Genomic DNA, 173,274 nt, shown 5'->3' with positions numbered 1-173,274 from the left:
GTTGATGGTTCAATGCCTGTTGTGGCTAGTTGGTTTACACGCACAGCAACAGGGCTGGGATAAGCATTTTCAGGCCAATACCATTGGGCATCGAACGGTACTCTCAACGATTCGCTTGGGATTGGAGGTACTCAGGCGGCCTGATTATCAAATCACGGAGAAAGAATTGCTGGCGGCCTGGGTATTATTCGCCAATCAGTTGCTCAAATATGGCTATGCTATGGCTGATTTATGAGGGGATCCTTCAGACTTTAGCCATGCCTTCTCCGGTGGTTATTCCGCAGGTTATTACGCGTATCTGTGGACCGAAGTGTTTGCCGCCGATGCCTTTGCCTATATGGGCGAGCAAGGTGGATTAAAAGCCGATAATGGTGACAAATTCCGTAAGGAAGTCTTATCTAAAGGTAACAGTGAAGATCTCATGCAAGATTATATTCACTTTACTGGTAAAAAACCGACAACAGAGGCACTGTTAAAGCGCCGCGGTTTAGTCGATTAATTGATTAATTGTAAAAAGCTAAAGGCTTGTTAGGGAAACCTAACAAGCCTTTTTTATTGATGTCAGGGCGGATTTATTAACCATTTTTTGTTTCAAGACAGGAGGTTTAGAGGATAAGGAAATCTGCAGGTAACGCTCCTAATCACAGTTCCAAAATAGTTTGTTGGAATGTTGTCGAAAGACAGTCTTAAACTATTTTTTATTGATTAAATTGTTATGTTTGATTGTCACTTATAAAGTTAGTAATAGTGTCCTCCTTACGTTGACTCTCTAATAGCCACTCAACCCTCCATTCAGTTAGGCGTTCACCTGTTTTATGAATGAATTTTCCTGCTTCTGGTTCATCAATCCATTCAAGCTGTTTAACAAGTACTAAAGGCGCTTCAGACCCGTCAGTTTCATTCGAAAATTCAAGAGCCTCATTATAAGTATGAAATGCGTAATAGTAGATTTCACCATCAAATTCATCTGGAGCACCTTGCCAAGGGCGGCACCAAACACGATATTCTAGTACTTGATCATAGAAATAACCGCCGCCTGATTTTGTTTCCGCCGGATACTCTCCAATCCTATTCTCATCGATTGAATCAGGATACATCTACAATCCCTCAATGGAATATAACGCCAGATGCAACAGCGGATAAGGTTTACCCTGTCCATCAACGGGTGAGCGACCCGTTACTGAAAAACCAATATGCTGGTAAAAACCTAATGCTTGCTGATTCTGCTCATTAACATCAACCTTTGTGGCTCCCAGTTCTTTAATGGCATGTGTCGCTAGCATGGAACCAATCCCTTTTCCGCGCGCGTCAGGTGAGATGAACAGCATTTCAATATTGCCATCATGTACCCCGCAGAATCCGAGGATTTCTCCATTGTCATTTTTAGCGCACTTTAAGTGAACGGCGTCAAAATATTGTTCGAGGATCAACGGCTTTAATTCCTGTAGATCTTCTTCTGCTAAAAAGTCATGGGTTGCTCTCACTGATGCTTCCCAAATATTGAGCAGACTAAGATGATCTGCTTTTTCTACCATCTCAATATTCATCATATAACTCTATTGAAAATTTAATGCCGCCTAAGCGGTGAATCATAGTGGGTTAACATGTGAAGCGGAAACGTACCACCTTTACGAATCCGCGTTTAAAAAGTTTAGGCGTAAGTTCCGTAACATCTTTTTCCCAAGATGTTACCTGCCAAGCTGCACTCTGTCATCTTGACCTTTCTCGCCATTTCCCTATTTGGTATCAGTAAAATAAAAACAGGGAGTGTTAGCTCCCTGTTGGTGATATTTCAAACTTCAATTTAGAGGGATGATGTTATGTTACTCGGCCAGTAATCCGCGACTACGTAGTAGCGGCTCTATACCGGCTTCTTTACCGCGGAAGTTTTTATACATCAGCATAGGATCATCGCTGCCGCCTTTCGAAAGGATATTGTTACGGAAGGAATCCGCAGTGGCCTTGTCGAAAATGCCGTTTTCTTTAAAGGCTTCGAAAGCATCCGCACCTAAAATATCCGACCAGAGGTAGCTGTAGTAGCCTGCTGAATAACCACCTGCGAAAATATGCGAGAAGTAAGTGCTGCGATAGCGTGGGCTAATTTCCTCAATCAGTCCCATTGCCGCTAACGAGTCCGCCTCAAACTTGGCCGCATCCTTTGGCGTTGTATCGGTTAGTGTGTGCCAATCTAAATCGAGTTTAGTGGCCGCCATGTATTCAACGGTAGAAAAACCTTGGTTGAACTTGCTGGCCGCTTGGATTTTCTGCACTAGCTCCTGCGGGATCACTTTGCCAGTTTTGTAGTGCTTGGCAAATTGGGCTAACACTTCTGGCTGAGTCATCCAGTTTTCATTCACTTGCGATGGGAACTCAACGTAATCGCGAGGTACGGCGGTGCCGCCCTGTGAGCGATATTCGACGTTCGATAACATGCCGTGTAGTGCGTGGCCAAATTCGTGGAATAGTGTGCTGGCTTCATCGAAGGTCAGCAGCGCTGGCTCATTACCCGCTGGGCGAGGGTAGTTTAATACGTTGATAATAATAGGTTTAGAATCAACGCCATTCATATTGTATTGCTTGCGGAAGGAGTTCATCCAAGCGCCGCCACGTTTGCTGTCACGGGTGAAATAGTCACCCATAAAGATGGCCATCAGTTTGCCGTCTTTATCGTAAACTTCCCAAGTACGGACTTCGGCATTGTATTTGGGTAAGTCGGTACGTTCTTTAAAGGTCAAACCGTACAAACGGTTAGCCGTGTAGAACACGCCTTTTAATGTACTGTCGAGGGAGAAATACGGGCGGGTTTGTTGCTCGTTAAAGCTGTACTTAGCGACACGAATTTTGTCGGCGTAGTAATCCCAGTCCCACGCTTGCACCTTAAAATTGCCACCTTGAGCGTCAATCATGGCTTGCATATCAGCCACTTCGGTTTTTGCTTGGGCCAATGCCGCTGGCCATACTTTATTGAGTAAACCGTAGACGTTTTCTGGTGTTTTAGCTGTGCGTTCTTCTAACACGAAATCCGCATGGGTTTTATAGCCCATCAGTTGAGCACGTTCAGCACGCAGGGCAGCAATCTTAGCGAGTATAATCTTGTTATCGTTGGCGTTATTGTTGTTACCGCGCTCGATATAGCCTTTGTAGAGTTTTTCACGTAACTGGCGGTTATCGGCATAGGTTAAAAAAGGCGTGATAGAAGGGCGAGACGTGGTAAATACCCACTTGCCTTCATGGCCACGTTTTTTGGCGGTTTCAAAGGCTGTGGCAATCACATCTGCGGGTAAACCTGCGAGATCGGCTTTATTATCAACCACTAATTCGAATGCATTGGTTTCGGCTAATAGATTGTCTCCAAAGGTTAAATTGAGTTTGCCGATTTCTTCGTTCAGCGCGCGCAGTTTGGTTTTATCTGGCTCGCTTAAGTTAGCGCCGCCACGGGTGAAAGATTTATAGGTATCTTCCAGTAATTTGGCTTGGGCTGTGCTGAGCTTCAGGTTGTCTTTTGCGTCGTGGACAGCTTTAACTTTTTGAAACAGTTTGTCATTGAGCAAAATATCGTCTTCGGCGGACGATAACATAGGCGACACTTCTTTCGAGAGTGCTTGCAATGCTTCATTCGTATCCGCGCCCGTCAGGTTAAAGAAGACGTTAGAAACGCGCGTCACTAGATCGCCAGAAAACTCCATGGCTTCAATCGTATTGGCGAAGGTGGGTTTTGCTTTATTATCAACGATTGCTTGAATTTGTTCGTGTTGTTGGGCGATTCCCGCTTTAAATGCGGGGAGGAAATGCTCAGGCTTGATTTTATCGAAGGCCGGAATTTCCATAAAAGTATCATAGGGTTTAAAGAATGGATTCGTCGCATTCTGGCTGATAATTTGCGCTGACACTGCATTTGGCGCCGCACTTGTTTGAACACTGGCATCGGGTTGTTGTGTGCTACAGGCGCCCAATGTTAAGGCGAAAGCGATGGCACTTAGCGTGAGCTTAGCCGTGCGGGCTTGCGGTTTGAGGGTTAGTCCCTTCATTATTTGTTCCCCGTTAGGTCGATATTGTTATGGATGTTTGCATGATGATGGCCTTGGATTTCAGGAAAAATTTGAAGTCTACGTGCGGCTAAAACCATTAAATTAAGCTTAATGTGACTGTTTAACATGTATCGGACTAGGGGTTCCATCGATTTTGTGTTTAGTTTGTAACAAATGTTTTGTTTTAGGCTTTTAAGCAAAAAATGATGGCAAACTGGGCGAGGATATTATTGCGTCTCAGGCACGTTTTCTTGGCTTAGTCGACCCTAAACCCATTGCAATTGGCGGCTCAACGAACAGTAAATTATTCCCCATTGCTTTAAGTTTTGACCCAGCGATGCTGGGCGTGGAATACACAGGCCATACCGAAAAAGAGTTCATCACCCATAAGCAATTAATACTGAACCTAAAAATGTATACCGCAGCATTTATCGAGCTATCGGCGGTTAAATAGCGCTCTTTGTGAAAGTGATTTTGGGATGGCACAAAAGTGTTGGGTAGCAATAAAGTCTGTATCAAGTATTAAGCCAAGTATTAAGGGTTAATAGAACAATGGCGGTTAAATCTTAGATTTCCGCCATTTCAACTCTAAATACTCAAAGGCAGAAAGGCTCAAAGCTAGTGAGTGATATCGTCAGTTGTGCTGCATGAATTGTCATTGTTTCCCCAGTGACTCGCCCCCTTTCATTTAATAAGAAGTATCCCTGAGGGCTCTACTTAACATGCCCCAACGGTCACTGTTGCAACAATGCCAATCCTCACTGACCCTTTCGCTGTTCGTTTAGCTAAAAAGCTATTGCCCCAAAGCAAGACAACTGAGTTACGCAGCATTAATTGTCATTGTTTTCCCAGTGACACGCCGTAAACTCATCCCTGAGGGCTCGACGGCGACATCCATGTCGCCAACGGTCACTGTTGCAACAATGCCAATCTTAACTAAGTCCCTAATTCATAAGTCCATCCTAAAAAGCTTTTGCCCCAAAGTAAGTTTCGCAGTTCAAAAGGGAAATAGGCCAAGTAAAGCTTTGCCTATAGAAAAGTTGATGTGAAAGGGTCTCGTTCGACCTAGAAGTTATGCATGTCCCATCTTTTCACCGAGTTTGGCAAGCTATTTCATGGCCCAGTAGGTATGCTGCAAGAACTGACCGATTACTGTGAACACTTAGAGAAACGACGACGGCACTTTGCTAAATGCTGCCAGCACTTTCACAGCAATTAACTGTAATCCTGCTTAAACATACCAATCACTGCCCATTTGTTTTATTGGGTGGGTTAGCATGTCTGAAATACGCCGTTTTTTAAGAAATTAGCTCGATTTTATGCTTCAGCTTTAGCCCTTTAACTTTTGATGACTCTAGTTTAAGCAATTTTAGCTCGTACAAGTTGTAGACAAACCAAAAGTGCATTATGTTGTTGATCTATAATGGATGGCCAGATTTTTTCCTTTCAGAGTCCATTCTCTAAATCGGACATGATAAATGTAGTGATTTAAGAAAGTATCATGCTTGATGAAATAGAACTATAAATTCACTATTCAAATAGTTATTAGGCTGCGCTAGGCTGATTTCCTAAATTAAATTAAAAGGTTAGTCTTATGTCATATCAACTGACAGACTTATTAAACGATTGCCGTCTAGACAGATTGTTCTCATCAGAAAAATACCCCTGCGCCCTTCAACTATGGGTTTTGCAGCTACAGTATGAAAATGCAGTAGAAAACCGTGTGCTGTATGGTCGGTTACTACCGTATAGCTTTTCAACAAACAGTTGGTCCTTTAGCCACAAGAACGATTCCAAATCTTTCGGTTCATTCAGAGCAAGTGTAACTAGACTAAATCTTTATGTGGATAGCTCTATATGTCGCGAATTACTCAGTATGGCATGTGATAGGCAATCTATTGATAATATTAGTGAAAAATTAAATATAAAACTTCCTGAAAATATAAGAGAACGTTTCGGAAATACTATAGTTGTTGATGATCGTGCCATTTTTAGACCAATAACTTACTTGCTTAATAGTGATGCTCATTTGAAAGATTCATTAGCCAGCCCACATGGAAGTGCAGGGGCTCTAAGTGCTTCCATAAGTAAAAGTGATAAACAATCTCTGTTTCTTTGTGGGGAAAAGTACGATACAGCTTTTACTACAATGATAGTGGAGCAACTTAATACTGATACTGGGATGAGCTTTGGGAGTAAGGACATTGCTAGGTTAGGTGATATTGAGTTACTAGTATTTCCTACACTTGACGATAATGAAAGAAACCTCCTTGAGGTTAATTGGAATAAAGATAAAGACCTAAATGTACGGTTTACTTCTACCCAACTACCCACCTTTAATCGCTTTCAGTTTCACTTGACTGTTGAGAACGACAATCAAGTCCTGTGTTCTAGAGTAGCGGTAGCAAAATTTATTAAAGAGAGAATATTTGAATGTAGTTTTAAGCTTGAGGAATTGTTATTTGATATAGCCGACAGTGCTAAAATTGATATTTTTTCTTTTACAGATGATTATGAAGAGGGGTGTTTATGCTGTAGTTGGAAAACAAATTATGTACGAGAGATTAATTTCCAGATGCAACTCGTCGGTAACAGCACAAGTCCAGTTAAATTTGATTGGCTTGAAAAAACTACGATACCCAAAATGGCCAACCGCGTATCGCAAGCTTTGTCATTTTCAGCTAGAGAAAACCTCTCTCAAAATAGAATTAGTGGGCGCGAAATTGATAAATGGGTGCCCGAAAATCAAGCGCTGAAATCATTGTTCTCGAAGCTTTATCCTCCCAAGTCAGAAGGGAGATTTTTCCCAAGATGGGGGCAAAGTAATGGTGAAGGAAGACTTCAATTTGTCGAATGGTTTCAATGTTTGATGAAAAAAAATCAACAACAGCATATCGCAATCTTTGATCCATATTTCGAAGACGTTGGCTTAAGTTTGTTGACACTCTATGCCTTGCCCGATTCTGAATACACAATATTTAGAAGTATACCGAAACCAAGAGGCGAAGACATACCTAGACGCAGAAAAACAGATAATATGGTTAGTACAGGTATTGATAACCTAATTGCTAACTGTGAACGCAATAGAAGGTTATTGCAACGATGTAAGGTCAAAATATACGGCTTGAAAGAAGAACGTTTGCACGACCGATACATATTAGTTATTGGTAAAAATGGACTTCCAGTCGAAGGCTTTCATTTGTCTAATTCATTCCAGAAAGCAGCCGAAAATTATCCATTGCTAATAACTCCAATTCCCACTGATGTTTTATATAAAACCAATCAATATACATTTGAAATAATTCAAGAGGCAAGAAGCTCACCAAACGAACAAGTCGATCAAGGTTCTGTCTCTATACTTTTTGACTCAACAGTCTCAAATTCCAAGACTAAGCTATATGAGCCTCTAAGTATCTTGAAACATGAATGTTCAGGAACGGTATTAAGTGTGTGGTTCAAGCAACCATTACTAAAAGAGCTATGTGGTAATGAATTGAAAGATAAGTTGGCAGAGCTAGGAATTCTTCAAAGCGAATCACTAAATGGTTTATCTAAAACAGGTTTATTCAACTGTCTAAAGGAGATGGATGGTGAGCTTTCTGACTTTATAGTGGCATGGGAAGTTATAGGTGATATTTTGGCGCACACTCCCATTGACGACTCAAACATTGGTGAGTTTCAATCCGATATTAGATTTTTATCTTTCTTGTCAGAGTTTTTATCTTGTGCATTTCAGAGAGAAACCAATTGCGATGAACATGAAATTTCAGTGATTGATCCTAGTTATTTCAAAAAATCGTTAACTGAATTTATCCATAGTTCGACTCAAATACATCATTTTCTTCAGTCTACAAAATATAGGATTCTAACTTGGGCTGAATTTTACGCCGTTAAGTATTTGTGGCGTTATTCGCCGGAGTCTCTAATTTTTTTAATTGAAAGGGAATCAAAACTCTTAACTAAAGAGTATCAACCGACAGAAGCTGTTAGACTATCTTTACTCGGTCAATCTGTTAGTGAAATATCCTTGTCTTTGGAATTTCATGATATCTCAGATAAGCAGCAAGAGAAGCTAATAGAAAGCGATATCGCACTTTTGAATTGGTTTGGCTGGAATTCTCTTGAGCAATTACTTTTGTCATCAACTGAATTTGAATTAGCTGAAGGTAAGTTGTTAGGTTTTAGCTACACAGAGAAAATTCAGTATATTGGTTGGGCTCTGAATAGAAATGCTAATATCCCTAACAGCCGAAGTTTTTATGATAACCTTATAGTACAGTTACAGAAACTATTGCCAGAGCAGGTTTCATTTAATGCCCTAGAACTATTGATTGACTCTTCAAGGGGGCACATGCACTATCTTGGTTGGGCTGAGCCTTGGTTATTTAGCGACGTAGTAGAACCAATATTACGTAAAAATCGTGTTAATTTTGAGGATGTGTGTGAGATTTGGTTTCGAGATCTAATCGATTTATTAAATAACGAAAATCCACATCGATCACTTTTGTTTTCTCCAGAAAGAGAAGGGAAAACAACGAACCTAAGCTCTTATCTTTGGGCTCATAGTAACCCAAGCTATCAAAAGAAATGCATTGGAATAACCAGAAAAATCCTCAACAAACAGAAAAGAATTATTCAACAGCCATTGGCTAGCACGTCAAATTGGTCTAGGTGGGATGAAGCCCTGAAGGTTTCATTGTGGATTCTGGTGTTTGCTAAATTGAGTAGATACTATCTGAACACCTTGAACATCTTGCATCATGAAGATTTAGATTCTTTGTTGGAGGATTCATTTAGTCTTGCTATGGTGCGAGCATCGACTGAATGGATGCCTCATAGTGAATTATTCTCTTACCTAGAAAAAGTAGAAGAGCTATTGAATGAGCACGATGGGAAATGATCACCTGAAATAATATTAATTAGAGGTCATAGTAATTTTTTACTTGACTATGTGTCTGTATGTTGAAAACAAGATCATAGAGGAATTAGCTAAAAAGTAAATCCAGGTGACGCCTAAGGCGTACCTGATTTAGGCATTACCCATAGAAATATTAATCCGAAACAGACGAGTTAGAGCAAAGGGTCTATCACGCTTTTGTCCAAAAGCGTGCTGGGTATATCCTTTATACAGACAGGTTACATTAGTGCCAAAAAGGTGATCCATGGTGATTTGCGAGACGACCGTACGCCCCATGGATGGGGCGGTCGAGCATCCACGGACGGACTGGCTGCGAGTCGGAGAGCGAATGCCATGGTAAGCCTATATGAGTGTATACCAGCCAACCACTAGGATCCCAACGATTGAAATAACAGGTCACCCAGTACAGATTGCTTATGCCACTAGAGTCTAAAGGTCAGCTATGTTCAGTACGATTACTTGTTTCCACGCAATAAAAAGCCCTGCTTATACAGTGATGTATAGCAGGGCTTTTTGATTGCGAGTTTGTATTCGTTGAGCGGAAGGACAAGCTTTAGTCAGGGTTTATGACCTAGATCGAATAGGTCATAAATCCTTTTATCTCATCCACCTATTTCTCTCACTCATCTCTTTACACTCATCTCTTTCACTAAAATCGGCATCATGGAGATGCTAGTAGCCGATAGCTTCGCTACCCGAGTGGCGTGGATCAGACGCACCAAAAATTCCTTGTTCGGTCACCATGATTGATTGCGTACTGCCCATAGCGGATTGTACTTTCACTTTGTGTCCTTTGGCTTCGAGCAGGGAAATGGTATCGCGATTAAAGCTGGACTCGACTCGTAATTCATCGGGTTGCCATTGATGATGAACCCGCGCCGCATTACTGGCTTCGGCAATGTTTAATCCATGATCAATAACATTCATGATGATCTGCAGTGTGGTGGTGATAATGCGCGAACCACCTGGACTGCCAGTGACGAGGAAGGGTTTGCCATCCTTCATCACTATTGTTGGGCTCATTGAGCTGAGTGGGCGTTTATTGCCCTCGACCGCATTGGCATCACCACCTACTAAACCGTAGCCGTTTGGCACGCCGGGTTTGGCAGAGAAATCATCCATCTCGTTATTGAGCAGAATTCCTGTTCCCTTCGCCACTAAACCTGAGCCGTAGCTGAAGTTTAAGGTGTAAGTATTTGAAACTGCATTACCCCATTTATCGACTACCGAGAAGTGAGTGGTTTGATCGCTCTCATAGGGCGCGAGCTTGCCGGGCTTGATTTCAGCACTCGGTGTTGCCTTATTCATCGCAATTTTGCTGGCGATTTTTTGGGCGTAGTCCTTACTGGTTAAGGCTCTGACGGGCACCTTATAAAAGTCGGGATCGCCTAAGTATTCGCTGCGGTCGCTATAGGCGTACTTCATGGTTTCCGCCATCAGATGAATCGTCTGGGCGGTATTGTGACCGAGTTTGTCTATTGGGAATTGCTGCAATACGTTGAGCATTTCGATGATGTGCACGCCGCCCGATGATGGCGGTGGCATAGACACAACCTCGTAACCGCGGTATTCGCCGCGCACGGGTTCACGTTCCACAACTTTATAATTTTTAAGGTCGTCTAAGGTCATAATGCCGCCAGCTTCTTTCACCGCATTGATGAGCTTAGTGGCGGTTTCACCTTCGTAGAATCCTTTGGTGCCTTTTTCTGCGATAAGACTTAACGAATGGGCAAGTTCAGGTTGTTTAAGAATATCATCCACTTGATAGTCACTGCCGTCAGCTTTGTAGAAGATAGCGGCAGTGGTTGGCCATTGGGCCATGCGGCGTTTGAGGCCTGCAAGGGATTGGGCAAGATCTGGGGTGATGCTAATGCCTTCCTGCGCCATTTTAATCGCGGGTGCCGTAACTTGGGCGAGAGTCATAGTGCCATATTTTTCAAGGGCTAAGCTCATGCCCATCACTGTACCTGGCACACCTACGGCAAGACCGTGTTCGCGGCTCAGTTTTTCAACTGCGTCGCCATTTTCGTCGAGGAAAATGTTTTTCTTGGCTTTAGACGGTGCCATTTCACGGTAATCGATAGCGATGGTTTTGTTTTCTTTGGCAATATGCACCAGCATAAAACCACCGCCGCCGATATTGCCTGCACGGGGTAAGGTGACAGCCAAACTGAAGGCGACAGCCACGGCGGCGTCAACCGCATTGCCGCCTTGCTTTAGGATCTCAACGCCGGTGCGACTGGCGAGAGCTTCTTGGCTTGCGACCATGCCATGCTTAGCCCACACAGGTTGTGCGGTGGCCATCTGGCTGAAAATTGGCGATTCATCGGCAAGCAGACTGGGAGATGATAGTAGGGGAAGCGCCATCGCAATGGCGAGAATAAGAGGTCTAAAAGGTTTTGTTGGACGCATACTCAATCCTGAATTTATTTTAATTATGGCTATGCAATGTGCCGAGAATTAGGCTTAATTGCAACCTCGTATACTTGTTCACACCAGTAAAGGACGATAATTTACCCAATGAGACAGCTTATCTTGGCTTTTGCGAGCTCAATGTCGGATATTTCGACCAGTGCGTGGAATGCCGCCATGGGTGAGGCGAATCCCTTTTGTCGCCATGAGTTTCTGTTGGCACTCGAGCAAAGCCGCTCCGCCTGCACTGCAACCGGTTGGACGCCTCGACATTTATGCGTGTTCGATGCGGGTGACACATTAAATGATGTCGACAGTAAGGATAAAAGCTTGTCGCCTTTGGCTGAAGGAGGGTTTATCAGTGTGCAAACGGCTAAGCACTCCAATCAGTTCCCACTTATTGCCGTCATGCCCTTGTACCAAAAATCCCATTCCTACGGTGAGTATGTGTTCGATTGGGCGTGGGGCGAAGCCTATGAGCGCCATGGGCTCGATTACTATCCCAAATGGGTGAATGCGATCCCTTTTACCCCAGTGCAAGGTCAACGGATGGGCATTCATCCCGCATTGGAGCGCGCCGAGCAACTGCGCGTGGCGGCATTACTGCTGCTGACATTGAATCGCCGACTAATATCAGCGCAGGATAATCTCGTACTTGAGGAAGCTATTCTTAATCAGCCAGGGCTGGGCGATAACCCGATTTCCTCATGGCATAGCCTGTTTGTTACCCCAACACAAACGCCGTTATTTGAAAGTTTGCCAAATTCGCTGTTAAAACGCTTAGGCACTCAGTTCCATTGGAATAATCGCAGTTATCGGGATTTTAATGATTTTCTGGCGGGCTTTAGTTCCCGTAAGCGTAAGAATATCTTGAAGGAGCGGGCGCAGTTACAGCCTTTTAATCTTAAGTTTCAGTTTGTCGAAGGGGAGCAGATCACCGCTTCGCAATGGCAGACGTTTATCCAATGTTATCAATTAACTTACCTTAAGCGCTCCGGTCATCGCGGCTATTTAACGCCAACCTTTTTTCAGCAGTTGGGGGCACAACTCGCTGCGCAAGTCCTACTCTTGGTGGTTGAAGATGCAAAGGGCGAGATGGTCGCTGGCGCCTTGTATTTAAAAGGTGAGAATACCCGAGGGCAGAAATGCTTATATGGTCGTTATTGGGGGACGACGGTTGAGCTCGACGGTTTACATTTTGAGGCCTGTTATTACCAAGGTATTCAATATTGTATTGAACATGAGTTTCAAGTGTTTGATGCGGGCGCGCAGGGGGAACATAAGGTGCTGCGAGGCTTTGAACCCGTAGCAATGTATTCATACCATAACATCGCCCATTTGGGATTTAAGGCGGCGATTGCCGACTTTGTTGAGCAAGAAACACTGCAAATGCAGCAATATATGGCGCAGATGCAGGATGTGTTGCCCTACAAAAAAGCGCCTTCATAAAGACCGAGTTAACGGGACTTTATTGGGCTCATTTTAGGTAGAACGGCTTACATTTAAGCGGTTAGTTCAAACCGTTAGCTCATGGCTAACCAAACTCCTACGCCTATCATTAGGCTGCCCGCAATGCGGTTTAACCAGCGAATATTATCACCACGGCTCAAGAAGATGCGCAGGCTTTTGCCACCACTGGCGTAGGCGAGCATAGAGGTAAATTCGGTCACCATGATAATGCTCAGTAAGGCGAGGAGCTGCGGCGCGACGTCGCGCTCGGCATTGATAAAAGGGGGCAATAGCGACACCATAAATGCCCAACCTTTAGGATTGGCAATGGCGGTAATAAAGCCTTGGGAGATCAAGGTAACATTGTTGGCTCTGGGGTTAGTGTCATCATCGTTTAATATGGCCATCTTGCCGCGCGCGCGCCACATCTGTACGCCGATATAGCCTAAATAAATCCCGCCGATCCATTTAAAAATTTGAAAGATTTCGGGATAGTTGAGCATGATACTGGCAACGCCCATCACGGCGGCTGTCGCCACCAACGCCACGCCTACCAGTTCACCCAGCATCATCCACAGGGTGCGGCGCACACCTATACTCATGCCCAGGGTCATGGCGAGTGTCATGCACATGCCCGGCGTGATAGAAACAAAGAAAAAAGTCGGGATAAACACAGCGAGTAAGGCAAAATCAGGCATGGTTTGGTCATTCTTGGGTGAAGATGAGAAGGCCGATAGTGTAATGAAAACGGCGGATTTAGCCAATCTGCTTATTTTGAACTTGCTCTCTTTAAATGTAATCGGTTGTGTTGGCTGGCGATATTTCACGCAAAAAGCATACTGTAGTTATTATTAACAATATGCTCACTAACCCCATTGTGATTAATTCTGCAGTTGTTCGGTTAACAGCGATTAACCTCATAGTTTACAAGATAAGACATTGACTGTAGGTTCTACATCAGTATCGATCAAGTAGACACTATCGGCGCCCACCATATAATAACTGTATAGGTCTTGGTAAATATGTTCGCCTAAGTCACCATAATAAGGACGGCGAGCATTTTTTACCGACTTCCATATTGGCCAAGGTAAAGAAAAATAATCGGCATTAGATTGATTCGTGATATTTAAATCTGAATCAATAGGGAATGGCGTATTGCTTTTATCATGATGTTGAATATCGCTAAAGTTATCACTTATGTTATCTAAGAAGGTTTGATAACTTGACTCATCAATTACTTGTATTCCAGATATCGTTGGGAAATATAATTCCATCGTGAATGCATCGTTATCAAGTTCCTGCCACAGTATGGTTAAAGATAAATGGTCTAATCTGCAACTCAGGTTTGGGTGTGGCTTGAGGTTTCTGTTCACGGGAAGCCAAGGTTGATAAGCCGCTTTAATCATAGCGAATCCTCGTTATATTATTGTGTTACGAACATATCTTAGTCGTGTGGCTGTTACTTTTTTGCATTATTTTTGCTGAAAGTACGATAACCTAAAAATAACTGAGAAGCATGTTGAGATTATCCAATATTTTTTGAAACTCATATCAACCAAATGCGCCTTATCAATCATAATTTGATTGATATGCTAACCCACATTCTCAAATCAATGGTTAATGACTGTTCTAGGACAGTTCAAAAATGGGTTCAGCACATTATGAAATCGCCTTATTTCTCCTCTTTTAAAAAGACTCTCTTGGTGACTGTCGCTTTGGCCGCCAGTATTAATTACGTTATGGCTGACGACAGTGCCTCTGCGTTTAGTCTCGAAAGTAATTTAGCTGATAATTCAAGGTTCCCTCCTGAGTATTATTGGAATCAATTTGGTTGTTCGGGCGAAAATATTGCGCCGCGTTTAACTTGGCAAAATGTACCTGCCGGTACCAAGAGCTTTGCTGTCACTTTATATGATAAAGATGCGCCTACTGGCAGTGGTTTTTGGCACCGTGTTGTGTATGACATTCCGGCACAGGTGTCGACTCTCGCAGGTGGTGTGAATGGCGGAGCACTACCCAGTGGTGCCATTGAAGCTAATACCGATTTAGGTAAACCTGGATTCTTTGGACCTTGTCCACCAGAGGGACGTGAACACAGTTATGTATGGACAGTGCATGCTTTGGATGTGGCGCAGTTGCCGATAGACAAGGGATCAACACCCGCTTTGGTGGGATTCTATCTTTGGCAGCATAGATTAGGCGAAGCAAGTTTAACGCTTTTAGCTGGTCCACGTTAGGAGGAATGAAGATGACCATATTATCTACGCGCATTACATACCCAATGTTATCAAAGGTTTTTACACTACTGGCAACCAGTTTGTTGTGTTCTCACTCATGGGCGACACAGACTGAGCCGCTGGCAAAAATGGAAGTCTTTGCCGAACTTGATGGGGCTGTGGGTGGTATTACTTTCACATCAGATGATCGATTGATTTTCAGTTATCACCCTTTCTATCAACCTAACATTAAGGTGGCAGAGCTTTTAGCGGATGGTAGTACTAAGCCATTTCCTAATTCGGATTGGCAGCAATGCCATGATCCGCAGGGTAAAGCGAAAGAACCTGACACTTGCCTTAATTGGGTGTTGGGGCTGCGAACCGACGATCAAGACAGAGTTTGGCTATTAGACTCTGGTCAGCAGGCGCCACGTATTGAGCCTAAATTAGTGGCGTGGGATACCAAGAAAAACCAATTAGATCGCATTATTCATTTGCCCGCGCCAGTCTCTCTTCCTGAGTCACAACATAATGACTTTGTAATCTCATCTCGACATCAAGCGATTGTAATTGCTGATGAGGGGATTGGCACGGGTCCCATTGGTGAAAAGGCTGCGCTGGTGGTTGTGGACTTAAATACAGGGAAAAGTCGGCGACTATTACAGGGTGATAACAGTGTGATGCCAGACTTACAGCGGCCACTGATTATCGATAAAAACTCAAAAGATAGAAAGCAGATTGAAGTCTATGTGGGTGCCGATGGCATTGCTTTAGATAAAACCCAAACATGGCTCTACTTTGCCCCGATGAATAAAGACAAAGTTTACCGTGTGCGGATGACAGATCTCATCAATCCTTCGTTAACGCCTGCGGCACTCTCTGCCAAAGTGGAGGCTTATGCCGATAAGCCCGACAACGGTGGTTTAAGTATTGATGAAACGAATAATTTGTATCTAACGGAAGTGGGAGAGCGGGCCATTGGCGTGATCCCTGCTGATTCTCGCCAGTATCGCACTTATGTCCATGATGAACGTATGGTTTGGCCCGACGGTGTGAGTTATGGCAAGCAAGGTTATTTGTACTCTGGGGCTGCGCAATTACCGTTATCGGCACCATTAAACAATGGCAAAGCTGAAAACAGTCCACCTTATTATATTTTCCGTTTTAAGCCGTTAGCGGCGGGCGTTCGTGGTAATTAACCTTAACCATTAATCTTATAACCTTACGCCAAGTGCTTATCTTAACTGAATTTATTCACACGATTTTTGCGGATTAAAACGGTTTGGATTCGCACTTGGTTATACCGAGTCAGTACTGCCAGAGGATGACAATATGAACATTATCGGATTGGATCACTTTACCATCAGAACCCCCAAACTGGTTGAAACGCTGTTGTTTTATCAAGTCATCCTTGGATTGAAATTAGGTTGGCGGCCACAGTTTGGTTTTCCTGGACATTGGCTCTATGCCTCAAATAAGCCCATTTTGCATTTGGTGGAAGCGGGCGATCAAGCGCTAGATGCCTACTTAGGGGAAAGTAGAAATATTTATGGATCTGGACGTGTTGACCATTTGTCGTTTCGTGGTACGGATTTACACCAGATGCAGCAGCATTTATGCCAGCAGAGGATGATTTTTCAGGAACGAATTGTGCCTGAAATTGGTGAGCATCAGTTGTTTCTTGAAGATCCGAATGGCATCAAAGTAGAGATGATATTCCCCTATGCAAAGGACAACGCCATCGTTGGAATTGTGATGGATAGGCTCGCTATTTCTGACACCAAGGAGCCTGAACATGGCGGAGATTAATGTCTTCAGAAGGCAATTATTGCAAACGCTGGGATTGGGCAGTTTGGCATCATTGGCATTATTTCCTCGAGGTGCGATAGGTATGAATTCATTGAATAAGAGTACAAATATGGAGAGCTCACAGGGTAAGCCGATGATTCGCATGGGAGTGACGGACTTAAGTTTTCATCGAGTCACCGCCGCAGTGGTGGCCCATGTGATAGGGATTATGGGCAAAGAGGTGCAACGAAGCTATGCATTGCACGAGGCTAATTTTGAGCAGCTAGGTGAAGGCAAAGTGGATATGCTGTGTTCAGCATGGCTGCCCCATAGCCACGGGATTTATCGACAAGGTGTCGAAGAGCGAGTTGCTACGCGGCAACTCGGGCTACATTATGAGCCCTATGCGCTCTGGGGCGTACCCGATTATGTGCCTGCTGAGCAAGTGTCGAGCATTGAGGATTTACTCAAACCTGACGTGCGGCAACGTATGCTGCCCATCATTCAAGGGATTGGTGAGGGGGCGGGGATCACGCGATTTTCTAAAAATATCATGACGCAATATGGATTAACGGCGGCGGGTTATCAATTTAGAACTGGCACTCAGGCCGACTGTGTCGCCGCTTTTGAGTCTGCCGTAGCGGTAAACGATTGGGTGATCGTTCCTTTGTGGCATCCACAATTTTTACACCATCAATACGGTATTCGCGATCTTCAGGACCCCAAAGGTTTACTCGGGGGAAAAGATAAAGCGGTATTGCTCGCCCGTGAACGCGAGTTAGCGGTTAATTTCTCGCCCGCACAAATTCAGGTACTTGATAACATAGTATTATCGAATCAAATGGTTGCAGAACTCGATTATGCGGTTAATCGACAAGGAATGACGGAAGATGAGGCCGCTGCGAACTGGCTGACAGCCAATCCTCAGCATTTGACAACCTGGCTAGCCCCGCTGCTTAATCCTGCGAATGCCTCATCTCAGGGGGTGACATTATGATGATCACACCTGAATCGCGGCTAGTAGCGGCAGGGCTTGAACTACCTGAGGTTGCTGCGGCTCTTGGGAATTACGAACCCTATTCAATTGTTGGCAGTCAGTTAATGACCTCGGGTCAGTTTCCCTATTTAGAGGGCGAGCTTCAGTATCAAGGACAATTGGGCGCCGATCATACTGTGAGCGAAGGCTACGCTGCCTGTCGTCTTGCGACCCTAAATGCCATTGCCCAATTGAAACAGGCTTGCGGTGAGCTTTCGCGGATAAAACAAATTTACCGCTTGGAAGGGGTGCTAAATGTGCATCAATCTTGCTTTGAACATCCTAAAGCACTCGATGGGGCTTCGGATTTATTGCTTGAAATCTTCGGTGAAGCAGGGCGTCACAGCCGGATGATTTGGACAAATCCGGTCATGCCGCTTAACAGTTTGTGTCTAGTGTATTTATTTGCAGAACTCTATTGTGATGACGAACAAAGGCAATGACCTTTGTCTCGATTGAGATTGAATGCTTGAATGTGACTCACATTGGCTGTTAGCTAAATGTTCTGTCAGCAAGACGGATAGTTCATTCAAGAGCATATAAGGCAGTTCTTGAACTTTCATCAATCGATTGTTAGGGTTAGGTCATCATGGACTGAATGTTGGCAATACGATGACTGAGAAACAAAAAATGTTGGCGGGCCAGCCCTATAAGGCTTGGGATGATGAGTTATTGGCTGAGCGGATGCGGGCGAAATCCATTTGTCATCAGTTTAATCTGGCCGAACCGACCCAGCTTGATGCGCGTATGGAGCATCTTCGTGGCCTGCTTGATATTCAACACTGCGCTCATATTGAGCCTAATTTCTTTTGCGATTACGGCTATAACATCCATATTGGCAAACAATTTTACGCCAATCATAATCTAACCATATTAGATGTTTGCTCAGTCTCGATTGGCGATAATGTGATGTTTGGTCCCCATGTGATGATTTCTACCGTAACGCATCCTATTAATCCCATTGCGCGGCAAACGACGGAATACGGAGCGCCAATTCAAATCGGCAATAATGTCTGGCTAGGTGGAAACGTCTCTGTACTGCCCGGTGTGACCATTGGCGATAATTGTGTCATTGGTGCTGGTAGTGTCGTGAATAAGAGCATTCCCGCGAACTGTGTGGCGGCAGGTAACCCTTGTAAGGTTATCAAACCTATCAATGTTGACTAGCGCAGGAAAGTTAAAGCCGAGTGATTGCTGTCAAAGCTGATGGTGATTTAGATGGCGATGTAGATATTCGTAGAAAGAAAAACGGTACGCAGTGCGTACCGTTTTTTATTAGCGGGATGAATACTTATAGTACGCCGCGGCGCATTTGGTCCCGTTCAATTGATTCAAACAGGGCAGTAAAGTTGCCTTCACCAAAACCTAAGTTATTCTTACGTTGGATGATTTCGATGAAAATCGGTCCAAACAGGTTTTTAGTAAATATCTGCAATAAATAGCCTGTATCATCACCATCCACCAAAATTTGGTGATGTTTAATGCGCTCACGATTTTCTGTGACCTGTGGTAACTTATCGAAAATAGTGTCGTAGTATTCAGGGATGATGTCTAGGCATTGGATTGAGCTGCCTTCCATCGCATCCAGAGATTTAACGATATCGCGGCTTCTAAAGGCTAAATGTTGCACACCTGGGCCATTGTATTCCTTCAGGTATTCATCAATTTGGTTTTTATCGCTGCCTTTACCTTCGTTGATCGGGATACAGAAGCTGCCATCGGGTGAGCGCAGGGCGTAGGACACTAGCGCGGTTTGTACGCCGCTGATGTCAAAGTAGCGCACTTCAGTAAAACCAAAAATGTTTTTATAGAAGTTAGCCCAATGTTCCATTGTGCCTTTGTAGACGTTGTTGGTTAAGTGATCGACCTCGATAAAGCCTTTCTCTTGGGTGATGACTTGCTCGTCTAAATCTTCAAAATCAGCGGCATAGATATTGTTACCTGCGCCAAAGGTGTCGATGAAATAAATTAAGCTGTCGCCAATGCCGTAAATCGCAGGATAAGGCAGATCTTTGTTGGCATCATCGGCGGGTTTTGCACCACGTTCAACGGCAACGCGATAGGCAAAGCCGGCATCTTCTACACGCCAGCCCATAGAACAAATGGCTGGGCCGTGGGATTTAGCAAACTTAGCTGAGAAACCTTCGCGCTCTGTGTTGAGCAGAAAATTAATGTCATTCTGTTTGTAGTACAGGATGTCTTTGTTCTTGGCTTTTTTCAGCAGAGAAAAACCAAAGTCGATAAAGACTTTGTGCATAAAATCAGTATCAGGGCTGGCGAATTCAGTGAATTCGATACCTAATAAGCCCAGTGGATTTAGTTCGCTTGCCATGTTGTTTTCCTCGTTATTTTAGTGCAACACGCCGTCACTCTAATGACTCCCGCATGGGAGTGCTGGTGGCTTGGGGCTAGTCTTCTAGCCAAGAGCGGTTGTAGTCTTTGCTCATGCAATTTTGTACATGTTCGGTTAATTTCAGTGGGGCGAACGTGTCCACCATCACTGCATATTCATAGGTTTCTTTTTTGCCAATCGAGGCTTCAGTTCGGCCCGGTTGTGGTCCGTGGGCCACACCTTTTTGATGTAAGGTCATGTAACCCGCTTCAATGCCCGTGCGGCTCATAAAGTCGCCATCGACGTAATACAAGACTTCGTCGCTATCTATGTTGTTGTGGTAGTAAGGCGCCGGAATCGATTTAGGGTGGAAATCGTAGGGGCGCGGCACGAAGTTACAAATCACAAAGTTATGTGCGGTAAAGACTAAGTGATCAGAAGGGGGTAGATGGATTTTGCCTACCTTTGGTGCGTATTCTGTGATGTTGAATGCCCAAGGATAAACGCAGCCATCCCAACCCACTAAATCAAAAGGATGCCATTCGAGCGTGGTGAGTTGGTACTTATCACCAAACTTACACACTAAGGGGAAGGTGCCGCGCTCAACCACAGCCTCTTGCAGTGTAGGTACGCGCAAATCGCGCTCGCAGTAAGGTGCCGATTCTAATAGCTGACCATACTCGTTACGGAAATGCTTAGGCACTTCCACCATAGAGAATGACTCGATGACGAAAAGTCGCACATTGCTGTAATCGTTGAATTTAAGCTGATAAGTGGTGCCTCGTGGGATCACGAGATAGTCCCACTTTTGGACCTTAATTGTGCCGTACTCGCTGTAGAGTGTGGCTTCGCCTTCGTGGACAAAAACCACTTCATCGGCATAGGCGTTACGGTAAAAATCGTCGGTATCAGCGGTGACTTTGGCGGTATACAGTGCTAAGTCATTGTTATAAAAAATCTTGTTACGGGCGCTGAAAAAATTACCTTCACGGTCGGCGTCGCGGGAATCGAGTTTATAGTTTTGGACCAGCGAATCTTCCCAATTGGCACCATGGCCTAGGCTGTAGGGCGCCACTTCCAATGCTTTGGTTGGCATGTTGTGGTGATATTTATTGGAATAAATATTGGAAAAACCATGGGTTGAGAACAACTCTTCACGGTAAAGCTCGCCGTTTTCCTTTTCAAATGCGATATGGCGCTTATGGGGAATCTGGCCTTGTTTCACATAAAATGGCATGGAGGATCCTTGGTTTTTACAGCGGCGTGAGATTAGCTCTACTTCGCTTGTCGTTATGGTTATGTGATCTTGTTATCAATTTAGTTGCTTGAATGAACAAAAAAAAGAATAATAAATCCGTTATCTCAATCTAAAAATTAGATGGTATTCTAATCTTTACGAATCGTAGTGTTTCCGTGACATGTTCATTAGAGCCAAGGAGTGACCATGCGCATCGATATTGATGCTTTTAATGTGCTGCAAGTGCTGGTGGAAGAGGGCAGTTTTGCCAAGGCGGCGGAGCGATTACACAAAGCGCAATCGGCGGTGAGTTATCAAGTTAAAAAGTTAGAAGAGCACCTAGGCGTGCCGCTTTTTAGCCGTGAGCAATATCGTGCTGAGCTGACGCAAGAGGGCCGCGTGATTTTGGCCGAGGGACAAAGATTACTGCAACACCTTGCAAACATTGAACATCTTGCCAGTCGTTTCAGTGAAGGCTGGGAGCCCAAGCTAGAGCTAGTGATAGACGGTGCCTTACCGATGGAGCCTATCATGACGGCCTTAAAGCGCATGGCTGAACATCAGATCCCCACTAAAATTCAGCTGAATATGGAGTTTTTAGGCGGTGTACAACACAGATTTGAGCGTGATAATGCTGACTTGATGTTAGTGAAAGATTATCGCACTGGCCCCTATTATCATCCGCAGCCTTTGCCTGCAATTACTAGCGTGCTGGTGGCCAGTGCTTCGCATCCTTTATCTTTTATTCGCGAAATTAGTTTGTCTGAGCTGCAGCAACATGTGGAATTAACTATCGAAGACTCTTCACCCAATAAAAGTTACCGCGATGAAATGCAATTTGGCGGCGATAAAGTATTTTATCTTTCTGGCTTTATCATGAAAAAGAACGCCTTGTTAAAAGGCTTAGGTTTTGGCTGGTTGCCGGACTTTTTAGTGCAAGAAGAGTTGGCTAAGGGCGAATTAGTTGAAATCGACTTCGTCGGTGGCAGTCGTTTTACGTTTATTCCACAGCTCGTCTCGACCTTAGAGCGACCGTTAGGTCGTGCGGGACAACTTTTTACCGAGTTGATATTAGAGGAGTTTGCTAAGGCTGAGCAGTTTAATGGTGTGGGTTTGGGTTGATAAGTCTTCGCTTGTCATCTTTTGATACAAGTTACCGCATAAAATAATCGCATTTTGACATTTTATGTCATAGATTAATGCCTAGGTCAGATTAAGGCTTAGATTGAGAGTTAAAATAAGGCCTAAATTCAGACTGAGCTAAGATCTAGATTAAGGTCGAGATGAAGAGTGAAATTGAGCCGCGATAGGTAAAGAGTCGTCCATCGGGGTCAATCTAAAGGATAGTAACAAGGAACTGACAGTTAAGGGGAACAGTATGTCTAGACGTTGTCATGAAGTGGATTATGAAATTATCGGCCACAGTATGCAGTTGGTTGAAGTGGAACTCGATCCTAACGAAACCGTGGTCGCTGAAGCGGGCGCGATGAATTATCTAGAGCAAGATATTAGCTTTGAGGCCAAAATGGGCGATGGCTCTGAGCCTGAGTCAGGCTTTTTTGGCAAGTTGGTGGGCGCGGGTAAACGGGCATTGACGGGTGAGAGCATTTTTATGACTCACTTTACCAACCAAGGCAATCAAAAACGTAAAGTCGCTTTTGCCGCCCCTTATCCTGGCACTATCCTAGCGATCGACTTGGCCGAACATGGTGGTGAGCTTATCTGTCAGAAAGACAGTTTTTTGGCTGCGGCTTTAGGTACACGCGTGACGATGAAATTTAATCGCCGCTTAGGTACCGGATTTTTCGGTGGTGAAGGGTTTATTCTGCAAAGTCTACAGGGCGATGGTATGGCGTTTATCCATGCGGGGGGCACCTTAGTGAAAAAAGAACTAAAAGGTGAAACCTTAAGAGTTGACACAGGTTGTCTTGTTGCATTTACCTCAGGGATTGATTACGACATAGAGCGTGCAGGCTCATTAAAGTCTATGGTCTTTGGCGGTGAAGGTTTGTTTTTAGCCACACTCAAAGGCCACGGGACGGTTTGGCTACAAAGCTTGCCATTCTCACGTATGGCGGACCGTATTATCGCCCATGCCCCATCTGCGGGAGGCAGTGATCGCGGTGAAGGCTCTGTGCTTGGTGGTATTGGTCGCATGCTCGATGGGCGCTAAATTATAAGCTGACATGCTGTCTCCTGTTAAGGCATTCCAGACTATCCTCTGGGATGCCTTTTTAGTTGAAACCTGTCATTTCCTTTATTGTTTTAAGCATTTTCGCCGTTGTTAAGGCTTTGTTGAATGCGTCTTTCAATTAGTTTAGATATGAGATACATCATCAAATAGCCCGTGCCTAAGGCTAAAATCACCGCGACGACATTCTCCGTATACAGGCGGTAAGCGTAGAAAGTACCGACCAGTACTGCGATACCAGCAAGGCGAATAAGTAGGCTTTGAGTAAAGTAGCCATGAGCTTTTATATAAGCTAGCTGGTAGCCATTGAGCATCATAAATATAAAAAACATGGAGAAATGCATTAATACTGGGGCCGCTTTAATGTATTGCTCGGGGAATAACCAAGCGACTAACGGCTTGCTCGCAAAGACCATAACGACAAAAAAAATACCGCTGATCCACAAAGAAACTTTTGTCAGCCATGACTTAATTTGTTGCACTTCGTCAAAGCGTTTTTCTCGTACGCACACTGCGACTTCGGGCAGCACAAAACGGTAGATGGGAAAGACAAAAAGCAGGGTGAGGTAAGTGATCATCGGCCGCACCACCACTTGGAAATCACCCAGTTCATCTATGCTGAAATAGGCAATAGTCAGCAGTACGGTGATGTAAATCATCAAGATACTGGCCCCCGCTTCCATGGATGCCGTCAGGCTTTTCTTCATAAAACTGCGTAAACCCGTATCAAAATGCACCGCACTTAAGGGCGGAGTGGCAATATCTTTGCGCCGTTTTAAGTACATATATAAGGCAACGATGAGCGATGACAGTGTCATGCTGTAAAAGAGTGATGCAATGGCGGTTTGTTTTAAGCCATAGAAACATAATAAAAAGCTAGTCACTTGCGCGAGCGGCTCTAACCAAGTGACTCGATTGGAGATGGCATATAGCCGGTACATGGCAATTTGATTGGTAAAATAGACCTTGAGCCCCATACTCAGAATAATCCCAACCAATTGAAAATATTCTACATTGAGCTGAAGTTTGTGTTTGATATAGGGTAAAACTAAGCCCCATGTCAGTAGTACCATAGCGATCAAGCTGTAGCGGAATATATTAGTGATATCCACATCTTGCTTGGTCTGGGAGTAGGTCACCACCATAGAGGAGCGAAATCCCGTCATTAGGATTAGCGACAGTGAGATAATGTCGATCACTGTGTGATAGAGCGCTAGATCGGCTTTGGCAACCCATTGTGCTAGCCAGAGTTTAAATAGAAACCCCACAGAAATACTGGCGAGTGATGCCCAGAACCCCGCAATAATTGCCTGCTTAACCCGTTGAAGTGAGGTGTTTTCCATTATCAAAAATCCAGCGTTAGTCTACGGTCATTATCGGAATGCTATGAATTCAATTAAGATTTTGCCTTAGCCGCATGAGTATTTTTAGGTGACACTTATCTTGTTCTGTTCGATATCTTTTCACCCTGCATGAGTCTAGCATTTAGTCAATTTACGACCAATAGCCAGATAGTAAAGATATGATAAATATCAATATGTTGCGTTATTGTAAGTTAGAACGTTATTGAGTGAGGACTGGGATGATAAATTGTCTTACTGACAACGTTTTTTGATAGATCAAAGCAGTATTAAGCAGTACTCAACGCCCAGATAAGCGCTGGGCGTAGTTGTAAAAGTGTCAGTTATAAATGCCATTTTGCCATGGGAAGTTAATCGGTAATGATATTGACGATATCGAGGATTTTACGGCTGTTATTATCGAGTTTGATTAGTGCACCTTCGACTTGAATGCTAATGATGCCATTTCTGTCTAAGGGTACTACGATGCGGCCGCGATCATAAATATCATGCTCAAGCACATCACCACGGTGGAGTTTTTTCTGCCAACCGGGTGGCAGTGGCTGACCTTGGTCAATTTTTTTCTGTAATCCCGGCGGTAGGCTTTTATCCTTTTTGTGGTGCTCATGGTCATCTTTAGCAAAGGTTGAGATGGACATCGTTAAGCTGAGGACAAGTCCTGTGATTACCACTGAGGTCAATTTATTCATCTGTACTCCTAAGGGGCATTGAGTTGATGTTGTGTCCAATGCTGGATGTGGCCAACAATAGGTGATGCGAAATGAACTATAGCTGAACGTTCTGGTTCAAGATTGCTTTCTAGCGGGTTAACATGAGTACGGCTTGCCATTGTTCGGCGGTCACAGGTTGGATACTGAGTCTTGACCCCTTAGAGACTAAATACATGTCCGCCAGTTGGGGTAAACTTTTTATCAAACTTAAGGGAATAATCTCGTTAAATTTTTTGACAAAGCGGATATCTACTCGTAGCCATCTTGGTTTGGTTGGATCTGACTTAGGGTCAAAATACTTCGATTCTGGATCGAAGGCCGTGCTGTCGGGATACGCATTGGTCACAACTTCAGCGATACCGACAATACCGGGCACTTTGCAGCTTGAATGGTAAAAAAATACCTTGTCGCCAATCTGCATCTCATCGCGCATAAAGTTACGCGCCTGATAATTACGGATCCCATGCCAAGCTTCAGTTTGGTTAGGGCAAGCCTTAAGATCATCTATGCTAAATTCGTCGGGTTCCGATTTCATAAGCCAGTAGTTCATCTTGTTTCCTTTACTCATAGTTGCCGTTAAGCGCTTCAATACCGCTGAGTTTATCTGAATTTTGTCGAATACCCCAGTTCGTCACCCATATCAAATATTGTGAGTTTGATTAAGTTTCCGTTCAGATAACGTGGCTTAGCCTGTTGACAGTAATCTTATTTGGTATGCCTTATGCAAATTCTCGTTTCTAAGGCAAAGCGTCAAATTCGATCTCGGTTTGTGACTGGTGTCGTACAAGTTGTGGCAGCAGAGGCAACCAAAACCTGTGAGGTGTGTTATGGGGACTTCAACAATGACATCCGATTGTGGCTTATACACTAAATATCTTAAGGATTTTACGGCGGGTGATGTGATCTTAAGTCATGAGCGAATGCTGGAATTTATTAATGACCTGACAACGCAAGGTTGGTTATTGGCTAATTTCACTTGGGACTATTGGTATAACAACAGTTACTTAGTCGATAAACCTGCCTATATTCGTGATGCGAGCATCGCACAATGTAAGTTGCTGCTAACCGCCATGACGCGACTCGAGGTTTTTAGCCCCGGCGTGTTAGAAAATATGCGTCGCCAAGGGGTGTTACTGGCCATTGTTGAGCGGTTACAAAGCTTAAATGTGCCTAAGTCGAGTGCTCATTTTGAGTTTATCAGCCGTTAGCACTGGGCTTTAATGGATTGTTATCTAATAGTTTGTCTTACTCTTTAGTCTAATAAAGTGCTTTTTTACTTGTGACATGATCCGTGGATTGGTTAGTTTGGACCTCGCTAACCATAATAATAAATGCACGGAGGCCTTAATGTCAGTTCCTACAAGCCAAGTTATAAGCCCGCTCAACGTTAGCGAGTTTAGAGGCGAGTCATCACCGAAACTCGTTGAGAAGACCATAGGTCAATATCTTGATGAGATTGCGGCAACGTATCCCGACCAATTAGCTGTCGTCGTACACCATCAACATATCCGCTGGAATTACCGCCAATATCTTGCCCAAATCGATGCGCTCGCCACAGGACTATTAAAACTCGGTATTAAGTCTGGTGATAGGGTAGGGATTTGGTCGCCTAACAATATCGAGTGGTGTTTAACCCAATATGCGACCGCTAAAATTGGCGCCATCATGGTATGTATTAATCCTGCGTATCGTCCTGAAGAGTTGCAATACGCGCTGAGTAACGTGGGTTGTCGCGCGGTAATTTGTGCTGATAAGTTTAAATCCAGCAATTATCTTGAGATGCTATATGAATTGGCGCCTGAGCTAACTTCTTGCCCCTCGGGTAAATTACAAGCTAAAGCCGTACCTGAGCTTGAATTTGTGATCCGTATGGGCGCGGAGAAATCCGTCGGTATGTTGAATTTTGATGACTTGATCGTTGATGTGACCGCCGCTGATAGGATAATGCTTAAGAGTATTGCTAAGGAATTAAGCCCATACGATGCGATTAATATCCAGTTTACCTCTGGCACGACGGGCAGTCCGAAAGGTGCGACCTTATCACATCATAACATATTGAATAATGGCTATTTAGTCGCAGAGGCGATGAAGTTTACCTGTCACGATAAACTCTGTATTCCAGTGCCTTTATACCATTGTTTTGGCATGGTACTCGGCAGTTTAGTTTGCTTAGCCAAAGGCGCAACTGCTGTGTTCCCCGGAGAATCCTTCGATCCACTGACGACATTGCAAGTGATTGAGCAAGAGCGTTGCACCGCTTTGCATGGCGTACCGACCATGTTTATTGCCGAGTTGGAACACCCAGAGTTTGCTCGTTTTGATTTGAGTTCCTTACGTACCGGCGTGATGGCGGGGGCAACTTGTCCTGAAGAAGTGATGCGACGTGTACAAAACCTGATGTATATGAAGGAAGTGCTGATTGGTTATGGACAGACCGAATGCAGTCCGCTCAATCACATTACTGAAATCGACTCACCCGTAGAGAAACGTGTGCTCACCGTTGGCCGTGCTTTGCCCCATACCGAAGTGAAAATTGTCGATGAATTTGGCGAAGTGCTGCCAATTAATCAACCCGGTGAAGTTTGTAGTCGCGGTTACTGCATTATGCAGTGTTATTGGAATGATCCTGAGAAAACGGCGGAAACCATAGACAGTCAAGGCTGGCTACATTCGGGCGATATTGGCCAAATGGATGAGCAAGGTTATGTGCAAATTGTGGGGCGCATTAAAGATATGATTATTCGCGGCGGCGAGAATATTTATCCCCGTGAGATTGAAGAGAAACTTTACACCCATAAAGATGTGCAGGATGCGGCGGTCTTTGGCGTTCAAAGCGATAAATACGGCGAGGAAGTGTGTGCTTGGATCAAAGTCCGCTCAGGCTCCGCGATTACAGAGGCTGATATTCGTCATTTTCTCACCGAGAAATTCGCCTACTTTAAAGTGCCGCGCTACATCAAGTTTGTGGATCAGTATCCAATGACAGTGACGGGAAAAATTCAGAAATTCAAAATGCGTGAGCTGATGTATCAAGAGTTATATGAAGATATTAATGCTTAAGTCATTTGGCTTTGAGTTGATTAATACTATTGATATTTGACTTCCAAGCCGCGCAATGCGGCTTGAATTTTATTCTGTCTAGCTATTTCGGTTAGCAGATAAACAAACAAGCTAATTGGCTAATGAAAAAGTCGGCGAGTCACACCATCAAGCCAAGCTGTACTTTGAGTTAGCTTTTGCTGCTAATGTCGTTATTCTAATTGTAACAAAACTTCACTTCCCCACTGTGGCTTGATGGCTATACTAAAACCAGTCATAAAATCTAACCAATCATAAAATCTCGGCAGATAAAAACGAAAGCGTTGAGTTGTCGATGATGTAGTCGTAAATCCATGCAGGCAAAGGAGTACTAAATGGTTCGATGGCGTTCAATGCTCCTTGTGTATTGTCTTTCCTTTATGGGATTAAGCGTAGCTAAAGCGGATACCTTAATGCTCACTTCTTTACTTTGGCCGCCTTATTCAGGAGAGCAATTAACGGAGCAGGGTGCCAGTATTGCCGTGGTACGGGCGGCGCTGAACGTTATGGGACATCAATTAGACGTGGATTTCTATCCGTGGAGCCGCGCTGTCAAACTTACGACTATGCCAAACTCTGACTACATAGGTTATTTTCCTGAATACTATGTAGAAACTGAAAAGTTTATCTTTTCAAAACCGATTGGCGAAAGTCCATTGGGGCTGGTGGAGCAAAAGTCCCATCCAGTAAGTTGGAATTATATTGAAGATCTTAATCGCTATACCTTAGGTGTGGTGAAAGATTATGTGAATACTCAGGCCTTAGATCGCATGATCGTTTCCGGTGTTCAGCGGACTGAAGCTGTGACTTCGGATGAGCATAATGTCAAAAAAGTTGCCGCAGGTCGGATTGATGCCGCGGTGATTGATGTCAACGTTCTGCACTATTTACTCAAGCAAAAGCCCTTACAGCCGCTGGCGACAAAGTTGCAAATCAATCGGCAAATTCTGGCGAATAAGCAGCTCTATATCGCGTTTCGTAATACAGAAGAAGGACGGCGTTGGCGAGATATTGTTGACCAAGGTTTAGCGCAGGTTGACGTAGAAACCATCATTGGAGAGCTACTTTATCGTGAAGACTAATGTAGGGTTTTAGGATAGTTTATTCTTTGTTTTACTCGTTATTTTTCCGCTTATTTCCCCGTAAAGTCACTTCTGATATGCAGTTTGTCATCATTTTGTCTTTGTTCACTATTAGTATCACTTTGACGGCATGAGTTGTTCTCTCATTTTATTGATTAAGGTGACATGAAGAAACTTCCTTTTGAGCTTCCATTTGAGTTAGATACGCTGCAGCAACTCATTGATACTCATCATCTTAAGTTAGATTATCAGATCCTTGCCGACATTCCATTCCGCCAAGAGCATTTCCCCCTTTACAGTGTTGAGTTAGGTGGTACAGATACGCCTTGTCCGACAGTGCTCTTTGTGGGTGGCGTGCATGGGGTTGAACGTATTGGATCTCAAGTTATTTTGGCATTGTTAAACAGTTTATTGCAGCGGCTTGTTTGGGATAAACACCTACAACAGATGTTAACGGGCCTGCGGTTAGCTTTTGTACCTGTAGTGAATCCTGTTGGGTTATTCATGGGAACGCGGGGCAATGGTAATCAAGTGGATTTGATGCGTAACGCTCCGATAGAATCCCGTGAAAAAGTGTCCTTTATGGTGGGAGGACAGCGTATATCGTCACGGCTGCCCTGGTATCGCGGTATTGGGGGAATGGAGCTGGAAACTGCGGGCTTAGTTGCCTATGTACAACAACTGTTGAGTCGCAGCACAAGTTTGATTTCGCTCGATGCCCACTCGGGATTTGGCTTGAGTGATCATATCTGGTTCCCCTACGCCCATACCCGTACCGCCTTCGAAAATGCCAATTATATTTTTCATCTAAAACAATTATTTGAACAGAGTTATCCCCATCACGGCCATTATCGGCTCGCGCCGCAGAGCCAGTTTTATCGCACTCATGGTGATATTTGGGATTATCTCTATCGCCAGCACCAAGTGGCTGATCCTTCTGCTCAGGTGCCATTTTTACCTTTGACATTAGAGATGGGATCTTGGGCATGGATAAAGAAGAATCCTAGACAAATATTTAATTTTGCTGGCTTTTTTAATCCACAAAAAACACATCGTCACCACAGAATTTTACGCAGGCACACAGTACTCATGCAATTTATGATGGAAGCGGCCTATGCCCAATCGTTAGAGCAGTTAACACCTGAACGTTTGACTGAGCTGACAGAGCGTGCGCGGCATTATTGGTATCGGGAGTCTCAGTCATGACCACTTGGGTGTTATTAAGGGGATTAATGCGTGATCAGCGCCATTGGAATGGTTTCGATCAGCGTCTGCGACAAAAGGGATTGCGAGTGCTGACACCGGATCTTCCGGGCAATGGGACGCTATCCCACGAATTAAGTCCGCTTAAGATTGCCGATTATGCCCATGCCGTGTGGCAGCAATTGGATGAGCAGGTACAGGAAGGGGAGACTATTTATCTCCTCGGCTTGTCTATGGGCGGTATGTTGGCGTTGGAAATGGCATGCCAGCGACCTTGGCAGATAAGGCATGCCTTTGTATTAAACAGCAGTGCGGCGAATTTATCGTCTTGGTATCAAAGATTTAATCCGCTGAATGCATTGAAGGCTTTTTTCATGCGTGCTCGGGGTAACGCTTTACATCCAATCGAGTCGACGATAGTGCGTTTAACCAGTTTTCGTCATCGGCGAGACCGAGAGTTAATTGTCAAGTGGAGTGAGTTTCGCCGCGATACTACACCAAGTCGACGTAATGTGGGGCGACAACTTTGGGCGGCTTTTCAATACCAATGTCCATTGACAGTGGAAGTGCCGATAACTGTGCTCTGCGGTGACCGTGATGCGCTGGTGAGTATCGCATCGAGTAAGGCATTAGCACGGCATTTTTACACCGATTTGATTGTACTTGCGTATTGTGGTCACGATGCAGCTATAGATGCACCCGCAAAACTGGCGCATTATCTGTTGGACATTGTGGGGGCGACTAAGCCGCAAGTGCAGTTTTCTGCGGATAGTGAGCCTGCCAATACTCAATATGATTGCAACGATTTATTGGAGGAAGAAATAGCCTTAAACGAAGCGATATTTGCTGTATGGGATGACAAAGCGCTATCCACTCTTGAAACCAAATAATCGAGAGTGAATAGCGCAGTTAACGCATTGTCTTATTAAGCTTTAGCCACTACGGTTTGGCCTATCGGTGTGAGGCTGAGTAAAGCCAACTTAAGATGCTGTATCCCAAAGGGAATTCCGATAATCGTCACAAAACAAGCTAAGGCGTGGACCAAATGCCCTATGGCTAACCAGATCCCAAACAGTAAGAACCAAATGATATTTCCTACCATGCCTAATGCACCTGTGCCTAAGTCTTCACGTCCAGTTAAGTGGCGACGGTTCATTTGTTCTTGGCCGAAGGGCCAAAAGGTCATTTCGCCGATAACAAAACAGGCGCGGCCGAAGGGAATACCAATGATACTGATAAAACACAGGATACCTGCGAGCCACCAAGCGAGTCCCATTACAAATCCGCCGAGTACAAACCAAGCTATGTTGAATATTAAGCGTAATACAGCCATTGAAAACTCCTTGTGTTTACCCTGTTAGCCTTTACCGTTAGCTTTGATAAATTGAATATATGTCAATGTCTAAGCGATAACTATGCCAACTATTTAACTTATTAATAATCAATGGTTTAAATTTATGCATTCGAGATTCATGTGTCATTTTCACTAGTTTTTCGCCAAATTGATAATTTCTTAAGGGCGTAACAGGAAGGTCGGAGTTACACTAGCCTTCCCTTAACTGGCTTAAAAACCAGAGAATTTAATCGTTTGAGTAGCTTGATGTTTGCAAATTCCCCTGTCGATACATTTGCCTTTGCTGGCAGAGACATATTCCTAAAACGTGATGATTTACTGCATCCGGCGTTTAGTGGCAATAAAGCTCGCAAATTCGGCTATTTTTTAGATCATGAGTTTGTAGGCATCAGCAAGGTGATAGGTCATGGCTCGCCATTAGCTAACTCACTGTATTCATTGTCAACATTAGCGAAGATGAAAGGCTGGCAATGTGATTTTTATGTAGATCATATTGCCAGTCAAGTGGTTAAACATCCTACGGGCAATTACGCTGCCGCTTTAGCGAATGGCGCTAATATTATCGATTTAAGTGTGTTAATAGCACAAAAGCAGGCGTGCACTCAGTCGCAATCTGAACCTCACGTTTTGTCAAATCTTAAGGCTAGTCCTGAGCCTACTGCGCAAGTGGGCGATGTGCGACTGAGTTGCCCTGATTATATCGAGGCTCAAGTACTCGTGAATGAGCCGACGGCGCTTTTTATCCCAGAGGGGGGGCGCTGTGCTTACGCCGAATACGGGATAAATAGATTGGCGCAAGAGATAGTACAGTTTGCGCAGGCGAATGGATTGGTTGATTTAACGGTGTTTTTACCTTCGGGGACGGGAACGACTGCGTTATTTTTAAATCAGTATTTTATCCGTCAGCAAACGGATATTCGTGTCGTGACTTGTGCCGTTGTCGGTGGCGATGATTATTTGCGCTTGCAATTTTCGTTGCTTAATACCAATACCAGTGAGCATCCACAGATTGTTAATGTCGGCAAGAAATATCATTTTGGTAAACTTTATCCGGAATTTTATGCCATGTGGCAGCGGGTCTGCGCCTCAGGCGTGCAGTTTGAATTACTCTACGATCCCTTAGGTTTTATTGTGCTTGAGGAATATTTACAAGGCGGAGGTTCTCGTCCTGTGATGTATATCCACCAAGGTGGCTTACTCGGGAACGAGACCATGTTGCCACGTTATCAGCGTAAATTTGGGCAAAGTGGCTCATCCTGTGCCTCTGATCATTGACTTAGTGACGCTAAGACATAATATGTTTGAAGCTGTGTAATGCTAAGTTAAGCTGATGATTTGGAACGATGAGAAATATCAATGACTGAAGCGGAATATCTCGCCAATTACGATCCTAAGGTTTTTAAGGCTCAGCTACTGACAGTGGATGCAGTATTGTTTACCTATCACGATCAGCAACTTAAAGTACTCCTAGTACAACGCTCAAATCATCCATTTTTAGGTTTATGGGGATTACCTGGAGGGTTTATCGATGAAAATTGCGATCAATCCCTTGAGCAAACAGTATTACGTAAACTGCATGAGAAAACCGCGGTAGTACCACCTTATATTGAGCAGCTCTGTACTGTGGGTAATCGTGGTCGCGATGTAAGAGGCTGGTCCGTGACTGTGTGTTATACCGCCTTGATGAGTTATCAAGCTTGCCAAATTCAGATTGATTCAGTGAGTGATGTTAAGTGGTGGCCATTAGCAGATGTGTTGCAGATGCCCTTGGCGTTTGATCATTTGCAGTTAATTGAGCAAGCGCGGGAACGCTTAACACAGAAAGCCTTATATTCTTTAGTGCCAGGATTTGCACTGTCTGAACCTTTTACCTTGCCAGAACTGCAGCATGTTCATGAGGTTTTACTGGGCAAGCCTATCCAAGGTAAATCTTTTCGTCGGCGGGTTGAACAGGCCGATTTATTGATCGATACGGGATTAAAGCGCACCGAACGTGGTCGTCCTGCTAATTTATACCGCTTGAAACCCAATACCGCATCGTATCGCTTCTTAAGAAATTTAGAATGTTGATCACAGTGAATGTGGATTTAAGCAAGATATTCGCCTTGCTCAATATGAGTTACGGCGACTGCTTATGCCTTATTCATGGTGACTTTGAATCAGTAAAGGCTGTTTAATTACTGATTTTGCCTTAATGTCTCCGGTTCTTGTATTACTCGATACCCATATTGTAGCTTCTTAGTTGTCGCGCCCACCAATAGTGTCCAAAAGACACTATATGCCATTTAAGCATAACATTTTAGGTTGCGGCGTCTGAAATAGTCTAAAAATCAACTTTACACAATAATGTCTTTAAGACACTATTGTTCATGTAGACAACAAGGGCGCCGTCAATTTCGGCAATCTTGCCACAGACAGGAGGTTACTATGTCTCAACGTATTCAAACGTCTCAAGATGCTTCTCACGCTCAATGTTCGCAAGCCGATTTTTATCGGTTACCCGCAGCTAGCGATGAGACTCACTACCGTTTATTTCAATTTGGTGCGGGGGAAAACCATGTTCAGCTGCTTGTTCCTCCAGCTAAACGAGTAACGATCTTTTTCAGTTATCGGGGCGATCATTCCATCATGCAGCTCTTGTTGTTAACTGATGCACTGCGTCGCAGTGGTGCCGAGCAAATTGATCTGTTATTGCCTTATATGCCGGGCGCTCGCCAAGATAGGGTATGTAATGCTGGTGAGGCCTTGTCGGTAAAAGTCTATGCTAGCCTGATTAATCAGCAGCAATATGCTTCAGTCACCGTTTTTGACCCGCACAGCGATGTCACCGCCGCATTGTTAGACCGAGTTCAGGTAATAGACAACCACAGCTTTGTCGCCGCGATCGCAGCCCAATTATCGGGTGAGCTAGTGTTAGTCTCACCCGATGCAGGGGCGAATAAGAAAGTATTCGGCTTAGCTAAAGCGTTACAGGGAATGCCGGTGATCAGGGCTGATAAACATCGTGATGTGGTCAATGGCCATATTATCGCTACCGAAGTGTTCTGTGATGACTTATCGGGTAAAACCTGCTTAATCGTTGACGATATTTGCGCGGGTGGCAGAACCTTTATTGAACTTGCCATCAAATTAAAGCAAAAGGGTGCACAAAGCGTTATTTTGATCGTGTCACATTATGAAGATAAGGCCAGCGAGTTGGTACTGCGAGAGTCGGGCATAGACAGATTATTTTGTACCGATAGTTTAGGTGTCCCCACACATATTTCGAGCGAGTTCTGTCATTGTCATGCTGTTTTGAGTTATATGAATCATTAAGGAAAATATTATGTACTTGAATCCCGTTACCGCCATTGATGGCTATAAAGTCGACCACCGTCGTCAATATCCCGATAATACTCAAGTGATTTTTAGTAACTTAACCGCCCGTAAATCCCGTCGTGGTTATACTGACCAAATGGTGTTTTTTGGCTTGCAATATTTTATCAAGCATTTCTTGATCGACAGTTGGAACCGTGATTTCTTTCAACAACCTAAAGAGCAGGTCATTCGCCAATTCTCCCGCCGTATCAATAACTATCTCGGGCCGAATAATGTTGGCACTCAGCATATTGAGGAGTTGCATGATTTAGGCTATTTACCAATTAAAATTATGGCATTACCTGAAGGCTCAGTGTATCCATTAAAAGTGCCTTGCTTGATTTTGTACAATACCGATGAGCGGTTCTTTTGGTTGACCAATTATCTCGAAACCATCCTTTCCGCTAATGTGTGGGGTATGTGTACCAGTGCCACTACCGCGCTGCAATATCGCAAAATATTTGAGGCTTATGCGCTAGAAACCGATGGTGACATCGCGTTTGTTGATTGGCAGGGTCACGATTTTAGTTTCCGTGGCATGTATGGTGCAGAGGCCGCGATCATGAGCGGCGCCGCACATTTACTCAGTTTTACTGGGACTGATACCATACCCGCCATTGATTTTCTTGAGCAATATTACCTTGCCGATAGTGATAAAGAACTTGTCGGTGGCAGTGTGCCCGCAACGGAGCACAGTGTCATGTGCGCGGGTGGCATGGAGAATGAATTAGAGACGTTCCGCCGTTTGATTGAAGATATTTACCCAACGGGCATTGTCAGCATTGTTTCAGATTCTTGGGATTTTTGGCAGGTGATGACAGAATTCACCTTAGCGTTAAAAGACCGCATTCTTGCCCGCGATGGCAAAGTGGTGTTTAGGCCTGATACGGGTTGCCCTGTGAAAATCATTTGTGGCGATCCACAAGCACCAATCGGGAGTCCTGAATATAAAGGCGCTATTGAGTGTCTGTGGGACGTCTTTGGGGGTAGCACAACTGCCAAAGGTTACAAAGCGCTGAATAACCATGTTGGACTGATCTATGGCGATTCAATCACCATTGAACGTGCTGAAGCCATTTGTGCTGGCTTAAAGGCCAAAGGTTTTGCGTCAACCAATATTGTGTTTGGGATAGGCAGTTTTACCTATCAACACGTGACCCGAGATACTGACGGTTATGCCGTGAAAGCGACCTTTGCGAAAGTTGATGGTAAAGACAGAGAAATATTTAAAGATCCTAAAACTGATGATGGCACTAAAAAATCCGCTAAGGGTTTAGTAGCGGTATTTAAAGATGAGCAGGGTCAATTTTATCTTAAAGATCAAGCCAGCTGGCAAGATGTCAACAATTGCGAGTTTGTTCCCGTATTTGCCGATGGTGAACTATTAACGGAATATTCTTTAGCAGATATTCGCGCAAGGTTGGCAGAGTCTAGAAGTTGAGCCTATCGATTTATGATTTTTAACGGCTATCGACAATAGCGAAGATAAAACTGGCAATGTGATTTCTATTAGGGTCATATTGTCAGTTAAGTTTTGAATTTATTTTAAGTCGCGTAAGTAAAACGCCCCATAAATAGTCAAATGCAAATACAAGCGATTAAGACAGTAACTGGTTCCGTTTAAGAATTTTATAGGTACGACGGCCAATGTTTTCGAGGTTTTTTAAATCTTTTAGGCTAGGCGCCACCTCACTAAATTGCCAATAACTGATTTCGGCATCTAACATTTCCAGCATTTTCTTCGAACAACCTAAACATTGTCCCTGGCACAGTTGTGCTTCTTCTAAATTGAATGGAATAGTCTCTTTGATCTGGTTTATCAAGGTTTGCATGGCAATTTGAGTATTGGGTTTTGGCATAGATGATGTGCTGAACAGTATTCATGTGTATGAATATTAGCGGATGCTGCAATGGAAAGAGGTGATCTAACGCTGGATTTGACTCATTTGGTTCGGCAGGTATCTGTGTGAGAGAGATACAGCCTGAACCAAATGTGCTCGTCATAATGACGTAAAAAAGGATAGCGTGTTCGTGACATTCGGCTATCAGTCTACTTAAGTGCTCGGTACTGCGAAGATAATGGAAACCGATTAAATACACTTGAGTAAACGGGTACTGCGGTATTAATTTTTAACTTATCGTTTTACTTACTTTTTGACTTATTTGTTCGCGGACAATAACCATTTCATAAAGCTGATGGCTTCTGTACGTTTAGAAAAAGTCTGTCTGTTTTTACCTTGACGATCGGTAAAAGCAATTGAGGTTTTATTTACTGAGATTGAATCTACAGGGAAGTTCACTGTAATTTCATGTCCATTAATTTTGTATGACATATGCCACACTCCTTTTTGTTAATTCACCCATAGGTGAGATAGTTGTAACTATAAAATATCCTTAGCAATTGTGCGAAAGATTCGTTCTATTGAGTATCGAGGTTACCCCATCTTTGATTCATTAATCAAGAGATGCTTAATCGATAAATATTTCATGTTGTCGATTACGTCAATGGAATAACTCGATTCAACCAGTTGACCATAGCTTAATGACAATACTATGACAACAAGGAGAACGGTAAGTTCACAGACATAACCACATGATTTTAGTGATATCGAATGATTGAGCTTATGGGGTTTTGCTTGTAGTAGGCTTTCTTTATGAGGACCGAACTCTGATTGCTAAATATCAGGCTGGGTTAAAAAGGTAAACAACAAGGTGTATCTCAAAACGACGTGTATTATATCAATAAAAATGGCTTATGCAAGTTTAATTTTTATTCGATGTCATTATTTATTTGCTAATGTTGAATTAAAGTGTATTTTTCGTGGCTATTTACTTGATTTAAAGAGGAATAGTCAGGTCTGTTTATAGGTTGGTTTTTATTTTTGTGGTAATTGACTAAGGTTAATATTGCCGTTTTATAGGTAAATGTTATAAAAAATCCCACTAAAATAGGTCATTTTAATGGGATTAATCATAGTCATTTATGTAATGGAATTATTAAACTGAATTTATAAATGAATCTATGCGTTTGCTCTTGTTTAAAAACTCAGTCAAAAGGTTTAATAAATCAGTTCACCTATGGGATTGAGTAGCTTACTCAGACCTTTGGTAAAATGCAGCGGTGCATCTAATACTGTGTAGCATAAGCAACCGTTAATGGTTTTCGGTGAGTGATGATGTTGGCCGTCAAGCACGATAAAATCACCTGGCACATAGTCACCATTAAGATCGGAAAACTCTCCGGCTAGCAATAGTGTTAGTTCATAACCTTTATGGGTATGTTGGGGGATTTCACCTTGGGCATCTATATGCAATAGGCTAGCGCGGGTGTTCGTTTCGTCGACATCAAAACGCATGCGACTGACTTTGCCTAATATTTGCCATGGACGGGCCAAATGCTGACGAAACACCGATGGCACAGTGTAATGCTGTTGCTTTATGTCGACATCGATAGGGGCGTTATTAGGCACATTTGTCGCTGCCGGTTGAGTCATGATTTGCGCCATCATAGCGTCAATGTCCAATGCCGATTCTTGATTGCCGCCTGAGTGTTGCACCTCAACATACTCTCTGTGCATCAACTCTTCGCCCGTATCATTTGCAGCATGACCGCCATCAGGATTTAATGCTAAATTTGCAGCTTGTTCTGTGAATAGGGCAAGCTGCTCACGACAAGCCTCACATAGGTCGCAGTGTGCGGATATTGCTATTGCCATTGATAAAGGTAAGTTCCCATTGGCATGGCTGACGAGTAATTCTTGTTGGGGATGATGCTTAATCATTGTGTGTCTCCAAGAAGCTTTTCAACTTTTCTAGCCCTAATCTTAAACGGGACTTTATGGTCCCTATCGGTACCTTTAGGGCATCGGCTAGCTCTTGTTGAGTGAGTTCTTGCATGTAAATGCCTTGCACAACTTGTCTTTGTGCTATTGGAAGGGCATCAAGATGTTGGAGTAATTTAGCCGTCAACTTGTGATCAGTGAGTGTGTCTTGAGCCATGGTCGCATCACACAGCGGCCAAATATCATCACCGAAAGTATCTTCTCTATTGTGTTGTACCCGTCTAAGCATATCGAAACATTGATTACGCATAATGGTAAACACCCAAGTTGTCACTGACCCTTTTTCTGCATTATATAGATGAGCCTTAGTCCAAACGCTGGTCATGGTTTCTTGTACTAAATCCATCGCCAACCCTTGTTGATTCAGTCTTTGTAAACCAAAGGCTCGGATCTTGGGCATGAAATGCTGGAATAAGTGACCAAAGGCGGCTCTGTCTCGGTTGTCTGCTACTTGTAGCATAAACGTGATTAAAGCATCCGCTTGAGGCTCGCAGGTTTGGGAAGCTGGAATTTCGTTATCCATAGCCGAATTAGTCAGAGACGTGATTGGGACATGATACCGAGTTTGCCTGCTTTGTGATTGAATATTTTCCATTATTTTCGCTCTTATCCCAGTCGTGAGTGCTGAGTGTGATATCAGTAACGACAAAATTGAGAAGTGTGTTGCACTTCGGAGCCCAGTTTTGCTGTCAAACTTTCAATCAATACGAAGTGGCTTAAATAAAGGATCATTCACAGTATTATTTAATGACGGCCCGCAATAGATCTCGGGTCATAATATGATCTAAGGCATTAATGCAGGTGTACTTTTCGGATGCTTGTACGGGTAATATTTCTAGCCAGCGCTGGCAGACCCAAGCGATATCATCGAACTGTTCTGTTTGATAGTGCTTGAGATGTTGCGGATATTCCTTAAGAATGTTTTGTAACATTTGACTCAAGTAACGTTCATCGGTCGCAATACGTACAGCAGGCCAATTGTCGATTAAACTGACGTCTCCGCGCTTTAAACCATCAGCTTCGACACTGATTTTATCAAGTTTAAAGCGTTTTGAACCTTGAATACTGATCCCTAATAGTCCGTCTGGTAAGGTTTCAAAATCAATAATATGCACTAAGGTGCCTATGGGCTGAATGGTTTTACCATCTTCTTCAAGCATACATAAGCCAAAGCCTTGGCCTGACTTTAATGATTCGGCGACCAAGCGCTTATATCTAGGTTCAAATACCCGCAGTTGTGTGTAACCTTCGGGCAATAAACAAATAGGTAATGGAAAAAGAGGTAATTTCATCGTGGCCTCTGGTGAACTTATGTTCTTATCATTACGTACCATAATGGCAGTTCGATCAGTAAAATTATTCAATAGTAGTTTACCCATAGTGAGAGGATGGCATGAAATTAAATCCATTTGAGAAAAAGATCGTTCAGCATCCATTACGTTTTTGGCTACAAAATCATCTCGAAGCGCCTTTACTAACCTCTATGATGCCAAAACCTATGGCTTTGTGCGAACGCGCATTAGAAATAGGCTGTGGGTTTGGTAATGGCATTCAGTTGATCCGCGAACATTTTGGCGCGGGACATATCACGGCCGTGGATATCGATCCTGAAATGGTTGCCTCCGCACAATCCCGTTGGCAATCTCGGCCGCAAGGGTTAAAAGGGCTGAGTTTCTCGGTTGCTGATGCAACATGTTTACCCTTTGGCGATGGCGAGTTTGATATGGTGTTTGATTTTGCCGTATTCCACCATATTCCAGAGTGGCAAGCGGCCATTAAGGAAGTTGCAAGGGTGCTGAAACCGAACGGATACTTTGTGATAGAGGATTTATATCGTGCCGCAATTTGTAATCCATTGAGCCGACGCTTATTTGAGCATCCACAGCAGAATCGCTTTAATCATAGTGATTTGTTAACGGTATTGCGCCAGCTTGGATTTGAGATTGTCCGCGATAGAAATGCCTTTAATCTTGCGGGTATGGTGCTCGCCCAGAAAATATTGCGTTAACACTAAGACCAAATATTAGCAATGTCGCGTATTATCTCAAGATATAAGCTTAGGGATGCAGATATCTGAGATGCGCTAAACGAAGTTTATGGCCGAACTTTGCGAGAGTGGTTGTAATTTTTAGATAAAATAGACTCTCGGCATGGTTCTTCATGGGAGTTTACCGCTATAATTTGAGCTAATCCGTCGCATGTGGGGAAAGGATTTTCCTCAAGAGTAGAGAAGCAGCATTATGGCAAACGTACTTGCAACCGTAGATCAGCGTACCAAACTCGTTGGTGAGAACCGACTTGAGTTGTTGCTCTTTAGCATTAATTCCACGCAGTTATTTGCCATTAACGTCTTTAAAGTCAAAGAAGTCGTCAAGCTTCCTCCCTTGAATGCGATGCCGGGTAGTCATCCGCATATTTCTGGTGTTGCTAATATTCGCGGGATTTCTATCCCCGTGATTGATTTACGTTCGGCCATAGGGTTTAAGCCCGTGCCGCCTAACGAAGATGCCAATATGATCATCACAGAATATAACCGCAGTGTGCAGGGTTTCTTAGTCGGTAAGGTTGAACACATTATCAACATGACTTGGAGCGATATTATGCCGCCGCCGAAAACGGCTGGACGTAATAATTATCTAACGGCAATTACTCGCATAGAGCATCAAGGTCAGTCGCAGTTAGTGTCTATTATCGACGTAGAAAAAGTCTTGGCGGAGATAATTCACTACGATATCCGTTTATCTGAAGGTGTACTCGACGAAACCTTAGTCCATGAAATGCCAGGCAGAAAAATCCTGATTGTGGATGATTCATCGACCGCCAGACGTCAAGTGCGTGAAACGTTAGGCCAACTGGGTATCGAAATTATTGAGGCATCTGATGGCTTACAAGCGCTGACGTTATTGCAGAAATGGCGCGATGAAGGTAAACAAGTTGCCAAAGAATTATTGATGATGATTACCGATGCCGAAATGCCCGAAATGGACGGTTACAAGCTCACTTCTGAAGTGCGTAGCGATAAAGCTATGTCGGATTTATTCATCACCTTAAATACTTCGTTGAGTGGCAGTTTTAACCATGCCATGGTTGAAAAAGTGGGCTGTGATAAGTTTATTTCTAAGTTCCAACCGGATTTGCTGGTGGAAGTGGTGCAAGAAAGATTAAGACAAGTGATCAATCACTGATCGCATTTTGAGATACGAACTATCGGTGATTGACCTTGAGTCGATCATCGATAGGTTCAGCGCTTTGAATGAACGCTTTAATAACAGTTTTAAATACGGTTTTTGAATCACATTCTTTCAACTGCTACTTTTTCAACTGCTTTTCTGCAAACATCTGCCAACCCACTACCTATAACTCGCTCGATTATAACGCTAATTCGGCTGCTACATCGTGTAATACTTGGCGCTTCATTTCTTTGGCGGCGGCGATATGGATACGGGCGAGCCTTAAGGCATAGTTGAATCTTGCTCGACCGACGAGGCGCACAAGTTCGGCAAAAAACTGTGGATCTAAAGTGAATTGCGTCGAATAGTATTGGATAGCGGCATTGACTGAATTAAAAGTCACGCCATCGAATTCAAAACCTGCGTTATAACCTTGGTCGTCAATTTCTTCGCCCTCTAATACCAGTGGCCAACCGGGCGCATTGATACGGTCGCGGGCAATTTGGTACATCATCCAAGCACTTTTTTTAAAACCTTCAAACACTTTGCAGGAGAATTCGGACTCAGCAAGCTCTTCTTCGGTCCAATTAATCCCAATGGCGAGGTGTTTCGCATAAATACGCATTAGTGCATCTTTGACGGCCATACGACAATCCCAAATGGAGCTAAGAGTATGTTGTTTGGCTAATCGCAAACATTCGCTGCAGGCGGGCACAGCTAATGAAGAATGTGGTGTATGTGTGTGTGCAATATATTCGAAGTGTTGATGGCTCGGTTCGCCACAAAACCAGCAAGTATGGCGTTTGTCGAAGGGAATATCGATAAGCGGAATAGCAGACATCAAGGAATGAGCACCTCAGTCCTTGATGTCATCAATGGCATACTGAAGCGATTAAACTTCTTCAACATCAACCAAATCTTTTGCTAAAACAATCGGATCAAGTTCAAGACAATCTTCATCGGTTTGCCAATCAACACCGATCAATACACCATCGTCGTTTAGATCTGAGACCCAATATTCTAGAAATTCTTCTAATGAAATAGAAACGGGTTGATAGTCGTGCCATTCGTCGCTGCAATGGGATTTTGCAGTAGCTTCATTTGACCATAATGGCATCACATCAGTGTCTTCAAATTCTGAAGAATCACAAACGACCCAGCCTTCGCCAGTTTCATCCATTAGACCCCAAAGCGTCTGATGTTGTTTTACATTTTTGATAAAGCCAGCCAAAGCCGCATTGATTTCAGTCATGATAGGTCTCTTTGATGTGTGCTGTTAACTTATCCATTATACGGTAACGTGCTGCGATACCAAGGGATTCTTTGTTAAGAATTTTTTTGTGTTGGATAACTGAGCAATAAGCCTATGCCGCAAGGTATTTATGGCGATAAGGATTGTGTTACGTGTCACTATGGGTCAGGATTATTGGTAATGAGTCGCCTTGGTACTGGCTATTTTACTGACTAAATGTGGCTCAGATAGGGGCTTTACGTGGCGGAGAAACATGTCTTCTATGCTCTTGGCCGTTAAAGGTGTTTTGGATTCTAACCTTTCACTCGTTATGCCAAGGCGAATATCTCTCTAGGGCAATTCCCTCTCGAAGACGGAATATTGTCGTGTTTAGCCACAGCAGTGTGATTACTGTGTCATTGTTGTGAGATCAAATATTGGAGTTGTTGATTTGATTAAAATTAAAGGGTTAACTTATCTATTTGCGAGTATTGCCGCCTGTGTCAGTCTGAGTGCCTGTTCAAGTGCGCCAACGGCGAGTGCTAACGCAACCAGCACTAACGCAAGTGGCATTGCTGCTGAAGTCAATCAAATGCCCGATATCAGTGCTAGCGTACAATCTAATGCAGAGGCGTTTCCAATGTGCTTGACTGGACTGCAAGCGCGGGCACGTGCAGAAGGCCTGTCTGAAGCGACGATAAACTCTACCATTGCGAACTTGAAATTTGTCCCTCGAGTGATTGAGCTGGACCAACAGCAACCCGAATTCAGCCAGACATTTGATAATTATTTCAGTAAGCGCGCGACCGAATGGCGGGTCAATGAAGGCCGCCGTTTACTGCAAAAGCACAGTGTCTTACTCAATCAATTAGCGCAAAAATACGGCGTTCCGCCGCAATATATCTTGTCTTTTTGGGGACTGGAAACGAACTACGGTTCCTATAAAGGCAAAATGTCGGTATTGAATTCGCTGGCGACTTTGGCCTGTGAGCCACGCCGTAGCAATTATTTCACCATAGAGCTGATGCAAGCCTTAAAATTGAAAGAAAAGTATCAGTTCGATGATGACACTATGGTGGGATCATGGGCAGGTGCTATGGGACATACGCAATTTATGCCTTCTGCGTATGCCAAATATGCGGTCGATGGCGATGGCGATGGCAAGGCCGATTTATGGAATAGCACCACAGATGCGCTCACTTCTGCCGCGAATTTTTTGCAGCACTTAGGTTGGCAGCGTAATCAGCGTTGGGGGCGTGAAGTCTTGTTGCCAAAAGATTTTAGTTATAGTCATTTAGGTGCGAAACAGCCCTTGTCGTTATCGGAATGGGCTGCGCTCAATGTCACGCAGTCGAATGGGCAACCTTTGCCTGCCGTCGATATTCAAGCTGCGCTGTATTTGCCTGCGGGACACACAGGCCCAGCCTTTTTAGGCTATGAGAACTTCAATGTGATCATGCGTTGGAATCGCTCCGAGTATTATGCCATTACGGTAGGGCACTTGGCCGATCGTATTAATGGTGGACAACCCTTGACAGTCAGTCCGCCTGAGCAACCACGCCTAAGCCGTGAGCAAGTAAAGCAACTGCAAACAAAACTGAACGAGGCTGGATTTGATGTCGGTAAGCCTGATGGTGTGTTGGGACGTAACTCTATGGCAGGGTTGCAAGCCTTCCAACGTAGCAAACAGATGATTGCCGATGGCTTCCCAAGCCCAGAGGTGTTTAGCGCTTTAGGATTATCACTGTAGTTACTGTCTCTGTAGCCAAAGAGCGCTCGCTGCGGGTTTTGAGTACTTTGAGGCCGGATAAAAAAGTGGAGTGAAAAGCACAGTTTTGTTAAGCTCGGCCCACAATTGAAATCGAAGAAAATCAAAGGATATTCGATGAGCATTAAAGACGATATGGTTGTGCAGTTTAACTACACACTGCGCGACGAGAAAGGTGAAGTGATCGAGACGAACGAAGGTCGCGATCCGATTGCCTATTTACACGGTCATGACAACATGATGCCAGGTGTAGAAAACGCGATAAACGGTAAAGCTATAGGTGAAAAGTTCACTGTGACTTTGCCTGCCGCTGAAACCTACGGTGAGCGTGTAGCGGATGCTGACGCACACCAACGTGTGTCAGTTAAGCATTTACTGGGTGCGACTGTGTGGAAACCAGGCATGACAGCAGTGGTTAATACCGACCAAGGTCAGCGCCAAGTGACTATCGTTAAAATGGGTAAGTTTATGGCGACTGTGGATGTAAACCATCCATTAGCCGGCCGCGAACTGACATTTGATATTGAAGTCGTAGGTGCCCGTGATGCGAGTGATGAAGAAATCGCCCACGGTCATGCCCATGGTGCAGGTGGTCATCACCACTAATCTTTAGGCTTCGGGCTCGGCTTCGAACTTGGCTTTTATCTGACTCAATGTGAGTGGAGTATAAGTTCAGTATGAGTTGAATGAATCGAGGCTAAAGATTAAATAGCAAAAGCCCAAACCTAGGTTTGGGCTTTTTGTTTTTATGGTGCTAATGGCTTAATGATTGTCGCAACCGCTTATGGCTCTTTATCTTGCTAATGGCTATGTTCATGCTCGAGTGGTTTGTCGGCAAACATCATATCTAGGCTTGCTTGGGTTTGGGGATGGTAGCCGCTGTGAGCCTTGAGATAGACACTCTTGGCCCAGTCGTATTTATCAGAGCTTGCTAGCTTTTGATATAAAGGCACGATTAAGCGCATGCGGCCAATATGGGTTAAGTGTTGTTTTAATGCGGGTAGTACTGCGTAATAGCCGTTGTCTAGGGCGAGTGAATACCATGCGAAAGCAATTTCACTGTTGCCAGTGCCCGTAAAATGGAACGCCTTATCTAGCTCGGCAAGTTTGGTTTGATCTAGATTGATCCTTGGCATTTCATTGATGAATCTTAACCACTGGTGGACTGTCCAAGTGTTGGTTTTCAACTCGCTTGCACTGAGTTTACCCTCGAGCCAAGTTTGTCTTTGGGCATCGATATCATCGAAGGCATGGGAATTGGGCGGCACAAGAAATGACGGTAAACCTTGACCTTCAATCCAAGTATCCACTTCGCCTTCACTGACAAGATGGGGATATTTGTTTAATAGATTCAAAGATAAATATTCACGGAACTGCGCCGTAGTAATACTCTGAAACGCAAAATGATTGAAGTAGCTTTTCACAAAAATGTCGAAGCGTTCACGGCCAAATTTGTGCTCTAAAAATATTAAGAACAACTGGCCTTTTACATAAGGGACACCGCTGAAGGCTTCGTCGGGCGAACGTTTACCGAGATCGAGATGTAGCACTGAATCGGCAGGAGTGAGCTCTTCAAGTTCGGCAAGCAATTCAGAGTAGCCGATGGTTTGCTCCATCAGTGCCCGGTCGCGGCCATAGAGGTCTTCCATGATGCGATTCTCAACATAGGTCGTAAAACCTTCATTAAGCCAGAGATCGCGCCAAGTGGCATTCGTCACTAAATTACCCGACCACGAGTGCGCAAGTTCGTGGGCGATGAGGCTCACTAAGCTTTTATCACCTGCGATCACTGTGGGTGTAATAAAAGACAAACGCGGGTTTTCCATGCCGCCAAAGGGGAAACTTGGTGGCAAGATAAGCAAGTCATAACGTCCCCAAGGGTAATCGCCATAACGTTTAGCCGCGATTTTGATCATTTCTGGCGTGTCGGCAAATTCTTTGCTCGCTTTGTCGAGTATCTCTGGCTCAGCCCAAATGCCCGAGATGTTATCTAAGGGAGCAAACTTTAAATGTCCGGCCGCAATGGCAATCAAATAAGCTGGAATAGCCTGCGGCATAGTGAATTGGGTCTGACTGCTCGACAGGGTTTTGCGATCGGCACTCATGACCACAGTTATGGCTTTATCGGTAGTAATTATTGCGCTATAGGTTTGGCGAACGGCTGGCGTATCTTGCAGTGGGATCCAACTGCGGGCGTGAATCGCCTGACTCTGACTGAACATAAAAGGCAACTGTTTACCTTGGGTTTGCTCTGGAGTTAACCATTGAATACCAGACGGATTATTCGACGTGTGGTAATTGATTTTAACTTTTTGGGTATCTTCATCGGCAAGTTTGATGGTCAGTGCCGCACCTTTTACAGCGTTCGCTTTAGCTAAGGTGAAGGGCACGCTTTGCCATTTTCCCGCTGTATTTAAAGCACTTACGCTGTTAATCGTCAGATCTCGAGTATCTAAGATGAGTTCTGTCCCCGCCTTATGCCAAGCTAAATCGAGGGTGACTTCGCCGGATAAGCGGTTGTGTTTAAAATCGACGGTAAGGGCTAGTTCCAAATGACTCACGCTGACTTCAGTGTAATTGGCGTAGGTCAGTGCATCTTGGTTCTGCTGCGTATCAGCTTGTACAACAGTTGCAGTAGGCTCAGTGGTTAAGGTATTTGGAGTGCTATTGGCATAAGCGCAGGGAAGTAGTTGCAGGGCAAAGACTAGGGTGCTGCAAAGGACTGTTCGGCGAAGTGAAAGCATTATTTATAGTAGCCTAATGATGAAGTATGTTAGTTCGAGTTTGGGGCGATAAGACCATCAATTCAGCTTGGTTTTCTGTTAACCCACTCTATTAGCGCAAAAGTTTACCTGATAATTCACTGGATTTGTTATCTCACTGTTAGCTCAAATGTAATCAAACTTTAATGGCTTGAATGCTGGTCAGGAAATGCCATCGGTAAAAGAGCACAAGTTTGCTATGATGACGGCGTTTTCACATAGGGCGGTTATCATAATGGTGTTAGATTTTTCGCAGGGTAAGTTAATCGTTACTGAGTTCGAGGTTCAAGTGCGCCTCAATGTTGCCAGTATCGTACTGCAAGCGAGTGCTGAGGATATCGGCTTGAGACGTCAGCCTCCTATGCTGATCGCCGATGGTGGCGGTGTACGTTGGAGCTTAGTATTGGACTCAAATGCTCAGTTACGTGCGATTCAAGATGTGCTGGGCATGGATGCTGAATAACCTGTGCCCGAGTGGTGATGAGTGTTTAACGTATAGATTTATCATCATTTTTTAGTTGATGAGTGTTTAATATCGAATTGGGAATTTTTAGTATGTCAGTTTCTCTTGAGCGTATTGTTGTCGAACCTAAGACTCCTGCTACGGCTGTGGTTATTTGGTTACATGGATTAGGGGATTCGGGGGCCGGATTTGCTCCCGTAGTGCCTGCATTAGGCTTACCTTCAGATCATGCTATTCGATTTATTTTTCCCCATGCACCAGAGCAAGCCGTGACCATTAATGGTGGCTACGTTATGCGCGCTTGGTACGATATTAAAAGCATGGATTTGCATGACAGAGCCGATATGCAAGGCGTGCTTGAGTCGGAGAAAATGGTTGCCGCATTAATTAATGAACAAATCGCGGCGGGTATTACGAGCCAACGTATCGTATTAGCGGGATTCAGTCAGGGTGGAGTCATGAGTTTATTCTCTGGACTGCGTTTCCCAGAGCCACTTGCAGGGATTATGGCGTTGTCTTGCTATTTGCCGACGGGCGATGTGTTACCCGCTGAATTAAGTGCGGCGAATCGCAATACACCCATATTACAGCAACACGGTCTACAGGATGATGTTGTACCATTATCCGCTGGAATGTTAGCAAAAGAAGCCTTAACGACGGGCGGCTATCATGTTACGTGGCAGACTTATCCTATGCCACATTCTGTCATTCCTGAACAATTGAAAGCGATTTCTAAATGGTTATTACAGCGATTTGAAATGTAGACAAGTCTAATTGCTGATAAAAACAGCATGCGGTAAGTTGGAATTTACCCATGCTTGTTTTTTTAAAGGAACAATCGCGATGTTTTTTCATATTTCCTAAGTTATTTATAACAAACGATTAAAATCCATTTATTCTATTTTTATTTTGTATTCTCTAAATATATAAAAATCAGTCATTCAGCTTATTTTTTATATGAAACAAATCCTTCTTAAAATGCCCGCCAAATTTCATATAAATGTCAAGTTTTTAATAAAAATGACACAATTTATCTTTATTATTTGCTATTATCCGTGACGCTGAACTTGATGGAGTTCACGGCAATCTTTCTATGATAAAATAATTAAAATCAAGGGGTTGATGTAATGAGACATATGCTTATTAAAGGATTAGTTGCAACTGCTGTTCTCGCTGCACTTGCGGGTTGTAATAATAGTGATGACGATAAAGTTCCAACAACGTGTGCTGAAGCGGGAAGTGCTTGTAAAACGTTTACCGTTTTACATACCAATGACAACCATGGCCGTTTCTGGGAAAACAGTGATGGTGAATACGGTTTAGCCGCTCAGAAAACTCTGGTTGATCAAATTCGTGCAGAAGTGAGTAAGAATGGCAGTCAAACCTTATTATTATCTGGTGGTGATATTAATACGGGTGTACCAGAATCTGATCTTCAAGATGCCATACCAGACTTTACGGGCATGAATAAAATTGGTTACGACGCCATGGCTGTTGGTAACCATGAGTTTGACAATCCGTTATCAGTACTTGATATGCAGCGTCGCCTTGCTGAATTCCCTATGTTAGCGGCGAACATTTACCGTAAAAATGCCGATGGTACTCTTGGTGAGCGTTACTTTGATGCCTATAAAGTATTTGACGTTAATGGTCTTAAAGTTGCTGTTATTGGTTTAACGACAGAAGACACTGCTAAGATTGGTAACCCAGAATACATTAGCGATCTAACATTCACCGATCCCAAGGTGGAAGTTGCTAAAGTGATTAAAGAAATTAAAGATGCCAAAGCGGCAGATATCATTTTCGCTACCACGCACATGGGTCATTACGCGGATGGTAAAAATGGTAGTAATGCCCCTGGCGATGTAGCTATGGCTCGCGCATTGAAAGAAGGGGATTTACAAGTTGTTATCGGTGGTCATTCACAGAATCCAGTGTGTATGGAACCGGGAACTGACAACAAAGCTTATGCAGCCTTTAAGCCTGGTGATGCATGTGCACCTGATAAACAAAATGGCACTTGGATCATGCAAGCCCATGAATGGGGTAAATATGTTGGCCGTGCAGATTTTGAATACTTTAACGGTGAACTCCATCTAGCGAGCTACAAGCTTGTCCCTGTGAATATGCGCAAACTGGATGATGCTGGTAAGAAAACTGCTGACTTAGCAGGCACTAAAATTGAACCGGATTCAGAGTTAAAAGAGCTGCTTTCTTACTATCAAGAGAAAGGTCAAGCTAAGTTAGACGAAGTCATTGCGACAACGGATGCCCTGTTAGATGGTGAGCGTGCAAACGTGCGTAATAAGCAAACTAACTTAGGCCGTATGCGGTATGTTAGCGATGGCACAAAGTGCTAAAGTGACTGCTGATTTTGGTGTAATGAACTCAGGCGGTGTACGTGCATCTATCCAACCAGGCAACATTAGTTACCGTGACGTGCTGACTGTTCAGCCATTTGGTAATATGGTTACCCTTAACGAAATGACGGGTACTGAAGTTGCGGTTTATTTAGGCGCAGTCGGCAGTCTTCAAGTTGGTTCTGGTGGTTATGCACAAATCACTGGTGTGAAAATGACCATTGACTGTGTGGCTAAAACAGCCAACATCAGCGACATTGGCGGCAAGGATTTTAGCCCAACAGCCACTTATAAGTTCACTGTACCTAGCTTTAATGCTGCGGGTGGTGACGGTTATCCTAAACTAACCAGCCCAATTCAAACGGGTTTTGTTGATGCTGATTTACTCTATTCTTTCTTGAAAGAGAAACAAGTGATTAAAGCTGCTGACTACAATCCTGTAGGCGATATTGTTTATGAGAACTCAAAAAGTGTTGAAGGTTGCCAACTTTAAGTAATCAATCATTACTCAGTGTTTCAATATTAATGCCACTCAAATGAGTGGCATTTTTTATGGTTAATTAATATTGAACTAAGTGTAAATTAATATTCAGCATTTTATTTACGATACACTTTGATTCATTTGTGGCGTGAGTTTCTCGGTGTTCTTTTGGTTAACAATTGATATTTATTGTATCAAATTAAATATTTAATATATTCAACAGGTCTGCATTGCTTAACCCCATGATGTATATCCGGATGCCTTATATTCAAGTTGATTTATTTTGTGTCAATTTGTTTTAATTTGATATTAATTGTTTTTAATGGTTGACTTAGATGTTGCGCATTAACATTATCCCTACAGCGAAATAGAGTTCGCTTGCCAAATATAAAAATAACAAACATAGGGTTTTATTTACCTCAAGGAGAGATTAATGCGCTATTTAAGTTTAACGGCCAAAGCCGTTCGTACTAGTTTAATTACAGTGGCGACAAGCAGTGTGGTTTTTTCTGGAATAGGCTTTTCTGCAGCGGTAAATGCAGCAGAAGAAAATGCAAAAGTTGAACGCATTGAAGTGACGGGTTCTCGTATTAAACAAGTTGATATGGAAACTGTTTCACCCGTGACTGTCATTAATGCTGCGGATATTGCCATGACGGGTGAAAAAACCGTTGCTGACGTATTGAATAACTCTGCCATAAACAGCTTTGGTTCTTGGCGTGGTATTTCTGGCTATGGATCAGGAGCAAGCTCAACCAGTGATGTCAATTTACGTGGTTTAGGAGCGTCTGCGACATTAGTGTTATTAGATGGACGCCGTATGCCGGGTACGAGTTCGAGCTCTGGCTCTGTGGCCGATACATCTTCTATCCCTATGGCTATCGTGGAGCGTATTGAAATCCTGCGCGATGGCGCCTCGGCAGTATATGGTTCCGATGCGGTTGCGGGCGTGATAAACATTATCACTAAGAAGGAGTTTGAAGGGTTTCAGTTTGATTACAGCACTGAGCAGCCAAGTGTGGAAGGAGGCGATGCCAACCGTTTATCACTTGCAACAGGCTTTAATACTGATAAAGGCAATATCACGCTAACCTATGAATATTATGATACTAAAGCGGTAATGGATCGTGATATTTGGCGAATGGACGATTCAAGTTATAACGCATATAGTGGATATAGCTCAGTACCAAACGGTAAATATGGACCAGGCAATGGTAGCTGGTATAGTAATTCAGATATATGTGAAAAAACGGAAAATACCATAGACTCAGGTGATGGTCGTTGTTTATATAATCATGGTAATGTCACTAAGTTATTTGGCGATCAAACTCGTAATTCGCTGTTATCTAATTTCTCCTATGAGATTTCTGAGAATATAAAATTCCGAGGCCGTGCTTCTGCTTCATTAGCCGAAACTGAAACCCGTTATGCGGGTACGCCAGTATCAACGAATACCCCTGTGATGAGTGCCGATAATAAGTTTAATCCAGTTGGCGAAGAATTAGTGATTTCTATGCGAGGCGCGCAACTTGGCGAGCGAGATACATTAACTGAAACCAACAACTTTGATATTCTAGGTGGCTTTGTTGGTACAATAGATTCAGGGAATGGCATCGACTGGGAATTAAATGCCCAGCACGCAACATCGACGACAAATAGTTTTAACTATAATTTACTCAATGACGATATTATTCAGCAAGAAATTGATTCAGAGCAATATGATATTTTCAATACCTCTGGAATGAGTTATGAGCAGTGGGATCAACAGATGACAGATCTGTATCGTAAAGCTGCGCATACTGGGGTTTATCAGGGAAAGTTTGAAAGTACTCAATTGGATGGTCTTGCTTCGACCTTACTGCTCGATGACGGTGATCTTTCGGTCGCTATGGTCGGTGGTCTTGAATATGAAATGATCAAGTTTAAGCAAACCAGTGATCCAGAATCGGCCGCGGGTATTATCTCCGGCGGTTCGGGGGGTGATGATGTGGATGCCACACGTGACCGTAGCGCCGCTTATTTGGAACTCCAAGTAGGCTTACCTGCCAATGTTGAGTTTTCTGCCGCAGTACGTTATGAGCGCTATGAGCAGGAAGGAACTCTCACAGGGCCTCAGGGGGAAGTTGTTAATTCATCGACCTTCGATGCCGTAGTGCCTAAGTTTGGTTTAAGCTGGCGTCCTATAGACACGTTATTACTGCGTGCTAGCTATGGTGACTCATTCCGTGCGCCGAATATGAGCGAAATGTTCTCGTCTCAATCCTTGAGTTTTGAGAAGGGTGTTGATTCTTTATGGTGTAATGAACCTGGTAACGTGGATGCCATATATTGCGCGACTAATAATCAACATAAAACCTGGTATGGAGGGAATCCTGATCTAGAGGCTGAAGAGGGTAACTCGTTAACCTTTGGCGGCGTTTGGAATGTCACTGACGCATGGAACTTGGAGTTATCTTATTACTCAATCACCTATGACAACAAAATTGAGTCAATTGATGTGGATGATATCCTGCGTGATGAAATCAAGAATGGTTCTTCTCCCTATGTGACGCGCGGCCCTGATGGCAAGATTGAATATATTGAAGCCGGAGTTCGTAACTTAGCTACAGTTGAGACCTCAGGTATCGATTTTGTTACGGCTTATAACTTAGAAACAGGCTTTGGGGATTTCAATTTCAAACTTGATTTAACTCATGTGCTTGATTTTAAAAAGCAGGATAACGCTGAAGCAGACATGATCGATTATGCAGGGTCGACTGACTCGCCCGATTGGCGCGGTAACTTTGCGACCAGTTGGAAATACGATGATTTCTCTGCCGCATGGACAGTTGTTTATATCGGTAGTCAATCAGCAAGTTATTTCAACGAGTTAGAAGAAACCGACCGTTATGTTGATTACGATAATTACTTTAAACATAACATTCAGTTTGGTTATACCCATGCTTATAACGGCTCTATCACAGTAGGGGTGAATAATGTGTTTGATGCTGAAACACCAAACTATTACACCTACGCCGATTATCGCGATGTGAATGTGGGTTTATATGATGTGTTAGGTAGAACGTATTACCTGAGAATAAACCAGAAGTTTTAGGTTGTCCGCCCTCCCTGGATAACTCAAACCTCCGCTTGCGGAGGTTTTTTTGCTTATAAGGCAGTTTACTGGATGTCGAATGAGCGCTATCAATGCGTGAGGCGCAGTTCGTGGCGGTGTTCATGCTGATAATGCTCGGCGCAGGAGGTGCAGCGTTGTTCGGTGGGATCTTGACTTAAGCGTTCGGTTTCAATTTCTGCCTCACAATCCGAGCAAAGACCGTAGAGACCTAAGTCGAGCTGGCAAAAGGCGGCATCAAGTTTATTTAATCGGCAAAATAGTGGGTGTTCAGCCAGTGGTGTCTGAGCCAATTTATCAATTAATTCTGCCAGACTCAGGCTAGCGTAATGCTCCCCTATGGCTTCGAGGAACAGAGGGAGCGCGCCTATTTCTTTCCTTAGATTAGCTTCAAGCTCTGACAATTCATGTCTGATATGGGTGGTGCTCACGTAAAATCGCCTATTTCATTTGACTCTAGGCGTCCAGTCTAATAGTTCCACTATCAACGACTATGATAAAGATCAAGTATCTGCCACATTTTCGGTTTTTTAGCCGTTAAAAATCGAAAAAGTACTTCATTCTTATCGCATTATATGTGCTACGGCAAAAGCCCTTTTATCACACATATCGTCGCGATTATTCGTCGCATAAGTTCCGTTGCGCCGTTTCTAATACGCGGACTATTTCTTCCGTTGTTTTAAAGACTCGCAGTTCCCTAAACAAGGTATCGGCTTCGGGATATTGACGGTTGAGATAGGTGAACCACTGTTTGATCCGGGCTGGATAATAGTCACTCTTACGGCCATTGAGTTCCCTTTGGGTATAACTGAGCATGAGCCCTAAGGTTTGCGCCCAAGTATAAGGAGTGGCTCCTGTCTTGATAGTATCAGCCAAGTTCGGCAATGAAATTGCCCCGCGGCCGATCATGATACTGTCGCAGCCCGTGACCTCGATACAACGCTTAGCATCGTCATTGTTCCAAATTTCACCGTTGGCGATCACCGGGATCGGCAAACGTTTGCGCACTTCGGTGATGTATTCCCAGTAGGCTGGCGGTCTGTAACCGTCGACTTTACTGCGCGCATGGATGGCAAGTTCAGTTGCACCGGCTTCATACACTGCAATGGCGTTTTCCATAAACAGTGACTTATCTTCGTAGCCCAAACGTATTTTGGCCGTTACGGCATGTTCTTTTGGTACAGCTTGACGCATGGCTTTGACAATATCGTGCACACTCTCAGGATATTGCAATAATACGGCGCCACCTTTACTGCGGTTAACAATTTTTGCTGGACAGCCAAAGTTTGCATCAACACCGTGTGAGCCTAGCTCAATGGCACGCAGGGCATTTTCGCCCATACATTGGGGTTCTTGACCAAGCAATTGTACTCGTACTGGCGTACCTGAAGGGGTGTTGCCGTTGTTGAGCAGTTCAGGACACAGTTTGAGAAAGACCTTTTCAGGCAGCAGTTGGTCTACCACTCGCACAAATTCGGTGACGAGCAAATCGTAGGGATTGATGGTCGATAGGATGTCACGCATCAAAGCGTCTACTACGCCTTCCATTGGAGCCAAAATCACACGCACTGCAGTAAACCCATATCTGTTGCAAAGGGCGAGCATTCTACCTTATCAGCCCTAAGTTACAAAGTGGCCTTGTGAAGGAGGATGAATAGGTACGCCAATAAATAAAATCCAAGCTAAACTGATTGTCCTAGCAGGATATTTTTACCATTTCTGTGACTTAGTGATATTTTTTGCAATAGAATCGAAATAAGGCAGGTCTTTTGTTGTAAGCCAGCTACTTAAACTGTTGTTGGTCATTATTACTCAATAAACAAGAAGGGATTATTTATGAATTCAGTTAAAAAAACAGCAGTTGCAGTAGCGTTAGGTTCAGTTGTGATGAGTTCAGCTTTTGCTGTCAATGCACAAACTAACCCATTTGGTTTTGAAGCTATGGATGCGGGCTATCAAATTGTCGGTTCAGAAGGCAAATGTGGTGAAGCCAAATGCGGCGCAGACATGAAGAAAGCCGCCGCTGAAAAAGCCAAAGAAGGTAAGTGTGGTGAGGCTAAATGCGGTGCTGAGATGAAAAAAGCGGCTGCAGATAAAGCTCATGAGGGGAAATGTGGCGAAGCGAAATGCGGTGCTGACATGAAGAAAGCCGCTGATAAGGCCCATGAAGGTAAGTGTGGTGAAGCGAAATGTGGCGCTGATATGAAGAAAACCGCCGAAAAAGTGGATGCTAAAGTCGAAGCCGTTAAAAAAGAAGTGAAGTAAAGCGGGTTTGTTTTATCCCTGCAGTTATTGGGATAATTGAGCTTAAAGAGGCCAGCCAGCGCTGGTCTCTTGTGTTTTATTCTTAAGCGATTACAGGTTAGCGTTCGTGAGGTTCTATGAATGATCAAAAAAATACGGCACAGGTAGGGCTGGGATTAAGACGAGAAATGCTCAGTGAATTTTGTTTGCAGGTGCCTGATGCTATTAATTTTTTTGAAGTGGCGCCTGAGAATTGGATGACCTTAGGTGGTAAATTTGGCCGCCAATTCCGTGAGTTGACTGAGCAACATACTTTCTACTGCCACGGTTTGAGTTTATCCATTGGTAGCCCTGAACCCTTAGATCTCGCGTTTGTAAAAAATATCAAAACCTTTATGGATTTACACCAAATCCAAGTCTATTCCGAACATTTAAGTTATTGCTCAGGGCAAGGTCACTTATATGATTTAATGCCTATCCCTTTTACCGACGCTGCAGTGAAGCATGTGGCGGCGCGGGTTAAGCAAGTAGAAGATATTCTAGAGCGGCCGCTTATTTTAGAAAATGTGTCTTTTTATGCCGCTCCAGGTGCGCAAATGACAGAACTTGAATTCGTTAATGCCGTGCTGCAAGAAGCCGATTGTAAACTGCTACTGGATGTGAACAACATCTATGTGAACTCGATAAACCATCAATACGATGCCGATGCCTTTTTACAGGCCATGCCGACGGAGCGCATCGCCTATTTGCATATTGCTGGGCACTACAAACAAGCTGAAGATCTGCTCATTGATACCCATGGCGCCGCCATTAACGATCCCGTCTGGACATTATTACAGCGCTGTTATGCTTTGCATGGGGTAAAACCGACTTTGCTTGAGCGTGACTTTAATTTGCCGACAACCGCTGAATTGTTGCTCGAGATAAATCAAATTCACGGTTATCAAATGGCGGCGTCCAGCTCCCATGCCCAAAATAGTGCTCATGCCGTAAAGAGGATCGCCTAATGGATTTTAAGCAAGTGCAGCAATCCTTTATCGATTATATCCGCGATCCATCTTCGCCATTGCCCGTGGATACTGATTTCCGGCGTATGCAGGTTTACCGCGAGTTATTTTTTAATAATGTGCTGGGATTTGTGTCGAACGGCTTCCCCGTGCTGAAAAGTTTGTATTCTGAGGAGGATTGGCTGACTTTGGTGCAGCGTTTTTTCAGTCAACATGATTGCCAATCGCCCATCTTTATCGATATCGCGGGTGAGTTTTTAGATTTTTTACAGCAGGAATATCAGCCCACGGCAAATGATCCTGTTTTTATGCTCGAATTAGCGCACTATGAATGGCTGGAGTTGGCCGTTGCGGTCGCACAGGCGAGTGGGGATGAATCTCAACTTAGCCTAGCGCAAATGTCGACGCAGGCTTTATGTTTGTCGCAGACGGCGAGGGTGGCGCAGTATCATTTTGAGGTGCAGCACATTCGTCAGGATTATCGGCCGCAGCAACGACTCGATACGCCAGTGTTTTTTTGTCTCTATCAAGATGCCGATTGTGAAGTGTGCTTCTTACAGTTAAATCCCTTAAGCGCGCAGGTGCTGGCATTTCTTCAAGCTCAAGGCCAAGCGGGTTTTAAAGAGATAGTTGATTGGTTAACAATCACTTACCCTCAAATGGCGCCAGAGATTATTGAGCAAGGTTGTATGCAGTTACTCGAGCAATTAGCGGCCAAAGGGATAGTGCGCGGACGTCAGTCTTAAGGTTGGGTTTATTGCCGAAATAAATGCAATAACCCTACATTTAGAGGGTTTTTATTAATTTGACAAACCGCTACAATGTCGGCCGTTTTGTGATCTCAATCACTGTACGATTCCTGCGCACTTATACTTGCACATACTAGAGGAGCTGTAATGAGTAGTCAGCCGTTTAAAGACCCATTTAATTTTTTGTATTTTATTGGTTTTATTTTAGTTTTACTGTTGCCGACTCTGCCAGCAAGTCTGTCTTGGTTAAAGCATTTAGGTTTAATTTAAGCGAGCGTTAATCTCTAGCGCGTAGCCTATTGGCCACTCTTCGAGTGGCTTTTGTTTTTCCGATAAAGGGCATTTAAACCTATGGTATTAAAGCGCGGATTATTTTTACTGTTAGGCTTAACCGCTTTAGTCTTAGGTTTAGTTGGTATCGTGCTACCGATATTGCCGACCGTGCCTTTTATCTTGCTTGCTGCCTTTTGCTTTGCCCGCTCGAGTGAACGTTTACACCATTGGTTGATGACACATCCCTGGTTTGCCGACGCCTTAACCCAGTGGCAAGAGCAGCGAGCAATGCGTAAGGGATTGAAACGCAAAGCCATGATAGTTAGCGCACTCAGTTTTAGTGTCAGTATTATTGTGGTCCCTATCCTTTGGGTAAAAGGTCTGCTGTTTGTCATGGCATTGGTCCTACTTTGGTATCTTAAAGGTATACCTGAAATAGAGGGATGATTGAGTGATTGAATGGGCTCAGGCGCTGTGACTGAAAGTTTAGTCGTGTTCTTGTTGAGGCTATTTAACTGAGTGCCAACAGGGTTTGATCTAAGGCACAAATTGATAACCTTTCCATCACTTGTGCATTGTGATTGTTGCAACTAAAACTAAAGCGGCATAAGCTTTGTCCGACTTTCGACAATGCGTCCACCCAGTGTGGACGTTTTGTTTTATACCACCACCGCTAGGTTGGTGAATTGATTAAGTAACTTATTAAGCAAATATGATGGCTATGAATACAGAAACCTTATCCTTGATAAAGCAAAGCATTAAAACGATTCCTAATTATCCTAAGGAAGGGATTTTATTTCGAGATGTCACCAGTTTGCTTGAGAATGCAGCAGCCTATAAAGCGACCATCGACTTGTTAGTTGAACATTATCGTGGTCAAGGCTTTACCAAAATTGTGGGCACTGAAGCCCGTGGTTTCTTATTTGGTGCACCGTTGGCTTTAGAATTGGGTATCGGTTTTGTACCTGTGCGTAAACCCGGCAAATTGCCGCGTGCAACCATCAGTCAAAGCTATGAACTAGAATACGGTCACGATAGCCTAGAAATTCATACTGATGCGATTAGCGCAAATGACAAAGTGCTCGTTGTTGACGATTTACTCGCCACTGGCGGTACTATCGAAGCGACCGTTAAACTGATCCGCCAACTCGGCGGTGAAGTTAAACATGCGGCCTTTGTGATCTCATTACCTGATTTAGGTGGTGAAGCACGTTTAACCGCATTAGGGCTTGAGTTGGTTAAACTTTGTGAGTTTGAAGGCGAATAAATCTGCAGCTAAAGGCGCCTTGGGATAGTTTGATGGCATGTCAAATCATGGCATGTTATCTTTCAAAGTTCTCGGGGCGCATGCTCCCGCTTTTGTATCACATACTCTGGGGAGTTCCATGTCATATCAGGTGTTAGCCAGAAAATGGCGCCCTGCCACATTTGATCAAATGGTTGGCCAAAGCCATGTTTTGCATGCCTTGACCAATGCGTTAAGCCAGCAGCGCTTACACCATGCTTACCTGTTTACGGGAACGCGCGGTGTCGGTAAAACCAGCTTGGCGCGACTCTTTGCCAAAGGCTTAAATTGCGAACAAGGCGTGACAGCCACTCCCTGTGGTGTTTGCGGTAGCTGTGTGGAAATCGCCCAAGGTCGTTTTGTCGATTTGATTGAAGTCGATGCCGCATCTCGCACTAAGGTCGATGATACCCGTGAGCTGTTAGACAATGTGCAGTATCGTCCAACCCGTGGCCGCTTTAAGGTTTATCTCATCGACGAAGTGCATATGCTGTCGCGCAGCAGTTTTAACGCACTGCTAAAAACCTTAGAAGAACCCCCCGAGCACGTTAAATTTCTTCTGGCGACAACCGATCCGCAGAAACTGCCAGTGACTGTGTTATCCCGTTGTTTGCAGTTCAATTTAAAAAGCCTGACCCAAGCTGAAATTGGCACTCAGCTCAATCATATCTTGACCCAAGAGCAGTTTCCCTTTGATGCAGAAGCCCTAAAATTGCTGGCTAAAGCTGCCAATGGCAGTATGCGTGATGCCTTGAGTTTGACAGATCAAGCCATTGCCTTTGGTGGCGGTAATGTGATGCTTGGCCAAGTGCAAACCATGCTTGGCAGTATTGATGAGCAGCATGTAGTTGCCTTGCTTAACGCCTTAACCGATGCCGATATTGGTGTGTTAATGCATACCTGTGCCCAAGTGCTTGCGTACGGCGCAGATGCCCAAGAAGTGCTACGCAGTTTACTTGAGTTGTTACATCAAATTACCTTGACCCAATTTGCCCCCGCTTGCGCGCAGCAATCCTTGTATAGCGCACAGATTCGCGCCTTTGCCGAACAGCTTAAGCCGGAACAAGTGCAGCTTTATTATCAGATTTTATTAACCGGCCGCAAAGATTTACCCCATGCACCAGACCCTAAATCGGGTCTTGAGATGGCACTATTACGCGCTGTGGCGTTTGTGCCTGAAAAGCCAGTAAAGCGCTGGCAGCCTGATGCGGTCGCTGAGATCAGTTTATCCGAAGGGCAAACGCCAGTTGCGACAGCGCAAGCTCCTGATGTAAAAGAACAAAAGTTTTCTGAGCCACATACTGCGGAACAACTGCCTGCTGAAAAAAAAACGGTATTAATTGAGCCTGCCGATACCGCAGAGCTGGCACTTGATGCTGAGCTCGAAGCGGATGCGGCATTAATTGCCGAACAGGCGGTGATTCTAAGTCAGGCGCAGAGTCAGGGATTTAACGCTGGCAGCTTAAACGTTGAGATAGTGAATGCTGAGGTCGAGCCACAAACTCAAAAAGTATCAACCGCTCAAGCGCTTTCTCAAGTTACTGAAGCTGCTGCTGACATTGGGGCATCGGTTGCGAGTTTAGATGCTCAGAATAGTGAAGTTCCTGAATTCATTGGGGCAACTGCCGAGTCGAGTATTGTTAATCCAGCAGCGGCTGAAATGGTTGTTGGTTCAAGCGCTGTGGCTGTTGGTAGTGACATTGCAGAGAAAGACAGTGCTGTTCAAGAGACTGTTGATGAAAACACTGCTGTTGACTCCCTCAACCATACTCTTACTAATAGTACGCTAGAGCAAAAGGAGCTTGATGAACATAGTCCCTATGGAACTGAAGTCGAGCATTCTTATCCAGTGATGGGAGCTTATGCCCAAGAGTCAGCGCCGCTCGATTCCTATCAAGATGCTTATGTTGAATTCTCCTCCGGCTCTTACAATGACGATGATTTTCATCACAGCTTTGACTCTCATGCTGTGCCTGATGATGTTCAACACTTAGATAATGTTCAAAATTCTGCTGATATTCAAAGCGCTGTAGGCATGGAAGGCTCAGTTGATAGTCAGTCAGTAGTAATGGCTCAAGTGTCTCCTCAGACATCAATTCCAATTCCAACACTAGCCTCCGCATCATTAGCCGACGATGATATTCTCTCGGCGGTGTTGGCGGCGCGGGATTCACTGTTATCGGATCTTGACGCCTTAAGTGCTAAGGACGGTGATGAAAAAAAGTCGTCATTGGACTCAAAACTTAAGACGCCAAACACTAAATCACATGGTGTAACCTTACCTAAATCGGTGACTAAAATTGAAGCGAGTCAGTCAAGTGTGGCATTTTCTGTTGATCCAGCATCTGATTTAGACCCTGATTTAGCGATAGATTTTGATGATGACTTCGACTTAGATCTTGAGCCTATCGATCTGCACCAAGCAGTATCTTCAGTCGTCATTTCAACTGGAATTGTCTCTGAGAAGCCTGTCAAACCGTCTGCTACATATGATCGTCCGCCTTGGGAGGCAGCGCCTGAAGCTGAATCTATCGAAGTGACGCAAGTCGATAGCAATAAGACTGACAGTGTTCAGCCGGTGAGCGCGCAAGCTGCTGATATAAAGAATTTTCAAGCCAGTCATGCTCAAGAGCTTTTAGGCGTGAGTTACGCACCTAATCATGCACAAGATGACACTCTATCCCTGAGTGACGGGCAGGTCGCAGCATCAAGTTTAAAGTCGGAAATACTTCAAAATCAGGCTGTACGTCAAGAAGAAATACCCGCCTCAGAGTTTGCTTTGGCTAGCACAACAGCACTGACAAATGCGTCAAATACAGTGGAACACACGCAGGAGACACAAGTCGCGCTCAGTTCGACTCAACCTATTAGCGGTCATCCATTAGATTTACATTGGTACAAGTTGATGGCGAGCTTAGAGATCGGCGGGCGAGTGCGGCAACTGGCGGTTAATTCTGTCTGCCAAACCTTGAGCGATCCTTTGCCGTTGCTGCTTAAACCAAACCAGAAGCATCTAGCGGCCGATGTTGCCATAGTGCAGCTTGAGCAAGCCTTAACTACCGCGCTCGGGAACCCAAGACGGGTGCAAGTGGTCATAGGAATCGATGAACAGCGGGAAACGCCCTTAGAGTTACGTAAGCGTTTCCACCAAGAGTTGCTGCAACAGGCGCATCAATCATTGATTCATGATGACAATGTGCAATGGTTGATCCAACGTATGGGCGCCGAACTCGATGCCGATAGTCTAGTATATCCGCCAGAGTTGTTGAATTTACGCAGTCAGCAAATACAAGCGTTACCTGAGTTAACTGAGGCCGCGAGTTAGCCATTATTGGCGAGTCTTTGGGTAAAATTTTCATCGTTAATTTGTAGCGTTGTGGTTTAAATTTAGGCTTCGAGTGCATATTTATAGTGATGCTGCTGAGAAACTCTGCATCGAGATCATAAGTTTATTAACAAGATAACGGCATTGATTGCCAATCCCATTTATTTAAGTAAGATTAGCCGCGTTAATGCTTGCGACTAACCCTAATAGAAGAGAAATGACTATGTTTGGAAAAGGCGGTATGGGCAATTTGATGAAACAGGCCCAGATGATGCAAGAAAAAATGGCCAAAATGCAGGAAGAAATCGCCCGTATGGAAATGGTGGGGGAATCTGGTGCTGGTTTGGTGAAAGTGACTATGACAGGCGCGCACACAGTGCGTAAAGTCGAAATCGACCCAAGCCTGATGGAAGACGACAAAGAAATGCTGGAAGATTTGATTGCTGCGGCCTGTAATGACGCTGCTCGTCGAATCGAAGAAAACCAAAAAACTAAAATGGCTGAAGTTACTGGTGGCATGCAATTACCACCAGGCATGAAAATGCCATTTTAATTGAGATAGCCGATGAAATTTAGTCCATTGTTAGATGAGTTAATTCAGTCCCTGCGTTGTTTACCTGGGGTTGGGCCTAAATCGGCGCAACGTATGGCGTTTCAGTTACTCGAGCGTGACAGAAAAGCAGGGCTTAAGTTAGCCAGTGCGCTGTCCAGTGCGATGAGTGACGTCGGTCATTGTCAGTCTTGCCGAACCTACACTGAAGAAACCCTCTGTCCGATCTGTGCTAGCCATAAACGCGGAACCTCCTCCACCATTTGTGTGGTGGAAACGCCGGCTGATGTGTTAGCCATTGAAGCGGGTGGACATTTCACTGGCCGTTACTTTGTGCTTTTAGGCCATTTATCGCCCCTCGATGGTGTAGGGCCAGAAGAGTTAGGCTTAGCGTTACTCGAGCGCCATTTGGCATCGGGTGATGTCACCGAACTTATTTTAGCGACAAATCCAACAGTAGAAGGTGAGGCTACAGCGCATTTTATTGCCGATATGGCCAGACGTCACAAAGTGATGATAAGCCGCATTGCCCATGGCGTACCAGTGGGTGGCGAGTTGGAATACGTGGATAGTACTACGTTGGCGCTGTCCTTTAATGGTCGTTTACCACTTTAATTAAACAGTTTATATTAGAACCATACTATTGATTGTATTGGATTAATTGAAGGCTGAAGTATTCAACTCGATTATCACCTTAGTGCCTGAATCTTATAAACCCGCCAAGCTCTTATCTTGAGCGGGTTTTTATTTGCCCAGAGTTTCAACCTAGGTGTTGAGGCTGGGTTATGGAGACAGGGCGGTGGTTGATTCAATTCCTATATTGATTGATATCTATCTGTATAAAATTCATGTTTATCAATAGTTTTTTAAATTTCATACTTGTCTTATGTGAGCTTCATCCGTAAAGTCGGTTTGATAATAATCGGGTTGAGTTGCTTAATCACAGTGATCCACTGTATGTCTAGTCAATTCGTTGGGCTTAGTTCTGTGTGCTTAGTTCTGTGTACGTTTAATTGGCCACGTCTTTTTTATTTGAAAACCAGGGAGGGGACTCATTGGGAAATATTACTATTAGGTATGCAGAGAAGCGTGACGCCGCAGCTATTCAAGACGTATATGCCTGCCCGAATGCCTATACAGGTACCTTGCAACTTCCTTGGCCATCGACCGATAAATGGGAGTCACGCCTTGCTGCAACATCGAATAATATTCATCGTTATGTCGCAGAGATTGAAGGTGAAATTGTCGGTGAGTTGGGTTTTGAAGTGTATGAGCAACCCCGCCGTAGGCATGTTGCCTCCTTTGGTATGGGTGTAAAAGACAGTTGGCAAGGCCGCGGTGTAGGCAGTGCCTTGATTAACGCGATGCTTGAGCTTACCGATAAATGGATGAATATAAAACGAATTGAATTAACGGTTTATACCGATAATCATGCCGCCATTGGTCTATATAAAAAGTTTGGCTTTGTAATGGAAGGTGAGTCGAAGGATTTTGCTTTTAGAAATGGTGAGTTTGTCAGTGTGTATCATATGGCGCGGTTAAAATAACATGCTGATTTATATGTCATTTTATCTGTTGCTTAAGGCTCTCACTCTAAGAGCGAACTTTAAACACTCACTCTAAGTACTAACTGTAAGAATTTGCTCTAAGCGCTCATTTTTAGAGCTCGCTTTAGGTGCTAAGTGTATGTCTGTCTCAACTTTTAAGGATAAAAATGGGACTCATTTTATTGCCGCTGCTGATACTTTGGTTGGGTGTCGGTATTTATGCCATTCGTATCGGCTATCAAGTGTTGGTCGGGGCATCGGAGTTAACTTATGCACTCAGTGTCTGCGCTATCGCCTTAGTGGCATTACTGCTCTATCTTTACTTTGGTTTTGCCCAATTTAAGGAAAATAAAGAGTTGTGGGCATTCGAAATCTCGATGTTTTTTGCCGCGAACAAGCTCGCTTTTGGCGTCATGATCCTTGGTCTTTTACTGCACTGGTTCGGTCAAGGTGTTCTCACTTCTGCTTATTTGAAACCTCTACCTTTCATCATGATTTTCGCCGTTTCCTTTGGTGCTATGGCAGGAGTCATATTGTCCGACACTTTTATGGCGAAATTTGACATCCAAAAAATGCATTGATGTCAGTTGATCAGTTTAAATCTTATTTTGGACGCTGTTGTTGAAGATGATTTGAACTGATGGCTTTCATCGGTTGTTTATAGGTCGTTGAATCCGATGAGCGCTACCATAGTGATCTGGTTAGGATTTTACAGAGGGTTATTACGAATTTTAGATACAAAAAAACCAGCTTGTGTTGGTTATTTTTCTCTTTCATAAAGAGAATTGGTTGCGGGAGCTGGATTGCTAATGTTAAATCAGCGACGACCTTCATCCTTTGTTTATAAAGAATTGAGCCCGACGAGTGAGCATGTTGCTCTGTTCTGTATTTAACTGTGGTTTTCTATGAATTTTAGATATAAAAAAACCAGCTTATGCTGGTCAATTTTCTCTTTCACAAAGAGAATTGGTTGCGGGAGCCGGATTTGAACCGACGACCTTCGGGTTATGAGCCCGACGAGCTACCATGCTGCTCCATCCCGCGTCCGATTGTTGTTAATAACTGTTTTAATTCTGTCATCAAAGAATTGGTTGCGGAAGCCGGATTGCTAATGTTAAATCAGCGACTACCTTCCCTGTTGTTTATAAGGAATTGAGCCCGATAAGCTGTTTCTCTTTATAAACACATATATAAAGTGGTTGCGGGAGCCGGATTTGAACCGACGACCTTCGGGTTATGAGCCCGACGAGCTACCATGCTGCTCCATCCCGCGTCCGATTATTGCTGTTAATAACTGTTTTAATTCTGTCATTTAAGAATCGGTTGCAGTAGCCGGATTGCTAATGTTAAATCAGCGACTACCTTCGCCTGTTGTTTATAAGGAGTTGAGCCCGATAGCTGTTTCTCGTTATAAACACATATAGAAATTGGTTGCGGGAGCCGGATTTGAACCGACGACCTTCGGGTTATGAGCCCGACGAGCTACCATGCTGCTCCATCCCGCGTCCGATATCTATCTGTTTTACTTTACTATTGTACTTTAAATTGGTTGCGGGAGCCGGATTTGAACCGACGACCTTCGGGTTATGAGCCCGACGAGCTACCATGCTGCTCCATCCCGCGTCCGATATCTATCTGTATTACTTTACTATTTTGCTTTTAAATGGTTGCGGGAGCAGGATTTGAACCTACGACCTTCGGGTTATGAGCCCGACGAGCTACCATGCTGCTCCATCCCGCGTCCGTCTTCAAAGCGGGGCAGACTATAACGGCAGCGCCTTGGCATTGCAAGGACGAAGATCGAAAAAGGTGGTGAACGCTTAAATATAAAGCGGAGTGGGGGGCTTTCATACAATTTAAACATAAGTTAGGGATTTTTCGTTGATTATCTTAGGTCGAGGATGAGACTAAATGGGGTTTCGACTAATAACTGTTTATCTTTTATGTATTCGAGCAGGTATAATGTCGCTTTGATTTTGACTGCGTACTGATTATCCCATGCTTAATTTTTTTGCCGCCGCCCCTAAGGGCTTTGAATATAGCTTAGCCCAAGAGCTGACAGAATTTGGTGCGACTGAAGTAAAAGAGAGTGTTGCTGGTGTGTATTTCACTGCCCCCTTAGCTTTAGCGTATCGGATTACTTTATGGACACGTTTAGCCAGCCGTATCGTGTTGGTTATCTATAAAGGCAGCTGCGAGTCGGCAGAGCAACTTTATAATGCCGCTTATTGTGTCGATTGGCCGGCGCATTTTTCCAATAAAAGCACTTTTAGTATCGATTTTCATGGTACGGGTGGTTTTATCAATAATACCCAGTTCGGCGCACTCAAGATTAAAGACGCGGTTGTGGATAGATTCCGGGACGATGACGTTGAGCGCCCTAATGTGTCACGCGTCGATGCTGACTTTAAAGTCGATGCCCATTTCCGTAATGGCGTGATCACTATTGCGATGAACTTCTCTGGTCCCTCACTGCATCAACGTGGCTATCGTTCTACTACTGGTGAAGCACCACTGAAGGAAAACTTAGCCGCCAACATGTTAGTACGCAGTGGCTGGCAAGCAGCGCCTTCGACCTTGCTCGATCCTTTCTGTGGTAGTGGAACTGTGCTGATTGAAGCGGCTTTAATGGCGGCCGATATTGCCCCAGGCTTACAGCGTAGCCGTTTTGGGTTTGAACATTGGCGTCGTCATGATAAAGCCGTGTGGCAAGAAATTGTTGAAGAAGCAAAAGCGCGTGCCTCATTAGGCGTGAAACGTTGCGAGATTAAATTCTACGGCTCAGATATCGATTCGCGCTTAGTCGCGTTAGCCAAACGTAACGCCGAAAATGCCGGTGTGCTCGAGTTAATCGAGTTTCAAGTTGCAGATGCGTTGACGATAACGCCGCCTGCAGAAAGTGGATATTTGATCACTAACCCACCTTATGGTGAACGTTTAGGCAATGTGTCTGAGTTATTGCAGCTTTACTATCAGCTAGGTGACAAGTTTAAGAAAGAGTTTGGCGGCTGGAAAGTGGCCATGCTGTGTAGTGATATCGAGCTTGTATCATCACTTAAGCTTAAAGCCGACAAACAGATGAAGATGTTCAACGGTGCCCTAGAATGTGCCTTTAACATTTATACCTTGCATGCGACCAGTACGCGTCGTGATACACCAGTGCTGCCAGACGGCGTCGACATTGCCGATATCGCCCCTGCATTTGCTAACCGCATTAAGAAAAATGCCAAGTTATTAGAGAAATGGGCCAAGAAAGAAGGCATCGACAGCTATCGTATTTATGATGCCGACATTCCTGAATATAACGTCGCAGTAGATAAGTATTTAGATTACGTGATTATTCAAGAATATATGGCGCCAGCAACTATACCTGAAGCCGTAACCAAGCGTCGTTTAAGCGATGTATTGTTAGCACTGCCGTCTGCCATTGGTATCAATCCGAACAAGATGATCATGAAGACGCGTGAGCGTCAAAAGGGCACGAGTCAGTATCAAAAGCTGGATGAGCGTAAGTTAGAGCTTATCACCACTGAATATGGCGCTAAGTTCAAACTGAACTTAACTGGTTATTTGGATACAGGTTTATTCCTCGATCACAGATTGACACGCCGTTTAGTCGGTCAAAAATCTAAGGGACGCCGTGTACTTAACCTGTTCTCTTACACAGGTTCTGCTTCTGTGCATGCGGCGCTTGGTGGGGCTAAATCGGTGACGACGGTGGATATGTCAAATACCTATATTGCTTGGGCGAAGGACAACTTTGCACTCAATGGACTGCAAGGTAAGCAGTATGAGTTTGTTCAATCTGACTGCATGCAGTGGATCCGGGATTGCCGTGAACAGTACGATCTGATTTTTATCGATCCGCCGACCTTCTCAAATTCTAAGCGTATGGAAGATTCATTCGATGTGCAGAGAGACCATGTGAACTTACTGGCATCCTTAGTGAAACTGCTCAGCCCAACAGGCGAGCTAGTGTTCTCTAACAATAAACGTAAGTTTAAGATGGACATAGAGGCACTGACAAAGATGAACATTAATGTGAAGAACATTGATGACGTGACTTTGCCTATGGACTACAAACGTAATCCACATATTCATAATACTTGGCTTATCACCCATGCCTGAGTTGACTCAAGCAGAATTAGATAACAGGCATTATCTGCTATATCACACCGAGGGATGTCATCTGTGTGAACTGGCCGCAGCCTTATTGGCTGCGGCCGACATTGGCTATCGGGCCATAGATATTTGTGACGATGAATACCTCGCGCAGCGTTATGGCGTATCGATCCCAGTGCTTAAAGCTTGGGATGGTAGAGAATTACATTGGCCATTTAACGCAACGCAATTACAAGAGTTTACAGGAGCTTAGTTTGAGTCTGGTTCGTATCAATAGTGGCTCTTTAGCCTATGGTTACACTCCGTTGTTACAAAAAGCGGATTTTACTATTCAACGCGGTGAGCGCGTGTGTATTGTTGGCCGTAATGGTGCTGGCAAGTCGAGTTTATTAAAAGTGTTATCTGGTGATGTACTGCTGGATGAAGGCGAATTCAACATCGCTGGTAATGTGACCGTTAGCCGTCTACAACAAGATCCGCCAAAGGCTGAGCAAGGCACGGTATACGCTTATATTGCTGCGGGATTAAAGGAAGTGGGCGAGGCGCTTGAGCGTTATCATCAACTGTCCCACGATGTGGCCCATGCCGATCCAGAGCAAATGGATCGTATGCTAAATGAGATGCAAGGTCTGCAAGAAACCTTAGACCACTATAATGGATGGCAGTTAGATTCTCGCATCCAACAAAACTGCGAGTTGTTAGGTCTCGATCCTGACAAATCCTTGAGCGAGTTATCGGGTGGTTGGCAGCGTAAAGTGGCGTTAGCCAGAGCACTGGTGAGCGAGCCAGATCTGTTGTTACTTGATGAACCGACCAACCATTTAGACATAGACACTATCGAGTGGCTTGAAAAGTTTTTACTTGATTATCAAGGCGCTATCGTCTTTATCAGCCACGATAGGGGCTTTATTGCCCGTATGGCGACGCGGATTGTCGATTTAGACCGTGGTGTGGTGACCTCATGGCCGGGCAACTATCAAATGTATCTTGATGGTAAGCAAGAATGGTTGCGCGTCGAAGCCGAGAAAAATGCCTTGTTTGACAAGCGTCTCGCCGATGAAGAAGTGTGGATCCGTCAAGGCGTTAAAGCCAGACGTACCCGTAACGAAGGTCGAGTTCGCGCACTGAAGGCGCTACGTGAAGAGCGAAGTGAACGTCTGAATCGTCAAGGCAATGCTAAAATGGCAGTATCGGATACTGAACGTTCTGGTAAGTTAGTCTTTGATGTGACCGATCTTAACTTCAATCTGCCCGATAAAAATCTGGTTAAAAACTTTAATACGACGGTTATCCGTGGTGACCGTATTGCGCTGATTGGGCCAAACGGTTGTGGTAAATCAACCTTGATCAAGCTGTTAATCGAGAAGCTGCAACCGCAATCGGGCGAAATTAAAGTCGGTACTAAGCTCGAAATCGCTTATTTCGACCAATATCGTGAAGCGTTAGATCCTGAGCAAACCGTTGAAGATAACGTTGGTGAAGGTAAAAAGACCATCACGATCAATGGTCAAGACCGCCACATTTTAAGTTATTTGCAGGACTTCTTGTTCTCGCCTATGCGCGCCAGAACGCCAGTGAAAGCGCTGTCGGGTGGTGAGAAGAACCGTTTGTTATTGGCTAAGTTATTAATTCGCCCTGCAAACTTAATCATTCTCGATGAGCCAACTAACGATCTTGATATTGAGACCTTAGAATTGCTAGAGTCGTTGCTCACTGAATACCAAGGTACGTTATTGCTAGTGAGCCATGACAGGGCATTTATCGACAATACTGTGACCAGTAGCTGGTGGTATGCGGGTAATGGCCATTGGAGCGAGTATGTAGGTGGTTATCAAGATGCTGTGAACCAAGGGGCAAAGTTTTATTCTGAGGAACCTAGTTCACAAAAGGTGGTCGAAGCTCCTGCGGTTGAAACTAAACCCGTCGAAGTTAAAACTGCAGAACCAGTGAAAGCGGTAAAAAAACTGTCGTATAAGCTACAGCGTGAGTTAGAGTCGCTACCTAATGTGATGGAGCAATTGGAGGCAGAAATTCTCGCATTGCAGACCACTATTGGACATTCAGACTTTTATAGTCAGGCGCAGGATAAAGTCAATCAGGTATTGAGTCAGTTGGCTGATAAAGAAAAGCAATTGGAAGTTTGCTTCGAGCGTTGGGAAGAGCTTGAGTCACTGAAGTAAACCAATAATAAAAATGGGAATAGAATTAATGAAGTCAAAGTTGGATAAAGCCCTTTCCTTGGTTGCCTTAGGTGTCCTTGGTGTATTAAACAGTGCCCATGCTGCACCTGTCTACGAGATTGTTAATCTTGATGATTATGATCTGCCACTTTCTGATAGCTTCAAAGGAACTCGTAATGGTTATGCGTTAGGTGTTAACGCCAACGACGAGTTAGTCGGTATCATCAAAGGTAAGAAAAAACTTAGCACATCAGATGTGGAAGGTGGGGTTATTGATATAGAAGATGGTATAGCCAAAGAGGAAACTATCACCTATTCAATCACTTCGGCGATTATTGCCAATAACTTTGCCTTTATAGCGGCGCAAAATGGTGCCGATGGTGCATGGAAGACAACCTTTGATAGTATCAATGGCACTACGCCACCGAGTGATACTTCGGTTGTTAACTCAGTCGATACTTTTTATTACGGCATCAATGATGCGGGCGTGAGAGTGGGCAGCATGACTGCGCCTGAAAAGAAAACAGAAAACACTGCAACTACTGATGTTACTGATGATTATTGGTATTACCGCGACTATGAGTTCCGCGGTGTTGTAAAAGTGGGCAGCACTGAAATTCCATTAGTTCCTCCCTACACGCAATTTGTTAATGCTGATAAGACTAAAACCGCAGAGTTAGGTGGATGGTCTGCTGCTACAGCTATTAATAATAATAACTTAGTGACCGGTTACGCCAGTACTGCTATCAGTAAATATGGTAGTGATCGTGTTAATTATTGTTTAGGCTCGGATAATACTTTGCCGTTGGATATTTGTGTACAACGTGAGCAATATCCGAATACGACGGGTACGCGTAACATTCAGTACCAGACGCGTGCCTATGTATGGCAAATCGACAATAATATTGCTACGGGAATTGAGTTGCCTTTAGGGTTAACGCCTAAAGCTGATAACACTTTAACCTTTACTGCTCAGGCGCTCGGCGTGAATGATAACGGTGTGGTTGTTGGTCGTTCGCACGTTTATCGTAATAACAATACAGATAAGTTACACCAAGATGCGGCTTATTGGGCTAAGGATGTCGAAGGTAATTATAAATACCACTGGATCCCAATGGGCGAATCGATTTCAAGTTCCATTGCCTATGACATCAACGATAGTGGTATTCTTGTCGGTAGTTATCGTAGCTATATTCAAGGTTATTTGCGCGACAAGTTTTTCTATTTTGATACTAATACACCTGATGTTGGCTATGTAACCCCTAATGATTTTGCCTCAACGGCAACGGATCTTTCGAGTAAACCCAAGGATATTAACAATAAAGGTCAAGTCGTAGGTTATATAGAAACCACCTATGATAAGGAAAAACCACGTCCTAAGGCGGGCTTCCTGTATGAGAAATCTACCGGTGAATTTAGTAACCTTAACAACCTGTTGACCTGTGAATCTAAGGGCTATGAAAAGGGCTCTGATGGCAATTGGACCCGTCATAAGGTTGAATTTACGGATGGTACTGGTAAAGTACTGACTTATGACAGTGATATTCTCGTTGTTGAAGCGACCAGCATTAATGAAGATGGCACCATCGTGGGGACTGCCTTTATTCGTAAGCCTTCTTTCCAGTTAGACTCTAATGGTAATATTATTGTTGGTGAGAATGGTGTACCACTATTTGAACTCAGTGGTAATGGTAACCCTGTAACGGCTTATGTTCCACGTATGGTTGTACTTAAACCGGCTACCAGTGGTGAAGCTTGTACTGTTGAAGATAGCACCGATACCGGTAATTTTGAGCGTTCTGGTGCGGCAACGTTAGCTTGGTTATTTGCTTTGCCATTGGTGTGGTTCCGTCGTCGAATTCGTTAAGTTTTAAGCTTCAATTCAGACTAAAAAAATCGAGGCGAAATGCCTCGATTTTTTTTCGCTAGGATCTCAATAGTTTAATAAATAGTCAGTATAATAGCCGATTTTTTGATTGATCTTGGCGTCAAAAAGCACTATTTCTATGGGTGAAGCTTTTGCTTCTATTTTATGTAGAACAGAGGACGCTTGCATGAAAAGACAAAAACGAGATCGTTTAGACAGAGCTTTTTCAAAAGGATTCCAAGCTGGGGTTGGTGGACGCTCTAAGGAGCTCTGTCCATATGCAAATCTTGATTCGCGATCGCAGTGGTTAGGCGGTTGGCGTGAAGGTGTGGATGGCCGAGTTAATGGGCTATTTAATAAATAATTGAGTTTTACTCATTAATTAAATAGCCCAGAACAAGCAAAGTAATGCAGCATATTGCCCTCAGATGAGGGCATTTTTATATCTGTAGTACTGATATCTTCAGTGTATTGGAGTAAGACTGATCAGAATGTAGACGTATCGCTAAAGACACCGACTTTAAGATCGGTTGCACTGTAGATTTGACGGCCATCAACTTCAAGGATTGCATCGGCAATACCCATCACCAGTTTACGGTGAATAGTACGCTTGATATTGAGTTTATAAGTGACTTTCTTAGCGCCTGGTAATACTTGACCAGTAAACTTTACTTCACCTACACCCAGAGCACGTCCTTTGCCTTCTGCGCCTTCCCAGCCTAAATAGAAGCCAACGAGTTGCCACATGGCATCAAGCCCTAAACAGCCAGGCATTACCGGGTCGGTAATAAAGTGGCAGTCAAAAAACCATAAGTTTGGATTAATATCGAGTTCAGCGACAATTTCACCTTTGCCAAACTCACCGTCATTATCATTGATAGTAACGATTCTATCTATCATCAGCATGTTATCGACAGGCAGACGAGGTGAGTTTGGACCAAATAATTTCCCATGGCCACAGGCGATGAGTTCTTCTTTATTGAAACTGTTTGCTTTGTTCATTGTTTTACTACTCCAGCAATAAGAGCCGCCAAGATTAGCGAACACGTGTAAGCTAAACAACTCCGATCAGCTAATTAGCGGCGAAAAAATCCCAATTTTGCGAGTAATCTCGTGATTATGCCGATTTCCTCCTCGCCATTTCCTGCGAGCTTGTCTAATCGTTCCTGCACAAGGCCGTATAATGAATCATGTGGAAAATCATTATCTTCATCGGCTACACCCGCAGGCATTTGCATTAATAGCTCAACAGCTTGGTCCATATGCTCGATTGCATAGAGGTGAAATAAGCCTTTGCCTACAGCTGTAATCACTTTGGGATTGAGGTTAAGCTGTAACACGTTCGATTTGGGCATGATGACGCCTTGTTCTCCCGTGAGACCACGACGTTCACACAGATTAAAAAAGCCTTCAATTTTCTCGTTGATGCCACCAATCGCTTGCACATTACCAAATTGATCCAATGCACCAGTTATTGCCAGTGACTGAATAATGGGTTGTTCAGCAATCGCTGACATCAAACAGCAGTATTCGGCGAGTGATGCGCTATCACCATCAATTTCTTGATAGGATTGCTCGAAAACGATATTGGCATTTAGGTGTAATGGTGCATCTCGCCCAAAGATACGGTACAAGCAGGCAGAAAGGATCATCATTCCTTTGGCATGTATATTGCCACCAAGTTCAGATTTTCTTTCGATATCGGCGACTTCACCATCACCATAGTGAACAGATGCCGTGATCCGCGCAGGCTCACCATAACTGTAATCGATTGCATCAATGACAGTTAATCCATTGATCTGACCAACCATAGCACCCGAAGTTGGCAGATTTATGAAGTTGTCATCGAAGCTTTGACCTGAATACTCTTCCGAGCTGTTATGACGATAGTTGGCTTGGGCTAACGCGAGCTCAATACTGCTCGCATTGATACTCGGTTTACCACAATAGGCTTTAGCTTGTACCATCAGTTGGGCAAACTCGAGCATAGACAAACTGAGGCGGCGCTGATGTTCGGTTAACCGTGCACTATAACGAAAAAGTGGCGCTAGGCTTGATTGTTCTAAAGTGACCTCGACACTTTGTGCAACCGCTTGCAACCATGCGACGTATTGTGATTCTGTATAACGGACCAAGTCGATTTCGCTAGCGAGTTCTGCTAGTAGGGTAAAGTGACGTTGAAATTGCCAATCCTCAGTTCTGACTTGGCTATAAATCATTCCTGCACCGATAAGGACAATTTTACAATTGAGCGGGATAGGACTTAAGTTATTGCTAATCTGATACGCTTTATGGGTGAGGATTTGCATCACTAATTCCCATAAACCTTCACGTTTCCACAGTGACTCGGCGCAAATAAATACATAATGACATTCGGCCAGAGCACCAGCTTGATACTGACTTGTTGTTCCTGTTTGTGCCATACGGCCAATGAGGTCTACACGGCGAATATTGCCACTGAGGTAGCGATAGCGAGTCGTTTTTTCGGCAATACTGATCTGATTTTCTAGTGGTTTCTCTGATTGCCACTGAAATGTTACCGCTTTATCAGTCGGGCGTGTTGCCACTAAATAAGCTGGAGATAACGGCGCTAGGCTATCAATAGAGGCTTGGATCATTAATTGGCGGTCAATGCTCGGGAAATCAGCCAGATACAAGTGCTGATCGACAATAGCTTGGTGGAGTTTAAACGCATCCACAGCACGCTCTTGTCCTAAGAGTAATGCGCTTAGATTGTCAGCCGTTTCGGGAAGGGTTGGCAGGCTAAATTCAGGTGCGAGTGAAGACGTGGGTATCAAGAGTGAATTCATATAAGCATTTACCGTGAAAAGTTGCAGTGATTTTACCATACCAAGGCGACAAGTCTCTCACTGTATAGGTGTTTTTACGTCTGTTTACTCGATTATTCGTTGAAACTGGCCATGTATTTGTTGTAAAAAACATCGGGGTGAACATAAGTTGAGCATTTGACTCGATATTTAAAAATTGAGGTTTACAAGTTAGCGGTATACTTATATTATTTTTGGCGTTAGGAGGGGTGGCAGAGTGGTTTAATGCACCGGTCTTGAAAACCGGCGTGGGTTTATAGCCCACCCAGGGTTCAAATCCCTGCTCCTCCGCCATTTTTAGTCAAAAAGCCGCTAAGCAATTAGCGGCCTTTTGCATTTATACAGTTTGAACCCTTGGGTTCCTGATTTGAAGCGCAGCTCCTGCGCCATATTCACGAGAAAGGCCATCAGTAATGATGGCCTTTTTTGTTTGTGCTATTTCCGCTCTTAGGTTTTGACCTTAAACGTGGCGTCAGTGCCATGCTTTAGGGAAAGACTATCTGTCATGATTGTTCATTGTGTTAACCCTAGATTCTTCATTCTGATATCAGTGACTGCTACTGATTAATGGGCTTTTTTATCCGCGCTTCTCGTTTATGGTCTACACTAAGTTTGTGGCCAAGTTAATGGTTTTTATGGCCTTTAAAATTTGCACTAGGATGGTGCGACGTATGATTCTCGACAGTCTTGGACCATACGGCCGAACAATTCTCCCATCAGGGTGACTTATTTTAAGTAGAGAAAGCTATGTTGTTACCTACACGTATTTCGCAGCGGCTCACAATGGGCAGCGTAGTGCTGCTTCTACTGACTGGGCTCGCGGTTTTTGGTGTGATGTCACTTCGAGGGCAGCCTCGAGTGGTGGCGGCGAGTCAAGAGTTAATTGAGCAAACGGGGAGCAGTATCGTAAGGCAACTCGCACTTAAGTTGGCAAGCATTGAGGGGATTACTTTAAGCCTTGCACACCTCGCAGAAGTGCTACCCCATGAGCAAGCTCTATATCTTAACTCCTTACCTAATTTGATTGATAACAATGGCGATCTCACTATCGCTGGGGGCGGGATCTGGCCTGAGCCAGATAAATTCGTCGCTGGGAGTATCCGCCACAGTTTTTTCTGGGCCCGTGGTAGCGATAATCTACTGGCATATTCGGATGACTATAATGCGCCATCTGGCCCTGGGTATCATAATGATCCTTGGTATACGGGCGCGCGGACTAGCTCAGTATCTCAATGTTTATGGTCAGAGGCTTATCAAGATCCGGTTACAAAGGTGGCTATGGTGACATGCAGTGTGCCATATCGTCTCACGGGTACATTTGCAGGGGTCGCAACGATAGATTTAAAACTTGATGATTTAGCCAAATTTTTAACAGAACATGGCAATGTGACTGACGGTTATGCTTTTGCTTTAGACCAAGCGGGTAATATCTTACATTTTCCTGAAACGAATAAGTCCGACACTATGTTGCGTTTTACGGATCTCGTCGGGCAGTTACCTTGGCTCTCCCCCGTTGAAGCTGCACTTAAGCAAACCTCAATCAACAAAGTGGTGTCTGTAAGCTTAAATAAGGATGGAAGACTTAATCAGGCGAGTGAGGTGAGTCTTTTTGTGATGCCTGATACCGGATGGGTGATTGGCCTTGTGACGCCTAAAACGCGAGTCACAGGGCTTGCCCGTGAGCTAACATTTGATATTTTATTGTTTTTATTACCATTACTCGCCATTTTACTTTCTCTGGCTTGGTTATCGGGTAAAAAACTGTTGGCGCAACTTGAGGAAACCACAGATCAAATTGCTTCCCTTGGGAACGGTAGTTTGGGGGCGAATGTTGAACTGCAAATTCAGCGGGATGATGAGATTGGCGCTTTGCGCCGAGCCGTAAACACCTATGCAGGGACGTTAAGGGCAATGTTAGATCTGATCACTCAAGAAGCGAAGAAAATTCAATTTGAGGCAACGCAATTAAGCGGACTTAGCCGTAAGTTAGCTCAGCGCGCAGAGCAACAGCGGCTGGAGAGTGCACAATTAGCCGCTGCGATAACGCAAATGTCTTCAAGCGCCATGGAAGTCGCGAATAATACCAATGACTGTGCTGCAACTGCGCAATCGTCTTTGATTGTAGTGCGGGAAGGGCAAACCCGTGTTGCAGCCAGCAATACTTCTATTGAGGCATTATCAGGAGAAATTGCCAACGCAACTAAGGTGATATCCCAATTGGCCCAAGACAGTCAAAAGGTGGGCGCTGTATTAGATGTGATTAAGGCGATTTCTGAGCAGACTAATTTGCTCGCTCTCAATGCGGCAATTGAGGCGGCTAGAGCGGGCGATCAGGGTCGTGGTTTTGCAGTCGTTGCTGATGAAGTTCGAACCCTTGCGGGGCGAACTCAAGATTCGGCTAATGAAATTAGTACCATGATTAACGCTTTGCAATCGGCTTCGCGGCTCGCTGTGCAAGCAATGCAAGCTGGGGAGTCCCGCACTGTCCATGCGGTTGCGGAGGCTGAGGGCGCTGCCGATTCTCTATCGAGTACCGTACAAAGTTTCGATGATATTTCACAGCGTGCCCAACAAATCGCGTTAGCTGCTCAGCAGCAAAGCCAAGTCACTCAAGAGATTAATGAGTTGGCGGTGCGAATAAATAGCATCAGTGAAGATAACTCCCTCGATGCAACGGCGCTTGATGTGTTAAGCCTTGAGATGCAGAAACTATCTGACCGTTTAATCAATATCAATCGAGCTTAGTCTTAATATAGTGTGAAGTGTGCCACCTTAAAATGGCGCTTCAACTGATAAGGGATTCAAAGATAAGTTGAATAACGCGATATTTTTAAGCGGATTGGATGTAGATTGACCATGTAGATTGCTTCTTTAAATTAAGGGTTTACAGCAGAGTAGTAGATAGCTATTATCTCGCTCGTTCGGAGGGGTGGCAGAGTGGTTTAATGCACCGGTCTTGAAAACCGGCGTGGGTTTATAGCCCACCCAGGGTTCAAATCCCTGCTCCTCCGCCATATTTACGAGAAAGGCCATCAGTAATGATGGCCTTTTTTGTTTGTGCAATTTTCATTTCAGTTTTCTCATTCTAATCCCTTTGTTATTCACGGCTTTCGATTTAAGTGAATATGAAATAGTCAATCAACACGATTAACCATAAATTTAAGTTTACAGTGGCGACAGAGATAGCTATTATCTCGCTCGTTCGGAGGGGTGGCAGAGTGGTTTAATGCACCGGTCTTGAAAACCGGCGTGGGTTTATAGCCCACCCAGGGTTCAAATCCCTGCTCCTCCGCCATATTTTTACAAAAAAGGCCATGTTTATTCATGGCCTTTTTTGTGTGTGAAATTTGAGCTAGGGTTCTCCATTCTAAGCGCAGTTCTTACGCCTTTTTGCATTTAAGCTATTTAAAAACCTTAGGTTCCTGATTCTAAGCGTATCTCTTCTGCTATATTCACGTGAAAGGCTAACAGTAATGATGGCCTTTTTGTTTTTCTTGAACTGAAAAATTGCCTATATTTGCTGGATACTTTGATATCGATTTAACAGGGATTTTAGGCTGGTCATTCTGGGGTTATTGCTTCGTTTTTAAACGCTTTTTATTGGTATGCTATTCTGGAATCCTTCCTTTAAATATCATCTAGTTAACAATGTTGAATTTATGCTTTGCGAAATGGGGTTGTTGGGCTAAATTAGCCCTATGAACTCGTTATCCGTTTGCCATGTTGCTTTTTCTAACACACGGATCGAGCTGTAAATTGTAAAAGGTGGGTTAAGTTGATTTCGATATATTTGGTTGACGATCATGAGCTTGTGAGAACTGGGATCCGCCGCATCTTGGAAGATGAACGTGGGATCAAAGTCGTGGGCGAAGCCCCTGATGGTGAGACTGCGGTGCAGTGGGCTCGCCAAAATGAAGCGGATGTGATCTTAATGGATATGAATATGCCTGGGATGGGCGGATTGGAAGCCACTCGAAAAATTTTACGATATCAACCCCATGCAAAAATTATTGTATTAACTGTACACACGGAAGATCCTTTCCCAAGTAAGGTGATGCAGGCTGGCGCTTCGGGCTATTTAACAAAAGGAGCGACGCCGCCGGAAGTATTGCAAGCGATACGTCAGGTCTCTCGCGGACAACGTTATTTGTCCCCAGAAATTGCACAACAGATGGCGCTGAGCCAGTTTAATCCTGCCGATGAAAACCCGTTTAAATCTTTGTCCGAGCGTGAGTTACAGATCATGTTGATGATCACCAATGGCGAGAAGGTTAACGATATTTCTGAGCAACTGAACTTAAGTCCTAAAACCGTTAACAGTTACCGTTATCGTTTATTTGCTAAGCTGGGGATCAGTGGTGATGTCGAACTAACGCGGTTAGCTATTCGCTATAAGATGTTGGATGCTGGCCATTTTTAATGGAAAGTGGATTGCGTTGGTCGATGACTTTAATCTAGCGAGTTCTTGGGTTACATGTTCCTATGTTGTTTGTGGTAAGTCTTCAAAACTGTGGGTGTGAATGATGTCTAATGAATTTAACGCCCAAAGTTTCTTACGTACTGTTTCATCCTCTGCTGGGGTTTATCGCATGTATGACGTCAAAAATGACGTCATTTATGTTGGTAAAGCCAAAGATCTTAAAAAACGGCTCACCTCGTATTTTCGTAAAAACCTCGGTAATGTTAAGACCCAAGCCTTAGTTTCACATATTCACCATATTGATGTGACGCTGACCCACAGTGAAACGGATGCTCTGTTGCTTGAGAATGATTACATCAAGCAATACATGCCAAAATACAATGTGTTGTTGCGTGATGACAAATCTTACCCTTACATCTTATTAAGCCAGCATGAGCACCCAAGGCTTGCCTATCATCGTGGTCCGCAGCGGGAAAAAGGCCACTATTTTGGTCCTTATCCCAATGGCGGTGCTGTGCGTGAAAGCCTGCATTTGATGCAGAAGCTGTTTCCTATTCGTCAATGTGACGATCTTTACTACAAATCGCGCTCACGCCCTTGTTTGCAATATCAACTGTCTCGCTGTAGCGCGCCCTGCGTGGGCAAAGTCAGTAACGCTGATTATGATGAGCAAGTGAAATTAGCCAGCCTGTTTTTAAAGGGGAAAGATCAGCAAGTGATCAGCGCCTTGGTTGATAAAATGGAACTTGCGGCTGAGCAGCAAGCCTATGAACAGGCTGCACGATTTCGCGATCAGATCATGGCGCTGCGTAAAGTTGCCGAGCAACAGGAAGTCTCTAATAATAAAGGCGATATGGATGTTATTGGGGTGCATTATGCGTCAGGCATCGCCTGTTTCCACCTGCTATTTATCCGCGAAGGTAAAATTTTTGGCAGTCGTAGTTATTATCCTTCAGTGCCAGCCCAAACTGATATGGATGAAGTGCTGCGCTCCTTTATCCTACAGTTTTATTTAAATGCAGATATTCAACGCACTATTCCAAAAGAAGTGGTGATTAGCCATAATTTTGAAGAATTACATGAACTTGAAGCGGCGATTTCAGAGGCGCTAGATAAAAAGTTTTCGATTAAGACCAATGTTCGCGCCGACAGGGCGAGCTTCTTACGTTTAGCCGTGACCAATGCGACGAATGCAGTGGTTACGCGCCTATCCCATAAGAACACAGTCGAACAGCGTTTTGTGTTACTCGAAGAAATCTTAGAGTTGAGTGGGCCTATCCAGCGAATGGAATGTTTCGATATCAGTCATACCATGGGAGAGAGCACCGTTGCCTCCTGTGTGGTATTTAATCGAGAAGGGCCGCATAAAGGCGAGTATCGTCGTTATAATATTGACGGTATTACGCCGGGTGATGATTATGCGGCGATGAAGCAAGCGGTGAGCCGACGTTTCGATAAAATTGAAGCGGGCGGCAAAATCCCTGACATTCTGTTTATTGATGGTGGACTAGGGCAGTTGCGTATTGCCCAAAAGATAGTAGATGAAAAGTTTGTTCATTTGGATAAAGCGCCGCAGCTTATTGGGGTGGCGAAAGGTGAGGGCCGTAAACCTGGGCTTGAAACCTTGATCTTAGGGGATACCGAAACTAGCTTTTCCCTCGAAGGGGATTCGCCAGCACTGCACCTTATCCAACATATTCGTGATGAATCCCATCGATTTGCAATCACTGGCCACCGTAACCGTCGCCAGAAAACCCGTAATACTTCAACACTGGAATCTATCCCTGGTATTGGTCCTAAACGTCGTAAAGCTTTGTTACAGCATTTAGGAGGCTTACAGGAAGTGAAAGGGGCAAGTGTGGCGGAATTAGTCAAAGTACCAGGGATCAGCATAGAAATGGCACAAACCATTCATGATGCATTGCGAGGGTGATAAAATTAAGGCAAGATTGGCGCTGCTTTTGACTAACTGGTTTGATCATGCCGTTTAACTTACCTATAGCATTAACTCTTTTCAGGCTTTTTTTACTGCCCATTTTTGTGGTGCTGTTTTATTTACCCTATGACTGGACCCCTTTTGTTGCCGCATTTACCTTTTGGCTTGCGGCGTTAACGGATGCATTAGATGGTTATGCTGCCCGTAAATTGAAACAATTAACTCGTTTTGGCGCTTTTCTTGACCCAGTCGCTGATAAGTTGATGGTGATTACAGCTTTAGTTTTGTTGGTCGATCAATACGCGAATATCTGGCTGACGTTGCCCGCCCTGTTTATGATAGGTCGCGAGATTGTCATTTCAGCGTTGAGGGAATGGATGGCTGAAATTGGTAAACGTGGTACTGTCGCCGTGTCTTGGATTGGTAAATACAAGACGGCTGCACAAATGGTGGCAATTATTGGGCTGATTTGGCAATACAATCCTTTAATGACTAATGCCGCATTTGTACTGTTATATATCGCCGCTGTATTAACGTTTTGGTCAATGATGAGTTACATTTTAGCCGCTTGGAAAGATCTTACCGCTGAATAGTGCAATAAAAAATCAAAGAGATTATTTAGTGTGCAAGCAGTAAGTTATCGATAAAACAGCGGTTGACACTGGGTGGTAAATCGGTAGAATGCCACCCCGTAGACAAGAGGCAATGTGAAAACAAAGTCTTAACGTTACCCAATATTGATGTTTGATATTAGCTAGATAATAAAGTGAAATGCTTTGTTTATCTGAGTGAATAGTAAAACAAGATGCGACATTAGCTCAGTTGGTAGAGCGATACCTTGCCAAGGTATAGGTCATCGGTTCGAACCCGATATGTCGCTCCAATATTTTTAAAGTCTAATTCTACTCAACATGAGTTAGCAACTATGGCGCGATGGCAGAATGGCTATGCTGCGGATTGCAAATCCGTCGATCTCGGTTCGACTCCGGGTCGCGCCTCCATAGATTAAAGTATTAATGACACGATTCCCGTCGTTAATATCAAGAGTTTGCCCGAGTGGTGGAATCGGTAGACACAAGGGATTTAAAATCCCTCGCTGGTAACAGCGTGCCAGTTCAAGTCTGGCCTCGGGTACCATTATTTTGATAGTGATGGTAAAAATAAAGTCCGAATCTTCAATAGGCTTTATTAAATAGATTTATTAGTGTTAAGCGTTAATGATGTAGAGTTAATAATATTTTTGACATGATTCCCGTCATTAATATTCAGCGTTTGCCCGAGTGGTGGAATCGGTAGACACAAGGGATTTAAAATCCCTCGCTGGTAACAGCGTGCCAGTTCAAGTCTGGCCTCGGGTACCAAAAAAGAAAAAGCCTCGATATTTATATCGAGGCTTTTTTGCATTTAGATTTCTACTTTTAGTCGGCATTCTTCGTGAGGGGTTTAAGGTCAAATTTGACTGACACACTTAACGTACTGCTTACTTTAGTTCGCAGAGGTCCTTGCGGCGACGCACATCAGGAGAGGCTAATAACCCTAAAAGCACACAATAGTGCTACGTTTTAAGTGATAGTGTCATTTTGAATTAAGCCTGTAGTTATGCTGGCAGAGAAGTCGAGCGATAAGGTATGGGATTATGTTTGCTGAAAAGCAGGTCGTGAGTTTTTAGCCTTGGCTTGTTCTATTTATGCTAGAGATAAAACCTATAAATAGTAAGCCTATAAATAAAACCCTAGGTATAAAAAAGCGCCAGTAAAAACTGGCGCTTTTATTCATTTACTCGGTCAGTTTATGCTTGTTAGACAGTGATATTAGTGAATATCAGCTTATTGCCAATCATCGCTATTCCAGCGGTACAGCCAAGTCGCTGCAAGTGGTTTATCGTCTTTCTTAAGCTGTATTCTCAGTTCGGCTACATTGGTACTTTCTGGTTCGAAGCTGATAAATACTCGAGCGCCATTGATGTCCGGGTGGGTGACAATCCGAGACGACAGGATTTTACCTTTGCTGATGCTGGCATCGATGATAATTTTATCAATATCTTGCGGCTTGATGTTACTGAAATCGATAAGTAATTCTTTGCCTTTTGCTAACACTTGCCCTTTAGTACTGCGGACAACACGTGCTTTTAACGCCGTAGAAGGGCTGTCGTTTGAGGCCGTTATGCGATAGGAGTATTTATAGGGCTGATCCTTTTTCAGTCCGCCTTGCGGCTCCCAATAGGCAACTATGTTGTCGTTGGTTTCAGCATTAGAGGGAATTTCAAGCAACACCAGTTGGCCTTTGCCCCAATCATTGAGGGGTTCAATCCATGCTGAAGGTCGAAGTTGATAGTTTGCACTCAGATCTTGATAGTCTTCAAATTTACGATGGCGCTGGATAAGACCAAACCCCTTTATATCTTCATCGCCAAAAGCACTGATCTGCAGTTTGTTAGGATTATTTAATGGGCGCCATAGGCGTTCGCCATTACCGCGATCGATTTGTAGACCGTCGGAGTTATGTACTTGTGGGCGGTAATCGGGTTTATCTGAGTTATCGAGTCCGCCAAAGAGGAACATAGAGGTCAGCGGTGCAAGACCCACATGCTGGATATCTTTGCGTGGAAATAAGGTTACATCCACTTCGACACGTGATGGTGCGCCGGGATAAATACCAAAACGATAGGCGCCAGTGACACTTTGGCTATCTAGCAGAGCATGAACCACAATTGCTGTCTGATATTTAGATGGGCGCTCGACCCAGAAACGTTTAAACAGGGGATATTCTTCACCTTTTGGCTGAGCGACATCAATCGCTAAACCACGATTAGACAAGCCATAGGTTTGCCCTTTAGAAAGTACGCGAAAATAGCTCGCACCTTGAAACATGATGAATTCATCTTTTATTTCATCATCATTGATAGGGTAATGTAAACGCACACCCGCGTATTGGCCCACTTGAGTGATGAGTTTTTCAATGGTGTCGTTAGGGACATCGAACGAAGCTTCTGTTAGCTCAATTGGAATAGCTTTGCTGTTTTCGACCACGTCGATATCGACAAGGTTTTTATAGAGAAAGCCTGGAGCAAAAAGTTGTACCGAAAATTTGGTCGGTGTTCCGCCCCAAATCGCGGCATTTTCTTGGTAATTGATTTTGCCATAGGTCGCGAAATCGAGATCAACCAGTTCTTTAGGTGCTTTTTTCGCTTCTTTAAATGGTTTTTGCGACAGTTGTTGAGCGAGTTCAATAACTGTGTCTTGGGAGAATTTTTTGGATTTCTTCTCTGGTGCTGGCGTTGGTGTTGTCTCTGCCGCTGCGGCATTGACGTTGTTTATGCCGACGACATAGACGATGGCGGTCAAGATGACAAAAGGTAGTTTTTTGAGTAATGCCGGATAACCGGTAGGGTAATTCATCATAAGATTCATTCGCAAAATGGAAACTCCTTACTAAAATGACGCTGATTCATAGGCACAATATATGCTTCAGTCTATCTAATCCCTAAATATTAATAACTTGTCTGCTATAAAATCCTCAGTCGTGGGATTCGAGTAGCTGAGGTAAGGGATAATTTTACCTGCGTAGCTAGAGATTTGTAACATAAATTATGCTTGGCGCTATTTTAGGTGCCGTTCTCAATACTTTGCGGTGTGATTTTACGATAAGTAATCGCAATTGGTACTGCAGTAAAAACTGTCTTGGCTGAGTTAACACTGTTCTCATTGAATTCAGTGGCGTTTTTACACAAAATTGGTGCAGTTGAATCGAGAGTGTTAATTAAAAACTTACAATATCAAATGGTTAATCTTAATTATTGCTAATGAGTGATTCAGGCTCACGGTGTTAACTGTGAGCCCATTTAGGTATGCTAACGTGGATATTAGGACTTGAGTAAGTGCGATAGGTCACTGCCCACAGGGATTGGGATCTCTTGCTGCTCACCACAGAATAAATACGCAGGTTTGTCACCTAAGAGTGATAGTGTGTCTCCTTGTCGCCACAAAGCTGAGCCTTCAACTATGCCGATCACTGGGGTTAATGGGTCGACTTTAGTGAATTCTAATAACCGTTGGGCACGGGTTTCACCATTGTGGCCCGGTGCTTGGTAATTGGAATAGTGTGGATTGAGCTGGAACGGCACTAAGTTTAATGCGTTGAACGAAGGCGGTTCGATGATCGGCATATCATTAGTGGTGCGAATACTCAGTCCCGATACGTTTGAACCCGCGCTCCAGCCGATATAAGGTTTACCAAGGGCGACTTGCTCACGAATAAGCGCGACCAGATCATAACGATATAGTTGGTGTAACAGGTGAAAGGTGTTACCCCCACCGATTAAAATTCCATCGGCATCTTTTATTGCTTGTTTAGGGTCTGGATGCTGATGAATACCACTGATATCGAGTTCAAGCTCAGCTAGCCCAGTCACGACAGACGCTAAATAAGTGTCATAACTCATGCTAACCCCTGCATAGGGGATAAAAATCCATTTTTGTGCGTTGACGGTGAGCGGTTTAATAAAAGGGATCGCGTGGGCAAGATAAGGCGTATCACCGACACGAGAGCTGCTCAGTAGTAGGGCGTTGATTGTCATTTTGTATCCTGAAATCTCGGAGTGTATTGGTATGTTAACAAAGATTAATTCCGATAAACATAGAGAGTTAAAGCAGAATTGCGCCATAGCACGGCTAGCGGCGGTGTTTTTCAAGATAGTGATCCCCACCAAGATGGAGCGTTCGGGGCATTCTACTTCTGTGTGGCATCAATGCAAAAGTCAGTGATTGATACGCCTTGAATTAAAGCTCTCAGAACGCGATGAAACTCGTATCTTGAGGTTGCTTGGGCATAAGTTTAAGTTTCGATTAATATACTGTCCCTAGACTCTCGGCCATGAAAGGCAGTGTCTATATACGAGAAAGATAACCTATTTTAAAAACTCTTTTCTTTTACCACTTGAATTTCGATGATTTGGACATATTATGTCTTTGAACAAAGTTAAATGGCCTATTCTTGCCCTAAAGGAGCTGAAATGAAGCGTATATTTCTATTGATTGCGACTAACCTAGCTGTGTTGCTAGTAGCCTCAATTGTAATGTCTATTCTAGGCGTGAACACGTCTACTATGGGTGGACTGCTGGTGTTCGCTGCCATTTTTGGATTCGGTGGGGCCTTTATCAGCTTAGCCATTTCAAAATGGATGGCGAAAAAGACCATGGGTTGTGAAGTCATCACTACCCCACGTGACAGTACCGAACGTTGGTTAGTGGAGACGGTTGCCCGTCAAGCTAAGCAAGCGGGGATTAAAATGCCAGAAGTGGCGATTTATCAATCGCCTGACATGAATGCGTTCGCTACTGGTCCAAGTAAAGACAATTCATTAGTGGCTGTCAGTACGGGTCTGTTATATGGCATGAGCCAAGATGAAATTGAAGGCGTATTAGCCCACGAAGTGAGCCACGTTGCTAACGGTGACATGGTGACCTTGACACTTATTCAAGGTGTGGTGAACACGTTCGTGATCTTCGCGGCCCGTGTGGTTGCTGGTATTATCAACAACTTCGTGTCGAGTAATGATGAAGAAGGCGAAGGTTTAGGTATGTTTGCTTACATGGCCGTTGTTTTCGTACTGGATATGCTATTCGGTATCTTGGCTTCAATTATCGTCGCTTACTTCTCACGTATTCGTGAGTACAAAGCCGATGAAGGTGCGGCACGTTTAGCGGGTAAAGGTAAGATGATTGCTGCGCTTGAGCGTTTACGCCAAGGCCCTGAAAGTACGGCAATGCCTGCACAAATGTCAGCCTTCGGTATTAACGGCAAACGTTCAATGGCGGAAATGATGATGAGTCATCCTCCATTAGAGAAACGTATTGCTGCGTTAAGAGCGAGCTAATAAAGAGTGAGTTAACTCTTAAATGTTAAATCTGAGTCTTTAAGACTCACTTGATATTAGATTGAAGGCTTTTAACATCGGGCTCAAACTTTGGTTTGAGCCCGATTTTTTATGCCTGCAGCAAATTATGCTGCGCGGTTGCCGCAAGGGCACGGTAAACCAGTGTCGTTTGTTTTGCTTTGATATTCCAATGCTGCCAAAACAGCGGCACGCGCATGCGCCGTTCTGGGGTGATCTCAATCAGTATCCCTTTATCGATTAATGGCTTCGCTTGCAGATGACCGACGAGTCCATAACCTAAGCTTAAGTTAATCGCTTCTAAAAAACTTTCTGAAGAGGGGATAGTATGTTGCCACCATTGCCCTGGCGTCATATTGAAATATTGGGCGAGAAACTTCTCGTGCAGCTTATCTTTGGTGGAGAACACCACTGCTGGCGCCTTCGCTAACTGGGCTTGGCTAATGCCGTTAAACAGCTGAGTGTTGCTAAGTGACTGAGTGTCGCTCGGCTCACCAAAATGGCGCGCGGCAAATTCGGGCGTGGCCACACACAAATATTCCATGGTGCCTAAAAACTCACTGCTGCAACCAGCCATCGGCACTTCGGTTGTGGTGACACATCCGACCGCTTCACCATTTTTCAATAGATGATGGGTGTAAGACTCGTCATCGACGATCAATTCTAATAACCAAGCATGGCGACTGAACATGCCTGCCAGCGCAGGTAAAAACCAAGTGGCTAAACTGTCGGCATTCACAGCGATGCGCACTGTGGTTGGATGGTTGGGATCGTCGGCGTCCATCTCAGCTCTTAATTCACTTTCGAGTAATTGTACCTGTGAATAGTGGCGCAACAGGCGCTTACCTGTGGGCGTTGCGACCACAGGATTGGAGCGAATAAGCAGTGACTGACCAACTTTTTCTTCAAGTTGTCGAATGCGCTGTGATACCGCCGACTGGGTGATGTGCAGCACTTTGGCGGCGCGGTCGAAGCCGCCTTCCGAGACCACAACGGCGAGCGCTTTGAGATTCGCGTATTCCAGCATAGTCATCCTCAAATGAGTGTGTTTGGACGGTTATTAATTTTACTTATGATACATAAAAAACATTAGTTATATTAATTTTGTTGTTTTGACTATGCTAGCGCCTTCTTTGAACATGAGAGGTGGTTATGCAAGCGGCATTTATACAAGGTATGGGAATTGGTGGCAGTTTGATTATTGCTGTGGGCGCGCAAAATGCCTTTGTGCTCAAGCAAGGCATTAAGCGCTCGTACACATTACCGATAGCCTTGCTCTGCTCTATCATTGATGCGCTGATGATCACTGCGGGTGTCGCGGGGCTAGGACATATTATTGAGTCGTTTCCCACTATTAAGCATGTGGCGAGTTTCGGTGGCGCCGCGTTTCTACTTTGGTATGGTGCGAATGCGCTAAAGGCGTCGTTTGTGGCTAAGGGCATTGAGATGGATCAGGCCGATAATGCGGACACATTTAAGAAAGCCGTACTGACGACGCTTGGGATCAGTTTACTTAATCCGCATTTGTATCTTGATACTGTGGTGTTGCTCGGCAGCATTAGCACTCAATTTGATGATTTCGATCGGCCTTGGTTTGGCGCGGGTGCTGTACTGGCATCATTTATTTGGTTTTTTGGCTTAAGTTTTGGTGCGCGTTTGTTAGCGCCCATTTTTACTCGCCCAGCGGCATGGCGTTACCTTGACCGTTTTATTTGGTTAACCATGTGGAGCATTGCCGCTGCGATTATTTGGCCCTATGTGGCAGGATAAACCGACGTTGTGATGCCATAGAATACGGGCATAGCTGAATGCTTTTGCGGTTTTTTGCTCGGTTAGACCGTATCTTGTGATATGAAAGTGAAAATTTTTCATGAAAAAGGTCCTGATTTCAGGACCTTTTCGTTATCGATTGCCGATTATTTATTCAGGCTACCAAAATCAACTGACAACGTTTACACTTTTGTGCCGATTAAAGCAGCAGCTTGAAGCCTTGTATTCGTCGTCATATTAGTCATTAACCCGCGATTTGCGCGAGTACGACTTCATGGTGATCTTTGGTTTTAAACTTATCGAATACGTGGGCGATGGTGCCGTCGGTATTGATAAGGAAGCTTAATCTGTGGATGCCATCATAGGTATTTCCCATGAATTTCTTTTCACCCCAGACCCCAAAAGCGTCGGCGACACTGTGGTCTTCATCGCTCAGCAAAGTGAAGTTGAGTGCTTGTTTCTCTGCAAATTTAGCCAGTTTAGCCACAGGATCTGGGCTAATGCCAAATACAGTGACATTATGACTATCGAGCTCGGCTTTACTGTCACGTAGACCGCAGGCTTGAACTGTGCAACCCGGCGTTGATGCTTTCGGGTAAAAATACACTAAAACAGGGCCTTGCTTAAGGCTGTCAGCCAGCGATACTGAGTTGCCATGTTGATCTTGCAGTGTAAAGTGAGGCGCTTTTGCCCCAGCCGTTAAGGTATTCATCTATTATCCTCTGTCCTCTAAGATGGCAGTGCCTTCCATACGACGAATAGTACAATCTAAGGTCATATCTTGGGCGAGCTGATAGATACTCTGTTCGAGCTTTTCTAGTTCAACTTTTTCAGGAATATTAATGGTTAGCGACACATTTTGCGTTTGTTCACCATCGGGGAGTTCCTCAGAAAATGAACGTACTGCGGCAAGATCTAATGACCTGTCAGCAAGGAACTGGGTAATGCGTTTAATGGTGCCGCGTTGGTCTTTACCCGTGAAGCGTACTTCGAGGCGAGAAAGGTAGTTTTGTGGTGTGTGTTTAGAGGTGCGTTTCATCACCGTCAGCAGTTCTAACTCAACGCTGAGACTGGGGAACATACTTTCAATTTTCGTTATTGATGCCCACGAGCCAGATAACATCATGATCAGGGTAAATTCGTTACCAAATAATGCCATACGGCTGTCGACGATATCGCAGTCACAGTCACTGGCAAGTCGAGCTAGTTTACTTACAAGTCCAGGACGGTCGAGACCCATCGCTGTTACGACCAGGAAATTGGTCATGAATTTTCCTCACTTTTTCGATATCATAGAGCGAAAACTCAGTGTTAAAGCTGAGTTTTTGTGCGGGATGTAATGCTACCATAACTAATTCAATTTGAGAGCCCCGTTAATGCTTGTCATTAGTGGTTGGCATCAGTACCATAGCGAATCCTGAAATCTTGGGGAAAGTCAGATGATAAACGGAAGCATCGTAGCCTTAATCACGCCAATGAACAGTGATGGCTCAGTAGATTTTGCAAGTCTTGAAAGGTTAGTCGAATTCCATATTGACCAAGGCACAGATGCCATTGTGGCCGTTGGTACTACTGGCGAGTCAGCGACTCTGCCTATGCCTGAGCATGTAGCGGTCGTTTCACAAACCGTTAAATTTGCTGCGGGACGTGTTCCTGTCATTGGTGGCAATGGCGCCAATGCCACATCTGAAGCCGTTGAGCTCACCAAGTCCTTATCTAATGTGGGTGTTGCCGCTATGCTTGGCGTAACGCCATATTATAATAAGCCAACGCCTAAGGGATTGATTGCGCATTATAAAGCTGTGGCCGCTAGCACAGATATTCCACAAATTCTTTATAATGTTCCAGGCCGTACTGCCGTTGATATGCTGCCAGAAACTGTTGCCGAGCTTGTTAGCGTGAGCAACATTATTGGTGTAAAAGAGGCGACCGGTGACTTATCCCGTGTAAAACGTCTGCGCGAACTGTGCGGCGACGATTTCCTCTTGTATAGCGGTGATGATGCCACTGCCAGAGAGTTTTTACTCTTAGGTGGAAATGGCGTAATTTCTGTGGCTAACAACATAGTACCAAAGGCTTTTAAAGCTATGTGTGATGCGGCGCTCGCTGGCAATGCCGAGTTGGCTCAGAGCATAGATACCCCGCTGCGCGGTTTGTATAGCACACTGTTTTGTGAAGCCAACCCTATCCCAGTAAAATGGGCTGCCCATCGTATGGGTTTGATTAAATGTGGCCATATTCGTTTACCTTTGACTGAACTTTCTGAGCAATGTCATGGTCTGTTGATAGAAGCAATGACTCGTGCCCAGATAGAGGTTAAATAATTAATGTTAAAGAAAGTCACTCCACTGATCTTAGTTGCTGCGGTTGCAGCCTGTAGTTCGCCACTTGATCGCCGCCAAGCGAACGGTAACGACGACTATGTTCAGGCCGAGCAAGCGCCTTTGCTTAAGATCCCCGCGGGATTAAAAACGCCACCCTACAATAAAGAATTCGATGTACCAGCACTGGGTTCTAAAGTGAATGCTTCGCTGTATGGCAAAAACTTAGATATCCGTCCGCCACTGCAAGTACTGCCAATGGCGGAAGGTACTCATGTGGAAGAGGGCAGTGACAACATTAAAATCGTAGTTGAATCCATAGACAATGCTGTGGATTTGAAACAAGAAATCTTCACAAACTTAGATGGTTTCTTTGCTCAAAAAGGTATTGCTGTTCGTAGCCGTGATTTTGACAAAGGCAACATAGAAACCGATTGGATTGAAAGCCGTGAAGTGATTGAATCGAGCATGTGGGGTGCGGATAAAGTTTATCTGTTGCGCCAACGCTATCGTTTTGATGTGGAAACACGTCCACATGGTCGCACTGCCAATATCGTTATTCACTTAGTTGAACACGAAGAGTTTTACGACGATAAAGCGCAACAAGTTTTATTAAGCGGTGAAGATAAGCAAAGATACACTATTGATATGCTGAACAGCGCCATTGCGTATATCAGCGTTAAGCGCGACCAAGCGATCCAATCGAATCGTTTGAAGCAAACCTTAGGTATTAATGTTGATCTCGTGACGCCTGAAGAAGGTAAAGCTTACTGGTCTGCTAAAGCCTCTTACAAGCAAGTGTGGGATCGTCTACGCATAGTGCTGCCAGAAATGGGCTTTGAAATTGCCGATATGGATAGTGCTAAAGGATTGTACTTTATCAAGTTTGACGATAACTCTGGTTTTTGGAGTTCATTGTGGGGCGAAGATAAGTTAGCACTGAAAGAAGGTAGCTACCGTTTACTGCTTGAAGATGGTGATACTCCAGAAGAAACGAAAATCTTCCTTCGCGATGGCGAAGATCAGCCATTAAGCGATGAAGTGGTTAGCAATGTGTACCAGTCACTGTCAAACCTGATGAAAGAAGAACGTCAAATACGTTAATTTCAGCAGTTGACTAGAAAAGGGCGAATTATCGCCCTTTTTTATTGGCTGCGATTTGAGTTTTAAGCAGGGGATTGTCGATTATCTAGGCGATCTGTGTTTCAGGATTTAATTATCTATATACCAATCTTTTTCAAATGGTTTTAGTGATAAATGTTGATTTAGTGGCAATAAGTAAAATTAATCACTTAACAACCTTGTTATCGTACTGCATTCTGGCAACTCAACCATTGATATCGCCAAAGACACTTAATCATACATATTTTGCGCTATCAGCGTAATTTGTAAGAAAAAGTAAAACGTATTGATGCGATGATGTGAGTGAGTAAACTAGCCGTCATTAATGCGAGTCATTCCTTGGAAGCCCGATGAAAAAAATTATTCTAATAATCGCCATATTGGCCGCGGCATGGTTTGGATACCAAGCCATGCAACCGCAAGAGATTGCTGCAGCCCAGATTAAACTCATACCTAATGTGGTGATTGCCACTGCCGCTATGGCGCCCATTCGCGATGAAGTTGAAGCTATTGGTAGCAATAAAGCCGCAGAATCTGTAACGATAACGCCTAAAGTCACCGACATGGTGATAGCGCTTAAATTTGACGACGGCGATATTGTTAAAAAGGGCGAGTTATTAGTCCAACTGCAAAATGCTGAGCAGATCGCTAAGGTTAAAGCCGCGCAAGTCAAAGTCAGTGATAATCAACGTGAATTAGCTCGTATCAGTTCGTTGGTGACTAGCCGCACTGTGGCCGAGTTAGAACGCGACAGATTACAAACCCTTATTGATACCACCCGTGCCGAGCTCGAACAGGCGCAATCATCACTCAATGATCGCAGTATTTTGGCGCCTTTTAATGGCCGTTTAGGCTTACGTCAAATCAGTGTGGGCAGCTTAGTGTCGCCCGGCACTGTAATTACGACATTGGATGATATTTCTACCATTAAGCTCGATTTTTCAGTGCCAGAGCGCTTTATTCAAGATTTAGAGCCAGGTAAAAAGGTGGAAGCCAAAGCGGTCGCTTTCCCTGATGTGACTTTCAAAGGTGTGGTGACATCGATTGATAGCCGCGTGAATCCAACCACACGCACAGTGATCGTTCGCGCCGAGATCCCCAATCCTGAGCTGCGTTTATTACCGGGCATGTTGATGAAGGTCAAACTCATCAAGCGTAGCCGCGAGGCCTTGATGTTGCCTGAATCTGCCATTATCCCGATCCAAAACAGCCATTATGTTTACAGCGTCAATGCTGACAAGGTGATTGAACGTAAACAAGTCACTATTGGGATTCGCACCCGTGGCTGGGTGGAGATCTTAGATGGTTTAGCCTTGGGCGAAAACGTAGTGATCCGCGGCTTACTGAAAGTTCATCCTGGGGATAAAGTGCAAACTGAGTTCGCGGAAAAGTTTAGTTATCTTGCCGATACGAACGCGGAGCCAAGTGTATGATCCTTACTGATCTCTCGGTCAAACGTCCCGTATTTGCCTCAGTGATCAGCTTGCTGCTGGTCGCTTTCGGGCTTGTCTCCTTTGATAAATTGCCCCTGCGCGAATACCCAAACATAGATCCGCCAGTGGTATCTATCGACACGAATTACCGCGGTGCCAGTGCTGCCGTGGTGGAAAGCCGCATTACCCAATTGATTGAAGACAGGATCAGTGGCGTCGAAGGCATTCGTCACGTGAGTTCATCGAGCAGTGATGGCCGCTCATCGGTTACCTTAGAGTTTGATATTAGCCGTAATATTGAAGATGCAGCTAACGATGTGCGCGACAGGATCTCAGGTTTACTCGACAATTTACCCGATGAAGCTGATCCCCCAGAAGTACAAAAGGCCAATGGTAGTGATGAAGTGATCATGTGGCTCAATCTCGTGTCGGATCAAATGACGACCCTAGAATTGACCGATTACACCAACCGTTATTTGTCGGACCGCTTTTCGGTGGTCGATGGTGTGGCGCGGATGCGTATTGGTGGTGGTAAGGTTTACGCCATGCGCGTTTGGCTTGACAGACAAGCCTTGGCTTCTCGCAGTTTAACGGTTGCCGATGTTGAGGCCGCGCTCAGAGCTGAGAACGTCGAGTTACCTGCAGGTTCGATAGAGTCGAAGGAGCGGCACTTTACAGTGCGACTGGAGCGGGGTTATCGCACTGCCGAAGATTTCGCAAACTTAGTGATCACCCAAGGGGAAGACGGTTATTTAGTCAAACTGAGCGATGTCGCACGGGTGGAAATTGGCTCTGATGAAGAGCGGATTATGTTCCGTGGCAACAAAGAGGCAATGATAGGTTTAGGCGTGTCTAAACAGTCAACCGCCAATACGTTAGAAGTGGCGCGCGCAGTGAACGCGCTGGTTGACAAAATCAACCCGACCTTGCCAGCGGGGATGTCGATTAAACGCAGCTACGATAGCTCAGTGTTTATCGAAGCCTCGATTAAAGAAGTGTATCAAACCCTGTTCACAGCGATGATTTTAGTGATTATCGTGATTTATTTGTTCCTTGGCAGTGTGCGCGCTATGTTGATCCCCGCGATCACTGTGCCAGTGTCTCTGCTCGGCACCTTTATTGTGCTGTATGCGCTAGGTTATACCATTAACCTCTTGACCTTATTGGCAATGATCCTCGCCATCGGTATGGTGGTGGATGATGCGATTGTGATGCTGGAAAACATTCATAGACGTATCGAAGAAGGAGATTCACCACTCAAAGCTGCTTTTCTCGGTGCGCGTGAAGTAGCTTTTGCTGTTATCGCGACCACACTCGTGTTGGTCGCGGTCTTTATGCCAATCACTTTCCTTGAGGGTGATTTAGGTAAACTCTTTAAAGAGTTTGCCGTGACCATGAGTGCGGCCGTGCTGTTCTCTAGCCTAGTGGCGCTCACACTCACGCCCATGATGTGCTCTAAGTTGCTTAAGCCGAGCTCGCAGGATTCTTGGTTGGTACGTAAGGTCGACGGCATAATGACAAAAGTGTCAAACCGGTATCAATTGTCCTTAAAATCCGCCATGGCTCACCCGATATTGGTGTCGATTCTGGTGTTAGTCGCATTAGGCTCTAGTGTCTATTTAGTCCAAAAAGTACCGCAAGAATTTGCGCCACAGGAAGACCGTGGTTCGTTATTCTTGATGGTCAACGGGCCACAGGGCGCGAGTTACGAATACATAGAATCCTATATGAATGAAGTGGAAAACCGCTTGATGCCATTGGTCGAAACGGGTGATATCAAACGTCTGCTCATTCGTGCCCCCCGTGGCTTTGGCCGCGCGGCGGATTTCTCTAACGGTATGGCAATCATAGTACTGGAAGATTGGGGCAAACGTCGTCCAGTAAAGGAAGTTATCGTCGACATTAATAAGCGTCTTGCCAATCTCGCCGGGGTGCAAGCGTTCCCTGTAATGCGCCAAGCCTTTGGTCGCGGCGTAGGTAAACCTGTGCAATTTGTGATTGGTGGACCTAGCTACGAAGAGCTTGCCCGCTGGCACGATATCATGATGCAAAAGGCGGCACAGAATCCCAAATTATTAGGATTAGATCATGATTATAAAGAGACTAAGCCTCAACTTCGTGTCGTCATCGACAGAGACAGAGCGGCGAGCCTTGGAGTGTCGATTTCAAATATTGGCCGTACGTTGGAATCCATGTTGGGCTCACGCTTAGTGACGACGTTTATGCGTGACGGTGAAGAATACGATGTGATCGTTGAAGGCGAGCGCGATAATCAAAATACGGCGGCGGATCTGCAAAATATCTATGTTCGATCCGAGCGCAGTCAGGAGCTTATTCCGCTGTCTAACTTAGTGACTGTGGAGGAGTTTGCCGACGCCAGTTCGCTGAACCGTTACAACCGTATGCGCGCGATCACCATAGAAGCCAGTTTGGAAGATGGTTATAGTCTAGGTGAAGCCCTTGATTATATGAATCAATTGGCGCGTACCTATTTACCAGCGGAAGCGGTGATTAGCTACAAGGGCCAATCCCTCGATTATCAAGAGTCGGGTAGCTCTATGTACTTCGTATTCATCCTCGCACTGGGGATTGTATTCCTCGTGCTCGCGGCGCAGTTTGAGAGTTATATCCACCCTGTGGTGATCATGCTGACTGTGCCGCTGGCTACCGTCGGCGCCTTAATTGGTTTGTGGCTTACGGGGCAGAGTCTTAATATTTACAGTCAGATAGGCATTATTATGCTGGTCGGGTTAGCCGCGAAAAATGGCATCTTGATTGTCGAGTTTGCTAACCAATTGCGGGATAAAGGCGTTGATTTTGATAAGGCTATTATTCAAGCGTCAGCGCAGCGGTTACGACCTATCTTAATGACAGGGATCACCACTGCCGCTGGCGCCGTGCCATTGGTATTGGCGGTAGGCGCGGGTGCTGAAACTCGTTTTGTGATTGGTGTAGTGGTGTTGTCGGGGATTTTACTGGCAACCTTATTCACTATCTTCGTGATCCCCGCCGCTTATGGACTCTTTGCCCGCAACAGCGGATCGCCCGAAGCCATCGCCCAACAGTTAGAAAAAGAATTAGCCCAAGACTAACGCCTCGTGCAGGTTGATGTTGAAAGTACACTAAAGTCCTCACATAGGCGCTTGGTATTCATCAAGCGCCTTATTTTTCGCCATTCGAACCTCGTTTTAGCCCTTGCCCTTGAAAAGCAAATTTGGAGCCCCATTTAGTAAACACTAAGCGTTACTTTTACCAAATTGCGTAACAAATAAAGGAAAATTTCATGTCACAACAAGAAACTCATGGTTTTCAAACAGAAGTCAAACAGCTGTTGCATTTGATGATCCATTCTTTGTATTCCAACAAAGAAATTTTCTTGCGTGAACTGGTCTCCAACGCTGCGGATGCGGCGGACAAGCTGCGTTATCTGGCGTTGACCAATGACGCACTCTATGAAGGCGACGGTGAACTGCGAGTCCGTATCAGTGCCGATAAAGAAAAAGGCACTGTGACCATCGAAGATAACGGCGTGGGTATGACCCGCGACGGCGTGATTGAGCATTTAGGCACAATCGCAAAATCAGGCACCGCTGATTTCTTTAAGAATCTATCGGGCGAATCCTCAAAGGATTCACAGTTAATCGGCCAATTTGGTGTCGGTTTCTATTCGGCTTTTATTGTGGCGAAAAAAGTCACTGTTCGCACTCGCGCTGCCGGTCATAAGGCCGATGAAGCCGTATTGTGGGAATCAGAAGGCGAGGGTAACTTCACCGTTGATACCATCACCAAGGCGAGCCGTGGTACTGAAATTACGCTGCACCTGCGTGACGAAGAAAAAGAATTTGCCGATGATTGGCGCCTGCGTTCGATCATCACTAAATACTCAGATCATATCTCTGTGCCAGTTGAAATGTGGCAAGAAGGCTCGCCAGAGCGTGATGGTCCTGATGGCGAAAAAATTCCTGCGACCGAAGGTCAATGGAAAGTCATGAACAAAGCCACGGCTTTGTGGATGCGCAATAAAGCTGACATCAGTGACGAAGAGTATCAAGAGTTTTATAAACACATTTCCCACGATTACACCGACGCACTACTGTGGAGTCATAATCGGGTAGAAGGTAAGCAAGAATACACTAACCTATTGTATATTCCTGCAAAAGCGCCTTGGGATATGTGGAATCGCGACCGTAAACACGGCCTAAAACTGTTTGTGCAACGTGTGTTCATCATGGATGACGCCGAGCAATTTATGCCATCTTATCTGCGCTTCGTGCAGGGCTTAATTGACTCAAACGATCTGCCGCTGAACGTATCCCGCGAAATTCTGCAGGATAACCACGTGACCAAAGCGATGCGTACTGGTATCACCAAACGTGTGCTTGGCATGCTGGAAAAACTGGCGAAAGACGATGCGGAAAAATATCAACAGTTCTGGGCTGAATTTGGTCAAGTGCTGAAAGAAGGGCCTGCGGAAGATTTCGCCAACCGTGAGCGTATTGCTGGCTTATTGCGTTTTGCCTCGACCCATACGGGCAGTGCTGCGCCGACTGTGTCACTTGATGGCTACATCAGCCGCATGAAAGAAGGTCAAACTAAGATTTACTATATTGTTGCCGACAGCCATGAAGCCGCTGCTAACAGCCCACATTTAGAGCTGTTACGTAAGAAAGGCATTGAAGTCTTACTGATGTCAGAGCGTATCGACGAGTGGCTAATCAGCCACTTAACTGAGTACAAAGAGAAACAACTGCACTCAGTGACCCGTGGTGATTTAGAACTTGGCGAGCTGGAAGATGCATCTGAAAAAGAAGCGCAAGAAAAGCTTGAGCAAGAATCGGTAGCTTTAGTTGAACGCATTAAAGCGGCATTAGGCTCAACCGTTGCTGATGTGAAAGTCACGTCACGCTTAACCGACACTCCTGCCTGCGTGGTGGCGGGTGAAGGCGAAATGTCGACTCAGATGATCAAGCTGATGCAAGCTGCGGGTCAACCTGTGCCAGAAGTGAAGCCGACATTTGAGATCAACCCAGCGCACCCATTAGTATCGCGCTTAAATGATCTTCAAGATGAAGCCGCCTTCGCGGATTGGTCAAATCTGCTGCTGCAACAGGCGCAATTATCTGAAAAAGGTAGCCTTGCGGACCCATCGGCCTTTATCAAGCTGATGAACCAAATGTTACTGGCTAACATGAAGTAAATGACTATCGGGGCTCTTCTTTGAACGGCCCCGATATTGTTTCTAGTGCAGGAAGAGTGGTTTGCACCTAGCCTGTCACTCAATCCGTTAGCGGTAAGACTCGATTTTAAGACTTGGTTCTAACGCTTAGTTTTAAAAGAATAAGGCCTCCCATGATAGAGGCCTTAAATGTTAAGGGAATACTATGGATAATATCCTCAGTCTGACTAAAGACAATATTCAGCAAGTGGTTGACGCCTCGATGCAACAGATCGTGGTGTTAGCATTTTGGGCTCAGCCGCAGGAACAAAGTGTGGCTATGCTGCACACCTTAGAGAAAATTGCTGTGCAAAATGCGGGTCGATTCGTGCTCGCAAAAGTTGACTGTGAAGCCGAATTAGAAATTGCCAATTACTTTCGCATTCAAAGCCTACCGACCACGTTAGTATTAGATAAAGGTCAGCCTGTCGATGGTTTTGCTGGCCTGCAAGATGCGGCGCAAGTCACGGCTATGCTGGATAAACATTTGCCGCCTATGTGGCAGTTACAGTTAGTACAGGCCAAAGCATTGCTCGCCTTGAGTCAAGTAAGTGCAGAAGATCTTGCTACTGCAGCTGTGTTGCTTAAAGAAGCACATACAGGGTCAAATCAAGCGGGTGAGGTGAGTCTAGTGCTTGCCGATGTGTATTTGATGCAGGGCGAATTAGTGTTAGCACAAGCCATGCTTGAGAAGGTAGGGCTTGCTGACCAAGATGGTTACTACCAGAGTTTAAAAGCTAAGCTCGCACTTGCCTTAGATGCGGCGGATACCCCTGAAATTCGCGATTTGCAGCAAAAGTTTGAGCAAAATCCAACAGATTTAGTGTTATTACTCGAGCTGAGTAAGGCATTGCATGCTGCCCACCGCGATGATGAAGCATTAGAACTGTTATTCGGTGTGCTAAGTAAAGATTTAGGTGCTGAAAATGGCACAGTAAAACAAGTGTTTATGGAAGTATTAACGGCACTTGGCCAAGGTAATCCCATAGCCAATCAATACCGCCGTAAGCTCTATACTTTGCTCTATTAATGAAAAAAATCGCTTAGTAACCGCAGTTTATTTGCGGTTTCTGAGGCTAAAGTCGAAGCTAAAACCCTTCTCAATGGCGGCCAGATGTGCGAAGATCGCCGCCCTAAGAAGAATATCAATGCGAAAAGAGGACTCTTGAGATGCGCATTATCCTATTGGGCGCCCCAGGTGCCGGTAAAGGTACCCAGGCCCAGTTCATTATGGAACAGTATGGTATCCCACAAATTTCCACTGGTGATATGTTACGTGCCGCGGTAAAAGCGGGTACTCCACTGGGTTTGGAAGCGAAAAAAGTGATGGATGCTGGCCAACTGGTTTCTGATGATCTGATCATCGGTCTGGTTAAAGAGCGTATCGCACAGGAAGACTGTGTTAAAGGTTTCTTGTTAGACGGTTTCCCACGTACCATCCCACAGGCGGATGCGATGGCGGCAAACGGTATTAGCATTGATCACGTGATTGAAATCGACGTGCCAGACGAAGAAATCGTTAAGCGCATGAGCGGTCGCCGTGTTCACCCAGGTTCTGGCCGTGTTTACCATGTGGTTTTTAATCCACCTAAAGTGGAAGGTAAAGACGACGTGACGGGCGAAGATTTAGCTATTCGTCCAGATGATGAAGAAAGCACAGTGCGTAAACGCCTCGCGATCTATCACGAGCAAACTAAGCCGCTGGTTGAATACTACGGTAAAGTGGCTGCCGCTGGCCAAACTCAATACAACAAGTTTGACGGTACTCAATCGGTTGCGGCCGTGAGTGAGCAGTTAGCTAGAGTGTTGAAATAACCGAATAAAGGTTAATTTACGAGAACAAGTTCTCATATTAAGAAAAAGCCTGCCGATGCAGGCTTTTTTTATGGGTATCGCAATGTTAGCCTCCAAGTGAACTTCATTAACCATGAGCCTAACGTTGAATCCTTCCCCTGCTTTTGGTGTGTTATTGGTTAACCTCGGCACGCCTGATCAACCTAGTCCTAAGGCCGTTAAACGCTTTTTAAGGCAGTTTTTAAGTGATCCGCGTGTCGTCGATTTATCGCCGTGGATTTGGCAACCGCTGCTGAACGGCATTATTCTCAACACCCGTCCGACGAAAGTCGCCAAACTCTACCAAAGCGTGTGGACACCAGAAGGCTCGCCCTTAATGGTGATAAGTGAACGCCAAGCACAAAAGTTGGCGGTGGACTTAAGTGCAACCTTTAACCAGACCATTCCGGTTGAACTGGGCATGAGTTACGGCAATCCCTCCATCGATGCGGGATTTGAACGTCTAAAAGCCCAAGGGGCAGAGCGTATTGTCGTACTGCCTTTGTATCCCCAATATTCCTGCTCGACGGTGGCAAGTGTGTTCGATGCCGTTGCCCGTTATCTTAAAACCGTGCGTGACATGCCGCAGGTTCGCTTTAATAAAGACTATTTTGACCATAGCGCTTATATTGCTGCGCTGGCGCATTCAGTGACGCGCCACTGGAAAACCCATGGGCAGGCCGACAAGTTGCTCTTGTCATTTCATGGTATTCCACTGCGTTATGTGAAAGAGGGCGATCCATACCGCGAGCAGTGTTTTGTCACGGCTAAACTGTTGGCGCAAAAACTTGAGCTGAGCGAGTCGCAATGGCAAGTGTGCTTCCAATCGCGCTTTGGCCGCGAAGAATGGTTAACGCCCTACGCCGATAAATTACTGTCCGAGTTACCTGCGCAAGGGATCAAAAGTGTCGATGTGATTTGCCCTGCGTTTGCGACCGATTGCCTCGAAACCTTAGAAGAAATCTCCATTGGTGCTAAGGAAACCTTTTTACATGCGGGTGGCAGCGACTATCGGTTTATCCCTTGTTTGAACGACGATGAGTTACACATTGAATTATTACGGCAATTAATCCAAGAACAAGCGGTATCTTGGGCCCATACCCAAGCTACCTGAAGATACGAGTTTCAGAGCGCCCAGGGTGCTTCAATTCAAGGCGCATTAATGACAGAATGTCGGCCACCTTTTGAATTAATGCAACACGGAAGTGGAGTGCCCTGGGCGCTCCGTCCCGGCGGGTTTTAACGCACTTTATGCTGCGTTGGTTATTTTTAACTTAGCCCGCTAGGCCTGCAAATAACCGCCTTGCCTAAAGTGCGTTAAATTCCCGCTGAATCCTGCATCTTCAGGTTGTTTGGGTATTGGAGCACTGGCTTCGAACTGATTTTGTGATAGAATCTGCGCCCTTCCGGCTAAGGGGTGGTTTTTTTGTCTCGCTAGCCTAGACTCAATATTTTTAGGATGCTGCTTGGCTTGACCGCCTCGGCAGACGCCAATTAGCATGGATGCCAGGAAAAGAGAGCCACTATGAAGTTTCCCGGTCAGCGTAAATCTAAACATTATTTTCCGGTTAAAACCCGAGATCCGCTGCTTGAACAGCTGACTCAACAGCCTCAGCCGTTTGCGACTTATATCAGCGGTATTGATCAAACCTTAGTGGATATCGAAGCGAAAGTGGAAGACGAATTGCTGAGCCGTTATGGCTTGCCCAAAGGCAATTCTACCTTGATCAATGATGAACAGGCCCACAGACTCTACACTGAGTTAAAAATTCATGGTTTGATTAGCGATGAATTTGCTGGTGGCACGATTGGCAACACAGTGCACAATTATTCTATTCTGGCCGATGACCGTTCAGTGCTGTTTGGGGTTATGAGTCAGAATATTGAAGTGGGCAGTTACGCCTACCGCTATTTATGTAATACATCTTCTAAAGTCGACCTTAACTTTCTACAACCTGTAGATGGTCCTATCGGTCGCTGTTTTACCCTGATTTCTGAGTGCGGCGAGCGAACATTTGCTATCAGCAAAGGCGCTATGGATAAACTCACACCTGAATTTATCGATAAAGACGTGGTGCAGGGCAGTTCAGCCTTAGTGTTGACCGCGTATTTGATGCGTGCAAGCGATGGCGACCGTATTACCGATGCGGCCATGTGCGCTATCGAATATGCAAAAGCCGCCGAAGTTCCCGTGGTATTAACCTTAGGCACGCGTTTCTTGATTGAAGAAGATCCACAATGGTGGCAAAACTTTATCAAAGAACATGTCACCATTTTGGCGATGAATGAAGACGAAGGTGAAGCCTTAACGGGTTCACGGGATCCTCTGCTTGCCAGTGAAAAAGCCTTGGAATGGTGCGACATGGTATTAACCACAGCGGGTCCAATCGGGCTTTATACTGCGGGTTATACCGAGGACTCAGAAAAACGCGAAACGACTCACACGCTGTTGCCGGGTGCTATCCCTGAATTTAACCGTTATGAATTTTCCCGTCCAAAGCTTAAAAGTGACTGTGAAACACCAATCAAAGTGTTTGCCCACATTTCACCTTATATGGGCGGCCCAGAAAAAATCGGTAACACTAATGGCGCTGGCGATGGCGCATTATCGGCGTTATTGCACGATCTGGCGGCCAATACTTTCCACAAGACTAACGTGCCAGGCTCAAGTAAACATAAGCGCGATGGCCTATGTTATTCCTCGTTTTCTCAAGTGTGTAAGTACGCTAACCGCGTCGCCTACGAAGTCTTAGCCCAGCATAGCCCGCGTTTATCCCGTGGTTTACCTGAGCGCGAAGACAGCTTAGAAGAATCCTACTGGGAAAGATAAGTCGGTAGCTGTATTGGTATTAAGCTGACTGATTTACGTTAGGGCAATAACGGCAAACCGTTGTTGCCCTTATTTTTATGGCGTTTATCAATAATCAATTAACTAAGCATTAATTTTAACTACAGGCAGTTGCGAATAAATGTTAACGTTAGTTGGGTTCAGGTAGTCCAAATACAGCGATAATTTAAGGTGGAATTTTCGGTGAAAGCGCAAATCTTAAGAGAAATGAAGGTACTCACGGCCATAGAGCCTGAGTTCGAAGTGCAACGTCGTGTCGCGTTTATTAAAACCAAACTAAAAGAAGCGCGCAGCAAGGCATTGGTATTAGGGATCAGCGGTGGGGTGGATTCTTCTACTGCTGGGCGTTTGTGTCAGTTAGCGGTGGACAGTTTAAACCAAGAAAATAGCCAAGGCGGTTACCAGTTTATCGCTGTGCGATTACCTTATCAGATCCAAAAAGATGAGCATGAGGCGCAATTAGCCTGTCAGTTTATTCAGCCCTCTAAGTTGGTCACTGTGAATGTGCATCAAGGCGTTGATGGTGTGCATAGCGCTACCGTTGCCGCGTTAGTCGAAGCTGGATTGCCTTTGCCCGATGTGGCGAAAGTGGATTTTGTGAAGGGTAACGTTAAAGCCCGTATGCGGATGATAGCGCAATACGAACTCGCCGGACTCGTGGGCGGGCTTGTGGTGGGGACAGATCACAGTGCCGAAAATATCACAGGTTTTTACACTAAATGGGGCGATGGTGCCTGCGATTTAGCGCCATTATTTGGTCTTAACAAACGCCAAGTTCGCCAACTCGCCGCGTATCTTGGCGCGCCAGAATCGTTAGTCTATAAAGCGCCGACCGCGGATTTAGAAGACAATAAACCGTTACTCGAAGATGAAGTCGCGCTTGGCTTAACCTATGCGCAAATCGATGATTTCCTTGAGGGTAAGGACGTTGGCAAGGCGGTTGAGGACAAGTTGATTGGTATTTATAAGGCGACACAGCATAAACGTCAGCCTATTCCAACCATTTACGACTAATCCTGAATCGTCCTTGAATATGCACTCGTTTGAACTCTGTTCACGAGTGCTTTTTTATGCCTTTGTTATTTGGTGACTAATGCTGTGGTGACAGCCGTTACCATAATCATAATGGAATTATTCACTGTGTTGCGGCTCTGGCGTTGCTAAGTGTTGGCGTGTCAGGGCGATCAGTTGGTTTGGGTATTGGCGATAATCCAAATAGGGCGTGAGTAAACAATGCTGTCTTGGCGAAGATGGTAGCTTAAGTGCGGTTATGGATTTATCTTGGGCAGTTAAATGCTGTGCATTGTAATCGTGCTCGGACATGGTGAGCCCTAAAGCATTTACGGCCACTTGCCCCGCAATGAGATGAATCTTAGCGTTTGCCATCAGCTCTATAGCGCCTATGCAGATCATTTCATTTTGCTTGAGTAACACTTGGTCACGATAGCTGCGCCAATCATCTCCAACCGCGCTGACTTTTGCCATAATAGTGAAGATCTTACGCCAATGATTGCCATTGAGAGCTATAAGAGTCGCGACAGCGTCTGGCTGAGTGTAATGCCAGCTCTCAGGTACCAGCGGCGCTGTAGGGAGATAGTAGGCGAATCTAGCGTGTGGATTACCGATTATCATCGAGAGTGTATAAGTTTCGTTGGAATAAGACTATTTTCGATCCTAACCCGATTAAGGCCTATGCGGCTAATAAAATTGCGAGATGAGTAAATTGGGGTGATTACACTAGTAGATTTTATCGTGGTAAAACGTTTGAAGGATGTTTTTATCTACCCGTATAATCTAGTTGCACATTTTATCTTCATGTAGGAACAGCGATGAAGGCCATCATCATAGGTTCGACAAAACACCTATTTTTAGCTGCAGTGTATGCGAGTACTGGCATAGTGGTGGCGTTACTCGCGACAGGGATCTATTTTCTTAATGCGCGCCCTGAGCTGTCACTTTGGCATACGGTTGAGCTAAAAAGTGAGTTCCATTACAATACCAAACTTGCCAATTTTAATGAGTACTTAGCGCTAGAAGACCGCTTATTCGCCGAAGTTGAGCGCAAAGTTGTCAAAAAGATTCCCGTCAATGAATTTTCTCCAGTGAACCGCTATGTCAAAAATAGCTTATCCGATCCTGCCCATTGGCCACAAAACTGGAATCGCAGTTATGAATGGCCTGTGGCTAATGCCGAATTTGGAGTATTACTGCTCCACGGTATGTCGGATTCGCCCTATGCTCTATCCAATGTGGCAGTGCACTTTAAAGGAAAAGCTCATGTGCTCGGTTTAAGACTGCCAGGACATGGCACGATTCCAAGTGGATTGACTGAGCTTTATTGGCAAGATCTGGCCGCAGCGGTTAATTTAGCCACAGCGCATATGCGGCAAACTCTGAAAGATAAACCATTATTTGTGGTGGCTTTTTCGACGGGTGCCGCCGTCGCGCTGAACCATGAGTTAGAACGTATAAGCCATGATAAAGCCCCTGATTATGATGGAATGATTTTTATCTCTCCCGCGATAGGGCTAGCGCCATCTGCGGCGGCTGCACGCTGGCAGAGTTGGATAGGACGATTGTTGGAGCTGGATAAACTGCAATGGAACAGTATTCAAGTGGAGTACGATCCCTTTAAATACACCTCTTTTGCGGTTAATGCGGGCGATGTAGTTTATCAATTAGCCCTGCGTAACCAAGGTTTATTGGCAGGATTAACGCCGCAGCAACGGGCGCAAGTTCCGTCGATACTCACCTTTCAGTCAGTGGTGGACGCAACGGTTTCAACTGCGGCGGTGGTGAATAATCTGTATCAAACGTTGCCTGAAAAAGGTCATGAGCTAGTGCTGTTTGATATGAACCGACTCGATGTGAATGCCAAAATGGTGTCCAATGATCCACTTGCGGGCTTATTGGCGAACATTAATAACCCTGAGTTACATTATCGCGGCACTGTGGTGGAAAATATCAGTAATGAAACCACGCAGGTTCAGGCGCGATACTTTGGTTTAGATGAACTGGGTTTAGATGAACAGAATTTAGATACACAGGATATAGACGCACAGGGTAAAGTGCTCACTCAGGTCAGTGAAAACGTGCGGATATTAGATTTATATTGGCCTGCAGGCGTGTATTCTTTATCCCATGTTGCGCTACCTTTTGGCATAGATGATGGGCTTTATGGCGCCGTGATCCAGCCTGATTTACATAGGATCCAAATCGGAGCCTCAGCTTCGCGGGGAGAGCGCGGCTTGTATAGCGTGTCAGCATCTGAAATGTTACGACAGAAATGGAATCCCTTTTTCCCATATCTACTCGAGCGCATGGATGAGTACCGACTCGCCCATATGCACTCGCATTGAATGATGATTTAGTAAACGGGTGTCATTATGTCTGTTCTGCAGCTAAATCCTGTTTGAGTATGGACGTAATCAGTATCGAGCAATCATTATCGACGAAAATTGTGTCATTCAGAACATAAACTAAGCAGTTGATCAAAGAGATGTAATGAAGCCCTTGCGCAGTTGCGAGGCAATTGCTACAGTTCTGGCTCGCTTAAGATAAACCCCATAAACAGTATCTTAGGTGATAAGTAATTAAGCAAAAGCCGTAAAGATTATCGCTAAACTATATTTAGCTAAGTCAGCACAGGTATGCAATATACTTAAAAATTCGGTATGTAGCGCAGCCCGGTAGCGCACTGTCATGGGGTGTCAGGGGTCGGAGGTTCGAATCCTCTCATACCGACCAAATTCCTCTTTTTATAAGAGTTAAAAAGCCTGCAAACTTAATCGTTTGCAGGCTTTTTTATTTTTATGCGATTTTTAAGTTCTATTTAAGCATGCCAAAAGACTTCGTTATATGCATGGTAAAGTGTCCTAGCTTGAATCATGAAAAAACATAACAAATATGGGCAGGCTGCGCGTAGCTGGACTTTATCACAGTGTTGAATCACCCCGAGGTTTGATTGATAGGGGGTTAATGGATAAGTTGTATTGTTAAATAGAAATTTTCTGAAAGCTTTAGGTAATGCTTTGAAGATTCAGGAGTGGCATTTATTGGGAGCAAAAAATTAGTTGGACACACTTTTTGTTCCCATCTTATGGTTGAATAAACTGCATTAAAAAACCCAAATACCACGCCAACAAAGACGCCCAAGTATAACCCCAAACTGCCATCAATAAAGCAGCGGAAGCCAGCCTTGGGTGAAAAGCGCTGGCGATAACTGGTGCAGAAGCCGCACCACCAATATTACACTGACTCGCGATCGCGAAGTACATGATAGGTAATCGAAAAAATACAGTAAAAATAAATAAGATAATAATGTGTATAGAGAACCAAATAAGAGCGATACAAACGTAATAGGGCGCGGCGCTCAATGCGCTAATATCAAAGTTCAACCCCATCAACATTATCATGATATAGATAAAAAAAAGAGCTGCCTGCTGAGTTTCCTTGACTAACACATGTCTTGCATTTGTTAATGAAAATAATAATCCTAAAAAAGTTGCAATTAATACTGACCAAAAAAATTCAGAAGTAAGGTTGTATTTAAATAAGTGTGGGAAACTATTAGCGATTCTTGTTGCAAGGAAGGATGATAATTTTTCACTGAAGAAAATTACAATGAAAAAAGTCAAGCTCAATATCAGAATCCAATAATAGCTTGTTTGTTTTCCTATCACTTTACGTTTGATGTCAGTGCAAAATATCGGTCTATAGCTTTTATCAGCTTTCAGGAAATCATCGATTTTATCTTGGCGTTCTGCAATGAAAAGTAATATAACCATCCATATACCGGAAAAAAGAATATTAATAGCCATCATTACCGCAAATACGGCATCACCGACACTGTGGATTTCTTTTACAGCCAATTGATTGGCGGTTCCGCCAAGCCAGTTTGCCATCAGTGTTGACATGCCTTTCCAAGCAGCATTATCTCCCTGCCAGACGAGTTCGTTCGGAAAAAATATAGAGCCTAACCATAGGCTTAATGGACCGCCAATACAGATGCTCACAGCACCTAGCACGTACATACCGAGAAGTTTTTTTCCCACTAAACTGAGAGCAAAGAAATCGGTGCCTAAAATCAGCAAAAATAAACAACCGGGCATTAAGTGTGTTTTTGCCATTTCGCTAAGTTGACTATGACTTGCATCAATAATATTTAGCGAGCTAAAGATGGCAGGAAAGGCGTAGCACATTAGCATCAGTGGAAAAATACGATAAATTTGCTTAAAAAGTGTAATAGAGGATGTGTGTGTATAAAATAAACTACATAGTAAAAAGACTAAAAAAAATCCTATTCCAAGATCTGATGATATCAATTTAATTCACCTAGTAAGAATAGCTGGTATACATTGTTATATTTTACAGTAGCTTACTAAAGGCTAGGAAACTCATGCTTAATGCAGATAATTCTTCTCCTTCACGCTGAATTGACCAATAAGTTCGTTTATAATCCCATCCATCCACAGGTAATAAAATAAGGTCTTTTCTTGCTAATTCAGCGTCAATCGCTAATAGGGGTAATACACTCAAACCTATACCTGTTCCAATTGCCCTTTTAATAGAGCCAATGGTTGACATGCAGATTTCATCACGAACGTGGATATTTAAGCTTTTTAATAACTGAATTGCACGAATTCGAGAGAACGATGATTCATGGTCGAATATCCACAATTGTTCACTAAGCCAAGATTTTGTATTTAAACCATTTGCAGCAGGATGAGTTACGCCACTCACAATGCAAAGATTATCTTGTAACCAATGCTCACAAATGAGATTTTTACTCGCGGGTTTAGCATCAATAAAGCCTAAGTCTAGTTCTTTTTCTGAAACCATTTTTTCAATAACTAAACTATTATCAATGACTAGTTTTATTTTTACATCGGGATATTGGTTCTTAAATAATGGAATTTTTTTAGATAATACATAGTTACCAGCAGTCTTACTGCTCCCAATGGTTAACGTCCCCTTAATGCCATGTTCAGGGAATGAAAATATATTTTCTAACTCTTTTCCCTTGGATAGCATTTCATTAGCATAAGGTAATATTATTTCTCCATGCGCATTTACAACCAAACCTCCCGCCACTCGCTCAAATAATCTGCAGCCTAAAGAACTTTCTAATTCTTTAAGTGCCATACTTACAGCAGGCGTTGACATATGAAGTACTTTTGCCGCTTTTGAGATCTGCCTCTCAGAATGTATGGCTTTAAAGATCATCAATTGTCTTAATGTTATCCGCATCAAATGCTCCGCGAGGGGAAAGTCAGTTATACTAGCAGTATAATAGTTTAAAACGATAAATAATTAACATGATAAATATCTGATTTTTATAAAGCGGCTATTTAGCCGCTTTATCTATAGAGGTTAAAATAGATATCTTGTAGATACAAAAATGAGAGTGTCATCAAACTCAGTATGTCCTTTGACGTCAGTATAGTCACCATCAAAATAGGAAATACCTACCCCAAAATTTAAATCCTTTTGAGCCTTAAAATCAACGCCTACTGAATATTGACTTGCATCACTCTCTTTTAGTGTTTTTAGATCTGCTCCGGCATTTTTTGTCACTTTACCCAGCCCAGCATCATCTTTTAAATATTGAAATTTTATATCATATTTATTAATAGGAACAACCATACTTAACAGGTAGGAGTTACCTTTAATATTATCATAAATACTTGACTCAGAGCGCTGGTACATAGCCCCCAATTTTACGGATGAAATAGCAACACCACCCACCAGTCTTGTTGCCTCTAACTGGTTCAATCCATCAGCATAGGCTATTGAAATATAGTGACTATTCTTTTTAAGTGCTGCATCGCCTAGGGAAAAACTAATTGCATAATTGTTTTGTTTATCAGAAAGTTCTGGATTTTTTTGATTAAAATCCTTATCAAAAACATAACTGATACCCATAGTAACACCAGCGACCTTAGCGCTATTTAATGTTATCGAATCGCCTAATCTATCGTTACCTGCAATGATCATATTCATATCGCTTGAGGTAATATTAAATAAATCCACTTTACCTTCAGCACTTTTAAAAACGGTATCATTTCTTCCGAAAACAGCTGAACCATAGTTAGTTTTAAAACCTAAGTATGAGTTTCTCGGTTTGAAAATATTAGAATCATCGTTATCAAAGCTTTCTATCCCTGCTTCAAATTTATATAACAAGCTAAAATTATCATATACACTATACTCACCTTTAACTCCTAAATATGATGCATAATTTTCAAGGGAAAATCCATCAACTTTTTCGTTACCAGAAAGACCATTACTTGAATTGGCCACACCAAGCCACAGTCTTCCATAAAAATCTAGTGGCTCAGATAAAGCTGGAGTTGAACAAATTAAAATAAAACTAAAACCAATATATTTAGTGTTTTTCATCGACATCACCTTTTTAGAATGTAAAAGCAATGCCATATTAGAGATTTAAGCAAACACATCTCCGCTTTAGATCACATCTAATCAACAAAAATATCGAGTTAAGCATAACTTAAAGTGTGTTAAGTTATATTTAACAATTTTAATTTATTGCTCAATGTCACTATTTAAAAAAATTAAGAAACTATCATCACGCCAAATCTTACCAAAATAAAAACTGGAGAATTGCATGAAGATAAAATACTTGAGTATTATTGTCTGTTCGATTTTAACGGCGTCATCATGGGCTGCTGATAATAAAAATGATTTAGCATCATTCCATAAAGATGTTAATGGTTGTAAAACCTGCCATACAGCACCCAATAAAGTGAGCGATAGCGAGACATTTGAAAATAAACAATGTAAATCCTGTCATGGTGATTATGGAAAACTAGCAAATCCCAAACTAGAAATTGACCCACATTCTTCACACTTAGGTGATATTAATTGTACGTCTTGTCATAAAGGACATGAACAACCAAAATTATATTGTAATGAATGTCATTCATTTAAAGGGCTCGACATGCCTTTTAATAAAGCAAAATCCAAAGAACCGTGGGACAAAGGTTGGGATAATGAAGCAATAAATAAAGCGATAGCTGCAGGTCCTAAAGAAACAACGGATGTGATTGTTGTTGGAGCCGGTAGTGCTGGGTTTAATGCTGCGATTGCAGCTAAAAAGGCGGGGGCTAACGTTATATTGCTTGATAAAGCACCATTTAGTGGTGGTAACTCTATGCTCGCCGCAGGCGGGTATAATGCTGTGGGTACAGTTCAGCAAAAAGATCATAAAGTCGATGATAAAATCGAATGGTATGTCGAAGATACAATGAAAGGCGGTCGATATGCTAACGACCCTAAATTGGTACAAATATTAGCGGAGCAATCGGCTGATGGCATTAAATGGTTAGAATCTTTGGGCGCCAATATGGATGATTTAAAACGCTCTGGCGGCGCTAGAGTCGATAGAACACATCGTCCATCTGGTGGTTTAAGTGTTGGTCCACATATTATTGATGTACTAAGAAAAGCATCGGATAAAGAAGGGGTTGATACAAGACTCAACTCCAAAGTTGTTAAATTGGTTGTTGATGATGAACAAAAAATTGTGGGTGTTGTCATCCACGGTAAGCACTCTGGTCACTATATGGTTGCAGCTAAGTCGGTTGTTTTAGCCACAGGTGGTTATGGGTTTAACAAAGAAATGATTGCTTTTTATCGCCCTACATTTAAAGGCATGACAAGTTCAAATAATATCACTTCAACTGGGGATGGTATTGAACTTGCTAAAGCAGTCGGTGCAAGTATGACTGATATTGATTGGATCCAGACACATCCAACAGTAGGAAAAGATAGCCGTATATTAATTTCAGAAACGGTTCGAGGTGTCGGGGCCATAATGGTTAATAAAGAAGGCAATCGCTTTATCAATGAATTAACGACTCGAGATAAAGCCTCCGATGCCATTCTAAAACAGCCTGAACAATATGCTTGGCTAGTATTTGATAATGAATTATATAAAAAAGCTAAAATGGTTCAGGGGTATGATCATTTAGAAATGCTTGAAAAGGCCAATACTGTTGCAGAGCTTGCAAAAATAACAGGAATGACCCCAAGTGTTTTAGACAAAACTATCACAAACTACAACCATTATTTCAAACAGGGTAAAGATGAGGCATTTAACCGTGAGCAGATGCCGCTATCAATAGAAAAATCTCCTTATTATGCCGTAAAAGTTGCTCCTGGCATCCATCATACTATGGGGGGAGTTGCCATTGACACTAAAGCTGAAGTACTCGATATACAAAGCCAACCGCTCAAAGGTTTATTTGCGGCGGGAGAGGTGACTGGTGGTGTTCATGGGTATAATCGACTGGGTGGTAACGCTGTCGCTGATACTGTGATTTTTGGTAAAATCGCAGGGACAAATGCTGCTAAACATGCTCTAAATACAAAGTAACGCTAAATCAGTGAGAGACTCGTTATTGTCTCTCACAACATCTCAAGTTTTATTCATCGTAAATATTAGCAATAAAATTATTGCTTGAGTTAAAGTGCTCCCCTGCTATTTTTGAGAGGCTAATGTAGCCTCTCTTTTTTATTTGTCGGCAGCATTAGATATCAGGGATTTTGCTCACTTTTCGATGGCTTCATCTTTTTAAATAGCGCGGGAATATTGGCGAAATGTACTTACTCTTTCCATGAATCGAATAATACACTGTAGGCGAGTCCAGCATTGCACCACTTCTTAGAGAACCAATTACAGATTTGAACGTCGGAACCTTAAGCCGGATACGCAGTAACGATTACTATCACTGAACCTACATTTCCAGCGTTTAAAATTATTACACATATATTGATCAGCTTTAATGCTCAATAGGATTGTGTTGGTAGACTTTCCTACAGAGCATCAAAGCGGGTGAGGCTATTTGGCAGTATTATGCCGCGCAAGCCAGGCACTCAAGCGCTCTTGTGTGCCGATGACAAAGACAAAAAACGCCGGTACGAAGAATATTGCCAGCAAGGTGCCACTGAGCATGCCACCGAATACGCCAGTACCGATTGCATGCTGAGTTTCGGCGCTGGCGCCGCTCGCAAGCATTAAGGGTACTACTCCGAGAGTAAATGCCAATGAGGTCATCAAAATTGGACGCAGACGCAAGCGTGCAGCGGTCACTGCAGCATCTATCAGCGTATGGCCCTCGGCATGCAATTGGCGGGCGAACTCGACGATGAGGATAGCATTTTTTGCCGATAGACCGATGATGGTGATCATTCCCACCTTGAAGAACACATCGTTAGGCATATCACGCAATATTACTGCCGTTACCGCGCCCAGCAGACCCAGCGGCACGACCAACATCACCGAAAGTGGGATCGACCAGCTTTCGTACAACGCAGCGAGTACCAGAAATACTACCAGAGCTGACAGCAACATTAGCAACGGTGCCTGCGCCGCCGATTGGCGCTCTTGCAATGATGCCCCCGTCCACGCTACTGCGAACCCTTGTGGCAACTGCGCCACTAAGCGTTCCATCTCGGTCATCGCTGCGCCGCTGGAAACGCCTGCTGCCGCGCCCCCGGAAATACGCATAGCCGGGAAGCCCTGAAAGCGCATCATTTGCTGTGGCGACTCTTTCCATTCAGCCGTCACAACTTCCCGTAGAGGCACCATGCCACCACTTGAATTACGCACGCGCAGGCTGAGCACGTCGTCCAATTGCATTCGTGCCGTAGCGTCGGCCTGCAGTATGACCTGCTGCATACGTCCATTATTTGGGAAATCATTGACATACAGTGATCCCATGGCCGCCGAAAGTGTGCTGCTGACCGCGGCGAAGGACAGACCCATAGCCTCGGCTTTTGACCGATTGATATTCAGGCTAATGCTCTCACCGGGCGGCAGGCCATCTGGGTAGACATCGCTGACCACCTCGCTCTGCACAGCCAGTGCCAGCAATTGTGCCTGTGCAGCTATCAATGCAGCCTCGCCCCGATTGGATCTATCCTGCAGGAACAGAGTGAAACCTGAGGATGTGCCCAGCTCGTCAATGGCTGGCGGCATCATGGTCATCACTGTGCCTTCGACGTTATCAGCCATAGCTTGCTGCGCCAGTGCCGCTTCTTCGGCAGCCGTAGCACCATTACGCTGATCCCAATCTTTGAGCATAGTGAAGGCCATGGCTGCATTGGGGCCGGAGCCTGCAAAGCTAAAGCCCAGCACTACCATATTTGCATCCAGCGTTGGGCGCGATGCGACGTGCGCCTCGTAGGCTTTGACCACATCCAGCGTGCGCTCGCTGGTAGCGCCTGTGGGTAATTGGATGGAGGTCATGAAATAGCCTTGATCCTCTTCTGGTAGAAAGGACGACGGCAATTGCCCTGCAGCGAGGATCAGCACTGCGCAGAGTACGGCAAATGCCGCCATCATACGTCCACTGCGTCCAACCAATCGTGCTACGCGTGCACTATAGCCTGCGGTGAGTTGTTCAAATCCACGGTTGAAGGCTCCGAAGAAACCGCCTTTTTGATGGTGATCAGCACTAACTGGGCGCAGTAGCGTGGCGCATAGTGCTGGCGTTAGGGTCAGTGCGAGGAAGGCCGAAAACAGAATAGACACCGCCATCGACAAAGTGAACTGTTGATAGATCACTCCCACTGAGCCGCTACCGAAGGCCATGGGGATGAATACTGCGGTCAGCACTAGCGTGATACCGATCACCGCGCCAGTAATTTCCTTCATCGCCTGTGAGGTTGCCTCCCGCGGCGACAGTCCTTGGGTAGCCATCAGTCGCTCAACGTTTTCCACCACCACAATAGCATCGTCAACAATAATGCCAATGGCCAGCACCATGCCGAACATGGTCAGCGAGTTGATTGAGAAGCCTGCAAGTAATATCACCGCGAAGGTACCGAGTAGTGCTATGGGCGCGACGATAGCTGGTATAAGTGTGTAGCGCAGGTTCTGCAGGAACAGGAACATCACCATAAATACCAGCGCCATAGCTTCAAACAGGGTATAGATTACTTTTTCGATAGACACTTTGACGAAGGGGGCGGTATCGAATGGCACTGAGTAGTTCATGCCAGCAGGCATACTCAGCGCCAGTTCGGCTAGACGTTCACGTACCGCAGAAGCTGTGCGTACAGCGTTGGCTCCTGGCGAGAGCTGGATAGCAGCACTGGTCGCCGCCACACCATTCTCACGGTTAGAAAAACCATAGGACTGAGCGCCCAGCTCGACCCGAGCCACATCTGCGAGCACCAATTTTGCGCCATCGGTACCGGCACGTAGGACGATAGCAGAGAACTCCTCGGGTGTGCTGAGTTGTCCTTGCACTGTTAGGGGAACCGTCAGTCGTTGTCCCTGTAAGACAGGTTCATCACCGAGTCGCCCTGGGGCTATTTGTGCGTTCTGCTGCTCGATAGCTGTAGCAAGGTCGTTCATTGTCAGGCCATAGGCGGTGAGTTTATTCGGGTCGACCCAGACGCGCATAGCCTGCTCGGCACCGAATAATTGCACGCGACCAACACCGTCGATTCGGCGCAGCTCCTCGACAATATTGCGTGCTAAATAGTCGTTTAGCGCGATTTCGTCGAATTGGCCGTTTGGAGATGTCATACCAATCATCATCAAAAAGCTTGAAGCGGCCGACTCAACCTGCAGACCGCTCTGCCGTACAACTTGAGGTAGGCGTGGTTCGACAACCTTAATACGATTTTGCACATCAACTTGGGCTAGTTCCGCATCAGTGCCCGGCTTGAATGTGGCGGTTATTTGTGCACTGCCCGAGCTGTCAACTGATGATTCGAAGTAGAGTAAGTTCTTCACTCCTGACAATTCGCGCTCGACAAGGCTTACTACAGAGTCATTAAGTGTCTGTGGCGTGGCTCCTGGATAAGCGGCATAAATGCTCACCGACACGGGTGCCACTGATGGGTAGCGGGATATGGGTAACTGTGGAATGGCGATGACGCCAATCAGTACGATAAATAAGGCTATCACCCAAGCAAATACTGGGCGGTTGATGAAAAACTGCGGCATGGCGACTTCTCCAAATTTAGCGCACGACAGCGCTAAGTTGCTGATTAGCAATAGTAGGTTGCCAAGGGCGCGCGACGACCTGCGCAGTTGGGCTTAGGCGTTCGATGCCTTCAACAACTATCTGCTGACCAGCGGTTAGGCCGGATACTACGTGATAGCGACTTGCCACCAATTCATCGACCTTAACGGCCACAGGTTGCACTTTAGCTTGCCCATCAAGCACCCACACTTGTGATTGACCAGCCTTGCGAGTCACTGCCTGCTGAGGCACGTTCAGAGCCGTAGGATAGTAAGCTTGTGGAATGCGAGCTTTTACAAAGAGACCGGGCAACAGACGATGCTGCGGGTTATCTACCAGTACGCGCAGCAGTACATCGCCAGTACCTGCATCTACCTGAATACCTGAAAATAAGATATGCCCTTGCATGCCAAGAGGCTCGCCACCACTGCTTAGGATCTTAACAGCCAACTCTGGGAGCCCTGAGCTTGCCAGCTGACGCATCGCTTCCAACATTGATGCTGGAAGACGTACATCAACGTACACTTGGTTGATTTGTTGGATCCTCGCCATGGGTGTGGCATCGGTGGGTGAGACCAATGCACCTTCACTCACTAATGCTTCATCTATACGTCCGGAGATGGGTGCCTCTACGCTGGCAAACTGTAGATCTAACTGACGCCGTGCCAGCGTCGCTTTGGTTTGGGCTACATCTGCGGCAGCCTGATCACGCAGGGAAATAGCATCGTCATGCATTTGTTGGCTGACGGCCTTGGTTTGTATCAAAGAGGCTAAGCGCTCGGCTTCTTGACGAGCCCGAACCCATACAGCTTCGGCACGCTGTAACGCTGCCGCAGCAATATCAACATCCGCTTTAAATGGCGCTGGATTTATTTGAAACAGCACAGTGCCAGATGTTATCTCGGCGCCCTGTTCGAATAGACGACCTTGCACTATGCCGCTAATTTGCGCGCGGATCTCAGCGCTACGAACCGCAGCGACACGACCGGGCAGATCTTTAGTCACCAATAGTTCTTCATTTTTTAATGTCATCACTGACACTTGAACCGGAGCAGTTGTCTCTTTATCTTGTACCGCTGAATCACAACCTACCAATCCCAACACGGCAATTCCTACAACTAACACAAAGCTTAAGTGCCGCTGTTTGATGTACATAACCCACTCTCCTCAATGTACAGCGATCTCACTAATGGCGTTTTATCAAACGCTAGAGAACTAATGCTGAATTATGACGGGTCACTATTGCGAATTATTCGAGACATTGTGGAGAATGTATGGAGGGGATGATAAAGTTCAGCCATTTTAACGTTGGGGCAATCCATGGCTAATCTCAATGCGTCCGTAAGTTCTATGACTTCGGCACTGGTGTTAATTGCAGAGGATGAAGCAGAGATTGCCGATATCCTTATCGCTTATTTGCAGCGCAGTGGGCTGCGAACTCAACATGCTATCGATGGTATCCAAGCGCTAGCTATGCACCAAGCATTTAAGCCCGATCTATTACTGCTCGATGTACAGATGCCGAATCTCGATGGCTGGAATGTACTGAATGAAATTCGCTCCCGTGGTGACACGCCGGTGATCATGCTCACCGCGCTTGATCAGGATATCGATAAATTAATGGGGTTACGCCTCGGTGCTGACGACTACGTGGTTAAACCATTCAATCCCGCCGAAGTGGTGGCTAGGGTGCAGGCGGTACTACGACGCGCTCGCACTAACACGCCTATAAATACCCAAATGTTGCGCGTCGGCCAGTTCCAAATCGACTTAGACAGCCACGAGGCTAGCGTAATCTGTAACGGTCAGCAGCAGGCACTGGATCTGACCTTGACCGAGTTCAAACTGCTCGCTTGCTTGATGCGTACACCGAAACGTGCTTTTAGCCGTGAGGAGCTGTTAATTAATTGCTTGCCTGAGGGCGATACTCAGGAACGAACTGTAGACAGTCATATCAGTAAGCTACGTAAAAAGCTTGAAGCCCTCGATATTCAAGGAGTGCCGCTTAGTGTCTGGGGGGTTGGCTATCGCTTTGGTGGTGAAGTATGAGGCAAACACCGGGTTTGCGCAGGCAAATTATCCAGTCCCTAGCGGTAATGACATTAGGCATCATTTTCCTGTCAGTGTTTGGCTCCTATGTATTCTATGCCATTGCAGTGGCCTACCTGCCAGGCAGTATATCTGAAACCTGGATGCCTTCTCAGATGGAAATGCTATGGATAGTTTGCACTATCATAGCCGCATTGGGGATGGCGCTATTTGTTGCCATTCGCCTGTCACGGCGCATTCTTACTCCTCTTAACTCTGTGGCATATAGCCTACGCGAAGTCGCCCAAGGCAAGCTCAACGCGCGTGCGCGAATGGACCAACATGCGATGGGGGAGACGGCGCAACTGGTGAGTGACTTTAATGCTATGGCCGAGCGCCTAGAGTATATGACTCGCGAACGGGAGTTTTGGAACGCGGCAATCGCTCACGAACTCCGTACCCCAGTCACCATTCTGCGTGGTCGGTTGCAGGGATTAGCGGAAGGTGTTTTTAGCCCCAGCAGTGAGCTCTTCGAGGGACTGTTACGCCAGGTTGAAGGCCTTAATCACCTGATCGAAGATTTACGAGTGCTGAGCCTCAATGACAGTGGACATCTAGAGTTACAGCGGGATGAGGTCTGTTTAGCCGATGAACTTAGTGCGGTGATTGAGACTTTCGCTGCGGTGTTAGACGCTAAGGGACTCATACTGAAGCAGGAACTTGATACAAGACTTAAAGTTTACTGTGATGCTATACGAATACGGCAGGCGCTGATGGCGCTGCTGGAAAATGCACGCCAGCATGCTGATCCTGGCACTTTGACTGTAAGACTTTACAGCGTGGGAGCAAGTTGTTATCTAACCGTAGAAGATGAAGGCCCTGGTATTCCTGATGAAGCCGCAAGCTACATATTCGAGGCATTTCGCCGAGTTGATCCGTCTCGCTCTCGAAAAAGTGGTGGCAGTGGACTCGGTCTCGCAGTGGTTAAGACAATTGCTGAAGCTCACGGCGGCCACGTGGTTTGCCAGCCATCGGGTCGTGGAGGAACAATATTCGTCCTTTCTTGGCCTGTTAAGACAAGTTTAGAGCCCCTTAATTTGTCCTGATGCTGGAATTATCTATATGAACGGTGACGTGCTTAGTGATTCCTGCATGTATGGCCACCGCGTCAGAGCACATTGCTGAATCGGGAAAATGCAGGGATTTTAGGTATTCCCTAGATCCCTTTGGTTGTTATCCGATATTGATTACAACTAATGGGATGTTATTTTGTTTGAATACGCTCAATTTGTTGTACTTGTAGCCTTGATATCGCATTTTCGTGTAACTGTACATAAATTTTTGAGGTAATTAAAACGTGCAAAATTACATTATTTATGTTTAAATTTAGCAGGTTATGATTAAGCAGTTCACTGTTATAGAGTATCAGGGAGTGGAGGTTCGAATCTTCTCATACCGATCAAATTAGATACTTTTTGTTAGTTTGTTTTAATCATTAAAATAACCAGCAGTTAAGTAAAACAAAACCCCGTGTTAGCATTGCTATACGGGTTTTGTTTTTTATACCTTTTCGCTGCCCATATGATTAACGCTGCTTGCGACTAAGGTTCAAGTTCGAGTGATTAGGCTGGCTTTGGCACAGCAAAAGGCAAAAGGCAAAAATTTTCAAGGCGAAATCGTCAATTTCACAAATTATATGCATCCGCCATTTAGCATTTAAGACATTATTGAGTAGGACATTTACCTATGCGCGCGTTTGTTTTACGAGCAAGATCAGCACCTACTGACAGTCAGTTGTTTTTGGCTTCTGTCGGCCAAGAGGCGCATACCGAGATTTTAGCTCATACCCTGATGAACACTATCTTTGTGGCTCAGTCCCATCGAAACGATGTTGTCGTTTATTTGGTGCTAGAAAGTACCCATGATTTTTCCCGCACTATCTGCTTCGATACTCGAAATATTTGCCATATTGGTGGTTTTCACGAGCAAGCTTTGCTCACTAAAATTGCCAAAGCCTTAGATATTTCTCGGGGTATGACGAAGGAGCAAACCCGTGTTGTTGACGAGGGCATCAGTGTTAGCACTATCAGTTTTGAAAAGCTGGTACAGGACCTCGCGGTGGATTATCAATTGTTTATGATGGATAAGAAGGGCACTTCAATCCGTGAGCAAGAATTTGTGGGTAATCCGTGCTTTTTGCTGACCGATCATATTCCTATGCCGAAGAAAAGTTTTAATACCTTGAAACGACTCGGCGCGCAAAAGATCAGCTTAGGGCCAAAGATGCTGTTTGCTTCTCAGTGCGTGGTATTGATCCATAATGAATTGGATATCAATCAATAGCCTCTGAGTCTTCTGTATCCGTTGCTAACGCTGACTATTCCTGTGGTAACGTGTGTATCGAGCCCCATTTTTTAATGGGGTTTTATATTTTCCCCTTTAAAAATGTAATCGCTTTTTGGGCTCTGCGTGACAAGGGCCATTCCGCGCGGTGGATAAGCCAAATGGTGTCTACAACTTGGCTGCCACATTCCACAACATAGATATCTTCTTGTCGTTCAAAGGCTTTGCGGGCGTATTGGGGGATAACCGTAAATCCTAGCCCTTTTGCGACAGGTTCGAGAATGAGGCTGATTTGGTTGGTAAATCCCTTGCAGGGGATCTCTTGAATGCCGGGGTGAGTTGGATATTTACGGCTAAGCAGCCGAGTCGCCATAGCCTCACCATCGGGATGGGAGATAAACCCTAGCCGTTGTAAATCAGCCCATTCATGTTGTTTATGGCTTGCAGGTACCACAAGTTCAAGCGGCTCTTCGGTAAAATGTGTGCTGTGAATACGAGGATCGGAAGGTTTTAAGGTTACCATGCCGATTTCATGTTCATTGGCCAACACTGAGGCCACTATCTCACTGTCAGGGGCAAAACGGTGGCGAATGCTTAACGCCGGAAAGGCTTGTTGTAATTCGATTAATAATGGAAAAAGCGTTAAACCAATGCTACCTGGAGTGATAAGGCTAATATCACCGGCATTGGCGTCATCATGGATAAGTTTCTGTTGTAGGCGTTTCTGCGCGCATTCAACTTCTTTGACGTAGGTCAGCAGGTTTTCCCCAATGGGAGTGATTTCAAGCTGGCGGGTGCGGCGTAAAAACAGTGTGCCGTAGGTTTCTTCTAAGCGACTGATATGCTGACTCACGGCCGCTTGGGTGATACCTATGGCTTCGGCGGTGCGGGTGAAATTGCCTTTCTCGACCAGAACGCTAAAGGTGTGTAACCATTGTGGATTTATCATAAGTAAAATTTATCAAATCTATAATCTGTACGTGCTTTTAATTATGGCACGATAAGACTAGTCTGTCGTCATTCAGTATTAAAATACCTTTTGATCTTAATAGACACAGGAAACACCATGGCCGATCTATTTTCATCCTTCAAACTTAAAGACATCACCCTCAAAAACCGTATTGCCGTTGCACCCATGTGCCAATACCAAGCCACAGATGGACTCATCAACGACTGGCATCAGGTACATTATACTAGCCTTGCCCGTGGCGGAGCGGGTCTTGTTGTGGTTGAAGCCACAGCGGTTTCTCCTGAAGGACGTATTACCCCCAAATGCCTTGGGTTATGGAATGACGAACAAGCCCAAGGCTTAGCAAAAGTGGCTAGTGCGATTAAAAATGCGGGTGCTGTTGCAAGCATTCAGATTGGTCATGCAGGCCGTAAAGCGAGTGCCAATATCCCGTGGGAAGGGGATGATCATATTGCCGATAATGACGCGCGAGGTTGGCAACCGATTGCACCATCAGCTGTCGCATTTGGCGCAAACTTACCTAAAGTGCCTACCGCTATGACGATTGAGGACATTGAGCGGGTTAAAGCCGACTTTGTGGCGGCAGCAAAGCGTGCTTTAGCCGCAGGATTTGAATGGTTAGAACTGCATTTCGCCCACGGTTATTTAGCCCAAAGTTTCTTTTCAACCTATGCTAATCAACGCACCGACCAATATGGTGGCAGTGCCGAAGGGCGGGGGCGCTTTTTGTTAGAAACCATTGCCGCGGTAAGAGACGTTTGGCCATCGCATTTACCCTTAACGGCGCGATTTGGCGTGATTGAATTCGACCATAAAGATGAAGAAACACTGACGGAATCGATAGCCTTGGTGAAGCAATTTAAGCAAGCGGGGCTCGATATGCTGAACGTCAGCATTTGCTTCTCGACCCCAACGGCAAATATTCCATGGAGTCCTGCATTTTTGGCGCCTATTGCAGCGCGGGTTCGTCAAGAAGTGGGGTTCCCCGTTGCGACTTCTTGGGGTATGGATGATCCACATCAAGCCAATGCGGCCATTGAAGATGAACAAATGGATTTAGTGATGATAGGTAAAGCGTTTTTAGCGAATCCACATTGGCCGTATCAAGCGGCGCAAACCTTGAAAATTGAGCGCCCATCTTGGGTATTACCCGCTTCCTACGCCCATTGGTTAGCACGCTACTCTACGGTTAAAGCCGATTGATTGTAGAGTGACTTGAGTGGATTTGATTTAAGCCTAAGCCTAAGCCTTAAAAAGCCGTTATCTAAAGATAGCGGCTTTTGGCTTTAGTGGCAGGTAAGGTCCATCATAAGAGACTAGCTACAAGAGACTAGCTTCAAGATACTGGCCACGCAGCCCTTCAACCCACGCAGTTAAATCCAAGCTTCGTGCATTTCGTATTCATCCCGTCGCCAGGGAATAAAAAAGCCCCAATCCTGTAGGAATGGGGCTTTTTTAACTAAGATGATGAAGCTCAGTGGTTATAGAAGCGTCGACCTTCACGCATCACTTCAATCAATTCAGGCGCGCTCATTTTTTTATTGAGCCTATGTTCATAGTTTTCATCGTAAATACGATATTTACCGTGGCGGTCAATCACTGTCACTTCTGCTTCTTGATAGATAGCAAAAATACGGCTATCACCTATATAGATCCACGTTTCTTTGTCAGGTTGTAATAGGCTGCGGCCAGCGCTGTAATCTGTCGTGTTATTGGTGCAACCTAGCACGTGGGTCATTAAAGTCGGCGCTATGCCGTAATGGCTGGTGCGGTATTTGACCTTAGACGCGCCCGTATTAGGCCAGTGGATCACTAAGGGCACTTTGACACTCTGTGGTGACAGGTTGCGATTCGCTTCGTCACTGTTACTGGTGAACATCTTGCCATTCACCCCAGTGATAATCACTAAGGTATCCTTGGGCACATTGGCCAGCATTGCCTTAAGCTGTTGATCGACAAAATACAGTGATTGGCGATATTGATTAAACAGCACCTTTTGCGCAGGCATAAGGTCGGGATTGGCTTTTACTGTTTCAATGCCAAGGAAACCCACGGGAGTATCGAAATTTTCCGGCGCTTTTAAATTAACGAGCGCAAACCAAGGTTTATTTTGGATGCTGTGCCACTCGTTAAGACTGGCCACTGTGTGCAAGTCGGCATCGGCGCTGCCATTGGTTTCTTTAGCTATCACAGGATTGAAGTCATTAAACATTGCCTGTGAAGAACGCAAATTAAGATTGGTTTCTGGCAGGAACAATCCCAGTTCATAACCCGCTTGCTGGAAGCTTCGGGTCATTAGCGGACTGGTGCTATTAAAAATTCGTGCATCGCCATAACTGCCTTGCAGGCCGTAGAGTAGCGAAAACATGCCGGTTCTAAATTGGTTGCCGCCGCTGAAATGCTGGGTAAAAGACTGGTTACTTTCAGTGTATTGCTGCAAGAATGGCATGCTTTTGCCATCGACCATATCGGCACGCAAACTATCGATGGTGATCATCAACACATTGATTTTAGTGTCAGCTTGGCAGGTCAGTGGTTGCTCTGGATAATTGAGTACACTGGTATTGTGATTGACATCATCTCCTTGTGACGAGCCATCAATACCGTGACTTTCCATAAAGGAGCGCGCAGTCGCAGGGTATGATAAAGGATAAGTATCATCGAAACGGGTAATTTCAGTGATATCGGCGGCATCGGCCCAAATGTGGATCAAGTGGCTACTGACAAAACAGATACCCACTAAGGTGATGACTTTATTGCCTAAATTCAGCTTCTGGATTTTCTCTATTCGCTTCCACAAAAAGTTCGCTGCCGTGAGCTCAATTGCAATAATGGCGAGTGGCGTGACGATATAGGAAGTGCCATGGAGCAGGGCATTGAGATCCGCCCAGGCCAAATCGAAGGCGAAGGGACTCAAGTGCATGCCGTAATCGGCGTAAACAATAGTATCGTACAATAAGATACAGAGACTTAGGGTCGCGATCACCGCCGCGACGCCTCTTAATATCTTCGAATAAGGCAATATCAAGGTCAGTGGGAACAGACAGATCAAATAGGCGATAAAGGCGAGAAAGCTAAACTGACCAATAGTGCTGACGCTTAGATAAACCCAGCCATACCAAGTTTCTGGATAACCCACGCTGCCAAGATATCGGCTGCCGACTATCATGGCTAATAGGCCATTGAAGAAGGCGAACCAATGTCCCCAGTTGATGAGCCGGGAAACCCGATCGCGGCTCATTTGCTTTTTTCGCTCGACCATAGTGATCCGCTTATTCCTAAAAGGCCTTGTATCTTATATTCTTTTGATGATTATTACCCAGTTAACTTACTGGGATTTAACCGATTGTGCGAGTGCTTTTGCAAATTGTTCGGCCACGGCTTGGCGCGATTCGCTGGGCACTTTACGTTCTAGCAGGTTAGTCACGCAGTTACCCAATGCCATCAGGCTCAGGTCAGTCGGTGCTTTATGCTTTTCTAACACAGCCAATATTTCGGCGATTAATGATTCAACTTGGGTGTTTGAGTATTTCGATTGGATTGCCATAATCAAAAAATGTTTCACTTTGGAATGGATTAGCGGCATATAATAGCGGATTTATCCCAGTATCACTATCAGGGCTTATGAGTATTAACATCGAACACGCAATTATTCACGAGATTTCTCAGGACAGTCAGGGGCAATTACGCTGCCGTTTACGTCCTCAACCTCTGCTGAACGGTCAGGCGGTCGAGGTGATGCTCGACGAGTTGCATCAGACATATACGGGAAAGGCCGGTAAAGGTTTTGGCTATTTTGGTATCCATGGTGACGACGGTGAGGCGAATCCTGCTTTTGCCAATGCGCTAACTCAATACCGTAGCGGCGATTTAGGGTTTGTGGAGTTTTCCGGTCAAGCCAGTAAATTACTGCAAGAAGAATTGTCGAAATACGACTTCAGTCAAGGCGGTTTCCTGTTGATGTCTTGCTATACCAGCATCACCAGCGATTATTTGTTTGTGGCTTTATTAAGTGCGAAGTCGTCAATGACAGTATTAGACGATATGGAACTATCGCAAAATAACCATTTGGATTTAAATAACATCCAACTTGCAGCGCGTATCGACTTAACTGAGTGGCAAGCCGATAAGGATTCTCGCAAGTACATCTCCTTTATCCGTGGCCGTGCGGGACGTAAAGTCGCTGACTTTTTCCTCGACTTTATGGGCTGCGTAGAAGGCGTCAACACTAAGGCGCAAAACAAAACCTTAATGAATGCGGTTGAAGATTTTGTTGCCAGCAGTGAGTTGACGAAAGACGAGCGTCAGCAGTGCCGCAATAAAGTGTTTGAATACTGTAGTGAGCGTTTCGATGAAGGTGCTGACATTGAGATTAAAGACTTGGCCGATGAGTTAGCCGATCAAGGCATGGACTCCTTCTATGATTTTGCCCGTGGCGGCAGTTATGATCTTGATGAAGAGTTTCCGGCCGACAAATCAACTCTGCGCCAATTGAAGAAGTTTTCTGGTACGGGTGGTGGCGTAACGTTAAGTTTTGACGGCGGTCACTTAGGCCAACGGGTGATTTACGATCCCATCTCGGACACGATTTTAATCAAAGGTGTGCCAGCAAACTTAAAAGATCAGCTTGATCGTCGTCTTAAAGGCGAATAGCACTTAATTAATCCATCGTTTTTTAAGCGAAAGAATAACCAAAGGCCGAGAGTGTTTACTCTCGGCCTTTTTGCTGTGCTAAGTCGCGCTGACTCAGTTTCCAAGTGAGTACTTCTTAGTCAGTGACTCGTTGCCTATGTTAGTTATTGGAACTAAATGGCACTGGACGTGGCGTATCTTTATTCGATGGTGGCAAAATAGGTAGCGTGATTTGCGGCTGATCGCCCGTTAAGGACTCAAGGAAGGCAACCATTTCTTTCACTTCTTGGTCAGAGAGTTTTTGCCCTAATTGAATGTCTGCCATGGTATTCACCGCTTCTTCCAAGGTCCAGACGCTGCCATCATGGAAGTAGGGATAGGTGAGCTCAATATTGCGTAGTGTCGGTACTTTAAATACATGTTTATCAGCTTCTTTACCTGTGACGCCCTTACGACCTTCTGCTGGGTTATTGGTGTGGAACGGTTTGATGAGTCCCATTTTCATATACATGGTTCCACCGACAGCGGGGCCGTTATGGCAACTCACGCAACCTTTATCCTTGAAGAGTTGGTAACCCGCTTTGGCATTCGCGCTGATGGCATCTTGCTTGCCCAGAAGATATTGATCGAAGGGGCTATTAGGGGTGACTAAGGTTTTTTCAAAGGTGGCAATCGCATCGGTTAAACGGTCAATTGTAACTTTTTCATCGCCATATACCTTGGCGAAGTGCGCTCGGTAGGCGGGCATAGAGGCGATAGTTTCAGTTGCGAGTTCATGGGTAAAGCCCATCTCTTTTGGGTTGGCGATAGGGCCCGCGGCTTGTTCTTTCAAATCACTGGCACGACCATCCCAAAATTGAGCCAGCATAAAGTCGGCATTAAGCACTGTGGGCGAGTTAATTGGGCCTTCCTGCCAATGGTGACCAATGGACGTTGGCAGTGCATCGACACCACCAGTGGATAAATTATGGCAAGAGTTACAAGAGATAAAACCAGATTTAGACAGTCTGGGTTCGAAGAACAGCATTTTACCTAATTCAACTTTTTCAGGCTCAGTGATCTTGGCTGCTGTAATGACTTCGATGGGTTCTGCACTGATAGCATGGGTACTGGCTAACATACCTGCGATGAAAATGGCGATAGATGTAAGTTTGGTCATCTTATTTCTCCCTGTATAACCTTGGTTTTTGTATGGTTTAACAGGGATGCTAGCGGTTAATAATGCTGAGTGATAATGCTTTGTTTCGATTGGGTCTATCGCTGTTGCGGATTAAGCTTTTGCGATCTAATTCGCTGTTTTTACGTTGTTATTTTGCTAGGTTGAGTGATGTTTCTGTTAAGGTTGTATCTGTTAATCGACAAGGTCGATGCATTGTTGCTTTCTGCCTATCGGTACCTGATGGTTGCAATGAGTCGCATTGCTGGATTTTCGAGTACCTGATACACACATCTGATACAAAATATTGGGCCGAGTGGATTCATTTGTCGCGACAACAGACGGAATTGATTAGAATCTCCATTCATGTTGAGTTAACTCGTGTTGAGTGCCTCAAGTTAGCATGCTCGGCCATCGCCAAGCGGTGCTATAAAATTACATAGGCGGACTGTTTTTCTGCCGAGGAGCGTTAATGCAATTGTTTGTCAAAGATTTAACTGTGATCGATTTTTCCTATTTGTGCCCAAAGCGCGGCATGGTGGGGGAGAGTTGGATTGTTGATGTTCTGCTAGAGGGCGGATTAGACGAGCAAAACATGGTACTCGATTTTGCTAAAGTCAAACGTACGATTAAGCAGACCATAGATGCGGTGGCCGATCATCGTTTATTAGTGCCTACGGCCTGCAGCAGTGTGCGATGGCAACAGCAGGGCGATAGAGTATGGATGGATTTTGATAGTCAGTTAGGTGAAATTCATTTGGCCTGTCCTTCACAAGCCTTTGCCTTAGTGCCGACCGAAGAGATTGATATTCCCAGCGTGAATGCCTTTTTACAGAAAGCATTGCGCGAAGCTTTACCTAAGAATGTCGAAGGGATCACGCTCACCTTAAGACACGAAATCCTCGATACGCCTTATTACCATTACAGCCATGGTTTACGTAAACACGATGGTAATTGTCAGCGTATCGCCCATGGACATCGTAGCCCTATTCACGTTTATGAAAATGGCAGTCCAGCAGCTAAGTGGGATGAGTATTGGGCCAAACGTTGGCACGATATTTATTTAGGCAGTGAAGAGGACTTGGTTTCAGTTAAGACCCTTAATCTTTCGCCGCAAACGCGGATAACCGATGACAGCCACTATGGCTTTCATTACCAAGCTCCCCAAGGGGATTTCCAATTGGCAATGCCAAAGGAATGCTGTGATTTAATTCCCCACGACACGACGGTTGAGTTGTTAGCCGATTATATTGCCACGACATTAGTCGCTAAAGTGCCAGGAAGTCAGTTTAAAGTGGTGGCGTTTGAAGGTGTTGGCAAGGGCGCGATCGTCGTTAAGGGATAGGCACTACGAGCTGATATAAGTGAATGGACTTAAACTATTCACCTTTTAATCACGGATTTAATAGGCCTCGGTAGATTATCGGGGCTTTTTTGTGTGTTTTGAGCATAGGCTGAACTGAGATTACGACAGGGATGTGGGTTTGCAGAATCGATTTTTATGGTGCGTTAGGTTAACGTGGCATTGATTGAATTCGGCTGCGTTTTGTGTCGCGATGAATGTATTTAGTGGGTCTTGATCCCTATTGCCCATCGATAAGGATTTTTTGAAGATGTTGGAAACTAGGATATTGGAAACTAAGATGCTGGAAAATAATAAGATGTTGAGAAATAAAGTATCGCAATTTTTATCTCACGGTGGAGCCCCCCTAAGTTCAAATCCAGTGCGCTGCTTATCGGCATTATTCACTTTGGGCCTAGTGCTCATTGCGCCTCAGGTACAAGCTGAGGTGAGTTTACAGGGTAAGTTAGAGCAAGGCGCATTAATGCGGGGTCAAGCGCCTGCGGGCACTCAGATTAGCTTAAATGGTGAAGCCATCAAGGTCACGCCTGACGGCCATTTTGCCTTTGGTTTTGATCGCGACGGTGAACTGAGCCAGCAGCTAACCTTGGTTTATCCCGATGGTTTGACTGAGGTTAAGCCTTTAACCTTAACCAAGCGAGAGTACGATATTCAAAGTGTAAAGGGCATTAGCTCGAAGATTATGAAGCCTGATCCTGTCGCGCAGGAAAGAGCGGCGAAAGACACGGCGCAGGTGAAAGCGGCGCGGGCAACATTTAGTGAGCAAACTGCATTTTTACAGGCGTTTATTTGGCCACTGACGGGGCGTATTTCCGGGGTTTATGGTAGCCAACGTATTTATAACGATGTACCCGGTAATCCACACTTTGGGGTGGATGTGGCGGCGAAAACCGGCACTGTCGTGGTCGCCCCTGCCGATGGTGTGATAAGTCTGTCTGTTCCCGACATGTTTTATTCGGGCGGGACTATGGTGATCGACCATGGTTATGGCGTGAGTTCGAGTTTTTTGCACTTGAGTAAGCTGTACGTCAACGCGGGTGAAGCGGTTAAGCAAGGCCAAGCTGTTGCAGAGGTGGGCGCAACAGGCCGTGCAAATGGTCCACACTTAGATTGGCGAGTGAACTGGTATCAAATGCGCCTCGACCCTACGACCATAGTGCCGCCAATGGCAACAGTGCTGGCGAATGAGAAAGCCAACAAAGCGGCCAAAAAGGGCTAGGTTCGATATTCAACTCTGGCTCACTTAAATGGCGCAATGATGCGCCATTTAATGGTGATCCTTATCGTGAACACTTAGTGAGTTGGCTTCTTTTTAGGCTAGCTTCAAATGTCTGCTTGCCAATAATCATTTTTAACCGAGTCGTCTAAAAAGATTACTTCAACAGTGGATGATCAGCAGGCAGTTGGCGGGTGATCCATAAAATCAGTTTGTGTTTCATGTTTGGCCCATCTTCTTTATCTTTGGCCAGTGGCTGAATCAAGTTGTCGGTGACCAATAAACGGTAAATACATTCCACTTTGTCTTTGGGTGAGATGCCTTTGTCGAAGTCTGCATATCCGCGTTTTTTGGCATAGCCCACGCCGATTTCCATGGCGAACTTCAATATTTGTGCTTCGTTCTTGTGTGGCTTCATTGGCGATCCTCTGTTTGCACATAGCATCCATCTACTGGACACGATAATTTGTGCCTGATGGCATCTGCGAGTTATACGTCCTAAGTTACGCTAAATATGCTGTTTTTTAGATTTAATTTTGGCGATTTTTGACAAAACCACCAAAAAACTGACCTAAAAATAACGAGAATATTGAATCTGATTAAATTGTCATCAACTCAGATGTTAACTCAGGTACTGTCGTAGGCTTTAGCTAAGGCAAGTGCCGATGATAATCTAAGCTCAGTTTTATCTGCTTGAGTTTAAGTCTGACTTAACATTCAGATACTTGTTCGCTCGCGATGACCGCTTTTATGCCATGGGGATGCACTTTAATGCACACATTTCCGAGTTTAAAGGCGATAGTTGGATTGGCTAAACGTTCTTTATCGCCTTTGGGCGAGCTCATCTTGACCTTAATCTCAGCAAGGGATGGCAAGTCTGGTAATCTTGACTGCTCTGATTCAGTTGTCTGCTCAGATTGCGGCAATGGACTCAGTCCTAGGTTGAGTAAAGGGCGGAGTGTTGGACATAACACCAGTAAATCTTGGCTCAAGGTATCGCAATCTTTGGCTTTAGAATCAATAACTAATTCTATGTGCTCCCAGCCTTCCAGTGGATAAACTTTATCACTAGGATAGGGAAGCTCGACGCAGGCAATGCTAAATTGACCGAGTGTGAGTGGCGTGTCTAGCTCGATGATCAGAATCGTACGGCCATTGATGATGTTGTCTGAAATGATTTTACCTATGCGGCTAAAGGCGTCGCACAGGGCATTGGCGCTGGCGATGGAATTGACGCGCAGCGCGACATGGTCGCAAACCAGTGCTTTATCTGCTAAGTCTAAGGTTTCAAGCAAGGCTAAAACCTGTGCTTCGAAGGCGGGCCAGCCTTGGATTAATTGCTCATAGCTGAGGTTTGCACTGTGCGGCGCAACAGGCTCGTTGAATTTAGGCATAAATACTCCAAGGCATTTCTATTGGCGTTAGTTTTTATCCCTTAAGTAAATGACTGAGACTATTACAACTAACATCATGCTTTTAATGGTTAAATAAAAACGCCCATTAAGCTGGGCGTGTTTGATATCGTTCAATGATCTATTTGGCATTTTGCCATTAGGAAGCGGGCTAAGATTAAGGCCAAATCTCAATCGGCGTTCCTTCATCGACTACTTTCCACACTTCATCCATTTCGGCGTTGGTAATCGCGATACATCCGTCAGTCCAGTTGTATTGCTGAGCTTGTTCTGGCGGCAGTGACGACTTAGGGTTTTGGCCGTGGATCATGATCATGCCTCCGGGTCTAATGCCTAAGGCTTTGGCTCTGAGTTTATCCTCTTCATTAGGATAGGAAATATGGATCGATTTATAATAAGCACTATCTGGCTTTTTATAATCTAGGGTATAACGCCCCTGTGGTGTGCGTTGATCGCCTTCCTTTAATTTGTGTCCAGCGGGTAGGTCACCCATGGCGATGCGATATTGTTTGAGCACTTTGCCATCGCGTAATAAAGCCATACTGGATTCGGATTTAGTGATCACCACCAGATCCACTTTACCCATGCCAGAGGCATGTAATTCGGGTGAAACGAGAGCCGCGATAGTCACAGTGAGAGATGTCAATGTGGAAAGTAGGGTGGCGCGCATGGAGTCCTCGAAAATAAACACAGGTTGTTGGCTTTTTTCGGCATCATACCGCAATTTTATCCTACTGTGAGTAGATAATTTTGAGCTAGGTGCAATTGCATGGCAGACTCGTGGCATATTTATGCTGTAATCCCTGTGTTAGTCAGTTTGTTGCAAGGAAGTAAAAGCTTTTATGTCTGAGAATATCGAATCCGAAAGTCCGTTAAAACGTCAATTACGTACCATTATTTTTGGCACTGATACTCCCGCTGGCCGCTATTTTGATATCGCCCTCATGGTGTGTATTGTGTTGAGTGTCGGCTTAGTGTTCCTCGACACAGTAGAGATATTCCATCGCGAATACGGCCAGCTTATTTCTGTGTTGGAATGGGTATTCACCATTATTTTTACGATTGAATATGGCCTACGTTTGTACTGCGCGACTCATCCTGTGTTATATGCTCGCAGCTTTTATGGTTTAGTGGATTTGTTATCGGTATTGCCAAGTTATCTGGCGTTGCTGATCCCTGGCGCTAACTTTACCTTAGTCATCCGGATACTTAGGCTGTTTAGGATTTTCCGCGTACTCAAATTACTGCGTTATTTGAGTGAAGGAAATGTGCTGCTTAGGGCGATGATGCAGTCGAGTCGTAAGGTTTTTTTGTTTTTCTTCTCGGTCAGTTTGATCGTTATGGTACTGAGTTCAGTAATGTATGTGGTTGAAGGGCCTGATAATGGTTTCAGTTCAATCCCTAAATCTGTGTACTGGACAATTGTGACTATTACTACAGTCGGTTACGGTGACATTACCCCGAAAACTGGGTTAGGTCAGGCGATTGCGGCTTTTACTATGCTGATTGGTTACTCGATTATTGCAATCCCAACGGGGATTTTAACCGCCGAGATATCCCAAGAAGTAGGGCGTCATCGAGATTTACGCTCGTGTAATCAATGCCATAAGACAGGTCATGATATTGATGCCATGTATTGTAGTCGTTGTGGATGTGAGTTAGATAGCCTAGATGTGCCCGTCGATAAAGGCGTTTCATGATGACTTCGGCGAACACTTTTTATTTTTTGTAGGTAAAAGACACGTATGACGCAAGCCAAGTTTGTTGAAGGCCCCATATTACGCCATATCTTAGTGATGAGTTCGACCGCAGCGGTAGGGATTTCTGCCTTATTTGTCGTGGATTTACTGGATATCTTTTTCCTGAGTTTATTGGGGGAGCATGAGCTTGCTGCTGCTGTAGGTTATGCGGGCAGTATCTCCTTTTTCACTACGTCCATTGGGATAGGCTTATCAATTGCTTTAGGCGCTTTAGTGTCTCGCTCGATTGGCGCAAAAGAGGTGGTGTTGGCAAAGCGCTTATTACTCAATAGCGCGGTTGTGACGACACTGATCAGTGTGCTGGTGGCGGCTGTGGTCACCACCTTCATTCCTGAGCTAGTTGCCTTAGTAGGCGCGAGTGGTCATACGGCAGAACTTGCTGCGAGCTATTTGTATATTCTCGTGCCTTCCTTGCCTTTTATCTGTCTTGCAATGGCGCTCGGCGGGGCTTTGCGCGCCGTGGGTGATGCAAAGTTATCTATGATGTCGACCTTAGCGGGGGGCGGCGTTAATGCGGTACTCGATCCGATTTTTATCTTCATGTTCGCCATGGGAATTGAAGGCGCTGCATTGGCATCCGTTTTAGCGCGGGTGGCGGTATTTGTGATTGCCGCTCGCGGTGTGGTGGTTAAGCATAAATTGTTAGGCCATTTCGATAAGGCACATTTTATCGCCGATCTTAAGCCCATCTTTGCCATTGCAGGCCCTGCGATGTTAACCAATGTGGCAACTCCCATCGGAAATGCCTTTGTGACCCGAGCGATCGCCGATTTCGGTGACGCTTATGTGGCAGGTTGGGCAGTATTAGGACGTTTAATCCCTGTGGCCTTTGGGATGATCTTTGCACTGTCCGGCGCGATTGGACCTATTGTTGGGCAAAACTTTGGGGCAGGTCAGTTTGACCGAGTACGTGAGAGTTTAACGCGGGCGATTCAGTTTTGTACTGTATATGTGCTGGTAATGTCTTTGTTGCTGTTTATGCTTAAGTCACATTTGGTCAGTGTGTTCGATATGAAGGGTGACAGCGCTGATCTTATTCACTTTTTCTGCAGTTATATTGCGGTATTCTTTATCTTTTCTGGGATTTTATTCGTGGCGAATGCGTCCTTTAATAATCTTGGCAAGGCCAAATATTCCACGCTATTTAACGTAGGTAAAGCCACTTTAGGCACTGTGCCCTTTGTGTATTTTGGTGCACTTTGGGGCGGTGTTTACGGTGTATTGATTGGGCAAATTTTAGGGTCTATTTTGTTTGGTACATTAGGTGTGTGGGTTGCCTATCGTTTAGTGGATAAAGTGGCGGCGCAGGCACAGTTTTCAGCTGCGCCTAATCTTGATGCTGCGAATGCTATCCCCTGCAATGTCGTACTGAGTGAGGAAGAGGAAATCGCTAATTGTGTTGCACAGAACTTACCGAGTGCGACCAATCCACTTTCATCCTCTTGCGTGCAGATGGCGCAATTAACGGAGGAGCAAGAGAATGAGCCCGTATTACCCTATTTAGACGAGGGGAAAAAGCCTAATTGACGTTATGTGGCTTAGCTGCGCCATGTAGAAGCTGTGGGCAAGAATGCAGATAAAAATGAGCTCTTAATAACGAGGAGCAGTCAGAAAGCTGCTAATGATGTGAATGCTGAAAAACAAAATGCCACAAGATTGCTTGTGGCATTTTGTTTGAAACGGCGTTTGCACTTCATTTAGTTAAGCTAACAATGCCAAAATACGCCGCTAAAAGACTATTCTGCTGAGCTTCTTATTCTTCGTTACTGTTTATTCTTCAATACTTGGCGTGTCTTGTTGGCCTTCGACTTGTTTAGTCGCGGCTTCTGATGCCGCCATTTTTGCGCGATCAGCCTTAGAGATGTAACCTGATTTTGCAGGTGAGCCGATAGTCACTGGGTCGACTTTATTCAGTCTGGCCTTAGCGCGTTTAGCTATTTTCTTGATGATCTTTTGTTTCTTGTTCATGACGTCTCTAATTTCGTTTCGCACCCGCTACGCGCAGGAATATGAGGCCAAGGGCTCAATTGAGGCGGGATTCTAACTCAATCTGAGCGAACTGACCATGTTTTGCTGAATTTTGTCGAAAACAACGGCTACTCTTTGGGAACTAGTTTTGCTAAATGGCGTTAGCATAACTATTTGACTTAAACGGCGCTGTTAGTATTTCACACGACAAATGCTGCAAATTCTGCGGTGTAGACTGTCAGTGTGGATCAAAAGCCATTATATTGCCTAGCATTATGAGTTTGAAAAATTGACTCTACTGTTATTTTATTGCTCATATCCTGAGCCGAGGAAGATGTGTGTTATTAACTAAAATCACTTTTTTTGAGCGCTTTGAGCACGATATATTAAGTGGCACTAAAACCATTACATTGCGTGATGAAACGGAATCCCATGTGATTGCAGGTCAAACACTTCCCGTTTCAACCTTCGAAACCGACCGCTGGTTTTGTGATATCCATATTATTGATGTCGTGCCAGTGACTTTAACTGAGCTCTCAGACATTCATGCTAAGCAAGAGAATATGACGTTGCCGCAGCTACGTGATGTGATTGCAGAAATTTATCCCGGTCTTGAGCAATTGTTTATGATCCAGTTTAGGGTTTTACCGCAGTAAAAGTATAGAGCGTAATTTTGTAAAACAAAAAAGGCCGCACAGCAGCCTTTTTATTACAAATTCAATGGCATATTAAATTGTCGAAGATTGCTGAACTGTTCAAGAACATCAGCTATCCAAGACAACTAAACCGTCCAAGGTAACAGTTTTTTGGCAAAGTGATCGGCTTGGCCTAAGCGAATCGCTGCGCGGTGATGCATCCGATAAAATGCTTGATAGCACAGGGGGACTAAGTACAAACTAGTCACTGTCGAGAACGATAAGCCACCGATAATGGCGATTGCCATGGGGTAATATGGCGGGCCGCCGCCACCGATTTGGGTATCACCCATCGCCAGTGGGACTAATCCCAGTACTGTTGTACCTACTGTCATTAACACTGGCCGCAAACGGGTGATACACACCTCCAGAATGGTGTCAGACAATTTGTCGAGATCCGGTGTCATCTGATTGATTTGATCCACCAGAACGATACCGTTGTTCACCACTATCCCCATTAAAATCAAGATACCTATCATTGCCATCACAGAAATAGGGGTGCCTGTGATAAACAGCGCCCAGAATACACCTGTGATGGAAAATAGGATCGAGGTAATAATCGCCGTTGGTAATAGTAGAGATTCAAACAACGCCGCCATAACAATATAAATCATCGCGACAGCCAAGAGCATATTAGTCACCATCACGTTCTGATCTTCATCTTGGCGCTCGAAGCCACCACGGAGTGAATAGTCGTAACCATCGGGGAAACGGATATTTTCCATCACTTGCTTGATCTTAGTTTGCGCCTCTTCTGTGGTGAGGTTTTCTAAGTTAGCCCCAATCGACAGCGAGGTTTGGCGATTGAAGTGTTTGATAGTATCGAAGCGGGGTTGGATCTCAATCTTCGCCAGATTATCTAAGGTGTACACTCTTTGGTCGAGGCGTACTATGGGTAACTGCTTGAGTTTCTCAAGTGATTTTTGCCACTCTTTCTCGTAGGCCATTTCGATGCGCAGCTCGCCATTAGGATCGTGGCGGAAGGATCGCAGCGGTGAACCGCGCAGTGCCATGGAGATACTTGAGGCAATTTCATTGAGTTTTAAATCTAACCGCGCCGCCATTTGTCTATCAATGCGGATAATCACTTCTTGCTGAGCGCCGTTAAGCTCGGAGCGAACATCTTGCAATCCTTTGATATTTTGCAATAAAGGAATAACTTGCTCGCTCAAATTAATCAGCTCAGAGGTTGAACGTCCTGTCAGTGTGACTCGCACGCCAGAGTTGTCATTGCCCCAGCCAAATTGCGGTTTGGCGATGGAATACTTAGGGAAGCCACTACGGATTTTCTTTTTTAACTCATCCACTGACATAGGCAAATCTTTCTTTAGGAGGATCACCGATGAGCCATCGTCAGAGGCATAATAGCTGTAGACAGAATCAATATGGAATTCCTCTTTATTGTTATAAAGATACTCTTCCATTTGGTTGACCATCGCCTCAGTGACATTGAGATTATGTCGACCTTCTACTTGGTAGTTAATGTAGATTCGTTCATTGCTCTCGCTGTCTTCTTGGTCCTGTTTAACCATAGATAGCGGCAGGGCGGTGGATGCGAGGATCGCTACAGCAATCACGCCTGAACGCCAAGGTCTGAGCAATACCCAATCTAGGGTATTATTGTAAAAACGCTGTAATTTACCCGCATCCTTTTCGGGGGCGATGTCGAAGTGGAACTTAGTCAACATCAAAGGAATTAAGGTTTTTGCGACCAATAGCGACGCGGCGAGTGAAATACAAATCGCAATAGCAACATGCTCTAGAAAAATGGTGATCTCGACTTTTACGCCAAAAATATTAGGTAAAAATACAATGGCGGTTGTCATTGTGCCTGCCAATACCGCCAGAGACACTTTATCGACCCCCGTCATGACTGACTCTTCATTGTCTTTAGGGTGTTTACCTTGTTTTTCCTGCAGTACGCTCTCAGTGACAACCACTGCGTTATCAATCAACATACCGACGGCGAGCAGGAGTCCCATCATAGACAGAATATTCAAGCTGTAACCGAGTAGATACATAGCGGCGAGCGTCATACCGATTGAAATAGGCACGGATGACACAACCACTAAAGTCATTTTCAAATTACGCAGGAATAAGTACAGCACGACAAAGGACAGCAGTGCACCGATTAACCCTGAAAGCAGCAAATCCATTAGTGAAGATTTTACTCCAGAGGCTTGATCTTCCATGATAAATAGGCGAATACCTTGGAACTGTTGGTCCTGTTTCGCAAGCTCAATCACCTTCATGACACGGTCTGACACTTCGACTAAGTTAGCGCCAGATTCCTTAAAAACATCCAAACCCACGGCATAGTGCTTATCTAAATGTCGACCTTCGATACGTTCAGGTAGGGCAAATTGCACATCGGCGATATCGCCTAAGGTCAATCCGGGGATCAGTACTAGTGCTTTGATATCTTCAAGGTTTCTAAACTCACCCTTAGGTGAAACTTGATAAACGATATTACTGGCCCTGAGTGTACCTGCGCTCAACACAAAGTTCTCTCTGCCGAGACGTTGTTGCAAATCTGTGGCTGAAAATCCACTGGCGGCAAGGCGGTCGGCATTGATGCGTACCTCAATTTGCTTTTGCTCAACGCCGTACAGGCTGACCTTAGAGACACCTTCAACACGTTCAAGCGGACGCTTGAGCTGTTTATCGAGTAGATCGAATGCACCTGAAAGCTCACGATCACTTGAGATACGTATGGTGAGCACTGGCATGTCGGCGGTGGAGAATTGGCGGATAAAGACCCGCTCCACATCCTTGGGCAGTAAATGCCGCACAGCATCGATTTTTTCCCGCGCTTCTAAGCTCTTAGTGGCAACGTTTTCCCCCCACTTCATGTTGATTTCGATTTCGGCGCCTTCTTGGGAGGATTCTGATTCAAGCTCATCAATCCCCCCCATAGTCGCGAGGGATTCCTCCAGTACTTTGGTAATATCGCGCTCCACTTCAGCAGGGGTCGAGCCTTTGTAAGGCACTTCCACCACTATCTGTGGGATATCGATACCGGGGAACATTTCCAGCGGTAATAGGCGACTCGAGGCGAGACCAAACAGCAAGATAGCAAAGAAGAACATGCTGGTGGTTACGGGGCGCTTAATGGCTAAACGGGTGAGGTTCATGGGCGAGCCTCCTCTACGTTTACATGTGAGCCAGTTACGGCGTATTCTTTACGGTCGAACAGGGCATAGAGCACTGGGAGCACAATTAAGGTCAGTAGTGTTGATAAACTCAGACCAAAGATCACCGTAATCGCCATCGGTGCGCGCACCTCTGAGCCATCACCTAGACCTAGCGCCATCGGCAATAAGCCTAAGGTCGTGGTGAGGGTTGTCATCATAATCGGGCGTAGGCGTGATTTTGCCGCCACACTTATCGCATGAAGTCTTTGTACGCCTTCAGAACGTAATTGATTAATACGATCAACCAATACAATGGCGTTGTTGACCACAATACCTGCCAGCATAATAAGACCAATAAACACCACCACACTCAAATGAGTTTGGGTAAGGTAGAGCCCAAGAATACTGCCACCCAGTGCCATAGGTACTGCAAAGAGGATTAATAGGGGATGAAGCAGAGACTCAAATTGACTCGCCATCACTAAATACACTAAGAAAATCGCTAAGATAAGGGCAATTTTGAGTGATTGGAACGAGTGCTCCATTTCCTCATTTTGACCACCAAAACGGGCCTGGACCGATGCGGGTAACACTTGTTGCGATAGTATCTGCTGCGCCTGTGCCACCGCATCGCTTAAATCACCATAGGCGAGGTTAGCTGATACGAGAGCCACACGTTGTTGGCTGATGCGGTTAATCGCCGATGGGCCTAATTGCAATGAAACTTCTGCAACTGCGCTTAATGCAATAGGCTGACTGCTATTCGGATTGATGATTAAGGCATCGATATCGCTGATTTGATCCCGCTCTGCGAGTTCACTGCGCACCAGAATATCAATCTTACGGTCACGCACTGTGTATTGACTGGCAACAGTACCGCCAACACGTTGGGCAATACGGTTCGCAACCGTTGGCGCATCCATTCCTAGAGCCGCTAACCTTGCATGATCGAAACGGATACTCAGCTCTGGTTGACCGTCACGTAGACTGGTGTTCACGTCGGCAAAACGCTCCGATGCGGATAATGCTTTGACGAGACTATCTGCGCTGCGTTTGAGTAAGTTTAAATCGTAACCTGTGAGCTCAATTTCCAGTGGCGTTTTAAAGCTGAATAACTCAGGTTGCTCAATTTTCGCTTCAAGTTCAGGAATACGGCGCGCAGTATTACGTAATACTTGAGTGACTGCGTTATAGGCACTGTGGTCGTTAAGCACCACTTGCAAGCGGCCCCAGTTTTCACCCCCGCGGGCAGTATCCGAAGTCATCAAACCGCCGCTACCTGCTTGGCTATAAGCATGTTTAACTTCAGCTCTGTCTTTAATGGACAGTGCAAGTTGCTGTAATATCTTGTCGGTTTCGCTCACTGCCGTACCCGGCGGCAGTAAGATCTCCACGTAAAACTCACCCTGATTCATTGGCGGAATAAGCTCCATACCAAGTCGTGGTAACAAGCTAATACAAGCGCCTGTTATTGCAATCGTGAGTAACAGCGTTGCTTTTTGTTGGCGCAGCGCCGAGGCCAGAAGCTTGTAATAAACCTTCTCAATACTATGGTAGACAAAGTTAAATACTGAGCTTAACGGGCGCATCACTAGACCAATAAGCCATGAGAAGAAGCGGCCTAAAATCAACACTAAGGTCAGTAGTGCACTAGGTAAGTAACTAACAATTAATAGAATAGGAAAGGAAAACACAGTCGCGCTATAGTGTTTAAGCTTACCCATTTTAGTGGTGGGTTTATCCTTAGGTGTCGTTTTTATCAGCGCGGGTAAGGTTTTAAAGCCTTCACGTGATGCCAGCATTGGAATGGATGTTAACGCGACTAATAGCGATGCTAACAGCGCAAAAGTGACTGTTAGCGCTTGATCTGAGAAGAGGGCGCCGGCAATCCCATCCACGAATACTAGCGGCACAAACACCGCAAGAGTGGTGAGTGTTGAGGCAAAAATTGCGCCTGCCACTTCTTTAGTTCCCGTCACTGCAGCTTCTAATTTACTCATGCCTTCGCTACGGCAGCGGTCTATGTTCTCTAATACCACAATAGCGTTATCGACCAAGAGACCGATGGCAAGGGCAATACCACCTAATGACATGATGTTTAAGCTGATATCGGCAAAATACATCATGTTAAAGGTGGCGATGACTGAGAAGGGAATCGAGATAGAAATAATCAGTGTCGGGATGATATTACGCAAGAACAGGTAAATCACTAGCATAGATAACAAGCTGCCCATCAGCGCAGAAGAGGTGACTTCGCTGACCGCACTTTCGATAAACTCAGACTGATCGTAAATCACTTCGAGCTTATTTTGCTTAGGGTCTAGATTGATTTTGACGAGTTCATCGCGCAGTTTTTTGGCGACAGCGACAGTATTTGCATCACCTTCTTTATAAATGGCCAGTTCAATCGATTCTTGACTGCCAATGCGGGTGATATCACTACGCTCCTTGTAGGCATCTGTGATGGTAGCAACTTCGAATAAACGGACTAAAGCTTGCTCGTCGCGATAGACGATCACTTGGCCGAGTTCATCTAATGAGTTGAATTGGTTTAGCGTTCGTACTAAGTATTCGCGATCACCTTGGATCACTTTACCCGCAGAGAGGTTGATGTTTTCCTCATTAATACGACGTTTAATATCATCGGCATTGAGATTGAGCTGCGACAGTTTTTCTTGATTGAGCTGAATATGCACTTCTTGCTCTAGGCCGCCAGATAAACGCACGGCGGCGACCCCAGATAGCGCCTCTAAACGACGCTTAAGCTCTTCCTCTGCATAGGTGCGCATTTGTTTGAGATCGGCTTCAGATGCATTGGGCACCGACAGCGCGAGACGCATAATGGGGTCGAGATTGGGGTTAAAACGAAGTAATAAGGGCTTTTTTACATCGAGCGGCAGAGCGATAGTGTCGAGTTTTTCACGTACATCTAAACTCGCCATATCCATTGTTGTGCCCCATTCAAACTCGAGCACCACATCTGACATGCCTGAGCGCGAAATAGAACTGATTTTACGTAAGCCTTTGACCACGCCAACGGCTTCTTCAATCGGTTTAGAGACGAGCTGTTCAACTTCTACTGGCGCCGCGCCGTCATACATAGTGCGAATGGTTAATGTGGGATAGCTTAAGTCTGGCAGTAACTTCACCGCTAGGCGGGAAAATCCCACCATACCGAATAAAATCACTGCCAGCATGAACATCCATACTGTGACTGGCCGTTTAACCGAAGTGCTGATAATTGACATGAAAGGCTCCTATCAGTTCTTAGCGGAAGCAAGATCGAGTGGGGTGATCACTTCGACTAAGGATTGGTCTTTCAAGTTTTGCTGGCCACGTGTAACGACTTGTTCACCGGGATTAATACCTGTAATCACTTCTACCGAATCACCTTCACGGTAGCCAATTTCGACTTCACGACGGTTCGCATTGGTACCATCAATAACATAAAGCGCTTGCTTGTTGTCTTGGTTAATCAAGGCGCTGTAGGGAACGGTAATCACGTTCTCGTGGGTGTCGTATTTGAGCTCAACTCGGGTAAACATGCCAGCTTTAAGGCGTGCCTCTTGATTCGGCACTGCAAGTGTCACCTTAAAGGTGCCACTTTGTGGGTCCACAATCGGGCTTATGCGCAACACTTTGGCATGGATAGCATTCTTGCTATGTTGATTACTAAACACTTGTGCTTCTTGGCCGAGCTTTAAGCTGGCAAGCTGTTGCTCTGGGAGATGAACAATACCGTGGAGTTCATCTTGGTTGACTATATAAAATAAATCGCCAAATTCCTTCGCCATATTGCCAGCTTTAACATAGCGTTTAGCAACTACACCGCTGATAGGGGAAAGGACGCGGCTTTCTTTTACTTGCAGTTCGGCGAGATCTTTTTTAGCAATAGCGGCTTGCAAGTTATATTCAAGTTTGGCCATTGAATCCGCGCTGATAAATTCTCTGTTGCTCATTTTCTTCAGACGATTTAATTCTTGCTCGATGATTTTGACTTCGGCTTCTGAGCGGTCTAAATCATATTGCTGCCTCTTGGCATCAATAACAGCGAGCACTTGGCCCTTTTGAACGCGGTCACCTTCTTCAACAGCGAGAGATTCAATGAGTCCTGATATACGACTCACTACATTGGCTTCCTGTGGCGCTTCTAAGGTGGCAGTTGTACTGTAAAAAGAAGAAACGTTTCCTTGCATCACTGTAGTGGTTTCGACGGGAATGGCATATTTTTCTTCTTTTTTGACCACTTCTTCCTCACCACAGGCTGCTAGCATCGAAATCATTAGCAGTGGCAGGGTGAATTGAGCAATTTTTGACTTTTCCATAAGAATGTTACCTGTTGTCTTTATTGTGATGTCAGTTGTTTGCAGAAACCATGCCAATGTTTAAATTTGTTTAATTTCAGTCTATTAGTCGTATTTTTGGCTAAGTGTGATTTGTGATTCTTACTAAATGTAGCTAAAAGGTTTAAAAAGTGATGAGAATAACTAAACGCGGTTAATTAAGATTACACAAGTGCGCAATTGCAACAATGTATTTTGTCAGGAGAGGTAAGTTTAAAAGAGGATTATTTGAAATGAAAAAAGCGCCCTTAGGCGCTTTTTAATGCGTAAGTCGTGGGACTTAGCGTTTGTCTTGTGCGACGAAATCACGCGCAGTTTCACCAGTATATAACTGACGTGGACGGCTGATTTTGTGGCCTGGTTGATCTAACATTTCTTTCCAGTGAGCAATCCAGCCTACAGTACGTGCCAGTGCGAACAGCACAGTGAACATACTGGTTGGAATACCAATGGCTTTCATAATGATGCCAGAGTAGAAGTCGACGTTTGGATACAGCTTTTTAGAAATGAAGTATTCGTCTTCAAGTGCAATGCGCTCAAGCTCCATTGCCACATCCAAGAGTGGATCTTGTACTTTCAGTTCTTTCAGCACTTCATGACAGGTTTCACGCATCACTTTGGCTCGTGGGTCAAAGTTTTTGTAAACACGGTGTCCAAAGCCCATCAGACGGAAAGGATCATTTTTATCTTTAGCGCGTTCAATGAATTCAGGAATACGGTCTACTGAACCGATTTCTTCTAACATTTGCAAACAGGCTTCGTTAGCGCCGCCGTGTGCAGGGCCCCAAAGAGATGCGATACCCGCTGCGATACACGCAAATGGGTTTGCACCTGAAGAACCGGCTAAACGTACTGTTGAAGTCGATGCATTTTGTTCATGATCTGCATGTAAAATGAAGATCCTGTCCATTGCACGTTCAACAATAGGGTTCACGACGTATTCTTCGCACGGTACAGCAAACATCATGCTTAAGAAGTTGCCTGCATAGCTTAAGTCATTACGTGGGTACACGAATGGCTGGCCTGAAGAATACTTGTAGCACATGGCTGCTATCGTAGGCATTTTTGAGACTAAGCGATAAGCGGCGATTTCGCGGTGACGTGGATCGTTAACATCCAGAGAGTCTTGGTAAAATGCAGATAATGCACCCGTCACACCACATAACATGGCCATAGGATGAGCATCACGACGGAAACCTCTAAAGAAGAAGGCTAGCTGCTCGTGAACCATAGTGTGGGTTTTAACTGTATGTACAAACTCAGTATATTGCGCTTTGGTCGGCAGTTCACCGTAAAGCAGCAAATAACACAGGTCTAGGTAATCGGAGTCAACGGCAAGTTGATCGATTGGATAGCCACGGTGTAACAATATACCTAGATCACCATCAATATAGGTAATTGCAGATTCACAGGAGGCAGTCGCAAGAAAACCTGGATCAAAAGTAAAGTAACCTTTGCTGCCAAGTTTACTGATATCGATTACGTCAAAACCAGCGGTTCCCTGCTTTACTGGCAATTCTATCGAGTCGTTCCCTGGTAATTCTAATTTGGCTTTTAAATCAGCCATACCCCGTTCTCCTTACTTAGTTCTTATCTGTGAGTGCGGCATGTCAAACCGCCATTACTTTACAGCCATTCTAGATCACATTTCAATTTAAATAAGCGTTTAAATTTGTTAGACCATGGTATAAAAGCCTTTACTTTTCTATTTGTAACTGGCACTTACAGTAAAAAATAGTCAAAAAAACATAATTTGCATTCTGTGATGTTTGTATTTGACATTTGCCGCGAGTATACTTGCCTCGCCCAATAAGGGCCGCAAACAACGATTATAAAGCACCCTTTGTTTACATGTTAAATGAATGCGTGCTCAGATAGTTAACTGTTTGTTTAAACTTTGCTTTTGTGTTTACTTTTGCAGTGATCAACCTCCTGTTTAAAGTTTGTACAAAAGCGGTTCACATAACAAAAAAAATGCTCAATGGAGCTGAGTGAGCAGAACGTGAAAAAGCAAAGACCTGTCCATTTAGATCTGCAGACCATTCGCTTTCCTGCAACAGCGATTGTGTCAATTCTTCACCGTGTTTCCGGTGTCATCATGCTGTTCGCAGTTGGCATTCTCATTTGGTTGCTAAATTCATCTTTAGCATCAGCTGAAAGTTTCGCTGGCGTACAATCTCTATTCGATAACTTCGCGATGAAGTTTATCCTGTGGGGCATTATGACTGCACTGGCGTATCACTTGTTTGGTGGCCTGCGCCACTTAGTAATGGATACCGGTCGTTGGGAAGAATTGTCATCGGGTGCCGCATCAGCGAAAGCTGTATTTGCCTTAACGGTAGCCTTTTCAATCATAGCGGGGATCTGGGTATGGTAACCAATGCAGCAAGTTTTGGACGCAGTGGTGTTCATGACTATATTCTACTACGCGCTAGTGCAGTGATCCTCGCCTGTTACACCATTTTCTTGGTTGGCTTTATTGCATGTAGTTCCCCTCTCACCTACGACGTCTGGCATGGCTTATTTAGTGCTCTGCCAATGAAAGTGTTTACACTTCTGACGCTGGTAGCCTTATTAGTACATGCTTGGATTGGTGTATGGCAAGTGCTGACAGATTACGTTAAGTGCACGTCGTTACGTGGTGTTTTACAGTTCACCTTTGTCGTTACCGTATTTTGTTATTTAGCGGCCGGCATTGTTATTGTGTGGGGTGTCTAAGTGAGTATTCCAGTACGCGAATTTGATGCTGTAGTGATCGGTGCCGGTGGCGCTGGTATGCGTGCAGCGCTGCAGATTTCCAAAGAAGGTAAAAGCTGTGCGCTTTTATCAAAAGTATTCCCAACCCGTTCTCATACCGTATCTGCGCAGGGTGGTATCACTGTTGCGTTAGGTAACGCCCATGAAGATCATTGGGAACAACACATGTACGATACCGTGAAAGGTTCCGATTTTATCGGTGACCAAGAAGCGATCGAGTTCATGTGTAAAACCGGTCCTGAAGCCGTGATTGAACTTGAGCAAATGGGTTTGCCTTTCTCTCGTTTCGAAAATGGTACGATTTACCAACGTCCATTTGGTGGTCAATCTAAGAACTTTGGTGGCGAGCAGGCTGCGCGTACTGCGGCAGCTGCCGACCGTACTGGTCATGCTTTGCTTCACTGTTTATACCAACAAAACGTTAAGCATAAGACGCAAGTCTTCTCAGAATGGTATGCATTAGATCTCGTTAAAAACGATGATGGCGCCGTTGTGGGTTGTACTGCGATTGAAATTGAAACGGGCGATATCGTTTATTTCAAAGCTAAGGCAACGATTCTAGCGACAGGTGGTGCAGGGCGTATTTATGCTTCGACCACTAACGCACATATCAACACCGGTGACGGCGTCGGTATGGCAATGCGTGCTGGCGTGCAAATGCAAGACATGGAAATGTGGCAATTCCACCCAACTGGCATCGCCGGCGCGGGTGTACTTGTGACTGAAGGTTGTCGTGGTGAAGGCGGTTATCTGCTGAACAAAGACGGCGAGCGTTTCATGGAGCGTTATGCCCCTAACGCGAAAGATTTGGCATCACGCGACGTGGTAGCACGTTCTATGATGACTGAAATCCGCGAAGGTCGTGGTTTAGACGGTCCATTAGGCCCACACTGTTTGCTCAAGCTTGATCACTTAGGTAAAGAAACATTAGAAGCACGTTTACCAGGCGTGTGTGAATTGTCTCGTACTTTTGCCCATATCGATCCAGCCGATGGTCCAATTCCAGTACTACCAACGTGTCACTATATGATGGGTGGCCTACCAACTAAGGTCAGTGGTCAAGTTATTCGTAAGAATGAAGACGGCACTGAACAAGATGTTATTGGTCTGTTCGCTGTGGGTGAGATTGCCTGTGTATCTGTACATGGTGCAAACCGTTTAGGTGGTAACTCACTGCTTGACTTAGTGGTCTTTGGCCGCGCAGCGGGTCAGCATTTAGGTAAAGCTTTGGATGAGACTGACGATCCAAAAGACGCAAGTGATGCGGATATTGCTGCCTCTCTGGCTCGTCTGAATCGTTGGGAAAGCAACAAAGATGGCGAAGATCCAGCGCAAATCCGCAAGGATCTGCAACTGTGTATGCAATTAAACTTCTCTGTATTCCGTCGTGGCGATGCTATGGCTGAAGGGTTAGAGCAGTTGAAAGTGATTCGTGAACGTCTTGCAAATGCTAAATTGTCTGATAACTCTCGTGAATTCAATACTCAACGTATTGAATGTTTAGAGTTAGATAACTTGATGGCAACGGCAATCGCCACGGCTTATGCGGCTAACTTCCGTACCGAAAGTCGCGGTGCTCACTCACGTGAAGATTATTTAGAGCGTGATGATGAGAACTGGTTATGCCACAGCTTATTTGACCCAATCACTGAAACGATGGATCGTCGTGCAGTGAACATGGCACCTAAGTTACGTGAAGCATTCCCGCCGAAGAAACGTACCTACTAGGAGTTGCAAAGATGAAATTGACATTTGCAGTTTATCGCTACAATCCTGACGTAGATACTAAACCGTATATGCAGGATTACAGCTTAGAAGTGGCAGAAGGCTCTGACATGATGGTGCTCGATGCACTGATCAAGTTGAAAGAGCAAGATCCGACTTTGTCATTCCGTCGTTCATGCCGTGAAGGCGTGTGTGGTTCAGACGGCGTGAACATGAATGGTAAGAATGGTCTGGCGTGTATTACCCCAATTTCAACCTTTAAAGGTAAGAAATTAGAAATACGTCCATTACCAGGTATGCCAGTTGTTCGTGACTTAGTTGTTGATTTAACTCAGTTCTATAAGCAGTATGAGAAGATCAAGCCTTACCTCATCAATGATGAGAAACAACCTGCTCGTGAACACTTACAATCCCCTGAAGAGCGTGCTCATTTAGATGGTTTGTACGAATGTATCATGTGTGCCTGTTGTTCTACGGCTTGCCCATCATTCTGGTGGAATCCTGATAAGTTTATCGGTCCAAGCGGTCTGCTTCACGCATATCGTTTCTTGATCGACAGTCGCGATACAGCTACAGAAGAACGTTTATCTGAGCTGGACGACGCCTATAGCGTGTTCCGTTGCCATGGCATCATGAACTGCGTTGACGTTTGTCCAAAAGGTCTTAATCCGACTAAAGCAATTGGTCATATTAAGTCCATGCTGTTGAAGCGAGCAGTGTAATGCGAGAACCCGAGCTGAAACCAATAATAATATAGCTCTTGAAGAGTCACTTTCTGGTAGCAGAAGGTGACTCTTTTGCGTATGTAATGGAAGACAACGCGCCGTATATCTGGACATCTAGGGGCGGCAGAAATTATGCGTCGAAGGTAATCTCTACAGACTGCATATTTAATACTATGGCTAAGCACGTGTATAAAGTTTGAAAGGAATAGAAATGCACCAAGGCATCATGAAAGCCTGGCTCGAATCATCTCACTTAAGTGGTGCAAATTCGACCTACGTAGAAGAGATGTATGAAGCCTATCAAGAAGACCCACAGTCAGTCGCTGATGATTGGCGTGCGGTATTTGATAATCTCCCTCCTGTGAACGGTGCCTCTGTTGATGCGCCTGAAGCTGCTCACTCAAAAGTACGTGATTATTTTCGCAGTTTAGCGTTAGAAGGACGCCATAAGAGCTCTGCTCGTGTGACGGATCCTGAAATGGATGCTAAACAAGTTAAAGTCCTGCAATTAATTAACGCCCATCGTTTCCGTGGTCACCAAGGTGCTAATCTTGATCCCCTCGAATTGTGGAAACGTGAACCCGTAGCTGATTTAGATCCTGCCTTCCACGGCTTGACTAAAGAAGACATGGAACGTGAGTTTAATACAGGTTCTTTTGCTCATGGTGGCGAAACCATGAAGCTCGCGGATTTGGTAAAAGCGCTGAAAGCCACCTACTGTGGTTCTATCGGTGCTGAATATATGCACATTACCGATACCGATGAGAAACGCTGGATCCAACAACGTCTCGAACCTTCCTTAGGTAAAGCTAACTACGATAAAAGTGTTAAGACACGCATTCTTGAAGGCCTTAACGCCGCAGAAGGTATTGAAAAATACTTAGGTGCTAAATTCCCTGGTGCGAAACGTTTCTCGTTAGAAGGCGGTGATGCGTTAGTGCCTATGATGCGCGAAATTATTTATCGTGCAGGTGAAGCCGGTACTAAAGAAATCGTCGTCGGTATGGCTCACCGTGGTCGTCTGAACGTGTTAGTGAACGTATTAGGTAAGCGTCCAGCTGAACTGTTTGACGAGTTCGCGGGTAAGCATGCTGATACCCACGGTTCTGGTGATGTTAAGTACCACCAAGGTTTCTCCTCTGATTTCGAAACGCCGGGTGGCAATGTGCATTTAGCACTGGCCTTCAACCCATCGCACCTTGAAATCGTTAACCCTGTGGTCATCGGTTCTGTACGTGCCCGTCAAGACCGTCGTGGTTGTAAGGATGGCTTGCAAGTCATGCCTATTACTATTCATGGTGACTCTGCCATTGCGGGTCAAGGGATAGTACAAGAGACATTCAACATGTCTCAAACCCGTGGCTTTAAAGTCGGCGGCAGTATTCGCATCGTAGTGAACAACCAAGTGGGTTTCACGACGTCTAACCATGCGGACACTCGTTCGACTGAATACTGTACTGACATCGCTAAGATGGTTCAGGCACCGATTTTCCACGTTAACTCTGATGATCCCGAAGCCGTTGCTTTTGTGTCGCAGTTAGCCGTTGATTATCGTAACGAGTTCAAACGTGATGTGGTGGTTGAATTGGTCTGTTATCGCCGTCATGGCCATAACGAAGCCGATGAGCCAAGTGCAACTCAGCCGCTGATGTATGCCAAGATCAAGAAACACCCAACGCCACGTAAGATTTATGCAGACAAGCTAATCGCTGAAAACGTGATGGCAGCTGATGATGTGACTGGTCTTATCAATAATTACCGTGATGCATTAGATCAAGGTGATTGTGTGGTTAAAGAATGGCGCCCAATGACGCTGCATTCTGTTGACTGGACTCCGTATATCGGTCGTGAGTGGGACGAAGCGTATCAAGCCTCTATGTCGGCTGAGCGTTTACAAAGTCTGGCTGACAAACTGAGCTATGTACCTGAAAGTCATCCATTGCAATCACGGGTTGCTAAGATTTATAGCGACCGTTTAGCGATGGCAAAAGGCGAGAAGCCACTCGATTGGGGTTTTGCAGAAACGCTGGCTTATGCCTCAATTCTGGAAGACAACAAGCGTGTACGTATTACAGGTCAGGATTCTGGCCGCGGTACTTTCTTCCATCGTCATGCTGTATTGCACAATCAAAACGATGGCACGACTTACATGCCACTGCGCAATATTGCTGATGAACAAGGCCCAATTGATATTACTGACTCAGTATTATCTGAAGCCTCAGTACTGGCGTTTGAGTATGGTTATGCCACAGCAGAACCCGGCGGATTGACTATTTGGGAAGCCCAGTTTGGTGACTTTGCTAACTGTGCCCAAGTGGTAATCGATCAGTTCTTGTCATCGGGTGAGCAGAAGTGGGGCCGTTTATGTGGTCTGACTATGCTGTTACCCCATGGCTATGAAGGTCAAGGCCCTGAGCATTCAAGCGCCCGTTTAGAGCGTTTCTTGCAGATGTGTGCTAACCACAATATGCAAGTGTGTGTGCCTTCAACACCTGCACAGGTCTACCATATGTTGCGCCGCCAAGTGGTGCGTCCTATGCGTCGTCCACTTATCGTTATGTCGCCTAAGTCATTACTACGTCATCCATTAGCGGTTTCAAGCTTGGAAGAATTAGCCAATGGCAGTTTCCAAAATGTGATCGGTGAAATCGATACGTTGGAAGCAAGCAAGGTTGACCGAGTTGTCTTCTGCAGTGGTAAGGTTTACTTCGAACTGCTGGAAAAACGTCGTAAAGAAAATATCACTAACGTAGCGTTAATCCGTGTCGAACAGTTATATCCGTTCCCACATGATGAAATGATCGTTGCTTTGGCTGATTACCAACATGTGAAAGATTTTGTTTGGTGTCAGGAAGAGCCACAGAACCAAGGTGCTTGGTACTCTAGTCAACACCATTTCTGGGCCGCGGTTCCTGCAGGTGCACAGTTAACTTATGCTGGTCGTGAAGCGTCAGCTGCACCAGCGTGTGGTTACCCTGAGTTGCACACACATCAGCAAGAATCTTTAGTGAACAGTGCCCTGAAACTTACAATCGCACTGTAGTAATAGACATTTTATAAAAGGATAGTTTTTCATGAGTATCGAAATCAAGGTACCCGTACTACCAGAATCTGTTGCCGATGCCACGATTGCCACTTGGCATGTGAAAGTGGGCGAGCAAGTTTCTCGTGATCAAAACCTGGTTGATATTGAAACCGATAAAGTGGTTCTTGAAGTGGTTGCGCCAGAAGATGGCCACATTGGCGAGTTCTTATTTGAAGAAGGCGCCACTGTTCTGGGTGAACAAGTGATCGCTAAATTTATCGCCGGTGCTGTATCGGGCAAAGAAGTCACTAAAGCGCAAGCTGAAGCGGCAACGCCTGTAGCTGAAACTAGCGATGAAAGCAGTGATGCGTTAAGCCCATCTGTTCGCCGTTTACTGGCAGAGCACAATGTTGATGCCAGCAAAGTAAAAGGCACGGGTGTGGGTGGTCGTATTACGAAAGAAGACGTAGAAGCCTTCGTTAAGTCTGCCCCTAAAGCTGCGGCGCCAGCAGCACCTGCTGTCGCTCCGTTAGCGGCTGGCCGTAGCGAGAAGCGCGTGCCAATGACACGTCTGCGTAAGACAATCGCAAACCGCTTGTTAGAAGCGAAAAACTCTACCGCTATGCTCACGACGTTTAACGAAGTGAACATGAAGCCCATCATGGATATCCGTAAGCAATACCAAGATATCTTTGAAAAGCGCCACGGTATCCGTTTAGGCTTTATGTCTTTCTACATCAAAGCCGTGACTGAAGCGCTGAAACGTTTCCCAGAAGTCAACGCGTCTATTGATGGCGATGATATCGTCTATCACAACTACTTCGACATCAGCATCGCAGTATCAACACCACGTGGTCTGGTAACACCAGTGTTACGTGACACAGATACCATGAACTTAGCTGAAATCGAAAAAGCAGTTCGTGACTTAGCCCTTAAAGGCCGTGACGGTAAGCTGACTGTGGCTGACATGACTGGCGGTAACTTCACTGTGACTAACGGTGGTGTTTTCGGTTCACTGATGTCTACACCGATCCTTAACCTGCCACAAAGTGCGATTTTAGGCATGCATGCCATTAAAGATCGCCCAATGGCAGTCAATGGTCAGGTTGAAATCCTGCCCATGATGTACCTAGCACTCTCATATGACCATCGTATTGTTGATGGCCGTGAGTCTGTTGGTTTCTTGGTTGCGATTAAAGACTTCCTAGAAGACCCAACTCGTCTGCTGCTTGATCTGTAACACAACTCGATAAGAGATTGCGCTTAAAGAAATAGCCAGACATACCCTCGTGACTGGCCCAAACGGGCCAGTTGGATTTGATTAGAAGTATACGGATAGATCATCATGAATTTGCATGAGTATCAGGCAAAATCCTTATTTGCCGAATATGGTTTACCAGTGTCAGAAGGTTTTGCATGTGATACAGCCCAAGAAGCTGTAGAAGCGGCAGGCCATATTGGCGGAAATTTATGGGTTGTTAAGTGTCAAGTACACGCAGGCGGCCGCGGTAAAGCAGGTGGCGTTAAAGTCACTGGCGATAAAGAAGAAATCAGAGCCTTTGCCGAACACTGGTTAGGCAAAAATCTGGTGACTTATCAAACTGATGAGAAAGGCCAGCCAGTTGCTAAAATTTTAGTAGAAAGCTGTACCGACATTGCTAACGAACTGTACTTAGGTGCCGTTGTTGACCGCGCGACTCGTCGCGTTGTGTTCATGGCGTCGACTGAAGGTGGTGTTGAAATTGAGAAAGTGGCAGAAGAAACGCCAGAACTCATCCACACAGCAATCATAGATCCTTTGACTGGCCCACAAGGTTATCAAGCACGTGATCTTGGCTTCAAGTTAGGTTTAAACCCAACTCAAATGAAGCAGTTCACTAAGATTTTCATGGGTCTGGCGACTATGTTCGTTGATCATGATTTCGCATTGCTTGAAATCAACCCACTGGTTATTACCACTGAAGGCAACCTACACTGCCTAGACGGTAAAATCGGTATCGACGGTAACGCACTTTATCGTCAACCAAAAATCAAAGGCATGCACGATCCATCACAGGATGATGCCCGCGAAGCTCACGCTGCTAAGTTCGAGCTGAACTACGTTGCATTAGACGGTAACGTTGGCTGTATGGTGAACGGTGCAGGTCTGGCGATGGGTACTATGGATATCGTTAACTTGCACGGTGGCAAGCCAGCGAACTTCCTAGACGTAGGCGGCGGCGCGACGAAAGAACGTGTAGCAGAAGCATTCAAAATCATTCTGTCTGACAGCAATGTGAAAGCGGTTCTGGTTAACATTTTCGGCGGTATCGTACGTTGTGACATGATCGCAGAAGGTATTATCGGCGCTGTTAAAGAAGTGGGCGTTAAAGTACCTGTTGTGGTTCGTTTAGAAGGTACTAACGCTGAACTTGGCCGTGAAGTATTAGCTAAATCAGGTCTAGATATCATTGCAGCTACCAGTCTAACTGACGCGGCTGAGCAAGTAGTTAAAGCTGCGGAGGGCAAATAATGTCTGTCTTAATCAATAAAGATACCAAGGTAATTTGCCAAGGTTTCACTGGCGGTCAAGGTACATTCCACTCACAACAAGCTATCGATTATGGTACGCAAATGGTGGGCGGTGTGTCTCCTGGTAAAGGTGGTCAAACTCACTTAGGTCTGCCAGTGTTCAACACTGTGAAAGACGCTGTTGCTGCGACTGGCGCAACTGCTTCTGTGATCTATGTACCGGCTCCTTTCTGTAAGGATGCCATTCTTGAAGCTATCGACGGTGGCATCGAGCTTATCGTTTGTATCACTGAAGGCATTCCTACACTGGACATGCTGCAAGTTAAAGTGAAGCTTGAAGAAACTGGCGTTCGCATGATCGGCCCTAACTGCCCAGGTGTTATCACCCCAGGTGAATGTAAGATCGGCATTATGCCAGGTCACATCCACTTAAAAGGCAAAGTGGGTATCGTTTCTCGTTCAGGTACTCTGACTTATGAAGCGGTTAAGCAAACAACGGATGAAGGTTTCGGCCAATCTACTTGCGTAGGTATCGGTGGTGACCCAATTCCAGGTACTAGCTTCATTGATGTACTGGAAATGTTCCAAAACGATCCACAGACTGAAGCGATCGTTATGATCGGTGAAATCGGTGGTAACGCTGAGGAAGATGCGGCGGCTTTCATTAAAGCACACGTGACTAAGCCTGTTGTGTCTTATATTGCGGGTGTCACTGCACCTGCTGGTAAGCGTATGGGCCATGCTGGCGCGATTATCGCTGGCGGTAAAGGTACTGCAGAAGACAAATTTGCTGCATTAGAAGCAGCGGGCGTGACAACTGTCCGCTCGCTTGCTGATATCGGCAAAGCGCTGCGTATTCGTACAGGTTGGTAAGCTAACCTTTCGAATATAAAAGGCGCCTAAGGCGCCTTTTTTATTGGCTGTAATTTCGGCAGCTAAGCGCAGTAAATCATAGGAATGGGATTGAGCTAACACCATGAAGACTAGATATTTTTGCTTCTACGGGTTAGATTGATGCTTCTCTACTACGCGCTCGTCTGTGTCATTGGCGAGGATAATGTGAGTAGAGCCATTAACCATGAGCTAAGTGCTTATGGCTTCAGTGCTGTTCTGCAAAAAATCTTGAACTCAAATTTATTTAACACGGTTGCAGTCTATCGTTGCGAGCGTATTTGTTTTATGGGGCTTACCGCATTGGGGGAGGGTAAGCAACAGAGTCGATGTTAGCCACAGTAAAGGCTTAAACATCACATTTTTTTACGAGGGAAAAACTGTGAAAACACCTAAAATCATTATTTCGGAAATTGACTTAGAAAGACTAGAGCGATTATTGGAGTCACTGCCGGCAAATGCGTTTCCGGGCAAAGCGGCATTGGAGGCTGAATTAGACAGAGCCGATATTGTGCCTGCATCACAGGTGCCCGCGAATGTGGTGACCATGAATTCAGAAGTGAAGTTTAGCGTTTCATCCAGTAATGAGACTTTCTGTTTACGTTTAGTGTATCCAAAAGACGTGAACGGCGCGGGCACGATTTCTATTTTGGCGCCGGTGGGCAGCGCATTATTAGGGCTCTCTCAAGGTGATGAAATTGAATGGCCAGGTCCGGGTGGTTCTATGGTAAAAGTGCGTATTGAGGAAATCCTGTATCAACCTGAACGCAGTGGTGATTTCCACCGTTAAGCTTGAGGTATTGGCGTAGTGTCGTTGACGTTACGCCAGTGCACTTTAAGCGAACCATTGGTTGATTTTTAAGTGCCATTTTTGAAGGAGCAAAGATGATAACCCAAACTGAACGGTTAATTATTCGACCATTTACTGAGCAAGATTGTGAAGCGCTTTATTTGATGAACAGTAATGCTGCGATGCTGAAATACATTCCCACCGCGGCATTTACAGCTCGCGAGCAGGCGGTTGAGTTGTTTCACAAGGTGATCCAAGTCGATTATCAGCAACATGGTTTTGGTCGTTGGGCGGTAGAGCATAAAGCCGATAAGCGGGTGATTGGTTTTTGTGGTCCGAAATTTATTCCAGAATTCAGCGAAGTCGAACTGGGTTATCGTTATTTCCCTGAGTATTGGGGAACAGGAATTGGTACTGAGGCCGCATTTGCTGCATTAGCCGAATTTAAACGTTTTGGTATTGATCAGACGATTGCACTTATCTTAGCAGGGAATCTCGGTTCTGAAGGCGTGGCTAAGCGTGTGGGCATGCATTGGCGTGAGCAAAATGAGTTTATGGGCCATAAAGTGAATATCTACGCCAAGGTGTTATAGCGGTTTGCCCGTAAACATCATCCAATAAAAAACCAGCCTTAGGCTGGTTTTTTGCTTAATTCTTTATAAACACAATGGCCGACTTAGGCGTCGTTATGCTCACAGGTATCGTTGGTGCAAGTGCCGTACAAATATAAGCTGTGATTAGTCAGCTTAATATTGTGTTTCATGGCAATTTCATCTTGACGACGTTCGATGACTTCATCTGAAAACTCAATCACTTTGCCACACGATAGGCAAACTAAGTGATCATGATGATGCTGAGTCGATAGTTCGAAAACGGCTTTACCGCTCTCAAAATGATGGCGACTGACAATACCTGCATCATCAAATTGGTTTAACACACGGTAGACGGTGGCTAGACCAATTTCTTCACCGATATCGAGCAGCTTCTTGTACAAATCTTCTGCACTGATATGTTGGTTTTCAGGTCCTTGCATCAGTTCTAGGATCTTGACTCGTGGCAGGGTAATTTTCAAACCCGCTTTTTTTAGCGCTTGATTTCCATCTGTCATTGCTAATCTCTTGATTGCAGAACCAATAGGTTCATCCGTGGATAGTGTTTGCCATTATAGGTGCTCAGGTTGAAAACTTAAACCTTTGTTCTGGCTTTCTAGGGCGATATGCAGATAAATTGTGTCAATAGGCGTTAAATCACAATATTTTGCGGCAATTCAAGCATAGTTTTTGTATGGTTATACCAAGGAATAATATTCACGGCTGCCAAAGTCAGTGAGAATAATTCAAATAAATAAAATAATAAGGAATCGGCATGTACCAGCAAATTGTGGTGTTAACCGGCGCAGGGATCTCTGCTGAGTCGGGTTTACGCACCTTTCGCGATCAAGATGGTCTGTGGGAAGAGCATCATATTGAAGACGTTGCTACACCAGAAGGTTATGAGCGTGATGCTGAATTGGTAGAGCGATTTTACAATAGTCGTTGGTTGCAACTGCACAGTGGCACGGTTGAACCCAATGCAGCGCATGTGGCCTTGGCAAAGTTGGAAGCGGACTTTAAAGGTCAATTACTTATCATCACACAAAATATTGATGATCTGCATGAGCGTGCGGGCTCGCGCCGTCTATTGCATATGCACGGTGAATTATCCAAAGGCCGTTGTCCGCGCTCACGTCAGACCTTTATTTTACGTGAGCCCTTTGGTGCCGATAATTGCTGTACTTGTTGTATTCCGGCTCAGCGATTACGCCCCCATGTGGTGTGGTTTGGTGAAATGCCCTTAGGGATGGATCGAATTCACGATGCGCTCGATAACTGCGACTTGTTTATTGCCATTGGCACCTCTGGCACTGTGTATCCTGCCGCGGGCTTTGTGGATACTGCTAACCATCATGGGGCTCAAACAGTCGAAGTGAATATGATGGCACCTGATAGACACAGTCAGTTTCAATATCACCTCACAGGAAAAGCGGGGGAGTTAGTGCCTCAGTTGGTTGATACCATTTTAGCGGGTCGAGTGATTGGCAGTGAGTCGAACACATGAGCGAAAAAGTTGCGATTATAATGCGTGGCTTACCGGGCAGTGGTAAGTCACATTGGGTTGAAACTTATATTCTTTCCCTTCCATTAGAAAAAGCCATTGGCGTGCGGCAACGTGGCGTATTTTCGACCGATAGTTTTTTCTACCATGAAGATGAATACCGTTTCGATGCCAAGAAATTACCTGAGTTTCATCAATGTAATTTGACGGGGTTTATTCAGGCACTTTCTTCAAGCGAGCCCGTGGTGATTTGTGACAATACCAATCTGTGCCACTGGGAATACATGGCCTATGAAGCGGCGGCAAAAGCCTTAGGTTATCAAGTTAGAATTGTGCTTGTGGGTGAACCAAGCAGTCTGGCTCATCAGCAGGAATGCGCGAAACGCAATCGCCACGGCGTTCCTTTGGCACAAATTCAGCGGATGGCGAAGGTATTTGAAGATTTTTAATTTCAGGTACTTACTTATGTTGAGTGTTGTGATCTGTAGCAATCAATTTTAGGTATAGGTCCCGCAGTGTTTTCGCCCTGTCATAAGTCTGTTGTACTCTGTTTCAACGTTCTGCTTTGTCTATGTGTATGTGTATGTGCATGTGTGTGGCTCTTACATTCGCCTTATCTATTTGACTGTGCACTTTAAGCTTGATCCCAAAGACAGTTTATCCACATAAGTCTGCGTATAATGCGCTAACTTGTGTGGCATTGAAGGGTCAATGCAAGATTGCTGCTGGCTTGATCGAGACCATTGAGCACAAGCGGACGTTTATCAGAGGAAAGAGCCATGCTCATTAAAATTTTACTAACAGTCTTAGTCATTGCTGGCGCTTGGTTTTTACTGGTGAAACGCAAGCGTCAGATTGAACCTCTGGCAGTTAATCTCAGTTCAAAGCGTTTTAGTGAACCGCTGTGGCGCCGATACCTGTTGACGGGTGTGTTTGTGGTGATTGGATTTAGCCTACTGAGTTACAGTGTTTGGTATTGGCGCGATCAGCATAGAATTGTCACTGTGAGAATTGTGTCACCGAATGCCGACAATAACGGCGAGTATCGTGTGCGAAAAGGGGATATATCAGACTCGAAAATGGTCACTATCGATGGCATCCATATTCGCTTTTCGACCCAAGAACGGTTGGCAATTATCGAAACCGATTAAGGCATATTTATTTTACTAAATTACCTTGCACGCCTTTTCATTGCCAACTTATGCGGTAAACTAGCGACAATTTTTTAGCCTGCACTTAAGTGGAATCGTTAACTTAAGTTTTTTTTCAGGAGGACAAATGATTACTGCTTATGTCTATGATAATCGTCACCTTACTGTGACAGAGCTCGGCATACTGGACAGTATTCCCGCGTCGACCATTTGGTTAGATCTGTATAAACCCGATGATGAGGAGCGAGAGTGGTTAAGTCATTTTTCTGTTGAAGAAGTGCCTGACGAAGAAGATATCAATGAAATTGAGGCCTCGGCACGTTTTTATCAAAACAGTGACGGCTTGCATATTAATTCGTTATTCCCACAGCGTGTCGGCCAAGATGTGCGCGGCGTTAACGTTTCCTTCAACCTTCGTAGCAATTTTTTACTGACAATTCGTGAAGAAGACGTAGGTCTTATCCGTTTACTGCGTAACTACTTGCGTTTGGGACGGTTAGAAGTATCGACACCGCAGGAATTGTTTCTCGAATTATTCAATCTGAAAGTGGATTATCTATCTGACTTAATTGAAGACGTTTACACTGTACTTGAAAATGTCGGTGAGCAAGTATTTGATAACGACGAACTTGACGATGTATTTAAGCTCATCACTCTGCAAGAAGACTCTAATGGTAAAATCCGATTAAGTTTGCTCGATACTCAGCGTTCACTGCGTTATATGCAGCGTTATTATCGTGGCCAGTTATCCGATGAACATTTAAAGGACTTGCGGGAAATGTTGTCGGATATCGAGTCGCTGATGCCCCACAGTCAGTTTATTTTCGATAAGTTAAACTTTCTGCTCGATGCGGCCATGGGTTTCAGTGGTCTGCAGCAGAACAAAATCATCAAAATCTTCTCGGTTGCCGCTGTGGTGTTTCTACCACCGACCTTGATTGCCAGTAGTTATGGGATGAACTTTGCCAGCATGCCTGAGCTTGAGTGGCAATACGGTTACCCTATGGCGATTGTGATGATGTTAGCCAGTGCCGCAGGTACTTACTTCTTCTTTAAACGTAAGCATTGGTTATAAGTCAGCCGCTAGCTGTGTTGGTTTTCTCGAATTAAAAATAAGGGGCGAATGCAATATTCGCCCCTTATTGTTATCACTGCCATTTAACTACGTTCATTCAATGAGTGAGACTCGATGACTTTGCTTAAATGAGTGAAGCTCGTTAGACATAATCGTTAAACCAGTTTCTTAATCAACTACTTACGACTATCGCCGCCAAAGTAGTAACTCACTCGCTCGCGTGGATTCAAATATTCGTGGACTTTTTCAGGAAGCGCCGCAGGTGGTAAGCAACGCACTATGCTGATCCCTTCAATCTCTAAATCAACGATAGGCGCTTGGTCTTTAGGAACTAAGGCATCGTAAACCAATATTTTTGGACATAGCAGTTTAGTTAAGTTAACCGACATCACCATGGCATATTGACCGCTGGATAATTCCACCACACTGCCGGGGGGATAAATGCCCAGCATCTTGATCATCTTGCCAATATACTCTTGATTTAGCTTAGTTTTGTATTGCTTATACAAATGCCCCAGTGCGGCGTAGGGCATTCTGGCTTTGCCCTGTTGGCTTGGGTAACACAAGGAGTCATATTCGTTCACTACCGCAATCAGTTGCGATACCTTATCGAGAGCCTCTTCCTTTAGGCCTTTGGGATAACCACTGCCATCGAGAAACTCGTGGTGATTGGTGATTGCAGGTAAGGCTGCTTGGGGAAAATTATCGGCTAATTTGAGCAGTTCAATCCCAAGTAATGGATGCTGTTTGATAAAATTAAGCTCTGGTGCTGACCAAGGTGTCGATTTTTTTAGAATTTGTGGTGGGATTTTTAATTTACCCACATCGTGGAACAGGGCACTGAGACCGACCGTTTCGATTTCACTTCTATCCCATTCCATTTCTTTGGCGATCAGCATAGAGAGGATCGCAACATTCAAGGAGTGGTAGTAAATGCTTTCATCCTGCTTAGCATCACTCATCAAATGCAGCACTAAGTTATCTGAGTTGAGCAGCTGTTCGACTATGGTGTGTACCAAATCTTTGGCGTCATCGACCGCATTTAAGGGGCGATTACGTAGCTTAGAGATGAGGCTGCGCATCATGGCTACTGAGCGGGTAAAATTTTGCTCAGTTTTATTAATGTCACGGCGTAATTTTTTTTGTACTTCGATTTGCTCAGCCTTGTATTGATCCATGTCGTTTTTAAGCACATTGATTTCAGCACTTGGCGGCAATTTGATAGGGTTGACTGCATCAGCATGTATCGGGGCGACGTCGCTGCGTTCTAAATCGACGATGACATGTTCGATGCCCAGATTTTTAATCAACTCGATTTGCGCAGCTTGTTTAATATGAAAGCTACTGAATAAAAAGGGATGATCTTTCCAAGCCACGGGCAAACGCACAAAGTTGCCGACTTGAAGTTGATGGACTGAAACTTTACAGCTTTTTTTCATATTCTTGTTATCGTGAAGCGTAATGTGGGTTATTTTATCTCAATGATGCTGCTTTACAATTACTTAACTAACATGTCAGCATAGTAAGCCTAGAAAGTAGCCACTCCATTGAGGAAGTATGGACTTTATTGAAGTATACCCTAATGCGTTGCCGAATGACTTGTGTGACCGTCTCATTCTGGCATTTGAGCAACATGCTGGCGTTGTTGATGGACACACGGGCAATGGCGTCGATTTGGAGAAGAAGATCAGCCGCGATTTGACCTTAGATAGTTTCATCGACCTGCAGCCCATCAGAAACGAACTCTTAGGTTATACCTTAAAGGGCGCGGTAGATTATTTTACAAAATATTCAATGGCATTAATGGGTGCGGTTGCTGTGTCAGTGAGTGATGAGCAGGGCCAACCTGTAACGCTAACTCCGACTAATTTTGCGACGCTGGGTGCGCCTAGGGCCGATGGCTTAGTGAAGTATTTGTATCGCAGTGGCAGTATTAATATTCAAAAGTATCAGCAAAATAAAGGCGGTTATCCCCATTGGCATTCGGAACAATTCCCGCAGAATGGCCACAATGAAGCTCTGCATCGCGTCGTGCTCTATATGTTTTATTTAAATGATGTGGAAGAGGGCGGCGAAACCGAATTTTATTATCAACAGCGTAAAATCTCCCCTAAAAAAGGCACTATGGTGATAGCGCCTGCGGGATTTACTCATTCACATCGGGGAAATAAACCTGTGAGTGGTGACAAATATATTGCCACTTCTTGGATCATGTTTAATCGAGCCGAACAGTTATATGCGGTGATTGCCTGATAGTATCCCAGTTTATTACACTGGGATACGGATCCTAAAGAGCGCCCCTTCTAAGCGACTTTCTTCAATTTTTAAGCTGCCACCGTAGCTGTGAACGATTTCATCACAGACAGCTAATCCGATCCCTTGCCCAGGAGACTGAGTATCGGCACGCACGCCACGTTGGATAATCTTCTGTCTTAAGCTTTCTTCAACACCAGGGCCATCATCTTCAACAATGAGTTCAAACTCACCTTGTGAGTTAATTTTAGCCGATACATGCACTTGGCTGATACACAGGCGGAAAGCATTTTCCATAAGGTTGCCACACAGCTCCATTAAGTCACCCTTGTTGCCGGGGAACATCAAGGAAGGGGAGATGTTGGCCGAGAACTGCACTTGTTTTTCTCGATAAATTTTAAACAACATTTGTGCTAATTGATCGACTAAGGGCGCAATAACAGTTTGTTCTTGCTTCAGGCCTTGGCGGCCTAACATGGCCCGTTTTAATTGGTATTTGACCAGCTGATCCATCTGGCTGACTTGTTCCATGATCTTTTCGCTCGCCGATTGTTTACTCAAACTGGCGTCATCTGTAATGGCATGCACGGCGGCTAAGCGGGTTTTAAGACTGTGTGCCAAGTCATTCATAGCATTTTGATAGCGCTGTTGTTGGGCACTCGATTGTTGTAACATCTGGTTGAGTGCTTGCGTTACGCCTTCAAGTTCAACAGGATAGCCCTCAGAAAGTGATTTACTCTTCCCTTGGTTAATTGATTGCAGTTCATTTTGCATCCGTACCAAGGGACGCATGCCCCAATAGGCGGCGCTGACCAATAGAATTAAGGCTAAGGCCAATACCATGGCTAAACGAATATAAGTACGTTTACTGAACTTACTGTATTCCTGCTCCAGTTTGGCGGCATCTTTCATGACGAGGAGGTTGTAATGCACACTGGCAATTTCTACCGCGAGCAAATAGACGAAATATCCTCTGTCGTCAGCCATGGTGAGATAGTAGGGCGGGGAGTCGTTACGGATTTCGTTAAAACGCTCACAGGTATCAAATAAGCCACGATCTACTGCGAGGGATGAGGTCCAAACCTGCTTAAATTTGTCATCGCAGCTCGCTATCACATAACGCTCTTGTTTATTATTTTCTTCCAGCCAAGCACTGGTATCGGGGATAAGATCGTGCTCCCGTAATTCGGCGGCGACTTGGGGAATTTCGGCAATGAGTTGGGCCGTTTCTTCGTTATAACTATTTTGCGCATGCAGAATATTAACCATCCATGCGAGACCAAAACCCACTAAGGTAATAATTGATAGTGAGGTGAGAAACATCCGTGTCAGCAGACGTTTCTTGAATTTTAATCTTAATTGCATGGCAGGTTAAATTTATATCCTTGGCCGCGGATGGTCACTATGGGGTTATCTATACCATCGCGGGTCAGTTTTTTACGCAGGCGGCTGACCATGACTTCAATCGTATTGGGATCGCCTTCCTTATCACCATAAATCACATCGAGTAAACGTTGCTTGGCGACAACCTCATGACAATGGCGCATCAAATATTCAAGGATTAAATATTCAAAGGCAGTGACTTCCATGACTTCGTCACCCAGAGTGACTTGTTTGGCGGCGAGATCGAGTTTCAATTCTCCACTGCAAATCACGGGTTTAACAAAACCTGCGCTACGGCGCACTAAGGCATCAAGCCTTGCGACAAGCTCTTCTTTTTGAAAGGGTTTCACTAAGTAGTCATCGGCTCCGGCGTTTAGGCCTTCAACTTTATCCTGCCAATTAACTCGTGCCGTGAGAATTAATATTGGTGCTTTAAGACCCGCTTCACGGAGTTGTTGAATTAAGCTAATACCATCTTGATCGGGTAGCCCTAAATCGACAATGGCGACATCGATGGGATAATTAGTGGCTTGATAAAAACCTTCTTTGGCAGTCAGTGCCACTTGAACTTGATTGCCGAGATCGCTTAATTGCACTTTTAAGTGGTGGGATAAAATAGGATCGTCTTCAACAACCAAAATTCTCATAATATAATGCCTTAAAGTGTATGAGCTAAGCTTTAGCAAACTAGTCTACGCAAAATCACACTGATAACCAAATAGAGGATCAGCATATCTTAGTTGAACTTAACCTTTGCTGACCGAGTTGAACTTGTGGTCAAAATAAGTACTAATTTATTGTTGAATAAGAAGGTTTTGCCGTTAAAGTGTTAGCGTATTGGGGAATTTCCCCAAGGCGATTTTTGTTTTCTGATCCGCAAAATGCCGTTGCCACACATAATCGCGCCTAAGGTAAATAACATCACCGCCATCATGATAAAAGATAATCTCAACCAAGGCATTTCTTGCGCTAATCGCAGATGTACCGCTTCAATGGTTGTGACGCCCCAGACGGCAAAGACACTTATAAATAATAAAATTTGTAATAAACGAAGTAAGTAAACTGAGTTAAAAAATAAGACCAAAGGCGCAAGTGCAAAAGGAATAGCAAAGTTAATTTGTTCGTAACGTACGAAGTGGGCACTCAATAACCAGCATGCAATCAGGATCCAAAGACTTCTCCACCACATTTATACCCCTCCCATTAAACGTATTAAAATAGTAAACATAATGTATCTAAAAACAAACTTCCGTACTATTGGTGCGTTCACATTTTGCTAACAATAGACATGTTAACTGTATTGCGTTCAAACAAAAACGCCCAACACTGAAGCTGGGCGTCATTTTGGTCTTTGTGAGGTTTAGTTCGATTTATCTAAATGATGAACTTGCTCATCAAAACTTCTAGCAACTTTACCCGCTTGAGTGTTGTTAAACACTTGCTCGTTAAATTCGCCCTCTGATTTAGCAATAATTACAGTTGCTACGCAATCACCTGTGACGTTTACAGCAGTACGCACCATGTCGAGTAAGCGATCGACACCGATAATCAGGGCAATCCCTTCCACTGGCAAGCCAACTTGATTTAACACCATGGCCAGCATGATAAGTCCGACACCTGGAACACCCGCTGTACCAATTGATGCTAACGTGGCAGTCACAACGACAACAGCATAATCGGTTAGTGAGAGCTCAATGCCAAAAACCTGCGCAATAAACACGGTGGCAACGCCTTGCATGATTGCTGTGCCATCCATATTAATGGTAGCGCCTAACGGTAGCGTAAAAGCGGCGATTTTATTATCGACACCTAATCTATGTTCAGACGCTTCTATGGTAATGGGTAAAGTGGCATTTGAACTGGCGGTTGAAAAAGCAAACAACTGTACATCACGCATTTTACGAATAAATATTAAGGGATTGAGGCCTGAGAAAAGTTTTAGAAGTGTAGGGTAAACAACAAACGCATGGATCAGTAATACACCTAAGACCACGAAGAAATATTTAACCACACTACCAAAGGTCTCTAAACCGAGTGTTAATGCAAGTTTTGCCATCAGCGCAAATACACCATAGGGCGCTAGTTGCATTATCAGTGTCACGACACGCATGATGACTTCATTTAAATCTTCAAACAACGCCGCAATACGTTTGCCGCGCTCACCAATATGGGCAATAGCAAAGCCAAAAATCACCGCAAAAATAATAATTTGCAGCATATTACCTTCGCTCAATGCCTGCATCGGATTAGTGGGCACTATGTTTATCAGCACATCAGCAAGACTTGGGGCTTCTTTTGCGACGTACTCCATTTTTTCTGATGCCAGTGAGGCGTTTCCAGGATGTATAAGGACTGCGCTGACAATCGCAATAACTAAAGCAATGGCGGTTGTGAATAAATAGAAGGCGAGGGTTTTCCCCCCTAAGCGGCCTAATTTTGAAGGTTCACTCAGTGAGCAAGTTCCGCAAACTAATGAAATAAAGACTAAAGGAACGACTAACATTTTTAAGCTGGAGATGAAGATAGTACCGATAACATGCAAGAAACCTTCGGTAATATAATCTTTTACTATATCGCTTTCTGGAAAGGTATTGCGGAGAAAGAGGCCTAAAGCAATACCTGTTCCCATACCGATCAGAATTTTACTTGTAAGGCCGAGTTTATTTTTTATAGAAATTGCCATAGAGAGTCCTGTGTGTTTTTTATACATTCTATTTTTTGGCGCTCACAAGACTAGCAAGAAAATCGTGAAGATGAAATGACAATTAATGTTAAAGTATTTATCAGATTTGCGAAATAAAATAAGATAGTTATGGGAAAGTTGCGTGAAAATTGTGTAATGTTAGCCTATAAGTAATAAGCGTCTCGCTTAGGTATTATCATCAGAGTAACAGGGAGCCTGACAATGAAGTCAGCGTATAAGGTTTTTCTCGCAGGATTGTGTTCGCTTTTATTATTAGCATGTGGTGGTGGAGGCAGTATCTCTGATGATGGTTCCGGTACTCCGCCGACGCCAAGTGTCGTCACTGTCACCATGGGAATTTCAAATATTGATATTTCGGCTATAGCCCCTGCGGAGGTCACTGCTAAAGTTGTAGATTCTAAACTTGGGCCTCTTGCTGGTATCTTAGTTACTTTTTCACTCAGTGATAGCAATATTGGATCTTTCAATCCCTCTATCGGAACAGCCTTAACTGACGTTAATGGTGTAGCGAGTATTACATTAGTGACTGCGACGATTGCTGGAGCTGGTACAGTAAGCGCAAAAATTGACAGTGGTGAGTCCGGTAAGATTGGATTTAATATGAAGGGTGATGGTGGTGTAGCTGGTGGCGGTGCTCAAGTTTCATTAGTTTTAACTGATGCAAATGGTTCTCCAATACAGTCAATTAGTACTCTTTCACCTGGGAAATTAGTTGCAACAGTGACAGGTATTAAGAAGCCAGCGATTGTGACCTTTTCCAGTCCAATAGGTGATTTACCAATTAAAACAGCTGTAACGAACGCTCAAGATAAGGCCACTGTTGATATTTATGCAGGAAGTGCTTTAGGTGCAGGAGAAGTTATGGCTTCACTAGTTACTGGTGAAGTAGGTAATACTATTGTTGTTGTTGGTGCAACTAATGTTGTTATGGGAAGCGGCAATCCATTTGTTAAGGGCAAGGCAGCAGTTAGCAGTACTACAGTTTCTGCTGGTGGTACTGCAACAATTTCTGTTTTAATTCAAGATGATCTAGGTAATGCATTTACTCAGCCTGTGGACGTTAACTTTTCTTCAACGTGTGCAACTAAAATTCCTGCCCAAGCACAAATAAGTTCGCCTGTATCATCTAGTAATGGCGTTGCGACTTCTACCTACTTAGCACAAGGGTGCGTAGGTGAAGATCAAATAAATGTTACTGCGAATGCTGGTGGAATTAGCTTGTCAGCCACAGGAACTATTAATGTTTTAAGATCTGATATAGGTAGTATTGTATTTGTATCGGCGGTTCCTGAAAATATTAGCATTCTTGGCACTGGTGGTACTGAATCGTCAGTGGTTAAGTTTAGAGTTCTAGATAAAAATGGTAACTTTGTTAGCAATCAGAATGTGAAGTTTAATTTGAATACTGGCGTTGGAGGCGTAAAGCTTGCACCTCTTGAGGCAACAACTAATAATGAGGGGCTTGTACAAACGGTTGTGACAACTGGTACCGTTGCCACATCATTAAGAGTAACTGCAACAGTCGATGATAATTCTATTCCTGGAATATCAAGTCAGTCGAGTCAATTGATTATTTCAACGGGTATTCCTGACCAAGATAGTTTTTCACTTTCTGCACAAAGTTTAAATGCAGAAGGCTGGAACCGAGATGGCTCAGAAGTATTAGTCACTGCGCGTTTAGCTGATGCGTTTAATAACCCTGTGCCTGATGGAACGACAGTTTCATTTACTACAGAGGGGGGGTCTATTGAGGATGCCTGTCAAACGATAAAAGGGGCTTGTACTGTGAAATGGACAAGTCAGTTACCTCGCCCATTAGGTGAAGTTCTAATTGATGGTGCTGGTATTCAAATTCGTAATCCTGAAGCTGGTATGATTCTAGATCCTGCTTTAGGTGTTTATGGTAATTTTTATGGCCAGAAATATGGCGGGCGTGCAACTATTACTGCTACTGCAATTGGTGAAGAGTCATTCCCAGATCTGAATGGTAATGGTCGTTTTGATGCTAGCGAAATGACAACATTTCTTACTGGTAAGGATGTTACGGGCCAATCATTTGATTTAAATGATGCATTTAACGATTATAATGAGGATGGTATTTTTAACCCGCAGCAGGCCAGTGGGCAATTAGGTGGTGAGCTAGAAGAATTAATTGATTTTAACTCGAATGGGGTATTCGATGTTAAAGACAATAAATATAATGGAGTTTTATGTTCCGATCCTGTGCATGTAGGTTGTGCCGATGGTGTGAGTAATGAGAAGTCGCTTTATGTACGCCGAAGTCTTGTTATGGTTATGTCAGGCAGTGCTGCTTATGCAACGAATGACAAAGATATAAAAATCATTGATCAAGAACTAGTTGATGGTGTCGATGAAGATGGTAAGCCTATAACAGTGCTTGTTGCTAGAGAGCATTTTGGTGGTTCAATTCAGATCTATGGAAAGGGAACTGCTTCTGCTTCATTTACTCTTTCTGATTTGCATAATCAGCAATTGCCAGCAGGCTCAGTCGTTACTTTTGTAGTTAGTGCAGGTTCTGTTACTAGTGCAAACCAATATATTTGGCCGAGTTCAAATCATAACGGTGGTCGTGAGTTTACCGTATCATTAAAAGGTGAAGATAAGCCTAACTCAGGCACATTACTTGTAACTGTGACTACACCTAATAATGTTGTAACAGAGGTGCTTTCAATAGCAGTAAATATTTTATAAATACGTTTTTTATTATATAAATAAAAGCGCACTTAATAGTGCGCTTTTTAGTGTCTAGTCTTTGGAATTATATTTATTCATTAACGCTGGAACTGATACACGCTACCTAGTTTCATAATCTGTGTCAGTTCATCTAGAGCTGTTCGAGATTCGATGATTAGCTGAGGGTCTGCAAGATCTTGGGTGGTTAATCTGTCTCGATAATGTTTGTCTACCCAAAGGTTTAAACGAGTAAATAAAGCATTATTCATCAGAGTGTGTTGATTTATAGCTGCGACTTCCACTTCATTCATGGCGACACGTAAACGAAGACAGGCAGGGCCGCCACCGTTTTGCATGCTTTGTTTTACGTCAAAATAAAGCACTTGCTTAATCGGCGTGTTTAATGTGAGTAATTCGTTCAAATAGGCAAATACCGCGGGATTTTCTTGGCAATCTGTTGGGGCAATAATCGCCATTTCACCGGATGGCAACGTAATAATTTGAGTATTGAATAAATAGCTTTTGACTGCGTCGTTAATTGCTACTTTCGCAGTGGGCACTTCAATGAAATACAGCTCAGTGTCGAGTTTACGTTTAATTTCATCGATCTTATTCTGGGTATTTAAGAAGGCTTGTTCGTGGTAGAACAGGACATTTTGATTACCTACTGCGATAACATCGTTATGGAATACACCTTGATCAATCACATCAGGATTCTGTTGGATGAAGACGCAATTATCGTCTTCCAGCTGATGTAAGCGTGCGACTGCCATCGACGCTTCTAAGGTTTGTCTTGCTGGATATTTTTGCGGTTTAGGTGCGTTGGGATTGGTGGCTTCTTGTCCATAAACAAACAGCTCAACACCAGCATGGCCGTATTCATTGCAGAGACGAGTGTGGTTTGCGGCACCTTCATCACCGAAGCTATTATGCTCAGGTAAGTGACTATGGTGATGAAAATAGTGGGGATCACTGAAAGTTGCTGTTAATATGCGCCCCGTTGTCAAAGGCTCGATGCTGCGATGTAGTTTATCGACTAAATTTGCTGGGGTGAAATGCAGTTTGCCGTCACGTGTATCTGCACTTGGTGAGACTGTAGCGGCATTGGCTGTCCACATACTGGAAGCACTGCAACAGGCATTAAGTAATATGGGCGCTTCTTTTGCCGCTTGTTTTAATACATTAGCATCAGAGCCGGAAAATCCAATTCGGCGCAATGTATAGAGGTCTGGGCGCTCTTGAGGAGCTAATATTCCTTGAACCATGCCCATATCGGCTAGTGCTTTGGCTTTTTGGAGTCCTTGTTTTGCAGCAGCTTTGGGGTTGGAAACTAAGGCGGCATTGCTAAGTGAGGCGACATTGCCAAAAGACAACCCTGCGTAATTGTGTGTTGGTCCAACGAGTCCATCAAAATTCGCTTCAAAGTGCTTCATTGCTTATCCTTGTGATAGGGAAAGTTATTATTTGTTCATATGGTCCCTGAGGGAACCCAGTATACTGTAGCTTTTCGAGTGCACAAGCGGACGGTTTTGTGCTCAAAGCGACTTTTTCACGATAAATGCATAACTATTTCTTGCTTGCTGGCAAATAATGAAATATTAGTTTTTAATTACGCATATTATATTTTCACATTTTTTCAACTTTGATTAAAAAGTGACTCGCTGGTACATATAAAAGAGGGATTAACTTGAAACTATCAGTACAACCCTCTATATATGGTGCCAATTTCCACCTTCTTGAGATTTTTTGGCGCAAATTAAACTATG

141 protein-coding genes, 13 tRNA genes and 5 pseudogenes (1 of these 159 running past the window's edge) are annotated in these 173,274 nt (G+C 44.6%); 100 read left to right on the top strand and 59 right to left on the bottom strand.

The features are described from left to right. Both L5M49_RS03890 and L5M49_RS03885 read left to right on the top strand, forming a co-directional pair. A pseudogene (locus tag L5M49_RS03890) lies at window positions 1-235 on the top strand (IS4 family transposase); the annotation flags it as partial. Between the two features lie 9 nt (window positions 236-244). Beyond that, window positions 245-499, top strand: a pseudogene (locus L5M49_RS03885) (M3 family metallopeptidase); the annotation flags it as partial. 214 nt (window positions 500-713) lie between these two features. Here the strand turns inward: L5M49_RS03885 and L5M49_RS03880 are convergent. The 3 genes from L5M49_RS03880 to L5M49_RS03870 all read right to left on the bottom strand — a co-directional run bounded on the left by L5M49_RS03880 (window position 714) and on the right by L5M49_RS03870 (window position 4,028). After that, window positions 714-1,097 (bottom strand): GCN5 family acetyltransferase, encoded by a 384-nt coding sequence (locus L5M49_RS03880; RefSeq protein ID WP_173244192.1) that lies wholly within the window; start codon window positions 1,095-1,097, stop codon window positions 714-716. Beyond that, window positions 1,098-1,547: an acetyltransferase gene (locus L5M49_RS03875; RefSeq protein WP_173248611.1), complete on the bottom strand. Its 450-nt coding sequence runs from the start codon at window positions 1,545-1,547 to the stop codon at window positions 1,098-1,100. It lies immediately after the preceding gene. Window positions 1,548-1,823: 276 nt separating this feature from the next. Continuing rightward, entirely contained in the window at window positions 1,824-4,028 is a 2,205-nt protein-coding gene (locus L5M49_RS03870) for a M3 family metallopeptidase (RefSeq protein WP_263265479.1), read from the bottom strand. Between the two features lie 241 nt (window positions 4,029-4,269). Here L5M49_RS03870 and L5M49_RS03865 point away from each other — a divergent pair. The 3 genes and pseudogenes from L5M49_RS03865 to L5M49_RS03855 form a co-directional block, all read left to right on the top strand. Next, a pseudogene (locus L5M49_RS03865) lies at window positions 4,270-4,482 on the top strand (hypothetical protein); the annotation flags it as partial. A gap of 633 nt (window positions 4,483-5,115) precedes the next feature. Beyond that, window positions 5,116-5,247 (top strand): annotated as a pseudogene (locus L5M49_RS03860) (transposase); the annotation flags it as partial. Window positions 5,248-5,622: 375 nt separating this feature from the next. Continuing rightward, complete coding sequence (locus L5M49_RS03855; protein WP_263265478.1) at window positions 5,623-8,928, top strand: VPA1262 family protein; 3,306 nt, start codon at window positions 5,623-5,625, stop codon at window positions 8,926-8,928. A 690-nt stretch (window positions 8,929-9,618) separates the two neighbouring features. Here the strand turns inward: L5M49_RS03855 and ggt are convergent. Next, window positions 9,619-11,358 carry a gamma-glutamyltransferase gene (ggt, locus tag L5M49_RS03850; protein WP_263265477.1) on the bottom strand — a complete coding sequence of 580 codons (1,740 nt, stop codon included), beginning with the start codon at window positions 11,356-11,358 and terminating at the stop codon, window positions 9,619-9,621. A 108-nt stretch (window positions 11,359-11,466) separates the two neighbouring features. Here ggt and L5M49_RS03845 point away from each other — a divergent pair, with 108 nt between their 5' ends. Beyond that, window positions 11,467-12,807 carry a GNAT family N-acetyltransferase gene (locus tag L5M49_RS03845; RefSeq protein ID WP_263265476.1) on the top strand — a complete coding sequence of 447 codons (1,341 nt, stop codon included), beginning with the start codon at window positions 11,467-11,469 and terminating at the stop codon, window positions 12,805-12,807. Window positions 12,808-12,881: 74 nt separating this feature from the next. On the opposite strand, the gene L5M49_RS03840 is transcribed toward L5M49_RS03845, so the two are convergent. Together L5M49_RS03840 and L5M49_RS03835 are read right to left on the bottom strand one after the other, a co-directional pair. Next, the gene (locus L5M49_RS03840; RefSeq protein WP_263265475.1) at window positions 12,882-13,505 is read right to left on the bottom strand and encodes a LysE family translocator; all 624 of its coding nucleotides are present in this window, start codon (window positions 13,503-13,505) and stop codon (window positions 12,882-12,884) included. A gap of 219 nt (window positions 13,506-13,724) precedes the next feature. Next, window positions 13,725-14,213 (bottom strand): hypothetical protein, encoded by a 489-nt coding sequence (locus L5M49_RS03835; RefSeq protein ID WP_263185757.1) that lies wholly within the window; start codon window positions 14,211-14,213, stop codon window positions 13,725-13,727. 297 nt (window positions 14,214-14,510) lie between these two features. On the opposite strand from L5M49_RS03835, the gene L5M49_RS03830 reads away from it, so the two are divergent. The 6 genes from L5M49_RS03830 to L5M49_RS03805 all read left to right on the top strand — a co-directional run bounded on the left by L5M49_RS03830 (window position 14,511) and on the right by L5M49_RS03805 (window position 19,014). Beyond that, window positions 14,511-15,044 carry a YbhB/YbcL family Raf kinase inhibitor-like protein gene (locus L5M49_RS03830; RefSeq protein ID WP_263168142.1) on the top strand — a complete coding sequence of 178 codons (534 nt, stop codon included), beginning with the start codon at window positions 14,511-14,513 and terminating at the stop codon, window positions 15,042-15,044. Window positions 15,045-15,055: 11 nt separating this feature from the next. Beyond that, complete coding sequence (locus L5M49_RS03825) at window positions 15,056-16,222, top strand: major royal jelly family protein (RefSeq protein ID WP_263265474.1); 1,167 nt, start codon at window positions 15,056-15,058, stop codon at window positions 16,220-16,222. Between the two features lie 133 nt (window positions 16,223-16,355). Continuing rightward, window positions 16,356-16,832, top strand: coding sequence for a VOC family protein (locus L5M49_RS03820; RefSeq protein WP_263265473.1), 477 nt, complete (start codon window positions 16,356-16,358; stop codon window positions 16,830-16,832). Beyond that, window positions 16,819-17,808 (top strand): glycine betaine ABC transporter substrate-binding protein, encoded by a 990-nt coding sequence (locus L5M49_RS03815; RefSeq protein WP_263265472.1) that lies wholly within the window; start codon window positions 16,819-16,821, stop codon window positions 17,806-17,808. The genes L5M49_RS03820 and L5M49_RS03815 overlap by 14 nt, the downstream gene beginning before the upstream one ends. Beyond that, the gene (locus L5M49_RS03810; protein ID WP_198573679.1) at window positions 17,805-18,290 is read left to right on the top strand and encodes an Atu1372/SO_1960 family protein; all 486 of its coding nucleotides are present in this window, start codon (window positions 17,805-17,807) and stop codon (window positions 18,288-18,290) included. Before L5M49_RS03815 ends, L5M49_RS03810 begins: the two co-directional genes overlap by 4 nt. Window positions 18,291-18,459: 169 nt before the next feature. Next, entirely contained in the window at window positions 18,460-19,014 is a 555-nt protein-coding gene (locus tag L5M49_RS03805) for a sugar O-acetyltransferase (protein ID WP_263265471.1), read from the top strand. Window positions 19,015-19,138: 124 nt separating this feature from the next. On the opposite strand, the gene hppD is transcribed toward L5M49_RS03805, so the two are convergent. Further along, the gene (gene hppD / locus L5M49_RS03800; RefSeq protein ID WP_263196343.1) at window positions 19,139-20,179 is read right to left on the bottom strand and encodes a 4-hydroxyphenylpyruvate dioxygenase; all 1,041 of its coding nucleotides are present in this window, start codon (window positions 20,177-20,179) and stop codon (window positions 19,139-19,141) included. Between the two features lie 76 nt (window positions 20,180-20,255). Further along, window positions 20,256-21,416 (bottom strand): homogentisate 1,2-dioxygenase, encoded by a 1,161-nt coding sequence (locus L5M49_RS03795; RefSeq protein WP_263265470.1) that lies wholly within the window; start codon window positions 21,414-21,416, stop codon window positions 20,256-20,258. A 207-nt stretch (window positions 21,417-21,623) separates the two neighbouring features. Between L5M49_RS03795 and L5M49_RS03790 the strand changes: the two genes are divergently transcribed. Together L5M49_RS03790 and L5M49_RS03785 are read left to right on the top strand one after the other, a co-directional pair. Further along, a complete protein-coding gene (locus tag L5M49_RS03790; protein WP_028759592.1) occupies window positions 21,624-22,538 on the top strand; it encodes a LysR family transcriptional regulator in 915 nt (304 codons plus the stop codon). A gap of 256 nt (window positions 22,539-22,794) precedes the next feature. After that, window positions 22,795-23,589 (top strand): TIGR00266 family protein, encoded by a 795-nt coding sequence (locus L5M49_RS03785; protein ID WP_028759593.1) that lies wholly within the window; start codon window positions 22,795-22,797, stop codon window positions 23,587-23,589. Window positions 23,590-23,681: 92 nt separating this feature from the next. Here the strand turns inward: L5M49_RS03785 and L5M49_RS03780 are convergent, their stop codons facing one another. The 3 genes from L5M49_RS03780 to L5M49_RS03770 form a co-directional block, all read right to left on the bottom strand. Beyond that, window positions 23,682-24,950 carry a hypothetical protein gene (locus tag L5M49_RS03780; protein WP_219255603.1) on the bottom strand — a complete coding sequence of 423 codons (1,269 nt, stop codon included), beginning with the start codon at window positions 24,948-24,950 and terminating at the stop codon, window positions 23,682-23,684. A gap of 368 nt (window positions 24,951-25,318) precedes the next feature. Then, window positions 25,319-25,657 (bottom strand): hypothetical protein, encoded by a 339-nt coding sequence (locus L5M49_RS03775; RefSeq protein WP_263265469.1) that lies wholly within the window; start codon window positions 25,655-25,657, stop codon window positions 25,319-25,321. A 109-nt stretch (window positions 25,658-25,766) separates the two neighbouring features. Continuing rightward, a complete protein-coding gene (locus L5M49_RS03770) occupies window positions 25,767-26,228 on the bottom strand; it encodes an EVE domain-containing protein (protein WP_028759596.1) in 462 nt (153 codons plus the stop codon). Between the two features lie 277 nt (window positions 26,229-26,505). Here L5M49_RS03770 and L5M49_RS03765 point away from each other — a divergent pair, with 277 nt between their 5' ends. From L5M49_RS03765 to L5M49_RS03745, 5 genes are all read left to right on the top strand, one after another. Next, entirely contained in the window at window positions 26,506-26,886 is a 381-nt protein-coding gene (locus tag L5M49_RS03765; RefSeq protein ID WP_168827411.1) for a DUF6508 domain-containing protein, read from the top strand. A 139-nt stretch (window positions 26,887-27,025) separates the two neighbouring features. Next, on the top strand, window positions 27,026-28,738 hold the full coding sequence (locus L5M49_RS03760; RefSeq protein WP_263265468.1) for an AMP-binding protein: 1,713 nt from the start codon (window positions 27,026-27,028) through the stop codon (window positions 28,736-28,738). 353 nt (window positions 28,739-29,091) lie between these two features. Continuing rightward, window positions 29,092-29,838: a substrate-binding periplasmic protein gene (locus L5M49_RS03755; protein ID WP_263208087.1), complete on the top strand. Its 747-nt coding sequence runs from the start codon at window positions 29,092-29,094 to the stop codon at window positions 29,836-29,838. A gap of 165 nt (window positions 29,839-30,003) precedes the next feature. Continuing rightward, window positions 30,004-31,044 (top strand): M14 family metallopeptidase, encoded by a 1,041-nt coding sequence (locus L5M49_RS03750; RefSeq protein WP_168827414.1) that lies wholly within the window; start codon window positions 30,004-30,006, stop codon window positions 31,042-31,044. Next, window positions 31,041-31,931: an alpha/beta fold hydrolase gene (locus L5M49_RS03745; RefSeq protein WP_263265467.1), complete on the top strand. Its 891-nt coding sequence runs from the start codon at window positions 31,041-31,043 to the stop codon at window positions 31,929-31,931. Before L5M49_RS03750 ends, L5M49_RS03745 begins: the two co-directional genes overlap by 4 nt. A gap of 35 nt (window positions 31,932-31,966) precedes the next feature. Here L5M49_RS03745 and L5M49_RS03740 read toward each other — a convergent pair whose 3' ends face one another. After that, complete coding sequence (locus L5M49_RS03740) at window positions 31,967-32,374, bottom strand: YccF domain-containing protein (protein WP_028759602.1); 408 nt, start codon at window positions 32,372-32,374, stop codon at window positions 31,967-31,969. Window positions 32,375-32,641: 267 nt separating this feature from the next. Between L5M49_RS03740 and L5M49_RS03735 the strand changes: the two genes are divergently transcribed. The 4 genes from L5M49_RS03735 to L5M49_RS03720 all read left to right on the top strand — a co-directional run bounded on the left by L5M49_RS03735 (window position 32,642) and on the right by L5M49_RS03720 (window position 37,193). Continuing rightward, window positions 32,642-33,670 (top strand): pyridoxal-phosphate dependent enzyme, encoded by a 1,029-nt coding sequence (locus tag L5M49_RS03735; protein WP_263265466.1) that lies wholly within the window; start codon window positions 32,642-32,644, stop codon window positions 33,668-33,670. A gap of 81 nt (window positions 33,671-33,751) precedes the next feature. Beyond that, window positions 33,752-34,465 carry an NrtR DNA-binding winged helix domain-containing protein gene (locus tag L5M49_RS03730; protein WP_131525016.1) on the top strand — a complete coding sequence of 238 codons (714 nt, stop codon included), beginning with the start codon at window positions 33,752-33,754 and terminating at the stop codon, window positions 34,463-34,465. A 357-nt stretch (window positions 34,466-34,822) separates the two neighbouring features. Continuing rightward, window positions 34,823-35,710 (top strand): ribose-phosphate diphosphokinase, encoded by an 888-nt coding sequence (gene prs, locus L5M49_RS03725; protein WP_263142484.1) that lies wholly within the window; start codon window positions 34,823-34,825, stop codon window positions 35,708-35,710. Window positions 35,711-35,720: 10 nt separating this feature from the next. Next, window positions 35,721-37,193 carry a nicotinate phosphoribosyltransferase gene (locus L5M49_RS03720; RefSeq protein ID WP_263142483.1) on the top strand — a complete coding sequence of 491 codons (1,473 nt, stop codon included), beginning with the start codon at window positions 35,721-35,723 and terminating at the stop codon, window positions 37,191-37,193. A 157-nt stretch (window positions 37,194-37,350) separates the two neighbouring features. Here L5M49_RS03720 and L5M49_RS03715 read toward each other — a convergent pair whose 3' ends face one another. The 5 genes from L5M49_RS03715 to L5M49_RS03695 form a co-directional block, all read right to left on the bottom strand. Then, window positions 37,351-37,611, bottom strand: a complete 261-nt coding sequence (locus L5M49_RS03715; RefSeq protein WP_263142482.1) for a hypothetical protein — start codon at window positions 37,609-37,611, stop codon at window positions 37,351-37,353. Between the two features lie 300 nt (window positions 37,612-37,911). Continuing rightward, a complete protein-coding gene (locus tag L5M49_RS03710) occupies window positions 37,912-38,085 on the bottom strand; it encodes a hypothetical protein (protein WP_006082106.1) in 174 nt (57 codons plus the stop codon). Between the two features lie 726 nt (window positions 38,086-38,811). Next, entirely contained in the window at window positions 38,812-39,534 is a 723-nt protein-coding gene (locus L5M49_RS03705) for a ChrR family anti-sigma-E factor (protein WP_212601323.1), read from the bottom strand. Beyond that, window positions 39,527-40,189, bottom strand: a complete 663-nt coding sequence (locus L5M49_RS03700) for a sigma-70 family RNA polymerase sigma factor (RefSeq protein WP_028759609.1) — start codon at window positions 40,187-40,189, stop codon at window positions 39,527-39,529. The genes L5M49_RS03705 and L5M49_RS03700 overlap by 8 nt, the downstream gene beginning before the upstream one ends. A gap of 145 nt (window positions 40,190-40,334) precedes the next feature. Further along, window positions 40,335-40,886, bottom strand: coding sequence for an LON peptidase substrate-binding domain-containing protein (locus L5M49_RS03695; RefSeq protein ID WP_028759610.1), 552 nt, complete (start codon window positions 40,884-40,886; stop codon window positions 40,335-40,337). A gap of 101 nt (window positions 40,887-40,987) precedes the next feature. Here L5M49_RS03695 and L5M49_RS03690 point away from each other — a divergent pair, with 101 nt between their 5' ends. Both L5M49_RS03690 and L5M49_RS03685 read left to right on the top strand, forming a co-directional pair. Next, a complete protein-coding gene (locus L5M49_RS03690) occupies window positions 40,988-41,602 on the top strand; it encodes a class I SAM-dependent methyltransferase (RefSeq protein WP_263265465.1) in 615 nt (204 codons plus the stop codon). Window positions 41,603-41,834: 232 nt separating this feature from the next. Beyond that, window positions 41,835-42,779 (top strand): chemotaxis protein CheV, encoded by a 945-nt coding sequence (locus L5M49_RS03685; RefSeq protein WP_105252200.1) that lies wholly within the window; start codon window positions 41,835-41,837, stop codon window positions 42,777-42,779. Between the two features lie 184 nt (window positions 42,780-42,963). Here L5M49_RS03685 and L5M49_RS03680 read toward each other — a convergent pair whose 3' ends face one another. Together L5M49_RS03680 and L5M49_RS03675 are read right to left on the bottom strand one after the other, a co-directional pair. After that, window positions 42,964-43,605: a hypothetical protein gene (locus L5M49_RS03680; protein WP_263265464.1), complete on the bottom strand. Its 642-nt coding sequence runs from the start codon at window positions 43,603-43,605 to the stop codon at window positions 42,964-42,966. A 51-nt stretch (window positions 43,606-43,656) separates the two neighbouring features. Next, window positions 43,657-44,016, bottom strand: coding sequence for a DUF2750 domain-containing protein (locus tag L5M49_RS03675; RefSeq protein WP_028759614.1), 360 nt, complete (start codon window positions 44,014-44,016; stop codon window positions 43,657-43,659). A gap of 430 nt (window positions 44,017-44,446) precedes the next feature. On the opposite strand from L5M49_RS03675, the gene L5M49_RS03670 reads away from it, so the two are divergent. After that, window positions 44,447-45,745, top strand: coding sequence for a lytic murein transglycosylase (locus tag L5M49_RS03670; protein ID WP_263265463.1), 1,299 nt, complete (start codon window positions 44,447-44,449; stop codon window positions 45,743-45,745). A gap of 135 nt (window positions 45,746-45,880) precedes the next feature. After that, window positions 45,881-46,369, top strand: a complete 489-nt coding sequence (locus tag L5M49_RS03665; RefSeq protein ID WP_105252202.1) for a peptidylprolyl isomerase — start codon at window positions 45,881-45,883, stop codon at window positions 46,367-46,369. 194 nt (window positions 46,370-46,563) lie between these two features. Here the strand turns inward: L5M49_RS03665 and L5M49_RS03660 are convergent, their stop codons facing one another. Continuing rightward, entirely contained in the window at window positions 46,564-48,507 is a 1,944-nt protein-coding gene (locus L5M49_RS03660; protein ID WP_263265462.1) for a M1 family metallopeptidase, read from the bottom strand. 253 nt (window positions 48,508-48,760) lie between these two features. On the opposite strand from L5M49_RS03660, the gene L5M49_RS03655 reads away from it, so the two are divergent. From L5M49_RS03655 to L5M49_RS03640, 4 genes and pseudogenes are all read left to right on the top strand, one after another. Then, the gene (locus L5M49_RS03655) at window positions 48,761-48,988 is read left to right on the top strand and encodes a DUF3389 family protein (RefSeq protein ID WP_006082094.1); all 228 of its coding nucleotides are present in this window, start codon (window positions 48,761-48,763) and stop codon (window positions 48,986-48,988) included. Window positions 48,989-49,080: 92 nt separating this feature from the next. Then, window positions 49,081-49,752, top strand: a complete 672-nt coding sequence (locus L5M49_RS03650; RefSeq protein ID WP_263265461.1) for an alpha/beta hydrolase — start codon at window positions 49,081-49,083, stop codon at window positions 49,750-49,752. A 363-nt stretch (window positions 49,753-50,115) separates the two neighbouring features. Next, window positions 50,116-51,841 (top strand): annotated as a pseudogene (gene ushA / locus L5M49_RS03645) (bifunctional UDP-sugar hydrolase/5'-nucleotidase UshA). A 421-nt stretch (window positions 51,842-52,262) separates the two neighbouring features. Next, entirely contained in the window at window positions 52,263-54,923 is a 2,661-nt protein-coding gene (locus L5M49_RS03640; protein ID WP_263265460.1) for a TonB-dependent receptor, read from the top strand. Between the two features lie 89 nt (window positions 54,924-55,012). Here L5M49_RS03640 and L5M49_RS03635 read toward each other — a convergent pair whose 3' ends face one another. Continuing rightward, a complete protein-coding gene (locus tag L5M49_RS03635) occupies window positions 55,013-55,372 on the bottom strand; it encodes a TraR/DksA C4-type zinc finger protein (protein ID WP_105252207.1) in 360 nt (119 codons plus the stop codon). Window positions 55,373-55,559: 187 nt separating this feature from the next. After that, a complete protein-coding gene (locus L5M49_RS03630; RefSeq protein ID WP_263163004.1) occupies window positions 55,560-56,510 on the bottom strand; it encodes a tRNA-dihydrouridine synthase in 951 nt (316 codons plus the stop codon). A 267-nt stretch (window positions 56,511-56,777) separates the two neighbouring features. On the opposite strand from L5M49_RS03630, the gene L5M49_RS03625 reads away from it, so the two are divergent. The 11 genes from L5M49_RS03625 (at window position 56,778) to L5M49_RS03575 (ending at window position 66,502) form a co-directional block, all read left to right on the top strand. Next, window positions 56,778-57,206 (top strand): hypothetical protein, encoded by a 429-nt coding sequence (locus tag L5M49_RS03625; RefSeq protein WP_028759624.1) that lies wholly within the window; start codon window positions 56,778-56,780, stop codon window positions 57,204-57,206. A 116-nt stretch (window positions 57,207-57,322) separates the two neighbouring features. After that, entirely contained in the window at window positions 57,323-58,192 is an 870-nt protein-coding gene (locus tag L5M49_RS03620; RefSeq protein ID WP_105252209.1) for a DUF692 domain-containing protein, read from the top strand. Beyond that, the gene (locus L5M49_RS03615; protein WP_173244264.1) at window positions 58,192-58,938 is read left to right on the top strand and encodes a DUF2063 domain-containing protein; all 747 of its coding nucleotides are present in this window, start codon (window positions 58,192-58,194) and stop codon (window positions 58,936-58,938) included. The genes L5M49_RS03620 and L5M49_RS03615 overlap by 1 nt, the downstream gene beginning before the upstream one ends. 150 nt (window positions 58,939-59,088) lie before the next feature. Then, window positions 59,089-59,211: a hypothetical protein gene (locus L5M49_RS03610; protein ID WP_006082086.1), complete on the top strand. Its 123-nt coding sequence runs from the start codon at window positions 59,089-59,091 to the stop codon at window positions 59,209-59,211. Between the two features lie 81 nt (window positions 59,212-59,292). Beyond that, window positions 59,293-59,661: a YbaN family protein gene (locus L5M49_RS03605; protein ID WP_113940896.1), complete on the top strand. Its 369-nt coding sequence runs from the start codon at window positions 59,293-59,295 to the stop codon at window positions 59,659-59,661. A gap of 268 nt (window positions 59,662-59,929) precedes the next feature. Further along, on the top strand, window positions 59,930-60,481 hold the full coding sequence (gene apt, locus L5M49_RS03600) for an adenine phosphoribosyltransferase (RefSeq protein WP_105252212.1): 552 nt from the start codon (window positions 59,930-59,932) through the stop codon (window positions 60,479-60,481). A 118-nt stretch (window positions 60,482-60,599) separates the two neighbouring features. Continuing rightward, entirely contained in the window at window positions 60,600-63,824 is a 3,225-nt protein-coding gene (dnaX, locus tag L5M49_RS03595; protein ID WP_263265459.1) for a DNA polymerase III subunit gamma/tau, read from the top strand. A 223-nt stretch (window positions 63,825-64,047) separates the two neighbouring features. Next, complete coding sequence (locus L5M49_RS03590) at window positions 64,048-64,377, top strand: YbaB/EbfC family nucleoid-associated protein (RefSeq protein ID WP_028759630.1); 330 nt, start codon at window positions 64,048-64,050, stop codon at window positions 64,375-64,377. Window positions 64,378-64,389: 12 nt separating this feature from the next. Further along, entirely contained in the window at window positions 64,390-64,989 is a 600-nt protein-coding gene (recR, locus tag L5M49_RS03585; RefSeq protein WP_028759631.1) for a recombination mediator RecR, read from the top strand. 440 nt (window positions 64,990-65,429) lie between these two features. Then, a complete protein-coding gene (locus L5M49_RS03580; protein WP_263265458.1) occupies window positions 65,430-65,921 on the top strand; it encodes a GNAT family N-acetyltransferase in 492 nt (163 codons plus the stop codon). A 167-nt stretch (window positions 65,922-66,088) separates the two neighbouring features. Further along, window positions 66,089-66,502, top strand: a complete 414-nt coding sequence (locus L5M49_RS03575; RefSeq protein ID WP_263265457.1) for a hypothetical protein — start codon at window positions 66,089-66,091, stop codon at window positions 66,500-66,502. Between the two features lie 386 nt (window positions 66,503-66,888). Here the strand turns inward: L5M49_RS03575 and L5M49_RS03570 are convergent. From L5M49_RS03570 to L5M49_RS03550, 5 genes are all read right to left on the bottom strand, one after another. After that, a tRNA-Met gene (locus L5M49_RS03570) sits at window positions 66,889-66,965 on the bottom strand. Between the two features lie 152 nt (window positions 66,966-67,117). Further along, a tRNA-Met gene (locus tag L5M49_RS03565) sits at window positions 67,118-67,194 on the bottom strand. Between the two features lie 155 nt (window positions 67,195-67,349). After that, window positions 67,350-67,426 (bottom strand) — tRNA-Met (locus L5M49_RS03560). 41 nt (window positions 67,427-67,467) lie between these two features. Continuing rightward, window positions 67,468-67,544: transfer RNA gene (locus L5M49_RS03555), tRNA-Met, on the bottom strand. Between the two features lie 41 nt (window positions 67,545-67,585). After that, window positions 67,586-67,662: transfer RNA gene (locus tag L5M49_RS03550), tRNA-Met, on the bottom strand. Between the two features lie 257 nt (window positions 67,663-67,919). Between L5M49_RS03550 and rlmKL the strand changes: the two genes are divergently transcribed. From rlmKL to rmf, 5 genes are all read left to right on the top strand, one after another. Further along, window positions 67,920-70,049, top strand: a complete 2,130-nt coding sequence (gene rlmKL, locus L5M49_RS03545; protein ID WP_168827462.1) for a bifunctional 23S rRNA (guanine(2069)-N(7))-methyltransferase RlmK/23S rRNA (guanine(2445)-N(2))-methyltransferase RlmL — start codon at window positions 67,920-67,922, stop codon at window positions 70,047-70,049. Then, window positions 70,042-70,296 (top strand): glutaredoxin family protein, encoded by a 255-nt coding sequence (locus tag L5M49_RS03540; RefSeq protein WP_113940891.1) that lies wholly within the window; start codon window positions 70,042-70,044, stop codon window positions 70,294-70,296. Before rlmKL ends, L5M49_RS03540 begins: the two co-directional genes overlap by 8 nt. A 1-nt stretch (window position 70,297) precedes the next feature. Next, a complete protein-coding gene (locus L5M49_RS03535; protein ID WP_263176579.1) occupies window positions 70,298-72,223 on the top strand; it encodes an ABC transporter ATP-binding protein in 1,926 nt (641 codons plus the stop codon). A 28-nt stretch (window positions 72,224-72,251) separates the two neighbouring features. After that, on the top strand, window positions 72,252-74,090 hold the full coding sequence (locus L5M49_RS03530; protein ID WP_263208033.1) for a DUF3466 family protein: 1,839 nt from the start codon (window positions 72,252-72,254) through the stop codon (window positions 74,088-74,090). 187 nt (window positions 74,091-74,277) lie between these two features. Then, complete coding sequence (gene rmf, locus L5M49_RS03525) at window positions 74,278-74,454, top strand: ribosome modulation factor (protein WP_006082074.1); 177 nt, start codon at window positions 74,278-74,280, stop codon at window positions 74,452-74,454. Window positions 74,455-74,576: 122 nt separating this feature from the next. Here the strand turns inward: rmf and fabA are convergent, their stop codons facing one another. Together fabA and L5M49_RS03515 are read right to left on the bottom strand one after the other, a co-directional pair. Then, the gene (gene fabA, locus L5M49_RS03520) at window positions 74,577-75,092 is read right to left on the bottom strand and encodes a bifunctional 3-hydroxydecanoyl-ACP dehydratase/trans-2-decenoyl-ACP isomerase (RefSeq protein ID WP_263265456.1); all 516 of its coding nucleotides are present in this window, start codon (window positions 75,090-75,092) and stop codon (window positions 74,577-74,579) included. A gap of 74 nt (window positions 75,093-75,166) precedes the next feature. Beyond that, entirely contained in the window at window positions 75,167-76,900 is a 1,734-nt protein-coding gene (locus L5M49_RS03515) for an AAA family ATPase (RefSeq protein WP_263265455.1), read from the bottom strand. Between the two features lie 221 nt (window positions 76,901-77,121). Here L5M49_RS03515 and L5M49_RS03510 point away from each other — a divergent pair. The 11 genes from L5M49_RS03510 to L5M49_RS03460 all read left to right on the top strand — a co-directional run bounded on the left by L5M49_RS03510 (window position 77,122) and on the right by L5M49_RS03460 (window position 84,635). Next, window positions 77,122-77,212: transfer RNA gene (locus tag L5M49_RS03510), tRNA-Ser, on the top strand. 453 nt (window positions 77,213-77,665) lie between these two features. Next, complete coding sequence (locus tag L5M49_RS03505; protein ID WP_263171937.1) at window positions 77,666-79,663, top strand: methyl-accepting chemotaxis protein; 1,998 nt, start codon at window positions 77,666-77,668, stop codon at window positions 79,661-79,663. A 178-nt stretch (window positions 79,664-79,841) separates the two neighbouring features. Continuing rightward, a tRNA-Ser gene (locus L5M49_RS03500) sits at window positions 79,842-79,932 on the top strand. A 190-nt stretch (window positions 79,933-80,122) separates the two neighbouring features. Next, window positions 80,123-80,213, top strand: a tRNA-Ser gene (locus L5M49_RS03495). A 480-nt stretch (window positions 80,214-80,693) separates the two neighbouring features. Further along, window positions 80,694-81,338, top strand: a complete 645-nt coding sequence (gene uvrY, locus L5M49_RS03490) for a UvrY/SirA/GacA family response regulator transcription factor (RefSeq protein ID WP_006082070.1) — start codon at window positions 80,694-80,696, stop codon at window positions 81,336-81,338. A 103-nt stretch (window positions 81,339-81,441) separates the two neighbouring features. Beyond that, window positions 81,442-83,271, top strand: coding sequence for an excinuclease ABC subunit UvrC (gene uvrC, locus L5M49_RS03485; protein WP_263181527.1), 1,830 nt, complete (start codon window positions 81,442-81,444; stop codon window positions 83,269-83,271). 47 nt (window positions 83,272-83,318) lie between these two features. Further along, window positions 83,319-83,867 carry a CDP-diacylglycerol--glycerol-3-phosphate 3-phosphatidyltransferase gene (gene pgsA / locus L5M49_RS03480; protein ID WP_028759642.1) on the top strand — a complete coding sequence of 183 codons (549 nt, stop codon included), beginning with the start codon at window positions 83,319-83,321 and terminating at the stop codon, window positions 83,865-83,867. 214 nt (window positions 83,868-84,081) lie between these two features. After that, window positions 84,082-84,157 (top strand) — tRNA-Gly (locus tag L5M49_RS03475). A gap of 44 nt (window positions 84,158-84,201) precedes the next feature. Next, window positions 84,202-84,275: transfer RNA gene (locus L5M49_RS03470), tRNA-Cys, on the top strand. Between the two features lie 49 nt (window positions 84,276-84,324). After that, window positions 84,325-84,411: transfer RNA gene (locus L5M49_RS03465), tRNA-Leu, on the top strand. 137 nt (window positions 84,412-84,548) lie between these two features. After that, window positions 84,549-84,635: transfer RNA gene (locus L5M49_RS03460), tRNA-Leu, on the top strand. Between the two features lie 465 nt (window positions 84,636-85,100). Here L5M49_RS03460 and L5M49_RS03455 read toward each other — a convergent pair. Together L5M49_RS03455 and pepE are read right to left on the bottom strand one after the other, a co-directional pair. Then, on the bottom strand, window positions 85,101-86,684 hold the full coding sequence (locus L5M49_RS03455) for a glucan biosynthesis protein G (protein WP_263163059.1): 1,584 nt from the start codon (window positions 86,682-86,684) through the stop codon (window positions 85,101-85,103). 452 nt (window positions 86,685-87,136) lie between these two features. Next, window positions 87,137-87,850 (bottom strand): dipeptidase PepE, encoded by a 714-nt coding sequence (gene pepE / locus L5M49_RS03450; protein ID WP_263265454.1) that lies wholly within the window; start codon window positions 87,848-87,850, stop codon window positions 87,137-87,139. Between the two features lie 435 nt (window positions 87,851-88,285). Between pepE and htpX the strand changes: the two genes are divergently transcribed. Further along, window positions 88,286-89,149 carry a protease HtpX gene (htpX, locus tag L5M49_RS03445; RefSeq protein ID WP_006082065.1) on the top strand — a complete coding sequence of 288 codons (864 nt, stop codon included), beginning with the start codon at window positions 88,286-88,288 and terminating at the stop codon, window positions 89,147-89,149. 109 nt (window positions 89,150-89,258) lie between these two features. Here the strand turns inward: htpX and L5M49_RS03440 are convergent, their stop codons facing one another. Further along, window positions 89,259-90,194, bottom strand: coding sequence for a LysR family transcriptional regulator ArgP (locus L5M49_RS03440; RefSeq protein ID WP_263265453.1), 936 nt, complete (start codon window positions 90,192-90,194; stop codon window positions 89,259-89,261). Window positions 90,195-90,319: 125 nt separating this feature from the next. On the opposite strand from L5M49_RS03440, the gene L5M49_RS03435 reads away from it, so the two are divergent. Further along, window positions 90,320-90,937 (top strand): LysE/ArgO family amino acid transporter, encoded by a 618-nt coding sequence (locus L5M49_RS03435; protein WP_113940882.1) that lies wholly within the window; start codon window positions 90,320-90,322, stop codon window positions 90,935-90,937. A 244-nt stretch (window positions 90,938-91,181) separates the two neighbouring features. On the opposite strand, the gene bcp is transcribed toward L5M49_RS03435, so the two are convergent. Then, window positions 91,182-91,649 (bottom strand): thioredoxin-dependent thiol peroxidase, encoded by a 468-nt coding sequence (bcp, locus tag L5M49_RS03430; RefSeq protein ID WP_263265452.1) that lies wholly within the window; start codon window positions 91,647-91,649, stop codon window positions 91,182-91,184. Between the two features lie 3 nt (window positions 91,650-91,652). Further along, a complete protein-coding gene (locus tag L5M49_RS03425; RefSeq protein ID WP_263265451.1) occupies window positions 91,653-92,204 on the bottom strand; it encodes a glycine cleavage system protein R in 552 nt (183 codons plus the stop codon). A gap of 172 nt (window positions 92,205-92,376) precedes the next feature. On the opposite strand from L5M49_RS03425, the gene dapA reads away from it, so the two are divergent. The 10 genes from dapA (at window position 92,377) to nadE (ending at window position 106,723) form a co-directional block, all read left to right on the top strand. Further along, complete coding sequence (gene dapA, locus L5M49_RS03420; protein WP_263265450.1) at window positions 92,377-93,261, top strand: 4-hydroxy-tetrahydrodipicolinate synthase; 885 nt, start codon at window positions 92,377-92,379, stop codon at window positions 93,259-93,261. A 3-nt stretch (window positions 93,262-93,264) separates the two neighbouring features. Next, complete coding sequence (bamC, locus tag L5M49_RS03415) at window positions 93,265-94,362, top strand: outer membrane protein assembly factor BamC (protein WP_263265449.1); 1,098 nt, start codon at window positions 93,265-93,267, stop codon at window positions 94,360-94,362. Window positions 94,363-94,730: 368 nt separating this feature from the next. Continuing rightward, window positions 94,731-95,813 carry an efflux RND transporter periplasmic adaptor subunit gene (locus tag L5M49_RS03410; RefSeq protein ID WP_198572356.1) on the top strand — a complete coding sequence of 361 codons (1,083 nt, stop codon included), beginning with the start codon at window positions 94,731-94,733 and terminating at the stop codon, window positions 95,811-95,813. Next, complete coding sequence (locus L5M49_RS03405; RefSeq protein ID WP_263265448.1) at window positions 95,810-98,905, top strand: efflux RND transporter permease subunit; 3,096 nt, start codon at window positions 95,810-95,812, stop codon at window positions 98,903-98,905. Before L5M49_RS03410 ends, L5M49_RS03405 begins: the two co-directional genes overlap by 4 nt. A 191-nt stretch (window positions 98,906-99,096) precedes the next feature. Beyond that, window positions 99,097-101,010, top strand: a complete 1,914-nt coding sequence (gene htpG / locus L5M49_RS03400; RefSeq protein WP_198572355.1) for a molecular chaperone HtpG — start codon at window positions 99,097-99,099, stop codon at window positions 101,008-101,010. 184 nt (window positions 101,011-101,194) lie between these two features. Continuing rightward, the gene (locus tag L5M49_RS03395; protein ID WP_263265447.1) at window positions 101,195-102,058 is read left to right on the top strand and encodes a tetratricopeptide repeat protein; all 864 of its coding nucleotides are present in this window, start codon (window positions 101,195-101,197) and stop codon (window positions 102,056-102,058) included. 140 nt (window positions 102,059-102,198) lie between these two features. Then, window positions 102,199-102,843 (top strand): adenylate kinase, encoded by a 645-nt coding sequence (gene adk / locus L5M49_RS03390; protein WP_028759655.1) that lies wholly within the window; start codon window positions 102,199-102,201, stop codon window positions 102,841-102,843. A gap of 112 nt (window positions 102,844-102,955) precedes the next feature. Continuing rightward, on the top strand, window positions 102,956-103,975 hold the full coding sequence (gene hemH, locus L5M49_RS03385) for a ferrochelatase (RefSeq protein ID WP_263265446.1): 1,020 nt from the start codon (window positions 102,956-102,958) through the stop codon (window positions 103,973-103,975). A gap of 411 nt (window positions 103,976-104,386) precedes the next feature. Beyond that, entirely contained in the window at window positions 104,387-105,691 is a 1,305-nt protein-coding gene (locus L5M49_RS03380; RefSeq protein WP_028759658.1) for an inosine/guanosine kinase, read from the top strand. A gap of 201 nt (window positions 105,692-105,892) precedes the next feature. After that, window positions 105,893-106,723 carry an ammonia-dependent NAD(+) synthetase gene (gene nadE / locus L5M49_RS03375; protein ID WP_263162984.1) on the top strand — a complete coding sequence of 277 codons (831 nt, stop codon included), beginning with the start codon at window positions 105,893-105,895 and terminating at the stop codon, window positions 106,721-106,723. Window positions 106,724-106,840: 117 nt separating this feature from the next. Here nadE and L5M49_RS03370 read toward each other — a convergent pair whose 3' ends face one another. After that, window positions 106,841-107,341: a DUF6942 family protein gene (locus L5M49_RS03370; RefSeq protein WP_263265445.1), complete on the bottom strand. Its 501-nt coding sequence runs from the start codon at window positions 107,339-107,341 to the stop codon at window positions 106,841-106,843. A gap of 197 nt (window positions 107,342-107,538) precedes the next feature. Between L5M49_RS03370 and L5M49_RS03365 the strand changes: the two genes are divergently transcribed. Then, complete coding sequence (locus L5M49_RS03365; protein ID WP_263265444.1) at window positions 107,539-109,068, top strand: alpha/beta hydrolase; 1,530 nt, start codon at window positions 107,539-107,541, stop codon at window positions 109,066-109,068. Window positions 109,069-109,379: 311 nt separating this feature from the next. Then, window positions 109,380-109,456 (top strand) — tRNA-Pro (locus tag L5M49_RS03360). 350 nt (window positions 109,457-109,806) lie between these two features. On the opposite strand, the gene L5M49_RS03355 is transcribed toward L5M49_RS03360, so the two are convergent. The 3 genes from L5M49_RS03355 to L5M49_RS03345 all read right to left on the bottom strand — a co-directional run bounded on the left by L5M49_RS03355 (window position 109,807) and on the right by L5M49_RS03345 (window position 113,110). Further along, a complete protein-coding gene (locus tag L5M49_RS03355) occupies window positions 109,807-111,033 on the bottom strand; it encodes a DUF819 domain-containing protein (protein WP_263265443.1) in 1,227 nt (408 codons plus the stop codon). A gap of 43 nt (window positions 111,034-111,076) precedes the next feature. Then, entirely contained in the window at window positions 111,077-111,958 is an 882-nt protein-coding gene (locus L5M49_RS03350) for a LysR family transcriptional regulator (RefSeq protein ID WP_028759678.1), read from the bottom strand. 123 nt (window positions 111,959-112,081) lie between these two features. Continuing rightward, on the bottom strand, window positions 112,082-113,110 hold the full coding sequence (locus L5M49_RS03345) for a porin (protein WP_263265442.1): 1,029 nt from the start codon (window positions 113,108-113,110) through the stop codon (window positions 112,082-112,084). A gap of 226 nt (window positions 113,111-113,336) precedes the next feature. On the opposite strand from L5M49_RS03345, the gene L5M49_RS03340 reads away from it, so the two are divergent. Further along, window positions 113,337-115,106 carry a flavocytochrome c gene (locus L5M49_RS03340; protein WP_173496814.1) on the top strand — a complete coding sequence of 590 codons (1,770 nt, stop codon included), beginning with the start codon at window positions 113,337-113,339 and terminating at the stop codon, window positions 115,104-115,106. Window positions 115,107-115,571: 465 nt separating this feature from the next. Here the strand turns inward: L5M49_RS03340 and L5M49_RS03335 are convergent, their stop codons facing one another. Beyond that, window positions 115,572-118,691, bottom strand: coding sequence for a multidrug efflux RND transporter permease subunit (locus L5M49_RS03335; protein WP_263265441.1), 3,120 nt, complete (start codon window positions 118,689-118,691; stop codon window positions 115,572-115,574). Between the two features lie 16 nt (window positions 118,692-118,707). Further along, entirely contained in the window at window positions 118,708-119,865 is a 1,158-nt protein-coding gene (locus L5M49_RS03330) for an efflux RND transporter periplasmic adaptor subunit (protein WP_263265440.1), read from the bottom strand. Window positions 119,866-120,030: 165 nt separating this feature from the next. Here L5M49_RS03330 and L5M49_RS03325 point away from each other — a divergent pair, with 165 nt between their 5' ends. The 3 genes from L5M49_RS03325 to trmY all read left to right on the top strand — a co-directional run bounded on the left by L5M49_RS03325 (window position 120,031) and on the right by trmY (window position 123,081). Continuing rightward, a complete protein-coding gene (locus tag L5M49_RS03325) occupies window positions 120,031-120,759 on the top strand; it encodes a response regulator (RefSeq protein WP_131523299.1) in 729 nt (242 codons plus the stop codon). After that, the gene (locus L5M49_RS03320; protein ID WP_263265439.1) at window positions 120,756-121,844 is read left to right on the top strand and encodes an ATP-binding protein; all 1,089 of its coding nucleotides are present in this window, start codon (window positions 120,756-120,758) and stop codon (window positions 121,842-121,844) included. Before L5M49_RS03325 ends, L5M49_RS03320 begins: the two co-directional genes overlap by 4 nt. 640 nt (window positions 121,845-122,484) lie before the next feature. Beyond that, window positions 122,485-123,081 carry a tRNA (pseudouridine(54)-N(1))-methyltransferase TrmY gene (gene trmY, locus L5M49_RS03315; RefSeq protein WP_028759682.1) on the top strand — a complete coding sequence of 199 codons (597 nt, stop codon included), beginning with the start codon at window positions 122,485-122,487 and terminating at the stop codon, window positions 123,079-123,081. A gap of 82 nt (window positions 123,082-123,163) precedes the next feature. Here trmY and L5M49_RS03310 read toward each other — a convergent pair whose 3' ends face one another. Next, on the bottom strand, window positions 123,164-124,030 hold the full coding sequence (locus L5M49_RS03310; protein ID WP_173496815.1) for a LysR family transcriptional regulator: 867 nt from the start codon (window positions 124,028-124,030) through the stop codon (window positions 123,164-123,166). A gap of 117 nt (window positions 124,031-124,147) precedes the next feature. On the opposite strand from L5M49_RS03310, the gene L5M49_RS03305 reads away from it, so the two are divergent. After that, window positions 124,148-125,254, top strand: a complete 1,107-nt coding sequence (locus L5M49_RS03305; RefSeq protein ID WP_263265438.1) for an NADH:flavin oxidoreductase/NADH oxidase — start codon at window positions 124,148-124,150, stop codon at window positions 125,252-125,254. 271 nt (window positions 125,255-125,525) lie between these two features. Here the strand turns inward: L5M49_RS03305 and L5M49_RS03300 are convergent, their stop codons facing one another. After that, complete coding sequence (locus L5M49_RS03300; protein WP_263265437.1) at window positions 125,526-127,313, bottom strand: DUF3413 domain-containing protein; 1,788 nt, start codon at window positions 127,311-127,313, stop codon at window positions 125,526-125,528. Window positions 127,314-127,379: 66 nt separating this feature from the next. After that, window positions 127,380-127,598 (bottom strand): YejL family protein, encoded by a 219-nt coding sequence (locus L5M49_RS03295; protein WP_011847036.1) that lies wholly within the window; start codon window positions 127,596-127,598, stop codon window positions 127,380-127,382. Between the two features lie 77 nt (window positions 127,599-127,675). On the opposite strand from L5M49_RS03295, the gene yejK reads away from it, so the two are divergent. Continuing rightward, window positions 127,676-128,704 (top strand): nucleoid-associated protein YejK, encoded by a 1,029-nt coding sequence (gene yejK, locus L5M49_RS03290; RefSeq protein ID WP_063884045.1) that lies wholly within the window; start codon window positions 127,676-127,678, stop codon window positions 128,702-128,704. A 139-nt stretch (window positions 128,705-128,843) separates the two neighbouring features. Here the strand turns inward: yejK and L5M49_RS03285 are convergent, their stop codons facing one another. Beyond that, window positions 128,844-129,842, bottom strand: a complete 999-nt coding sequence (locus L5M49_RS03285; RefSeq protein WP_263265436.1) for a cytochrome-c peroxidase — start codon at window positions 129,840-129,842, stop codon at window positions 128,844-128,846. Between the two features lie 469 nt (window positions 129,843-130,311). On the opposite strand from L5M49_RS03285, the gene L5M49_RS03280 reads away from it, so the two are divergent. Then, window positions 130,312-131,184 carry a 6-carboxytetrahydropterin synthase gene (locus L5M49_RS03280; protein ID WP_105252704.1) on the top strand — a complete coding sequence of 291 codons (873 nt, stop codon included), beginning with the start codon at window positions 130,312-130,314 and terminating at the stop codon, window positions 131,182-131,184. A gap of 298 nt (window positions 131,185-131,482) precedes the next feature. Then, window positions 131,483-132,421 (top strand): M23 family metallopeptidase, encoded by a 939-nt coding sequence (locus tag L5M49_RS03275; protein WP_375539958.1) that lies wholly within the window; start codon window positions 131,483-131,485, stop codon window positions 132,419-132,421. A gap of 154 nt (window positions 132,422-132,575) precedes the next feature. Here the strand turns inward: L5M49_RS03275 and L5M49_RS03270 are convergent, their stop codons facing one another. The 3 genes from L5M49_RS03270 to L5M49_RS03260 all read right to left on the bottom strand — a co-directional run bounded on the left by L5M49_RS03270 (window position 132,576) and on the right by L5M49_RS03260 (window position 134,500). Continuing rightward, window positions 132,576-132,836 (bottom strand): DUF5062 family protein, encoded by a 261-nt coding sequence (locus L5M49_RS03270; RefSeq protein ID WP_006081993.1) that lies wholly within the window; start codon window positions 132,834-132,836, stop codon window positions 132,576-132,578. A gap of 292 nt (window positions 132,837-133,128) precedes the next feature. Continuing rightward, entirely contained in the window at window positions 133,129-133,812 is a 684-nt protein-coding gene (locus L5M49_RS03265) for a VOC family protein (RefSeq protein WP_263265435.1), read from the bottom strand. A gap of 175 nt (window positions 133,813-133,987) precedes the next feature. Further along, window positions 133,988-134,500 (bottom strand): murein L,D-transpeptidase family protein, encoded by a 513-nt coding sequence (locus L5M49_RS03260; RefSeq protein WP_028759690.1) that lies wholly within the window; start codon window positions 134,498-134,500, stop codon window positions 133,988-133,990. A 172-nt stretch (window positions 134,501-134,672) separates the two neighbouring features. Between L5M49_RS03260 and L5M49_RS03255 the strand changes: the two genes are divergently transcribed. Together L5M49_RS03255 and L5M49_RS03250 are read left to right on the top strand one after the other, a co-directional pair. Continuing rightward, window positions 134,673-135,530, top strand: a complete 858-nt coding sequence (locus L5M49_RS03255; protein WP_028759691.1) for an ion transporter — start codon at window positions 134,673-134,675, stop codon at window positions 135,528-135,530. Between the two features lie 45 nt (window positions 135,531-135,575). Then, window positions 135,576-137,117: an MATE family efflux transporter gene (locus L5M49_RS03250; protein ID WP_131523308.1), complete on the top strand. Its 1,542-nt coding sequence runs from the start codon at window positions 135,576-135,578 to the stop codon at window positions 137,115-137,117. 243 nt (window positions 137,118-137,360) lie between these two features. Here L5M49_RS03250 and L5M49_RS03245 read toward each other — a convergent pair whose 3' ends face one another. Beyond that, the gene (locus tag L5M49_RS03245) at window positions 137,361-137,558 is read right to left on the bottom strand and encodes a DUF2986 domain-containing protein (RefSeq protein ID WP_131523309.1); all 198 of its coding nucleotides are present in this window, start codon (window positions 137,556-137,558) and stop codon (window positions 137,361-137,363) included. Between the two features lie 338 nt (window positions 137,559-137,896). On the opposite strand from L5M49_RS03245, the gene yqfB reads away from it, so the two are divergent. Beyond that, entirely contained in the window at window positions 137,897-138,214 is a 318-nt protein-coding gene (yqfB, locus tag L5M49_RS03240; RefSeq protein ID WP_113940516.1) for a N(4)-acetylcytidine aminohydrolase, read from the top strand. A gap of 125 nt (window positions 138,215-138,339) precedes the next feature. Here yqfB and L5M49_RS03235 read toward each other — a convergent pair whose 3' ends face one another. The 4 genes from L5M49_RS03235 to L5M49_RS03220 form a co-directional block, all read right to left on the bottom strand. Further along, the gene (locus tag L5M49_RS03235) at window positions 138,340-141,387 is read right to left on the bottom strand and encodes an efflux RND transporter permease subunit (RefSeq protein WP_263265434.1); all 3,048 of its coding nucleotides are present in this window, start codon (window positions 141,385-141,387) and stop codon (window positions 138,340-138,342) included. Continuing rightward, the gene (locus tag L5M49_RS03230; protein ID WP_263265433.1) at window positions 141,384-144,635 is read right to left on the bottom strand and encodes an efflux RND transporter permease subunit; all 3,252 of its coding nucleotides are present in this window, start codon (window positions 144,633-144,635) and stop codon (window positions 141,384-141,386) included. Before L5M49_RS03230 ends, L5M49_RS03235 begins: the two co-directional genes overlap by 4 nt. A 12-nt stretch (window positions 144,636-144,647) precedes the next feature. Further along, window positions 144,648-145,712, bottom strand: coding sequence for an efflux RND transporter periplasmic adaptor subunit (locus L5M49_RS03225; protein WP_105252698.1), 1,065 nt, complete (start codon window positions 145,710-145,712; stop codon window positions 144,648-144,650). A 298-nt stretch (window positions 145,713-146,010) separates the two neighbouring features. Beyond that, on the bottom strand, window positions 146,011-147,297 hold the full coding sequence (locus L5M49_RS03220; RefSeq protein WP_105252697.1) for a citrate synthase: 1,287 nt from the start codon (window positions 147,295-147,297) through the stop codon (window positions 146,011-146,013). Between the two features lie 414 nt (window positions 147,298-147,711). On the opposite strand from L5M49_RS03220, the gene sdhC reads away from it, so the two are divergent. The 10 genes from sdhC (at window position 147,712) to L5M49_RS03170 (ending at window position 158,747) form a co-directional block, all read left to right on the top strand. Then, window positions 147,712-148,107, top strand: coding sequence for a succinate dehydrogenase, cytochrome b556 subunit (gene sdhC / locus L5M49_RS03215; protein ID WP_263265432.1), 396 nt, complete (start codon window positions 147,712-147,714; stop codon window positions 148,105-148,107). Continuing rightward, window positions 148,101-148,448: a succinate dehydrogenase, hydrophobic membrane anchor protein gene (sdhD, locus tag L5M49_RS03210; protein WP_028759700.1), complete on the top strand. Its 348-nt coding sequence runs from the start codon at window positions 148,101-148,103 to the stop codon at window positions 148,446-148,448. The genes sdhC and sdhD overlap by 7 nt, the downstream gene beginning before the upstream one ends. Next, window positions 148,449-150,215 (top strand): succinate dehydrogenase flavoprotein subunit, encoded by a 1,767-nt coding sequence (gene sdhA / locus L5M49_RS03205; RefSeq protein ID WP_105252695.1) that lies wholly within the window; start codon window positions 148,449-148,451, stop codon window positions 150,213-150,215. Between the two features lie 11 nt (window positions 150,216-150,226). Beyond that, entirely contained in the window at window positions 150,227-150,934 is a 708-nt protein-coding gene (locus L5M49_RS03200; RefSeq protein ID WP_028759701.1) for a succinate dehydrogenase iron-sulfur subunit, read from the top strand. Window positions 150,935-151,148: 214 nt separating this feature from the next. Continuing rightward, window positions 151,149-153,980 carry a 2-oxoglutarate dehydrogenase E1 component gene (sucA, locus tag L5M49_RS03195; protein WP_198572331.1) on the top strand — a complete coding sequence of 944 codons (2,832 nt, stop codon included), beginning with the start codon at window positions 151,149-151,151 and terminating at the stop codon, window positions 153,978-153,980. A 31-nt stretch (window positions 153,981-154,011) separates the two neighbouring features. Then, window positions 154,012-155,202, top strand: a complete 1,191-nt coding sequence (gene odhB / locus L5M49_RS03190; RefSeq protein WP_105252694.1) for a 2-oxoglutarate dehydrogenase complex dihydrolipoyllysine-residue succinyltransferase — start codon at window positions 154,012-154,014, stop codon at window positions 155,200-155,202. A gap of 105 nt (window positions 155,203-155,307) precedes the next feature. Then, a complete protein-coding gene (gene sucC, locus L5M49_RS03185; RefSeq protein ID WP_006081976.1) occupies window positions 155,308-156,474 on the top strand; it encodes an ADP-forming succinate--CoA ligase subunit beta in 1,167 nt (388 codons plus the stop codon). After that, entirely contained in the window at window positions 156,474-157,346 is an 873-nt protein-coding gene (sucD, locus tag L5M49_RS03180; RefSeq protein ID WP_028759703.1) for a succinate--CoA ligase subunit alpha, read from the top strand. The genes sucC and sucD overlap by 1 nt, the downstream gene beginning before the upstream one ends. A gap of 400 nt (window positions 157,347-157,746) precedes the next feature. After that, a complete protein-coding gene (gene rnk, locus L5M49_RS03175) occupies window positions 157,747-158,154 on the top strand; it encodes a nucleoside diphosphate kinase regulator (protein WP_028759704.1) in 408 nt (135 codons plus the stop codon). A gap of 95 nt (window positions 158,155-158,249) precedes the next feature. Further along, entirely contained in the window at window positions 158,250-158,747 is a 498-nt protein-coding gene (locus tag L5M49_RS03170; protein WP_028759705.1) for a GNAT family N-acetyltransferase, read from the top strand. 83 nt (window positions 158,748-158,830) lie between these two features. Here L5M49_RS03170 and fur read toward each other — a convergent pair whose 3' ends face one another. Continuing rightward, a complete protein-coding gene (gene fur / locus L5M49_RS03165) occupies window positions 158,831-159,262 on the bottom strand; it encodes a ferric iron uptake transcriptional regulator (protein WP_028759706.1) in 432 nt (143 codons plus the stop codon). 257 nt (window positions 159,263-159,519) lie between these two features. On the opposite strand from fur, the gene cobB reads away from it, so the two are divergent. From cobB to corA, 4 genes are all read left to right on the top strand, one after another. Then, complete coding sequence (gene cobB, locus L5M49_RS03160) at window positions 159,520-160,251, top strand: Sir2 family NAD+-dependent deacetylase (RefSeq protein WP_028759707.1); 732 nt, start codon at window positions 159,520-159,522, stop codon at window positions 160,249-160,251. After that, window positions 160,248-160,697, top strand: coding sequence for an ATP-binding protein (locus L5M49_RS03155; RefSeq protein WP_198572329.1), 450 nt, complete (start codon window positions 160,248-160,250; stop codon window positions 160,695-160,697). The genes cobB and L5M49_RS03155 overlap by 4 nt, the downstream gene beginning before the upstream one ends. Before the next feature lie 330 nt (window positions 160,698-161,027). Further along, window positions 161,028-161,399 (top strand): hypothetical protein, encoded by a 372-nt coding sequence (locus L5M49_RS03150; protein ID WP_168825387.1) that lies wholly within the window; start codon window positions 161,028-161,030, stop codon window positions 161,397-161,399. Between the two features lie 127 nt (window positions 161,400-161,526). Then, entirely contained in the window at window positions 161,527-162,474 is a 948-nt protein-coding gene (gene corA / locus L5M49_RS03145; protein ID WP_105252689.1) for a magnesium/cobalt transporter CorA, read from the top strand. Between the two features lie 176 nt (window positions 162,475-162,650). Here corA and L5M49_RS03140 read toward each other — a convergent pair whose 3' ends face one another. After that, a complete protein-coding gene (locus L5M49_RS03140; protein ID WP_028759711.1) occupies window positions 162,651-163,913 on the bottom strand; it encodes an HD-GYP domain-containing protein in 1,263 nt (420 codons plus the stop codon). 118 nt (window positions 163,914-164,031) lie between these two features. Here L5M49_RS03140 and L5M49_RS03135 point away from each other — a divergent pair, with 118 nt between their 5' ends. Next, window positions 164,032-164,727: a 2OG-Fe(II) oxygenase gene (locus L5M49_RS03135; RefSeq protein ID WP_105252688.1), complete on the top strand. Its 696-nt coding sequence runs from the start codon at window positions 164,032-164,034 to the stop codon at window positions 164,725-164,727. 15 nt (window positions 164,728-164,742) lie between these two features. Here L5M49_RS03135 and L5M49_RS03130 read toward each other — a convergent pair whose 3' ends face one another. From L5M49_RS03130 to L5M49_RS03115, 4 genes are all read right to left on the bottom strand, one after another. Next, window positions 164,743-166,092 (bottom strand): sensor histidine kinase, encoded by a 1,350-nt coding sequence (locus tag L5M49_RS03130; protein WP_028759713.1) that lies wholly within the window; start codon window positions 166,090-166,092, stop codon window positions 164,743-164,745. Beyond that, window positions 166,083-166,757, bottom strand: a complete 675-nt coding sequence (locus L5M49_RS03125) for a response regulator (protein ID WP_028759714.1) — start codon at window positions 166,755-166,757, stop codon at window positions 166,083-166,085. Before L5M49_RS03125 ends, L5M49_RS03130 begins: the two co-directional genes overlap by 10 nt. A gap of 182 nt (window positions 166,758-166,939) precedes the next feature. Further along, window positions 166,940-167,299, bottom strand: a complete 360-nt coding sequence (locus L5M49_RS03120) for a hypothetical protein (protein ID WP_028759715.1) — start codon at window positions 167,297-167,299, stop codon at window positions 166,940-166,942. A 171-nt stretch (window positions 167,300-167,470) separates the two neighbouring features. Then, window positions 167,471-168,793, bottom strand: a complete 1,323-nt coding sequence (locus L5M49_RS03115) for a dicarboxylate/amino acid:cation symporter (protein WP_131523318.1) — start codon at window positions 168,791-168,793, stop codon at window positions 167,471-167,473. A gap of 222 nt (window positions 168,794-169,015) precedes the next feature. Between L5M49_RS03115 and L5M49_RS03110 the strand changes: the two genes are divergently transcribed. Beyond that, window positions 169,016-171,526, top strand: a complete 2,511-nt coding sequence (locus L5M49_RS03110; protein WP_263265431.1) for a hypothetical protein — start codon at window positions 169,016-169,018, stop codon at window positions 171,524-171,526. An 80-nt stretch (window positions 171,527-171,606) separates the two neighbouring features. On the opposite strand, the gene astB is transcribed toward L5M49_RS03110, so the two are convergent. Further along, entirely contained in the window at window positions 171,607-172,941 is a 1,335-nt protein-coding gene (gene astB / locus L5M49_RS03105) for an N-succinylarginine dihydrolase (protein ID WP_263265430.1), read from the bottom strand. A gap of 330 nt (window positions 172,942-173,271) precedes the next feature. Here astB and topA point away from each other — a divergent pair, with 330 nt between their 5' ends. Then, window positions 173,272-173,274 carry the 5' end (the start) of a type I DNA topoisomerase gene (gene topA / locus L5M49_RS03100; protein ID WP_105252683.1) on the top strand. Its footprint extends 2,640 nt past the window's final position, so 3 of the gene's 2,643 nt are visible here — the first part of the coding sequence; its start codon is at window positions 173,272-173,274; the stop codon falls past the right edge of the window.

Source organism: Shewanella sp. SM74 (assembly GCF_025653725.1).
Classification (GTDB): domain Bacteria; phylum Pseudomonadota; class Gammaproteobacteria; order Enterobacterales; family Shewanellaceae; genus Shewanella; species Shewanella oncorhynchi.
Note: the sequence above shows the minus strand (reverse complement) of the source record. Positions and strands in the feature narration are given on the sequence as shown.

What these genes read in the sequence shown, in the direction of transcription:
- L5M49_RS03110 (WP_263265431.1), top strand. Translation starts at nt 169,016, where the DNA reads ATGAAGTCAGCGTATAAGGTTTTTCTCGCAGGATTGTGTTCGCTTTTA.
- htpG (WP_198572355.1), top strand. Translation starts at nt 99,097, where the DNA reads ATGTCACAACAAGAAACTCATGGTTTTCAAACAGAAGTCAAACAGCTG.
- L5M49_RS03300 (WP_263265437.1), bottom strand. Translation starts at nt 127,313, where the DNA reads ATGGTCGAGCGAAAAAAGCAAATGAGCCGCGATCGGGTTTCCCGGCTC.
- L5M49_RS03530 (WP_263208033.1), top strand. Translation starts at nt 72,252, where the DNA reads ATGAAGTCAAAGTTGGATAAAGCCCTTTCCTTGGTTGCCTTAGGTGTC.
- L5M49_RS03260 (WP_028759690.1), bottom strand. Translation starts at nt 134,500, where the DNA reads ATGCGCGCCACCCTACTTTCCACATTGACATCTCTCACTGTGACTATC.
- sucD (WP_028759703.1), top strand. Translation starts at nt 156,474, where the DNA reads ATGTCTGTCTTAATCAATAAAGATACCAAGGTAATTTGCCAAGGTTTC.
- L5M49_RS03770 (WP_028759596.1), bottom strand. Translation starts at nt 26,228, where the DNA reads ATGAACTACTGGCTTATGAAATCGGAACCCGACGAATTTAGCATAGAT.
- htpX (WP_006082065.1), top strand. Translation starts at nt 88,286, where the DNA reads ATGAAGCGTATATTTCTATTGATTGCGACTAACCTAGCTGTGTTGCTA.
- L5M49_RS03170 (WP_028759705.1), top strand. Translation starts at nt 158,250, where the DNA reads ATGATAACCCAAACTGAACGGTTAATTATTCGACCATTTACTGAGCAA.
- L5M49_RS03695 (WP_028759610.1), bottom strand. Translation starts at nt 40,886, where the DNA reads ATGAAATTACCTCTTTTTCCATTACCTATTTGTTTATTGCCCGAAGGT.
- astB (WP_263265430.1), bottom strand. Translation starts at nt 172,941, where the DNA reads ATGAAGCACTTTGAAGCGAATTTTGATGGACTCGTTGGACCAACACAC.
- L5M49_RS03280 (WP_105252704.1), top strand. Translation starts at nt 130,312, where the DNA reads ATGCAATTGTTTGTCAAAGATTTAACTGTGATCGATTTTTCCTATTTG.
- L5M49_RS03325 (WP_131523299.1), top strand. Translation starts at nt 120,031, where the DNA reads ATGGCTAATCTCAATGCGTCCGTAAGTTCTATGACTTCGGCACTGGTG.
- L5M49_RS03220 (WP_105252697.1), bottom strand. Translation starts at nt 147,297, where the DNA reads ATGGCTGATTTAAAAGCCAAATTAGAATTACCAGGGAACGACTCGATA.
- sdhD (WP_028759700.1), top strand. Translation starts at nt 148,101, where the DNA reads ATGGTAACCAATGCAGCAAGTTTTGGACGCAGTGGTGTTCATGACTAT.
- L5M49_RS03540 (WP_113940891.1), top strand. Translation starts at nt 70,042, where the DNA reads ATGCCTGAGTTGACTCAAGCAGAATTAGATAACAGGCATTATCTGCTA.
- L5M49_RS03680 (WP_263265464.1), bottom strand. Translation starts at nt 43,605, where the DNA reads ATGTCTGCTATTCCGCTTATCGATATTCCCTTCGACAAACGCCATACT.
- L5M49_RS03340 (WP_173496814.1), top strand. Translation starts at nt 113,337, where the DNA reads ATGAAGATAAAATACTTGAGTATTATTGTCTGTTCGATTTTAACGGCG.
- uvrC (WP_263181527.1), top strand. Translation starts at nt 81,442, where the DNA reads ATGTCTAATGAATTTAACGCCCAAAGTTTCTTACGTACTGTTTCATCC.
- yejK (WP_063884045.1), top strand. Translation starts at nt 127,676, where the DNA reads ATGAGTATTAACATCGAACACGCAATTATTCACGAGATTTCTCAGGAC.
- bcp (WP_263265452.1), bottom strand. Translation starts at nt 91,649, where the DNA reads ATGAATACCTTAACGGCTGGGGCAAAAGCGCCTCACTTTACACTGCAA.
- L5M49_RS03610 (WP_006082086.1), top strand. Translation starts at nt 59,089, where the DNA reads ATGAGTAGTCAGCCGTTTAAAGACCCATTTAATTTTTTGTATTTTATT.
- pepE (WP_263265454.1), bottom strand. Translation starts at nt 87,850, where the DNA reads ATGACAATCAACGCCCTACTACTGAGCAGCTCTCGTGTCGGTGATACG.
- L5M49_RS03870 (WP_263265479.1), bottom strand. Translation starts at nt 4,028, where the DNA reads ATGAAGGGACTAACCCTCAAACCGCAAGCCCGCACGGCTAAGCTCACG.
- sucA (WP_198572331.1), top strand. Translation starts at nt 151,149, where the DNA reads ATGCACCAAGGCATCATGAAAGCCTGGCTCGAATCATCTCACTTAAGT.
- L5M49_RS03335 (WP_263265441.1), bottom strand. Translation starts at nt 118,691, where the DNA reads ATGCCGCAGTTTTTCATCAACCGCCCAGTATTTGCTTGGGTGATAGCC.
- L5M49_RS03720 (WP_263142483.1), top strand. Translation starts at nt 35,721, where the DNA reads ATGTACTTGAATCCCGTTACCGCCATTGATGGCTATAAAGTCGACCAC.
- L5M49_RS03575 (WP_263265457.1), top strand. Translation starts at nt 66,089, where the DNA reads ATGGGACTCATTTTATTGCCGCTGCTGATACTTTGGTTGGGTGTCGGT.
- L5M49_RS03825 (WP_263265474.1), top strand. Translation starts at nt 15,056, where the DNA reads ATGACCATATTATCTACGCGCATTACATACCCAATGTTATCAAAGGTT.
- L5M49_RS03365 (WP_263265444.1), top strand. Translation starts at nt 107,539, where the DNA reads ATGAAGGCCATCATCATAGGTTCGACAAAACACCTATTTTTAGCTGCA.
- L5M49_RS03750 (WP_168827414.1), top strand. Translation starts at nt 30,004, where the DNA reads ATGAAGAAACTTCCTTTTGAGCTTCCATTTGAGTTAGATACGCTGCAG.
- L5M49_RS03200 (WP_028759701.1), top strand. Translation starts at nt 150,227, where the DNA reads ATGAAATTGACATTTGCAGTTTATCGCTACAATCCTGACGTAGATACT.
- L5M49_RS03795 (WP_263265470.1), bottom strand. Translation starts at nt 21,416, where the DNA reads ATGCCATTTTATGTGAAACAAGGCCAGATTCCCCATAAGCGCCATATC.
- L5M49_RS03745 (WP_263265467.1), top strand. Translation starts at nt 31,041, where the DNA reads ATGACCACTTGGGTGTTATTAAGGGGATTAATGCGTGATCAGCGCCAT.
- L5M49_RS03455 (WP_263163059.1), bottom strand. Translation starts at nt 86,684, where the DNA reads ATGAATCTTATGATGAATTACCCTACCGGTTATCCGGCATTACTCAAA.
- L5M49_RS03275 (WP_375539958.1), top strand. Translation starts at nt 131,483, where the DNA reads ATGCTGGAAAATAATAAGATGTTGAGAAATAAAGTATCGCAATTTTTA.
- cobB (WP_028759707.1), top strand. Translation starts at nt 159,520, where the DNA reads ATGTACCAGCAAATTGTGGTGTTAACCGGCGCAGGGATCTCTGCTGAG.
- L5M49_RS03140 (WP_028759711.1), bottom strand. Translation starts at nt 163,913, where the DNA reads ATGAAAAAAAGCTGTAAAGTTTCAGTCCATCAACTTCAAGTCGGCAAC.
- L5M49_RS03410 (WP_198572356.1), top strand. Translation starts at nt 94,731, where the DNA reads ATGAAAAAAATTATTCTAATAATCGCCATATTGGCCGCGGCATGGTTT.
- L5M49_RS03405 (WP_263265448.1), top strand. Translation starts at nt 95,810, where the DNA reads ATGATCCTTACTGATCTCTCGGTCAAACGTCCCGTATTTGCCTCAGTG.
- L5M49_RS03675 (WP_028759614.1), bottom strand. Translation starts at nt 44,016, where the DNA reads ATGACTGAAATCAATGCGGCTTTGGCTGGCTTTATCAAAAATGTAAAA.
- corA (WP_105252689.1), top strand. Translation starts at nt 161,527, where the DNA reads ATGATTACTGCTTATGTCTATGATAATCGTCACCTTACTGTGACAGAG.
- L5M49_RS03805 (WP_263265471.1), top strand. Translation starts at nt 18,460, where the DNA reads ATGACTGAGAAACAAAAAATGTTGGCGGGCCAGCCCTATAAGGCTTGG.
- L5M49_RS03245 (WP_131523309.1), bottom strand. Translation starts at nt 137,558, where the DNA reads ATGAACAAGAAACAAAAGATCATCAAGAAAATAGCTAAACGCGCTAAG.
- L5M49_RS03660 (WP_263265462.1), bottom strand. Translation starts at nt 48,507, where the DNA reads ATGCTTTCACTTCGCCGAACAGTCCTTTGCAGCACCCTAGTCTTTGCC.
- L5M49_RS03115 (WP_131523318.1), bottom strand. Translation starts at nt 168,793, where the DNA reads ATGGCAATTTCTATAAAAAATAAACTCGGCCTTACAAGTAAAATTCTG.
- L5M49_RS03615 (WP_173244264.1), top strand. Translation starts at nt 58,192, where the DNA reads ATGGATTTTAAGCAAGTGCAGCAATCCTTTATCGATTATATCCGCGAT.
- L5M49_RS03685 (WP_105252200.1), top strand. Translation starts at nt 41,835, where the DNA reads ATGGCAAACGTACTTGCAACCGTAGATCAGCGTACCAAACTCGTTGGT.
- adk (WP_028759655.1), top strand. Translation starts at nt 102,199, where the DNA reads ATGCGCATTATCCTATTGGGCGCCCCAGGTGCCGGTAAAGGTACCCAG.
- L5M49_RS03835 (WP_263185757.1), bottom strand. Translation starts at nt 14,213, where the DNA reads ATGATTAAAGCGGCTTATCAACCTTGGCTTCCCGTGAACAGAAACCTC.
- L5M49_RS03760 (WP_263265468.1), top strand. Translation starts at nt 27,026, where the DNA reads ATGTCAGTTCCTACAAGCCAAGTTATAAGCCCGCTCAACGTTAGCGAG.
- L5M49_RS03655 (WP_006082094.1), top strand. Translation starts at nt 48,761, where the DNA reads ATGGTGTTAGATTTTTCGCAGGGTAAGTTAATCGTTACTGAGTTCGAG.
- fabA (WP_263265456.1), bottom strand. Translation starts at nt 75,092, where the DNA reads ATGAACAAAGCAAACAGTTTCAATAAAGAAGAACTCATCGCCTGTGGC.
- L5M49_RS03810 (WP_198573679.1), top strand. Translation starts at nt 17,805, where the DNA reads ATGATGATCACACCTGAATCGCGGCTAGTAGCGGCAGGGCTTGAACTA.
- L5M49_RS03435 (WP_113940882.1), top strand. Translation starts at nt 90,320, where the DNA reads ATGCAAGCGGCATTTATACAAGGTATGGGAATTGGTGGCAGTTTGATT.
- L5M49_RS03345 (WP_263265442.1), bottom strand. Translation starts at nt 113,110, where the DNA reads ATGAAAAACACTAAATATATTGGTTTTAGTTTTATTTTAATTTGTTCA.
- sdhC (WP_263265432.1), top strand. Translation starts at nt 147,712, where the DNA reads ATGGAGCTGAGTGAGCAGAACGTGAAAAAGCAAAGACCTGTCCATTTA.
- L5M49_RS03735 (WP_263265466.1), top strand. Translation starts at nt 32,642, where the DNA reads ATGTTTGCAAATTCCCCTGTCGATACATTTGCCTTTGCTGGCAGAGAC.
- L5M49_RS03330 (WP_263265440.1), bottom strand. Translation starts at nt 119,865, where the DNA reads ATGTACATCAAACAGCGGCACTTAAGCTTTGTGTTAGTTGTAGGAATT.
- L5M49_RS03775 (WP_263265469.1), bottom strand. Translation starts at nt 25,657, where the DNA reads ATGAATAAATTGACCTCAGTGGTAATCACAGGACTTGTCCTCAGCTTA.
- L5M49_RS03440 (WP_263265453.1), bottom strand. Translation starts at nt 90,194, where the DNA reads ATGCTGGAATACGCGAATCTCAAAGCGCTCGCCGTTGTGGTCTCGGAA.
- L5M49_RS03765 (WP_168827411.1), top strand. Translation starts at nt 26,506, where the DNA reads ATGGGGACTTCAACAATGACATCCGATTGTGGCTTATACACTAAATAT.
- L5M49_RS03730 (WP_131525016.1), top strand. Translation starts at nt 33,752, where the DNA reads ATGACTGAAGCGGAATATCTCGCCAATTACGATCCTAAGGTTTTTAAG.
- L5M49_RS03845 (WP_263265476.1), top strand. Translation starts at nt 11,467, where the DNA reads ATGAGACAGCTTATCTTGGCTTTTGCGAGCTCAATGTCGGATATTTCG.
- L5M49_RS03380 (WP_028759658.1), top strand. Translation starts at nt 104,387, where the DNA reads ATGAAGTTTCCCGGTCAGCGTAAATCTAAACATTATTTTCCGGTTAAA.
- L5M49_RS03225 (WP_105252698.1), bottom strand. Translation starts at nt 145,712, where the DNA reads ATGGAAAAGTCAAAAATTGCTCAATTCACCCTGCCACTGCTAATGATT.
- L5M49_RS03875 (WP_173248611.1), bottom strand. Translation starts at nt 1,547, where the DNA reads ATGAATATTGAGATGGTAGAAAAAGCAGATCATCTTAGTCTGCTCAAT.
- L5M49_RS03710 (WP_006082106.1), bottom strand. Translation starts at nt 38,085, where the DNA reads ATGTCATACAAAATTAATGGACATGAAATTACAGTGAACTTCCCTGTA.
- L5M49_RS03705 (WP_212601323.1), bottom strand. Translation starts at nt 39,534, where the DNA reads ATGATTAAGCATCATCCCCAACAAGAATTACTCGTCAGCCATGCCAAT.
- L5M49_RS03370 (WP_263265445.1), bottom strand. Translation starts at nt 107,341, where the DNA reads ATGATAATCGGTAATCCACACGCTAGATTCGCCTACTATCTCCCTACA.
- L5M49_RS03150 (WP_168825387.1), top strand. Translation starts at nt 161,028, where the DNA reads ATGCTCATTAAAATTTTACTAACAGTCTTAGTCATTGCTGGCGCTTGG.
- L5M49_RS03755 (WP_263208087.1), top strand. Translation starts at nt 29,092, where the DNA reads ATGGTTCGATGGCGTTCAATGCTCCTTGTGTATTGTCTTTCCTTTATG.
- L5M49_RS03285 (WP_263265436.1), bottom strand. Translation starts at nt 129,842, where the DNA reads ATGACCAAACTTACATCTATCGCCATTTTCATCGCAGGTATGTTAGCC.
- L5M49_RS03270 (WP_006081993.1), bottom strand. Translation starts at nt 132,836, where the DNA reads ATGAAGCCACACAAGAACGAAGCACAAATATTGAAGTTCGCCATGGAA.
- L5M49_RS03120 (WP_028759715.1), bottom strand. Translation starts at nt 167,299, where the DNA reads ATGTGGTGGAGAAGTCTTTGGATCCTGATTGCATGCTGGTTATTGAGT.
- L5M49_RS03130 (WP_028759713.1), bottom strand. Translation starts at nt 166,092, where the DNA reads ATGCAATTAAGATTAAAATTCAAGAAACGTCTGCTGACACGGATGTTT.
- L5M49_RS03790 (WP_028759592.1), top strand. Translation starts at nt 21,624, where the DNA reads ATGCGCATCGATATTGATGCTTTTAATGTGCTGCAAGTGCTGGTGGAA.
- L5M49_RS03665 (WP_105252202.1), top strand. Translation starts at nt 45,881, where the DNA reads ATGAGCATTAAAGACGATATGGTTGTGCAGTTTAACTACACACTGCGC.
- L5M49_RS03650 (WP_263265461.1), top strand. Translation starts at nt 49,081, where the DNA reads ATGTCAGTTTCTCTTGAGCGTATTGTTGTCGAACCTAAGACTCCTGCT.
- L5M49_RS03255 (WP_028759691.1), top strand. Translation starts at nt 134,673, where the DNA reads ATGTCTGAGAATATCGAATCCGAAAGTCCGTTAAAACGTCAATTACGT.
- recR (WP_028759631.1), top strand. Translation starts at nt 64,390, where the DNA reads ATGAAATTTAGTCCATTGTTAGATGAGTTAATTCAGTCCCTGCGTTGT.
- L5M49_RS03640 (WP_263265460.1), top strand. Translation starts at nt 52,263, where the DNA reads ATGCGCTATTTAAGTTTAACGGCCAAAGCCGTTCGTACTAGTTTAATT.
- rlmKL (WP_168827462.1), top strand. Translation starts at nt 67,920, where the DNA reads ATGCTTAATTTTTTTGCCGCCGCCCCTAAGGGCTTTGAATATAGCTTA.
- pgsA (WP_028759642.1), top strand. Translation starts at nt 83,319, where the DNA reads ATGCCGTTTAACTTACCTATAGCATTAACTCTTTTCAGGCTTTTTTTA.
- L5M49_RS03690 (WP_263265465.1), top strand. Translation starts at nt 40,988, where the DNA reads ATGAAATTAAATCCATTTGAGAAAAAGATCGTTCAGCATCCATTACGT.
- fur (WP_028759706.1), bottom strand. Translation starts at nt 159,262, where the DNA reads ATGACAGATGGAAATCAAGCGCTAAAAAAAGCGGGTTTGAAAATTACC.
- L5M49_RS03785 (WP_028759593.1), top strand. Translation starts at nt 22,795, where the DNA reads ATGTCTAGACGTTGTCATGAAGTGGATTATGAAATTATCGGCCACAGT.
- L5M49_RS03815 (WP_263265472.1), top strand. Translation starts at nt 16,819, where the DNA reads ATGGCGGAGATTAATGTCTTCAGAAGGCAATTATTGCAAACGCTGGGA.
- odhB (WP_105252694.1), top strand. Translation starts at nt 154,012, where the DNA reads ATGAGTATCGAAATCAAGGTACCCGTACTACCAGAATCTGTTGCCGAT.
- L5M49_RS03620 (WP_105252209.1), top strand. Translation starts at nt 57,323, where the DNA reads ATGAATGATCAAAAAAATACGGCACAGGTAGGGCTGGGATTAAGACGA.
- L5M49_RS03855 (WP_263265478.1), top strand. Translation starts at nt 5,623, where the DNA reads ATGTCATATCAACTGACAGACTTATTAAACGATTGCCGTCTAGACAGA.
- L5M49_RS03740 (WP_028759602.1), bottom strand. Translation starts at nt 32,374, where the DNA reads ATGGCTGTATTACGCTTAATATTCAACATAGCTTGGTTTGTACTCGGC.
- prs (WP_263142484.1), top strand. Translation starts at nt 34,823, where the DNA reads ATGTCTCAACGTATTCAAACGTCTCAAGATGCTTCTCACGCTCAATGT.
- L5M49_RS03880 (WP_173244192.1), bottom strand. Translation starts at nt 1,097, where the DNA reads ATGTATCCTGATTCAATCGATGAGAATAGGATTGGAGAGTATCCGGCG.
- trmY (WP_028759682.1), top strand. Translation starts at nt 122,485, where the DNA reads ATGCGCGCGTTTGTTTTACGAGCAAGATCAGCACCTACTGACAGTCAG.
- L5M49_RS03840 (WP_263265475.1), bottom strand. Translation starts at nt 13,505, where the DNA reads ATGCCTGATTTTGCCTTACTCGCTGTGTTTATCCCGACTTTTTTCTTT.
- L5M49_RS03515 (WP_263265455.1), bottom strand. Translation starts at nt 76,900, where the DNA reads ATGAATTCACTCTTGATACCCACGTCTTCACTCGCACCTGAATTTAGC.
- L5M49_RS03700 (WP_028759609.1), bottom strand. Translation starts at nt 40,189, where the DNA reads ATGGAAAATATTCAATCACAAAGCAGGCAAACTCGGTATCATGTCCCA.
- L5M49_RS03780 (WP_219255603.1), bottom strand. Translation starts at nt 24,950, where the DNA reads ATGGAAAACACCTCACTTCAACGGGTTAAGCAGGCAATTATTGCGGGG.
- L5M49_RS03590 (WP_028759630.1), top strand. Translation starts at nt 64,048, where the DNA reads ATGTTTGGAAAAGGCGGTATGGGCAATTTGATGAAACAGGCCCAGATG.
- L5M49_RS03425 (WP_263265451.1), bottom strand. Translation starts at nt 92,204, where the DNA reads ATGACCAATTTCCTGGTCGTAACAGCGATGGGTCTCGACCGTCCTGGA.
- dnaX (WP_263265459.1), top strand. Translation starts at nt 60,600, where the DNA reads ATGTCATATCAGGTGTTAGCCAGAAAATGGCGCCCTGCCACATTTGAT.
- dapA (WP_263265450.1), top strand. Translation starts at nt 92,377, where the DNA reads ATGATAAACGGAAGCATCGTAGCCTTAATCACGCCAATGAACAGTGAT.
- L5M49_RS03820 (WP_263265473.1), top strand. Translation starts at nt 16,356, where the DNA reads ATGAACATTATCGGATTGGATCACTTTACCATCAGAACCCCCAAACTG.
- rmf (WP_006082074.1), top strand. Translation starts at nt 74,278, where the DNA reads ATGAAAAGACAAAAACGAGATCGTTTAGACAGAGCTTTTTCAAAAGGA.
- L5M49_RS03715 (WP_263142482.1), bottom strand. Translation starts at nt 37,611, where the DNA reads ATGCCAAAACCCAATACTCAAATTGCCATGCAAACCTTGATAAACCAG.
- hemH (WP_263265446.1), top strand. Translation starts at nt 102,956, where the DNA reads ATGAGCCTAACGTTGAATCCTTCCCCTGCTTTTGGTGTGTTATTGGTT.
- L5M49_RS03350 (WP_028759678.1), bottom strand. Translation starts at nt 111,958, where the DNA reads ATGCGGATAACATTAAGACAATTGATGATCTTTAAAGCCATACATTCT.
- L5M49_RS03605 (WP_113940896.1), top strand. Translation starts at nt 59,293, where the DNA reads ATGGTATTAAAGCGCGGATTATTTTTACTGTTAGGCTTAACCGCTTTA.
- L5M49_RS03125 (WP_028759714.1), bottom strand. Translation starts at nt 166,757, where the DNA reads ATGAGAATTTTGGTTGTTGAAGACGATCCTATTTTATCCCACCACTTA.
- L5M49_RS03395 (WP_263265447.1), top strand. Translation starts at nt 101,195, where the DNA reads ATGGATAATATCCTCAGTCTGACTAAAGACAATATTCAGCAAGTGGTT.
- L5M49_RS03230 (WP_263265433.1), bottom strand. Translation starts at nt 144,635, where the DNA reads ATGTCAATTATCAGCACTTCGGTTAAACGGCCAGTCACAGTATGGATG.
- L5M49_RS03305 (WP_263265438.1), top strand. Translation starts at nt 124,148, where the DNA reads ATGGCCGATCTATTTTCATCCTTCAAACTTAAAGACATCACCCTCAAA.
- L5M49_RS03250 (WP_131523308.1), top strand. Translation starts at nt 135,576, where the DNA reads ATGACGCAAGCCAAGTTTGTTGAAGGCCCCATATTACGCCATATCTTA.
- hppD (WP_263196343.1), bottom strand. Translation starts at nt 20,179, where the DNA reads ATGGCAAGCGAACTAAATCCACTGGGCTTATTAGGTATCGAATTCACT.
- L5M49_RS03295 (WP_011847036.1), bottom strand. Translation starts at nt 127,598, where the DNA reads ATGGCAATCCAATCGAAATACTCAAACACCCAAGTTGAATCATTAATC.
- L5M49_RS03265 (WP_263265435.1), bottom strand. Translation starts at nt 133,812, where the DNA reads ATGCCTAAATTCAACGAGCCTGTTGCGCCGCACAGTGCAAACCTCAGC.
- sucC (WP_006081976.1), top strand. Translation starts at nt 155,308, where the DNA reads ATGAATTTGCATGAGTATCAGGCAAAATCCTTATTTGCCGAATATGGT.
- L5M49_RS03235 (WP_263265434.1), bottom strand. Translation starts at nt 141,387, where the DNA reads ATGAACCTCACCCGTTTAGCCATTAAGCGCCCCGTAACCACCAGCATG.
- L5M49_RS03135 (WP_105252688.1), top strand. Translation starts at nt 164,032, where the DNA reads ATGGACTTTATTGAAGTATACCCTAATGCGTTGCCGAATGACTTGTGT.
- L5M49_RS03320 (WP_263265439.1), top strand. Translation starts at nt 120,756, where the DNA reads ATGAGGCAAACACCGGGTTTGCGCAGGCAAATTATCCAGTCCCTAGCG.
- L5M49_RS03505 (WP_263171937.1), top strand. Translation starts at nt 77,666, where the DNA reads ATGTTGTTACCTACACGTATTTCGCAGCGGCTCACAATGGGCAGCGTA.
- L5M49_RS03625 (WP_028759624.1), top strand. Translation starts at nt 56,778, where the DNA reads ATGAATTCAGTTAAAAAAACAGCAGTTGCAGTAGCGTTAGGTTCAGTT.
- ggt (WP_263265477.1), bottom strand. Translation starts at nt 11,358, where the DNA reads ATGCGTCCAACAAAACCTTTTAGACCTCTTATTCTCGCCATTGCGATG.
- L5M49_RS03155 (WP_198572329.1), top strand. Translation starts at nt 160,248, where the DNA reads ATGAGCGAAAAAGTTGCGATTATAATGCGTGGCTTACCGGGCAGTGGT.
- apt (WP_105252212.1), top strand. Translation starts at nt 59,930, where the DNA reads ATGGCTATGAATACAGAAACCTTATCCTTGATAAAGCAAAGCATTAAA.
- L5M49_RS03310 (WP_173496815.1), bottom strand. Translation starts at nt 124,030, where the DNA reads ATGATAAATCCACAATGGTTACACACCTTTAGCGTTCTGGTCGAGAAA.
- bamC (WP_263265449.1), top strand. Translation starts at nt 93,265, where the DNA reads ATGTTAAAGAAAGTCACTCCACTGATCTTAGTTGCTGCGGTTGCAGCC.